At 36.4% G+C, this 230,686-nt stretch carries 241 protein-coding genes, 4 pseudogenes and 1 riboswitch (2 of these 246 cut by a window edge); of the genes and pseudogenes, 187 read left to right on the forward strand and 58 right to left on the reverse strand.

Annotated features, from left to right (window positions below; all coding sequences use genetic code 11):
* From MKY26_RS20510 to MKY26_RS20560, 11 genes are all read left to right on the forward strand, one after another.
* A protein-coding gene (locus MKY26_RS20510) for an MOSC domain-containing protein (protein ID WP_341098469.1) crosses the window boundary here: on the forward strand, positions 1 to 698 show its 3' portion. 28 nt of this gene lie to the left of the window's left edge; the window shows 698 of its 726 coding nt (coding positions 29-726); its start codon lies off the left edge, out of view; it ends in the stop codon at positions 696 to 698.
* A 22-nt stretch (positions 699 to 720) separates the two neighbouring features.
* Positions 721 to 1,170, forward strand: coding sequence for a DinB family protein (locus MKY26_RS20515; protein ID WP_157733805.1), 450 nt, complete (start codon positions 721 to 723; stop codon positions 1,168 to 1,170).
* A gap of 55 nt (positions 1,171 to 1,225) precedes the next feature.
* Positions 1,226 to 1,777 (forward strand): thioredoxin family protein, encoded by a 552-nt coding sequence (locus MKY26_RS20520; protein WP_095370677.1) that lies wholly within the window; start codon positions 1,226 to 1,228, stop codon positions 1,775 to 1,777.
* A 13-nt stretch (positions 1,778 to 1,790) separates the two neighbouring features.
* Positions 1,791 to 2,861, forward strand: coding sequence for an NAD(P)H-dependent flavin oxidoreductase (locus MKY26_RS20525; protein WP_095370676.1), 1,071 nt, complete (start codon positions 1,791 to 1,793; stop codon positions 2,859 to 2,861).
* Between the two features lie 113 nt (positions 2,862 to 2,974).
* Positions 2,975 to 3,592: a nucleotidyltransferase domain-containing protein gene (locus MKY26_RS20530; protein ID WP_095370675.1), complete on the forward strand. Its 618-nt coding sequence runs from the start codon at positions 2,975 to 2,977 to the stop codon at positions 3,590 to 3,592.
* On the forward strand, positions 3,570 to 4,010 hold the full coding sequence (locus MKY26_RS20535) for a GNAT family N-acetyltransferase (protein WP_341098473.1): 441 nt from the start codon (positions 3,570 to 3,572) through the stop codon (positions 4,008 to 4,010). Before MKY26_RS20530 ends, MKY26_RS20535 begins: the two co-directional genes overlap by 23 nt.
* An 89-nt stretch (positions 4,011 to 4,099) precedes the next feature.
* The gene (locus MKY26_RS20540) at positions 4,100 to 4,252 is read left to right on the forward strand and encodes a hypothetical protein (protein ID WP_341098475.1); all 153 of its coding nucleotides are present in this window, start codon (positions 4,100 to 4,102) and stop codon (positions 4,250 to 4,252) included.
* Positions 4,233 to 4,889 (forward strand): GntR family transcriptional regulator, encoded by a 657-nt coding sequence (locus tag MKY26_RS20545; RefSeq protein WP_341098476.1) that lies wholly within the window; start codon positions 4,233 to 4,235, stop codon positions 4,887 to 4,889. Before MKY26_RS20540 ends, MKY26_RS20545 begins: the two co-directional genes overlap by 20 nt.
* A 41-nt stretch (positions 4,890 to 4,930) precedes the next feature.
* Positions 4,931 to 5,338 (forward strand): CidA/LrgA family protein, encoded by a 408-nt coding sequence (locus MKY26_RS20550; protein ID WP_233435314.1) that lies wholly within the window; start codon positions 4,931 to 4,933, stop codon positions 5,336 to 5,338.
* Positions 5,308 to 6,000, forward strand: a complete 693-nt coding sequence (locus MKY26_RS20555; protein ID WP_095370672.1) for an LrgB family protein — start codon at positions 5,308 to 5,310, stop codon at positions 5,998 to 6,000. Before MKY26_RS20550 ends, MKY26_RS20555 begins: the two co-directional genes overlap by 31 nt.
* 204 nt (positions 6,001 to 6,204) lie before the next feature.
* Complete coding sequence (locus tag MKY26_RS20560; RefSeq protein WP_341098477.1) at positions 6,205 to 7,389, forward strand: cytochrome P450 family protein; 1,185 nt, start codon at positions 6,205 to 6,207, stop codon at positions 7,387 to 7,389.
* A gap of 396 nt (positions 7,390 to 7,785) precedes the next feature.
* Here MKY26_RS20560 and MKY26_RS20565 read toward each other — a convergent pair whose 3' ends face one another.
* Complete coding sequence (locus tag MKY26_RS20565) at positions 7,786 to 8,235, reverse strand: hypothetical protein (protein ID WP_328198880.1); 450 nt, start codon at positions 8,233 to 8,235, stop codon at positions 7,786 to 7,788.
* A 700-nt stretch (positions 8,236 to 8,935) separates the two neighbouring features.
* Between MKY26_RS20565 and MKY26_RS20570 the strand changes: the two genes are divergently transcribed.
* A complete protein-coding gene (locus tag MKY26_RS20570; RefSeq protein WP_180317014.1) occupies positions 8,936 to 9,949 on the forward strand; it encodes a DUF3231 family protein in 1,014 nt (337 codons plus the stop codon).
* A gap of 73 nt (positions 9,950 to 10,022) precedes the next feature.
* Here the strand turns inward: MKY26_RS20570 and MKY26_RS20575 are convergent, their stop codons facing one another.
* The gene (locus MKY26_RS20575) at positions 10,023 to 10,874 is read right to left on the reverse strand and encodes a LysR family transcriptional regulator (RefSeq protein WP_095370668.1); all 852 of its coding nucleotides are present in this window, start codon (positions 10,872 to 10,874) and stop codon (positions 10,023 to 10,025) included.
* Positions 10,875 to 11,006: 132 nt separating this feature from the next.
* On the opposite strand from MKY26_RS20575, the gene MKY26_RS20580 reads away from it, so the two are divergent.
* The 3 genes from MKY26_RS20580 (at position 11,007) to MKY26_RS20590 (ending at position 13,630) form a co-directional block, all read left to right on the forward strand.
* On the forward strand, positions 11,007 to 12,104 hold the full coding sequence (locus tag MKY26_RS20580) for an NADH:flavin oxidoreductase (RefSeq protein ID WP_341098480.1): 1,098 nt from the start codon (positions 11,007 to 11,009) through the stop codon (positions 12,102 to 12,104).
* A 164-nt stretch (positions 12,105 to 12,268) separates the two neighbouring features.
* Positions 12,269 to 12,994 carry an alpha/beta fold hydrolase gene (locus MKY26_RS20585; RefSeq protein ID WP_095370666.1) on the forward strand — a complete coding sequence of 242 codons (726 nt, stop codon included), beginning with the start codon at positions 12,269 to 12,271 and terminating at the stop codon, positions 12,992 to 12,994.
* 69 nt (positions 12,995 to 13,063) lie between these two features.
* Complete coding sequence (locus MKY26_RS20590) at positions 13,064 to 13,630, forward strand: AAA family ATPase (protein ID WP_341098482.1); 567 nt, start codon at positions 13,064 to 13,066, stop codon at positions 13,628 to 13,630.
* A 270-nt stretch (positions 13,631 to 13,900) separates the two neighbouring features.
* Here MKY26_RS20590 and MKY26_RS20595 read toward each other — a convergent pair whose 3' ends face one another.
* The 3 genes from MKY26_RS20595 to MKY26_RS20605 all read right to left on the reverse strand — a co-directional run bounded on the left by MKY26_RS20595 (position 13,901) and on the right by MKY26_RS20605 (position 16,630).
* Positions 13,901 to 15,034, reverse strand: coding sequence for a zinc-dependent alcohol dehydrogenase (locus MKY26_RS20595; protein WP_340977751.1), 1,134 nt, complete (start codon positions 15,032 to 15,034; stop codon positions 13,901 to 13,903).
* 68 nt (positions 15,035 to 15,102) lie between these two features.
* Positions 15,103 to 15,597, reverse strand: a complete 495-nt coding sequence (locus MKY26_RS20600; protein WP_341098485.1) for a DUF3888 domain-containing protein — start codon at positions 15,595 to 15,597, stop codon at positions 15,103 to 15,105.
* Positions 15,598 to 15,703: 106 nt separating this feature from the next.
* Positions 15,704 to 16,630, reverse strand: coding sequence for a manganese-dependent inorganic pyrophosphatase (locus MKY26_RS20605; RefSeq protein ID WP_095370662.1), 927 nt, complete (start codon positions 16,628 to 16,630; stop codon positions 15,704 to 15,706).
* A gap of 452 nt (positions 16,631 to 17,082) precedes the next feature.
* Here MKY26_RS20605 and MKY26_RS20610 point away from each other — a divergent pair, with 452 nt between their 5' ends.
* From MKY26_RS20610 to MKY26_RS20620, 3 genes are read left to right on the forward strand one after another with little or no spacing between them, the layout of a single operon-like run.
* Entirely contained in the window at positions 17,083 to 17,829 is a 747-nt protein-coding gene (locus MKY26_RS20610; RefSeq protein WP_341098488.1) for a metallophosphoesterase family protein, read from the forward strand.
* A gap of 16 nt (positions 17,830 to 17,845) precedes the next feature.
* On the forward strand, positions 17,846 to 18,598 hold the full coding sequence (locus tag MKY26_RS20615; RefSeq protein ID WP_341098711.1) for a class I SAM-dependent DNA methyltransferase: 753 nt from the start codon (positions 17,846 to 17,848) through the stop codon (positions 18,596 to 18,598).
* 4 nt (positions 18,599 to 18,602) lie between these two features.
* A complete protein-coding gene (locus MKY26_RS20620; protein WP_341054162.1) occupies positions 18,603 to 19,715 on the forward strand; it encodes an alpha-hydroxy-acid oxidizing protein in 1,113 nt (370 codons plus the stop codon).
* Here the strand turns inward: MKY26_RS20620 and MKY26_RS20625 are convergent.
* The 3 genes from MKY26_RS20625 to MKY26_RS20635 form a co-directional block, all read right to left on the reverse strand.
* Positions 19,695 to 20,504: a GNAT family N-acetyltransferase gene (locus MKY26_RS20625; RefSeq protein WP_095370659.1), complete on the reverse strand. Its 810-nt coding sequence runs from the start codon at positions 20,502 to 20,504 to the stop codon at positions 19,695 to 19,697. The genes MKY26_RS20620 and MKY26_RS20625 overlap by 21 nt on opposite strands.
* Positions 20,505 to 20,515: 11 nt before the next feature.
* Positions 20,516 to 21,130: a glycerol-3-phosphate 1-O-acyltransferase PlsY gene (gene plsY, locus MKY26_RS20630; protein ID WP_095370658.1), complete on the reverse strand. Its 615-nt coding sequence runs from the start codon at positions 21,128 to 21,130 to the stop codon at positions 20,516 to 20,518.
* A gap of 573 nt (positions 21,131 to 21,703) precedes the next feature.
* A complete protein-coding gene (locus tag MKY26_RS20635; RefSeq protein WP_095370657.1) occupies positions 21,704 to 22,138 on the reverse strand; it encodes a cell wall hydrolase in 435 nt (144 codons plus the stop codon).
* Positions 22,139 to 22,354: 216 nt separating this feature from the next.
* On the opposite strand from MKY26_RS20635, the gene MKY26_RS20640 reads away from it, so the two are divergent.
* From MKY26_RS20640 to MKY26_RS20690, 11 genes are all read left to right on the forward strand, one after another.
* Complete coding sequence (locus tag MKY26_RS20640; protein WP_095370656.1) at positions 22,355 to 22,900, forward strand: RNA polymerase sigma factor; 546 nt, start codon at positions 22,355 to 22,357, stop codon at positions 22,898 to 22,900.
* A complete protein-coding gene (locus MKY26_RS20645) occupies positions 22,897 to 23,358 on the forward strand; it encodes a hypothetical protein (RefSeq protein WP_095370655.1) in 462 nt (153 codons plus the stop codon). The genes MKY26_RS20640 and MKY26_RS20645 overlap by 4 nt, the downstream gene beginning before the upstream one ends.
* Positions 23,355 to 24,422, forward strand: a complete 1,068-nt coding sequence (locus tag MKY26_RS20650) for a hypothetical protein (RefSeq protein WP_095370654.1) — start codon at positions 23,355 to 23,357, stop codon at positions 24,420 to 24,422. The genes MKY26_RS20645 and MKY26_RS20650 overlap by 4 nt, the downstream gene beginning before the upstream one ends.
* Before the next feature lie 7 nt (positions 24,423 to 24,429).
* On the forward strand, positions 24,430 to 25,359 hold the full coding sequence (locus tag MKY26_RS20655; protein ID WP_095370653.1) for a hypothetical protein: 930 nt from the start codon (positions 24,430 to 24,432) through the stop codon (positions 25,357 to 25,359).
* 96 nt (positions 25,360 to 25,455) lie between these two features.
* A complete protein-coding gene (locus MKY26_RS20660) occupies positions 25,456 to 26,238 on the forward strand; it encodes a tyrosine-protein phosphatase (RefSeq protein WP_095370652.1) in 783 nt (260 codons plus the stop codon).
* A 223-nt stretch (positions 26,239 to 26,461) separates the two neighbouring features.
* Positions 26,462 to 27,271, forward strand: coding sequence for a glycerophosphodiester phosphodiesterase (locus tag MKY26_RS20665; RefSeq protein WP_095370651.1), 810 nt, complete (start codon positions 26,462 to 26,464; stop codon positions 27,269 to 27,271).
* Positions 27,272 to 27,397: 126 nt separating this feature from the next.
* Positions 27,398 to 27,940 carry a GNAT family N-acetyltransferase gene (locus MKY26_RS20670; RefSeq protein WP_095370650.1) on the forward strand — a complete coding sequence of 181 codons (543 nt, stop codon included), beginning with the start codon at positions 27,398 to 27,400 and terminating at the stop codon, positions 27,938 to 27,940.
* Complete coding sequence (locus tag MKY26_RS20675) at positions 27,937 to 28,392, forward strand: GNAT family N-acetyltransferase (RefSeq protein WP_341098491.1); 456 nt, start codon at positions 27,937 to 27,939, stop codon at positions 28,390 to 28,392. The genes MKY26_RS20670 and MKY26_RS20675 overlap by 4 nt, the downstream gene beginning before the upstream one ends.
* Before the next feature lie 4 nt (positions 28,393 to 28,396).
* Positions 28,397 to 28,939 (forward strand): histidine phosphatase family protein, encoded by a 543-nt coding sequence (locus tag MKY26_RS20680; protein WP_341098492.1) that lies wholly within the window; start codon positions 28,397 to 28,399, stop codon positions 28,937 to 28,939.
* A gap of 6 nt (positions 28,940 to 28,945) precedes the next feature.
* On the forward strand, positions 28,946 to 29,110 hold the full coding sequence (locus tag MKY26_RS20685; protein ID WP_157733803.1) for a hypothetical protein: 165 nt from the start codon (positions 28,946 to 28,948) through the stop codon (positions 29,108 to 29,110).
* Between the two features lie 10 nt (positions 29,111 to 29,120).
* Complete coding sequence (locus MKY26_RS20690) at positions 29,121 to 29,726, forward strand: uridine kinase (RefSeq protein ID WP_341049749.1); 606 nt, start codon at positions 29,121 to 29,123, stop codon at positions 29,724 to 29,726.
* 413 nt (positions 29,727 to 30,139) lie between these two features.
* Here MKY26_RS20690 and MKY26_RS20695 read toward each other — a convergent pair whose 3' ends face one another.
* On the reverse strand, positions 30,140 to 30,637 hold the full coding sequence (locus tag MKY26_RS20695; RefSeq protein WP_328198871.1) for a hypothetical protein: 498 nt from the start codon (positions 30,635 to 30,637) through the stop codon (positions 30,140 to 30,142).
* Between the two features lie 342 nt (positions 30,638 to 30,979).
* Here MKY26_RS20695 and MKY26_RS20700 point away from each other — a divergent pair, with 342 nt between their 5' ends.
* Entirely contained in the window at positions 30,980 to 31,348 is a 369-nt protein-coding gene (locus tag MKY26_RS20700) for a VOC family protein (RefSeq protein WP_095370644.1), read from the forward strand.
* Positions 31,345 to 31,890, forward strand: a complete 546-nt coding sequence (locus MKY26_RS20705) for a GNAT family N-acetyltransferase (protein ID WP_341098493.1) — start codon at positions 31,345 to 31,347, stop codon at positions 31,888 to 31,890. The genes MKY26_RS20700 and MKY26_RS20705 overlap by 4 nt, the downstream gene beginning before the upstream one ends.
* Here the strand turns inward: MKY26_RS20705 and MKY26_RS20710 are convergent.
* Complete coding sequence (locus MKY26_RS20710; RefSeq protein ID WP_341098494.1) at positions 31,831 to 33,024, reverse strand: MFS transporter; 1,194 nt, start codon at positions 33,022 to 33,024, stop codon at positions 31,831 to 31,833. The genes MKY26_RS20705 and MKY26_RS20710 overlap by 60 nt on opposite strands.
* Positions 33,025 to 33,258: 234 nt before the next feature.
* On the opposite strand from MKY26_RS20710, the gene MKY26_RS20715 reads away from it, so the two are divergent.
* The 4 genes from MKY26_RS20715 to MKY26_RS20730 all read left to right on the forward strand — a co-directional run bounded on the left by MKY26_RS20715 (position 33,259) and on the right by MKY26_RS20730 (position 35,099).
* Complete coding sequence (locus MKY26_RS20715; RefSeq protein ID WP_095370641.1) at positions 33,259 to 33,837, forward strand: histidine phosphatase family protein; 579 nt, start codon at positions 33,259 to 33,261, stop codon at positions 33,835 to 33,837.
* The gene (locus tag MKY26_RS20720; RefSeq protein WP_341098496.1) at positions 33,827 to 34,282 is read left to right on the forward strand and encodes a hypothetical protein; all 456 of its coding nucleotides are present in this window, start codon (positions 33,827 to 33,829) and stop codon (positions 34,280 to 34,282) included. Before MKY26_RS20715 ends, MKY26_RS20720 begins: the two co-directional genes overlap by 11 nt.
* A gap of 69 nt (positions 34,283 to 34,351) precedes the next feature.
* Entirely contained in the window at positions 34,352 to 34,768 is a 417-nt protein-coding gene (locus MKY26_RS20725; RefSeq protein ID WP_341098497.1) for a hypothetical protein, read from the forward strand.
* A gap of 16 nt (positions 34,769 to 34,784) precedes the next feature.
* The gene (locus MKY26_RS20730; protein WP_341098498.1) at positions 34,785 to 35,099 is read left to right on the forward strand and encodes a hypothetical protein; all 315 of its coding nucleotides are present in this window, start codon (positions 34,785 to 34,787) and stop codon (positions 35,097 to 35,099) included.
* Between the two features lie 5 nt (positions 35,100 to 35,104).
* Here MKY26_RS20730 and MKY26_RS20735 read toward each other — a convergent pair whose 3' ends face one another.
* A complete protein-coding gene (locus MKY26_RS20735; RefSeq protein ID WP_180317013.1) occupies positions 35,105 to 35,698 on the reverse strand; it encodes a hypothetical protein in 594 nt (197 codons plus the stop codon).
* Positions 35,699 to 35,817: 119 nt separating this feature from the next.
* Between MKY26_RS20735 and MKY26_RS20740 the strand changes: the two genes are divergently transcribed.
* Positions 35,818 to 36,114 (forward strand): hypothetical protein, encoded by a 297-nt coding sequence (locus MKY26_RS20740; RefSeq protein WP_095370637.1) that lies wholly within the window; start codon positions 35,818 to 35,820, stop codon positions 36,112 to 36,114.
* A 97-nt stretch (positions 36,115 to 36,211) separates the two neighbouring features.
* Here MKY26_RS20740 and MKY26_RS20745 read toward each other — a convergent pair whose 3' ends face one another.
* The gene (locus tag MKY26_RS20745) at positions 36,212 to 37,423 is read right to left on the reverse strand and encodes an MFS transporter (protein WP_341098499.1); all 1,212 of its coding nucleotides are present in this window, start codon (positions 37,421 to 37,423) and stop codon (positions 36,212 to 36,214) included.
* 289 nt (positions 37,424 to 37,712) lie between these two features.
* A complete protein-coding gene (locus MKY26_RS20750; protein ID WP_328198865.1) occupies positions 37,713 to 38,945 on the reverse strand; it encodes a helix-turn-helix domain-containing protein in 1,233 nt (410 codons plus the stop codon).
* 209 nt (positions 38,946 to 39,154) lie between these two features.
* Between MKY26_RS20750 and MKY26_RS20755 the strand changes: the two genes are divergently transcribed.
* Positions 39,155 to 41,173 carry a HelD family protein gene (locus MKY26_RS20755; RefSeq protein ID WP_341098713.1) on the forward strand — a complete coding sequence of 673 codons (2,019 nt, stop codon included), beginning with the start codon at positions 39,155 to 39,157 and terminating at the stop codon, positions 41,171 to 41,173.
* Here MKY26_RS20755 and MKY26_RS20760 read toward each other — a convergent pair.
* Both MKY26_RS20760 and MKY26_RS20765 read right to left on the reverse strand, forming a co-directional pair.
* Positions 41,165 to 41,887 carry a MerR family transcriptional regulator gene (locus tag MKY26_RS20760; RefSeq protein WP_341098501.1) on the reverse strand — a complete coding sequence of 241 codons (723 nt, stop codon included), beginning with the start codon at positions 41,885 to 41,887 and terminating at the stop codon, positions 41,165 to 41,167. The genes MKY26_RS20755 and MKY26_RS20760 overlap by 9 nt on opposite strands.
* A gap of 545 nt (positions 41,888 to 42,432) precedes the next feature.
* Entirely contained in the window at positions 42,433 to 44,157 is a 1,725-nt protein-coding gene (locus MKY26_RS20765; RefSeq protein WP_341049764.1) for a M4 family metallopeptidase, read from the reverse strand.
* 233 nt (positions 44,158 to 44,390) lie between these two features.
* On the opposite strand from MKY26_RS20765, the gene sipW reads away from it, so the two are divergent.
* Together sipW and MKY26_RS20775 are read left to right on the forward strand one after the other, a co-directional pair.
* On the forward strand, positions 44,391 to 44,951 hold the full coding sequence (sipW, locus tag MKY26_RS20770) for a signal peptidase I SipW (RefSeq protein ID WP_370873325.1): 561 nt from the start codon (positions 44,391 to 44,393) through the stop codon (positions 44,949 to 44,951).
* Between the two features lie 51 nt (positions 44,952 to 45,002).
* Complete coding sequence (locus MKY26_RS20775) at positions 45,003 to 45,605, forward strand: TasA family protein (RefSeq protein WP_251163232.1); 603 nt, start codon at positions 45,003 to 45,005, stop codon at positions 45,603 to 45,605.
* A gap of 280 nt (positions 45,606 to 45,885) precedes the next feature.
* Here MKY26_RS20775 and MKY26_RS20780 read toward each other — a convergent pair whose 3' ends face one another.
* Positions 45,886 to 46,134 (reverse strand): hypothetical protein, encoded by a 249-nt coding sequence (locus tag MKY26_RS20780; protein WP_307315178.1) that lies wholly within the window; start codon positions 46,132 to 46,134, stop codon positions 45,886 to 45,888.
* Between the two features lie 165 nt (positions 46,135 to 46,299).
* On the opposite strand from MKY26_RS20780, the gene MKY26_RS20785 reads away from it, so the two are divergent.
* The 5 genes from MKY26_RS20785 to MKY26_RS20805 are packed head-to-tail and all read left to right on the forward strand — an operon-like array spanning position 46,300 to position 50,625.
* The gene (locus MKY26_RS20785; protein ID WP_095370628.1) at positions 46,300 to 46,959 is read left to right on the forward strand and encodes a Yip1 family protein; all 660 of its coding nucleotides are present in this window, start codon (positions 46,300 to 46,302) and stop codon (positions 46,957 to 46,959) included.
* A 7-nt stretch (positions 46,960 to 46,966) separates the two neighbouring features.
* Positions 46,967 to 48,088 (forward strand): efflux RND transporter periplasmic adaptor subunit, encoded by a 1,122-nt coding sequence (locus MKY26_RS20790; RefSeq protein WP_341098502.1) that lies wholly within the window; start codon positions 46,967 to 46,969, stop codon positions 48,086 to 48,088.
* Entirely contained in the window at positions 48,085 to 48,771 is a 687-nt protein-coding gene (locus MKY26_RS20795; RefSeq protein WP_095370626.1) for an ABC transporter ATP-binding protein, read from the forward strand. Before MKY26_RS20790 ends, MKY26_RS20795 begins: the two co-directional genes overlap by 4 nt.
* 2 nt (positions 48,772 to 48,773) lie before the next feature.
* Entirely contained in the window at positions 48,774 to 49,967 is a 1,194-nt protein-coding gene (locus tag MKY26_RS20800; protein ID WP_095370625.1) for an ABC transporter permease, read from the forward strand.
* Positions 49,968 to 50,022: 55 nt separating this feature from the next.
* The gene (locus MKY26_RS20805; RefSeq protein ID WP_341098503.1) at positions 50,023 to 50,625 is read left to right on the forward strand and encodes a YIP1 family protein; all 603 of its coding nucleotides are present in this window, start codon (positions 50,023 to 50,025) and stop codon (positions 50,623 to 50,625) included.
* Between the two features lie 153 nt (positions 50,626 to 50,778).
* Here the strand turns inward: MKY26_RS20805 and MKY26_RS20810 are convergent, their stop codons facing one another.
* Positions 50,779 to 51,729 (reverse strand): lytic polysaccharide monooxygenase, encoded by a 951-nt coding sequence (locus MKY26_RS20810; RefSeq protein ID WP_341098504.1) that lies wholly within the window; start codon positions 51,727 to 51,729, stop codon positions 50,779 to 50,781.
* 294 nt (positions 51,730 to 52,023) lie between these two features.
* On the opposite strand from MKY26_RS20810, the gene MKY26_RS20815 reads away from it, so the two are divergent.
* The 4 genes from MKY26_RS20815 to MKY26_RS20830 all read left to right on the forward strand — a co-directional run bounded on the left by MKY26_RS20815 (position 52,024) and on the right by MKY26_RS20830 (position 55,654).
* On the forward strand, positions 52,024 to 52,350 hold the full coding sequence (locus tag MKY26_RS20815) for a PadR family transcriptional regulator (RefSeq protein WP_095370623.1): 327 nt from the start codon (positions 52,024 to 52,026) through the stop codon (positions 52,348 to 52,350).
* Positions 52,351 to 52,364: 14 nt separating this feature from the next.
* Positions 52,365 to 53,129, forward strand: a complete 765-nt coding sequence (locus MKY26_RS20820) for an HAAS domain-containing protein (RefSeq protein WP_341098505.1) — start codon at positions 52,365 to 52,367, stop codon at positions 53,127 to 53,129.
* A 697-nt stretch (positions 53,130 to 53,826) separates the two neighbouring features.
* Positions 53,827 to 54,705 (forward strand): MerR family transcriptional regulator, encoded by an 879-nt coding sequence (locus tag MKY26_RS20825; protein ID WP_341098506.1) that lies wholly within the window; start codon positions 53,827 to 53,829, stop codon positions 54,703 to 54,705.
* A gap of 226 nt (positions 54,706 to 54,931) precedes the next feature.
* On the forward strand, positions 54,932 to 55,654 hold the full coding sequence (locus tag MKY26_RS20830) for a nucleotidyltransferase domain-containing protein (protein ID WP_341098507.1): 723 nt from the start codon (positions 54,932 to 54,934) through the stop codon (positions 55,652 to 55,654).
* Positions 55,655 to 55,881: 227 nt separating this feature from the next.
* Here MKY26_RS20830 and MKY26_RS20835 read toward each other — a convergent pair whose 3' ends face one another.
* Positions 55,882 to 56,457, reverse strand: coding sequence for a cysteine hydrolase family protein (locus MKY26_RS20835; RefSeq protein ID WP_341098508.1), 576 nt, complete (start codon positions 56,455 to 56,457; stop codon positions 55,882 to 55,884).
* Positions 56,458 to 56,575: 118 nt separating this feature from the next.
* On the opposite strand from MKY26_RS20835, the gene MKY26_RS20840 reads away from it, so the two are divergent.
* On the forward strand, positions 56,576 to 57,022 hold the full coding sequence (locus MKY26_RS20840) for an Lrp/AsnC family transcriptional regulator (RefSeq protein ID WP_341098510.1): 447 nt from the start codon (positions 56,576 to 56,578) through the stop codon (positions 57,020 to 57,022).
* A gap of 240 nt (positions 57,023 to 57,262) precedes the next feature.
* Positions 57,263 to 57,757, forward strand: a complete 495-nt coding sequence (locus tag MKY26_RS20845; RefSeq protein WP_095370615.1) for a cysteine hydrolase family protein — start codon at positions 57,263 to 57,265, stop codon at positions 57,755 to 57,757.
* A gap of 366 nt (positions 57,758 to 58,123) precedes the next feature.
* Here the strand turns inward: MKY26_RS20845 and MKY26_RS20850 are convergent, their stop codons facing one another.
* Positions 58,124 to 58,474, reverse strand: a complete 351-nt coding sequence (locus MKY26_RS20850) for a winged helix-turn-helix transcriptional regulator (RefSeq protein ID WP_095370614.1) — start codon at positions 58,472 to 58,474, stop codon at positions 58,124 to 58,126.
* Positions 58,475 to 58,601: 127 nt separating this feature from the next.
* Here MKY26_RS20850 and MKY26_RS20855 point away from each other — a divergent pair, with 127 nt between their 5' ends.
* Positions 58,602 to 59,228: a nitroreductase family protein gene (locus tag MKY26_RS20855; RefSeq protein WP_341098512.1), complete on the forward strand. Its 627-nt coding sequence runs from the start codon at positions 58,602 to 58,604 to the stop codon at positions 59,226 to 59,228.
* Between the two features lie 180 nt (positions 59,229 to 59,408).
* Positions 59,409 to 59,720, forward strand: a complete 312-nt coding sequence (locus MKY26_RS20860; RefSeq protein WP_341098513.1) for a hypothetical protein — start codon at positions 59,409 to 59,411, stop codon at positions 59,718 to 59,720.
* A gap of 611 nt (positions 59,721 to 60,331) precedes the next feature.
* Here MKY26_RS20860 and MKY26_RS20865 read toward each other — a convergent pair.
* Positions 60,332 to 60,913, reverse strand: coding sequence for an LOG family protein (locus MKY26_RS20865; protein WP_307315137.1), 582 nt, complete (start codon positions 60,911 to 60,913; stop codon positions 60,332 to 60,334).
* Between the two features lie 90 nt (positions 60,914 to 61,003).
* Between MKY26_RS20865 and MKY26_RS20870 the strand changes: the two genes are divergently transcribed.
* From MKY26_RS20870 to MKY26_RS20900, 8 genes are all read left to right on the forward strand, one after another.
* Entirely contained in the window at positions 61,004 to 61,324 is a 321-nt protein-coding gene (locus MKY26_RS20870) for a MazG-like family protein (protein WP_340977806.1), read from the forward strand.
* A gap of 237 nt (positions 61,325 to 61,561) precedes the next feature.
* Positions 61,562 to 62,041 (forward strand): GNAT family N-acetyltransferase, encoded by a 480-nt coding sequence (locus MKY26_RS20875; protein WP_341098514.1) that lies wholly within the window; start codon positions 61,562 to 61,564, stop codon positions 62,039 to 62,041.
* A 246-nt stretch (positions 62,042 to 62,287) separates the two neighbouring features.
* Positions 62,288 to 63,064, forward strand: a complete 777-nt coding sequence (locus MKY26_RS20880; RefSeq protein ID WP_341098515.1) for a class I SAM-dependent methyltransferase — start codon at positions 62,288 to 62,290, stop codon at positions 63,062 to 63,064.
* Between the two features lie 123 nt (positions 63,065 to 63,187).
* Entirely contained in the window at positions 63,188 to 63,679 is a 492-nt protein-coding gene (locus MKY26_RS20885) for a DUF3291 domain-containing protein (RefSeq protein ID WP_095370607.1), read from the forward strand.
* Positions 63,680 to 64,013: 334 nt separating this feature from the next.
* Positions 64,014 to 64,325 carry a GNAT family N-acetyltransferase gene (locus MKY26_RS23415; RefSeq protein ID WP_445293143.1) on the forward strand — a complete coding sequence of 104 codons (312 nt, stop codon included), beginning with the start codon at positions 64,014 to 64,016 and terminating at the stop codon, positions 64,323 to 64,325.
* 419 nt (positions 64,326 to 64,744) lie between these two features.
* Entirely contained in the window at positions 64,745 to 65,290 is a 546-nt protein-coding gene (locus MKY26_RS20890) for a sigma-70 family RNA polymerase sigma factor (RefSeq protein ID WP_095370605.1), read from the forward strand.
* A gap of 2 nt (positions 65,291 to 65,292) precedes the next feature.
* Entirely contained in the window at positions 65,293 to 65,724 is a 432-nt protein-coding gene (locus tag MKY26_RS20895; protein WP_095370604.1) for a PadR family transcriptional regulator, read from the forward strand.
* Complete coding sequence (locus MKY26_RS20900) at positions 65,721 to 66,971, forward strand: FtsW/RodA/SpoVE family cell cycle protein (protein WP_341098517.1); 1,251 nt, start codon at positions 65,721 to 65,723, stop codon at positions 66,969 to 66,971. The genes MKY26_RS20895 and MKY26_RS20900 overlap by 4 nt, the downstream gene beginning before the upstream one ends.
* Before the next feature lie 303 nt (positions 66,972 to 67,274).
* Here the strand turns inward: MKY26_RS20900 and MKY26_RS20905 are convergent, their stop codons facing one another.
* The 3 genes from MKY26_RS20905 to MKY26_RS20915 form a co-directional block, all read right to left on the reverse strand.
* A complete protein-coding gene (locus MKY26_RS20905) occupies positions 67,275 to 68,516 on the reverse strand; it encodes an amidohydrolase (RefSeq protein WP_095370602.1) in 1,242 nt (413 codons plus the stop codon).
* 17 nt (positions 68,517 to 68,533) lie between these two features.
* Complete coding sequence (locus tag MKY26_RS20910; protein ID WP_095370601.1) at positions 68,534 to 69,766, reverse strand: amidohydrolase family protein; 1,233 nt, start codon at positions 69,764 to 69,766, stop codon at positions 68,534 to 68,536.
* 75 nt (positions 69,767 to 69,841) lie between these two features.
* Entirely contained in the window at positions 69,842 to 71,413 is a 1,572-nt protein-coding gene (locus MKY26_RS20915) for a glutathione ABC transporter substrate-binding protein (RefSeq protein ID WP_095370600.1), read from the reverse strand.
* A gap of 257 nt (positions 71,414 to 71,670) precedes the next feature.
* Here MKY26_RS20915 and MKY26_RS20920 point away from each other — a divergent pair, with 257 nt between their 5' ends.
* The 8 genes from MKY26_RS20920 to MKY26_RS20955 all read left to right on the forward strand — a co-directional run bounded on the left by MKY26_RS20920 (position 71,671) and on the right by MKY26_RS20955 (position 80,001).
* Positions 71,671 to 72,573 carry an ABC transporter permease gene (locus MKY26_RS20920; RefSeq protein WP_341098519.1) on the forward strand — a complete coding sequence of 301 codons (903 nt, stop codon included), beginning with the start codon at positions 71,671 to 71,673 and terminating at the stop codon, positions 72,571 to 72,573.
* Positions 72,574 to 72,591: 18 nt separating this feature from the next.
* Positions 72,592 to 73,512, forward strand: coding sequence for a nickel ABC transporter permease (gene nikB / locus MKY26_RS20925; RefSeq protein WP_095370599.1), 921 nt, complete (start codon positions 72,592 to 72,594; stop codon positions 73,510 to 73,512).
* 17 nt (positions 73,513 to 73,529) lie between these two features.
* The gene (locus MKY26_RS20930; protein WP_095370598.1) at positions 73,530 to 74,564 is read left to right on the forward strand and encodes an ABC transporter ATP-binding protein; all 1,035 of its coding nucleotides are present in this window, start codon (positions 73,530 to 73,532) and stop codon (positions 74,562 to 74,564) included.
* Positions 74,548 to 75,537: an ABC transporter ATP-binding protein gene (locus MKY26_RS20935; protein WP_095370597.1), complete on the forward strand. Its 990-nt coding sequence runs from the start codon at positions 74,548 to 74,550 to the stop codon at positions 75,535 to 75,537. The genes MKY26_RS20930 and MKY26_RS20935 overlap by 17 nt, the downstream gene beginning before the upstream one ends.
* 221 nt (positions 75,538 to 75,758) lie before the next feature.
* Complete coding sequence (locus MKY26_RS20940; RefSeq protein ID WP_095370596.1) at positions 75,759 to 76,502, forward strand: sensor histidine kinase; 744 nt, start codon at positions 75,759 to 75,761, stop codon at positions 76,500 to 76,502.
* 24 nt (positions 76,503 to 76,526) lie between these two features.
* Positions 76,527 to 77,219 carry a response regulator transcription factor gene (locus MKY26_RS20945; protein ID WP_095370595.1) on the forward strand — a complete coding sequence of 231 codons (693 nt, stop codon included), beginning with the start codon at positions 76,527 to 76,529 and terminating at the stop codon, positions 77,217 to 77,219.
* A complete protein-coding gene (locus MKY26_RS20950; protein WP_095370594.1) occupies positions 77,216 to 78,523 on the forward strand; it encodes a hypothetical protein in 1,308 nt (435 codons plus the stop codon). The genes MKY26_RS20945 and MKY26_RS20950 overlap by 4 nt, the downstream gene beginning before the upstream one ends.
* Positions 78,524 to 78,537: 14 nt before the next feature.
* Positions 78,538 to 80,001, forward strand: a complete 1,464-nt coding sequence (locus MKY26_RS20955) for a cytosine permease (protein WP_341098520.1) — start codon at positions 78,538 to 78,540, stop codon at positions 79,999 to 80,001.
* A gap of 182 nt (positions 80,002 to 80,183) precedes the next feature.
* Here MKY26_RS20955 and MKY26_RS20960 read toward each other — a convergent pair whose 3' ends face one another.
* Both MKY26_RS20960 and MKY26_RS20965 read right to left on the reverse strand, forming a co-directional pair.
* Positions 80,184 to 81,431 (reverse strand): amidohydrolase, encoded by a 1,248-nt coding sequence (locus tag MKY26_RS20960; protein ID WP_095370592.1) that lies wholly within the window; start codon positions 81,429 to 81,431, stop codon positions 80,184 to 80,186.
* Between the two features lie 18 nt (positions 81,432 to 81,449).
* The gene (locus MKY26_RS20965; protein WP_445293132.1) at positions 81,450 to 83,060 is read right to left on the reverse strand and encodes a glutathione ABC transporter substrate-binding protein; all 1,611 of its coding nucleotides are present in this window, start codon (positions 83,058 to 83,060) and stop codon (positions 81,450 to 81,452) included.
* Between the two features lie 615 nt (positions 83,061 to 83,675).
* Here MKY26_RS20965 and MKY26_RS20970 point away from each other — a divergent pair.
* The 3 genes from MKY26_RS20970 to MKY26_RS20980 all read left to right on the forward strand — a co-directional run bounded on the left by MKY26_RS20970 (position 83,676) and on the right by MKY26_RS20980 (position 84,736).
* Positions 83,676 to 83,819 carry a hypothetical protein gene (locus MKY26_RS20970; protein ID WP_157733799.1) on the forward strand — a complete coding sequence of 48 codons (144 nt, stop codon included), beginning with the start codon at positions 83,676 to 83,678 and terminating at the stop codon, positions 83,817 to 83,819.
* Between the two features lie 229 nt (positions 83,820 to 84,048).
* Complete coding sequence (locus tag MKY26_RS20975; protein ID WP_251162826.1) at positions 84,049 to 84,510, forward strand: ASCH domain-containing protein; 462 nt, start codon at positions 84,049 to 84,051, stop codon at positions 84,508 to 84,510.
* Between the two features lie 7 nt (positions 84,511 to 84,517).
* Positions 84,518 to 84,736, forward strand: coding sequence for a hypothetical protein (locus tag MKY26_RS20980; RefSeq protein ID WP_341098523.1), 219 nt, complete (start codon positions 84,518 to 84,520; stop codon positions 84,734 to 84,736).
* Between the two features lie 140 nt (positions 84,737 to 84,876).
* Here MKY26_RS20980 and MKY26_RS20985 read toward each other — a convergent pair whose 3' ends face one another.
* On the reverse strand, positions 84,877 to 85,134 hold the full coding sequence (locus MKY26_RS20985; RefSeq protein ID WP_341098524.1) for a DUF3006 domain-containing protein: 258 nt from the start codon (positions 85,132 to 85,134) through the stop codon (positions 84,877 to 84,879).
* A 15-nt stretch (positions 85,135 to 85,149) separates the two neighbouring features.
* Positions 85,150 to 86,250, reverse strand: a complete 1,101-nt coding sequence (locus tag MKY26_RS20990; RefSeq protein WP_341098525.1) for an MBL fold metallo-hydrolase — start codon at positions 86,248 to 86,250, stop codon at positions 85,150 to 85,152.
* A gap of 290 nt (positions 86,251 to 86,540) precedes the next feature.
* On the opposite strand from MKY26_RS20990, the gene MKY26_RS20995 reads away from it, so the two are divergent.
* From MKY26_RS20995 to MKY26_RS21015, 5 genes are all read left to right on the forward strand, one after another.
* On the forward strand, positions 86,541 to 87,464 hold the full coding sequence (locus tag MKY26_RS20995; protein ID WP_095370585.1) for a diacylglycerol kinase: 924 nt from the start codon (positions 86,541 to 86,543) through the stop codon (positions 87,462 to 87,464).
* Between the two features lie 73 nt (positions 87,465 to 87,537).
* Positions 87,538 to 88,248, forward strand: coding sequence for an alpha/beta hydrolase (locus tag MKY26_RS21000; protein WP_307315105.1), 711 nt, complete (start codon positions 87,538 to 87,540; stop codon positions 88,246 to 88,248).
* Positions 88,249 to 88,363: 115 nt separating this feature from the next.
* On the forward strand, positions 88,364 to 89,734 hold the full coding sequence (gene rlmD / locus MKY26_RS21005; RefSeq protein WP_341098526.1) for a 23S rRNA (uracil(1939)-C(5))-methyltransferase RlmD: 1,371 nt from the start codon (positions 88,364 to 88,366) through the stop codon (positions 89,732 to 89,734).
* A 152-nt stretch (positions 89,735 to 89,886) separates the two neighbouring features.
* Complete coding sequence (locus MKY26_RS21010; protein ID WP_341098527.1) at positions 89,887 to 90,771, forward strand: recombinase family protein; 885 nt, start codon at positions 89,887 to 89,889, stop codon at positions 90,769 to 90,771.
* Positions 90,716 to 92,050, forward strand: a complete 1,335-nt coding sequence (locus tag MKY26_RS21015; RefSeq protein ID WP_445293144.1) for a recombinase family protein — start codon at positions 90,716 to 90,718, stop codon at positions 92,048 to 92,050. The genes MKY26_RS21010 and MKY26_RS21015 overlap by 56 nt, the downstream gene beginning before the upstream one ends.
* Positions 92,051 to 92,115: 65 nt before the next feature.
* On the opposite strand, the gene MKY26_RS21020 is transcribed toward MKY26_RS21015, so the two are convergent.
* Positions 92,116 to 92,880: a phospholipase D-like domain-containing protein gene (locus tag MKY26_RS21020; RefSeq protein WP_341098528.1), complete on the reverse strand. Its 765-nt coding sequence runs from the start codon at positions 92,878 to 92,880 to the stop codon at positions 92,116 to 92,118.
* A gap of 538 nt (positions 92,881 to 93,418) precedes the next feature.
* On the opposite strand from MKY26_RS21020, the gene MKY26_RS21025 reads away from it, so the two are divergent.
* From MKY26_RS21025 to MKY26_RS21075, 11 genes are all read left to right on the forward strand, one after another.
* Positions 93,419 to 94,399 (forward strand): hypothetical protein, encoded by a 981-nt coding sequence (locus MKY26_RS21025; protein WP_341098529.1) that lies wholly within the window; start codon positions 93,419 to 93,421, stop codon positions 94,397 to 94,399.
* On the forward strand, positions 94,386 to 96,374 hold the full coding sequence (locus MKY26_RS21030) for a RecQ family ATP-dependent DNA helicase (RefSeq protein ID WP_341098530.1): 1,989 nt from the start codon (positions 94,386 to 94,388) through the stop codon (positions 96,372 to 96,374). The genes MKY26_RS21025 and MKY26_RS21030 overlap by 14 nt, the downstream gene beginning before the upstream one ends.
* Before the next feature lie 20 nt (positions 96,375 to 96,394).
* The gene (locus MKY26_RS21035) at positions 96,395 to 96,967 is read left to right on the forward strand and encodes a hypothetical protein (protein ID WP_341098531.1); all 573 of its coding nucleotides are present in this window, start codon (positions 96,395 to 96,397) and stop codon (positions 96,965 to 96,967) included.
* 85 nt (positions 96,968 to 97,052) lie between these two features.
* On the forward strand, positions 97,053 to 97,685 hold the full coding sequence (locus MKY26_RS21040; protein WP_341098532.1) for a DUF1643 domain-containing protein: 633 nt from the start codon (positions 97,053 to 97,055) through the stop codon (positions 97,683 to 97,685).
* A 136-nt stretch (positions 97,686 to 97,821) separates the two neighbouring features.
* Entirely contained in the window at positions 97,822 to 99,099 is a 1,278-nt protein-coding gene (locus tag MKY26_RS21045; protein ID WP_341098533.1) for a hypothetical protein, read from the forward strand.
* Between the two features lie 446 nt (positions 99,100 to 99,545).
* The gene (locus MKY26_RS21050; RefSeq protein WP_341098534.1) at positions 99,546 to 101,372 is read left to right on the forward strand and encodes an ATP-dependent nuclease; all 1,827 of its coding nucleotides are present in this window, start codon (positions 99,546 to 99,548) and stop codon (positions 101,370 to 101,372) included.
* A 653-nt stretch (positions 101,373 to 102,025) separates the two neighbouring features.
* On the forward strand, positions 102,026 to 103,618 hold the full coding sequence (locus MKY26_RS21055; RefSeq protein WP_341098535.1) for a type I restriction-modification system subunit M: 1,593 nt from the start codon (positions 102,026 to 102,028) through the stop codon (positions 103,616 to 103,618).
* On the forward strand, positions 103,608 to 104,828 hold the full coding sequence (locus MKY26_RS21060) for a restriction endonuclease subunit S (protein WP_341098536.1): 1,221 nt from the start codon (positions 103,608 to 103,610) through the stop codon (positions 104,826 to 104,828). Before MKY26_RS21055 ends, MKY26_RS21060 begins: the two co-directional genes overlap by 11 nt.
* 12 nt (positions 104,829 to 104,840) lie before the next feature.
* A complete protein-coding gene (locus MKY26_RS21065; RefSeq protein WP_445293133.1) occupies positions 104,841 to 108,008 on the forward strand; it encodes a type I restriction endonuclease subunit R in 3,168 nt (1,055 codons plus the stop codon).
* 585 nt (positions 108,009 to 108,593) lie between these two features.
* Positions 108,594 to 109,193, forward strand: a complete 600-nt coding sequence (locus MKY26_RS21070) for a hypothetical protein (RefSeq protein ID WP_328199734.1) — start codon at positions 108,594 to 108,596, stop codon at positions 109,191 to 109,193.
* On the forward strand, positions 109,186 to 109,587 hold the full coding sequence (locus tag MKY26_RS21075; RefSeq protein WP_328199735.1) for a hypothetical protein: 402 nt from the start codon (positions 109,186 to 109,188) through the stop codon (positions 109,585 to 109,587). The genes MKY26_RS21070 and MKY26_RS21075 overlap by 8 nt, the downstream gene beginning before the upstream one ends.
* A gap of 652 nt (positions 109,588 to 110,239) precedes the next feature.
* Here MKY26_RS21075 and MKY26_RS21080 read toward each other — a convergent pair.
* A complete protein-coding gene (locus tag MKY26_RS21080; protein WP_341098538.1) occupies positions 110,240 to 110,767 on the reverse strand; it encodes a hypothetical protein in 528 nt (175 codons plus the stop codon).
* Positions 110,701 to 111,723, reverse strand: a complete 1,023-nt coding sequence (locus tag MKY26_RS21085; protein WP_328199737.1) for a DUF3231 family protein — start codon at positions 111,721 to 111,723, stop codon at positions 110,701 to 110,703. Before MKY26_RS21085 ends, MKY26_RS21080 begins: the two co-directional genes overlap by 67 nt.
* A 954-nt stretch (positions 111,724 to 112,677) precedes the next feature.
* On the opposite strand from MKY26_RS21085, the gene MKY26_RS21090 reads away from it, so the two are divergent.
* The 3 genes from MKY26_RS21090 (at position 112,678) to MKY26_RS21100 (ending at position 114,608) form a co-directional block, all read left to right on the forward strand.
* Positions 112,678 to 113,055 carry an iron chaperone gene (locus MKY26_RS21090; protein ID WP_341098539.1) on the forward strand — a complete coding sequence of 126 codons (378 nt, stop codon included), beginning with the start codon at positions 112,678 to 112,680 and terminating at the stop codon, positions 113,053 to 113,055.
* A gap of 138 nt (positions 113,056 to 113,193) precedes the next feature.
* Positions 113,194 to 113,901: a DNA alkylation repair protein gene (locus MKY26_RS21095; protein WP_341098540.1), complete on the forward strand. Its 708-nt coding sequence runs from the start codon at positions 113,194 to 113,196 to the stop codon at positions 113,899 to 113,901.
* 254 nt (positions 113,902 to 114,155) lie between these two features.
* The gene (locus MKY26_RS21100; RefSeq protein WP_341054228.1) at positions 114,156 to 114,608 is read left to right on the forward strand and encodes an SgcJ/EcaC family oxidoreductase; all 453 of its coding nucleotides are present in this window, start codon (positions 114,156 to 114,158) and stop codon (positions 114,606 to 114,608) included.
* A 547-nt stretch (positions 114,609 to 115,155) separates the two neighbouring features.
* On the opposite strand, the gene MKY26_RS21105 is transcribed toward MKY26_RS21100, so the two are convergent.
* From MKY26_RS21105 to MKY26_RS21115, 3 genes are read right to left on the reverse strand one after another with little or no spacing between them, the layout of a single operon-like run.
* A complete protein-coding gene (locus MKY26_RS21105; RefSeq protein WP_307315083.1) occupies positions 115,156 to 115,773 on the reverse strand; it encodes an FMN-binding negative transcriptional regulator in 618 nt (205 codons plus the stop codon).
* A 22-nt stretch (positions 115,774 to 115,795) separates the two neighbouring features.
* Positions 115,796 to 116,314, reverse strand: a complete 519-nt coding sequence (locus MKY26_RS21110) for a GNAT family N-acetyltransferase (RefSeq protein ID WP_341098541.1) — start codon at positions 116,312 to 116,314, stop codon at positions 115,796 to 115,798.
* 23 nt (positions 116,315 to 116,337) lie between these two features.
* A complete protein-coding gene (locus tag MKY26_RS21115; protein ID WP_307315393.1) occupies positions 116,338 to 116,796 on the reverse strand; it encodes a MarR family winged helix-turn-helix transcriptional regulator in 459 nt (152 codons plus the stop codon).
* 279 nt (positions 116,797 to 117,075) lie between these two features.
* Positions 117,076 to 117,175, forward strand: a riboswitch (guanidine-I (ykkC/yxkD leader).
* 97 nt (positions 117,176 to 117,272) lie between these two features.
* Here MKY26_RS21115 and MKY26_RS21120 point away from each other — a divergent pair.
* The 5 genes and pseudogenes from MKY26_RS21120 to MKY26_RS21140 all read left to right on the forward strand — a co-directional run.
* Positions 117,273 to 117,608, forward strand: a complete 336-nt coding sequence (locus MKY26_RS21120) for a DMT family transporter (RefSeq protein ID WP_328199743.1) — start codon at positions 117,273 to 117,275, stop codon at positions 117,606 to 117,608.
* Positions 117,608 to 117,925: a DMT family transporter gene (locus MKY26_RS21125; RefSeq protein ID WP_307315075.1), complete on the forward strand. Its 318-nt coding sequence runs from the start codon at positions 117,608 to 117,610 to the stop codon at positions 117,923 to 117,925. The genes MKY26_RS21120 and MKY26_RS21125 overlap by 1 nt, the downstream gene beginning before the upstream one ends.
* 234 nt (positions 117,926 to 118,159) lie before the next feature.
* Positions 118,160 to 118,870 carry a F0F1 ATP synthase subunit A gene (gene atpB, locus MKY26_RS21130; protein WP_307315072.1) on the forward strand — a complete coding sequence of 237 codons (711 nt, stop codon included), beginning with the start codon at positions 118,160 to 118,162 and terminating at the stop codon, positions 118,868 to 118,870.
* A gap of 274 nt (positions 118,871 to 119,144) precedes the next feature.
* Positions 119,145 to 119,429, forward strand: a complete 285-nt coding sequence (locus MKY26_RS21135) for an MnhB domain-containing protein (RefSeq protein WP_341098542.1) — start codon at positions 119,145 to 119,147, stop codon at positions 119,427 to 119,429.
* Positions 119,430 to 119,729: 300 nt separating this feature from the next.
* Positions 119,730 to 119,939, forward strand: a pseudogene (locus MKY26_RS21140) (cation:proton antiporter domain-containing protein); the annotation flags it as partial.
* A 196-nt stretch (positions 119,940 to 120,135) separates the two neighbouring features.
* Here the strand turns inward: MKY26_RS21140 and MKY26_RS21145 are convergent.
* Positions 120,136 to 120,513 (reverse strand): VOC family protein, encoded by a 378-nt coding sequence (locus MKY26_RS21145; RefSeq protein WP_341098543.1) that lies wholly within the window; start codon positions 120,511 to 120,513, stop codon positions 120,136 to 120,138.
* A gap of 243 nt (positions 120,514 to 120,756) precedes the next feature.
* Between MKY26_RS21145 and MKY26_RS21150 the strand changes: the two genes are divergently transcribed.
* A complete protein-coding gene (locus tag MKY26_RS21150; protein ID WP_341098544.1) occupies positions 120,757 to 121,128 on the forward strand; it encodes a VOC family protein in 372 nt (123 codons plus the stop codon).
* 40 nt (positions 121,129 to 121,168) lie between these two features.
* Here the strand turns inward: MKY26_RS21150 and MKY26_RS21155 are convergent.
* Together MKY26_RS21155 and MKY26_RS21160 are read right to left on the reverse strand one after the other, a co-directional pair.
* Positions 121,169 to 121,563 (reverse strand): annotated as a pseudogene (locus MKY26_RS21155) (VOC family protein).
* Between the two features lie 724 nt (positions 121,564 to 122,287).
* The gene (locus MKY26_RS21160; RefSeq protein WP_341098545.1) at positions 122,288 to 122,770 is read right to left on the reverse strand and encodes a hypothetical protein; all 483 of its coding nucleotides are present in this window, start codon (positions 122,768 to 122,770) and stop codon (positions 122,288 to 122,290) included.
* Between the two features lie 572 nt (positions 122,771 to 123,342).
* On the opposite strand from MKY26_RS21160, the gene MKY26_RS21165 reads away from it, so the two are divergent.
* The 17 genes from MKY26_RS21165 (at position 123,343) to MKY26_RS21245 (ending at position 134,427) form a co-directional block, all read left to right on the forward strand.
* Positions 123,343 to 123,897 (forward strand): GNAT family N-acetyltransferase, encoded by a 555-nt coding sequence (locus MKY26_RS21165; protein ID WP_341098546.1) that lies wholly within the window; start codon positions 123,343 to 123,345, stop codon positions 123,895 to 123,897.
* A gap of 167 nt (positions 123,898 to 124,064) precedes the next feature.
* Positions 124,065 to 124,529, forward strand: a complete 465-nt coding sequence (locus MKY26_RS21170; RefSeq protein ID WP_307315053.1) for an NUDIX domain-containing protein — start codon at positions 124,065 to 124,067, stop codon at positions 124,527 to 124,529.
* 81 nt (positions 124,530 to 124,610) lie between these two features.
* Entirely contained in the window at positions 124,611 to 125,090 is a 480-nt protein-coding gene (locus MKY26_RS21175) for a hypothetical protein (RefSeq protein ID WP_341098547.1), read from the forward strand.
* A gap of 33 nt (positions 125,091 to 125,123) precedes the next feature.
* A complete protein-coding gene (locus tag MKY26_RS21180) occupies positions 125,124 to 125,603 on the forward strand; it encodes a GNAT family N-acetyltransferase (RefSeq protein WP_445293134.1) in 480 nt (159 codons plus the stop codon).
* 251 nt (positions 125,604 to 125,854) lie between these two features.
* The gene (locus MKY26_RS21185) at positions 125,855 to 126,193 is read left to right on the forward strand and encodes an ArsR/SmtB family transcription factor (RefSeq protein ID WP_328199754.1); all 339 of its coding nucleotides are present in this window, start codon (positions 125,855 to 125,857) and stop codon (positions 126,191 to 126,193) included.
* Positions 126,194 to 126,215: 22 nt separating this feature from the next.
* A complete protein-coding gene (locus MKY26_RS21190; protein ID WP_341098549.1) occupies positions 126,216 to 127,214 on the forward strand; it encodes an NADP-dependent oxidoreductase in 999 nt (332 codons plus the stop codon).
* A gap of 426 nt (positions 127,215 to 127,640) precedes the next feature.
* Positions 127,641 to 128,204 carry an alkyl hydroperoxide reductase subunit C gene (gene ahpC / locus MKY26_RS21195; protein ID WP_095370569.1) on the forward strand — a complete coding sequence of 188 codons (564 nt, stop codon included), beginning with the start codon at positions 127,641 to 127,643 and terminating at the stop codon, positions 128,202 to 128,204.
* Positions 128,205 to 128,217: 13 nt separating this feature from the next.
* On the forward strand, positions 128,218 to 129,747 hold the full coding sequence (gene ahpF, locus MKY26_RS21200) for an alkyl hydroperoxide reductase subunit F (protein WP_307315039.1): 1,530 nt from the start codon (positions 128,218 to 128,220) through the stop codon (positions 129,745 to 129,747).
* Between the two features lie 550 nt (positions 129,748 to 130,297).
* Complete coding sequence (locus MKY26_RS21205) at positions 130,298 to 130,615, forward strand: hypothetical protein (RefSeq protein WP_095370567.1); 318 nt, start codon at positions 130,298 to 130,300, stop codon at positions 130,613 to 130,615.
* A 95-nt stretch (positions 130,616 to 130,710) separates the two neighbouring features.
* Positions 130,711 to 130,947: a hypothetical protein gene (locus tag MKY26_RS21210; protein ID WP_341098551.1), complete on the forward strand. Its 237-nt coding sequence runs from the start codon at positions 130,711 to 130,713 to the stop codon at positions 130,945 to 130,947.
* Positions 130,948 to 131,071: 124 nt separating this feature from the next.
* Entirely contained in the window at positions 131,072 to 131,695 is a 624-nt protein-coding gene (locus MKY26_RS21215; RefSeq protein ID WP_341098552.1) for an SMI1/KNR4 family protein, read from the forward strand.
* A gap of 308 nt (positions 131,696 to 132,003) precedes the next feature.
* Positions 132,004 to 132,192: a hypothetical protein gene (locus MKY26_RS21220; protein ID WP_095370561.1), complete on the forward strand. Its 189-nt coding sequence runs from the start codon at positions 132,004 to 132,006 to the stop codon at positions 132,190 to 132,192.
* 154 nt (positions 132,193 to 132,346) lie between these two features.
* Positions 132,347 to 132,844: a YehS family protein gene (locus MKY26_RS21225; RefSeq protein WP_341098553.1), complete on the forward strand. Its 498-nt coding sequence runs from the start codon at positions 132,347 to 132,349 to the stop codon at positions 132,842 to 132,844.
* Positions 132,845 to 132,996: 152 nt separating this feature from the next.
* Positions 132,997 to 133,362 (forward strand): DUF2089 domain-containing protein, encoded by a 366-nt coding sequence (locus MKY26_RS21230; RefSeq protein WP_341098554.1) that lies wholly within the window; start codon positions 132,997 to 132,999, stop codon positions 133,360 to 133,362.
* Between the two features lie 14 nt (positions 133,363 to 133,376).
* On the forward strand, positions 133,377 to 133,766 hold the full coding sequence (locus MKY26_RS21235; protein ID WP_341098555.1) for an SHOCT-like domain-containing protein: 390 nt from the start codon (positions 133,377 to 133,379) through the stop codon (positions 133,764 to 133,766).
* A 9-nt stretch (positions 133,767 to 133,775) separates the two neighbouring features.
* Entirely contained in the window at positions 133,776 to 134,057 is a 282-nt protein-coding gene (locus tag MKY26_RS21240; protein ID WP_322910145.1) for a hypothetical protein, read from the forward strand.
* Positions 134,058 to 134,289: 232 nt separating this feature from the next.
* A complete protein-coding gene (locus tag MKY26_RS21245; protein ID WP_157733793.1) occupies positions 134,290 to 134,427 on the forward strand; it encodes a hypothetical protein in 138 nt (45 codons plus the stop codon).
* Positions 134,428 to 134,455: 28 nt separating this feature from the next.
* On the opposite strand, the gene MKY26_RS21250 is transcribed toward MKY26_RS21245, so the two are convergent.
* Together MKY26_RS21250 and MKY26_RS21255 are read right to left on the reverse strand one after the other, a co-directional pair.
* Complete coding sequence (locus MKY26_RS21250; protein WP_341098556.1) at positions 134,456 to 135,091, reverse strand: DUF998 domain-containing protein; 636 nt, start codon at positions 135,089 to 135,091, stop codon at positions 134,456 to 134,458.
* Between the two features lie 117 nt (positions 135,092 to 135,208).
* The gene (locus tag MKY26_RS21255) at positions 135,209 to 135,430 is read right to left on the reverse strand and encodes a cyclase (RefSeq protein ID WP_224934451.1); all 222 of its coding nucleotides are present in this window, start codon (positions 135,428 to 135,430) and stop codon (positions 135,209 to 135,211) included.
* A gap of 211 nt (positions 135,431 to 135,641) precedes the next feature.
* Between MKY26_RS21255 and MKY26_RS21260 the strand changes: the two genes are divergently transcribed.
* The 14 genes from MKY26_RS21260 to MKY26_RS21325 all read left to right on the forward strand — a co-directional run bounded on the left by MKY26_RS21260 (position 135,642) and on the right by MKY26_RS21325 (position 150,962).
* Entirely contained in the window at positions 135,642 to 136,610 is a 969-nt protein-coding gene (locus MKY26_RS21260; protein ID WP_322910221.1) for a tRNA dihydrouridine synthase, read from the forward strand.
* Positions 136,611 to 136,995: 385 nt separating this feature from the next.
* Entirely contained in the window at positions 136,996 to 138,891 is a 1,896-nt protein-coding gene (locus MKY26_RS21265) for an endonuclease MutS2 (RefSeq protein ID WP_341098558.1), read from the forward strand.
* A gap of 397 nt (positions 138,892 to 139,288) precedes the next feature.
* A complete protein-coding gene (locus MKY26_RS21270; RefSeq protein ID WP_307315019.1) occupies positions 139,289 to 139,867 on the forward strand; it encodes a hypothetical protein in 579 nt (192 codons plus the stop codon).
* Positions 139,868 to 139,992: 125 nt separating this feature from the next.
* Positions 139,993 to 140,643: a GntR family transcriptional regulator gene (locus MKY26_RS21275; protein ID WP_341098560.1), complete on the forward strand. Its 651-nt coding sequence runs from the start codon at positions 139,993 to 139,995 to the stop codon at positions 140,641 to 140,643.
* Positions 140,644 to 140,670: 27 nt separating this feature from the next.
* Positions 140,671 to 141,846, forward strand: a complete 1,176-nt coding sequence (locus MKY26_RS21280) for an amidase (protein WP_341098561.1) — start codon at positions 140,671 to 140,673, stop codon at positions 141,844 to 141,846.
* Positions 141,843 to 143,495 (forward strand): gamma-glutamyltransferase, encoded by a 1,653-nt coding sequence (gene ggt, locus MKY26_RS21285; protein ID WP_341098562.1) that lies wholly within the window; start codon positions 141,843 to 141,845, stop codon positions 143,493 to 143,495. The genes MKY26_RS21280 and ggt overlap by 4 nt, the downstream gene beginning before the upstream one ends.
* 365 nt (positions 143,496 to 143,860) lie before the next feature.
* The gene (locus tag MKY26_RS21290; RefSeq protein WP_341098563.1) at positions 143,861 to 144,295 is read left to right on the forward strand and encodes a hypothetical protein; all 435 of its coding nucleotides are present in this window, start codon (positions 143,861 to 143,863) and stop codon (positions 144,293 to 144,295) included.
* Positions 144,258 to 144,584: a hypothetical protein gene (locus MKY26_RS21295; RefSeq protein ID WP_341098564.1), complete on the forward strand. Its 327-nt coding sequence runs from the start codon at positions 144,258 to 144,260 to the stop codon at positions 144,582 to 144,584. The genes MKY26_RS21290 and MKY26_RS21295 overlap by 38 nt, the downstream gene beginning before the upstream one ends.
* A gap of 96 nt (positions 144,585 to 144,680) precedes the next feature.
* Positions 144,681 to 144,818, forward strand: coding sequence for a hypothetical protein (locus MKY26_RS21300; protein WP_341098565.1), 138 nt, complete (start codon positions 144,681 to 144,683; stop codon positions 144,816 to 144,818).
* A 478-nt stretch (positions 144,819 to 145,296) separates the two neighbouring features.
* Positions 145,297 to 146,076: an ABC transporter ATP-binding protein gene (locus MKY26_RS21305; RefSeq protein WP_307315011.1), complete on the forward strand. Its 780-nt coding sequence runs from the start codon at positions 145,297 to 145,299 to the stop codon at positions 146,074 to 146,076.
* Between the two features lie 3 nt (positions 146,077 to 146,079).
* Positions 146,080 to 146,931: an ABC transporter permease gene (locus MKY26_RS21310; RefSeq protein ID WP_341098566.1), complete on the forward strand. Its 852-nt coding sequence runs from the start codon at positions 146,080 to 146,082 to the stop codon at positions 146,929 to 146,931.
* A 46-nt stretch (positions 146,932 to 146,977) separates the two neighbouring features.
* Positions 146,978 to 147,979 carry an ABC transporter substrate-binding protein gene (locus tag MKY26_RS21315; RefSeq protein ID WP_341054288.1) on the forward strand — a complete coding sequence of 334 codons (1,002 nt, stop codon included), beginning with the start codon at positions 146,978 to 146,980 and terminating at the stop codon, positions 147,977 to 147,979.
* 282 nt (positions 147,980 to 148,261) lie between these two features.
* Positions 148,262 to 149,653: a sodium/glutamate symporter gene (locus MKY26_RS21320; protein ID WP_341098568.1), complete on the forward strand. Its 1,392-nt coding sequence runs from the start codon at positions 148,262 to 148,264 to the stop codon at positions 149,651 to 149,653.
* A gap of 166 nt (positions 149,654 to 149,819) precedes the next feature.
* Complete coding sequence (locus MKY26_RS21325) at positions 149,820 to 150,962, forward strand: MFS transporter (protein ID WP_095370544.1); 1,143 nt, start codon at positions 149,820 to 149,822, stop codon at positions 150,960 to 150,962.
* Between the two features lie 69 nt (positions 150,963 to 151,031).
* Here the strand turns inward: MKY26_RS21325 and MKY26_RS21330 are convergent, their stop codons facing one another.
* Positions 151,032 to 152,171 carry an endonuclease gene (locus MKY26_RS21330; RefSeq protein WP_341098569.1) on the reverse strand — a complete coding sequence of 380 codons (1,140 nt, stop codon included), beginning with the start codon at positions 152,169 to 152,171 and terminating at the stop codon, positions 151,032 to 151,034.
* Between the two features lie 289 nt (positions 152,172 to 152,460).
* On the opposite strand from MKY26_RS21330, the gene MKY26_RS21335 reads away from it, so the two are divergent.
* Both MKY26_RS21335 and MKY26_RS21340 read left to right on the forward strand, forming a co-directional pair.
* Positions 152,461 to 152,622 (forward strand): hypothetical protein, encoded by a 162-nt coding sequence (locus tag MKY26_RS21335; RefSeq protein WP_341098570.1) that lies wholly within the window; start codon positions 152,461 to 152,463, stop codon positions 152,620 to 152,622.
* A 15-nt stretch (positions 152,623 to 152,637) separates the two neighbouring features.
* Entirely contained in the window at positions 152,638 to 152,997 is a 360-nt protein-coding gene (locus MKY26_RS21340; protein ID WP_180317008.1) for a n-acetylglutamate synthase, read from the forward strand.
* 62 nt (positions 152,998 to 153,059) lie between these two features.
* Here MKY26_RS21340 and MKY26_RS21345 read toward each other — a convergent pair whose 3' ends face one another.
* The 7 genes from MKY26_RS21345 to MKY26_RS21375 form a co-directional block, all read right to left on the reverse strand.
* Positions 153,060 to 153,842, reverse strand: coding sequence for a cytochrome c oxidase assembly protein (locus tag MKY26_RS21345; RefSeq protein WP_307315001.1), 783 nt, complete (start codon positions 153,840 to 153,842; stop codon positions 153,060 to 153,062).
* A 19-nt stretch (positions 153,843 to 153,861) separates the two neighbouring features.
* Complete coding sequence (locus tag MKY26_RS21350; protein WP_370873329.1) at positions 153,862 to 154,338, reverse strand: DUF2243 domain-containing protein; 477 nt, start codon at positions 154,336 to 154,338, stop codon at positions 153,862 to 153,864.
* Positions 154,339 to 154,561: 223 nt separating this feature from the next.
* Entirely contained in the window at positions 154,562 to 154,921 is a 360-nt protein-coding gene (gene uraH, locus MKY26_RS21355) for a hydroxyisourate hydrolase (protein WP_307314999.1), read from the reverse strand.
* 48 nt (positions 154,922 to 154,969) lie between these two features.
* Complete coding sequence (locus MKY26_RS21360; RefSeq protein WP_095370539.1) at positions 154,970 to 156,430, reverse strand: NAD(P)-binding domain-containing protein; 1,461 nt, start codon at positions 156,428 to 156,430, stop codon at positions 154,970 to 154,972.
* A 15-nt stretch (positions 156,431 to 156,445) separates the two neighbouring features.
* On the reverse strand, positions 156,446 to 156,961 hold the full coding sequence (uraD, locus tag MKY26_RS21365) for a 2-oxo-4-hydroxy-4-carboxy-5-ureidoimidazoline decarboxylase (RefSeq protein WP_322910131.1): 516 nt from the start codon (positions 156,959 to 156,961) through the stop codon (positions 156,446 to 156,448).
* A 16-nt stretch (positions 156,962 to 156,977) separates the two neighbouring features.
* Positions 156,978 to 158,303 (reverse strand): nucleobase:cation symporter-2 family protein, encoded by a 1,326-nt coding sequence (locus tag MKY26_RS21370; RefSeq protein ID WP_322910130.1) that lies wholly within the window; start codon positions 158,301 to 158,303, stop codon positions 156,978 to 156,980.
* 146 nt (positions 158,304 to 158,449) lie between these two features.
* Positions 158,450 to 160,054 (reverse strand): PucR family transcriptional regulator, encoded by a 1,605-nt coding sequence (locus MKY26_RS21375; protein WP_341098571.1) that lies wholly within the window; start codon positions 160,052 to 160,054, stop codon positions 158,450 to 158,452.
* A gap of 178 nt (positions 160,055 to 160,232) precedes the next feature.
* Here MKY26_RS21375 and allC point away from each other — a divergent pair, with 178 nt between their 5' ends.
* The 8 genes from allC to MKY26_RS21415 all read left to right on the forward strand — a co-directional run bounded on the left by allC (position 160,233) and on the right by MKY26_RS21415 (position 170,112).
* Entirely contained in the window at positions 160,233 to 161,486 is a 1,254-nt protein-coding gene (allC, locus tag MKY26_RS21380; RefSeq protein WP_341098572.1) for an allantoate deiminase, read from the forward strand.
* A 15-nt stretch (positions 161,487 to 161,501) separates the two neighbouring features.
* A complete protein-coding gene (locus MKY26_RS21385) occupies positions 161,502 to 162,752 on the forward strand; it encodes a pyridoxal-phosphate-dependent aminotransferase family protein (RefSeq protein WP_341098573.1) in 1,251 nt (416 codons plus the stop codon).
* Positions 162,753 to 162,773: 21 nt separating this feature from the next.
* Positions 162,774 to 164,153 (forward strand): allantoinase AllB, encoded by a 1,380-nt coding sequence (allB, locus tag MKY26_RS21390; protein ID WP_341098574.1) that lies wholly within the window; start codon positions 162,774 to 162,776, stop codon positions 164,151 to 164,153.
* 124 nt (positions 164,154 to 164,277) lie between these two features.
* Positions 164,278 to 165,315, forward strand: coding sequence for an XdhC family protein (locus MKY26_RS21395; protein WP_341098575.1), 1,038 nt, complete (start codon positions 164,278 to 164,280; stop codon positions 165,313 to 165,315).
* A gap of 35 nt (positions 165,316 to 165,350) precedes the next feature.
* Positions 165,351 to 166,211 carry an FAD binding domain-containing protein gene (locus MKY26_RS21400; protein WP_341098576.1) on the forward strand — a complete coding sequence of 287 codons (861 nt, stop codon included), beginning with the start codon at positions 165,351 to 165,353 and terminating at the stop codon, positions 166,209 to 166,211.
* Positions 166,192 to 168,432, forward strand: coding sequence for a xanthine dehydrogenase subunit D (gene pucD, locus MKY26_RS21405; RefSeq protein ID WP_341098577.1), 2,241 nt, complete (start codon positions 166,192 to 166,194; stop codon positions 168,430 to 168,432). Before MKY26_RS21400 ends, pucD begins: the two co-directional genes overlap by 20 nt.
* Entirely contained in the window at positions 168,432 to 168,917 is a 486-nt protein-coding gene (locus MKY26_RS21410) for a (2Fe-2S)-binding protein (protein ID WP_341098719.1), read from the forward strand. The genes pucD and MKY26_RS21410 overlap by 1 nt, the downstream gene beginning before the upstream one ends.
* A gap of 730 nt (positions 168,918 to 169,647) precedes the next feature.
* The gene (locus MKY26_RS21415; RefSeq protein ID WP_095370529.1) at positions 169,648 to 170,112 is read left to right on the forward strand and encodes an SRPBCC family protein; all 465 of its coding nucleotides are present in this window, start codon (positions 169,648 to 169,650) and stop codon (positions 170,110 to 170,112) included.
* 243 nt (positions 170,113 to 170,355) lie between these two features.
* Here MKY26_RS21415 and MKY26_RS21420 read toward each other — a convergent pair whose 3' ends face one another.
* Positions 170,356 to 171,381: a serine hydrolase domain-containing protein gene (locus MKY26_RS21420; protein ID WP_307314983.1), complete on the reverse strand. Its 1,026-nt coding sequence runs from the start codon at positions 171,379 to 171,381 to the stop codon at positions 170,356 to 170,358.
* A 462-nt stretch (positions 171,382 to 171,843) separates the two neighbouring features.
* On the opposite strand from MKY26_RS21420, the gene MKY26_RS21425 reads away from it, so the two are divergent.
* From MKY26_RS21425 to MKY26_RS21490, 14 genes are all read left to right on the forward strand, one after another.
* Positions 171,844 to 172,341, forward strand: coding sequence for a PH domain-containing protein (locus MKY26_RS21425; RefSeq protein ID WP_095370527.1), 498 nt, complete (start codon positions 171,844 to 171,846; stop codon positions 172,339 to 172,341).
* Positions 172,341 to 173,825, forward strand: a complete 1,485-nt coding sequence (locus MKY26_RS21430) for a PH domain-containing protein (RefSeq protein WP_328198423.1) — start codon at positions 172,341 to 172,343, stop codon at positions 173,823 to 173,825. The genes MKY26_RS21425 and MKY26_RS21430 overlap by 1 nt, the downstream gene beginning before the upstream one ends.
* Before the next feature lie 16 nt (positions 173,826 to 173,841).
* On the forward strand, positions 173,842 to 174,813 hold the full coding sequence (locus tag MKY26_RS21435) for a quinone oxidoreductase family protein (protein ID WP_341098579.1): 972 nt from the start codon (positions 173,842 to 173,844) through the stop codon (positions 174,811 to 174,813).
* A 19-nt stretch (positions 174,814 to 174,832) separates the two neighbouring features.
* The gene (locus MKY26_RS21440) at positions 174,833 to 175,540 is read left to right on the forward strand and encodes a DNA alkylation repair protein (protein ID WP_341098722.1); all 708 of its coding nucleotides are present in this window, start codon (positions 174,833 to 174,835) and stop codon (positions 175,538 to 175,540) included.
* Between the two features lie 476 nt (positions 175,541 to 176,016).
* Positions 176,017 to 177,579 (forward strand): ABC transporter substrate-binding protein, encoded by a 1,563-nt coding sequence (locus tag MKY26_RS21445; RefSeq protein WP_341098582.1) that lies wholly within the window; start codon positions 176,017 to 176,019, stop codon positions 177,577 to 177,579.
* An 80-nt stretch (positions 177,580 to 177,659) separates the two neighbouring features.
* Complete coding sequence (locus MKY26_RS21450) at positions 177,660 to 178,577, forward strand: ABC transporter permease (RefSeq protein WP_341098583.1); 918 nt, start codon at positions 177,660 to 177,662, stop codon at positions 178,575 to 178,577.
* Positions 178,578 to 178,592: 15 nt separating this feature from the next.
* Positions 178,593 to 179,501 carry an ABC transporter permease gene (locus MKY26_RS21455; protein ID WP_095370521.1) on the forward strand — a complete coding sequence of 303 codons (909 nt, stop codon included), beginning with the start codon at positions 178,593 to 178,595 and terminating at the stop codon, positions 179,499 to 179,501.
* Positions 179,502 to 179,516: 15 nt separating this feature from the next.
* Complete coding sequence (locus MKY26_RS21460; RefSeq protein ID WP_341098584.1) at positions 179,517 to 180,494, forward strand: ABC transporter ATP-binding protein; 978 nt, start codon at positions 179,517 to 179,519, stop codon at positions 180,492 to 180,494.
* Between the two features lie 7 nt (positions 180,495 to 180,501).
* The gene (locus MKY26_RS21465; protein ID WP_157733791.1) at positions 180,502 to 181,500 is read left to right on the forward strand and encodes an ABC transporter ATP-binding protein; all 999 of its coding nucleotides are present in this window, start codon (positions 180,502 to 180,504) and stop codon (positions 181,498 to 181,500) included.
* Positions 181,501 to 181,520: 20 nt separating this feature from the next.
* Positions 181,521 to 182,654 carry a M20 family metallopeptidase gene (locus MKY26_RS21470; protein ID WP_322910115.1) on the forward strand — a complete coding sequence of 378 codons (1,134 nt, stop codon included), beginning with the start codon at positions 181,521 to 181,523 and terminating at the stop codon, positions 182,652 to 182,654.
* A gap of 251 nt (positions 182,655 to 182,905) precedes the next feature.
* A complete protein-coding gene (locus tag MKY26_RS21475) occupies positions 182,906 to 183,556 on the forward strand; it encodes a protein kinase family protein (RefSeq protein ID WP_328198427.1) in 651 nt (216 codons plus the stop codon).
* 867 nt (positions 183,557 to 184,423) lie between these two features.
* Positions 184,424 to 184,573, forward strand: a complete 150-nt coding sequence (locus MKY26_RS21480) for a hypothetical protein (protein WP_341049924.1) — start codon at positions 184,424 to 184,426, stop codon at positions 184,571 to 184,573.
* 205 nt (positions 184,574 to 184,778) lie between these two features.
* Positions 184,779 to 185,582 (forward strand): nucleotidyltransferase, encoded by an 804-nt coding sequence (locus MKY26_RS21485; RefSeq protein WP_341054326.1) that lies wholly within the window; start codon positions 184,779 to 184,781, stop codon positions 185,580 to 185,582.
* A 313-nt stretch (positions 185,583 to 185,895) separates the two neighbouring features.
* Positions 185,896 to 186,027: an anti-repressor SinI family protein gene (locus MKY26_RS21490; RefSeq protein WP_341054327.1), complete on the forward strand. Its 132-nt coding sequence runs from the start codon at positions 185,896 to 185,898 to the stop codon at positions 186,025 to 186,027.
* Positions 186,028 to 186,041: 14 nt separating this feature from the next.
* Here the strand turns inward: MKY26_RS21490 and MKY26_RS21495 are convergent, their stop codons facing one another.
* A complete protein-coding gene (locus MKY26_RS21495) occupies positions 186,042 to 187,157 on the reverse strand; it encodes a response regulator (protein WP_341098585.1) in 1,116 nt (371 codons plus the stop codon).
* Between the two features lie 218 nt (positions 187,158 to 187,375).
* On the reverse strand, positions 187,376 to 190,462 hold the full coding sequence (locus MKY26_RS21500; protein WP_341098586.1) for a hybrid sensor histidine kinase/response regulator: 3,087 nt from the start codon (positions 190,460 to 190,462) through the stop codon (positions 187,376 to 187,378).
* A 497-nt stretch (positions 190,463 to 190,959) separates the two neighbouring features.
* Between MKY26_RS21500 and MKY26_RS21505 the strand changes: the two genes are divergently transcribed.
* The 6 genes from MKY26_RS21505 to MKY26_RS21530 all read left to right on the forward strand — a co-directional run bounded on the left by MKY26_RS21505 (position 190,960) and on the right by MKY26_RS21530 (position 194,539).
* Positions 190,960 to 192,252 carry an acyl-CoA thioesterase/bile acid-CoA:amino acid N-acyltransferase family protein gene (locus MKY26_RS21505; protein WP_341098587.1) on the forward strand — a complete coding sequence of 431 codons (1,293 nt, stop codon included), beginning with the start codon at positions 190,960 to 190,962 and terminating at the stop codon, positions 192,250 to 192,252.
* A gap of 676 nt (positions 192,253 to 192,928) precedes the next feature.
* The gene (locus MKY26_RS21510) at positions 192,929 to 193,402 is read left to right on the forward strand and encodes a DUF2975 domain-containing protein (protein WP_095370516.1); all 474 of its coding nucleotides are present in this window, start codon (positions 192,929 to 192,931) and stop codon (positions 193,400 to 193,402) included.
* Positions 193,403 to 193,411: 9 nt separating this feature from the next.
* Positions 193,412 to 193,639 (forward strand): helix-turn-helix domain-containing protein, encoded by a 228-nt coding sequence (locus MKY26_RS21515; protein ID WP_095370515.1) that lies wholly within the window; start codon positions 193,412 to 193,414, stop codon positions 193,637 to 193,639.
* A 120-nt stretch (positions 193,640 to 193,759) separates the two neighbouring features.
* On the forward strand, positions 193,760 to 193,972 hold the full coding sequence (locus MKY26_RS21520; protein ID WP_095370514.1) for a helix-turn-helix transcriptional regulator: 213 nt from the start codon (positions 193,760 to 193,762) through the stop codon (positions 193,970 to 193,972).
* A gap of 1 nt (position 193,973) precedes the next feature.
* Positions 193,974 to 194,348, forward strand: coding sequence for a permease (locus MKY26_RS21525; RefSeq protein WP_307314954.1), 375 nt, complete (start codon positions 193,974 to 193,976; stop codon positions 194,346 to 194,348).
* 20 nt (positions 194,349 to 194,368) lie between these two features.
* Complete coding sequence (locus tag MKY26_RS21530; protein ID WP_322910113.1) at positions 194,369 to 194,539, forward strand: DUF3976 domain-containing protein; 171 nt, start codon at positions 194,369 to 194,371, stop codon at positions 194,537 to 194,539.
* Here the strand turns inward: MKY26_RS21530 and MKY26_RS21535 are convergent.
* Positions 194,495 to 195,601, reverse strand: coding sequence for a hypothetical protein (locus MKY26_RS21535; RefSeq protein WP_341098588.1), 1,107 nt, complete (start codon positions 195,599 to 195,601; stop codon positions 194,495 to 194,497). The genes MKY26_RS21530 and MKY26_RS21535 overlap by 45 nt on opposite strands.
* A gap of 748 nt (positions 195,602 to 196,349) precedes the next feature.
* Here MKY26_RS21535 and MKY26_RS21540 point away from each other — a divergent pair.
* Together MKY26_RS21540 and MKY26_RS21545 are read left to right on the forward strand one after the other, a co-directional pair.
* The gene (locus tag MKY26_RS21540; protein WP_307314945.1) at positions 196,350 to 196,898 is read left to right on the forward strand and encodes a GNAT family N-acetyltransferase; all 549 of its coding nucleotides are present in this window, start codon (positions 196,350 to 196,352) and stop codon (positions 196,896 to 196,898) included.
* Between the two features lies 1 nt (position 196,899).
* Positions 196,900 to 197,745 (forward strand): GNAT family N-acetyltransferase, encoded by an 846-nt coding sequence (locus tag MKY26_RS21545; protein ID WP_341098589.1) that lies wholly within the window; start codon positions 196,900 to 196,902, stop codon positions 197,743 to 197,745.
* A 10-nt stretch (positions 197,746 to 197,755) separates the two neighbouring features.
* Here MKY26_RS21545 and MKY26_RS21550 read toward each other — a convergent pair whose 3' ends face one another.
* Together MKY26_RS21550 and MKY26_RS21555 are read right to left on the reverse strand one after the other, a co-directional pair.
* Positions 197,756 to 197,887: a hypothetical protein gene (locus tag MKY26_RS21550; RefSeq protein ID WP_267892255.1), complete on the reverse strand. Its 132-nt coding sequence runs from the start codon at positions 197,885 to 197,887 to the stop codon at positions 197,756 to 197,758.
* Positions 197,888 to 197,967: 80 nt separating this feature from the next.
* Entirely contained in the window at positions 197,968 to 198,579 is a 612-nt protein-coding gene (locus tag MKY26_RS21555; protein WP_322910108.1) for a TetR/AcrR family transcriptional regulator, read from the reverse strand.
* Positions 198,580 to 198,738: 159 nt separating this feature from the next.
* Here MKY26_RS21555 and MKY26_RS21560 point away from each other — a divergent pair.
* A pseudogene (locus MKY26_RS21560) lies at positions 198,739 to 199,898 on the forward strand (YhgE/Pip domain-containing protein).
* 18 nt (positions 199,899 to 199,916) lie between these two features.
* Entirely contained in the window at positions 199,917 to 201,410 is a 1,494-nt protein-coding gene (locus MKY26_RS21565) for an FAD-dependent monooxygenase (protein WP_341098590.1), read from the forward strand.
* Positions 201,411 to 201,499: 89 nt separating this feature from the next.
* Here MKY26_RS21565 and MKY26_RS21570 read toward each other — a convergent pair whose 3' ends face one another.
* Complete coding sequence (locus tag MKY26_RS21570) at positions 201,500 to 201,805, reverse strand: putative quinol monooxygenase (protein ID WP_341098591.1); 306 nt, start codon at positions 201,803 to 201,805, stop codon at positions 201,500 to 201,502.
* A 647-nt stretch (positions 201,806 to 202,452) separates the two neighbouring features.
* On the opposite strand from MKY26_RS21570, the gene MKY26_RS21575 reads away from it, so the two are divergent.
* The 16 genes from MKY26_RS21575 to MKY26_RS21650 all read left to right on the forward strand — a co-directional run bounded on the left by MKY26_RS21575 (position 202,453) and on the right by MKY26_RS21650 (position 217,619).
* On the forward strand, positions 202,453 to 204,099 hold the full coding sequence (locus tag MKY26_RS21575) for an ABC transporter substrate-binding protein (protein WP_328198440.1): 1,647 nt from the start codon (positions 202,453 to 202,455) through the stop codon (positions 204,097 to 204,099).
* Positions 204,100 to 204,114: 15 nt separating this feature from the next.
* Positions 204,115 to 205,128, forward strand: coding sequence for an ABC transporter permease (locus MKY26_RS21580; RefSeq protein ID WP_341098592.1), 1,014 nt, complete (start codon positions 204,115 to 204,117; stop codon positions 205,126 to 205,128).
* Positions 205,121 to 206,809 (forward strand): dipeptide/oligopeptide/nickel ABC transporter permease/ATP-binding protein, encoded by a 1,689-nt coding sequence (locus tag MKY26_RS21585; protein WP_341098593.1) that lies wholly within the window; start codon positions 205,121 to 205,123, stop codon positions 206,807 to 206,809. The genes MKY26_RS21580 and MKY26_RS21585 overlap by 8 nt, the downstream gene beginning before the upstream one ends.
* Complete coding sequence (locus tag MKY26_RS21590; RefSeq protein ID WP_095370503.1) at positions 206,806 to 207,600, forward strand: ABC transporter ATP-binding protein; 795 nt, start codon at positions 206,806 to 206,808, stop codon at positions 207,598 to 207,600. Before MKY26_RS21585 ends, MKY26_RS21590 begins: the two co-directional genes overlap by 4 nt.
* A 3-nt stretch (positions 207,601 to 207,603) precedes the next feature.
* A complete protein-coding gene (locus MKY26_RS21595) occupies positions 207,604 to 208,239 on the forward strand; it encodes a phosphate starvation-inducible protein PhoH (protein ID WP_095370502.1) in 636 nt (211 codons plus the stop codon).
* Positions 208,236 to 208,844, forward strand: coding sequence for a hypothetical protein (locus MKY26_RS21600; RefSeq protein WP_095370501.1), 609 nt, complete (start codon positions 208,236 to 208,238; stop codon positions 208,842 to 208,844). The genes MKY26_RS21595 and MKY26_RS21600 overlap by 4 nt, the downstream gene beginning before the upstream one ends.
* A 2-nt stretch (positions 208,845 to 208,846) precedes the next feature.
* Positions 208,847 to 209,494 carry a cell division ATP-binding protein FtsE gene (locus tag MKY26_RS21605; RefSeq protein ID WP_157733789.1) on the forward strand — a complete coding sequence of 216 codons (648 nt, stop codon included), beginning with the start codon at positions 208,847 to 208,849 and terminating at the stop codon, positions 209,492 to 209,494.
* Positions 209,484 to 210,359, forward strand: a complete 876-nt coding sequence (locus MKY26_RS21610) for a cell division protein FtsX (protein WP_341098597.1) — start codon at positions 209,484 to 209,486, stop codon at positions 210,357 to 210,359. Before MKY26_RS21605 ends, MKY26_RS21610 begins: the two co-directional genes overlap by 11 nt.
* Positions 210,352 to 211,302, forward strand: a complete 951-nt coding sequence (locus tag MKY26_RS21615) for a hypothetical protein (protein ID WP_095370498.1) — start codon at positions 210,352 to 210,354, stop codon at positions 211,300 to 211,302. Before MKY26_RS21610 ends, MKY26_RS21615 begins: the two co-directional genes overlap by 8 nt.
* 13 nt (positions 211,303 to 211,315) lie before the next feature.
* Complete coding sequence (locus tag MKY26_RS21620; protein ID WP_341098598.1) at positions 211,316 to 212,194, forward strand: hypothetical protein; 879 nt, start codon at positions 211,316 to 211,318, stop codon at positions 212,192 to 212,194.
* Positions 212,195 to 212,595: 401 nt separating this feature from the next.
* On the forward strand, positions 212,596 to 212,793 hold the full coding sequence (locus MKY26_RS21625) for a hypothetical protein (RefSeq protein WP_341098599.1): 198 nt from the start codon (positions 212,596 to 212,598) through the stop codon (positions 212,791 to 212,793).
* 6 nt (positions 212,794 to 212,799) lie between these two features.
* Positions 212,800 to 213,099, forward strand: coding sequence for a hypothetical protein (locus tag MKY26_RS21630; protein WP_341098600.1), 300 nt, complete (start codon positions 212,800 to 212,802; stop codon positions 213,097 to 213,099).
* A 6-nt stretch (positions 213,100 to 213,105) separates the two neighbouring features.
* Entirely contained in the window at positions 213,106 to 213,762 is a 657-nt protein-coding gene (locus MKY26_RS21635; RefSeq protein ID WP_341098601.1) for a hypothetical protein, read from the forward strand.
* Between the two features lie 176 nt (positions 213,763 to 213,938).
* Positions 213,939 to 215,039 carry a GerAB/ArcD/ProY family transporter gene (locus MKY26_RS21640; protein ID WP_095370494.1) on the forward strand — a complete coding sequence of 367 codons (1,101 nt, stop codon included), beginning with the start codon at positions 213,939 to 213,941 and terminating at the stop codon, positions 215,037 to 215,039.
* Positions 215,017 to 216,459 (forward strand): spore germination protein, encoded by a 1,443-nt coding sequence (locus MKY26_RS21645; RefSeq protein ID WP_095370493.1) that lies wholly within the window; start codon positions 215,017 to 215,019, stop codon positions 216,457 to 216,459. The genes MKY26_RS21640 and MKY26_RS21645 overlap by 23 nt, the downstream gene beginning before the upstream one ends.
* Positions 216,456 to 217,619: a Ger(x)C family spore germination protein gene (locus MKY26_RS21650; RefSeq protein ID WP_341098602.1), complete on the forward strand. Its 1,164-nt coding sequence runs from the start codon at positions 216,456 to 216,458 to the stop codon at positions 217,617 to 217,619. The genes MKY26_RS21645 and MKY26_RS21650 overlap by 4 nt, the downstream gene beginning before the upstream one ends.
* A gap of 151 nt (positions 217,620 to 217,770) precedes the next feature.
* On the opposite strand, the gene MKY26_RS21655 is transcribed toward MKY26_RS21650, so the two are convergent.
* Positions 217,771 to 218,643 carry a glucosaminidase domain-containing protein gene (locus MKY26_RS21655; protein ID WP_322910097.1) on the reverse strand — a complete coding sequence of 291 codons (873 nt, stop codon included), beginning with the start codon at positions 218,641 to 218,643 and terminating at the stop codon, positions 217,771 to 217,773.
* Positions 218,644 to 218,868: 225 nt separating this feature from the next.
* Between MKY26_RS21655 and MKY26_RS21660 the strand changes: the two genes are divergently transcribed.
* From MKY26_RS21660 to MKY26_RS21700, 9 genes and pseudogenes are all read left to right on the forward strand, one after another.
* Positions 218,869 to 220,881 (forward strand): methyl-accepting chemotaxis protein, encoded by a 2,013-nt coding sequence (locus MKY26_RS21660; RefSeq protein ID WP_341098603.1) that lies wholly within the window; start codon positions 218,869 to 218,871, stop codon positions 220,879 to 220,881.
* A gap of 568 nt (positions 220,882 to 221,449) precedes the next feature.
* Positions 221,450 to 221,845 (forward strand): hypothetical protein, encoded by a 396-nt coding sequence (locus tag MKY26_RS21665; protein ID WP_341098604.1) that lies wholly within the window; start codon positions 221,450 to 221,452, stop codon positions 221,843 to 221,845.
* Between the two features lie 31 nt (positions 221,846 to 221,876).
* Positions 221,877 to 223,544, forward strand: coding sequence for an FAD-binding dehydrogenase (locus tag MKY26_RS21670; RefSeq protein WP_322910095.1), 1,668 nt, complete (start codon positions 221,877 to 221,879; stop codon positions 223,542 to 223,544).
* A 12-nt stretch (positions 223,545 to 223,556) separates the two neighbouring features.
* Positions 223,557 to 223,808: an N-acetyltransferase gene (locus tag MKY26_RS21675; protein WP_341098605.1), complete on the forward strand. Its 252-nt coding sequence runs from the start codon at positions 223,557 to 223,559 to the stop codon at positions 223,806 to 223,808.
* Between the two features lie 24 nt (positions 223,809 to 223,832).
* Positions 223,833 to 224,030 (forward strand): annotated as a pseudogene (locus tag MKY26_RS21680) (GNAT family N-acetyltransferase); the annotation flags it as partial.
* 503 nt (positions 224,031 to 224,533) lie between these two features.
* The gene (locus MKY26_RS21685; RefSeq protein ID WP_341098606.1) at positions 224,534 to 225,166 is read left to right on the forward strand and encodes an HNH endonuclease family protein; all 633 of its coding nucleotides are present in this window, start codon (positions 224,534 to 224,536) and stop codon (positions 225,164 to 225,166) included.
* Between the two features lie 29 nt (positions 225,167 to 225,195).
* Positions 225,196 to 225,435, forward strand: coding sequence for a hypothetical protein (locus tag MKY26_RS21690; RefSeq protein ID WP_341098608.1), 240 nt, complete (start codon positions 225,196 to 225,198; stop codon positions 225,433 to 225,435).
* Positions 225,436 to 225,547: 112 nt separating this feature from the next.
* The gene (locus MKY26_RS21695; RefSeq protein ID WP_341098609.1) at positions 225,548 to 226,243 is read left to right on the forward strand and encodes a hypothetical protein; all 696 of its coding nucleotides are present in this window, start codon (positions 225,548 to 225,550) and stop codon (positions 226,241 to 226,243) included.
* A 36-nt stretch (positions 226,244 to 226,279) separates the two neighbouring features.
* A complete protein-coding gene (locus MKY26_RS21700) occupies positions 226,280 to 226,657 on the forward strand; it encodes a hypothetical protein (protein ID WP_322910092.1) in 378 nt (125 codons plus the stop codon).
* 688 nt (positions 226,658 to 227,345) lie between these two features.
* Here MKY26_RS21700 and MKY26_RS21705 read toward each other — a convergent pair.
* From MKY26_RS21705 to MKY26_RS21715, 3 genes are all read right to left on the reverse strand, one after another.
* Entirely contained in the window at positions 227,346 to 228,470 is a 1,125-nt protein-coding gene (locus MKY26_RS21705) for an MFS transporter (RefSeq protein WP_341098610.1), read from the reverse strand.
* Between the two features lie 67 nt (positions 228,471 to 228,537).
* Positions 228,538 to 229,068, reverse strand: a complete 531-nt coding sequence (locus MKY26_RS21710; protein ID WP_307314878.1) for a TetR/AcrR family transcriptional regulator — start codon at positions 229,066 to 229,068, stop codon at positions 228,538 to 228,540.
* Positions 229,069 to 229,486: 418 nt separating this feature from the next.
* Positions 229,487 to 229,900 (reverse strand): VOC family protein, encoded by a 414-nt coding sequence (locus MKY26_RS21715; protein WP_341098611.1) that lies wholly within the window; start codon positions 229,898 to 229,900, stop codon positions 229,487 to 229,489.
* 174 nt (positions 229,901 to 230,074) lie between these two features.
* Here MKY26_RS21715 and MKY26_RS21720 point away from each other — a divergent pair, with 174 nt between their 5' ends.
* Entirely contained in the window at positions 230,075 to 230,599 is a 525-nt protein-coding gene (locus MKY26_RS21720; RefSeq protein ID WP_341098612.1) for a dihydrofolate reductase family protein, read from the forward strand.
* A 32-nt stretch (positions 230,600 to 230,631) separates the two neighbouring features.
* On the opposite strand, the gene MKY26_RS21725 is transcribed toward MKY26_RS21720, so the two are convergent.
* A protein-coding gene (locus MKY26_RS21725; RefSeq protein WP_328198461.1) for a nuclear transport factor 2 family protein crosses the window boundary here: on the reverse strand, positions 230,632 to 230,686 show its 3' end. 329 nt of this gene lie beyond the right edge of the window; only the last 55 of its 384 coding nucleotides appear in the window; its start codon lies beyond the right edge, outside the window — the gene reads right to left on this strand; its stop codon occupies positions 230,632 to 230,634.

A 230,686-nucleotide genomic window follows, 5' to 3' on the forward strand; every position in this document is an offset into this window, starting at 1 on the left:
TACTACGTTATCCTGTCAAGTCATTTGGTGGTGAAAATGTTGGGTCCACTAGAGTCTTACCATACGGTGTGTATGGCGACCGAAGCCACGTCATTATAGATAGGAGTAGACAAGGAAAATACCTTACGATCACTCAATATCAAGAAATGGCAGCATATCAAGCCACTTTTGTCAGTGAGGAAAATGAAGATACATACCCGGAGTTACAAATACATACAGCAAATGGAGAGAGGTACGGGTGGAATGATGAGAGGTGGAGGCAAGATCTTCGTCTGAAAAGTGGAAGGGATTTATCTTTTCATTCTTTTACGCCATCCTATGTACCCATTGGGGCTATTGAAGAAGCTCCCCTTTTGTTAGTAACACATTCATCACTACAATATTTAAGTAAGCAACTTGGAAAAAGTGAAATCGATCCGAAGCGTTTCCGTCCCAACTTTATTATCCATACTGATTACGATAGGCCATTTTCGGAACATGATTGGATCTCCAACCAAATGAAAATAGGAGAAGAAGTGGTGATAGAGATAACTAAGCCTTGCGAACGTTGTATGATTATTACTATTGATCCGAAAAATGGAAAAAGGACACCTACCATACATAAAGAGATTATTAGAACCAATCATAATCATTTTGGTGTTTATGCAAAAGTGATTCAAACGGGGAACGTAAAGCTTGGTGATGAGATTTGGCTATAAATGACTGATGAGGGGTGATACAGTGCAATCGCAAAAACAAGCGATGATCCGCCATCATGAACAGTTTATTAAATTTATAGAATCAATCCCAACAAGCCATTGGCGGAAAGAAATAAATGAAGGAAAATGGTCGGTCGCTGAAGTGGTAGGTCATTTTATTCCGTGGGATGAATTTATTTTAAAAAAGCGTCTACCATTTGTTTTATTACACCTTCCTCTACCAAAAGCTCCTTCTGCAGAAGAAATGAATCCAACAGCCGCGGAAGCAGCAAGAAATCAATCGCAGGAGACAATCATTGCAGAATTGCTTGTAAAAAGAAAACTAATAATAGAAAGAATCTCTAAAATTCCAGATTCGTATTGGCAAAAACCATTAATCATTGGCAATAAGAAAATAAGCCTATATGATTATCTCATCGGGCTTGCTGCACATGACGAACATCATATGAAGCAAATTAGTGCCATACTTTAATCGTTCAATGGTATGATATGATTGGATAAAAACGTAAGAGGGATGTGCAAAGGAAATGGAATTAAGAGAATGGTTTGAAAAGGGTTTAACGAAAGAGCAATATCTAAATCATATGCAAGTAAACAAAGAAGGTATGCTTACCATTTATGAGGGTTTTTCACTTAGTGAAGAAGAAAAGGAAGCATTACAAGAGGTCAAGCAAAAAAATCTGCACGCCATTGTCCTTACTGAGGATTGGTGTGGCGATGCGATGATTAATAATCCTGTTCTATTAAAAATTGCTGAGGAAATCGGTATGGAAGTACGGTTTGTTCTAAGAGATAGTAATTTAGAATTAATGGATCAATACTTAACAAACGGAACAGCACGAGCAATTCCTATTTTTGTATTTATTGATGAAGCAGGTGCAGAACAAGCTGTATGGGGCCCACGTGCACCAAGATTGCAAGATTATGTGATGGAGAGAAGAACCTCCCTACCTGCTAAGGAAGATCCAAGCTTTGAACAGGCTCAAAAAGAGCTTTATAAAAGCATTGGAGAAACCTATCAATCTGATCCAAGTTTATGGCATAGTGTGGCTGAGAGCATTATTGCAAAATTAAAATAAGAGGTGAGGGGAAATGAGTTGGAACCAAAATAGAATAACAGATATGTTAAAGGCGAAATACCCAATATTCCAAGCACCAATGGCAGGAGGAGCGACGACTGTTGATTTAATTAGTAGAACCTCTATGTATGGTGGTGTCGGAAATATCGGAGCGGGTTATATGAGCCCAATGGATATGGAAACGATGATTCATGATATTCGTCAAAAAACCAATCACCCTTTTGGCATCAACTTATTTATACCTGGGAATGATATCGCTTTCACAAAAGAAGAAGAAGAAAGGGCGATTGAATCACTAGAAGTATTTCGTAACGAACTTCAAATTGATGCACCGCTTCAATTACCAAGAAAAGATCACCGCTTATTTTATGAACAGCAATTAGAAGTTGTGATGAAATCTTTTGTTCCGATATGTAGTTTCACATTTGGTATTCCAGAAGAAGCAGTGATAAAAGAATTACAAAAAGAAGGAACAAGAGTAATCGGTACAGCGACATCAGTAGAAGAAGCTGTTCTCTGGGAAGAGAGAGGTTGCGACCTTCTTGTTGTACAAGGGAAAGAAGCAGGCGGTCATCGTGGTACTTTTATCGGTGATGCACTTGATTCCCTTATTCCGTTAGTTGACCTTATTCCAGCAGTTACGGATGAAATCAGTATTCCAGTCATTGCGGCGGGTGGCATAATGGACGCTTCGGATGCAGAAGTTGCCTTTCGCTTAGGAGCTGAGGGTGTTCAATTAGGTACTGCTTTTTTAGCAACAGAAGAAAGTGGTATTCATCCCGCTTATAAGAAAATGCTTGTCTCTTCTAATAAGAAAACAAGCTTGACAGAAGCCTTTTCGGGTAAATGGGCAAGGGGGATTCACAACCGTTTTATGGAGCAAATGAAAAACCAAACTAGCTTACCTTATCCACTTCAAAATGACTTAACACAAGCGATAAGATTAGTGGCAGCGAAACAAAATCAGACTGACTTCATGTCACTTTGGGCAGGAGAAAGTTATCAAAAGGCTACTCTTCAATCTGTAAAAGTACTCATGGATAATCTTGTTGCAGGGTTGGATCAGCAATTGGATGATGAATAAAGATTAAATTACTCACGCGTGGGAGATGAGACCACGCGTTTTTTATCTTGACAAAACCTCTTACATTTAATAAAGTCAAATAATTTTTAAAAATGAAATAGTTGGAGGTTACGATGTTATTAGAAAGAGCAGGGAAACGAAAAGAGCGCGCTAAACAAATATTGAAGGAGCTTTCTTTACTTGAAAGGTGGTCTCGAATAGGAGAAGTATATGTAGTGGGAGCCTATGCTTATGATTTAATGGTCGATTGTGATATTGATATCGAAGTCTTTTGTGATGAACCTAATGCCAATCAAGTGTTTAGTATGTTAGCGGAGATTGTTGACCACCCACAAGTAGTAGATATTAAATATCATAATTACCTGAATGAATCATTTAATGGTCTCTATTTTAAGATTTTATATAAGTATGATAATCTAGAAGTTTGGAAAATTGATATGTGGTTATTTCCAAAAAGTCATAAAGGACCTTTGTCTAGGGATCTTGTGAAGGAAATGCAATATTCGTTAACACATGAATCAAGAACACACATCCTATCAATAAAAGAGGAACTCTCTAAGAGAGAATTAACCTACCCTTCCATTTTTGTGTATCGAGCAGTCTTAGAAGATGGAATCATAAATAGTGAGCAATTTTACGATTGGTTAGCTGACCAAGATATAACGCGATGGACGCATTGGAAACCAGCAAGAAAAGGAGAGAAATATAGTGGAGATCAGAAAGCCAACTGAAAAAGAGGTAGAAAGTATTTTAAAGTTATCTGTTCAATCAGTGTATGAAGGTACATTAAACCGTTCTAAACCGGAAGAGCGTAAGCTGAGAGAGATGGTTGAATCTATAAGAAGTAACGGGGGAGAATATCTTGTTGCTGTAGAACATGAAGAAATAATGGGATGGGTGATGCTTGGTGGAAAAAGAGACGAAATGACCGAGCAAGAAATTGGCTTCATTTATGAATTGTATGTGCAAGAAAACAATAGAGGAAAAGGAATGGGTCGGCAATTAATGATGGCAGCGATGAAGGAGCTAAGAAAACAACAGTTCAAAGAATTTCGATTAACAGCTTATCACGGTAACCCAGCCATTGGATTGTACGAGTCACTGGGATTCCAACCCAGAAATATTTCAATGGAATGGAAGCAATCATGATAATCTACGGTAAGTAAGATATTTTGTTTATTGAGACTCTCATCTGGGGAGTCTTTTTCTTGTCATAATAAGTTGGTGTGAAATATATAATGATGATAAAAAAATATCAAGCATATATTCCTTACAACCACCTATTGTTGTTTATTGCAACAACTGGTATACTTTCTTGGTTGGCATCTGGTATACCAGATGCAGATACCAAATTTTCAAAGGGGAGATTGTATGGTTTTTCAAAAGGTTGAACAACCACCTTCTTTTAAGGAACATGCCTATCGTGAAATAAAAAGAGCGATTATTCAACATGATATTGCACCAGGCTCAACAATTCATGAACGTACCTTGAGCGAAAGCCTAGGGATTAGCCGGACGCCTTTAAAGTTAGCACTTCAACAGTTAGAAATGGAAGGCTGGGTACAATCATTACCGAGAAAAGGGATTTCAGTGAAAGAGATAGAGCGTAAAGATGTCAATGAAGTATTTCAATTGCGAAAAGCGAATGAAGCGCTCGTCATTGAACTTTTAATCCCATTATTAAATCAGGAGATGCTACATAAACTAGAGGAAAAGGACCAGCAACTTTTTGAATTGAAAGAGGATCCTGTCGCATTTATGTATCATGATTCTGCTTTTCATTTATTTTTAGCAGAGTTAACAAATAATGGAAGATTGTATCAAATTATTCGTAATTTAATAGATTATGTGAATTGGTATGGGTTATATATATTAAATAAAAGAGTGAGTATCGAAACGGTTTATAATGAACATCAATTGATAATAGAAGGGTTAAGGTCAGGAGATATTGATCGCACAAAAACGGCTATGGTTAGACATCTTGATCATTTTTATTCTGAAATGATGGCCAATCTATCATCCTATTAATAGAAAGAAGGGCAGTTGCTCAGGAAAATAGAGCAGCGTGAATGATGAAAGTTTTATTGGTTATTTTACAAGTATGTATTTTATATATTTTTTCCTTTATAGGAATCTCTATTCAGCATTTTTTCTCATTAACCATACCAGGAAATATTATTGGTATGTTGTTATTATTTGTTTGTTTATGTTTTAACATTGTGCCCGTCAAAATGATAGAGAGCGGTGCGCAGTTTCTTCTTAGTATTCTGATGTTGTTTTTTATTCCAGCAACGGTGGGGGTCATGGATTACCCAGAATTACTATCTGTGCGCGGATTATTACTGATTATTGCGATATTGGTGAGTACAATAATTACAATGGCAGTATCCGGTAAAACAACCCAGTATTTTGCGAAAAAGACACAACAAAGAGAGGCGGATCAAGCATGCGAGACATCTTCTTCTCAATCTCTATGATTCTTCTCACTTTAGTTATCTATTTCGTTGTTTCATCGCTATATAAAAGGTATCCACTACCCATCTTGTTACCAATTTTGTCAGGTACAGTTCTAATGATTATCATTTTAGTAAGCTTAGGTATTTCATATGATAAATACATGGAAGGTGGGCAGTTCATTACATCATTATTAGGTCCGACCGTTGTTGCCCTAGCCTATCCATTATACAAACAACGTGATTTTTTGAAAAAATACCTTTTTACGATTATAGGTGGGGCGTTTATTGCAACTCTAACAGCGATGTTAAGTGTGGGTCTCCTTGGAAAGGCACTTCGTATTGATTCTGCACTAATCATTTCAATGCTACCAAAATCACTTACAACACCTGTCGCAATAGAAGTAGCTAAAGTGTTAGAAGGGAATGCTTCCATGGCAGTTGTCGGGGTAACGATTACGGGGATCTTCGGCGTAATAATTTCCCCCTATATTTTTAAATATTTGAGGATTTACACATCTATTGGTCGTGGAATTGCACTTGGCGGCACCTCGCATGCAATGGGTACGGCAAAAGCGGCTGAATATGATGAGCTCGCTTTTTCCATTAGCTCCATTACTATGTCTATATGTGCCATTATTGGTTCAATCATCGGACCACTCATCGTTTGGGTCTTGCAAATGTAAGCTTCTATTATAATAGAGGCTTTTTTTGTTTAACGAATTCATTCTGATTGTGTTAAATATATCTTAGACGAGGGATGAGATGCCTTTACTGTCAGTTAGGCTATTTATCAGTTCATTTATCGTATCAGTTTATACGCAAATTAAAGGGTTTTCAACGATCGCCAAGAATAGATACAGTACAGAGTCAATAAAGGAGGAAGCGATTTGCCACAAAAAACAGATGAGATTTTCTCACATCAGTTTCATCAAAACCCTTATGATTATTACAAAGAAATTAGACCACACCAGCAATTTACAAAGGTGAAGTTATTCAGTGGTATGGAGTCTTGGATGGCATTTAGTTATGAAGCGAGTGAAGCGGTGTTAAAAGATCCACGTTTTATAAAAGATATGAGAAAAGTCTATCCAGACGAAATAACAGATGAGAATATGCCACCGATTGCGAGTAGTATGTTATTTGTTGACCCGCCTGACCATAGAAGGTTACGCAATCTTGTCCAATATGGCTTTGCGCCCAAAAAAATAAATGCGCTTAAAGGAAGAGTGGAAGAGATTGCTCTAGAACAAGCGGAACTAATGAAGGGAAAAGAGACGGTTGATTTTATAGAAGTGTATGCATTTCCGATTCCTATTCGTGTCATCTGTGAATTGATTGGTGTGCCTGAGGCAGATCAAATGGATTTTCAACGATGGTCACATGTGTTAGTAGATGTAATGGATCCCGAAGATCACGACGAAGCGATGGGCGAATTCATTGTTTACTTAGAAAATTTAATTGAACAAAAGAAACTTACTCCGCAGGCGGACTTACTTTCTGATTTAATTCGAGCGGAGGAGGATGGGGATAAATTATCGAAGCGTGAGCTAATCGGTGTCATCATGTTATTAATCGTAGCAGGGCATGAGACTACAGTAAATTTAATCGCCAACGGGTTACTCGCCTTATTGTCACATCCCGATCAGCTACAATTATTAAAAGAAAACCCTGACTTGATGCCACAGGCAATTGAAGAACTTTTACGATATAACGGGCCGGTTGAGTTCAGTACGGATCGTTGGGCGAGTGAGTCTTTTACCTTTATGGGCCAGGAAATTGCACAGGGTGATCATGTCATTGTTTCTCTTGCTTCAGCTGATCACGATCCGCAAGTTTTCTCAAATCCAGAGCAGTTAGATATTACAAGAGAGAAGAGCCCGCATATTGCCTTCGGAAAAGGAATTCATTATTGCTTAGGTGCACCATTGGCAAGATTAGAAGGGGACATCGCTTTACGTATATTATTGCAGATCTTTCCCAAAGTAAGCTTAGCTGTCCCCGAGTCTGAACTAGAGTGGAGACAAAGTATCATTATTCGTGGGTTAAAAACCATGTTTATTAACTTAAAATAAAAACTAAGAGGATAAACAAAATCTCTTTGTTCTTGGGTGCTTTATGGATAAATCGCAAAAAATGACGTGTGAACAGGTGCACGTCATTTTCCTTTTTTATTCCTATTTTAGGTTTTCATTGTTCTTGATTTTATATTTAATGTAGGACAAACCACCAGTATAAGAACACCTAAATAATCTAAATGGTGCAGATCAATGAAAAGTTGAAAATGAATAGGAATATCATTGTAATTTCTTGTGAAGAAACAAGAATATGGTAATACTTTGCTAGCTACCTTCAATAGAAGAAATATTTATGTGTTACGCTATACTGTCTAACAATGGAGAAGGAAAATCAACAGAAACTGAAGTTTGGATTGGGAGTTACAATGTTTCTAAGTCATTAGCATTTAATGATTACTTAAAAGGTATTAACTTCATAAATATATTTCCTATAATTATTCCAGGAATTACACATAACATTGGTAACCAAACAGGTCCCAATAGTATACCGAAAATCGTGAAGTCTACCGAAAAAAGCAAACCAGCTGTAACAAAATAACCCGAAAACACAAATGGGATGAAAGAATATTTACTTCCTACACCAGATTCTTTATAAGCATCCCAAATCGCATAGAAATATAAACAAGGATAAAACATAAGCCAGTGATAATTTGCTTGTTCTATAGCCATAGGAATATTCCCTTTAAAGCTATATATAATGATTTCATTAAAGTTTGATTTAATGTTTATAAATATTTCTAGCATGAGAAAAACGGTGCCCTTAAATAGTTTTCCATTTAAATATTGTCCAAGTCCTGGTAAAGCAATACTCCATAATATTTTCTCTAGTGGAGAATATTTCATACTGTTCCACCTTTACAAGCATTACTTCTTTTTCAAAGGATTTAAGCTGGAAAGTAATCTCTCTATATAATTGAGATAATACCTTCATTTGAGAGCGACCGTTTTTTCCAGAAGCGGTTAAAATCCCCTTACTTCTTTCGATTGTGCCACTTGACTAGAGATGAAGGTTTTTGCCGCCTTTCCTTTTTTAGCATCAGTTGTAAGACACTATGTCTTCGCCTCTTTATACAGTTTCATCACACGGAATTAATGTAATTTAATTATATGTGGATAATTGCAAAATACGATTTCATTAAGTCCAATTTGAACTGTAATACCCTAAATTTCGTATGATCTTGTTTCTCCTGCTTTGCAAAAAAAGTAACAACAAGTTAAATATTTCTTTAATGGATTTATCCACAACTATAGTCATCAGACTATCCATTAACTATATCTTTATTGTTTGATTCATATATGCTCCCCATATTTGTCCTTGTCTTTAGAGAAGTAAGTCTAAGATTATTATTCATATTATCACCTTAAATCTATCATTTTCAAACTCCCAATAAATTATGAGTTTAAGTTAATTATTACCTTTATCCTTTTTAAAACAGGGTTTTTACAATGCAATTGAATTTCCTTTTTATCCTTAATAACTTTGGCATCGAATATTACTTGGTGAATGGGACACCTTATGAGTAAAAACTGCGAGGAGTCAAAAATGAACAATACATCTAATGCAAAATTAACTTCTGCTGAGATTGCAGCATTATGGACACAGTATATGAACGAAACCGCAAGTATTTGTATTCACAAACATATGTTGGAACATATAGAGGATACTGAAATAAGAAGTGTATTTGAATATGCAATGGCCCTTAGCCACGAACATACACGAAAAATTAAAGAGTTCTTTAAAAGTGAAAGTTTTCCGATTCCCATTGGATTTTCTGACAATGATTACATACCAAATGTACCTCGCGTTTTCTCTGATGTTTTTTGTTTAAATTATTTAAACATTATGTCCATACATGGTTGTAATGGTTATAGTGGTGCAATAACTACATGTACTAGAGTAGATGTTCGAAATTATTTTAGTGAATGTATAACTACTTCGGTGGAATTGTGTAACCAAACGAAAAACTTACTTTTAGAAAAAGGATTGTATTTGCGTCCCCCTGTGATTACCCCTCCAGATAGAGCAGAATATATAGATGATAAAAGTTACTTAACGGGATGGTTGGGAGAAAAAAGGCCATTAAGCTGCATTGAAATAGCAGATATTTATTTTAATTTAAAGAAAAGCATATTTGCTAAGGCATTTGTAGTTTTTGCTCATCAAGTGGCAAAATCAAAAGATGTAAAAAAATTATTAAAGAAAGCTGTAAAGACAAAAGAGAAGCATGTAAGGACGTTTTTTGAAGTTTTTCTAGCAGAAAACCTCCCGAATCCGTCTATTTTTGATGCTGAAATTACAGATTCGACGAACTCACCATTCTCTGAGAAACTCATCATGTTCCAAGTAGGATTTTTATTTTCAACAGCAATGGTGTATTACGGGACCGGTTGGGCTACTTCACCAAGACGAGATTTATCACCAAAATACATGAAAGCAATTGCAGATGATTTAGATATTGGTAATGAATGGATTAATCTAATGATTAAGAATCGTTGGATCGAACAACCCCCATTGTCTGAAGATAGAAGTAAATTAGCAGAACAAAAAAATGAATAGCTACCAATAGGTGGCTTTTTCTTCTTAATACTAATAGGAAGGCAAATAAAAAAAGAGCTAAGAAGCTCTTTTTTTATTCCCAATGACTTGCATGCTCTTGAACGATTTCCATCATACACTTTATCGATGGAGAAATCCATTTATCTTTATGATGCGTCATATAAGTTGAAATCGACGATTGCTTATTAGATACCTTTTCCCCCTTAAACACCCCATTTTTCAATTCTTCTTTCACTGAGAACAAAGGCACTAATGATATGCCCAACCCATGTTTAACACAATGCTTAATGGCTTCAATGCTCTGAAACTCTAAACTAGCTTCAATATCTAACTGGTTTAATTTTATATACTCATCAAAAACAGACTTGTAACTACATCGTAAATCAGAATACAATGCGGTTCTGGAGAAGTCTTTTTCATTGGGGCTAATTAATACCATTTTCTCTCTAATCAATTCCTTAATAAATAAATCTTCTTTTATCCAATCTTCTTTTTCCAAAATGAGTGCTAAATCAATATCTCCGCTTTGTAGACTCTTAGTAACATCATAGTTCTCTAATGATTTAACATGTAAATTAACCTTTGGATATCTCTGTTTAAATTCAAGTAGAATAAGTGGAATTCGACAGATGGTCAACGATTCCGATATACCAATGGTTAGTTGACCCTGTGGTTCTTTATCTATATTTAAAGATTGATTGTAAAGTTCAATAATTTGGGTAGCATATGGATAGAATTGTTTTCCAAAATGCGTTAAAACTACCTTTTTTCCTAATCGGTCGAACAAAGGATTGTCTAACTCTTTTTCAAGCTCTTTAATGTGTGTTGTAATAGAGGATTGTGAATAGCCTAGGTGTTGGGCTGTTCTATTAAAACTACCTTTTTCTACTATAGTTTTAAATGTAATTAATTGACGTAGCTCCATATTTATACCCCTTGTTGGTTCAATATTATTGAATGTTTAATTTTAATATATTCATTTTACTAAACTACATACTTCATTTAAGCTATTTACTAAGAAGTTGTCAATTATCAAATCAACAGGAGGAATCTTAAGATGGATAAAAATATTTTGTTTCAATCATTCAACATCAACAATACAGAACTTAAAAATAGAGTAGCGGTTGCACCTATGACGCGAATTAGTGCAGACCAAGAAGGTTTCATTACAGACAGAATGATTAAATACTACCGTTCTTTTGCAGAGGGTGGCTTTGGGCTAATTATTACGGAAGGCACATATATAGATGACGAGAACAGTCAAACGTATCAGTTTCAACCGGGAATTGCATTGGATGGACAAGCGAAAGAATGGAAGAAAATTGTTGATGCTGTTCATTCAGAAGGTGGAAAGATCTTTATGCAATTGCAACATACCGGACCACTTTCCCAAGGAAATCGATTTACTGAAGAAACCATAGCGCCATCTGCTGTTCAACCGAAAGGAGAGCAATTAAAATTCTATCTTGGAGAAGGTCCATTTAAACGGTCAAGAACCATTACAAAAGAGGAAATGGTAGATGTTAAATACAGTTTTGTAGAGGCGGCAAAAAAAGCAAAATCTGCTGGTTTTGATGGTGTAGAATTGCATGGTGCAAACGGATATTTATTAGATGCTTTTTTAACAGAGTACACGAACGTTCGGACAGATGAATATGGGGGGAGCACCGAAAATAGAGTACGGTTTCTTGTTGAAGTTGCCAACGCTGTAACGGAAGCCGTTGCGGATGAGCAGTTTATTGTTGGGATGAGAATTTCACAATCACAAGTCAATGACTACTTTTATAAGTGGTCAGGCAAAGAAGTAGATGCAGAGATCATTTTTAGTGCATTAGGTAAGTCAGGATTAAATTATATTCACGTAACAGAATTTGAAGCTTGGCAACCTGCCTTCGAAGGTAGTGAGACTTCTCTTGTATCTCTTGCAAAAAAATACAGCGAATTACCGATAATCGCCAATGGACAACTCGAAAATGTAGATAGAGCAATTGAAATGTTAACCGATGGAGGTGCCGATCTAGTAGCTCTTGGTAAAGGAGCCTTAGCTGATCATGATTGGGTTAAAAAAGTTCAGCAAGGTGAAGTACTTTCTACATTTAATGCCGAAGCAACACTTCATCCCATAGCCAATATAAAGGATTTTGAAATAGAATAATACTAACTTGAAAAGTGAAATCGTCATGAGTTTCCTTATTGAACTAACAGTTAAATAAGGAAGCTCTTTTCTTATGGAACAATGGGGGCAGGTTTGTTGAATAAGATTTTTAGTAATGTTAAATTTTAACTTAAGATAGTCGGCAAAATGATAGGAGTGAACCAATGAACAATGAAATGTTTATACATATAAGTAAATGTAAATTATATGCTAAATTGGTGGGAGAAAATAATGGAAAGCCAACAGTCATAATGGATGCCGGATATGGAGACTTTTCTAAGGCATGGAATTCAGTATTAAGAGAGATTTCAATGCTCTCTAGTGTACTAATTTATGATAGAGCAGGACTTGGGAAAAGTGAACCAAGTTCTAGTCCCAGAACTAGCAGTGAAATGGTAAAAGAATTAAAGGAACTTCTTAGTGAAGCTAAGATTAAGCCTCCCTACATATTAGTAGGTCATTCGTTTGGTGGAGTAAATATGCGGATGTTTGCTACTGAATATCCAAATGAAGTTTGTGGACTAGTCTTGATTGACTCTACTCCAGAAGAATACAGAGAGCGTTTTCTCCCTACAATGTCAAAAGATTTTCAACAAGCATATAAGAGGCAATTCGTTTACGAAGGAAATTATGGAGAATTTATGGAAAGCCTGAAGCAGTTAAAAGACACTAGAAAAAAATTAAATGTCCCATTAATTGTTCTATCTGCGGGTCAGAAAGCTCATTATTCTATAGAATCACAAAAGTTATGGAATGAAATGCAGGGAGAGATTCTCGAAATATCCTCTGAAGGAGAATTAATAATTGCTGAAAATAGTGCTCACTATATACAAAATGACGAACCGAAAGTCGTAGTCTATGCAATAAAAAAGTTAATTGAGAATAATTAGTTTAGCTGCTAATTTAAGCAGCTTTTCTTATAGAATAAACGGGGCAGTTTAGTTAAAGGAGATAATATTATGAAGAGGTTAGTGGTTATTACTGTGGGCAAGACTCATTGTGGGAAAAGTACTTTTGCAAGAGAATTAGAAAATGAATTAGAAAACTCTTTTGTGTTAGATCAGGATAATCATGCTGAATTTGTTAATAGGCATTACAAAAAAATACAACCAAAAACTGAACCTAATACTCTTAAACATTCCATATCCAAGTTAATTGCTGAATATGCAATAGAAAATACGGATCTTCATATTATAGTTAGTAGTGCAAATAGAACTAGAAAAGGTAGAAAGTATTTGCTTAAAGAAGTCTATAATAAAGATGAGTTTATCCGTATCTTGGTGAATTTTGATATTCCAGATGAAATTCTAAAAGAACGGGTTATTAATAGTAAAAGAAATACCAATATATTAAGAGGTGCATATTCTAATTTTGAGCAAGTGCTTATTCGGCAACAAGCTGAATCTTTACATGAAGATGTAGTTGACCCAGGAGAAGGGGAAGCAGACTATTTATATATAATTAAAAATAGCAAGGAGGTTAATTCTACCATCAAAGAAATTGTTAAAATATCTAAATGTAAATGATTATCTCTCATTTTTATAATTAAGTTTCTTCTTGAGCTAAGGGGTGCTAATGTTCAAATTCAGCTACCAAATTAACTAACTAGGAATAAATTTATTGAAAAAAAGAAACTGTCATCTCACTTGAGGATTACAGCTTCTTCATGTTACGTGATGATATTTGATCGTTATTTGTTAACTCGTTATTCCGCTGACATTCTCAGTTTTCTTACAATATAGGACTAAAATTGCAGATACAAATGAAAAGCCATTTTTTCATTTCATTGTCATTATTTACGGTTTTAATACTACCTTTATACATTGATCTTCGTGGTTATTAAAAATCTGGTATCCATGACTGGCATCTGCTAAAGAGATTTTATGTGTGATAATCTCTTTAGGATTAAGCTTTTCTTCTTGTATCATTTGATAAAGTTCTGGCATCAGATGAATGACAGGAGCTTGCCCCATTTTAAGCTGTATATTTCTGACCCAAAATGGACCAAGTGGGAATGCGTTATAATTGCCTCCATATACGCCAGTCAATTGAACTGTTCCGAATTTCCTTACGGCTTTTGTGGCAATTTGGATGGGTCCTAAAGTGCCGCCTTGTAATTTAAGTTTCTGTTCAAGAAATTCTACTGGAGATTTTTTTCCGTCCATTCCAACGCAATCGATGACAACATCCGCACCACCATTGGTGATTTCTTTCAAATGCTCCCCCATATCAGGATACTTTGTAAATTCAAATGTTTCTACTTTGTTCATTTTTTTTGCATGATTCATTCGATAGTCCAAATAATCGATTGCAATTACTCTTTTGGCTCCCATCATCCAGGCAAATTTTTGAGTCATTAGCCCAACTGGTCCGCAACCAAGAACGATTACTGTATCTCCTTTTTTTACTCCAGAGTGAAGTACACTCCAATAGGCAGTAGGTAATACGTCAGATAAAAAAAGCAGAGATTCATCTTCTAATTCACAATCTTTAGGCACAATAAAAGGGGTGAAATTTCCAAATGGAACTCTCAAATATTCTGCTTGTCCTCCAGGATAGTTACCAAATTTCTCTGCATAGCCGAAGTATCCACCTGAATCATAATGAGGGTTAGAATGATCGCATTGGCTTTCCATTTGGTGTTCGCAGTAGAAACAATGTCCACATGATACGTTAAAGGGGATAACAACCCGATCGCCTTTTTTAACCCTTGTCACATCTGGACCTACTTCTTCTACGATTCCCATTGGTTCGTGACCAATGATATAGCCTTCCGGTAGTGGCATATTTCCTTGATATAAGTGAAGGTCTGATCCACAAATAGCCGTTGAAGTTATTTTTACAATAAGATCGTCTTTCTTTTCTATCTTTGGATCGGCTACCTTTGTTACTGCTACTTTTTTAGGTCCCTGGTATGTGACAGCTTTCATGGTTATCACCTCTATATGTTTTAATGTTTATTCTTTCAAATGTGGAGGCTATTATGCAAAAAAACGCCTTATTCGGCGTTTTTGTTCGTTTCTATTTTTTCTTTAGGTTCATGATGTTTAAACTCGATTAATTCAACTTTAGAACCTGCCACAGCTTGCTGGCTAAATACTTTGTTGTTATCAAGTGGTGTGACACCAAAGCTGATTTTATCAATACCAGTGGGTTCCGTTTGATCACCTTCGTAAGTATTGACGATGAAAGTTAATATATAGGGGTGACTCAGTTTATTTTCTTCTTTAGATTGTACGATTTTTACCAGTGCATGAGGGTGCTGACCTTTTGTATGATACTGCACCTTCATGGAATCGTTTTTGTAATAGTTGCTGACGGCTTTATTTATTTCTTCATCAAATTGGTCGAATAGAAATTGGTTAAATGCCTCATGCATCCCGTGCATTTTATGACTACGGTGTTTATGGTGGCCCTCGGCATTCGCTATAGGAGTCATGACACTAATTGCAAGTAAAACAATGGACATAAACGTTAGGATTTTTTTCATCATATTACCTCCTTTTTATTAAAATTTGTATATATATCCTTTTTTATACATATATTTTTCCATAAAAAAAGTATCCTCATTTTGCAATGAGGACACTTTTAAAAAAAAATTAAGCTAATACATTTGTTAATGGTGGTACGATTTGTTTCTTACGAGAAACAACACCTTTTAGTAGAGCTTGATTATCTACTAGAATGACTTCAAATGCTTGTTCCACAGCTTTTACTTGAGATCCAAGAGCAATAGCCATTGAATCATTGTTAAGTATATCTGTTAATACAAATAGGAATAAATCTAATTCTTTATCAACAATCGCTGTCATCATTGCGGCTTCTATTTCCGTTTTACGTTTAAGGACATCGTCTAAATCGACAGCGTTTACTTGAGCGATATAAGCTTTGTGTTCACCTAATTGAAATTCTTTCGCATCAAGTGTGATCAATTGATCCACAGTTTTTTCACTTAAATCTGCACCGGCTTTAAGCATTTCCAAACCATATACTTGTGGGTTGACACCAGCAATTTCAGCCAACTCTTGAGCGGCTTTTACATCTTGTTCTGTGCATGTCGGTGATTTGAAAAGTAAAGAGTCAGAAATGATAGCTGAAAGCATCAAACCAGCAATTTCTTTTTTAATCTCTATACCATTCTCTTTATAGATTTTGTTTAAAATGGTTGCTGTACACCCGACTGGTTCTGCACGGTAGTATAGAGGATCGCTTGTTTCAAAGTTGGCAATACGATGATGGTCAATGACTTCAAGAATTTGGACATCACGAATATCATCTGCACTTTGTTGAAATTCGTTATGGTCAACGAGAATGACTTCCTTTACATCGCTAGCTACTTTTTCTACATAGCGCGGTGCCGCTTGCTTGAAATAGTCTAATGCGTATTGTGTTTCTCCGTTAATTTCGCCAAGGCGAACTGGTTCTGCATCCATACCTAATTCTTTTTTGAGGTCTGCATAGGCAATTGCAGAGCAAATCGTATCAGTATCTGGGTTTTTATGACCGAAAATATATACTTTTGACATCGTTCGTCTCCTTGATTAAAAGATTATTCATTGCTATTTTAACATAAATTTTAGCAGTAATCATGGCAAGAACACAATACATTCATGTTTAATTCGGAGAAAAGAAATGGAAGGAAGAGAGGGGGAGTTTTTAGTATTTGCTAAACCCTTTACTGCTCAGTGAAAGAGGAGTAGACTTTTCGTAAATGAATTGTCGTTTGTTGGCAATAGAGAGGTATTGCCCTCCTCGGTGGTAAGTGAGGAAGTGGCAAATGAAAGGATGCGGATCTCTTAAAGGAATCTCAAGTCGCAAAAGAAGTAATCACTGACTTCAGGGAAAGAAGTACAATTGAGATAGTTACTGAAAGAAGAACCGTCCCTCTTGAACAAAGTAGAGTAACCAATTCAACAATAAAACTGCTATTATTTATGGCAAAATACTATAATCAACAAGCACGAAGGAGGAAATGACCATGGCCATTGCAATTATTTCAGATATTCATGGTAATTTGACAGCTTTAGAAGCGGTCCTACATCACATAAAAGAAAGAAAAATAGATAAGATTTTTTGCTTAGGTGATTTAATTGGTAAGGGTCCGAGTGGTTTAGAGGTAGTACATAAAGTAAGAGAAACATGTGATGTGGTACTGCAAGGGAATTGGGATGATTTTATTATAAAGCCAATTGATAGTGAAGAAATCGAGTGGCATCAGAAGCAGCTTGAGGGAGAAGCTATGGACTATTTACAGAGCTTACCCTTCCATTATGATTTTTATATGAGTGGAAAATATATACGACTTTATCATGCTTCAGCAAAAAGTGTTTATCATAGAGTCATCCCAATGAAGGCCATGACCAAAGAGAAAAATGAGATGTTTGAAATAAGTGAATGGATAAAGCCGCTTGAACAAGAGAGGAAGCCTGATGTAATTGGATTCGGAGACATTCATGCTGCGCTCATTGAACCAATTCAACCGCAAAGAACATTATTTAATTGTGGCAGTGTCGGTAATTCATTAGATATTCCACAGGCAACTTTTGCGATTATGCATGGGAATTATCAATCTAAACAAGAAGGTCCCTTCTCAATTGAAATAGTGAGAATTCCTTATGATATTGAAAGAGAAATAAATCAAGCTGAAATAATGGGGATGCCCAATGTTGCAGCCTATGCTCTCGAGCTACGTGAAGCGAGATATCGAGGAGCACCAACAAAATAATAAAGGGAGCGATACAGTGGAATATCGGGGATCATCCGTTTATGAAAATGATGAATTTTTACAAAATTATTTGAAAAGAAGAATGCGTAAAGAAAGCCCTAATGAAATGATAGAAAAACCAGCTTTTTTGAATTTACTAGGTGACATGAGCAATAAAGATGTGCTTGAACTTGGGTGTGGTGCTGCCACTTTAGCAAAAGAGTTGGCACCCTTACTCGGGTCCTATACAGGGATTGATGGTTCGCAAAAAATGTTAGAATTGGCTCTGAAAAACCTCGCAGGCATTCCTAATGTGAAATTAACTCATGCTAGTTTAGAAACATATGACTTTAAAAAAGAAACTTATGATTGTATCTTTTCACAATTAACGCTTCACTATCTTGAAGATTTCAAACAAATTTGCGAGAATATTTATAACAGTTTGCGAACGGGTGGCGAATTTGTCTTTAGTGTACAGCATCCGGTCCTTACAAGTGCTTTCATTAGCGGTGGAGGTAAGCGAGAAAATTGGGTAGTGGATGACTACTTTCTAATTGGTGAGCGGGTAGAGCCGTGGATTGATGAAAAAGTTGTGAAGTATCATCGGACGATCGAACAGTATTTTAAAATATTGCAAGATTGCCAATTTAATATTATGAATCTTAGTGAAGCTACACCAATTCAATCATCATTCTCTTCAGAAAAAGAGTGGAAAAGACGCCAGAGGATCCCACTATTCCTACTCTTCGCATGTGAAAAAGCCGCAAATGAGTTTAACAAAAGGAGATAGACAGATGAATATTGAGGTTCCAGCCGTTTTCCCTGTTTCATATCAAGCATTAGAACAAGAAGCAAAAAAACTTATGTCTAAGGGAGCATATGGATACGTCCGCTCGGCAGCAAGTAATGAGGAAACATTACGAAAGAATACAACAGCCTTCGAAAAATGGTCAATACTACCTCGAATGCTTAGAAATGTAGCAGATATAGATATGAGTGTGACATTAGGAGAGCATACTTATCCATACCCCATTTTTATTGCCCCAGTCGGCATGCAAAAATTGACACATGAAGAAGGTGAATTGGCAACTGCTAGAGCGGCGAAAACAATCGGAGTTCCTTTTATCCAGAGTACAGTCTCTAGCTACTCGATTGAGGAGGTCAAAGCGGCAACAGTAGATAGTCCAAAGTGGTTCCAGCTTTATTGGTCGAGGAATGAAGAGGTTTCATTCAGTATGGTAGAGAGAGCTGAAAGAGCAGGTTATGAAGCGATTGTCGTTACTGTTGATACAATTATGACAGGCTGGAGAGAAACGGATATCGCTACACAATTTTCTCCGCTAAAAGAGGGCTACGGTAAAGCAAATTACGAATCAGATCCAGCCTTTATGCATGCGCTTGGTGAGAAGACTGACCATGAATCTATGATTCAATCTGTTTTAGATAATATTCATTATCCTGAAATGAATTGGTCGCATATTGCAGCATTAGCAAAAAGAACGTCCTTACCTATCTATATTAAAGGTATCCTTCATCCAGAAGATGTACAATGTGCAATAGAGGCAGGCGCATCAGGGCTAATTGTTTCTAATCATGGTGGCAGGCAATTAGATGGAACAGTTGCTGCGCTAGATGCATTGCCTGCGGTTGTTAAAGCAGCTAATCAAAAAGTGCCAGTAGTATTTGATAGTGGTATTCGCCGTGGGACGGATATAGTAAAGGCATTGGCACTAGGCGCAGCAGCTGTATGTATTGGTCGACCATTTGTATATGGTTTAGGTATAGACGGCCAAGTAGGGGTTGAAAAAGTATTAGAAAACTTAATAGAAGAAACGAGAATTACCATGTCCCTAGCTGGCATTGCAAGAGTGAAAGACTTAAATCAGTTAAAATTGATAAGAGAATAATTTTAACCGTGCACTCAGCTCAAATCCAGCTGATTGATATAACTTGATCGCCTGATGATTATCAAGCGATACACATAATGTGATTTTATCTATGTTTTCAAACTGGAAGAGTGTTTCGAGTGCAGCCTCAATGAGCTGTCGCCCTCTTCCTTTTTTTCTTGCTTTAGGACATACAGCAAGGAATTCAATCTGCCCTTCACCAAAGTGTGGTGCAGCTTCGAGATATACATAGCCCTGTAATTGGCCATTTTCTGTCAATAGAAGCAGTTTATGATGCTGATCCAACAGTTTTAGTATCTCTTCGCCTGACAAATAAGTTTGTGGAAAAGTTGCTTCGTGTAGTAGCAGAAAATCGTTGCGATATTGCTCATGATAGCTGTGACAGATGTTTTGGAAAATCCCTCGCTTTGCTGCGAGTATGGCGTGATTTCCTTGGTGAGTGGCATTGATTGATTGTAAAAAATGTAAGGTACTATTATTCTTTTCGTTCACAAAAAACGATAATTGCTGTAGCTTATTTTCATAGGAGTTTACAACTTGGTTCCACAAATCTTTTTTTACCTCATGATTCTTGGCAAAGGGACCCCATACTTCGGCACTCCGGTCAGCTTCATCAATATCTAATCCTATTGCAGCTTCAATTTCACCCTCATATTCATAAGTGATAAAATAAGGCTTTATTTCTTGTATATCATGCAGAATGTCCTCTTCCTTTTCTCCACAATAGCCGATATGATGCTTGTCTAATTGATTTAAATCAGCGATGAACTTGGCTAACTGTTTAGTCATAACAGACCTCCTTAAGCTTGTTTAGGTGGCAGACGGTCATCTTTAATTTTCTTATCATTAATTTTAGGCTCCCTCTGCAGTAAATGGTTGCGAATATTTGAACGGTGTAAATAAATGAGCAACAATAAAAATAGGAAGAAAATCCATTCATTTTTTTGTAGTGGTGAAAGGGTGGCATATAAGAAAAGAGCAACCCCTACAGAAATGGAGCCATAGTAAAGGTATTTTGTGATAGAAACCACGGCAACAAAGGTGATATAGGCAATTAGAAATAACCAGATATTCGCGACCAATAGCACACCAGCAGTAGTAGCAATGGCTTTTCCTCCACGAAAGCCAGCGAAAATAGGGAAGCAATGCCCAACAACTGCAAACAAACCAATAATCAGTGGATCACCACCTGTTTGAAGTAACAGGGGGAGTGAAGCAGCAAGTGCACCTTTACCTATATCAATAATTAAAACAGTAACCCCTGCTCTTTTTCCTAAAACCCGAAGTGTATTCGTTGCGCCGGGATTATTGCTACCATATTCACGAATATCAATGCCAAAGAAAAGTTTACCTACAAGCAAGGCAGTAGGTATCGAGCCAATGAGATAAGATAGTAATAATATAAATAAGTCCATAGCTAAACTCCTTATCAAGAAAATTCTAACATTACTAATTTTACCATATTAGTCTATGCGAAAATATCCTATAAAATAATAAATAAATATTAAAATAATGTCTATCTTTTTCAAAATGAAAGAAACTATTTAGTGTAAAATAACAGTGTGATAGAGTGGATGACAGAAAATTATAAAAATTTTAATCGTCTTAAGAGTTACATCATTCAACTAGACTGTTATAAATCAGGGATTGAATAAGTTCTGCAATATCCTCATGGTAGAGGAATAACAATTAAGTAATCGGCTTCTTCTTGAAAGGGACGTTATGTTTTTTTGTTTCTTAGTAGTTCCGTAAAACGTTTTTTCTCTCCTTGGATGATATCTGCTCTTCGATTACTAATACTATTCGTCTATTTTAAAAAAATGTAGCTTGAACAAAAGTTAAACCCTCGATAAAGACATTGCTTCAATCTACGGGAAAAAATTATTTCCTAAGGGTTATAAATGCCGATTCTTTTGTAAATAAATCACCCCAACTTAAACAAATAACAAAAAAACACCCCTTTTTGGGATGTTCTTTGTTGTTCTCTTTTACACATAAACACTGTCACATGTGTTAGCGATTGGTTCATAATAGCAGTGATTTTTAAACTGGCCAGCAAAAGGTTGATTATACCAAGTAGGCGGGCAGGGAGCATATGGATTGAAATACCAGAGTGCATATTTAGCAGGGTGTTCACGCCAATATTTCAAATTTTTCTCGGCGAGTCTTTTTTCTGTGCTCCTTGCTCTGTTGTAAAAGAGGTTCCCCTTCTGCACGGCTTCGAATGAATAATTACCACCTTGCACATGATAAATGACATCCTCGATTGTTCGAACATCTTTAAAGTCAAGACAGTCAGCGATTGCACGATTAACGATTACATTGCCTACGTATAACATTCCTTGCTTTCCTTCACCCTCAGCTTCGGCTCTCATCATCCTTGCCATTAAATCTACGTCGGAACTTGTATAAGCTACTCTCATGCTGTTCTCACCCCATAGTTAAGAATATGAAGATAAAGTGATATTCATGATTGAAAATGTCTAGAACCCATTATTTTGCAAAATATAAGTATAGTCAAGCAGGCTAATTTTTGCTTGAATAAAGCTAGTGAAAATATTTTTATCTTTTGTGTAGGGGAAAGATGATTGTGTAACGTCTATTATGATGGAAGCTAAAAAGGAAAGGGGGAGAGTGACATTAGCGACCAAGTTCTTATCCAAAAAATATTAGATGGCAACGACCATGCTTTCCGATTACTTGTCGAAAAATATCGCAATGAACTTTTTAAAGTTACGTTTGCGGTATTACGTGATCGGAATGCTGCTGAAGATGCCGCACAAGAAGTGTTTTTGAAAATCTATCACTCTCTCCCCCAATATGAGGATCAAGGTTTTAAAACATGGATGAAACGAATCGCCGTCAATCACGCCATTGATATGAAAAGAAAAAAAGAACGACAGCGTGAAGACATAATGGATGTGATTGATTTTGATAGAAGGGAATCTTCACATGGTAATATTGAAACAAAGTTCCTTAGGAAAGAAACGGTAGAGTTAGTAAGACAACGTATCCATCAATTGCCAGAAGGCTATCGACATGTCATTTATGATTTTTATATAAACGAAAAAACCTATCAACAAATGGCAGATGAGCAAAATGTGCAGGTGAAGACCATCGAAACAAAATTATACCGAGCACGTCAATGGATGAAAAAGCATTGGAAGGAGGACGATTTTTCATGAAACATTACAGTTATGAACAATGGACGAAATATGTGAAGAATGAATTAGATGGTGAAGATAAAATTCTTTATGAGGACCACCTCTATACCTGTGATCAATGCTTGGAGGTCTATCTGACGGCAATTGAGGCAGAGGAACTCCCAGATATTATAGATGGAACAGCTTTTACCGACAACATTATGGCCCAATTGCCAAATGAAAATAATAAACAAGATACAAAGAATGAAAATTTCTCTCGCAAAGCCACAGCGTTCTATAAAAAAACAATTTTTCATTATGGGATAGCGGCAGCGATGACTTTAATACTTATGTCAACGGGCTTTTTCCAAACGCTCACACAATATGCTGGTGATGTGGAGAGTAAACAGTTTAAAGAGGATAAAGCATCTATAACAGAAGGAATTATGGATAAAACATTTGCTTGGATGGATACAAAGAAGGAGGAGGATAAAAAATGAAAAACCCTTTATTGGCATTCTTATTAGGTTTTTTCCCTGGAGGAGGTCTTTTATATTTAGGCGTATTCCTCCGCGGGTTGGCCTATCTAATAGGCGAATTTGCCCTTATTGCCTTTACATTTTTCATGCTTTCGGTTGGGGTAGGAGGCGAAATTATACTTGTTGTCTTTGCTGGTGTCATTCTTTATATTATTAATCTCGTCGATACAGCTATTATGGCTTCAAAGTTGCTAAAGAATAAACAAGACCCGTCCTCTAAAGTCGGAGAGGAACTGGACTATGAACGGTTCCGTACTATTCTTTTATCTTTTATTCCAGGGGTGGGACATTTTCATTTAGGATTAATGAATAGAGGGATTACCTTACTAACGGCTTCACTTGGTTTCTGTATTATGGTTTTGTTTGTCGCTTTTTTAACTGATCGTGGAGAGTTTATGGTCTTTCTTTTACTATTCCCAGTAATTTGGGTATACAGTTTCTTTGATGCGATTCAACAATTAAATAAAAAGCAAAAAGGGGAAGAGCTTGTAGACAGAACTTTATTAGAAGATATAGAAAGAGGAAGAGAAGAGGGCCGGAAAAGTAAAGGGCTTGCTACTTTCTTATCTATTTTCCCGGGAGCAGGTCATTTGTATTTAGGACTACAGCGAAGAGGGATTCAATTAATGGCTGCTTTTCTTTTCTCTATCTATATTTTGGACGTTCTGCGTTTAGGGATTTTCCTGTTTCTCATACCAATTATATGGTTTTATAGTTTTTTCGACGGTTTACAAAAATCCTCACGCTATGGGGAAGAAGAGTTAGAAGATGTACCGATTGTTTCTTATTTTGAAAATCATCAAAAATGGTTAGGTATAGGGTTGGTTGTAGTTGGTTTGTATTACATGACAACAAATGTCTTATTGCCGGCTTTTGCACCAAGTATTATTGAAGTGTTGAATATTGACGTCTGGTATTGGTTTAATCGCTATTTCCAAACAGCTATTGTATGTATCGTTTTAATTGGTGGCGGGTTAAAGCTCTTATCTGGAACAAAAGAAAAGAAAAAAATGAAGAAGGGGTGAAGAAAAAATGAGGACATGGAGAGTAGGAACCTTTTCAATGGGGGCATCACTTTTATTTTTAGGCGTATATTTGCTTCTTTCACAAATATTTAAGCTGGATGTCTCGAGTATACTTATTTCATGGTGGCCGATTATTTTTGTTATTTTAGGCGGCGAAATCTTGCTATTTTTATTCTTCTCAAAACAAGAAAAGCCTTACTTAAAGTATGATATCTTTAGCATTTTCTTTGTGGGTGTGTTAGGAACAGTTGGTATTACCATTGCACTTCTTAGTATGACAGGTATTGTTGATAAAGTGAGTGCCAATATGGACCTTGAACATAGGACAGGTGATTTACCAACATTCGATTTTGCTATGAATAATGATGTGAAAAGAGTCGTTGTTGATTCAGGCTCAACTGGCATAAGTGTGGAAGGATCGACAGGAAAGGAACTGTCTGTATTTGGTACCTACACTGCTACCCAATTAGAGAAAAAACCATTAATTACGGATGTTGAAGATTATATGACAACTACTGTAAAGGGAGATACCTTATACATTGCTTTTAAGGAACTACCACGTGAGTCAATCGCAATGTTTCAAAATTATAGTACTTTGGATCCGACACTCGTGATTCCACAAGATGTGACACTAGAAATTGACGGGAATTATAACGAAATTACGATGAAGCCTCGTCAACTAACAGCAGATTGGGACGTGAATAACAGTTCTGCAGTGAATGTGTACATGAGTAAAAACAGTAATGCCGAGCTTGTTATATCAGATGTTGGTGACCTTAACTCTGAAAAAGAACCAAATAATATCGTTTTTACAGAAAAACAGGATGAATATGATGAACAACAGAGAGTAGAGAAAGCCATGCTTAAGTATGGCGATGGTAAATACACCATTTCAATCAATAATAGTGATTACTTGCAAATAAAAGATAAAGAGTGATTTGAGGAGAAGCCGGCTTACAGTCGGTTTTTTTTGTTTTCTTAAACTTCAAGATGTTAAAATGAATTATTAAAAGCGTAGTTAGGAGAACAATTGATGACGACGATGGAATGGGAACGACTAGAAGGGGTATATAACTTCAGAGATATCGGAGGACTTGTTACGAGCAACGGACTAAGAATGAAATCAGGTCTGCTTTACCGATCAGATGAACTGTCTCGTTTGACTGAAGCGGATATGAATCTTTTTCGAAAGTTGAATATAAAAACAATCTGTGACTTAAGAACGGTGTCAGAAGGAGAATCAAAGCGAGCGAAAATTCATGAAGAACAAAATCTCTCAGTAGTAAAAATTCCTATTCAAGACCCTAGTTGGGAATTGACGCGAAAAGGGATGCTTAAATTTTTACTAACTGGTGCGAGACATATGAACTTTGAAGAGTTGATGCTTAAAATGTATCAGCATATGGCGTTCGGTTGTCAAAGGGAAATTAAACAAATCTTTGATCTGACAGTTGAAAAGGAGCACGCTCCACTGCTTATTCATTGTACAGGAGGTAAAGACCGGACAGGTTTTATGTCATCGTTAATTCAATTAACAGCGGATGTTCCATACGATATGGTCATGAAAGAATACCTCCAATCCAATGAATTGATTGCGCCCAGAATGAAGAAAACCGCAAAAGCACTAAAGATAGCTAGCCTTTTCCGTTTGAAGGAAGCAGATATTCAACCAGTGCTTGAAGTACGAGAAGCTTATCTTGAACAAGCCTATAAAGCCATATTTTCTAAATATGATACAATCGAGGACTATCTTATGAAGGAGTGCTCAGTTGAGAGCGAGGTTATAGAGAAATTAAGAAGAAGGTTATTGGATTGATTAGATGATACGGAGAATGGTGGGAAGATGCCTTTTGGGGTGAAAGACTTCTCCTTTTCTCCGTTCTATGTATTTTTACTTACTCTCTTTGTAAAAAATTATAAGTAAATAAGACTGAATATTTTTACTTTAATATTATATCTTCTATACACCCTTTTTATATTCTCTTCAAGTTCCTCCTTTATCATTTGATTCGAAAGATAAAATAAAGGAGTTGGGGAATTTGAAGAAAGTATTACTTTTCTGTTTACTAGCGACAGTGATTTTTGTGACTTTGCCTTTTGGTGAGGCTGAGGCAAGTAGGAAAGAAAAAGAAATTGCGAACGTAGCGCATCGGGGAGCTTCGGGCTATGCACCAGAAAATACAATCGCAGCATTTGATTTAGCTGTTGCGATGGGTGCAGATTATATTGAGATTGATGTGCAAAGAAGTAAGGATGGCAAGTTAGTCATTTTACATGATACGACAGTCGACCGCACAACTGATGGAACTGGCAAAGTAGGTGACCTCGATTTTAAGGAGTTAAGACAACTAGATGCTGGTAGCTGGAAAGGTGAGGAATTTGCAGGAGAGAAAATTCCTAGTTTCGATGAAGTCCTCGATCGTTATAAAGGAAAAATCGGTATTCTCATTGAACTGAAAGCACCCGAGTTATATCCTGGTATCGAGAAGCAAATGACGAAAGCATTAAAGAAACGGAAGATGGATAAACCGAAAAGAGAAGAAGTGATTGTCCAATCCTTTAACTTCGAATCTATGAAACTGGCAAATAAATTATTACCAAGAATGCCTATTGGCGTATTAACTTCCTCTCCTAACGATGTTAGTGATGAAGCGCTCAAAGCATTTCGAAAATATGCTGATTATTTTAACCCGAGTATCGGTCTTGTGAATGAAGAACTCGTCAAAAAGGTGAGGAAAAACAAAATGAAAATCCAGTCTTGGACTGTTCGTACACCTGAAGCAGCACAATTCTTAAAAGAAATGAAAGTGGATGGCATTATTACTGATTATCCGGATTATGTATATTAAATAGTGGGGCAAGGGCGTTCTCAAACGTCTTTGTCTTTTTTAATTTCCAGAAAAGTAATTTATAGTAAAAATATTTAATGTTACGGTATACTTGAACAAAGTCAAGGAAGAAAGGTGTGATAAGGAATGCTTGCAAATGAACATTTATATTTAAGAAAGATGACTGTGGATGATATACCCATTTATCATAAATGGCGAAATGATTTAGATGTGATGACTTTTACGAGTTTAGATTTAGATAGATATACATATGAAGAAACAAAGGAGTTCATTGAGACAGTCATTCTCGGGGCGACGGATTCTAAATGCTATATCATTGAGGAGAAGAGTCATCAACGTCCAATCGGCATCATCTCATTAGTGAATATAGACATGAAAAATCGTAATGCTGAACTCATTATCGATATTGGTGAAAAAAATGAATGGGGTAAAGGTGTTGGTACGAGCGCCGTTCAAATCCTCTTAGAATATACTTTTATGGAGTTAAATCTTCACCGCCTTTCATTGAGGGTTTTTTCATTAAATAAGAGAGCACACCATGTTTACGAAAAATTAGGATTTATTGAAGAAGGTCGTGTGAGGCAATGTTTATTTAGAGAAGGCAAATGGTTTGATATGATCCATATGGGTCTATTACAGGAGGAATATATGAACAGGAGAACAGTATGAATATAAGGTCGTACAATCAACAAGATAAACAAAGAATCTTGCAATTATCATCTCGTTTGAGTGAGATTTCCTTTCTAGAACACCGTGATTCCGAGCAGATGCAGCAAAAACAATTGGAAATGGCACAGGCCTCCATTGATGAGAATAGTGATAATATATTTGTCGCAGAAGAAGAAGGTGTGTTTTTAGGATATATTGAATGTAAGGGTGAAGAGGATTATTTTTCAAAAGAAAAGCTAGCGTATATATCTGCTATCGCGATCACTGCTGAAGGTGAGGGAAAAGGAGTTGGTAAGCAGTTGATGCGTTTTGCAGAAACTTGGGCACATGAAAGAGGAATCAAAGTCCTCGTTCTAGATGTGTTTTCCGAGAATCAACGTGCCGTCCAATTTTACGAACATATCGGGTATTCGCAAGAAATTGTGAAGATGACAAAAGTAATCGGGGGTTAATAAAGTGAAAGAAATCTATATCGTCAGACATTGCCAAGCAACAGGACAAGCACCTGATGCTGAACTAACCACAACGGGTCAGCAACAAGCAGAAGAGTTAAAGGCATTCCTTCAAGACATGCCAATTGATCGTATCCTCTCTAGTCCATTTTTACGTGCGACACAAACGATCGAACCGTTAGCTGAAAACATCGGCGTTACAGTAGAAGTGGATAAACGTTTATCCGAACGTGTGCTGAGTACAACAAGCTTAGATGATTGGCAAGATAAGTTAAAGGCCACTTTCGATGATGTAGATTTATATTTTGCTGGTGGTGAATCAAGCAGGCAAGCGATGGACCGAATCTCTCAAGTCGTAGAGGAAATACGAAGCAGTGAGGCCGAGCGCACAATAATCGTAGCCCACGGAAATATTATTGCTTTACTACTAAAACAGTATCATGCTTCATTCGGGTTTGACGAATGGAAAGAATTATCGAATCCTGATGTTTATAGATTAAGAGAAAAACCCCGTGGATTTAGTGTAGAGCGGATATGGGTAAGGTGATTCATTTTGTCACATCTACTAGCGATTATTTTTTTAATTCTCTGTTTTTATAGCACGCTCACTTATTTCGAGTATGTCATCAAGAAGGAATTACGAGAAGCGAGACAAATGAAGATAATGGCACTGCTTTCGTTATTTATGACGATTGCTGTTTGGTTTTTGGGTGGTTAGGAGAAGATGTATGACACCAATATTTAAACAAATTTTAATAGAGTTAGAGAAGAGGAACAAGACAGCCCCTTTCATCATAGCCATCGACGGCTTTGGAGGAGCAGGAAAAACCACATTTGCGAAAAAGCTACAGCAATACTTAACACCCAATTACAATGTGAAGCTTTTTCATTTAGACAATGCTATCGAACCTGCAGCTAGGAGGTATGGTACCGGCTATGAAGAATGGTTTGAATACTATTATTTACAGTGGGACATAAAGGAGATAAGTAATCAGTTTTTTACTAGAGTGAAAGAATGTGAGCGCAAAGCCTTTTTTCCTTTTTATGATGAGGGGAAAGACCGGACCATGATGCAATCGTATTCCATTGACTCTTTTGACATTATTCTTATCGAAGGTGTGTTTATTCAGAGAGAAGAGTGGCGACCATTTATTGACTATAGTATATTCTTGCATGTTCCTAAAGATGTCAGACAAATCAGACTTATGGAGAGAGATAATGGCAGTAAGGATTTGTTACTTAAGTATCAGCGGCGTTATTGGCGTGCGGAAGATTATTATTGGACAACGGAGAAACCGCTTGAAGGATCTTCTCAAGTGGTGTTAGAAAATTGAAAATCAAGAAGGTGCAGAATGGAATTTCCTTTCGGAGACGGGATGTCGATTTTTACCTCCAATACCATATACCATTGCAATAATTGTAATTATTTTTTTATTAGTATGTTGGGCAAAAAAACTTGAAACGGAAAAAATTAGAATTTTATTTTATTTTATAATCAGTACTTATGTGCTACCGATTTATACAAGTTCTAGTGAAGAGGGATATTTTCAACTTTTCATACCAATCGGTTTTATCTTTATTCTTCTTCATTTAAAAACATCAAGGAAGTATCATCCCTCGAAATTAAAAGCCAGTATACTAGGTTTCAGTATAGCGGTGTATCAAATGGTGCTTCCATATATATAGCTACCTATTTACTACTGAAGAAGGTTACTCTTTATCAGCAAAGAATAACCTTCTTTCTCATTTATTCCTCAGAAAAAACAAATCTTTCTTTCAGTGGACGTCCTTCATTGCCTTTTTCTGTCCAGGTGATTTCAACTTCAAGTTCTGTTGCTTTTTCAGCTAGGATAAAGTTTGCGAAATTGTATGGGGAGCTATTATTTAATTGTGCGGCAAGCGTATGCTTTTGATCTTCTGAAATTTGCTTGCAATCTAATGCTCCCGGACAACCTTGTAGGGCATACTTTGTTGTGGATTTTGGTTCATTTCGGTACATTGAAATTTCAGCAGTTACGAGGTTGTTCTCTCCCATGTTTTCAACTTTCAAAGACCGTGTATCATAATGACCGAACTTGGATTGCTGTTTTGAATTATCGTCCACACCCTCACTTATTTCCACGGACCAACGTTGAGATGATTGCTCGACGGGTAAGGTGTCGAAGGTAAGGGCACTAACATTTGATACAAGGCCAATATAGATGAAAATGAAAAGTAATATGACCATTCTTCTTTTTTTACGCATATTGAACAGCTCCTTTTGTAATAAGATTCTTTTTATTATGTCGTTAGCTGAAAGGAATATTCTTCTAAAAGTAGAAATATAAAGTTAAATAAAAGAAGGGATACGACTGGTGAATGGTCAGGTTGAGGCAAGCAGGTGTATATGTCAGAATACGTCACGGATGCAACTGTTCGTTCAAAAGGAAATGGTGGAAAGCTAATGCAATTGGCGAAACATGGAGCGGGATATATTTGTCTTGAATCAGCCTAGTCACGAAAAGCAGCTCATCGTTTTTATGAAGAAAAACTGGACTTTCCTAAATGGTGCTATTCTTTCGGAGAAGAATGATAAAGGAGGTAAACTATGATTATAGGGATTCATCATGTACAATTAACGATTCCAAAAGGAGCAGAAGAAAAAGGCAAGCAGTTTTATTGCGAAGTTCTGCAATTAAAGGAGATTGAAAAACCAGCTTCATTGAAAGGGAGAGGTGGTTTTTGGTTACAGGTAGGTGACCGTGCTGTCCATGTTGGCACTGAGAATGGATTTGACAGAACGACTACAAAGGCACATATCGCTTATGAAGTAGATAATCTATCCTTTTGGAAGGAAGTATTATCGCAGCAAAACATTAGTTTAATAGAGGGCGTCCCTATTCCAGGTTTTGACCGCTTTGAATTTAGAGATCCGTTCGGCAATCGTGTAGAAATGATTGAAGAGATTAGAAAATGATGCCGTTGATGACTGAAAGATGTGTATTAACTCCGCTCTCTATGAAGCATCTTCCCACAATGGTGAAATTGTATCGGAATGCCGAGGTCCGGGAGTATCTTGGTGGGATAAGGACAATTGAAGAAGTAAAGGAGCAAATGGAGAATATGTTGATGAACTTATCATCGTCTTATTGGATCGTATCAGATAAGTATACACATCATCACTTAGGATTCATCGCTCTTACCCCCCACCATTGTAAGGCGGATATAGAAGTCTCTTATCAATTTTTCCCCCATTGCTGGGGGAAAGGGTATGCAAGTGAAACCGTTTATGAAGTGTTGATGTATGCCTTTTTTACTCTTAAGGAGCAAAAGGTTGTCGCTGAAACACAAGTAGCTAACAAGCGGTCGTGTCAACTTTTAGAAAAACTTGGTTTCACTATTGATTGTTATATTGATCGTTTTGGAGCAAGGCAAGTGATTTATAAATTAGAAAAAAGCTTAAACTGTAAGGTGTTTGCTAGAAACACGAGCCCCCTTAAAGAAGGAAACAATCGCTAAAAAGATGATGAGCCCAGCGATATAAAGGTAGATGTCCCTAGTTGGTAACGGCAAAGAAGCAAATAAAATCCCTAAAGGCATCGTTATTCTTAAAAAGAGGAGGCGGATGGCACTTAATTCTACTAATTGATCCCCAGGAGCCACTCTTTGGAAAATGGCTACACTCTGTGCGTTGAATAATGGGAATAGTAAGCCGCCGAGTAGCTCGGAAATCAATGCAAAGGTTATGGATGGTGTGAGAGACAATAGCATAAAAGAGAGCCCTCCCCCAAACAACCCGAGATAAAGTGTTACATTGTTCTTAGGCAACTTCGCTAACAAGAATGTCCCTAGTACATATCCAAGTGGAAAAGCAGCGGCAAATAGGGCATACTCCCAGGAAGTGCCGCCTAATTCTTCACGAAAAAATGGAATCTTTATCACCATTGTTGCTCCTACAGCAAACTGCACCGCTGAAGAGAGAAGGGTTAACTTCCATATAGGAGGATAAGAAAAGAAGGTTTGATAGCCCGCTACGAAGGCTGTTAGCCAACTTTTTTTATTTTTGTTAACTGATGACCTTGTTGTTGTGTATGGCAATTGGTGTATTGCAAAAGCGCTGAGAAGAAAGAGCAATGTTGTGAGTAGATAAAGAAAGTGTAGAGGGAAGACGAGTAAGAAAAAAGAAGCGATTCCTGGTGCGATAAAGCTCATTAATCTTATCGTTGCATCGAGCGAACTATTGGCTGAGACAAGCTTGTTATCTTCACAATATACTGGGATTAATGAGAATGAAATACTAGCATAAATGGGTTGCAATATACCAATTGTACATTGGAGAATCACGAGCACTACTATGGTTATATCGTTTATGCCTACTATGCTCCCTAATAGAGGTAAAAGATAGACAGCTGAGCGGAAGAGTTGGATAATATATAACACTTTCTCTTTATTGATATTGTTTAAAAAAGGGGCACTCAAGCTTTGAACAAATAGTGATGGCAGGAAGTAACAAAGCCACATTGTTGCCATCCATTCCTTTGAACCCGTCAGTTCATATAGTAGTAAGCCATTTATAATCCCCCCGATAGCACCACCAAATTCAGAAATTAAATTTCCTAACCATAATATTTTAAATGACCGCGTATGTAACATGAATTGATTCCTTTCCTTATAATGGATAAGTAGATTGTCTATATTCTATATTTTTAGAATTATTTATTCAATATATTTCGAATAAAAAGAAAAGGAATTTGTGTTTACTAAATAGAATATTTTTAAGAAGAGAATGTATCATTTAACTTTTAATGAGAGGCTTTAACTATGCGAATGACCCCTATGAGAAGGTGGACATAGGTAAAGTTAGGCAAGGGAAGAGAAGTGATAAGGATGGAAATTAACTTAATCAGACATGGCGCCTCCATTCATAAAGAGAATAAACGAATAAATGGGCAGCAGTATCGTTCGTGGGTAGAAGCTTATGATGAATCCGGAGTCGAACCAATGGAACAATATCCAGCACTGACAATCGAAAAGATTCAAAAAGCACATACATTGCTGACGAGTGATTTGTTACGTGCGACGGCGACTCTTCATTATTTAGCTGTTAATCAAAGTTATGCAGCTCATGCTCTTTTTCGGGAGGCAGAGCTTCCTCATATTTACTTAAGTAAGTTTATAAGGTTAAAGCCAAAACATTGGACACTCTTTTTAAGAATCGCATGGTTTTTAGGTGCCAAACATAGGTGCGAGTCTTATCGTGAAGCTAAAGAGAGAGCTATTGCCGCGGCTGATTTTCTCATTAATGAAGCGCGAGAAAAAGGATCGGTTTGTTTAGTCGGACATGGCATATTCAATCGCCTCATGGCTAAAGAGTTAGAAAAACGACAGTGGCACGGAATGATTCATCACACGCATTGGAGCTGTAGTACTTATATTTTGCCAAAGGGGGATACAATTGAAGCTTAAATATAGTCGGTTCATTTTCATGATAGTTTTACTTTTCGGATGCACAAAGGAAGACGCTTTTGAAGAATTTAAGAAAGAAATGTTAGCTGAACAATCGTCCTATCAAACTCATGTAGTGGCATATGAAGAAGCGAAGGCAGATAATCAAGCAGAAGAGATGTTAAAGGAACTAGAAATTTTATATACAGAGGCAACGAAGCTATCAAGTTTATACAGCCAATATCCGCCACCTGAAAATCTAACTGAAAGTATGTTATCCGTATTTGAAGGGGCGAGTGCCGACCTCTCTACAGCTTTCTCATTAAAGGCGGAGGTACATCAATTAGAGAAAGAAGTTTTAGAAACGGGATTAGATCAACAGGATGACATCAACCGATTAAAGACGGAAGCCAATGAGTTTGAACAATCAGGATTGAAAAAGCTTAATCGAATCGCAAGTTCATAATGGTAAAATTCATATAGTTTTCAAAATTATGTTATAATTAATGGGACCAATTGAATGAGAGGTGGCAATATGTTTCGACGAAAATTGATTGCGGCTTCCATTACAAGCGTGCTTTATCCACTAACCTTAACTCTCATTTCTACAGTAGGAGATCATTCCTATTTCATAGAATTTCTTGGGTTTGTTATGATGTATAGTCTTCCAGTCATTTATATCTATGGAATAGCGACTTCCCTCGTTAGTGATTGGCTTGCCAGTTTACTTGCTAAAAAGAAAAATAAGATAGTTATCTTCCTTACCTTTCTCTTCCATACTATATTTGGACTCGTTCTCCTACATATTAGTTTAATTGCCGCATGGTTGTTTTTTGTTATCGATCGTTTGTTAAAAAGGAAGCAGGAAAACTATCAAACGAAGACAGCGCTTTTAAGTTTTCTTTTACCGATATGCTTTTTTATATTCTTTCTAGTGTTGATCAGGATTTAATGAAAGGGGAGGTTAAATGGGCGCAAGATCACAGGAACAGCAGGTAATCGTATATGGTAAAAAAGAAATCACAATAAGGTTTGTTTTAAATATTTATGGCATTTTCGTTATTTTAGGTTTTATTTTAACGATATTTACCTCTCCCATTTCATTGAACGAGCAATTACAATTTGTTTATCATACAGAACATTTATTGAAAGAAGAAAAGGTTATCCAACTCATTATATTTTTGGTAATGGGTGCTGTGATTTATTTTCCGGCGACTAATATTTTTTATCATCAACTAAGTAAACGTGAAGAAAACAGTGAGATAGATTCAGCCTCAGCTTAAAGAAATTATTTAGGCTGGGTATGGTCACTATGTTCTTTTTCATCTCGATCCCTATTCTCCATTGTTTCTTCTTGTTCATCGGTGTAAGCTCGTTGCTCATTACTTTGGCTATTTTTCTGTCTTAAATAATCGGAGCGCTCACCGTAATAAATGAGGTCAAAAATTGCCCGACCGTTAGTAGGTTGCCCATCTGGCAAATAAACAGGGACAATATCAAAAAATACATAATAAAAGCAATAAAAGATAAATGTTTGCCAGAAAATATTATTTGGTAAGATCCCTTCTAATACAAGCGAATTAGCAATAATCGCGCAACCACCTGTCGTTAAAATAGGAGAAGCATATATGAACCCGTGCCAAAAGCGCCCGCTCGGATTTAATTCTTCATACTCCATCCAGCTATTCATAAAGAAGTATCTTCTCACTTCAATAGTAGGTATTTTAAATAATACCGGCCCACTTCCAATCACTAGTTTCTTTTCTTTGCTCCCTAAAATGGTCGCTGCTAGGTAATACCCAAACTCTCGAACGATTGTTGTTAAAGGCAAAATGATAATGGCAGATAATAAAAGTCTAAGCCAATCAAAAAGGTCAAACACGATATATGCACACTCCCTAGCAAAAATATATAGTTTCTATTTAGGCTCATTTATCATGAATTAAACTTTTTCCTATACATTTTTTAAAAAAATAGATAGAAGGTAGGAGGTCACATAGGTTGGTGGAGATCATTCTTGCTGTATTCCTTTGTAGTATTTTAGTGGTCATTGGTGTATTAATTCAACGTAAGGGTAGTGTCAGTTTTATCGCTGGTTATAAAGAGGGAAGAGTAAGGAATGAAAAGAAGCTAGCCAATCGAGTCGGGCTGACTATTATCTTGTTTGCAGTGGAGTGTTTTTTACTTATTTTGATTCACTTATTACTATTTCCGGTAAATGGTTTATACATTGGGATATTGGCGGTTGTTCATTTATTTGTTGTCTTTGCTTTATTTGTACAAGCGGTTATGGTTTAAAATAATTATTAAATTTTGGTCAAATCTCTCGTTCTATTACAGTTAAAAAAAGAAGAAAACCTCCCTTACGATTAATGGGAAGTTTTCATTTCATCATTTACGTTTGTTTCACATTTCCTTTAACAAAAACCTGTTGATTAACTTTTATTAAAATATTTATCACGGCCATTAAAGCGGCAGATAGGAGAAAAACAAGCTGAACATTGAATGTTTCAGCGAGCCATCCCATCAGTAAAGAGGAAAGGGCGAAAATACCTGTGCCCAAAGCGCCTAGTGCGGCGTAGACCTTTGATAACTGTGTAAGTGACACACTCGTTTGAATCATTGTATGTTGCGGTATGCCTTTTATTTGCATAGAAGCACCAAATGAAAAGGCAAGGATAAGTGCAAGAACGGGTAGCGTATTAAAAGCGAATAAGAAAGTACTAAAAAACGCTCCGATGGCCCCGAGCATAAACACCTTTCTTATTTTGTTTTCTACTAGTTTTGCATACTTCATACAATACAGACTGCCGAGAATGAGCCCAAGGAAAAAAGCGCCATTTATCCAGCCCCACCATTGATGGTCGGCTTGTAGCCTTTCACTCACAAATACATAGAGAATAGCAGCGATCCATACTGTAGCAGCGATGGAATCAAGCCCTTCAATATAGGCCATTTTTCGCAATATCGGTGTTCGATACAGGATGTGCCAACCTTCTTTCATTTCGGCAAACGGAGACGGTTGTTTTTCGTTTGAGCTTTGTACGCTGTTTAAAAAAGAAAGTAAACAACTAGATAAGAAGAATAAACCAATCACTACCCACAATAAGTTGTTGTTGCCAATACGAATGAGCAACAAACTACTGATGAACCACATGCCAGCTTGAATGATTTGTGTAATCGTATCGAAAAACCCATTTGCTTTCACTAATTGTTCACTATTAACATAATGAGGAATCAATGTTTGGCTAATCGGATTCGCACAGCCATCGAGCAACCCGATGCCAGCAATGAGTAAAAAGACAATGATAAACGGTACAGCAACCATTTCAGTTACAAGTAGGGTGAGTAGGATAATAATGATCGTTTTCCCAACTTGTGAAAAGGTGAGTAGCCATTTTAAGTTCCAACGATTCATCGCAAGCGGTGAAAGTAAACTTGATAGAAACATAGCTGATGTTATCGTAAAAGGGACAAATGCTGTATAAAAGCTTGACCCTGTCCATTGATATATCATACTAATGATTGATGTAATATAAAGAATATCCCCCATATTCGCAAGAGACTGCCCGGATACTAATAAAGCAAAATTTTTGTTTCGAAACATGATTATTTCCCCCAAGTTTGTTCGTCTATAGTTGGATTTTTAGGGGTAAATCAAATTGGATTATTCAAGAATGCTTCAAACTCCTTTCGAACAATAGAAAGATAATGGGGGGCTCACTTTCTACAAATTTATCTATATGGAATAGAAGTGTTGTATATTTTTATCTTTTTAGGTATTCGTTTAAAATACTTCATTTTCCTTTGTTTATTAAAACTTTCAATCTCTTGCTTGTCGCGCAGCTTGATAAGATACCAGGGGATGAAACTTTTTATATAGTGCCAGTTGTAAATTATATAAGCTGAACAGCTTCTCCTAATAATTCACTTGTTAACTGAGGGGAAGAATTCATTTGATTCATCTCGACTAGTTCCTTCAAAGATGATTTCATTAAGGCAAAGTGTTGATGTTCTTTGAAATATGGGAATGCCTTTTCTGCTAAGTATAGTTGGTATTTGTCTTGTTCATCTTCTAATTTATACTCCAATAATTTAAAAAGGTGTATAAAGACTTCTTCTTCTAGTTCTAGTGCTATTCTTTGTCCTTCGATAATATTTTTTCTTAAGGTTTTTTTACTACTTAAATGGCCTTCAACTGCAACGAGAATATAATTGAAAAGTCGATGAATGTAGACTTTACCTTTTTTATTACATAGGCGTATAGACTCCTTCAGGTATTGATAAGCTTCATTATATTCATTTCTTTTGAGAAGCGTGTTTCCAAGATTGTTCAGTAACATCCCTTTTTTGTCATTATCATTAATTAATTCACACGCATAAATTAATCGGTTATACATAGGTTTCACATCGACATAAGGATCTTCAGATATGTGTAATAACAACAAGGACTCCGCCTTAATTGCATCAGCGTAATTATTGATTTCTTTAAAGTATTTTAATGCCTTTTCTGCATACATGTATGCCATTACTTGTCTGCCTACATATTGATAACCAAGTGCTAAATGATAATAGAATTCCTCATTTGGGTAATAGGCAATCTGGATTTTATTGAAAATAGCGATGGCTTCATAATGATCATCTTTTTTAGAAGAATAGCGGATGAGATGCCATCCTTTCATATGAAGTAAAAAGTTTTTTTCATAAGGATTCATCCATGCTTCTACCTTGTCTAAAGAACCTAAGAGGGCATCGATCTCCTTCTTCTCCTCCTTTACGAACCAATATCGTAACATTACCAGTTGATAAAAATAGGCATACTTAGTAGATAGTAAGTATGGTATATTATTTAAAATTCTTCGGTAAGACTCTACCTGTTTAATCTTATTCAAAATCAAAGCTTCATTGAAAGAATGCAATGTTTTTTCGATTTCCTCGAACTTTTCACTTTCTTTTTGTAAATCAATTTGTAACTTTTGCGAAAACAATTGAATAATTTCTAATGAATAATCTGTTTTACCATTCTCAATTTTACTCACATGTGTTGCGGTACAAATACCGTCACCTAATTGTGATTGAGTCATACCTTCTTTTTCTCTATAAAATTTAATAATATGGCCTACTGACAATGGTACTTACCCCCTAGATCTATTTAATTATTAATGTATACAATTGTAATATAGATTTATTGAATTGGTATATTATTTTTAATACTCTGTAATTATTTCTCTCGCTATTCTTCTTAAGACCGAAATAAAAATACAACCCTCCACTTAAACACCAGCGAGAATCTATTTGTTATAGTTGGTGATACACTTGAAAAGGAGGGAATTTTGTGATGGAGACAAGCGAATTTATTTATCTTGAAAAAACTATAAATGAATTAACAAAGGCCTATAAAAAGCTTTCATCAAACATTATTGATCAAGACCACAATTTTAAGGAATTACAAAAATATATGGTTGAATATAAAAATGAACTCGATAAATTCCAGGTGTATGACTACCAGCAAACTTTAAGTATGATAGACAAACATGGGTTCGCACGAGTGGTGGAACGTGAGCAGGTAAGAAAGCTTATAGAATCCCCATACTTCGGACGATTTGATTTTTTATATCATGGTGACCATCCTAGTGAGGCAGAGACGTTTTATATTGGGCGCTTCGGTTTTGCCGATGAAGAAGGCACACAAATTATCTATGATTGGCGCGCCCCTATTTGTAATATGTACTATGAATTTGAAATCGGTGAGGCCTATTATATTGCGATGGATCAGCAGTTTGACGGAGAACTTATTAAGAAACGTCAGATTAAAATAGAAAATTCTAAACTCCAATATGTGCTTGATAGCTCATTAACAATACAAGATCAAGTTCTACAGCAAACATTAAATCAGCATACAAATGATAAGATGAGAACAATCGTCACTTCGATTCAACGAGAACAAAATAAAATAGTAAGGAATGAATCAGCGTATAATGTCATCATTCAAGGAGTTGCTGGTTCTGGAAAAACAGCTGTTGCTTTGCACCGCATAGCTTATTATTTATATAAATTCCGTGATACGTTACGAGCAGAACGTATTTTTATTTTGTCGCCGAACAAAGTATTCGGTGACTATATCTCTACCGTCTTACCCGAGCTAGGTGAAGAGCCAATTCGCTCCTTTACATTGGACGAGCTTACGGAAAACTTATTACCAGCTGGTGTAACTTTTAGATCATTTGAGGGAGAAACAAAAGAGATTCTATCGAATCCAAATGGGGAGCTGGCTTTACGTGCAAAAATGAAAGGGAATTATTCATTTGTTCAAAAGCTTCAATCCTTTTTATTTAACTTAGACTCAAGGCTTCTTAAAAACGAAAATATCTCCATTGCTGGTGTAGTGCTACAAGCTGATTATTTACAAGGGCGCTTCCTTCAATATCGAAGTGAGCCGATTGTTACACGTTTAGAACTTATGGCAGATGATATCATTCAAGCGCTTAAATCTAAGTGGGATAGAGAAGGGAAAATACCGAATAAAAGTGAAATCATAAAGCGTCTGAAAAAACGACTCTTGTTTTCTTCACCGTTAGAGATTTATCGTTCTTTTATCGAAACACAGGGGCAAAACTCTTTTAAGTTTTCGAAAAAACATTTTGAATTTAATGATGTATACCCTTATCTATTTGTACAGTTTTATTTTAAAGGTATCAAGCAGTATGAGCTCGTACAGCATTTTGTACTAGATGAAATGCAAGATTATACACCAATCCAATATGCTGTACTTTCTAAAGTGTTTACGTGTAAGCGAACAATCATTGGTGATTTTAGTCAGGCTATCTTACCATATGAAACGATATCAAAAGAGGCATTTGAAGCCATGTTTAATAATCTAGAATATGTAGAATTAACAACCAGCTATCGGTCATCATATGAAATTGCATTGTATGCAAAAAAATTCATGCATAATGGGGAAATTCATCCAATTGCAAGACACGGGGAAGAACCAAAAGAATGTATGTATTTAACATTTGAACAGATGCTGAAACAGATTCATGAAATTGCGATGAATGATTATCGAACTACGGCCATTATCTGTAAGGGGGAGAAAGACTTACAGATCTTGCAGGAACGTTTAAACATACCATTTACAGTACTGGATGGCCAAACGGGAAAGTTTGAAACAGGTCTAGTTTTAACGACGATTCAGTATGCGAAAGGTCTTGAATTTGATGTTGTTATCGTACCTTTTGTAAATGAAACCAATTATAGAACCGAATTTGATCGTGGGCTAATGTATATAGCCTCAACAAGAGCAATGCATGAATTAACCGTATTGGTAGATAAAGAAGCACCATCACCATTATTGTAGTTCTGTTAAGATAGCGATGATTGTTTTCAGATCATCCATCGCTATCTTTAATTGATTCATTAAATCGTCTGTTACATGAAAAAAATCCGAAGAAAAGTTGGGCGTTTGTAAAATTTGCAGGATATCTGTGTTTTTTTTCGATTGTTCCATTTCTTGAAATAAATTTGCAATGCTAGTAATCGAGAAATGTGCGCTGCGTAACGCGCGTATTACAAGTAATTTTTGAATATCACGATCTGTATAAATTCTTCGATTTTGCGTATTTCTTTTAATAGTATACAAATGATTCCGTTCCCAATTCCGTAATGTTTCTTCCGTTAACTGAAGCATAGAAGCAACGGACTTGTGGGAGTAAGTTTCACCTGTAATCGATTTGTTTTGTAATAAATTTTTCACCGTCTCAATTGCTTTTAAAGCAAACTCATATTCTGTTTGCAAATAGGTTAAATAGGATTCTGCTGCTCGTAAACTATCCTTGAACTGTTCGCGGCCACTAAGTCTAACAATTTCTGTTGCCTTTTTGCGAAGGTTATTCTGTATAAATTCTTGTTTAAAAGCAAGTCTAGAGATTTCCATTTGCTTAAGATGAAGTTCAGAATAAACTCTGTAACCATTTGGTTTTCTTGGTACAGGCGAAATAAACTGCCATTCTTCATAAAGTCGTACTGTATTTGGATGGACCTTAGATAATTTAGCAATTTCACTAGTGTTCATAAAAAAAGCCACCTTACTAACTGAAGATAGAATGTAATGAAAAAAAGCCCACGAATAATTAAGGTTTATCATATCAACATGGTTAAAGCAAATGATAAAAATAGCTAGATATCCGAAAAAGGTTTCTATCTCTAGCCTTTCAATGTCATACTCTAATTGGTACAACTTGATTTTCTCCTAATTATTCTATAATAAATGATGAGGATTCTTGTAGCGAACTGTTTGCAAGAGACGTATACGCAGAAAAGACAGAAAAAAGACTGGTCACTTAGAGGAAAAAACCGAAATGAAAGCCGAGCAAAAGCGTTTTGCACGTCATTTGAATTTCTGAATATGGAAATAAAATCCAGAAAAAGAGGTTGTGTGAGCTATTCGTAGGTTTAGTCCATAAATCAGAAAAACCCAAAAATATGAGTGGGAACCTAAAAAGGCCCTAAGGCATAACGGATTTTAAACGCTAGCCATTTTCATAAAAAAACGAACAAAGACTATTATTCATAGTGTTTGTTCGTTATGATTACCACTCAGCTTACAAGATTCAATAATTATTCTAGTACTCCAATTGAATCGTAAGCAGCCATTACAGCAGCTGTTTCAGCGGAAGGTTCTCCATTTCTATCAGGATATAAATCACGTGCAGATTGCACCATAGCTTCTCTCATCTCGGAAAAATTAGATGATGGCACTAAATAGACTGTTAATGCTTTATAAAGAATTTTGCCTAATTTATCTGATCCTATTCCATTAACTGTCGTACCGTAATGATCTCCACCCTCTGCAATAAGGTAGGCTGCTTTATTGTTAATGCTACTATTAATATGGACGCCACCTTTATCTAACTCTCCTAAATAGCGATCATCATAATGGTCAGGATATGCATTATCTTTCATCCCATAGTTCGGGTGAAGGGAATTGTCTTTCGGGTTCTCTAGGGAGCGAAGCCCTCCATCGCCTGGGATATTAGGAGTGTATACATCTTCACCTATTACCCAATTTTTATCTTCTTCGGCTTTGGAATGATTCTCAGCTAACACACCGAAAATATCAGCAATGGATTCATTTAGTGCGCCTGATTCACCTTCATACGTTAAATTAGCTGTATTTGTTATCACGCCATGTGTCATTTCATGTCCTGCAACATCAAGTGCCCCTGCTAGTGAACTGAAGTATGAACCATCACCGTCTCCATAAAGCATTTGTTTCCCGTTCCACGCTGCGTTATTCCACTTTTCACCAATGTGCACGGTGCTAATAATCTTCATACCATCGTTATCTAAGCTATTACGATCATGTACGTTTTGATAGTATTTGTTTACCTTTATCGAGTTTTGTTGGGCAGAAATAGCTGCTGGATCGTAGAAGAAGTTAGACGCTGTCTCTACTTCAAATCCTGTAAATCCTAGTAAGGCAGATAAAAGGATAAAAGGCGTTTCACCCATTCTTTGTGCATCATACGTATGAATAGGTACTGAACGATTTTTGACAGTTTCTAATGAATATAAATGGGTTTTACCCGTTTCAATATTCTTTGTCGCATTGAAATTTTGCATTTTTCCTAATAAGTCTAATCCACGAGCACTGACAGTTTCTGTTTCCGGCTCCGCAGAATGAAGAGCATTAAAGTGATGTTGTACTTCACCCGTATGCGCATCAATAAAATAATGGAAGTAACCAGGCTCAGGAATAGAAGTAGAGGCTTTTACTAAATAGGTCAGATGGTATTCATCATTCTTTGGAAATACCATCAGATCTGTTTCAATGCCATCATAATCTTTTATCGCACCAATTTCATTTTCTATCGCAGCTTTCGCCTGAGACTCAGCCTCTTCTTCAGTAATAGTAGGTGTTGTATTTATATTTACCTTCACTAACTCGTTATTTACTTCTCCGATAGAAGCATAAACATTTAAGTCCTCATCTAGTGAAATTGTTTGGCCTGAGCCGTAAACTGGGACCCCGTTAATTTGTTCAACGGTTTTCATATGAGTCGTTCCTATTTGTTTATCAACCTGTTCATCAATGATTTTAAATTGATTCACATTCTTTTTACTTGAACGTGCTTTAGGTTGGGGCTGATCTTTTAATTGGTCCTGTAAATAAGCCTGTACAACCTCCTCTTTATTTAATCCTTTCGGTGCTTGCCAGATGACTTCATTGGTCTCTGTTTGAATCGCTGCATATGTGGACAATGGAGAAAACCCCGTGAATGTGACGGACAAGGCTAATGCAGTGGGTAAAATCACTTTCTTAGTAAAATTTTTCTTCTTCAAAACAATCACCTCATATTCATTTTCTGTAAACAATTACAATTATTCTGAAAACTTAATGCTGCGTCAATATGTAAGCGATTGGGTTAATAAAACGCGACTTTGGACTCTCAACTCTATCATTTTCTATAGGAATCGCACGCTTTGTTAGGTCTAATTACAGATAAAAATAACCCAATTTATTTTTCAGATATTTCAGTTATATTATTGGTAGCAGAGAAAAACGATGAAGTTTTATGAAAGGAGAGTCATTCATATTGTTAAGTCTAGCAAAATGGACACTGCGCTTAATTGGTAATCTACTATTTCTGCTTATCTGTGTTTTATTATTTATCATGCTTTTTGCTCGATTCACTGGTAATGAACCCAATCTCTTTGGATACCAGGTTAAAACAGTGCTTTCTGGATCAATGGAGCCATTATTTAAAACAGGTTCAGTGATAGCGATTAACAGAACAGAAGAAAATCAAACCTATCAAAAAGGAGATATTATTACTTTCAAACTTGATGAGATCCTTATCACACATAGAATAGTAGAAACATCTTTAAAAGGTGGGGCAATTACGTATAAGACTAAAGGAGATAATAATGACGCTGTTGATAGATGGGAAGTCCCAGCACATCATGTGGTTGGGAAATATGCAGGTGTGACTATCCCCTATCTGGGCTATGTTCTGCATACCGCACAAACAAAAGCAGGAGCCGCATTATTAATGATTATTCCAGGCATCATTTTACTCTTCTCTGCCTTTGTGCAACCAGGGGAGAGAAAACCAAAAGAGGTATATACGCAGTAATTCTCTTCTCTACCAAGGGGAAGTGAAACATATATTAGGAGGAATGTTTACATGGGATTAAATTTTAAGTTAACAAAAAAGAATCTGATGACAGCTGCACTTGGATTATCATTAATTACCGGAGGCACTTATGCTTATTTTAGTGATAGTTTTGCCACTGAAAATACTTTTGCAGCAGGAACACTAGATTTAGCTGTAAATCCGGATTTTGTTGTGAATATTGATAATATCAAGCCAGGTGATGAAATCTATCGAGAATTCACTTTAGAGAATAATGGTACATTAGATATTCATAAAGTTCTGCTACAAACAGATTACTCTGTAGTGGATGCAAATGGGGATAATGTAGAAGATTTCGCTGACCATATCAAAGTAACGATTATGTATAATACAAGCAGCGCAACAGTCCCTGTTGTCGAAACTACATTGGCAGAATTATCGAATACAGAGCCAGACTTAACGGCTATCGATACATTCGTTGGCGGTGGACAAATACCCGATGGTATCCTAGCAGGGGAGAAAGAAAAAATGTTTGTGTTATTCGAATTTGTTGATAATGGACAAGATCAAAATCAATTTCAAGGTGATCAACTTCGCGTAAATTGGACATTTAATGCTGAGCAAACTGCCGGGGAATACTATGATGAGCAATAATGAGGTTAAATGTCTTTATATAAAAATGTGAAACATTGCTCTTGAACGAGGGATCCGCTTTAAGAGTGTCGCATGGAAGTGAATTGCGGTCTCTCAAATCAGAATGGCACATTGAGGCCATCGTAAAACTAGATACGGCGGTCTCAAATTAGGCATGAAAAATAAGAGCGCCACAAAAAACTCATGTACTCGAATCAAGCTTTTCTATATTAGTAAGCTTCACCTTCAAATAGAGTGCCTGATGAAACATGTCATCAGGCACCCTAAAAAGGGCATTTCCCTACTGCTGTTTTGGATGCTCCTTACTCAACCTTTCATTTCCTCGCTTAAAGTTACCAGTGAGTTTTGCCAACAATAATTGAATGTTGCCCTCTTCGTTCTCCATCTTATTTATGAACTTCGCCGCTTCTTTTCCATTGATTGTTTTTATGACTTTATGGTTGTAGGAAATCACAACTGATTGATTTTTCATTATTTGAAAACTAAATGGCTCTTCTTTTAAGTGTTCTCTTTTATCTTCCACTCCCATTTCAATCTCCTTCTATTCAATTTTATTTCTTTGCTAATGATATGAGCGAAACATCGGATAGTATTCAGCGTCTTTAATAAAATTATTTACCAAAAAAATGAAACTTTACAATTGCCACCACGTATACATTATTGTAGCAAGTTTATAAAAAGGGGAGATTTTTTTATGGAAGCTGAATTAAAGCATGAGGTGGAGGAGCCAAAGAAACCACGTTTGTTTGGGATGATTGCCAATCCATCAGAGCAATTTGAGCGGATTAAGCAACGTCCAAAAATTTGGGTACCACTATTATTCGTAACTTTATTATTTACGGTCGGTATGATTATTATGGCTTTATCGATGGACCCGGCTTATCTTGGAATTGATGAGTTATCTTCAGCTGAGCAAGACATGGTGTATATGATTTCACTGATTGGGTTTGTAATTATGGGCATCATTACACCCATTTTTACGGTATTAATTTCTTCAGCTATTTATCTATTAATTTGTAAAATTGCCAGTTCTGATGTGTCATTTAAGCAGCTTTTCTCAATGAATACATACATTCTGGTTATCAGTGTCATTGGACTCATCTTGAATGGTGTCATTCGTATGATAATTGGTGGCAACCCAGAGTTAAATGTGACGAGTTTAGCATCTGTATTAAATGCAGAAGCTACGAGTGTTTGGGCGAGTATTGAAGTTTTCTCCATCTGGCAAACAATCCTTGTCGGTTTAGGTTTGCATAAAGTGGCGGGATTAAGTAAAGGTGTTGCATACGGTGTGGCCATTGCCTTCTTTATTATTAGTATGATTTTCGCTTTAGTTACTTCTACGGCGGTCTAAGATAAATATGAAGAAAAAAACTTGGATCATTGTTGGAGTGGTAAGTGTAGTTTTGGTGATGATAGGCGCTAGCGTCTATCATCAAGCTTTTGCGAAAGGACCTTCTGTAACGACTGCAAATGCTGAGAATGAAGTAATTACAGATACGTTAATTGTGCCAGGTACATTATCTTTGAAAAATGAACAGAAAGTGTATCCTGGTGTAGAAGGCGAAGAAATTGCTGAAATCCTTGTAAAGGAAGGCGATGCTGTTGAAAAAGGTACAGCTGTCGCCAAGTATGATGATACACGAGTGGCGATGGAGCTTGAAAGGTTGAGTTTACAGATTGAATCTGGTTATTTACGAATCAATCAAGTGGACAAACAATTAGATCGACTCTCAGACCAAGAAAATGAATTGCGTGATCAAGTCGGCAAAAAAGAAGCCGCTAAGCAAATAGCACCGGAAAGAGATCAGCTGCAATTAGATTTAAGAATGGCAAATTTAGATGTTCGTCAGTTACTTCTAGAAAAGAAAGAAATTGAAGCACAACAAAAAGATTTAGAGATAAAAAGTAAATTAGACGGAACAATTTTACAAGTGAATGAAGACCAACCAACGGATCCAATGACTCAGCAGCCAGTCATCCATATTGGTAATACGGATGAAATGGTAGCCCGAGGTGTTTTATCAGAATTTGAGTCTTTAAAGGTCGAGAAAGAGATGAAAGCGACAATTCGCACAGATGTATTACCTGATAAAGAATGGAAGGGGAAGGTTAATTTCATCGGTTTAATGCCAGATGAAAACAGCCAGTCTGTCGCTGGTGAAGCGACCCCAGCGCAATATGGAATGACAGTTGAAATTGAAGATGATATAACTGAATTGCGCACAGGATTCCAATTAATTATTGAAGTGGAGACAAGTAGTAAGAAGGCACTTACTGTCCCATCTGAGTCTGTGTTATCTGCGGATGGTGAATCTTATGTATATCTTTTAAGAGATGGAAAAGCTCATCGTCAAGACGTGAGTGTAGGCGTTGCCACTGGTGAAAAGATAGAGATATTAGATGGTTTAACAGCTGAAGATGATGTGATTACTAATCCTTCTGATGAATTGAGTGATGGCTTGGAAGTGGAAGTCGAATGATTCATTTACGAGAAATCACAAAATCTTATCAGATAGGCGATGAAATGGTCGATATTTTACAAAGCATTGACTTAACGATTGAAAATGGAGAGTCACTCGCAATTATGGGACCGTCTGGTTCTGGAAAATCGACATTAATGAATATTATTGGTTGTCTAGACCGACCGACGAATGGAACCTATCAACTAGACGGTGAAGATATATCGCAATATTCTGAAGTGGAACTAGCGAAAATTAGAAATCGGTCCATTGGTTTTGTCTTTCAACAATTTCACTTACTACCAAGGCTGACGGCTTTAAAAAATGTTGAACTTCCGATGATCTATAGTGGTCTGAATAAAAAGGAAAGAATGGCTAAAGCTGAGCGGGCGCTCATTAAGGTGGGTTTAGAAGACCGGATGGAACAGCTTCCGAGTTTGTTATCAGGCGGACAGAAGCAACGGGTAGCCATCGCTCGAGCACTTGTGAACGAACCGAAGTTGATCTTGGCTGATGAACCAACTGGCGCGCTCGATACAAAAACGAGTGAAAATATTATGGAGCTTTTTACCCAACTAAATAAAGAAGGTACTACGATTGTAACGGTAACACATGAACCGGAAATCGCCGCTTATGCGAGTCGTAGAATTCTCGTCCGCGATGGTATCATTGTCGAAAATGAGCGCCAAGTAGGGAGGCGATGACTTTGAGCCTTCTTGAAAGTATAAAAATGGCACTTAGTTCGTTAATGGCACATAAGCTGCGTTCCATTCTTACAATGATAGGGATCATTATCGGTGTTGGCTCTGTTATTATTGTTGTTGCTATTGGCCAGGGCGGGGAAGCCATGTTGAAATCGCAACTCACAGGCCCGGGAAATACGGTTGATTTATTTTATCAACCGTCAGATGAAGAGATAATGGCCAATCCTAATGCATTGTATGCCTCGGCTTTTTCACAAGAGGATATTCGCGCTTTAGAGGAAATTGATGAAGTGAAAAGGGTCGTTGCGTCAAGCTTAGAATTCGGCCCTGTCCAGTTTCGAGATCAGCAGATAGAAGCAACTTTAATGGGGATTAACGAATCTTATTTTCAATTGAACCCGTTAAATCTATCAGATGGAAGAGGTTTTACAACAGCAGATTTCTTAAGTGGAAAACGGGCTGTTATTGTTAGTCAATCACTTCAGGAAGAGCTATTTGAAGGAGAAGCAGCAGTGGGTGAGGTGATTCGCCTTGGTGCTCAACCGGTTGAAATTATTGGTGTGCTAGAAAAACCAACAGGGATTTTCTCCTTCGGTAGTATGGAAGTATACTTGCCTAGTTCGACTTGGTTAACGATTTATGGCAGTAGTGATATATCGCAAGTGACATTACAGACTGATTCGGCAGATGATCTACAGCAGGCAGGAGAGAAAGCAGTCTCTCTAATGAACAGTCGCTATAACACGGAAGAAGCATACCAAGTGTTAAATATGGAAGAAATCGCTGAAGGACTCGGTCAGGTCACAACAATTATGACGATGATTATTGGTAGTATTGCCGGGATCTCATTATTTGTCGGTGGAATTGGCGTCATGAATATCATGCTTGTCTCTGTCACAGAGCGTACGCGTGAAATTGGCATAAGAAAAGCGTTAGGCGCAACGAGACAGCAAGTATTAACTCAATTCCTCATAGAGTCAATTACACTTACTTTCATTGGTGGTGTAGTCGGTATTCTGCTTGGTTGGGGTGTGACAACATTAATTAGTCTATTTGCGGGATGGCCGTCTCTCATGAGTTGGCAAGTTATTGCTGGGGGCATGCTATTCTCTATGCTAATCGGTGTCATCTTTGGGATATTACCTGCAAGTAAAGCATCAAAGCTCGACCCTATTGAATCATTGCGTTATGAATAATTAGAAGAAGTGTAGTAGATAAGCTGCACTTCTTTTTGTTAGAGGAGGAACCGTGATGTGGAACGATTTAAAAGCACTAGTATCAGAGCCGTCTATGCTCTTTAAACAGTTAAAGCAAACACCAAAGGTGAAAAGTGCCTTATTTATCGTCTTTATTTTATCCTTTATTCATATGTTTTTCGGTGCATTTTACGTAGAACCCAGTATATTTTCTGAAGTCGGTTTGGGTGAAATGGGAGGTATGTGGCTAAGTATCGTACCAATCTCTATTGCCAGTTTATTTGGTCCCATATTTTTTATAACAGTAGTGAGCTTAATAATTTGGGTCATAACAAAAGTGGTCAAAACAGGTGCAACCTTTACACAATTATTTTCCATGTATACATATATTGTCATTGTAACGACTTTTGGTAATGTCTTGAATGTCATTATTCAAGCCCTAGTTGGTAGTGATGGCTTAATTAAGATAACAAGTATTGGTTATTTGTTTAACAGTGACGTGTCAAGTCCGCTACATTTACTCGAAGTATTCTTTATATGGGAACTTATACTCGTGGGTATAGGTCTTCAATATACAGCTGGAATTAGGAGAATGTGGGCGTGGATAGTGGTTAGTCTTTATGGTCTTTTCATTTTCATTATAACGATCCTCCAATAATGAAGGAAGAGAGACGGTGGTAAGCTGATAGATAAGAGGAATGAGATGTCTACCTAGGCGGTTTCGCCAAATGAAAAAAGAAGTGTGGGCAAATGAGAAATGTCCACACAACTTCTCTTGTCTAATTAGGAGAGCAATAAGTTATTCACCTACTTAAATTTCTTCCCAGACACTAGATTCACCTGGCACGTCTCCTTTTGACCACCATTTAGCCTTATAAAGTTGCCCATTAAACAGTACTTGGTCACCACCATAGTAAATGACTTCGCTATTCCATTCACGGTTTTCCGCTTCGCTGATGAGTTGCCAAACACTCGATATACCAGGTTGATCCCCTTTTGTCCACCACTGTGCCTCATATGTTAAACCGTTATAAATTACACGATCCCCTTCTACATAAATAGTGTCTGTCTGCCAAGTATCGCTTTCAATAGGCGTTTCGGGTTCTGGGTCTGTGCTTGGTTCTTCCGATTCAGGTATTGGCTCAGGATCAGGTTCGGGTGTAGGTATATTACTTTCACCAGAGAATTCGGCATCAATCACATGATAAAAGGCATTGCTTGTATTCGCCACATCCCATACAGCTAAGATCACATGATAGCCTTCACGCGCAGGTACGGTTACTTCATGTGAAACGGTTGAGCCTGGGACTGCCCCATGATCATTTTCTTCAAAGAAAGGGGTTAATTCAAATTGATCTCGTGTTAAGGGTGCATTAGGGTCCCAATCTTCTTTTGTTATGTAATAATGCCATTTGGCTGTTGAGTGAGCAGCAGTCAAATGCCATGTAAATGTTTGCTCCCCTGCATCCATATCGACTTTTGCCCATCGCGTTTCGGATTGTTCGTCCAATTCAGGAAATATCCCATTGGCAGAAGCAAATTGGCCATCTTCTAAACCTGCTTCAGGAAAACCTTTTGTTGTTTCGGTTGATTGTGGTTCATACTGAACTCCGCCACAATTTTCATTGACACCTTGTGCACATAAAAGGGCACGAGAAGGTTGTTGCTCGACATAACCATGTCCGAATGCTGCACCTGGAGCCATAAGCATGGCAGTCAGAAGTATCGCCCAACTGAGGTACCGTTTTTTATTTCCATTCATATCCTTCATCTCCTTTAATAATTGAACGTACTAAAAGTGTATCGTTCTATTGGTTATGAATAAATGTCAGAAGGACCTAATTTTTCATTTAGATACGATAGCCCAAGTTTTGTAATATAATATCCAATTGATATCTGTATAGATAGAGGGAACAAGGGTAATGGTTTAACAAACGTTTGAGTTAGAGACGCTTTTATTGAAAAATAAATACTATAACCCTTGTTTTACAAGATAGTATATTTTATACTGTTCCTATACCTTGTAAAACAAGATAGTGAAATGGGTGGAAAAGAAATGTCGCAAACACAAATGATGAAGGGAATTATCGATGGCTGTCTGTTAGCGATTATTGATGGTAAAGAGTGCTATGGCTATGAAATGGCTGAACGGCTAGGTGATTATGGCTTTGATGCGGTTAGTGAAGGGACGATCTATCCGCTACTCATGCGCATGCAAAGAGAAGGATTAGTCACTTCTGTTCGCAGAGCATCGACAGCTGGACCACAGCGAAAATACTATTCTCTTACAAAAGAAGGCAAGCAGGCATTAGCAGAATTTATCCTGAGGTGGCAACAGCTAGAGAAAAGCGTCAATGCCGTCCTAAAAAAAGAAATGGAATAGTGGAGGTGGAAAAAATGGCATTAACACAGAAGAGTAGAAAATTTCTTGAGGACTTGCATATCTATTTACTATCAAGTGGAAAAAACCTCAACGAAATTAAGGAGATTACTACAGAACTCGAAGATCATCTAATAGAAGCAGAAGCAAATGGTAAATCGATTGACCAAATTGTAGGAGACTCCCCAAGTGCCTATATGGAGAGTATTTCAGGTGAAATGAAATCAGATCTTGCATCATGGGCAAAGTACTTTCCACTTGTCTTGCTGGGACCGATTGCTTTTACCATATTCGGAGATTTACTTGATAACGGAGTACTCGCTTATAGTCTATTTAATATCATTGGAATGATTGTTTATACCTTGCTATTTATTATGGGTGTTTCCATTGTATTTAAATATACATCAAGAAAACAGACATCCGTCACAAAGGAAATAATCATCTTATCGTTACCAATCATCGTTAGCATGCTGTTTTATCTATTAGTCCTATTTTTTGATACTATGATAGACACACCGATCGTCAACTTTGGAGAAATCGGCAGTATTGTGTTGGGGAGCGTTGTATTCATACTCATCATCGCCTTCTCCATATGGAGCAAAACGATCATTATTCCAGTTGTTTTACTCGCACTGTTCTTACCAGATATTTTACTTAAGCAAACGGCGCTATCTGAATCAAGTAAGCTAATCATTGGCATGTTCATTACTTATAGCCTCATTGGACTGTACTTGTTTTATATTTTTGCAAAGGAAAAGAAGAAGCAGCAAGGAAGTGAATGAGGTACTAATAATGATTTATTTTGTTAGGCAAACTCATTCTTTCTATTCGCAACAGGTCTTAGAAACAGGCAAGAGAGTTTAACATTAAGAGCAACCCAGGAGTATAGCGAAAAGATTAGATTTACTCAATTTGGAGAATTAAAGTCTAGAGCAAAATTATAGTGTTAAGTCTAAAAACGTTGAAGCTATTAAGTTAGTAGAACAATAAAGCTTTTTAGCTTCATTCCAATTCATACCATCTCTCAAGGAAAGCTTCCATCCAGAAATGGGGAGGTAGGAGATTGTGAATAATTCTATTTCATCTAACGGGGGCATACTTGATTAATGGTATTGTTCCTTTCTTATGTCACATAAGGGGCAGGTTAGTTGAATAAGGAACAATTGTAAGGGATGAAATTTATGATAAATTGTAATTGTTGATTTAAAATAATGTTTGATGATTTGTGAAAAAGTTCGATAATTTATAAAAAAGATTAATCAAAATTCCTGTATTTATATGCAGGATTTTTTGTTCTGCAATCGGACCAGATAATTGAAAAACTCATTTGGATAATTATGCTAAAGGCCAGAGTGTGATTGTGAAGATTTATACTTGAACAAGATAAGGTACTCAAACTGAGGAATATTCTTATTAATTTCAGAATTATGTTGACTCTCACCTTGGGGGTTAGCTTATTATTCTCTTGAGGTGATAGCATTGTTAATAAACGAGGTATGCAAAAAATGTTCACTAACAAAAAAAGCAATAGAATACTACGAAAAACAAGGATTGGTCCATCCAAAGATTGGAGAAAACGGATATAGAAATTATAGTGAAAAGAATATTTCCACATTAAAAGAAATATCTGTTCTCAGAAATTTAGGATTAAGTATTTCTGAAATAAAAGATGTTTTTGAGAGTAGCAATAAGTCATTAACATTATCGAAATATAAATATTTAATTGATTTAAAAAGGCAAAGGGTAGTTGAACAACAGAAATGTCTTGAACTCTTAATTGAAAACTATAATATTGATAAAGGTATAGAGTTTATTAACTCTAATCTCAACAATTCTTTTACAATCAAAGAAAAATTAGTGCAGTCTTTTCCAGGTGCTTATGGTATTTATTTGTCTATCCACTTCGGTCAATTTTTAAATGAGAAAATTGATAGTGTCGAGAAAGAAGAGGCTTTTACTAATATTGTTAACTTTTTGGATAATATAAACATTACCAAAGAAATAGGTGAATATTTAGAAGAGCTCACTTCTTATATAAAGCAGGAAGACTTAAAAGAAATGAATACTAATTTACTGAATGCAATTGATGATATTGACAGCTATATTGTAAGTAATAAACAGAGTATGGAGGAGTACATCAAATTCCGTAATTCTGAAGAGTTTAAGTCAACCCCTGTATATAAAATGCAACAATTGCTATTAGATTTCCAACAAAGCAGTGGATATTATGAGATTTTTATAACAAATTTAAAAATTTTGAGTAGGGCTTACCTTGAGTATTCGAATAAACTTCAAAAAGCAAATGAATTATTTATTAAGAATTATCCACAAACGGAAAAGTTTTTTCAAAAGGATTAAAAAACATATCATTTTTCTTGCTAAATATTTGGCAAATATCCCCCTTGTATAAAATTATCTACTCAACTAAAGGGCGCGTTTCTTCAATAAGAAAAAACGCCTTTTTAATGCAGCAAGTGGGCAGTATATTGAAATAAAGTTGGATTAAATTTACCCTTGAAATAGGGGTTTTCTTTTTATTGACGAATTTATATTGGAAATGAAAAGATTGTTAGAGGTGAAGTGAATGAAAAGGTTTGATCCAGTTGTAGCAGCGAAACAATTTATTGATAAGCACTTTTCAAATTGCCAAGGGGCTTTATTAGCAGGAAGTGTAGTTAGGGGAGAGGCAACAGAAACTTCTGATCTTGATATTGTCATTTTTGATAAAAGACTTACTTCATCATATAGAGAGTCTATGTTTGACTTTGGATGGGCAATAGAGGTTTTTGCCCATAATTTAACTTCATACAAATACTTTATCGAAATGGACTGCAAAGCTGCAAAGCCTTCTATGTCAAGAATGATTTCTGAAGGGATTATTTTAAGAGATGAAGGAATCTTAGAATCTATAAAAAAAGAAGCGAAAGATATATTAAAGAAGGGACCTGAAATATGGTCTGAAGAAATTGTTAGTACAAAGCGATACTTTATAACTGATGCACTTGATGATTTTTTAGGAAGTAATAACCGAGCTGAAGAAATATTTATAACTAACACATTAGCTGATCTTGTTCACGAATTTGTATTAAGAACTAATCGTCAGTGGGTTGGCTCTTCGAAATGGATTATTCGTGCTTTGAATCAACATGATGAGAAATTTACCGAAGAGTTCGTAGAAGCCTTTAACGTTTTTTATAAAACAGGTGAGAAAAATAAGGTTGTTCAATTAGTAGATAAGGTTTTGGATCCGTACGGTGGGCGTTTATTTGAAGGATTTTCTCTAGGAAAAGAAAAAGATAATCCATAAAACCTTATTAAGCAATCGGGAGCAATTATGCAGCAAGAATTAGGCTCCTTCTTTATGTTAAGGGCCATATTGTTGAGGAATTAAGGACAGTAGATATCCTGATTAAAGATTATTTGTGGGAAGTTACACTTAAGCTAACGGTTGCAGTTGAAGAAGGATACCTTATTAATTAGTTTAAACAACAGCAAAAAGGGAGATTCTTTTTAAACCCCCCCATTTGTATTGAATTATTTGTTCTTCAAGATTGTGTTAGCTTCTTGTTGCAGGAAATCCTCAGTTGATATTACGTTGGCATACATACCATTAAGTGCACTGACAAACGCAAAATGAACCTGTTCAGCTGGCACGACCTTATCTTGATAGGATAATCCCCTTGTCGCACATGCATCTTCAATAAGAGTAGTTTCAAAGCCTAGCTCTACAGCACCTCTGACTGTGGCATCAATACACATATGCGTCATCATACCTACAATCACTAGCTTGGTCACTCTTTTTTCTCTTAATTTGCGCTCTAGTTCGGTTTTAAAAAAGCTGTTAGGTGCATGTTTTATGATAATACTTTCGTGTTCTAATGGTAAAACAGTTTCATTTAGTTGAACTCCCTCCGTATTTGGAAGAAAGAAGCCTAAACCTGGATTACTTGCAATATGTTGGACATGAAAAATATTATCTTTGTTATTCTGTCTAAACCATTTAAGAACTTTAGCAGCATTAGAGGCTGCTTTTACGGGGTTGCTTAATTCCATCTTTCCATTTGGAAAATAGTCATTTTGAATATCGACAATGATTAAAGCTGTGCTCATTTTTTTCACCTCATTAAAAAATTTATTATAATAAAATGATAAATAATATCTTGGTTTTTATCGATACTTTGATGAAAAACTTTTATATCAAATAATTTCACGGTGAAAGGAAGTTATTATGGAAATTGATCAAATTGATTTTCAGGTTCTACGGTTACTAACCGAAAATTCACGTATTCAATGGAAGGACTTGGGAGGACAAATTCATATGACTGGACAAGCAGTAGGGAATCGTATTAAAAAACTTGAGGAAAGTGGTGTAATTAAAGCCTACTCCCTAATAATCGATGAAATGAAACTCGGGCTTTCTTATACAGCGTTTGTCATTGTTCATATGAAAACAGCTAATCATGCTGCTTTTATTCGTTTTATTAAAGATCGAAAAGAGGTAGTTGAAGCTCACCGAGTATCTGGAGAAGGCTGTTACCATTTAAAAATAAAAGTTAAATCCCAAAATCAATTGAATCTTCTTCTTAATCAACTTCTCGATCATGGGAACTATAGTTTAAACCTATCAATACAAGAGATTAAACAACGTAATCCGTTGACTGCCATATTACAATAAACATTTGTTTCAAAGAAGTTTTGTGAAGTATTCTGCTTAAACAAAAGGGGGCTTATCTGTAATAGTTAAGTGACTAGAAGGCTCTTAATACTGTTGAACGATCTTCCATTAAAGGGCGCAATTCTTCATCAAGAGTTGTGCTTTTTCTTAATATTTCGAGAAAATTACTTAGAACAAATAAAAATTTTGTGATATCGTAAGTAGATAAATTCTAAAAGAGATATGAGGAGAATAATAATTATGGAAAATACAGCACTAATAATTATTGACTTGCAAATTGGTGTTCAGCCTAAAAATGTTCCACTTTTTAAACTAGCGAATGTATTAAATGGAGTTAATCAAAGAATTCGTTTGTTTAGAGAAATAAACAATCCTATTATTTTTGTTCAACATAATGATAGTGATTTGGTTTTTAATTCTCCAGAATGGCAATTGTTTCCGGAACTAGATGCTAAAGATACAGATATCTATATCAACAAAACACATGCAAATTCCTTTTACAAGACTGATTTGAATGAACAACTAAGAAAGTTAAATATAAATAAACTTGAAATTTGTGGGGCACAAACTGAATATTGTGTAGATACAACTATTAGAATGGCTCATGGATTAGGATATAAATTATTTATGAAAAAAGGGTTAACTACCACCCTAAACAGTGACCTTTTGGAAGCTAAAACAATCATTGAACATCATGAGAATCTCTGGAATAATAGATTTTTAACTTTTTTATAGAATAGAATTCCTCTCATCAAAAAAAGTAGTGTCGAAAACAATAAATACCATGCTCCAATGGGGATAATATTGTTTTTGAATTTTAAAATTTTTAAATAAGGATTTACTCAAAGGCACCTATTCAATAAGATTAGCTTAATTATTTTCCACAATAGGGCGCTTTAATGGAATAAGGATCACAGAAATGATCAAACTTTTTTATAAAAACAAGATTTAAACCTACTAGATAAGAATCCATTTTGATCAATCTTTTTTCAAAATGGATTCTTTTTATTTATCGTAAAATACCGGTTTGTGAGGTGCTTTTGATCAAACTTTATTTCAAAGCTACAATTATAAGTGGGAACCATTAGGTGAAATTTAGGTTTAGTTATGATCACAACAAATTTGTTGATCTTTATCTATACCTTTTATAATTGCATACTTGTTACCCCATTCACACATTGTGTTTAATACTGGTACAAATGATCTTCCTAGATCAGTTAAGCTGTATTCTACTTTTGGTGGTACTTCTTTAAATATTTCTCTTCGTACAAGTCCATCTCTTTCTAACTGTTTCAATTGATCTGTTAAGACTTTTTGTGTAATTCCAGGTATTAATTCGTAAAACTCTTTTGTCCTTACTGATTTTTGACTCAAGAAAAAGAGTATTAAACATTTCCATTTTCCACCTGCAATGTTCATAAAAATGTTGATTCCAGTATTATAGTTAACCATGTGCTTTCTCTCCTAAATAGGCACTTAAAAGTGGCTATACCACATTTTTGTGCGTTATTTTCTTATTTATTATTGCTTACTATAATTAAAGGCGCAATAAATAAATAAAAATTTCGGAGTTGATATAATGAGTGTGAAAAATATTATGGAAAAAAGACGTTCAGTTAGACATTATGATTCAAGTTATAAAATAAGTTCAGAAATTCTATCCTCACTAGTTGAAAGTGCAAGTAAGTCACCTAATGGGAATAATATTCAAGCTACTCGATACTTAATTATTGATGATCCGGACTTAAGAAATTTATTACTGCCTATAGCTTTTAATCAACAACAAGTGATAGAAGCTTCAACTTTAATTGTTATGTTGGGTGATTATCAGGCATTTGACAAAGGAAATATTATTAAGATACATGAAGAAGGCTTTAAAGCAGGTTATTTTGATGAATCGCTAAGAGATTATCTAGCGAATGCTGCAATAAAATATTATGAAAATAAATCAAAAGAAGATCTAAAGCTAGAATTAACTAGAGATGTAAGTCTTGCGTCAATGTCATTAATTTTGTTAGCAAATGAAGCTGGTTTTGGCACAATTACTATGTCAGGCTATGATTCTAAGAAATTAAAAGACATCTTAAATATTTCTGAAAGGTATTTAGATGTTATGCTTATAGCTATTGGTAAAGGTACTAAAGTCGGTCATAAGACCGTAAGACATAATGTAAATAAGGTAATGTATAGAAACAAAATAATTTAGTGTTCTTATAGTATCTGATTATGTAAAATAGGCAGACAAAGAAATATATTATTCTTATTCCGATAGGGCGCATTTCTTTAGGAAGGATTGCGCTTTCCCTCATAAGGGCCATTCTCTGGAATGGAAAATGTAACACTTCTTCAACAGTACTCGTCTGAGTATTAAAGGAGGTATGCCGTAATGAGTAATAAGATTATTCTATTCTGTTCCATAGTAGTTGCTAGTCTACTGTTTGCCTGTGGTTCAGAGAATCTGGAGAAAGACTTTAAAGCAACTTTCGTGGGAACGATTCAAGAATTTACTGGAGATAGTGCAATAATTGATGCAGCAGAAGTAGACGGAAAAACGCTTGGGCAAATAAGCATTAATCTCGCCGTAAATCCAAATGAAACGTTTCAAATAGGTGATAGGGTAAGAGTAGGGTATGACGGAATGATTATGGAATCAGCTCCAGCCCAAATAAATACCCTTACAGTAGAAAAAGTAGAATGAAATCAAAAAACAACAAAACCAGCTAATAGAAGCTGATCTTTATTCAATTATCGGGAGCGATTGTGGAGCAACACAGGTAGAAAATGATCAAATATTTTTATAAATATCAAACTTAAATCTGTGAAGAAGAATCCATTTTAATCAATTTTTTTAAAAGGATTCTTATTATTACCATAAATACAGGTTTGTCAGGTGTTTTTGATCAAACATTATTTCAAAGCAACATAAATTAATAATAAAGTTGAGATAGCCTCTATCCCTTTTCCTCCAAATGCTAACGTGTCCTAATATTTTTTTACTATAAACCCCATTTACCAGATTTTATTCTTCGGGTTATTCATCAGTGGAGTAGAAGAGGCTAAGGTCTTGCAAGGTCTTTAAACAAATTCGATGAAAGAATTTATAATGAATTATTCGATTCTTTGGATTGTTATTATAAGGATTGAGATAAACAACCATCTATTAAATTTGCGAATGACTTTTATGAGCCTCATTTGAGAAGGGCTTTTTTTACTAAAGAAGGAATACTGCGGGCTTTGTAATTACCCTTTTGGAATGCACTTTGAATAGGAAAACAGACCAAAAGCAGTGACTTGGTCTGTTTTTTATTATTAGGTTTGTTTTTCAGTAATGTAAGTTTTTACAGTTGGTGGTTCATATGAATTGAATTTATCTAGTATCCCTTTCGGTTCATTATCAACTAATGCCATATTACGGTACTTTTCGTGTAAAAACTGCTCTTCTGACATATGATTAAATAACGCGATAAGAGGGTCATAATAATGATTTATATTTAGAAGACCACATGGTTTATTATGAAGTCCTAATTGAGCCCACGTAAAAATCTCAAAGAACTCTTCTAATGTCCCTGGCCCACCAGGTAAAACGATAAATCCATCTGCTAGATCTGCCATTTTAGCTTTTCTTTCATGCATCGAATCTACGATGATTAGCTCTGACAAGTTCTTATGGGATATCTCTCTATTCTCTAGAAACCTTGGCATAACACCAATTACATATCCTCCTTCTTTTAAAACTGAATCTGCAACAGCACCCATAACACCAACACTCGCTCCACCATAAACAAGTGCAATATTTCGTTTAGCTAGTTCTTTACCAAGTTTTTTTGCACCTTCTATATAAACTCCAGATGCTCCATTACTTGATCCACAAAATACAGCTAACCTTTTCATTATATCGCCTCCTAAATAAACGCCATTAAAGATTATACAAAATTTTTGTTTTTTTGTTAAACTTAAAATATGGAATGGAGGTTAGATATAATGAATGTCACAGAATTTCAACAATGGGTAAAGGATTATTATGAAAGTAGAGGCTGGTCTGAGTTAGACATTTTTATTCGAATTGGTTTTTTAGCTGAAGAAACTGGCGAAGTTGCACGAGCGATAAGAGCTCTTGAAATAGGTAGGGATAGGCCTGATGAAGTTAAGGGCTCTTTTGAGGAAAATAAACAAGAGTTAACTGAAGAATTAGGAGATGTATTAGGTAATTTAATATTGATTGCTAACAAGTATAATATTCCCCTAGAAGAAGTGTTTCAGTCACATAAAAAAAAGCTGTCACAACGTTATTCTAATCAATAGGATAAACAACTAACGTTCACTTTTCAGAGGTAACGAAAAAATCCCATTTCCCAATTTTTATTGGAGACATAAACTACTGGTTGCAATACTTATTTAGGGGTATTGCATTTTTTTTTGTACTATCGGGGCAGTTTAGTTGGAAAAGGATTTTTTATTTTAAAGAAGAATTCAATTCATTGTGCAATTTATAGAAAATAAGGTTAATCTTAAATTTTTGAAGTGAGTGGTGAATTGCTGTTGAGTGTAAATATTAGATTAGCAAAAATAGAAGATATTACTGCAATTCAACAAATTGCTAAAAAATCTTGGGCAAAAACATATGAAAATCTCCTTCCTGTTTCTGTTCAAAAAGCGTATTTAAATGAATATTATTCAACGGAACAGCTATATCATAAATTAAAAATTACGTTTTTCTTTGTTTTAGAAACTGACAATGAGCTTGTTGGATTTGCTAATCTTTATAGAAGTGAGAGAGAGAATGATCTTTCTGCAATTTATCTTTTACCTGATTTTCAGCAAAAAGGAATGGGCAAAGCTTTATTAAAAAAAGTAATAAACCAGTTACAAGAAGGTGATGAATTAGTCGTATATGTTGAAAAAGGTAATGAGCAGGCAGAAATGTTTTATAAGAATAATGGGTTTACCTTTCTTGAAGAATTTCAAGAAACTTTTTTCAATCATATATTTAATACCGTTAAAATGTCTTTAAAAATATAAATGATAAAAATGATTGCTTTTTAGTAGTAGCTAACGGGTGCAAGAGTTAAGGATGAGGATCGCTGGAGCGTGCCTTTTTTCTTGTTTAACAAACGTGGCATGTTTGTTGTACAGTACAGATTTTTCAAAAGTAGTTTAACTATAATAAAAACTTATAGAAATAGATAAAAAATTCTAAATTTTCCTGTAATTACCGATAGTGTAGAATTAAAAATTGAGAACAGTTCAAAAAAGGGGATGCTAAGTATGGGGATTGATTTTCATAAGGATGAAAATCGTATGACTTATACGACTCGAAAAGCAGATAAGTCGTGGATGGATGCTATAAATGAGCTTGTACCAATACATCATATTTCTAATGCATTGGATATAGGGTGTGGTGGAGGAATTTATTCTAAGGCATTATCTGATATGGGCGTAAAATCTATTACTGGTGTCGACTTTTCTAATGCAATACTTGAAGGTGCTAAAGAAAACTGTAAAGATTATAGGAACATAACTTTTAAACAAGGGAATGCTTTACATACGGAATTGGAAAGTGACTGTTATGATTTTTTGCTTGAAAGAGCATTGATCCATCATATAGGCGATTTACAGAATTGTTTTGTGGAGGCATATAGATTATTACAAGATAATGGATACTTCATTATTCAAGACCGTACGCCCGAAGACTGTTTATTAAAAGGGAGTGACAGTCATATTAGAGGGTATTTCTTTGATTTATTTCCAAAGTTAATAAATAAAGAAACTAAAAGGAGATATAGTAGCCAATATGTTGAGGAAGCACTTCAGCAAGTAGGATTCAGAGAAATTCAAGAAGTTAAATTATGGGAAATTCGAAGGGTGTATGATTCCAAAGAACAATTACTTCAAGATTTAAGCAAAAGAGCAGGAAGAAGTATTCTACATGATTTAGAAGCTAGAGAATTAAAAGTATTAATTAAATATATAGATGAACTAATTTCAACTGAGCAGAACATAGTTGAAAAAGACAGATGGACGATTTGGAAAGCAGTTAAATAGGTGTATCATTTGTTATTTTGTGAACAAATACACTTAAACTACGGGGCAGGTTAGTGGAAGAAGGTATTTCTATATTTTTACTTGAATATATCTATAAAAAGACTATAAGATGGAGGGCTGTTTATGGCATTAGTATCAATCTATACTGTTGGTAGGCTAAACCATCATTATGACCACCCTACCTCTCGTGAATTTTATCAAGTTGGAAATGGAGTATATCGTCAGGCAACTAAATCAGGACTTATAGAGGCATTTTCACCTGAAGGAGTCCCTTTCCCTGAAGAAACCGTAAAGGGAAAGGGCTCTCCTATTCTTACTCTTACGGTATGGAGAAATCTTCAATCCTTATATCGCTTTACCTATTCGGGACAGCATATACAAGCATTACGGGATAGAAGCAAATGGATGGAGCAATATCCAGAGAAACACCTTTCTTATGTAGTTTGGTGGACAGAAAACTTGAAGGATGTCTCATGGGAGGAAGCATTTAAGAGATATAACTATTATATTCAGCATGGCCCAACTCCTTTTGCATTTGATTTTAAGCATGCATTTGATGAAAAAGGGGAGAGGATCATGATTAGTAACGAGGGCTCACTTAGGAGAGAATTGTGAAGTGTTCCACTTAAACAAACAGGTGCTTTAGTTTAACAAAATTAAGTCTTATGAACAATGAAGATGTTAGTTATTCAATTAAAGGGTGCGTTTATTGTGCAACGTGTCTTTTTTTAGGACTAATTATTGTAATATTAGAAGATTGGATTGAAAAGTAGATGGAAATAAGATTAGCTAAGTTAATGGAATTAGAGCAGGTGGTATTTATATTGAATGAGGCTACATTGGAATTACAACAAAAAGGGATTCATCAATGGGAATACCCTTGGGATAAGAATAAAATACAAAACCAAATAAAAAATAACTACTTAATGTATTATTAAAACATAATAAAATAATAAGAACCTTTTGTATTAATGATATAGACTATATCAATGATTTAACAGGTGATGAAGAAAGTAAATACTTATCTCAAATTGCTATTTTACCCAAATTCCAAGGAAGAAATGTTGGTTCCGCAATAACCGACTTTACTTGTTCTTTTGTAAAAGGATTAAACCAAACTCTATATTTAGATTGTTGGGCTGGTAATGAGAAGTTAAAAGAATTTTATTTGAGGAATGGATTAGAATATATAGGCGATTTTCCAGAAGAAGACTATTTCATTAGTGTTTTTAAATATAGTTGTATTTCCTCATCAAAATAGAGAAGCTACCATACGAAGTCGTAGGAGTTGGTTGGTTCTTCAAGTCTCTATTTTTAATCGCCAACATAGAATGATTCCTGTATCTACGAAACCAAATGAGAAGCATCTAAGATAGTAGTTTCTAATATAAATTCTTTCTGGTTTTCTGCAACTTCAAGTGTTATTACTTCATCTTATCCCCTTTGATCTTTCGTAATTCAATCATTTGTTTATCTCCCCTCTAATTCAAGCCACTTTCAATCACACATAACTGCTCGTGTTGCTTTGAAATGAAGTTTGATGAAAAACATCGTTAGTTCATACTCTTTAAAATTTCAATTCCAATTTAAACATAAATATTTCCTTTACTTTCCTTTAAATTTTTCCAAACCAAAATGATACTTGCTTCGTCTAAAATGGGTGATAGGGGTGAAGCTTAGATGGCTGATGAAAAAATAGCAATAAATGTTGATGACATAGAAAATACTGAACAAATTATCGGCCAATTAATGGATAACTACAGCGATGATGTACTGCATCTTGTTTTTTCATATGTGAAGAATCGAACGACAGCTGAGGATTTAACGCAAGAGATATTTATTAAGTGCTATGAAAAACTAGGTCAGTTTAATCATAAGTCATCAATAAAAACGTGGCTATATCGAATTGCCATTAATCATTGTAAGGATTACTTGCGTAGTTGGCATTATCGCAAAATAAAATTTAGCGATAAAATTTGGGACCATATCCCATCCAAGTCAAAACATGTGGAAGAGGAAATAATCTCAAAAAATGTAGCTGATAGTTTAACAAGTGCTGTTATGGATTTACCAGTAAAATACAGGGAAGTTGCCTTTTTACATTACTACGAGGAGCTTTCTCTAGCAAATATCAGCAAGATTACGGGTGTAAATAGTAATACATTAAAAACTAGATTAAAGCATGCCAGAGAATTATTAAAGAACAAGATGAAAAAGGAGGTTTAATTATGCGCGATCCATTCTATAACTTAAAGAATTCTATAAAAAAAGATTTTGCAGGTCTTTCTTTTTCCGAAGAGAGAAAAAATGCGGTGAAAGAAACAATCCGTAGGAAACAATCTCACCTTGAACTTCATTATTGGAAAGTAGAAACCCTAAAAAATATATTAGAGTCACTGCAAGATGGAGCAAAGCATGGGTACGATATTTCCACCCAACTATTTCGTAAAAATGAGCTTAGCTTCAAAAGCAATGAAGGTCAGCTTTATATCCTTTTACATCTACTTGAAAATAAGAAAATCATTACTTCAAAATGGATTGAAGACAGGAAATACTATTCCCTAACTACGAAAGGGAAAAAATATGTAGCTGGCTGGGAGCATAGAGGTTCTAAACAATGCGCATCACTGAACTATTTAATTGAGGAGGCTTCTTTATGAGTTCTTCCAAATTTGAGGAATATTTAAGTAAAGTCATCTCTCAAGTGAAATCCAAGGAAGCTCACAGTATGATCAAAAAGGAGCTTAGTGATCATATGGAAGAGCTAAGCCAATCCTTTCAAGAGAGAGGAGTATCTATAAAGGATGCGGATAAAAAGGCAATGCAGGAAATGGGAGATCCCTCTACCGTTGGTAAAAACATGAATCATCTTCATAAACCGAGAATGGATTGGCTCCTTATTGTTTTATTTGTCATTCTTGCAGGGGTTAGTTTTCTTCCACTGATTGGTGGTTTTTCAGAACCAAGCATTTCTTTAATGAAAAAACAAGTAGTCTGGCTCGTCCTTGCTATTCTTGCTCTCATAGGATTTCTATTCTTTGATTATAGGAAACTGAAAAAATTGTGGATGTATTTTTATGGAGGTGGCTTAATCCTGTTTTTCACAACTTTTTTAGTTGGCATTGAGCTTAACGGAGCAAAAAGATGGATTTCTTTCGGGGGTATGACGATTGATGGTCCAGCTATGTCCTTATTTTTATTTTTCTTAGCGTGGGCCGGCATTTTTGCCAAAATCAATGAGTTTAAGGGTTGGAAAAAACAAGGAATGCTATTATTCCTATTTTGGACTCCAGTCCTTCTCTACATCATGGTCCCACAATTTATGTATAGTATAATATACTTTTTTTGCGTATTAGCGATGTATGTTTTTTCTTATGTTCATAAACAATTTGCCATTAAAGTAGCCGTGGGTAATTTGCTTATAGGTATCATTTTCATTAGTACAATGATCCTTTATTTCCCTAATAGCTTTCTCTCTGATACACTCATACCACTGAAAGATATCCTTTCAGAGGCTGGTTGGTTCGGCAAGGGACTTTACAATGATCTAAAGCTCGCTGAAGCACATACAGATTTGGTATTTCCATTTCTCGTCTATTCTCTAGGCTGGGCGTTCGGAATGCTCCTATGTCTACTTCTCTTTGTATTTATTTTGCGGATTTCATTAAATGCTTTTAAGACAAAGGATGTATTCGGCAGATTATTAGTAATCGGTGGGGCTGCATTATTTATTATTCCCGCTTGTTGGAACATTCTAATGGGTCTTGGAATCGTCCCAATCATGGTAGTTCCCTTGCCGTTTATTAGTTATGGAGGAAGCATGTTGCTAGTTTACTCTGCACTACTAGGCCTTATTCTGAACGTTTATCGAAGAAAAGATATTGTCGAACCTACAATAGTAAATTAATTTAGTGTATAACCTTTACCAAATACTTTATTAAAACACATATTGAAATCGAAAGCCTGTATCTTAGATTAAAATAACCTTTGATACAGGTTGATTTCTATTTCGCGGTTAGGTATAAAGTTTGATCAAGAAATATCTCGAAAACCACATTTTGCGTTAACTTAAAAAGCCTATTTTGAAATAAAGATTGATCAAAATGGGCTTTTTCTTTGTGGTTGATGGACCTTGTCACTCATATTCATCAAACTAAAATAAGCTAAAAGCTAAGTAGAGATACCATCTCTTCTAGCTTTTAGCTAATATTTAAGTAGTAATAAAAGATTTATGCTGTTGGATTTGGGTGAAATTACCCTTATTGAGTACCGCTTTCCTCTCACTTGTTCTCGCTACTGCCTCAGCAGTACAGGATGCGTTGACTAAAACTAGGCTGGCCTCATCACCTACATTTGGCCATTGATGTTCCCCAGCTTTATTTAATGGTGTAATCCCACCAGTTGCATATTTTAAAGATTGACTAAGTGAGATTTCATCACTCTTTCTATAAGTCTCGCAATACCTCGTTACCTTTTCCAGAACATCTCCGTTACCAAACGGACCCCATGAATCATAAAATCCATCACAACCAAGATGAACATTCACGCCTTTTTTATCCAGTAATGCAATAGGTGGTAGTGATTTTGTGATAGGAATGGTGGACATAATTGAGATCCCCAAATCGCTTAATTGATCACTCATATGCTCAGCTTGTTGTAAAGGAACTTCGCCTAGACAGAAAGCATGGCTAATTGCTACACGATTATGCCATTTTGCTTCTTCGACCATCTCAGCTAACTTGTCAATCGTATAATAGCCTACATGCCCACCATCATGGAGATGGATATCGATATCAACATCAAATTCGGTCGCTAAATTCATTACCTCGAATAATGATTGCTCAATGTTTTTATCTATTCCAGCTGGATCTAACCCCCCAATAAGTGTAGCACCAGAATTTAAGGCTTCTTTCATTAAAGGAATGACGTCCCCTTTTAATAATCCATGTTGCGGAAAAGCGACAATATCATAGGTTAGTTGATCAGAATAGCTATCAAGCGCTTCGTATACGCCTTCTAAATTCTTTAAACCAATGTACGGGTCAATATTTACATGAGTGCGAATATGGGTGGAACCTTTAGAAAGTATAAGTTCAATCATTTTAGAAGCTCGTTGTTTAACTGTAGTTGAGAGTTCCTCTAATTCCATTGCTTCAAGGCGCAACCGTTCTTCTAAGTTTTTGGCAGGTGTACAAGCCTTCCAATCTAGCGATAGGTATGTTTTATCTAAATGATTATGCATTTCTTTTAAGCTAGGTATGGCCAGAAGACCCTTACAATCAATTTGATTCTCTTCAGGAGAAATTTTATCCTTTTTTTCTTTTTTCTCAACAATTTTTCCATCAACAATTTTTAAATGGTATAAGTCTGTTTTGGTGGTATATGTGTTATTTTCATCTCCAACATATCCTACTTCTAGCAATACATTTGTTAGCCAAAATTTATTTTTCACGATATAACCCCTTTCGATTATATAGTTTGCTCTGACCCTAGCTTGCTTTCTACCTTTTTTCCTTTAAAGAAAAGTGATTTGATGGAACCTCTTCTAGCTATGGCTTCAGCGGAACATGATGAATCCACTAACATCATCGTTGCCTCATCGCCTACTTTAGGCCACACTCTTTCACCGTCTGCATTTAACGGTTTAATCCCACCTGTACCATATTTTAAAGCTGTTGATAATGAATGTTCGTCACTCATTTTAAATCGCTCTGCTAAAATAGAAAGTTTTTGAATAGTATCACCTGTTCCAAAAGGTGACCAATGATCAGTAATACTATCATGTCCTACTGAAACAGTAATGCCTATCTTATCTAATAGTGGAACGGGAATAGTTGGTCTATTAATTGGAATTGTTGTAGTAATATCAATTTCCTGTTCCTTTAATTGTTCGCCTATGTCGGTTAGTTTACTTTCATCTAAGTCCCCTAGCGCAATGCCATGACTTATCGTAGCTTTTCCTTTCAACCCTGTTTGTTCAGTATAATATGCCATTCTTTCAAAGGTAAAAGCACCTAATGAGTTCGGATCATGGAGGTGAATGTCTACACCTTTATTATTTTCATTTGCAATATCAAATATAGTATATAATGACTTTTCAATATTACGGTCGACAGTTGCAGGGTCAACGCCACCAACCAATGTAGCCCCATTTCTCATGGCATCTTTAACTAGTTGCACAGAATCACTTCTTAGCAATCCATGTTGAGGGAAAGCGACAATATCATAAGAAAGTACATCTTCATATTTTTTTAAAGCACTTACCGTTGCCTCCAAGTTTTGTAAACCAATGACAGGATCAATATTACAATGTGTGCGTATATGTGTATGCCCATTTGCTATATATAGTTCAATCATTTTTTCAGCACGTTCTTGTGCTGTTGGTAGCAACTTTGGTAATAACTTTTTTTCTTCATCCAATCTTGTAAAGATGCCATTAGTTATAGGTGTACATGCTTTCCATGGACCCCCATAGTATGTTTTGTCAATATGAATATGCATATCTTTTAATGAAGGTAATAACAAATACCCCTGTCCATCTATGCTCAATTCATGAGTATCGGGTAACTGATTGGTTATATCAGTAATCTTGCCATCCTCTATTTTTAGATGACATAATTCTGTTTTTGTCCCTCGGATTTCACCATCTTCTATGTCAAAAGACTTCTCTAGTTTTACATTTAATAACCATTGAATTGTCATTTGTGTACCTCCTAAAGAGTTTTTAAAGGGGAAATAGAGTTTTTTAGCTAGTTAACCCCGTTATAATATAAGATTTTATTTTAGCTTCACTTCATTAATCATTAAATAGTTGGCCGCATTTAACCACATACCACTAACAGTTTTACTGTGAACTGCTAGATGCTCGTAATTACGGATAGGTACATATACAGCCTCATCTAGTTCTATTTCCATAGCTTCTTCATACAATGCTAATCGTTTATCATTATTTGTTTCTTGCCGTGCTGCTTCAATCAATTGATCTACATCCGGGTTACTGTAATAGAAGTGGTTACCTGGTGAACCTTGAGAATCCGAGTGGAATAAGTTGTATTGATTATAATCACCATCACCGGTAGCATTACCCCATCCACCGATAAATAAATCATGGTCAGATTTATCAATTGTATCAATATACGAACCGTATTCCATTACTTGAATTTCTATATTTACACCTATTCCCTTTAATTGTGATTGGATCACTTCAGCCATGTTGATTCTTTCTTTTCTGTCATTCGTAAGTAGTGTTAAGTTAAGGTTATCTTCAAAACCAGCTTCTTTTAATAATTTTTTTGCTTCATTAAGGTCGTAATCAAATGGAGCAACATTTTCGCTATATCCAAATACTTTAGGGCTCATTGCCGAGTTGGCGAGTGTCCCGACATCATTATAAACACCTTTTATGATTGAGTCCCTTTCAATTGCATGGCTAATGGCTTTTCTTACCCTAATATCGTCTAATGGTTTTTTAGAAGTATTAAAGCCTATATATTCTACAGCAAGGCCCTCCGTCCGATATAGCCCCATGCTATCTGATGCCACAATACGGTCAAGTTCAGTTACGGGTACTTGATCATTTATGTGTGCCTCTCCTGTTTCAATCATGGCTAATCTAGTAGCATCCTCTGGCACAACTTTAAAGACGACACGATCCAGACTAGGTTTTTCTCCCCAGTAATCTTTATTTTTGTTTAATGAGATTTCTTGCCCTGACTTCCAATGTTCAAATAGAAAAGGTCCAGTACCTACTGGATGGTCCATTAATTGATCTGGATTTTCTTTTAATACTTTTGGACTTATTATACTTCCCTCTTGGCTAGCTAAAATAGAGAGTAAGGGTGCGTATGGATAGTCTAATAACAATTGCACAGTGTAATCATCTACGATTTTTACTTCATTTATCATACTTAGCTTTTCCCTTTGCGGGGATTCTGTTTTAGGATCTAGCAACCTATCAAATGTTGTTTTCACAGCTTCCGCATTAAATGGCGTTCCATCGTGAAACTTTACTCCCTCCCGAAGCTTAAATTCCCAAGTTGTCTCATTTATTACTTCCCACTCTGTTGCTAATAGAGGCTGTATTTTAAAATCCTTATCAGGGACTACGAGTGTTTCATACACCTTTTGGTAAGTAATATTAGCAGAAGGTATATCTGTAATGAAATGAGGGTCAAGCTTTGTTGCATCTGATAAGCGAACTACTGAAAGTGTACCTCCTTCTTTTGCTGTATCTTCGTTTTCCGCATTTGCACTCTCACTATTAGATTGTGTTGAACATGCTGTGAAAAGAGTTAATACTAATACGATGAATCCTATTAAGATGTTTTTCTTTTGTAACCTTTCAACCATACTTTCCCTTCTTTCTTTTCTTAAGTGAATGTTTACATTAAATTTAATGCTTATCTGCATTATAGAGGATGATTTTTTAAAATATTTATATTATATTTACTTCTTTTTTCATTTTCTTCATAAATATTCTGAAAATTATTTACTTTCTATTTAAATTTGATAATTTTATTCACATGATTATTCTTCAATTCTAAGGGGGACTTACTGTTGGAAACGACCATACTATCCATTCATAAATATTACAGGAGGAAGATGCAATGTCTATTGAAGTAAAATCCGAGCTTAATCATTCAGTGTCTCAAGTTTTAAACAAACCAAAGGAATCACAGATAAAAAATGCATTAGCCATACTTCTTAGCAATAAAGCAGCAATGATAGGTGCAATGATTATTATTTTCTATCTTTTGATTGCGTTATTTGCTCCTTTACTCGCACCTTATGATCCATATGCAATTAACTTGGATAACAAATTTATTCCTCCTTCTGCTGATCATTGGATGGGGACTGATGATAAAGGTAGAGATATTTTAAGCCGCCTTTTGTATGGTAGTCGTTTATCAATGGGCGTAGGGTTTGCAGCAGTAGCTTTTGGCGCATTATTTGGCATAATGTGCGGATTAATCGCTGGCTATTATGGAAAATGGGTGGATTCTATCATTATGAGAGTGATGGATATTTTACTCGCTTTTCCAGGGATTTTACTTGCTTTAGCGATTATAGCTGCATTGGGACCAAGCTTAATTAATGTAACCATTGCAGTAGGGGCATTTTCAGTTCCATTATTTGCTCGAATTGTACGTGGATCCACTCTAGAGGTAAAAAAACTGGAATACATCGATGCCGTTCGTTCACTAGGTGCAAATGATTTCGTCATTATTTTTAAACATATTTTTCCTAATATTCTATCTCCTATTATTATCCAAGGGACTTTAAGATTAGCCACAGCAATTCTTTCAGCAGCAGGGTTGTCCTTCCTTGGATTAGGTGCACAGCCTCCATCTCCTGAATGGGGCACAATGTTAAGTAGTGGGCGTGATTTTTTATTCTCAGCTCCATATATTGCCCTTTTTCCTGGCCTGGCCATCTCAATTTTGGTTCTAGGATTTAATATTTTTGGTGATGGTTTACGAGATGCGTTAGATCCTAGAATGAAAAACTAATAATAGGAGGTTTTGAAAATGGCAATGTTTATTTTTAGGCGATTGTTCCAAACAATCCCGGTCATTATTGGTGTCACTTTTGTTGTATTCTTTATCATGCAGCTAGTACCTGGAGACCCTGCTGTTATTCTAGCTGGAGAAGGAGCGTCTAAGGAGACGATTGAGGCGTTAAGAGAGCAGCTAGGACTGAATCAACCCCTCATTATTCAATACTTTGACTATATAACAAGTCTGTTAAAGGGAGACTTCGGTACTTCATTAAAAAGTAGTCAGCCTGTATTAGACGAGATATTAGTAAGGCTTCCAATAACAATGGAATTAGCTTTTGTTAGTATTCTTATAACCATTTTCCTCGGTATGGCTGCTGGGATCATTGCAGCTATAAAACCATACTCTTTACAAGACATAGGGGTCATGTTAATTGCTTTACTAGGGATTTCATTACCGAGTTTTTGGTTGGGGTTAATGTTAATGTATTTCTTTTCTGTAAAGCTACAAATTCTCCCTGTAGCAGGTTGGGATAGCCCTCTTCATATCATTCTGCCGGCCATTACCTTAGGAGTAGGGGGAGCAGCCATTGTAGCACGAATGACAAGGTCTAGCATGTTAGAAGTAATAGGCCAAGATTATATACGTACTGCACGAGCGAAAGGAATGAAAGAAACAATCATCATATTCAAACATGCTTTAAGGAATGCCCTTATACCGGTAATCACAGTCGTAGGTTTACAGTTTGGTGCTTTACTAGGCGGCACGGTGTTAGTTGAGTCCATCTTTGCTATTAATGGACTAGGGAGAATGATTGTGGATGCGATACGAATGAGAGATTTACCAATGGTTCAAGGCGGGGTTCTAGTCGCGTCACTTATTTTTGTGATTGTGAATCTATTGGTTGATATTTTCTATAGATTATTTAATAAACGTATAGATTTAAATTAAAAATGGGGTGCGCAAATATGGCGGAAAAAGAGATACCTATACTCGAAGTGAAGGGATTAAAGACCTATTTTACTACGAAAAAAGGAACTAGCAAACCGGTTGATGGCATTGATTTCGTTCTGAATAAAGGAGAAACACTTGGAATAGTAGGAGAGTCTGGGTGTGGAAAAAGCATGACTTCTCTTTCGATTCTTCGTCTCATTCCCTCCCCATCAGGAAAAATTGCTGGAGGATCTATCTTATTTAAAGGAAAAGATTTAGTTAAGTTACCAGAAAGTGAAATGAGGAAGGTAAGAGGCAATGATATTTCAATGATATTCCAAGAGCCGATGACATCCTTAAATCCGGTTATACCTGTTGGCGAGCAAATTGCTGAGGCTATTCGATTACATCAAAATTTAGGGAAAAAAGCAGCTTGGGAAAAATCGGTCGAGATGCTTCGTTTAGTAGGCATTCCCTCACCGGAAAAAAGAGCCAAGCAAGAACCTTTTCAACTAAGTGGTGGGATGCGCCAACGTGTAATGATTGCGATGGCTCTTGCCTGTTCCCCTGAAATACTGATAGCTGATGAGCCAACAACTGCCTTAGATGTAACCATACAGGCACAAATTCTTGAAATAATAAAAAACTTACAAAAACAGCTTGGGATGGGTGTGATTATGATTACTCACGATCTTGGTGTCGTGGCAGAAACCTGTGATCAAGTGGTTGTCATGTATGCGGGGAATATTGTAGAACATACCTCTTCTAAGGAGTTATTTGCCAATCCTAAACATCCGTATACACAAGGATTATTAGCATCTTTGCCAAATATAACTGAGGATGTAGAGGAGTTAAGAACAATTGAAGGTACAATTCCTAGCCCGTATAATTTGCCAAAGGGCTGTCGTTTTTCATCAAGATGTCCTCATAGCAAAGATATTTGTTCTGAAAGAAACCCTGAATTATTCGAAGTCAGCGATGAAACAAAAGTGAGATGTTGGATATACTCAGATAATTGGAATAATCAGAGTAAGAGGGAGGAGGGGTGTCTAAATGAAAAGCATAGCTGAGCGAAAAGTACTCCTTCAGGTAAATAATTTAAAACAACATTTTACAGTGAAAAATGATGCTTTGTTTAAGCCGAAAACGGTGGTAAAAGCAGTTGATGGCATTTCATTTGAACTGTATGAGGGAGAAACATTAAGTATTGTAGGTGAATCGGGTTGTGGAAAGTCAACGACTGGCCGAGCTATTCTACGACTAGATGAACCATCAGCTGGTGAGATTTATTTTGGAGGAGAAAATCTCCTTACTGTTAAGAAGAAGGACATGAGAAAGTTACGTGGGGATTTACAAGTTATCTTTCAAGATCCCTTCGCATCACTTAACCCTAGACAAAAAGTAAAACAAATCTTAAATGAAGCGATGGCTACACAGAAGTCAGTTGAAAAAGAGAAAAGGCCGGAAAGAATGAAAGAACTATTAGAATACGTTGGTCTACCGTTAGAATCATTGGAACGATACCCACACGAATTTAGCGGTGGCCAAAGGCAGCGTATTGGCATTGCTAGAGCGCTCGCAGTTCATCCTAAATTAATTATCTGTGATGAAGCAGTTTCCGCATTGGATGTCTCTATACAAGCGCAGATATTAAATTTATTAAAACAATTACAAAGACAGTTTAATTTAACTTTTCTATTCATCTCACATGATTTAAGCGTTGTTAGACATGTATCTGACCGGGTAATGGTTATGTACCTTGGAAAAATCGTTGAAATCGCAGATAAAAAAAGTCTGTTCGATAAACCGATGCATCCATATACACATGCACTATTATCATCAATCCCTGTACCCGATCCTACTATAAAGCATGAACGCATCATTTTAAAAGGGGATGTACCTTCTCCTATTAATCCGCCAAAAGGATGTCGTTTTCATACAAGATGCCCATTTGCTACGGATCTTTGTCAAGAAACTGAGCCAGAGTTAAGGGAGTTGGAGAAAGGCCATTTTGTGAGCTGTCATATGGTGGAAAAAATATAGTGGGATAATAATTTCTCTATACAAAATATTTATAAGAATATAAAATATCAATAAAGGGAGTCTACCCTTTGATCCAAGCGGTAAACAAATTCAAGCATCGAACTTCTCAAAATGGGAACTGAAGTATACTGCTCAATTCCAACTGAAACTTCGATATTTCTATGTCTACACGCTGAAGGGAGTGTATGACTCCCCCTTCTCTTACATAAAGGAGTGGGAAAGTGATATCCCTAGAAAGTTTCTCTATTTATATTATTCTCTGTGTATTAGCACCATTAATTGGCGCTTTCACCTTACTTTTTTTGTTTATCTTTGAGAAAAGAATCGATTTAATAGAGAAAGAGAAGAAAGAGATTGCGATTGAAAGAGAATTACAAATGGCCTTATATAACCAGCTTAACCAAGAAATTCAACCCCATTTCTTATTTAATACGCTTAACTCGATATTAAGTTTAGCAAGGTTAGATAGAAAAAAAGAATTAGTCTATTCAATTGAAACGTTTTCTAAACTATTGAAATTTAAATATCAAACCAACACCAACAATATTACGGTTAATGATGAACTTACTTATATTAAATATTATCTCGAAATTCAAAAGACAAGGTTTAGGGATCGCCTTTTTTATGAGATTGAAGCGGATGAAGATGTTCATCAAGCATTAATTATCCCTTTTTTAATTCAAACCCTTGTTGAAAATGCTTTCAAGCACTCTTTTGAAAAACATATAGGTGAAGCCTTCTTAAAGGTTACAGTTAAAAAGTGTTCACAATCCATACAAGTTACTGTCTGGAACAGCGCGAATAATCAAGCAATCGATGATTATAATGAAGTGGGTATAGGCCTTGAAAATATAAAGGCAAGATTGCATCTATTCTATTCGAAAGAGACGACGAGTATAAATTTACTAATCTCAGAAACTGGGACAACCGTTGTAGCTGTTTTCCCTTATATAACAAAGGAATGAATGATTATAGGAGGGTAAACAAGTATGAATATTTTATTAGTCGATGACGAAATGCTAGAACTTGAACAACTCGAATATTTGATAAAAAACCAATTTCCTAAATGGACGATCTACAAAGCAAATGATGCGTCTCAGGCTGTTCAAATCAACAAGCAACACAATATTTCTCTTGCCTTTTTAGATATTCAACTACCGGGTAAATCTGGTCTAGAGTTAGCCAGTGAATTAGCGCAAAATTATACAATGGATATTATTATGGTTACCGCTTTTCAAAGTTTTGAATATGCTCAAAAATCTATTCGCCTTGGTGTAGTTGATTATATAACCAAACCTGTCATAGAGGATGAACTAATAGGTGTTTTAAATAAATATGAACAATTAGGTCAGTATTCAGAATCAATTATTCAAACGATTCAAATCATACAACAAGAATATAGTGAGAAAATAACACTTAATTACTTGGCTTCAAAGAGTCATATGAATCCAGCTTATTTAAGTAGGAAGTTTCATGAAGAAGTGGGTTTGGGTTTTTCTGAATATTTAAATGATTACCGTCTAAACATAGCCAAGAAGATGTTAATTGAACAGCCGACTTTGAGCATCCATACAGTGTCTGAAAAATGCGGTTTTAATAGTCAACATTACTTTAGTCAAATGTTTCGTAAATTAACTGGAATGACGCCAAGAGAATTTCGCCTAGAGGTGCCCTATCGTTGAATAAACAGGACTATCAATTTTATATAAGTGGAGCAATTAAATTAGGGGTTAGTTTTGGAATCGTGAGCCTATTAGCGAGATGGGTAACGGGGAATACCATCCTTTCCTCACCTGAAACTTTATTAAAGTATGGAATGGTAGGAGGAATAGGCTATTCTCTTATGGGGGCATTAAGCCTGATCCTTTTTGGAATGGTAGCAAAGAGGATACGTCAATCTTTCCCCCACCATTTAACCATTGGTGATGTATTACGTGAGAAACTCAATCCTAGCGGCTACTGGTACATGATTTGTATCCTCTTAATCACGAGTTTGGACTCTATATTCGTGCAAGCGATGGGGGCGGCTATTCTCCTTCATATTGTTTTTCCTATTCCTATTTATTTGGGGATGCTATTATTTTTATTTGTTTGTTTTCTCATTGGTGGAATGGGTGGGATGCAGAGAATTCATCAGCTAGCTAGTGTAAATGTGACATTAATATTTGCTGCTGTCATCATAATTCCTGTTTATTTTTACATTCAAAATGGTGTGCACCCAGTATTTGAAGGAATCAAATTATACCATCCTTACCTGTTATATTTTCAAAACACAGATGCTATGTTGTTTATTATGACTGCTATATTAATTGGATTTGGTCAAGTGATCATTGATCGTTCGACTTGGCAAAGAGTCTTCTTATTAAAACCTGCTAAGGTCCAGTTAACCTTTACTTTAGCAGGTTTTATATGGATGACTATTCCATTGGCTTTGTCATCTTTATTGATGATTATTATCTATAGTGGCAGCTACGATAATATTACTTCTTTATTATTCGAACTAATTAATAGAATTCAAACCACCCTGTTTGTTTTTTTGTTTATTCTATTTTGTTTCAGCGCAATTTCAGCAGCAATTAGTTCAGAATTACAAGCCACCACTGTATTAATCGTGCGAAATATATTACAGGTTTTCTTATCGCTCACCAACAGGGATAAATGGAATCTTACTTATCTAACTTCAGGCTTTATTTGTGTACTTTTATTAGTAGTCGTAAGTATTTTTTCTCCTTCTCTTTTAGAACTATTATTTTTCTTTGGGCATATGTACGCTTCATTAATTATTCCTATGCTCTATATTATCTTAAGTAAAGGACCAATACATTCGATTATTCCCTTTTCCTCATTAATCGGAATGATAGGTGGTTATGCTTTTATATCTGTTGTAGGAAATTTCACTGCTATTTGGATTAGCTTTTTCATTTCCGGTACCCTATGTAGTATTGTTTGGATTTATACCATTTTCAACAACCATTTTAATAAATAATAGGGGGATTATACTTGAATCCAGGTAAATCTATTATGGTAGATAGAGTGGAAGAGGATTTCGCTCTGCAACCTACTAAACCCACCATAAGAAATTTGAACTTCAGTCATTTTTTCTCTTTATGGATGGGATCTATTCATAATATCCCCTCCTATGTAACGGTAGGGGGTTTTTTTGCATTAGGACTTTCTATAACCGAAGTCATGGTTGTTATTCTCGCCTCAGCGTATCTACTTACTATTCTGATACAGCTCAATGGACATGCAGGAAATAAATATGGCATTCCCTTTGTGATGTTTCTTAAAACATCATTTGGCGGTGCAGGTGCTTTATTACCAGGTGTATTGAGAGGAATCATTGCAGGAATTATGTGGTTTGGGCTTCAAACTTATGCTGGGAGCCTTGCAATCACCATTTTAATTGGCCAATTCTGGCCTGCTTATATAAATTTTGGGGGGGAATGGACATTATTTGGTCTTAGCCTTACTCATCTTATTTCATTTCTTGTATTTTGGTTCATCAACTTATGCTTTTCTTTTGGAGGAATGAAAGCACTTGGAAAATTATCCAATGTGATTACTCCATTGGTTTTCCTTATATTCGGAGGCATGAGTATTTGGAGTATTGATCAAGCAGGGGGAGTAGAACCAATCCTTTTGCATGGCGCTACAAATATCTCTGCTACAAATATATTTACTATGATTACTTGCATGTCAGCTTTATTAGCTACTTGGGTGGCGCCTATATTGAGTGTTTCTGATTACACTAGGTATGCTAGAACAACCATTCAACAATCGCTCGGTCAATTTTTGGGGATAATGGTTTCTTATGGCTTATTTGCTGCAGCTAGTATTTCAATTATTAAAGGTACAGAAATGCTTTATGGCAAACCTATTTGGAATATACTTGATGTGATTGGTGAGTTCGATAGTAAGCTAGTGGTTTGTTTATCACTGATTACGGTTTGTTTATCTACGCTTTCTGTTAATATTACCGGAAATATAATTCCTGCTATTAATCAGCTAATTTCTCTTTTTCCAAAGTTAATCAATTCCAAAAGTGCAGCTATTATCATTTCCATAGCAGGGATGGTTATTATGCCTTGGAAGTTGATGGAGAATTCAACAAGTATATTCACATTCTTAAACATGGTAGGTGGATTATTGAGTCCTGTGATTGGAATCATGATTACACAATATTTTCTTATCGATAAAAAGAAAATTGATATAAAGGAGCTCTATCATAATAAAGGAGATCATTATTACTCTAGTGGTGTAAACAAATCAGCTATTTTAGCTATGTGTATGGCAGGGGGATTAAGTCTCTCAGGACATTTTATTTCATCTTTAGAGCCATTATACAATCTATCATTTTTTGTTGGAATCATTTCATCTATACTTTTATACCTTTTGTTTATATTTATGAATACAGTCATTTTTGGCAAATTTGGAAGTAGGCAGAATAAGGCAAGTAGCTAACTAAATGACTTAGCCTGAAATAATGAACAATAGCGAATGATGATTTATATCATAGTTTAGTTGCTCGATTCCACTATTCTCAATGATATAAAACAATCCGAATAATTAGAAGGTAGATTCTTCTCCTAATCATTCGGATACATCTTTTGCTGAAATACTATTTAGTTTCTGCCCATATCTCATTAATCATTAACAGGCTCTTCTATGCATAGTTCACCATAAACTATGTTTCCTTTATACATAACGCCATTTGGTTTTATACGTCTAGCAATGACTTCGGCACTACAAGATGCATCCATAAATAAGAAATTGGCAGAGTCACCGGTTTTTGGCCATTGCTGATGACCATTTCTATCCAAAGTTGTAATGCCGCCTGTAATATATTTTAATATTTGTGATAGAGATATTTCGTTTGTCCATCTATATCGCTCTATTAATCTTGTTGCTCTTTCCAAGATATCCCCATTCCCCGTTGGCCACCAGGAATCAAAAATATTATCGTTTCCAATCGCTACTTGTATACCATATTCGTCTAAGAAATCTACAGGTGGTATATCTCTCCCGGTCGGTAAGCTAGTGACTATAGATATTTCTGCTGCTTTAAGAAGTTCAGCTGTTTTTTTTACTTCATCCAACGATACTCCGCCTAATCCAAATGCATGACTAATGAAAACTCTACCTTGCCACCCAGCTTCTAATGTGAGATGGGCAAGTCTTTTCATTGTAAATGTCCCGAGATGTCCAGGATCATGTAAATGTAAATCGATGTCAGCATTTCCTTCCACAGCAATATCCATTAATTGTACTAATGAAGCTTCGATATTATTATCAACAGTAGCTGGGTCTACCGAGCCTACAATACCTGCCCCATGCTTAACTGCTTGCCTCATATAACTAATCGTGTCTTTATTTAATAAACCATGTTGTGCAAATGCGACGCTTTCAACGCTCATCTGATCGGAGAAATTTTGTATGGCCCTTTGGACTTCTTCTAAGTTTTTAAGCCCAACCTCAGGATAGATATCTACATGTGTCCTGACATGTGTGGATCCAAATGATAGTAATTGTTTCAGGAGCTTTCCTGCTCTAACATGTGTTTGTGAAGGAAGGGATTTTAAAATATTCTTTTCGATATTACAACGCTCTATTACACTTGATGCGGGAAGACAAGACTGCCATTTATCTCCCATATAGGTTTTATCTAAATGGACATGTTTTTCAATAAAGGATGGCATTAACAATAAGCCTTTTACGTCTTTTAGAGGGTAATCATTTGTTATATCTGCTAAGGTATTCGTAATCTTTTCAATCTTCCCATGACTAATGAATAAGTGAACCGTTTCTGTCTCTGTTCTAACTGCTTGGCCATTCTCCCATTTAAATCCACTCTCTATCTTTACATTTTTAAGCCAATAGGTTTGATAATTCAATGTATATTTTCCTCTCTATTAATCTTTGTTTATTAAAATATCATTGATTTCTAAGTAACCAGCAGCGCTTATAGAAAAATGATCAACATTCTTCGCAACTGCCGCTAAGTTTTCTATCACTCTTACAGGCACATAAGCAGCGTCTTCCATTTCTATTTCTTGTGCTTTTGCATAAAGTTCCAAGCGCTTCTCTTGATCGGTCTCAGCTCTCGCTAATTCAATTAACTCATCGACTTCATTATTGCTATAAAAGAGCGTATTGCCTGTGGCACCGTGTGAGCTTGAATGAAAAAGATTATATTGATTATAATCAGCATCACCTGTTGCATTCCTCCAACTAATGAGAAATAATTGGGAATCTCCTTTATTCACTTGCTCCACAAATGAACCATACTCAAGAACCTGAATGTTAAGTTTGATTCCAATTCCCATTAGTTGCGATTGTAATATTTCTGCAAGATTTATTCTTTCTTTGTTATCCATTGTGAGTAATGTAGCTTCAAAGCCATTTGCATAACCAGCAGCGCTCAGTAATCTCTTCGCTTCGTTTAGATTATATTCATAAGCTTTTAAGTCCTCATGATAACCGAACACTTTTGATCCCATTAATGAATTGGCTCTATGTCCAATTTTATTAAAAGCCCCATCAATGATTGCATCCATCTCAATGGCATGTGATATAGCTTTTCTCACTTGAACATCATTAAAAGGTAGTGCCTGCATATTAAAACCAAGATATTCTGTACCAAAGCCCTCGCTACGGTACACATTCCCTTTCTTTGATGTTTCAACCGTTTCAATCATATGGATAGAAAGAGGTTCTGCAATATGTGCTTCACCAGTTTCAATCATAGAAACTCTTGTTGTTTCTTCAGGCACTACTTTAAATTCGACTCGGTCGATATGTGGGGGATTTCCCCAATAGTTTTGATTCTTATTCAATATAATTGCTTGACCGGGTGTCCATGACTCAAATGTAAATGGCCCAGTCCCATTAGGTTCTTTTATGACCTCTCCTTTATATTTTTCGATCGTTTTTGGATTAATAATTCCCCCTTCATGGCTTGCTAAAATCGATAGTAAAGGAGAGAATGGTTCGGAAAGTATGAATTGTACAGTATAATCATCTAAAACTTTTATCTCTTCGACCATTTCAAAGGCAGAAGCTTTTGGGGCACCTAGGTCAGGGTCTAACACCCTTTCAAATGTCTCTTTAACGGCATCAGCATTAAAGGGTGTCCCATCATGAAAGGTTACTCCATGTTGCAAATGAAACTCCCATGTCGTATCATTTACCTGTTCCCAACTTTCAGCTAATAGAGGAACAATATTTTCATTTTTATCTCTAGCAACTAATCCTTCATAAACCTTTCCATGAGTCACACTGGCTGCATTAATAGTCGACATAAAGTGGTGATCTAAGTTATCCACGTCTGATTGCCTGGCAATAATAAGTGTTCCTTCATTACCGTTCCCGTTTTTAGAATCATTGCTTTCTAAAGTAACATTGTTACTTGTTGAACATCCTGAAATGACTACTAAAATGAATAATAATAAACCCAGCTCTTTTATTTTTCTCCTCAATCCTATCCCCCCTAAAGTATGGTACAAATAAATTGTTTCAATCATCTAATTATATTAATATTCTGATAATATTCTTTGTAAATTCTTTACTTGTTTTTACGCTTTTTTTACTTTCTTATCTTTTTGGAAAAATGTAAAGTTGAAGCCATTTCGTAAAGTCAGTCATTTTGTTGTTTTTCTAAAAGAAAAAGGTGAAAGCCGCATCTGATGAAAACTTAAATATAATGATTTTTATCAATAATTGCTGATTTTCTTGGTGAAAAAAAGTTGTCCAACTAACTTTTTTCGTGTGATTTTATCCATATAATTGATCCTTTATTACTGAAATTTGGTCGGTAATTCAACTTGGTTAGTGATAATAAAAGAATTTTCTTGGCATATGTTTAAAAAAGTGAAAAAAATTGGTATTTTTAAAGTAGTATTAAATGATTGCTAACCCAGTAAAGGAAAGTCTATATATAAAAGGAGTGACTCTATGAAACCGCTAACGATAGCTACCTTGACTAGTTCTTTTGCTTTTATTCCTCTTTTCATTTTTAATGGAGTCTATTCGGCAATGGGTGGGGGACTGCTGATGGGTTATTTCGCTTTTGAAATCACTTATTTTTATAAGATAGAAAATAATCGACATAAGAATATAGGAGAGATGAATCAGAAAAGGTGGAATCTCAGACGTTTATAAAAGAGAAAGACAGCTTCATTATTGCAATTGCAGCCGTTTCTGGTGGAGGGAAAACAGAGATAACGAAGGCATTGTTTAATCGCTGTACCTCTTTTACAATCGGAGTGTTGTCCTATACGTGAGGTCGCACCATTTTCAATCCACTGAATGATACTACTCGGTCCTGCTAGCTGAAATTCATCGAAATGGAGCGTCACAGTATGTGGCAGCTGATTATATGGAGAAGAGGAGAGGCGCATATCCATATGCTTGAGACAGTCAGGATGGATGCTTGATAAAATCATCGATGGCACTTTAAGCAAAGAGGAAACCACGCAACAAAAATAGAAGAAGTGAATAGGAGAATAAAAGATGAGTCAGACAGCAATAGATAAAATATGGCAGCAATATCGACAGCAACACTCAGAAGCACCAGATACTTATGCAGCATGGGCGTTCGGTGATAGTGAAGAAATGGCGGATGCCTTGGTGGAACTAGTTGCAGAAGGGAAGAAAACAGCAACAGCATCCAATTACCTTTTATACGAGTTAGAAAATGAAGATTTGCCGCAAGTCGGACAGTTGAATATCATTCTTGATGGCAAAGGGTTGCCGAAAGTGATTGTTAAAACGACAAATGTGACGGTCGTGCCTTTTGACGAGGTAACAGAGAATCATGCATTTAATGAAGGGGAGGGTGATTGTTCGCTAGCTTATTGGAGAGAGGTACATGAAGCCTTTTTTAAACGAGAGCTAGCACCTTTAGGGAAAGACTTTCACGAAAAAATTCTCGTCGTATGTGAAGACTTTGAAGTTGTTTATAAAAAGGAGTGACAAAACAATGACGATTGTCTTTGAACTTGTAAGAATTATTGCTATCTTCTTAGTAGTAGGTTGGTTAGGAAGTGCGGCGTTAGCGGGTGTCTATACAATAGGAGGAGAAACGGTTACGCAACCTTGGATGGGCTTTCTTGGTATTTTACTTCTATTATTTGTGCTCTATCGGAATAAATGGGTTGGTATAAAGGGGAAGGAAGAGAGAAGCTATCAAAGTCTCTGACGAAAACAATCACGATGATAGCCATCTTGCTCATCATTGTCCCATTTATTTATCACCCGTGAGGATGACTAGAGGGCGTATACGAAAAAAAAAGCACATCAATCTATTAAAATGTTGATGTGCTTTTTTCGCGGTGTTGATTAGTCTTTTTTAAAGCGGCTGCCTCTATTTAATAACTTCGCTTGTTTTTGCTTGATTCTTTCTTTGGCAGCTTTTGTTGCCTCGTGATCGATGATGATTTCAGTTATTTCTTCTTCCTTCATTGTAATAAGGAGCCATGTACCTTCGACTGCGTCAGGAGGTAGGAGATGAGCCACTATTATTTTTTCCACTTGCTCATCACCGACTAGGAGCACAGCTTTGCCTTCTTCCATTCTATCTATAACAGCTTTATTCACTCGACTCCACTCCTCTTAGAAACAAATTATAGATTGATCTTCAATTTCTTTTGCTTTGGCTGGACCAATACCAGCAATGCGTTGCAGGTCATCATAGGAAGTGAAAGGTCTTTTCTCGATGATTTCCTCGGCACGATCTGGGCCAATTTCATGTATTTGTTGCAATGTTTCAGCATTCGCTTCATTAATCATAATATGATCTGCAGGACAGCTTTCAATGACAACTTCCACGTTCGTTTTGTTGTCTTCTTTTTCTTTTACCCCATTTATGGAGAGGTAGTCATGGCCATCTGATTGAATGATAACCGTCCCATTTTCGATCGTGCCGTACACGTCTATATTCATTTGCTGAAGGCGGTTCAATACTTCTTGATTTGGGTGACCGTAAGAGTTATCTGCACCGGCAGAGTAAATAGCGATTTCAGGATGGATTGCTTCTATAAATGCCTCGCTATTAGAAGTATCTGAACCATGATGTGCGATCTTAAAAATATCTGCTTCTATGTTGCCTGAAGCGAGCATCTCATTTTCGGCTGATGTTTCCGCATCGCCTGTGAAGAGAAACGATTGTTCTTTATAAGTAATCTTCATCCCAATAGAGCTATTATTCAAATCTTCATCAACAGATGATGGATGAAGAATATCAATTTGTGCTGAACCAATTGTAAATGATTCGCCTGCTCTTGGTATATGGTAAGCTGCTTCACTTTCAATAATGGCATCTAATGCGTCTTCATATACTCTCGACGTTGATTCTGCTCCGCTCATCCACACTTCTTTGACAGGAAAAGAGTTAATTACTTCAGGCATTTGTCCAATATGATCAGCATGGGGATGAGAGCCAACGAGTAAGTCAATTTCTTTTACCCCAACTGATTGTAAATAGGGTACAACTTCATCGCCATCATGTCTCCCACTATCTATTAAAATCGTAAAATCTTCACCTTGTAATAATGTCGCCTCTCCCTGATCTACATCTATAAAGTGAGCTGTTAAGGTTGGTGAAAATGTTGTCTGTTCTTCAGTTGTTGTTTCAGTGGCACATGCAGTTAGTGTAACGGTGAATAGTATAATAACAATTAATAGTAATGATTTACGCCAGTTATGTATGGTCACGATAGTGTCACTCCTCTTTCGCACATTCGCTTCTGTGTTGATTATAATATAAAAGAAAAGGGAAATGTGGGAATCTGAATATTCCTTAAATAATGAAATAGATAGGTATGAAACTTGTCTAAACGGTCGAGATTAATTAGAATAGGATTGGGCTAGAGGAAATGGTTAAATATTGCTATCTGATTGTGGACAATGTATGATGTAAAATGATGGAACGAATGGCTCATTACAGTATAAAGAACAGTAAAAACATATATAAGCACTTATTTTATTTTATAGGATGATGGGTAATGAAAAGAGCGAGAATTATATATAATCCAACTTCTGGTCGTGAAATTTTTAAAAGGCATCTTGCAGAAGTATTAGAGAAATTCGAACGCGCAGGATATGAAACCTCTTGTCACGCGACAACTTGTGAAGGTGATGCGACAAAGGCTGCAAGACTTGCTGTAGAGAGAAAGTATGACCTTGTCGTAGCTGCCGGTGGAGATGGCACGATTAATGAAGTCGTCAATGGACTCGCAGAGCAGGAATTCCGACCGCAACTGGGTATTATTCCGACAGGGACAACGAATGATTTTGCTCGTGCACTGCACATTCCACGTGATGTAGAAGCAGCAGCGGATATTATTGTCAAAGGCGAGAAAATCCCTGTTGATATTGGCCGTATGGATAAAAAGTATTTTATTAATATTGCTGGTGGCGGTCGTATTACAGAGCTCACATATGAAGTACCAAGCAAGCTAAAAACGATGATTGGTCAACTTGCCTACTATTTAAAAGGAATAGAAATGCTACCAAGTATTAAACCGGCGGATGTCACGATTGAATTCGATGGCAAAATTTTTGAAGGAGAAGCGATGTTATTCCTTGTCGCTTTAACAAACTCTGTCGGCGGTTTTGAAAAATTAGCTCCAGATGCCTCCATTAATGATGGAATGTTCACCTTGTTGATTTTGAAGAAAACCAATTTAGCTGAGTTTATTCGCATTGCCTCACTTGCCTTACGTGGTGAGCATGTCAATGATCCACATGTCATCTATGCAAAAGCAAACAGAATAAAAGTTTATTCAAAAGATCCGGTTATGTTGAACCTTGACGGTGAATACGGCGGGGACACCCCAGCTGAATTTGTGAACTTGTATCGTCATTTGGATGTATTTGTACCACTCAATCAAATACGTAAACAAGATCGCCCTGATTATCAAGATTAAGAATGAATAAAGCTACTGTCGTGATTGATGCCTTCAGTAGCTTTTTTTAAAAAACAAGGAAGGTGGGGGAACCATGAAAAAATGGCAATGGAAAGAATATAATTTGTCGATACTTTTACCAGAAAATGAAATACCGCAACTGACGATTATTGTTCAAGATGGCTCTTATTTGTTTGAGTACTTCGAGCAACACCCGCTGAAGCATATTGCCTTTGTAGGTGTTGACCCGATAGATCGTAATAGGGAATACACTCCTTGGTATGCAAAAGTAGATGACTATGCCTATGAAGGTGAGGCAGATACATATTTAACGATGGTTAAAGATGAGCTGTTGCCTTTTTTACATAAAGAATTTCATCTATCAATAGAACCGAAGCATGTAGGCATCGCAGGAGCATCGTTCGGGGCGCTCGTCTCCCTTTACTCTTTATTAACAAGACGTGAGGATTTCGACTATTATTTCTTACTATCGGCTTCTCTATGGTACCCTGACTTTCTATCATTCTTGCAAAAACAACCAGCCATTACGGATGAGAAACATATCTTCTGGTACGTAGGTGAAAAAGAAGGAGACGAATATCCAAATATCCTTAGAGAAATGGTACCTAATACAATAGAAGCAACGAAAGCACTTGAGGAGAAGCTCGTTCATCCACATGCGACCTTCCAGTTTATCACTGACGCGGAAGGGATTCATCGCCACCCTTATTTTGAGAAGTATTTTCGCGGGTTTATTCTTGAGGTGGAGGATCGGTTTGAAGCAAACATCACTAGTCATGCGTAATGCATGGCTTTTTTATTTAAAATTGAGGAAGAAACCTCCTTTCGTATTGCGCTTGTTTTTATGTTACAATCTGACTAGCGATTTGCACGGATTTTAAGAGAAGAGGAAGAATGAAATGAAGCAAACATTACCTGTTAAGAAAAACGATTATATAGATGTTACTTTTGAAGATTTAACCCATGAAGGAGCGGGCGTGGCAAAGGTCGACGGTTATCCACTATTTGTCCCCAATGCCCTTCCAGGTGAAAAAGCACAAATTAAGGTGCTTAAAACAAGCAAAGGCTATGGCTTCGGCAAACTAATCGAAACATACGAAGAAAGCCCTTTTCGTGTAACTGCACCATGCCCCATTTATAAGGAATGTGGCGGCTGCCAGCTCCAGCATTTAAGCTACGAGGGCCAGCTACTAGCCAAGCAAAAACAAGTCCGTGATGTGCTCACAAGGATAGGCAAGCTTGAAAACGTGACTGTTCATCCCACCCTTGGCATGAGCGATCCGTGGCGTTACCGCAATAAATCCCAAGTACCAATAGGTGAACATGAAGGCGGGTTAATCGGTGGATTCTATCAACAACGCTCCCACCAAATCATTGATATGAAATCTTGCCTTATTCAGCAAGAAAAAAATGATGAGGTTATTCAAAAAGTGAAAGACATCTGCAATAAAAATGGCGTTCGTGCATACGATGAGCAGCGCCATAAAGGCGATCTTCGGCATATCATGGCCCGCTACGGTTTAGTTACGGGGGATGTCATGATTGTCCTTGTCACAAAAGCGAAGGATCTACCGAATAGAAAGAAAATCATCGCGGACATCACAGAGAATATTGCAGGCGTCAAATCTATCGTTCAAAACGTTAACCCTAAGAAAACAAATGTCATCATGGGTGACGAAACCCGTGTACTCTGGGGACAAGAAGTCATCTATGACTATATTGGTGATGTGCGCTTTGCCATCTCAGCAAGATCCTTCTATCAAGTTAACCCAGAACAAACAAAAGTCCTTTACGACAAAGCTCTAGAATACGCAGCACTCACAGGAAAAGAAGAAGTCATCGACGCCTACTGTGGCATCGGTACCATCTCACTCTTCCTTGCCCAAAAAGCCAAATCCGTCTTCGGCGTCGAAATCGTTCCCGAAGCCATTGAAGACGCCAAACGCAACGCCGAACTCAACAACATAACCAACGCAAACTTCGCCGTCGGAAAAGCAGAAGAAGTCATCCCAGCCTGGTACGAAAAAGGACACAAAGCAGACGTCCTCGTCGTCGACCCGCCAAGAAAAGGCTGCGACGAAGCACTGTTGCAAACCATCATCGACATGAAGCCGAAGAAGGTTGTTTATGTCTCATGTAATCCTGGGACATTAGCGCGTGATTTAAGGGTGCTTGAGGATGGTGGGTATCGGACTGTGGAGGTGCAGCCGGTGGATATGTTTCCGCAGACGATGCACGTCGAGTGCGTGGCGTTGATAGAGTTGAAATAGCTTGGTGGCAATGGTTTTGTGTGTTTTAGTTAAATATTGAAGTGTGTTTTATGTTCCCTCGGACGAATGAGCTGTTTGGTTGGTAAGCGCGATTCGGTCAACCATAATTTGAAAAAGAGAATATTAACACATTATCAGGGGACGGTGAGCTAATGCTTACTGTCCTCTCTTCTTTTGCCCAGGAAGAAAGCAAAAACATCAGCGAGAATATCAAGTGGGCGATAAGAAAAAAGTTTGAACGAGGGGAGCTTATGATAAACACCCAGAGGTTCCTCGGCTACGACAAGGATGAACATGGCAACCTAATCATAAATGAAGCTGAAGCAGAAATTGTAAGGCGAATCTTTGCAGAATATTTGCGGGGCAAAGGGGTTTTCACCATTGCCAAAGATTTAAACGCAAGCGGCATTCCTACAGTTGCAGGTGGTAGATGGCAGGAAAGCACCATATTGAACATGTTGAAAAACGAAAAATATAAAGGGGATGTCCTTCTACAAAAATATTATACCCCAGACCACTTGAAGAAAAGTACCGTCCCAAACAGCGGGGAGCTAGACAGCTATTATATTGAAAATAATCACCCCTCGATTATTTCAGAAAAGCATTGGGATGCGGTTCAAAAAGAGCTGCGAGTAAGGGCTGAATCCAAAGGAAATGTCGGCGATACGAGTAAGTACCAAAATCGCTACCTAATGACGGGGATGCTTTATTGCGGCAAATGCGGAGCGACATTAAGACGCAGAACTTGGAATAGCAAACTCCCCTTCAGAAAAATAGTGTGGCAATGCAGCACTTATATAAAAAACGGAAAAAGTGCCTGCTCGGGAACCAGGATCGATGATGAAGTTGCCGGAAGGCTAGATATAAAAGAAGAAATTATTGTACAGGAGGTAATAAAGAATGGCAAGAAAACTTACCGTTATACCAGCAAGCACAAATTTGATGAGCAACCACGAACAGTTCGAACCCCGGAAAAAGAAAATGGCGGCCTATTGCCGGGTATCGACCGACCAATTAGAACAGTTATCAAGCTATGAAGCGCAAGTTGAATATTACACAACCTACATTTCTAACCATACTGATTACGAGCTAGCTGGTATTTACGCCGATGAAGGGATATCTGGAACGAACACGAAAAAGCGGGAGCAGTTCAACAAAATGATTAAGGATTGCAAGTCTGGGAAAATCGACATGATCATTACTAAATCCATTTCACGCTTTGCAAGAAACACGTTGGACTGCTTGAATTTTGTAAGGAAGCTAAAGGATTTAGGCATTGGCGTCATTTTTGAAAAGGAAAATATTAATACGCTCGATGCGAAGGGGGAAGTGTTACTCAGCATCCTTTCTAGTCTGGCCCAAGACGAGAGTAGATCCATTTCGGAAAACTCAACCTGGGGAATCAGGCGACGGTTTGAACAAGGAAAGGTTACCCTTAACCATACAAAATTTATGGGCTACGATAAAGATGACGATGATAACCTGATTATTAATAAACCACAAGCAAAGGTTGTCAGAAGGATATTTAAAGACTATCTTGACGGGAAAGGACCAAACCGAATCGCCAGGGAGCTAGAGGAAGAAGGTGTTCCTAACTGGAACGGTAAAGCGAAATGGTACGAAGGCAGTATTAGGAAGATGCTAAGCAACGAGAAATATAAAGGCGACGCACTTTTACAAAAGACCTACACCGTAGATTATTTAACAAAGAAGAGAGTAGAGAACACCGGTCAGATCCCTCGCTACTATGTTGAAAATAACCACCCACCGATTATCGAGAGAGACATGTGGGAAGCAGTTCAGCTTGAAATGGAAAGGAAAAAAGCCTTTGCTGAGAAACATGGTTTTTATAGGGTGGACTACGGAAGCGCCGATAACCCCTTTGCAGGGAAAGTGATATGCGGAGATTGCAGCAGTGCTTTTGGCAGAAAGGTTTGGAACTCAAATGACGAAAGGTTTAGAAGAAGGGTCTGGAGATGCAATAAAAAGTATCCCGAGAAAGGGAAGAAGGGTTGCAGCAACACTCACATCGAAGATAAAGCTCTTTACCAAATCTTCATTAACGTTTTTAATGCCATCTTAGAAAATAAAGACTACTTCATGCGAAAGTGGCGTGAGAAGGAAAATAGCGAGAACCATCTTGAGAAATATAAGGCAAAGCAGTTTATTGCCATCATTTCAAAAGCCGAGCCGATAACAAACTTCGATATGGATTTATTCTTTAAATTTGTTGAAAAGATGACGGTGTATAAAGAAGAAATAGTAATTGTAACCTTGCTGGATGGAACAGAAGTTGAGTGTCGAATTGGCGAATGATAAAAAGGCTTGGACTAGCTTCCAAGGCAAATTGGTAATCTGAAAATAGTATAAAGAATTAAATTCTATCTATTATTAGATATACGATAAATCTCTTTGAAATTTTCTGTATATTGTTCGGCCAATTGTCTATCTACCGAGACAGTCAAATGTTCTTCGTTTTGATTAGCGGTTGGTGTCCAATTAAACGATCCATGTAAAACAATAGAATAATCTATAATACAGTATTTTGAATGGAGACGATTATAATTATTGTATCCCCATCGATCTACAATATTTGTTTCAAATTGCTGCTTCAATTTAGGAATCATACCCTTGTTTGAATCTTCATCGGAAATAAGAATACGGATATGAACTCCATTCGATTGTTGCTTAAATAACTCCTGATACAATACATCATCAGTAAACCACGCAACACTTATCCATATCGAATGTTTGGCCATCCGTATGCTTTGAATTACTTCCTCACGAATATTTGAAAAAGTTGCCGCGTGAGACTGAATTTCTAAGTCATCAGGGCTTGAAATTTGTTTAGGGCGAAATCGAATATTATCTAACTCGTATTTATTATCCTCTGAATAACAATCAATAACCAGTGTTTCAAAACTCTTTTGCAGAGAACGCGCCTTTTTTAATAGTGGGATTTTCACTCGAATGTTAACGTCTTCCCAAAAGTGATAACTTTTATTAGCAAAAACATTGGAGCTCAATAATTCAATTTCTGAATACCTTAATATCGTAAAAATTTCATCTGCATCTTTGTAGTTATCCGAATCGTACTTTAATGTTTCAGTCATCGTAGCATATAGTTTTAACTCACGATGTTCCAATTTATTCACCCTCCAGTGTATTTTTTTATCTACGAAAATATCCATATAGTGTCTACTATGAATTGAATAGCTTAATGTAATGATCTGAAATAATCGTTCATTAAATTAGGTAGAATTCAACAGAGCCTATTTCCATAATAGCACATTTTTTGTTAACTTCTTTTCTTCGTGTAATCCCAGGTGTTTAGGTATAATGTTGGTGGGTTCACCTAGAAGTTAATTGGAATTTTGGATTATATCGACCGCTATATCGATTATGGGATAATATGAAGATGAAGGTTATGATTAAGCTTCCTCCTAATAAAATGGAATATAGTATATTTTATCATAACAGGCACATTTCCCTTCCCAGAAATACTAAAAGTCCTGTTACAATAGAATTAGATTAAGCATGGGAAGAAACTTACCACATATATTGGCTATGCTATATCGTGTCTGTGGGGATTCGATTAAAAAACATGGTTGAATGTTAGATAATCAATATAATTAGTAGTTTGGGAGAGTAAGTGGAGAATTTGAGAATTGAGGAGGGGAAGTAATGTATTATCCAAACGATATTGAGGAAGTCTGCTATGAGCCAGAACATATGAAACAGGTTACTGAAGAAATAAGAAAGCAATTTAATCATTATTTTGATTTATATTTAGAAACGGAAGCTGGCAGCAAAATACCCGCTGAGAAACTTATGGAGATTGCGGCGGCGCTTGGAAGTTCACAAAAACCGAAAATAAAAAAAGATACAGATACAGGTAAAGTGTTTAAAAGTATTATTAAGGAAGCAATTCATAGTTTTGAAAAAGATCAAGACAGTTATTTAGAAATTATGGATGATGAGGCACTTGAAGAACATGAGGAGGATCCTCCAAACTTTAAAAATACTGTGTTGAAAAATACTTGTCCAATCATTAGAGTAACTCTTCAAAACAAAAGAGCGAAGGAACTCGATAAATATAGGGCGGAATTTAGGAGGTCGGATCCGAATAAGTTATTGTCTGTTGTCACCAATCTATCAAACTTTGCAACCGAATACATAGAAAATAATTATGATGAAGAAACTTACGAGGACATCCAATCATTGGATGAGTTGGGTTTCTCCCCACTAGATACTACAGAATATACGGCTTTTGGTGTTATCGGTGGAGGGATTAAGAGCCATTTAGTATATAAAACTAATCCCGCTGTATTTCCTAATAGGAGCAGGGAGGCTATCTGGGCTTTGTGGTATCTAACAGATAAGAAACCGTTTGACTGTCATGAGGATTCTGAATTTTTAATGATTGATACGGAAAAGAATATAACGCAGCAAAACTTTTTCTACCCGTATGAGTTGTTTACTTTCTATGCTTTTCAAGTTTATAAATTGATGAAGGAAGAAGCTGAAAAACTAGACGTCTATTTGAATCCAGATTATCGTTATGTTTTTGTAAATTCATTTCTATCATTTGTAGCCCAAATGCATAACGAGAAAATTAACTTCTTAAAGCAAACGTTTAAGGAGGATGGCTATGGATACCATTAAAATTGATCAGTTATTTAAAAGTTATTTTCCCGCCCTGAATGAGGAATTTCAATTAAAAGATTTTCAAAAAAGTGTAATTTCGAATGTAGTTGATGGCAAAAGTACACTTTGTATTATGCCTACCGGCGGAGGCAAATCTCTCATTTATTGGCTTTCAGGGTTAGCCATGGAGGGAATTACAATCGTAATTTCACCTTTAATCGCTTTAATTGATGAACAATCGGAGAAAATTCGTGAACAGGGATATGAAGTCCTCACTATACATGGAGGAATTAATGCTAAAAAACAAGTAGATCTACTGACAAAGTTTAGTATAAGGGAATTAAATCCGAACTTTATTTTTGTTAGTCCCGAGAGAATATCCACGGATGGCTTTTTCGAATACTGCATTAAAACAAGAAAAGAGGATATTAAGCTAATCGCAATTGATGAAGTGCATTGTGTAAGCCAGTGGGGCGTAAGTTTTCGCCCGTTTTACAAAAGGATTCCGGTCTTTTTAAATGAAATTTATGGAGCGGATTCATGGGGGCCAAAGATATTAGCATTAACCGCAACCTTAAATTCCAAAGAAGTGATCGATGTCTGTGATGAGTTTAAAATTAGCAAAGAAAATATCATTAAAGATGAACAGTTGATGAGGACAGAAATAAAATTAAAGGTATTAAAATTTACGAATGAAAATGAGAAGGAAGAAAAGTTCTGGGATCTTCTTGATATCCACAGGGATGAAAAGGTCCTAGTATATCTTTATAGAAAATATCATCAGAGGGGCGTCGAAGATTTAACAGAGATGGCTACTGAAAAGGGATATAAAGCCGTCGCGTTCCATGGTGATATGTCAGCACCAGAAAGACAAAAGATTATCAGAGCATATAAGGATGATGAAATTAACGTCGTTTTTGCAACCAATGCTTTTGGTATGGGAATTGACATTCCAGATATTCGTGTTGTTATTCATTTTATGATGCCTGAATCTGTTGAACAGTATTATCAAGAAGTGGGAAGGGCCGCAAGGGATAAAGGCGCTGCCAATGCTTATATTCTTTACACCAATAAAAATATTCAAGTAAAGAAAACGCATTTTATTAATAAGTCCTTTCCTAGTATGGAAGTATTAGATACTGTTTTTACAAAAATAACAGGTAACCAGAAAAAACTAAAAACTCTTCAGTATTATGATGATGATGAAGTACAAAAGTGCTTAGCCTATTTTCTAGACAATGGTCTAATGTCGATTGAATGTAAGGGTGTATCTAATTTAAAGATACTATCTGATATTCAAAATGATGAATTGAAGGAAGTGTTCGATTCAACGAAAACAAAGAGTTTTATTAAAAGTGTTAGTAACACAGGAAAAAGCCCTAAACAAATAGTGGATTTAATTTTTTCTTCTGTTGCAAATGATAAAGTGAAGTTAGTTAAAAACCTTGATAAATGCCTAATTATTAATACAGATTATGAACAGATACCTGATGATAAGAAAGAGGAGCTGCAACAATATATAAATGAAAGAAAACAGTATAAACATAATTTACTGGATTATTTTGTTTATCTACTTGATGAAGGTAATGACTCACGACAACTACATCAAGAAATCGGTAAGTACCTTGGGGTTCCGAAGCATAAGTTAAACAGAATTTATGCCACATCCAAAGGGGATAAAGTTCGCTCAAAGTCTGAAGTTATTATTGCCAACCTTTTATACGAACATAATGTTGACTATGAATATGAGAAAAAACTGTACTATTCACCGAATAATTGGGTTGAACCCGACTTTACAATAAAAATGAAAGATGGAAGAGAGATATACTGGGAGCATCTTGGGATGATTGGTGTTGAATCGTACGATAAACGCTGGAAAGAGAAGTTGGAAATTTACAGAACGCATTTTCCTAATCAACTTGAAGTTACTTATGAAGGAACTATGATATCAGACTCAACGAAAAAAATGTTAGAAAAGCTTGAACTGATATAAAGGAGAAGGTAGGTAGATCAATGGCCATCAACTATAAGCAGTGTCCAGGATGCGGGTCCAAAAATACAATAAAATTTTTATATGGTATGCCAACCCAAGAAGCTCTTCAAAAAGCGGATGCTGGGGAAATAAAACTTGGTGGATGCTGCATTATAGTTGGTGGGCCAGAATACTTCTGTAAAGATTGTGAGAACGAGTGGAATAGAGAACAGGCTGTTGATGCTGAGTATGCCAAAATAAATGGAATAAAGGCTTCGGTTGGGGGCTACTTCGAAGGCTATTACAATGTTGAAGTTAATTTAACTACTCATCAAGTTTCTTGGAACTTTTGGGTTGGAGGAGAAGAAGAAACGATCCAAAAAGCAATACGACCAGCCACGGCTAAAAAGTTTATAGAAGAATTAAAGTTGATTAACCTTTTGGATTGGAATGCCAAATATATAGAACCGGGTGTTCTTGATGGCACCCATTGGAGTGTTAAGGTTATTAGAGATGGACGAAATATAAACAAGCACGGAGATAATAAGTTCCCGAATGTATGGGATGCTTTTTGTAAACTAATTAGGAAAATTACTGGACAGGTTTTTTCATAAATTATCAGTTGTTTTGTAACCGGGAGATGGGGCAGTTATTTGTCAAACATTAAAGGTATGTGGTTATTAAAAAGGGGGGATGAATTTGTGGTTTGAACAACTAGCTAGAAACAATCACCTATCTCTTAAAACAGGTACATATGAGGGGATTCTGGGGAAAGCAATTTTTAATTGGAATGGTACACGTCGATACTTTTTAGAAAAACGCTGGGGGAATGGAGGAAATATCCTAACCGCTATTATGATGAACCCAAGTAATGCAGCCTATAATCAATCCGATGATACAGTTGATCAATTAATGGATGTTGCAAATGTACAACTTGGTTATGACGGACTACACGTTGTCAATGTTTCAAGTGTTATTGATGGCACTAGCAGAAATGTAACTAGTGACCAATTTGCTTATGATTCTATTAATTGGACGTTCATAAGTGAAGCGGTTTCGTATGGACAAACCACTTTTCTAGGCTGGGGAATGAAAGGACAAAAAGGTATCATTAAACAACTAGATAGTCATTCTGAAATAATAAATGTTTTTAGAAATGCATCCGGAAAATTATATACTTACGAAGTATTGAAATCAAAGGATAAAAAATTTATTAACAACCCTATATATTATGTGCCTCATCCTCGACCACTTACAGAAAAAGAAAAATATCGTGAACATTGCATCCAACCAATCACAGATCTAGAATTCACACAAATATTTGTCAGATGACATCTAGCCCTACATTCAACCTTAGTCGGAAAACTTGCCCCAAGTAGGGAAGTTTCACTTATTAGCATTTTTCATAAAATGTTCTTTGGTGTCAGTGTATAAAAAATCTATTGAAAAGACCGAGGAGATAGTTTAAATGTCTGAAGATAAAATGTTAATTAACCCAAATGAAATCAATGAAATTGTTGTCTCTAACCCTATAGGCGATGAGCTTTCTTTGGAAAAAGTAACTGATGATAAATTGGAAGCAAAGAAAAAATACAGGGAGGTCTTTGTATCTGACTTGTCATTAATGATGGGGAACGTTTCACAGACGGCTTTGCAAGTTGCTAATCAAGGAATGACTTTAGCTCAAATTGTAAAACAAGCACCTAATGGCTTGTTTACTGCAACTGCAAATCCCGCCAATTTGTCTAAATTTGCAAATGGGACTACAACAACAATGGTGCGAGACGCATCGAATACTTTAGTCGAGCATGCCGGATTCGCTGACGTTGGTTTAAGTGTTTCTGTGAATCCAGCAATTCTTCTTTCAGCAGGAATGCAAGTGATGTCAGCTGTTTCGGGGACAATTTATTTACATAAAATTAATGCTCAAATGACAGATATGGATGCGAAATTGGAGAAACTAATAAATTTTCATCATGATATAAACATTGGGCGTTTGATTGCAACCAGAAAGAGTTTGTCTGAAATTGCGAATAGAGAATTTGTTGATACGGTAGATTTATCTGCGATTAGGAACTATAAAAAAACTGCAGATGAAATTCATGAAGAATATGCGTATCGTTTGAAAAGACAAAAAAGAGAACTGCACAATGAAATTGGTTCAAAAGCCGAAAAGGATTTGCTTTTAGAAATAAATTTCACAATGACAATTGCTTTTGAGGCTAGTAAATTATCTCTGTTTGCAGAACTAATTGAGATTGGAACCAGAATGAAGATTGGCGGTCAAATAGAAATGATTAATGGACTAACCAGGCAACTAAAACAAAATTATGCTCAAAGTTTTTATCATCATATTGATTTAGAAATTGAGAGGGTCTATTCAATTATACAGCAGAGGACCAGTAATGAATTGGTTGAGAAAAAGATAAAATTTAAAGAATCATTAGATGAATTAACTGATAATTATAGTTCCACTGGTTGGGGCATATTACCTGAAGTTTTATTCAGGATGGCTGTTGCTGGCAAAGCTAAATTTGATGTTGGTAAAGTCAACAAAAAAGTTGAGTCAGAAAACAAAAACAATAGCACCTTAAAGACAGGTATGAAACAGAGCAAGGAGAGCGATGGAATTGATCATATTATTGATGAAATCGTTGAACTGCCATATAAAGAAAAAGAAATTCTATATATTCCCACCGAAAATAAGAAACAACGAATATTTGTGGCTGTTGAAGATGATGAGTAAAATGTTTGAGTCCCCCTGAAATTAGGGGGTACATCATTGCGCAAAATTGAATATACGCGTTTAAGTATCATCATTCTATCAAAACACATGTGGAGTGTGTGGCGCAATTAATTTTGAAATAAGGCAGTCAGCCCTTGAATATGGGGGGCTGCCTTTTTACATTTCTTGAAATGGATTCACAAAGCTTTATTGAATAAGGACACTTTCATCATGCTCATATGTAATTCTGTGAAAGTAAGTGAAGAAACTCTGATCTAGTATAAGATTTTGATTTAATTAAGTACAACTTTCAAAAAAGTCAATATAGATTTGCTTATAATAACCTACAAAATTATCTGCTAGATTAAATTAGGGTGATAGTTTTACTTTGAAAATACATTTCATAATTATGGTAAAATAAAAATAATGTAAAAATATTAAAGATTGACAGAAAATGAGGAGTAATAATGATAAAAATTAAAAGTGTCTATATTAAAAGATACCGTTCAATAATGGAACTGGCAATAAATGTCGAAGAAGACAACAATTATATAACTATTTGTGGGGAAAATAATACAGGTAAAACAAATACTTTAAGAGCAATAGATCTATTTTTTAATCCTGAAAAGTATATTGCTGATACAGACTCACCGAATCATAAGTATTACGGTTCCAGAGGTGGAGCTGTGTTTCCAGAAATAACAATTGAGTTTTTAGTTGATGGAAAAGACAGAATCAAAGTTATAAGAGAGTTTGATAATGATGGTCTTCGTCACACTATTGGTGAAAAATTAAAAGTAGCAGGTATAAGAGATAAAAAGCAAAAAATGTCAGAGAAAGATCTAAACTCGTTTTTCAAAAAAATTAGTTTCTTTTTTGTTGAGTCAGTAAATATCTCTTTACCAAAACTAATTAATGGTTTGATTGATGAAATATATGATATAGAGTATGAAAAAAGTCAATTTAGGGGATTGAAAAAAGAATTAAAAGATTCATTTGATAATTATATTAATGGTTTATTAGAGATTTTGAATAAACTTGCAGATGAAATTAATCCCGTTTTTGAACAATATAAGGAAAATTGGGGAGTAGGTTTTGACCTTACTTCAGATGTGAAAAAATTTAGGGACCTCATAACAGATGATGTTCAGTTTTACATCAATGATAAATCAAATAGGCGCATTGATACTAAAGGAGCAGGTTTACAAAGGTTAGCATATATATTGTTGCATTTTAGAATTATTGAAAAAATGAACAATAAGTCAGTAATATTATTGATTGATGAACCAGATGTTTATTTACATCAAGGACTTCAAAAGAAGCTATATAGCGATTTGCAATCACTTACGAAAACTGCTCAAACCTTTGTTACATCACATTCACAAATATTTATTGATACTTATACTATGAAAAATGTTTTCTTACTAGATTTAAATATTACTTCTAGATATTTTGATAGAAAGAAACAACATTTTAATGTATTAGAAACTAGGGTTGTAAATTTAGAGAACGAGGATGGAGCAAAAAAAATTAAAGAGTACTTAGGGATTACAGAAGAAGATTACGAATTGTTAGATCAGTACAATATTATTGTAGAGGGAGAAACTGACAAAAAATATTTAGAAGAGTTATCTGCGTTTCTTAAATTGGAAACGCCTAGGATGATTTCTGCTAATGGTGCAGACAATATCGAAAAATATTTAGAGTTTTATAATTCCTTTTATCAAAACTTAGAAAAAGTCCAAATTCCATCGATATTGATTCTATTGGATAATGATAATAAAGGTAGAGAGGTTTACAAAAAAATATTTAGTAATAAACAAAAGAGGAAATACAGGTATATTAACATTGATGTTCAATTTATACCGAACTTTTTAGGTGATCGTCCAAATGATGGGAATCTTGATAAGGTTAATTCAGATTTGCAAATTGAGGATTTGTTATATCCAAGGGTTTTTGGTTTTCTAGTAAATGAACTATTAAAAAGGAAAAATCTGAAACTAGTAAATATTGAGGAGATAGCAAAGAAAATAGAAAGGCCTGCCCATAAAGATAGAGGGATATTGCATATGGTTGAAAATGAGAAGAACTATAAAAACCCAGAGACAGGTCAAGTAATTAATTTTGTTAGCTCAAGTAATGCGTCAGAACAAGTGAAAAGTGGGTTGTCAGGATTTTTTAACATTAAGGGAAATCGTGCAATTTCTCAACTGCTACTTGCTGAAGAAAAAAAATATCCTGAAGTAAGAAAGTTTCTTGAGGATATATGCAATTCTAAATTAAATCATTCTTAATAAAACACACCAACACCCCCAGAAGTTGCCACATAAACTCTGGGTGTGGTAAGAATTGAAGCTTATAATTGGAATAAGGCAGTCAGCCCTCGAATAAGGGCGATGCCTTTTTATGTGTCCTGTAATGGATTCACAAAGTTATATTGAATATGAAGAACTCCTTCGTTTGTGCATATAATGAATGAAGGACTTGTGGTGTCAATTCTTTTAATTGAAGTGAGCCCTTTTGTTTCCGATGTTTGATCCTATTCGGTTAAAGAGGAGTTTGATATCAGCTTGCGTCTAGGATAGACAAGCACTTAGGTTGTTTAAGAAAGATTATTAAATACATAGTGGTTTTTGAATTATCCTTATTTTGAGGGAAAGGAGTCTTTTAAAAGGCAGGTGCTGATGAACGGATCGAATGCTATAAAGATGGAAATTATAACTTTATCGAGCTTGTGCGAAAAGGCCTATTAAATAGTATAATGTAGATTGATATAATTTTAGTTGTAATTCGTAAGACTTATATTAAAAGAAGAAATATTGGCGAATTCAATAGGAATTAGAGCCAATTAGGTAAAGTTATAATTTGAAATAGTATTTTTGGAGAATGTTAACCGCTCTCAAAACAAGCAGAACAGAAAAATTAATTATAAAAGCGAGGAACAAACATGGCTGTTTTACATCAAAAATTATTTAGTGCGGCAGATAATTTACGAAGCAAAATGGACGCTTCAGAGTATAAAAACTATTTATTAGGATTGATTTTCTATAAGTATCTATCCGATCGCCTATTAGAAAAAGTTGTCGAAGTCGCAGATGAATCTCTAGAGGCATTTGATACTCAAGAAAAGCAATCCGAATTATACAAAGGATTACTAGCCGATGAAGACATTAGAGCTGACTTAGTCGAAACATTAGTCGATACATTAGGGTATGACATTGAACCACAGTATTTGTTTAATGAATTAACGGCGCAAGCGAAACAGAATATTTTTCAATTAAATGATTTAAATAAAGCGTTTATTGACTTATCTACTAAATATGCTCAGTTCAACGGCTTGTTTGACGATGTCGATTTGAAATCCAAAAAGCTTGGATCCGATGACCAACAAAGAAATATTACCATTACGGAAGTGTTGAAAAAGCTAAATGATATCGATGTTGTCGGGCATAGTGGCGATGTCATTGGTGATGCGTATGAATATTTAATTAGTCAATTCGCTTCAGAAGCGGGAAAAAAAGCTGGCGAGTTCTACACACCACATGAAGTATCGGTGATGATGGCACGGATTGCTGCCATTGGTCAAGAAGACAAGAAATTATTTAGTGTGTATGACCCTACAATGGGTTCAGGCTCGTTAATGTTGAATATCCGTAACTTTATTAACGATCCAGAAAGCATGAAATATCATGGACAGGAACTGAATACAACAACGTTCAACTTAGCAAAGATGAACTTAATTTTGCATGGTGTAAATGATGAAGATATGCGGTTGCGTAATGGAGACACATTAAATAAAGACTGGCCAACGGATGAACCTTATACATTTGATTCCGTGACGATGAATCCACCATACTCAGCCAAATGGTCTGCAGATGAAACGTTCTTAGATGATTCTCGCTTTAATCGTTACGGAAAATTAGCACCAAAATCAAAAGCAGACTTTGCTTTTCTTTTGCACGGCTTATATCATTTAAAAGATTCAGGAACGATGGCAATTGTCTTACCTCATGGTGTCCTTTTCCGCGGGGCAGCAGAGGGTGTAATTCGTAAAAAGTTGCTTGAAGATGGAAGTATCGATGCGGTGATCGGCATGCCAGCGAACTTATTCTTTGGGACAAGCATCCCAACAACCGTGATTATTTTAAAGAAAAACCGTAGGACTCGTGATGTATTATTTATTGATGCAAGCAATGAGTTCATTAAAGGGAAGAACCAAAATAAACTATCTCAAGAAAACATTGATAAAGTTGTAGAGACATATAAGAAGAGAGAAAACGTTGAAAAGTATGCGCATATGGCAAGCTTTGACGAGATCAAAGAGAATGACTTCAATTTGAACATTCCAAGATATGTCGATACATTTGAAGAAGAGGAACCTGTTGATATGGCTGCAATTGGAACATCTATTCAAGAAATTCGTAAAGAAAAAGAAAAGCTGGAATCTAATCTGTATGATATGGTTTCTTCGATGCAATTCGATGAGAAAGATGCAGAGTGGATGAAAGGTGCGTTAGAGGTGTTTAATCGTGGGAAGTAACTATACACCAGAAATTCGATTTCAAGAATTTAGTGGAAATTGGGAAGAAGGTAAGTTGAAAGAAATAGCCAATTTTATAAGAGGATCTTTTCCACAACCATATACGAATCCAGATTGGTATGATGAAGTTAATGGTCGACCTTTTGTCCAAGTTGCCGATATAGGGTTTGATTTAAAATTAAATAAGGATACAAAGTTGCATATAAGTAAAATTGCAGAGCCTAAAAGTAGATTTGTCGATAAAGGAAAAGTTGTTGTAGCATTGCAAGGAAGTATAGAAAAAAGTATAGGAAGAGTAGCAATAACTCAATATCCTGCGTTCTTTGACAGGACAATTTTAATTTTTGAGAGTTATAAGGTAGAAATTGATAATTATTATTTTGCCCAAGTTATCCAGAAGCTATTTCAGCGAGAAAAAGAGAGGGCTTGGGGAGCTACAATTAGTACAATAACTAAAGAAGCTCTGAGTGATTTTGTTATTGGTTTACCCAGTATTAATGAGCAGAAAGTGATCGGTAGTTTTTTAAAAAAGTTAGACGACACTATTACTCTTCAACAGCAAGAACTAGACACCTTAAAACAAACGAAACAAGGATTTTTGCAAAAGATGTTTCCAAAAGAAGGGGAGACTGTACCGGAAATTCGTTTTCCTGGGTTTAGTGGGGAGTGGGAAGAGCGGAAGTTAAGTGAGATTGCAGAATTTAATCCTAAATCAATTTTGCCAGACGAGTTTGAATATGTTGATTTAGAATCTGTTGTAGGTACTAATTTAATTGCTCATCGTACTGAATCTAAAGAATCTGCACCATCTAGAGCACAAAGGTTAGCACAACGTGGAGATGTCTTTTATCAAACAGTCCGCCCTTATCAAAAGAACAACTATTTATATGATTTGCCTTATAATAATTATGTTTTCTCAACTGGTTACGCTCAAATGAGACCTATTATTGACAGTTATTTCTTGCTTAGCCGTGTGCAAGAAGAGTTATTTGTTAAGACTGTTCTGGATAGAAGTACAGGTACAAGTTATCCTGCAATCAACTCAAATGACTTATCAGAAATTGAAATTAAAGTACCTACTGATAATGATGAACAAACCCAAATCGGCAACTTTTTCAAACAACTAGACGAAACCATAGCTCTACAACAAAAAGAGTTAGACGCCCTAAAACAAACCAAAAAAGCATTCCTACAAAAGATGTTCATATAAGAAAGTGGTGAGATGATAGTGAAAGTGGCACATCGAGATGAAGCAGAGGTCGAGCGCCGGCTGATAGAGGTGCTTGGAGAGGGTCATAATCAGTGGAATTATCGTTCGGATTTAAAGTCTGAAGCTGATTTATGGCAGAATTTACGTAATATCATTACACAGAATAACTTATCAGAAATTGGGGAACACCCGATTTCTGATAAGGAGTTTGATAAAGTAAAGACGGAAATTTTACTGAGAACGCGGACTCCTTTTGATGCGGCACGATGGTTAAAAGGGGAGAATGGCATTGCGCGTATAACGATTGAGCGCGATGATATTTCTTTAGGGTCGCTGTCGTTAGTTCTTTTTTCTAACCAAGATATTGGTGGAGGAATTTCGAGATACGAAGTGGTTCATCAAATTGCGAAGAAAAGAGTCCAAGAAGATGGTCGTGATCGCCGTTTTGATGTGACTTTGTTGATTAATGGCTTACCGATTGTTCAAATCGAATTAAAACAAGTCACCGCCAAAGATGGTGTGTTTCAAGCATATAATCAAGTGAAAAAATACGCCGAAGAAGGCGTTTTTCGTAACAATATTTTTTCGACTCTTCAGTTATTTGTCATTTCTAATGAGCAGACGACGCGTTATTTTGCCAATGCGATGCCAAAAGATATGCATAAGAAATTCGTCTTTAGCTGGCGGACAAAAGACAATCGCAAAGTAGATAACCTCTATGAATTTGTCAAACAAGTATTGAACATTCCCGATGCCCATCGTCTCATTGCTCATTATACAATCGTTAGTGAGGAGAATGGTTTCAAAGCGTTGATGGTCTTACATCCCTATCAAATACATGCGATTGAAGCATTATTTACTTCAGCGATGAAGCACCAATCTGGTTATGTATGGCATGCGACAGGTTCAGGGAAAACGTTAACAAGCTTTGTCTCAACAAAGCTATTGGCCCGAAAACCGGGAGTAGACCGGACGATTATGTTGATTGACCGGAAAGATTTAGATAACCAAACGACATCAGAGTTCACGAAGTTTGCTTCTGAATTTAATACCGGGATTTCATCAGGCAAGGCAAAATCAAATAGTTTAATCGTCGGAACAGGTAGTTCAAAAGAGCTCAGTCAAACATTAGTAGCGGATGCAAATTCAAATACGGTCATTATTACAACCCGTCAGAAATTAGAGAAAGCGATAGAGTATGCCAAGAAACAAGAAGAAAAAGAGGGGAAAAATCGATTTCATAAGTTAGTTGGACAACATATTGTCTTTGTTGTCGATGAATGTCACCGTGCATTAAGTGCAGAAGGGATGGAATCAATTAAGAAGTCTTTCCCTAATTCGACTTGGTTTGGGTTTACAGGCACACCGATATTTGATGAAAATAAGAAACAGGCGAAAGGCAGATTAGCGCGGACAACAAGGGACCAGTATGGAGATGTCTTACATACATATACGATTAAAAATGCGTTAGATGATCATGCTGTCCTAGGATTTCAAGTCGAACATGAAGATACCGTAGTTCCGGTTTCTTTAAGCAACCATATTTACAATGAGCTGCGCCAAAATGAGAAATACGCGGATTATACTGATAATGAGGTCAATGATCTCATTGATCAAATGGATGGTATTGAAAAAGAGACCTACTTATCGCCAGCGAACTATGAAAATGATGACCATATCCAGAAAGTCATCCATAAGATTTTTCGACCAGATAATGCGTATACCAAGTTTGATTTTCAAAACGGCCGACCACAAAAGTCTGCCATTTTAACGACCAGTTCTATTGATATGGCAAAGCGCTATTATCATGCGATTAAGCAAATGACACAAAACCCAAATTGGTTAACGGATGAGTTTGCTGATCACCCAATCCGTAAAGGGCGTACGATAGAAGATGCTGATTTCCCTCGCATTGCCATTACTTACTCATTACAGGAAAATGAAGAAAATGCCAATGAGAATCAAGAGGAAATGAAGCAAATCATCAAAGAGTACAATGCGTATTATGATACGTCATGGTCGATTCAAGATATAGAGAGATATAATGGCGATATTAATAATCGGTTAGCACGAAAAAAAGCGGAGTTTAAACAATTTGGAAAACACTTGGACTTAGTCATCGTTGTCGATCGCCTTTTAACGGGCTTTGATGCGCCTACCATTCTAACACTTTTTGTAGACCGAAACTTAAGCTATGCCAATCTCATACAAGCTTTTTCACGAACGAACCGTACGTATCCAGGGAAAACAAAAGGGCTTATTATGACTTTTAGAAAACCGTGGACGATGGAGAAGAATGTAGCGGATGCGACGAAGTTATACTCTGACAAACAAGAAGAAACAGATCTTGTCTATCCAACGTATGATGACTCATTAAGACGATTTAAAAAAGCACATAAGAAATTAAAGTCTTTTGAAATCATCCCGACGGATATTGATGAGCAATCGTCAATAGAGACACGTATTGAATTTGTCAAAACCTTTCAAGAGCTAAGCAATGCTTATGAAGCCCTTGTCACGTACGATAATTATAATGATGATATGGAGAAATCACAGGCACTCAGAGATCAGGTTATGCTAATTGAGGAAACAGTCGGTGTATACAATACGATAAAAGGGTCACTCGTCAATGAAAAAGACGAGGATGATGAGGAAACAAGTCCTGATTTCTCAGAGATTGAATTTTACGGAGAAAATACAATCAAACTCTATGATATTGATTCCGCTTTTATCGATCAATTACTCGGCAACTACTCAGCCAACAACCAAGATATCCGTCAAGAAATCGAAAAAGCGTTACAAAAATTAAAGAAACCGGAAGCAGTAAAAGCAGTGTACAATGCCATCTTGAATGCCATAGACCAGAAAGAAATTGATGCCAACGAAGATATCCTAGCTGTCAAACGTCAATTCTTTACACAAACAAAGAACGAACGTATTCAAGAATTTGCCCAAACATGGTTCGTAGACGAAAATGAACTCCATCTATCAGCCATGCAATACATCATCGGCACCGAACCGATTCCTAATATTGCCGGCATCCTTAACAGCAAGCAATTTGATAAGTACAAAGCAATCCATCCGGAAGCAAAACCGTTAAAATATGGACCGGAGATGAAGCGGGCATGGCGGAAAGCATTGGATGAGGTCATAGTGCCATTGGATGAAGAGTTGAGATAAAGAAAATGTATGTAACTAGAGATTTAGGAATTTAATTTAGTTGATCGAGATGGGAAGCTTTTATGGTATGGGCTTCCTGTCTTTTTGTTTTTAGGTCTTTGTCATAATATCATTTCAGCATGTTACTGCAGTTCTACTCGGTAAATATTTTTAGAGAGAAGTTGCCGGTTACTATCGCATACCTATGACATACAGGGGATTTCTCCTTCTTTTATTAAGACAAAACCATTCTGCAAATCTTGTAAAATTAGCGTTATCATAGGAGCCAGCATTCTAGCGAACCGTTGCTTTAAAACTCCCCTCCCATGAACTATAGGTGAAACTCAATTGATAATGGTGAGTACGTTGGATTCATTGAAATGGTACTCAACTTACCTTACCTCGAATTTTTGTGTGACTTAAGGACTAACCCGCGATTATTCTTTTTATAGTTACACATGTAGAATGCTACTAAAACGTAAGCAGAAGGTACTTCTCTGAACCGGATGATTCTTTTTACCTTGTTATTATCCTTTTTTCTCCACAAACAATAGTGGATAAAGTATTATAAATATAATGAATAATAAAATAAAGGGTGGGGTGCACATGAAAATTGAAATAGATGTGGATTTAATAGCTGAAGGAGAAAAGGAAAAGCTGATGGCATTATTTAGAACTAACAATGATGGAGATTTTAATATAGCATTAAAAGGTATTGCATATTCAGCAATGACAGAATACAAAGAGATGTTGCTTGGGAAAGGGTTACCTACTAGAGCGGATGAAATTAAACAACATCGTTTATATCATCTTATTAAGCATTATTTTAAAGGAAGGTTTCCTAGCGAAGCTGAAGTGTCATCTATGTTTCAGTTAACTGATTCAGAAAGTAAAGCTTTGATTCGAAATGTTAAAACCAAGTTTAAATACCAATTAGAAAAAGAACTTTCATATACTTTGAGAAGCGCTATCTCTTCAGCAGAACTTAGTGAGAGTAAAGCTGAGTACCATGTAGTGATACAGTCCGATAATGTATTAGAAGAGTTAAATAGATTAATCAGCACTTATGCACCTCATTTAGATCCAATTACTAAAGTTAGAGGGAGTGCAAGAAAATTTCAGATATCAGAGGATTCTTATGCATTGCTAGAAAATCAACTTAATGATGAACAAGAGGTAGCTATTATGGAGCCAATAGATGATTGAAGATTTAAATAAGTTAATTGAAGGTTCATTTAATGCTATTAGTATTTTATTAGTTTTTTCTACAGGTTTATTTAGCATTAGCTATCCGTCAATTAATGATGTGTTGAATGAAGACATAGATAGAGGGAAGCCTAAAGCATTAAAAAGACAAAAGGAAAAGCTATATAATATCTTATTCAGTAAATGTATACCGATTTTGACATTAAGCACTATTATTGTATACATTTCCTCGCCATTAGGAATTAGAATTGCTTCTGAATCAACATTGGATCTAATACATTTTGATTTTATAAGGACTGCTTATATGCTTATTTGGTTTCTGAATATAGGAATCTTTATTATTTCGGTGTATCTCTTATATCAATTAATAATGAAAATTAAGGACTGTAAATAATGAACTCACCAAACACCTCATGTATTACGAGATAATCTCCACACATGTGGAAGCAGTGGCCAAACTAACGTTGGTATAACGAGGGTTTTGAGCAAGGTATGTACACTTTGACCATATTTCAACCACATACCTTGCAAAATCTATATTTTAAGATGTATTTTTTGAAAAGATCTACTGATTTTTCTTTCATTGTTTCTGTTACATGAGCATAAACGTCTCCGGTCGTAATTGATACTTGTATGATACAACTTTACTTGAACTTCCTTTAATCCCATACCAGATTTAAGGCACATAGTTGCATGAGTATGTCTAAGATTTTAGAAAAAGTTCAATTACAATATCCAGTGGATTCGTCCATCATTCTACCAATTATACTGTCAGCTATTCAAAAATGCTGCACCCCAACTGAAGAACCAGCAATTAGACCAGCTACTGCCCATGTACTTTTGAGGTCTTTTGCGGTTCATTTCCTTAATTTATAATATAGATTTCCTCTTTTAAATTCCCTATCTTTTTACAATACAAGGTAGTTTCAATTTTAACTTATGATTTTTATGACATAAGAAAAGGACAATACCACTGATTGTCCTACATTGAGTATTAAAAATCTAATTACCTACATATGGATGGATATGCACTAGCATCCTTTCCTTTAAACATTTTCCTTGCTTATGATTATCCATTGTAATAACAACCCAACAAGTATCCCAGGTATAACACTAATCATTGGTAGCCATATAGGTGCTATATGTAAATCAAACAAAGTTATCTTCGTAGAAAAAATGGTTCCTACGGTCATAAAATACCCTGAAAACAAAAACAGGAAAGATGAATACGGCTTTTCACCACCCCCTGCATCTTTATAAGCATCCCATATTGCAAAAAAATATAAACAAGGAAAAAATAAAATCCACTTGTGGTTAATTAGTTGAATTGCCCTTTCAACATTACCTTGTAAGCTAGATAGGATAATTAGATTTAGGTTCCCTTTTACAATAATTAAAACAATTAAAGGTATGAGTACAATGCCTTTAAGGTATTTACCATTTAATATTTGCCCAAAACCAGGAAATATAATGCTCCAAAGTAATACTTCGATTGTTTTCACGCCATTTATTTGTTTCCACTTTTCTTTATTATATTTGTCCGATTTATTGCTGTTGGTACTTCTTCCATCCATCCATTTTTTATCATGATATTTGCGCCATCATTAGCATATTTTACAATTTCAGCTGAGAGCCGATTGTAATTTAACACTAGATCGCTTCTTTGACTAACTGATGCGGCAACACCATAATTACCTATACCACCTGCTACCAGCATGTTAAAATGAAACATCATTAGCTTATCTGAAAAAACAGGAACTGTAGATTCTAACGTAGCAGCATCCCATGTCATTGGTACTTGAAGATCACTTTCAATTAAACAATCACCAAAAACTTTTATGTGTTTTTTAGCTATTTCTTTTCCTCTATTCATATAGTCTCTTACTTTTTGTGATTCTGCTGTTTGCCCGAAACCTATAGAAAGCATTACACCAATAACATTCGTTTGAATATTCGAGAATAATTGGGAAATTTCTATTACGTTCAGTGGTCTTTTCTTCCCAATAAACGAAATACCGTCAAAATAGTTTTTATCTTCAACAAAATTGACTTTATTAGGAATAGGTATATGTGGTGGCCGAATTAATAATCCTTTATTGAGTAAGCTATCAATGACTTGATCATAAAGTTTGGAGGTCTCCTCATGACAAGAACTAAAGAAAGTACGTATATCTTTTCTAGTTGACATAGCTTTCATCAAACTGTACTGCGCCATTCCTGCTTTACCAAGGTTTTGTAAATAACTTAGAAAGAAGATATCATCAAATAAACGAGGTGCTTGTAGGTTAACATCTTGTTCTGTAAACCCAACGGGGATTGGGATTTCTTCTTCGGTGAATATACCTTTTATATTGTCCAAATTTTGAAGAGATATGTCATAGGCTATTTGAATATACGGTTCTATATCTGGGTCTTGAACTTGCACTAGAAAGTAATTTAAAACATGTTCTGTCATACTATTTTGTAAGTAAGTTGACCAAAGAGAACCAAGTTCTGAAGAGGTTAAGGGTATATAATTTGTTTTACTCAATATGTTATCCTCCCAAAAGTAACAATTTTAAACATAGTATTTGATCGATAAAAAAAACTATTAATGGTAAATAATGAGATAAATAACACCACTAACTGAAAAGTTTCCCATCAATGTTTATAATGCCGTACTAGGAAATAGATGAGTTTTTTATACAAAAGTGGGAAGACAAGAAAGACAGAGAGAACCTACTCGAGAAATATAAAGCCAAGCAGTTCATCGAGATTATAAGAGATGCTACACCAATTACAAAGTTTAATTTATTCTTTAAACTAGTCGAGAAGATGACGGTTTATAAAGTGAAGAAAAAAGTAATAGTGACCTTGTTAGAAGGAATAGAGTAGAGTGTCAAGAAATATAAGAATATGTTTGCCGGTTGGGGTTAATTATCTTGACCGGCTTTTTAATTTTTATTTCGAAAACAATTCATAAGTATCCTTTAATACGGAGTAGACGTATATTGCGTAGCAGTATCACCTGACTTGGTGACTATGTAAAAGCATGTAGTGAAAGTCGATGGTTATAGAATATCTGTGATCCCTCGGCGGCTTATTCAGCAGTTACGCCTTAACCAACAATTGGTTGGTTATCATCGCTCAGCTATATGAAGGCAAAGCATATGATATCATAGACCTATACTTAAATTTAGATTTAGGTTGTTCTAACTTAAAAGGTGAGTGCAGAAAACCTAAGACTCTTAAAATTGCATTTAAAATAGTTAAGCTGTTGTCTATTCAATTCAAATGATTCGATTTAGAAGAGGCATTTAAGTTTAGACGTGGAATTATTTATGATATAGATTAAGGATTGATTAATGAAGCAAGTGCCATCACCTGTTTTAATTATCATACATACAAATACTTTGTACCAACGATACAATTTGAATAGATGGAAGAGTTAAGTAAATTGAATTCTATAACTATAAATTAAGAAATAGAGGAGTGAGACATCAATATGCAATATGATGCAAAGAATTCGGAAGAATATCTAGAATTGCTTGAAGACGATTGGAGAAAAGAGAAATTGCTTGCGGTTCGACAAATGATTTTTGCTTATGCACCTGAATTTGATGAGGTGATTCGCTATAAGATGTTGAATTATGGTAAAGATGGTACCTATGTGTTTGCATTAAATGCGCAAAAACATTATGTCAGTCTCTATGTGGGTACAATAGATAAGGTAGAAAATGCAGAGACCCTATTAACTGGTTATAATTATGGAAAAGGCTGCATTCGTATCAAAAAAACGATAAAGATGGAAGATACGGGATTGGAACAATTTATTCATAAAACCGTTGATATGTGGCGCGCCGGTGAAAATACGGATTGTTAAGCTTGAGAGATAAGAAGGTCACAATCCCGTTGTAATCATATATGTAGGTGTCTGACCGTGTTAAACATAAATGCCAAAAAAAAACGCTTCAGAATGCCTCTGAAGTGAATTTAATGTAATCATATGTGGAGGAAAACGATGACTTATGAAGAAATTATGCAAAAGCTTGAAGAATTAGGCAGTGACCAAACAAAGAGAATCTTCTTGAACCACGGAGTAAAGGAACCTTATTTTGGTGTGAAAATTGGAGATTTAAAAAAGCTTGTTAAGTATGTAAAGAAGGATCATGAGTTAGCATTACAACTATATCATTCTGGAAATCATGATGCGATGTATTTGGCAGGTCTATCTGTTAGTCCAAAATTAATGGCAAAAGAAGACTTACAAGACTGGGCTAAGAGAGCTTATTGGTATATGGTCGCTGAATATACCGTTGCGCAGGTAGCAGCTGAAAGTGAGTATGCCCTTGAATTGGCTAATGAATGGATGAGCTCAGAGCAAGAGATGATCGCAGTTGTTGGATGGAGTACATATGCGAATTATTTATCAATTACTCCTGATGAGGAGCTAGACATAGGGGAAATTAGGACATTGTTGTACAGAGTGAAAGATTCTGTACATGAGGAACGCAATCGAGTTCGTTATGTTATGAATTCCTTTGTTATTTCCGTCGGCTCCTATGTACCTGAATTAACGGAAGAAGCGAAACAGGTAGCTGATTTTATTGGGAAAGTACATGTGGATGTAGGAAATACTGCTTGTAAGGTACCGCTCGCAAAAGACTATATAAAAAAAGTAGAAGAGAAAGATCGAATTGGAATAAAGCGTAAGACATGTATTTGTTAATATAATAAAGATGGTCCTGCTCATTACCCATGTGTGTTTGAGGTCAAAAAATAAGTGGGAAATTATCATTGAAAAGTTTGACATTCCTCCACAACCGAGTGCTTTTCTTGCAGCAAGAATTTCACTCTTTTTATAAATGGAAGTATATATAAGAAGATTTTATGAAAGTCCCAAAAGAAACCGTTTGGAAATGAATGTGATCAATTTTATGATAACAATGAGAAAGGGTATTAAAAATGAAGGAGGAATAGGTCATGAATGTTTCATTCCATATTGAAATTCAAAATCTTTATCAAAAACTAATAGATGCTTGGAACAATCGTGATGCCCAGGGAATGGCTGTACTCTTTGAAGAACAGGGAGTCCAAATTGGTTTTGATGGAAGTAAGTTAATAGGGTCAGAAGAGATTTTATCGCACCTTACACCCATATTTGAAGGTCATCCTACTGCTCCTTTTGTTACTAAAGTTAAAGAGACAAGGCTTTTAGGTACTGATGTAGCAATTTTACAGGCTATTGCAGGTATGATTTCACCTGAAACATCAGATATTAACCCATCAGTAAATGCTCATCAAACGCTAGTTGCCGTGAAGAAAGATCATGAATGGCAAATTGAACTGTTTCAAAATACCCCGGCTCAGTTTCATGGCAGACCAGAGTTAGTGGAGGAAATGACAGAAGAGTTAAGGCAATTACTTCATAACTGAAGTCGTAGCCTTGTTCAGCAAAAGGGCGCTTTCTGCAACAATGGAGGCGCCTATTTTCATTTAAGTGAGAAATAACAACTACAATACATTAGGTGATTAGGATAAAAATATGGTGGTAAACCGCATAATAAAATGCGCATTAAACAAGAAGCGATGGCAGTGGTAATTCTAGGTTAAAAAGGTCAATTGTTAGAAGTAGTGGATAATCAATTAAATCAGAAGAGAATATTTCATCACCAGTTATTCAAGAACAGAAAATCGGTAGAAATGATTCTTGTCCATATGGTAGTGGGGGAAAATATATATAGTTGTTGCAGAAGAACAGCATCGATGTAATGTTTCTGTTATTAGGATTATAAACGGTATATTTGAATGTACTTGTAAAGGTTTAAAAAAGCATAGATTAGAATCTCTATTTCCCTATTTTTCTCTCATTAAATTTTGTTAAATATAATATTTTTTAAATTCATAAATCTAAAACAAATAAGTTCAACCAGTAATTTCTGGCTGAACTTATTATATAGCCCCCTATAGTTGAATAATACATCTATTTATACTCTGTTAGGTTTTTTTTCATAAGTGTGGCAACTTGTATATTGTCATGTTGAGAAGTATTTTCTAGATGTTTTATAATTAATTTTTGGCGTTCAATAGGATGGTTTTGACTTAATTTTGCTTTTGCCTCAATTCTCGTAATTTTTAGTTTGAACGCTACAATTCCCTTACTCATTCCCTTTATAAAACTAGATTCAACATTATTTAAATTATAAATGCTATCCGGGGATTCGTATTTGTTTACTAAATCATTTAAAGAAGAGTATATTTCCTTATAATCTTCGACAATTTCCACCTTTCCAGATATATGAATTGATACATAATTCCAAGTGGGTACTGCTTTCGTTGTTTCGTACCAAGTAGGAGAAATATAACAGTGAGGACCTTGAAAAACCGCAAGTATTTGCTGGTCATCAATATCTTTCCATTGTTCATTCGCACGTGCAAAATGACCATATAAAGTATCTCTAGATTCATTTAACATAAGTGGAAGGTGTGTAGCAAATGGTTCTCCATTATGTTGAGAAAAAAACGTTGCAAACCCATTTTTTTCGATAAAATCATAAATTACTTCTTCATCTTCAATTTTAAAATATTTAGGGATATACATACTTATCCACCTTTCAAGAAGTTTATTTGATTGTTTTTGTCATTATAAGATCGATTTGCTCTTCATCTCCCATATAAAACGAGTGAGATCCATTCTGGACAAAACCTAATTTGTGATAAAAATTAATGGCATTTTCGTTCTTTTCCCATACCCCTAACCAAATTTTTCTTTTATTGGATGTTTCAGCAATATCTATTGCTTTATTTAATAGTATTGTTCCCAGCCCAAGCTTTTGAAATTTTTTCCTGATATAGATTCTTTCAATCTCAAGTGCTTCCTTTCCCATAGCTTCGGTTTGTGCATCATTCTCATTCACTTTTAAATAACCAGCTTTTTCATCATTCAAATATATAAAATAGTACTGAGATGAAGGGTTAAGCAATTCTTTTTCTAATTGCTTGAAATTAAATGCACTTTCCAAGTAGATTTTCATATTTATAGGTGAATTTTGATCTTTAAACGTATCATTAAAAGTTTCATATCCGATTTCTTGTAGTTTTTTCAAATCAACCAAATTACATTTTCTAATATTTATTTTCATTACATTTTGTCTCCCTAAAAAATTTAATAGTTCCGTTTGTTCCCTTTCTTCACAAACTCCCAATCTTTTTCTACATTTTTTCTAACTCTCTGAAGAATGTTAAAAATAGTCTCTACTTCTTTCTTCGAAAGTCCCTCTAAAGCTATTTGATTGGAATAGTTATTTTCCTTTTTAATTACTGGAAACACTTGTTTTCCCTTTTTTGTCGGATAAAGTTTTTTTATTTTTTTGTTATGAGCATCATCCTTTTTTTCAATAAATCCGTTTATTTCAAGCTTTTTTATAGCACGAGCTGCTGTTGTTCGATCTACTTTTATCATTTCTGCTAACTTCTCTTGTATGATTCCTGGATTTTCACAGATTCGCACAAGATAGAGATATTGCCCTTTTGTAAGTTCATATTCTTTAAATTCTATATTACTAATTGAATCTAATGCTCTTGCAATCATTCCGATTTCCCTGAGGATTTCCAATGCAATCATTCCTTTTTTGTTGTACAAATATTATTTAAATTCTACCCTAAAAATGTTGCAATTACAACAATTCTTATTTTAGAGCTGTAATCCTTCAGGAAAACATCACAATGGACAAATCCACGGACCAACTGTAATGGAATAGTGATTTCCCTTCTTATTAGCTGTTTAAAATTTGTAGTTACTTTCGGAAGATTGTATAATCAAAAAATACTGGTTTTTTGTAAACAACAGGAATTGGTGAGAAAAAACAATTGATTCCTAGTGGTTTTTGTTTTATTCTAATAAATATAGGCTTTCTAGGGTTCCGCTTTATTAAAAGGACTGGTCCGAGAGAAAGCGCAAAGCTTAAAAGCTTTGTTCACGGAGGGATAAAAGCCCGGGAGATATCACAAATATTTGTGGTATTTCCCGGGCTTTTTTTGTATTCTTATGCTTCCTTCTAGGAACAATATAAAAAATATTTGAAAGAGGTGTTTTTATTCATGTGGTTATTAGTAGTAATTGCTGCAATCTTTGAAATTGGGTGGGCAACCGGATTAAAATATGCAAATGATCCTTTGACATGGTCACTAACTATTATAGGTATTGTTGTTAGCTTTAGCTTATTAATTGTATCATCAATCAAATTACCTACTAGTACTGTCTATGCTGTATTTGTTGGACTAGGTACTGTTGGTACAGTATTTGTAGATGTAATATTTTTCGGGACATCGTTAAATTTAGGTGCAATCCTGTTTGTTGCACTTTTATTAATAGGTGTAATTGGATTAAAAATGGTCACTGGAGAAAAGAAAGAAGTAAAGGGGGCTGGTAAGTAATGAGTTGGGTTATTCTTATTCTTGCAGGTATCCTTGAAGTAATAGGTGTTAATGGTATACAAAAATATACTAAAGGTAATACAGTAAGTGGAATTATTTTTATTGTATTTGGATTTAGCATTAGTCTATTTTTATTAGGAATTGCGATGGAAAGTATCCCTTTAGGAGTTGCATATGCAGTTTGGACTGGAATGGGTACAGTTGGTAGTGCAGTTGTTGGAATGGCTTTTTATAATGATTCAAAAGATATTAAAAGAATAGTCTTTTTAGCCTTAATTATTATAGCTGTTGTGGGATTGAGGGTTGTAACTATTTGAAAATTTTATCAAAATATTTCATATTTTCTATCAAATCTACAATTATAGCTTTCAAAAAATAGATGTTAGACAAGTTTTTTTGCACTATATATTGCATTTAAGAAGTCCAAAGTTAGAACAATAGGGCATGAGTAAGAGATAAATAATAACTTGTTGGAAATTTCCAGACATATAAAAGTAAATACAACACCTAACTAAGTCCCTTAAACGAAAATTGGGAAGGGGGTGAATATTATGCACCACAAAGCACCATTAGTTGAAATTTTGGGGTTAACCTTTAACTTGTCAAATATTTTAATGATTACTGTGTCTAGTGCTATCGTATTCTTAATTGCTGTAATTTCCACACGCCGTCTGGCGATGAAACCTACAGGAATGCAGAATTTTTTTGAATGGATTATGGATTTTGTTAAAAACATAATTAAAAGTAACATGGCATGGAAGGATGGAGGGAGATTCCATGTATTAGGGATTACCCTTCTCATGTATGTGTTCGTTTCAAACATGCTAGGTCTCCCATTCGCAATAGTATATGGAGATACCTTATGGTGGAAATCACCAACAGCTGATCCGGTAATTACATTGACTTTGGCAGCAATGGTGGTTGGTCTATCGCATTACTATGGAATAAGGGTGAAAGGGTTAAAAGGATATTTTAAGGACTTTTCCAAACCAATGTGGTTTTTGTTCCCTTTAAAAATTATCGAGGAATTTGCCAACACATTGACATTAGGTCTTCGTCTTTACGGTAACCTTTATGCGAAAGAGATTCTACTCTCGCTATTGGTTGGTTCACTTGCAACTGGAGTTGTGGGCACCCTTGTCGCGGTTCTACCAACATTAGTATGGCTTGGGTTCTCAGTATTCCTCGGTAGTATCCAAGCATTTATTTTCTGTATGTTAACAATGGTTTATATGTCTCATAAAGTAAGTCGAGACCATTAAAATATACCTGTTTATAAACAAAACCTTATTGTTTTTTATTTAAGAGGACTACTACATTATAGGAGACTTCCCTTAAATTAGGGGGAGTCTGTTTTTTTAGCCAATAAATTTAATATATCCCAATTATGATGGGCAGGATGCAAGTTTACATGTCTGGGAATCTATAGTAAAGGGACTTTTTTAAATAGTTATTGCAAAGGGAAAAATAGTAATCTTAGTTTCTTAGAGAACTAGTTTTATCCACAGACTAAACAATAATTAAGGAGATAAAATTTTGAAAAAACCTAATGATATTATTTTAAAGGGTGTAACAAAAATAGCAGTTGTTATTCTATTTACCTTTGCCATTAGCCTCTTTTTTTCAGGACATCATAATACTGGAGGTGGCTTTATAGCAGGGCTTACAATTGCTTTTGCTATAACACTTTTATTTTTAACACACGATTTAGATAGAGTAAGAGCATATTTCCCCTTTGATTTTAAGGTGATAATGGCAGTAGGTGTATTAATCCCTCCGGTACATCTTAAAAAAATTATAAAAAAAGAATCTGATAAATAGGTTACTGAAGTTGAATATATTTTCAAATCTCTCTTTTATCAACAATATGAAGTACTAAAGTCAAATATTAATTCAACTACAGCCACATTAGCATTTCTTACATTATTATATGGACTACTTGCAGAACAATTATATGGTGAGTCAGAACGTCTCGATGAGAAAATATCTGAATCTTTGCATGTTTTTTGACAAGGTATAAGCACAAATAGAGAATAAAAAACAATGACCTTTGGAATTTTCAACAATATAAATTTTGACTAATTTAGTCGCCACAAGGAGACTTCACCTGAAACAGACTTTGGCTCTGGAATGGTATCGAGAGGTGAAGTTCTATTAATTATTGCTGCAACTGGATTAAGCAGCGGACTACTTGTGCAAGAATATTACACAACAATTATTATTTCAATTATTCTAACTACATTAATTGCTCCTCCATTACTAAAAATCTTATTCCAACTTGATTCACGAAAAAAGCTAAAAGAAAGTAATTTAAATGAGGATGGGACATAACTAGCGTCAAATAATTAAAAAGAGAATTTGAGTGCACTCAAATTCTCCTTTTTCTATTCTTTAGTTCGTTTAGTAATAAGATTCCATTTTTAAAAAAAGTAGGATTAGCTGTCGCTTAAAATAGTTTATAAAAGCATGGATTTTCCGTTCAAAATGTCCATGCTTTTACAATCAATCTTATTTAAGTGGATTAATACTACTTATCTTCACGTAGTAAGTAGTTGTTCCCGTCTTGGTCTTTAAATGAGAACATTGTACCAAAAGGAAGTCTTTGCATTTCATCTACTTCTACTCCATTTTGGTTCATTTTTTCGTAAGCTGATTCTATATCAGTTGTGCTAAAAAGAATAGAAGGGTGAGAAATAGCTGAAGGGTTTTGTTGTTCCATCGCTGACTTGGAGTAAAGAACAAGTGTTGTAAATTCGTCTTCACTTGGACCGACTTCTATCCAAAACATGTTTGGTCCCATAGCTTGTTCAAATTTTAAGACAAAACCAACTTTGTTTATCCAGAAGTCTTTCGCTAGTTCTTGGTCTTTTACATAAACAGTTACCTTACCAATTTTGTTAATCATAGAAAACTCCTTTTTTGTTATAACTTTACTCCCAGTAATTTTATCATTTAATTTTAACCATACCAATTTTTCATTTCGTTTTATGCTGTTCCAATTCATTTGATAGGAAAAAGGATGTTGAATTAGGATAAAGCCTATAGAAACATTAAATATCACATATTGTCTCCATGATTGTCTTTAGCTAGAAGGTATTATTGATGAAAAATAGAAATATTATGTAATCTATTAAAAGGGGGAGACACGATGAAACTAGGAGCATTTTCTATAAGTTTAAATGTAAAAGATATTCATCGATCAAAAGCATTTTACGAGGATCTAGGATTCAAAACGCTAGGAGGGGACATTAATCAAAATTGGCTTATATTGAAGAATGAACAAACGGTCATAGGCCTCTTTCAAGGAATGTTTGAAAAAAATGCCCTTACATTTAATCCAGGGTGGGATAATAACGCTGAAAATCTAGAAGATTTTACAGATGTGCGAGAACTCCAAAGAGAATTGAAAGAAAAAGGAGTGAAATTGATACAGGAAGCTGATGAATCAACAGAAGGACCGGCATTTATTACTCTGGAAGATCCAGACGGCAATCCAATCTTAATTGATCAACATCGATAAGGTGCGATGAAAAATTCCTTTTCTTTCTGGTGAGATTAGTCTATTTCGCATTTGCATCTGGTTGATGAATACCGAAAATATTTCCTTCTGTATCCTTATAGTACCCCTGCCAAGCCATGCCAGGGAGAGCATATTGGGCAATGCTACTACACCACCATTATTAAGTATTTTTCCTTCAATCGCATTGTAATTTTCTACTCCTATTGTACATGCATAACCATTTAATGGTTGATTTGATTCAGGAGGAGGACTTTGACGTTGCATTAAAGCACCGTTAATTCCAGGCTCACCCTCACCACCAGTCACTGCCCCAAAATAAGGCATACCAGCAAACTCGCTCCAATCTTCAAATGTCCAGCCAAATACCTCGCCATAAAACTTTCTAGCACGGTCCATGTCATCTACATGAATTTCGAAATGTACTAATCTACTCATGATTACCTCCTAATTTTTCTTAAAAAAATGAATCCCTCATGTATGTAATTTCTACTAATCTGTAGGGCGCTCCTTCTCAATATGGAATTTAATTTATCTATTATACATTAATGCCAAGCACTAGGAAGGTACCTTTTATTAAAGAGAGTCACTTGCTACACAGCAGAAGATTATTGTGTAGCAAAAAACTTCATTGTTAGGTGAAAGAATATAAAGGAGGGAAAACAATGAAACATTCGTCGTTTGTTATAAGAAAAGCGGTTCTTGAGGATGCCATGGGCTTATGAAATTGTTATCTTAAATCTGGATTCAGAAGAAGTTACATTTGTTGAAGAATTAATATGAAAGAGTGGTTTATTGACCATGCTTCAAATTATAAACATTCGTTTGCTAAATCCAAGGATACAAGAATCAGTGAACGATGCTCTTACATCCAGGTTACTATACCAATGTTAAGGCGATAAATCGTTATGAAATAATCGTTTTGCAGCCTTTTTACAATTGTTTCTCCGTGTATTTTTCCTGTATATCCTTCTGATATAGGTGTTTCATCTTTGTGAAAAACAAACGATGCTATTGTATGGTATCGAGTAGAGGGGGGTTCTTAAGTTGTTAGGTTCATATCCTTTAATAAAATGAAAAAGCAGTAAATAAGAATCGCCATATTAGATAGCGCAAGAGTGTAAACATCTAAATTAAAAATCAGTTCTCCGAGGGGTATTATTCATCTCCGCCTTATAATTCTCAATTGATAAGGCAGTACAAAACCATAAACAATAAAATAAAACAAAATAGAGAAAAAATTAAACCATCCTTTTTCTATCATGTAACCAAAGTATTCTATTCCAATTTCGATACCAAATGAAATGAGAGTGAAGAATATGACTAAACTCCATTTGTTTTTCTTATTTGCGAAATTTAAGAAGATACAAGCTAATGATGACGGGATGAAGGTAAAAGAGAGAATATCTCCGATTCCTAGCTTTTTAGGGGAACCTAAATCAACTAAGTCGAAAACGCGTAAAATAAATGCATCCATGATCCATGTTGCAAACCCAACAATACAAAAAATGATATATACCTCTGTTCTATTAATTCTCTTTTTGGGCATGAGGATAAAGATAAATAAAAGCGTAACAACAACGATGATTGGAAACCATAATCCTTTTGCTCCAAGGTCTAGATTACTAAGTGCAGTAGAAAGCATGGTATCTCCTCCGAAAATTACTAAAACTTAGTATGTCTATTAAAGAGAAGCAAAATACATATTAGTAACGGAGTACGACTGCCGTCCAGTATATAAAGCTCATAATGACAAAAACACCTATAAAGGTGAAAACGGCAGATGGCAACTTTTTATACGTACATATAAGAACCCATCCAACGATTATATGGATAAGTAAGAAGATGAGCATCAAGACCTTCGACTTCCTTTCATTAAAGATATTGGTGCAAGACCATGGGGCTTCTGCTCCTCGTCCCTAGCCTTTTTTATAGACCAGCGCTTTCTAATCCACTAATGGTCGTAAATATACGAGAATATACGTCTTTTACATGTTCCCCTTTAATCTTTAAGGTGCATCCTTTATAAACATCAAAGCTAGGTGTATTGTGACAAGCGCTAAGTAGCAATAAAAAACTGAAGGTGACAAAGGATGAAGCACTTCTTCATTTCAAAAAGACCGCTCCTCTTTAATAGGATTTTAGCATAATATCTTAAAGGAATATTTAGAATAGTAAACGAATTACTTAAATAAAAAATATAAAGGGGGGAAAACTATGAATCATTCGTCGTTTGTTATAAGAAAAGCGGTTATAGAGGATGCAATCGGCATCGCAAGAGTACACGTCGATAGTTGGCGCAGCACCTATGCAACCATTTTTCCACAAGAATATCTAAATAGACTTTCGTATGAAAAGAGGGAAAAATTGTGGATAAACAATATTCCTCTTGGTGGCGTATATGTGGCAGAAAATGAGGTTGGTGAAATCATTGGATTTTCTTCGGGTGGGGAAGAGAGAAGTGGGAAGTACAACGGTTTTGATGGCGAACTGTATGCGATTTATTTATTAGAAGAGTATCAAAGAAAAGGAGTGGGGTCGGCGCTGTTTGCAGCCGTTACTACTGAACTGAAACAAAAAGGATATCAATCAATGCTCGTTCTAGTTGTGGAGGATAATCACTCTTATCGATTTTATGAAGCCCTTGGTGGGGGAAAGATTGATTCTATTGAAATGGATCTGGCTGGTGAGAAATATACGGAAGATGTGTATGGGTGGAGAGATATTACCTCTTTGACATTAGAAATCAATAAACGTTTTACATATCGTTAAAGTGAGATTCATACTCAATTGTTATCTTATTGATAGCGGGGATAGCATCAGTGGCTATCAGTACATTTGGCGAAGGAGGAGCCAAATGTTTTTTTGAGTATTTCTAAAGAGAAAAATTACCATATTTACTGTATAATAGGCTTATATAAATAGAGGGTGGGATAGTGATGACTTATCCAGTGAGAGTGAGGGCATGTGCGCTAATCATCGAAAATGATTCAATTCTTTTGATTGAATATGAAGATGAGAGAGGCATTCATTATAATTTGCCTGCAGGGGGCGTAGAACCGAATGAATCAGTCATTGAAGCTGTAAAGCGAGAAGCGAAAGAAGAAGCATCAATTGACGTGAAAGTAGGTCCTTTAGCATTTATATATGAGTATGCTCCGCACTTGAATGCGAATAAATACGGTGATATTCATTCGTTGCAGTTAATTTTTGAATGTACCCTTACCGATGAATCTATTCCTAAACAACCAAAGTATCCTGATCCTAATCAAACTGATGTAAAATGGATTGAATTATCCGAATTAAATAACATCTTACTTTTCCCCCATTTAGGAGAACATATTCTTACCTATCATCAACAGAAAAGAAATATCGGATTAATAGAAGAACAAACGCTAAGTTGATAGGAGGAGAATCTTGAAAAGAAAGATATTCGCAAAATTTGTTACTAGAATCATTATGAAAGTAAGAGGTTCAATATTTAAATGAAGTACAAAAAAACGACTGTCATAGTTAGTGTCATTTTGGTTAGTGTCGTTTGTGTGATGTTATTTAACTTTCTAAAGAAAGATGTCTGGGATGTGAATGCTGAGTTATTGAAAGAAGAGGTATTGTCCATTGAGTCATCTGTAGAAGAAGTAAATTTATTGGATATCACACCATTTGAGTGGGATAAGGTTTATTTCTTTGAGCCTTATACTCAGAAAGAGTGGATATATGAAACGGTCGGATATAAATGGGATACTATTAGTGAAACAGTAAACGAAGGAATGAACCAAATAGTATTTATAAAGAATAATCAAGTGGTTTGTTATGTATATAAATACCCAGAAAATAACGGATACGGCATTTCTATGAGTGAAAAAACAACTCAAGTCCCTGGCGGCTTTCTCCTTAAAGCGGATGAACAGCGCCCATTTGAAGTGGTAAGGCATGGTGGTGTGGTCTATTTAAAAAGCAACTAGCAGATTTAATGTAGATAAAAGGAGAAAATGAAATTGATTACATCTGGAGAAGTTCAATTAGGGTTATATCGTGAGGAGCACTTAGAAATATTAAATAGATTTGAATTACCGGAAAAACAAGCGAAGTTTACAGCATTACCAAAGGAAAAAGTAGCTGTTTCTGATGGGCAATATCGAGTAGTTATCCTTTCAAAAGACGTACCAGTAGGCTTTTTCCTGCTACATAGTACAAAAAGGGTAAGTGAATATACCGTTAATCCTCATGCTATGTTATTGACAGCCCTTTCTATAGATTACAAACATCAGGGCAAAGGGTATGCTAAGCAAGCGATGCTCGCGTTAAAAGCATTTATCACTACTCATTTCCCAAATTGCAATGAAGTGGTTTTGGCGGTCAATCATAAAAACATTCCTGCACAGCAATTGTACTTAAAAGTTGGTTTTGTTGATACTGGTGAGCGGAAAATAGGAAAAATTGGCGAACAGTTTATACTGAAATTAGAGATAAAATAATAGACCATTTTTATCTCAAACCACATTCGTATTTTGAAGGAATACTAGCGTTTCTGTTTATGCAGAAACGCTTTTCTTTATGTAAAGAAACCTGGGTGAATGATGGGGTCTATAAGATTAAAACGTTAATGTGTTCGTCTCGATTTTCTTTCTCAATATTGCACTAGAAAAACCAATAGTATATTGTTCTCTTAAGTTATTTGGTTTATCAACTTAATCGATTCAACAAACAATTGGAGGAATTTAGCTGAATGAATAAACAGGTCCAACTGAATAAGATTAAAGAGGATTTTATTCAAAGTCAAAAGGTGCTATCAGCCATTGGTGATGAAACGCGTCAATCAATATTATTAGTGCTTATGGGGACGGATTGTGAAACGGGAATGCGCGTGGGTGAGATTACTAACCAAACACATCTTTCAAGACCTGCCGTTTCTCATCATCTAAAGATTTTGCGTGAAGCTGGAATCATATTAATGCGTAAAGAAGGCACAAAGAATTTTTATTATATAAATGTACGATCAGAATTAGGGTTATTAAAAATGCTTGTAGGAGATATTGAAAAATTTATGGATGATTTTTATAGATAATGAAGGAAAAGGTGGATGAAATATGAGAGCAATGGTTATTAATCAATATGGAAAAGTGCCTATGCAATTGGCAGAGATGCCTATACCAGAAATCAGTGATCATGAGGTACTTGTAACCATTTATGCCGCTAGTTTTAATCCTATTGATTTTAAGATCCGGGATGGGAAAGTGAAACTATTAGTTAAATATAGTATGCCACTTATATTAGGTAATGATTTTTCTGGTGTTGTTACAAAAGTCGGTAAAAAAGTGACGCGTTTTAAAGTAGGTGATGAAATATATGGCCGCCCCCGCAAGAGTAAAATTGGCACTTTTGCGGAATACCTTGCCATTCATGAAGATGACATTGCATTAAAGCCAAGAAATTTGACCTTTGAAGAAGCAGCATCAATTCCGTTGGTAGGGCTAACTTCTTATCAAGCGTTAATAGATATTTTACAATTGCAAAAGGGTCAAAAGGTGTTTATTCAAGCTGGAGCAGGTGGAGTCGGCACCTTTGCTATTCAGTTGGCAAAAGAAATGGGTGCTACCGTGGCAACGACTGCGAGTCAAGCTGGTGAAGATTTAGTAAAATCTCTTGGAGCCGATATCATTATCAATTACAAGACGGAACAATTTGAAGAGATACTGAATGACTACGATGCAGTCTTTGATACGCTTGGCGGAGAAATATTAGAAAAATCTTTTGAAGTGGTAAGGCCTGGAGGAAAGATTGCTTCCGTTTCGGGACTACCCAATGCTCGCTTCGGTAAAGATTATGGCTCAGGTTTTTTTAAGACGTTATTGTTTTCCGTGGCAAGCCATAAACTTACGAGTCTTGAAAAAAAATATCAGGTTCATTATACTTTTTTATTTATGAAACCAAGTGGCAAACAATTAAAAGCCATCGCAGACTTGATTGAGGCTAGTAAAATAAAGCCGATCATAGATAAAGTATTTTCATTTGACGATGCACAAAAAGCGATGGAATATGCAGAATCAGGGAGGGCAAAAGGGAAAATCATATTAAAAATTAAATAGGTGCTAAATATTCTTTTAGTGACTGTAAAATACTAGTCCCTCACATATGGAACTAGTTTTTCCCTTTCTTAAATCGTATTTATTTGTCCGTTCTCTCTTAGAATGGAGAGGGAAGAATTTTCATTTGAAGCTATCCATTCTCAATTGAAGACTCTTTTTTTCTATTTTATAGTTTATTTCACAATAATGTAATATTTAGTTGAAAACGTATACATTTCTTATATAGCCTATATTTAGCGTTGATTCCTCATAATATTTAACCGATTAGGAATGATTGATATAAATTAATTCATGCGCTTTAATTGACAAATATAATATTAGTAATATAATAATAATCAATGCTAATTAATAATAATTATAGATTATGAATGTGATCATTCTGTTAATCTATGATTAAATTTAAACAACTTTTAGGAGGACTACAACATGTCATTAATAGGAAAAGAAGTATTACCATTTAACGCACATGCATATAGAAATGGAGATTTTATTGAAGTATCTGAAGCAGATCTTAAAGGTCATTGGAGTGTCGTTTGTTTCTACCCAGCTGACTTTACATTTGTTTGCCCAACAGAGCTTGAAGATCTTCAAGATCAATACCCAGCTCTACAAGAACTAGGTGTAGAAGTATTCTCTGTTTCAAGAGACTCTCACTTTACTCATAAAGCATGGCATGATACATCAGAAGCAATTGGTAAAATCACATATACAATGATTGGTGATCCATCACATACAATTTCTCGTAACTTCGATGTTCTTATTGAAGAATTAGGTCAAGCAGATCGTGGTACATTCATTATCGATCCAGATGGTATCATTCAAGCAGTTGAAATCAATGCAGATGGTATTGGTCGTGACGCAAGCATTCTTATCGATAAAATTAAAGCAGCTCAATATGTTCGTTCTAATCCAGGCGAAGTTTGCCCGGCAAAATGGAAAGAAGGATCTTCTACACTTAAGCCAAGCCTTGATTTAGTCGGCAAAATTTAAGGAGTGGAACCCCATGATATTAGAAGCAGAAATTAAAGAGCAACTCCATCAGTATCTTCAACTGATGGAGGGCGATGTATTACTGAAAGTAAGTACCGGAGACGATGACGTATCAAAAGATATGCTTTCTCTCGTTGATGAACTTGCAACAATGTCATCTAAAATTAAGGTAGAAACAGCTACATTAAAAAGAACACCAAGCTTCAGCGTGAATCGCATGGGTGAAGATACAGGTGTAGCTTTTGCTGGTATTCCTCTTGGTCATGAATTTACTTCCTTAGTATTAGCCTTATTACAAGCAAGTGGCCGCGCGCCAAAAGTAGATGATAAGGTGATGGAACAGGTAAAGAATATTCAAGGAGAGTTTCATTTCGAAACTTACGTTAGTCTGACATGCCATAATTGTCCTGATGTGGTACAGGCCTTGAATATCATGAGTGTGTTAAACCCAGGCATTACACACACAATGATCGATGGCGCGGCTTTTAAAGAAGAAGTCGATAGCAAAAACATCATGGCCGTACCAACTGTTTTCCTTAATGGAGAAGTGTTTGGCAGTGGACGTATGACTTTAGATGAAATTTTAGCGAAGATGGGTAGCACAGAAGATCCAGCCGAATTTTCTAATAAAGATCCATTTGATGTACTAGTTGTTGGTGGTGGCCCAGCAGGTGCGAGTGCAGCGATTTATGCTGCTCGTAAAGGTATCCGTACTGGAGTTGTTGCTGAGCGATTCGGTGGTCAAATCATGGATACGTTAGGTATCGAGAACTTTATCGGTACGAAGTATACAGAAGGTCCTAAGCTTGCAGCTAGTCTTGAAGAACATGTGAAAGAATACGATGTCGACGTGATGAATCTACAACGCGCGAAAAGCTTACAAAGAAAAGAACTCATTGAAGTGGAATTAGAAAACGGTGCAGTTCTTAAGAGTAAGTCAGTCATTCTTTCCACAGGTGCAAGATGGAGAAACGTTGGCGTACCTGGTGAAGCAGAATTCAAAAATAAAGGTGTCGCTTACTGTCCACATTGTGACGGCCCATTATTCGAAGGAAAAGACGTTGCGGTCATCGGTGGCGGTAATTCAGGTATCGAGGCAGCAATCGACCTAGCGGGTATCGTTAAACATGTAACAGTTATTGAGTTCGGTGCAGAACTAAGAGCCGATTCGGTCCTACAAGAACGTCTGTATAGCTTACCGAATGTAAAAGTGATTAAGAACGCACAAACAACAGAAATCACGGGTACAGATAAAGTGAATGGTATCACTTATCTAGACCGTGAAACAGAAGAAGTACACCATATTGAACTTCAAGGAATCTTTGTTCAAATTGGTCTTGTTCCAAACACGGATTGGTTAGGCGATACGATTGAGCGCACCAGAACAGGCGAAATCGTCGTCGATAACCATGGTGCAACAAACGTCCCAGGCGTATTTGCAGCAGGTGACTGTACGAACAACCCGTACAAACAAATTATAATTTCTATGGGATCAGGTGCCAACGCATCATTAGGTGCATTTGATTATCTGATTAGGAATTAATATATATTTGCGGAGAAAGGTCAAGTGAGTTGAAACTCATCTTGGCCTTTCTCTTTTTTTATGGAGTGGATGTATTAATATTGTTTGGGCTGGTTCAATCATGCAATCGAAGAAAAAGAGTTTTGCTCGTACATCTAGAGTAAAATCTTCAAGGATAGCCGAACAAAAAGTTTTCATTCTCTCCTCTCTTTGGCCTTATTTGTTGACTAAGTGTTTATCAACTAGTTTTTTTTACATATATTTTGATACAATTATACTCAATCAAAGGATTTCTAGAGGGTGGATGACTATAAATATGTGGAGACCTTTTTACGCTAGTGGTGTGGATTTAAAATAAAATCGCGACATTTGTAAAAAAGATGCGATGTTTAAAACAAAGGTACGATATTTATAAAAAAGATGCGAAGATTTACCCCTTTGAATATGCATTGTCCGAAGAGGGATTTTATGGTGAAAATAACATGACGATCTTCAACAATCGAGCCATTTTATTGAATGAACTAGGTTAAAATTGAATCAATTTAAAAGCAAAAGAAAGGGGGATTATAATATGGGTTTAGCATTGGATATTGCGCGTGCCATATTGCCTCTTGTAATAGTGGGTGGGATTGCAGTATTTGTAATTCTGAGAATGAAGCATAAATATGAGAAAGGCACCCTGGGTAAGAAAAAAACGAAAGACGCTCAAAATTTATTGGATAGCTTAATACCATTCGGAATGATGATTGGTTTTGCTATTGCTATATTTTTAAGTATATTTTCACCAATTTCCTTACTATCTGCAATGACTTGGGGACCTGGAATAGGTTTTTTATTTGGATATTTTGCGTATGAAATTTATAGCAAAAAAGAAGAGAGTCATTCGTAATAACTGTCTTCCAGAAAAGGGTGCAGTTTTGGAATAACCTGTATAACATGAATACTTTTTAGTCAGATGTTCTGATACGAAAGGAGGTCTATGACTTGAGTAAATATGTCAAATACTCAGTAGTTATTGGTATCATAGCTTTTGTTTTGGCTTTGGTCTTATTCTTAACAATCGATTCTCCGTACCCATACCTTGGTGGTCTTGTTGTAGCGTTTATTATATTTGAAATCAGTTTTTTTCACTTATTTGGAAAGGAAAGACAAAAAATAAACTGTAAAATGACTCTTGGGACATTTAAGCAAACGGGCGCGATTGTTGAGCATCACAGGTAGAAAATGATCAAACTTTTTTATAAAAACCAAACTTAAATCTGCTAAAGATGAATCCTTTTTGATCAATCTTTTGTTCAAATGGATTCTATTTATTTATCGTAAAATAAGGATTTGCGAGGTATTTTTGCTAAAACTTTATTTCAAAGCTACAAGTGGTATCGTGTTAGAGAAATTAACTAAAGAAGATGTATTGAAAGCTGAGGAGCATTTTGGTGTGAAATTACCAAGGGAATATGTGGATTTACTTCATATACAAAATGGCGGCTACCTTTTGAAAGATAGCATCAACATAGACATAGAGATAGATAATGGGCATACGCTTCCAATTGATTATCTCCTCGGTATTAAAGAAAACAAAGGTATCATGGAGACGAAGTGTCTATTTAATAAATGGGAAATTGATCATAATCATCTTATCGTTATTTCTGGCGATGGCCATTATTTTATTGTGTTAGATTATAGTAAGAATCAACATAACCCCAATGTCGCTTATTTAAATTCTGATTCAGGTGAACTAATCGAGTTATTCCCAACATTTAATGAATTTATGAACGAGCTCGTACCAGAAGATGACGAAATTTTATATGACCATGAAGAAGAAGAGATCAATCAATTCCTGCGTAATCCTAATTTAGTACATGCTAAAAAGCTGGTAAACTCGGATAATGAAGATTTAATTTATCAAGGAATAGAATATTGGGGTCAAACAGGCAAAGATAAAAGTGAATTCAATCGTGGAGAAAAGTAGCATCGGAAGAGATAAAAGAAAAGTCTGCCATTCAGGCGGTTATTGATAGTATTCCAGATTCACCGTTAGATTTAGTGAAAGAATAAAAACAAAAAATAGTTGAAGAATTGAATGGATGATTGTTTCCTCGTTCTTATTGTATAAGTGATTAGTTGGTGTATATACGAGGGTCCCACTCCACAAGTGTCACCGAATTTATGGAGGGAAATGGAATGTGCGACGTTGTATAGCCACTTGAAATTGTATGTTAAGCTTAATTGTACATACAAGTAAGAAACGTTACTATCAATATAAAAGGAGCAATTAAAATGGAAGCAGCAAAACAATGGCTTGCTATCCCTAAACATACTAGAGAAATGCTCGTAAGAAATGTATTTTGTAGCAATTGTGGGGAAACGGAGATTGTGAAATACACGATTGAATCGGGTGATTATGGACCTATATTAAAAGGAAAATGCAAAACTTGTGGCACTGAAATTGCTCGTGTGATTGAGTAGTGATAAGTATGGAGGGATGGTCTTAGGTAGACTGTCCTTTTCTTTGATATAAGTTGATTTCAACATAAGTGGATTGCATAGCAATGACAATGTTAAAATAGACAATGGCTATTGGACAACATTGCAAAGTCCGTTAAAGATAGGAGTGAATAACATGGTTGATAATAATGATCTTTTAATCCGATTGCGATATGCGTTGGATATTAAAAATAGTGAAATGGCAGAGATTTTTAAGCTAGGTGAGGAAGAGGTTACAGTGCCAGAGGTGGTGAAGATTCTTAAAAAGTTTGATGAAGATGAGGTGGAAAACCGAATTGAATTAACTGATGCGATGTTGAATTCGTTCTTAAATGGCCTCATTATTTATAAAAGAGGAAAACAAGAGCCGAAACCTGGGCAAGCGAATACACCGGACCCGTCGATTACGAGCCATCGACATATCAATAACATCCTCTTAAAGAAAGTCAAAATTGCCTTGGCATTAACAACAGATGACATGATTGATATCTTTAGAAAAGCGGGACTCAACGTTTCAAAAGGAGAAATAGGCGCTTTTCTTAGAAAAGAAGGACATAAAAATTATAAAGTGTGCTTAGATCACTTTGCTAGGAACTTTTTGAAAGGCTTGACTATTAAATATAGGGAAGCATGATATAAAAAAAGCAGTGGGAGTAATCCTGCTGTTTTTATTTTGTTCAAAAATAAAATAAATTAAATAAATGTAGCTAAAAAATTAATTATATTAATTTACATATTAATATAATTAATATATAATCAAATAAAATTAAATGAAGGGAGTGCGTTATGGCTTATAAAGTGATTACGAGTTGCCCTGTATGTAGTGAAACATTGAAAATTACTAAATTGCAGTGTGCACATTGCCAAACGACGATTGAAAATGAGTTCGAATTATCTAAGTTAGCGTCTTTGTCTAACGATCAGTTGCATTTTGTGGAAGTGTTCTTAACTTGTCGAGGTAATATAAAAGAGGTTGAAAAGGAATTGGGGGTTTCTTATCCGACCGTTCGCAGCAAGCTTTCAGATATCATTTCATCACTTAGTTATAAACAGTCTAAGAAGACTGAAGTGAATGAGAAAAAGGTCATCTCGATGTTGGAAAACGGTGAAATAAATTCAGACGAAGCAATTAAGCTCCTAAGAGGAGAATAAGGAGGCGTATTGGTATGAAAGAGGAAATCACAAAAGTGTTAACGATGGTGCAAGAAGGAAAAATAGATGCCGATAAAGGGGCAAAGCTGATCCAGGTGTTAAAAGAGAAGGAAGAGAAAGAAAGTAAGCAGCCCGAATCATCAAGTAAGTATATGGAAAAAGTACTCAAAATCCGTGTAAAATCAGCTGAAAATGATAATGTCACAGTTAATCTACCAATCAAACTTGTCAAAGTGGTGTTGTTAGCAGGGCATAATATTGCAGCGAGTATACCTGAGTCTGCGAAATACGTGAAAGATATTGATATTAACTTAATTATCGAAGCGATAGAAAATGAATTGGACGGCCAAATTGTTGATGTGAAGTCAGCAGACGGAGATACCGTTTCAATCTTTATTGAGTAGTGACATCCTATGCTGAAAATTACGGTGAGAACAGAAGGTATGCGATTAACGATTCCAGTTCCTCATGCTGCATTGAATATTGGGTGCTCTATTCTTTTATCCAAAGTGTTTCAACGGCATGTATATGCGGGAATCAATCAACAACTGCAAAAGAAAGAAGTTGATTTTATCATCCCACAAATGGATAAAAAATGGCTGAAACCTATTCTGAAAGAAATGAAGAGTCATAAGGGCTTGGTATTAGTAGATGTAGTAGCGAATGATGGAACTGAAGTGAAGGTGAGACTGTAACTTTAAGGGAAGTGGTTATATTAATTCCAGTTCCTTTTTTTTATGTGTTAGCAGGGTAAAGAAGAATTTATGAAAATTGGTAACTAAAAAAAGAAATAATTAATAAAAAAGGTTATACCCATAACTTCCTCCTAAATAAATCTAATCGCCATACTAATCATATAGATGATATGTAAAACGACTCTTAATCTAACAGAGGAGAAGAAGTAAAAATAAAGGACGGTGTATTGGTGTGGAATGGAGTAAAGAGACGGAAATGTTTATTATCTTTATGTATTACGTCCTACCCGCAGTAGTGATTGGCTTGATTATTATTGGGTTTGTGATACTATTCCGTAATTTAATGAAGTATAAAAGCAATAAAAAATAGAGAAGATGTTTGAAGAAAAACCTGCATCTTAGTTTGACGCAGGCAAAGATTTAGAACGCTTTACTAAAAGATAAGTGGATACTGTTCCCCAAATAAACAATATGAAATAAAAGAGCCTTTGAAGTAATCCTGAAGGGAGAGGAAAGAGTGGAACAAGGGAAATCAGAATAGTAATAGATATTAAGCTTGCTGTGCAAAAATATGTCCATTTTCTAATGGCTGGCAGTTTCTTAGCGAAAATGAGTAGGCCTGGAAATACGGTTATCATAGCGATCCATACGAGAATAGAGTGCCCTAATAAATTGACATCAGCAGGGATTATGCCTGAGATAAAGGTAGAAATGCCTATTAAAAGGATAAACGATGTTGCCATTCGATTAATCAATGATTTGCACAAATATTGGGAGAGATATAGTACTCCGATACAAAAGGTTAATCCGTTAAACAAAAAGAGTCCATTCATTCCCACATGATGAGGGGAGCATATTTCATAAGGTGCGAATGCATAAGTGAATTCACCGCAGGTAGTTACACCAAGGTCACTCATAGCATGGTGTAAATAGCTATAAGACGCTGTTGAGGTAAAAATGAAGAAAGGTTCAATAAGAAAGTATAGGCAAGTCATTCCCCAACTTAAGAAGCCTATTCTATTTGATATATACATGAGATTCCTCCTGAGAGAAAGTTTATGTATATTTTATATCCATTATTTTCTAAACAGTATGGGCTATTTGTGTATATTGGTTTAAGGCTTGAGGCTGAAAAGCTTTAAGGGGCCTCACTATTCCTCGCTTTTCATCCGTTTATGTTTTTCGTGAATGATTTTTTTATTTAGTATTTTCACTGTCCCCACCATTAACAATCTCATATCTTCTACAATGTAATTCGCTAGATCTTCATCTGAGATCGTATCTTCGTCAATATCCAAGCGAAAATCTTGTCCTTGTAAGCCTCCCCCATTGGTAAATTCTATTTCGAAGTCGAATTGTACGCGTTTATCCATTATATTGCCCCCCCACTCTTGTTATTGTTTTATTCCTATTCGTTTAGGGGGCATAAAGTGACCTTCTCATACAAACCATCTTATTCCCCGATATGATAAACTATAAATGTCAAAATTAACTGTTGTTTGAAAAGCAGTGTGTAAACATGCTATAAGTGAAGAAGGTATATTTGATAAATAGATATCTCACCGTGAGAGGATTGAATACATGATGAAAGAAAATTTTTGGCGTGAGTTGCCACGCCCATTCTTTGTGCTTGCACCGATGGAGGATGTGACGGATGTTGTTTTTCGTCATGTCGTTAGTGAGGCAGCACGGCCAGATGTGTTTTTTACTGAATTCACAAATTCGGAAAGTTATTGTCATCCTGATGGACAAAAAAGTGTTCGTGGTCGCTTAACCTTTACAGAAGATGAGCAGCCGATGGTGGCGCATATATGGGGAGATAGACCTGAGAATTTTCGTGAAATGAGTATTGGTATGGCGGAACTAGGATTTAAAGGCATTGACCTAAATATGGGGTGTCCTGTTCCGAATGTTGCTGGAAACGGTAAAGGTAGCGGATTGATTTGTCGCCCGGATGTTGCTGCTGAGCTGATTGCTGCGGCAAAAGCAGGGGGATTGCCTGTTAGTGTTAAAACAAGGCTCGGTTATAGTGAAATCGACGAATGGCGTGATTGGCTCACGCATATTTTAAAACAAGATATTGCCAACCTCTCGATTCATCTTCGTACGAGAGAAGAAATGAGTAAGGTAGATGCACACTGGGAATTGATTCCGGAAATTAAAAAGCTCCGTGATGAGGTAGCTCCTGATACGCTGTTAACAATTAATGGTGATATTCCTGACCGCCAAGTGGGATTAGAGCTAGCAGAAAAATACGGAATTGACGGTGTAATGATTGGCCGAGGTATTTTTAAAAACCCATTTGCTTTTGAAAAGGAAGCCAAAGAGCATAGTAGCAAAGAATTATTGGATCTATTAAGATTGCATCTCGATCTTCATGATCAATATGCAGGGCTGGAGCTGCGTCCGTATACTGGCCTTCATCGTTTTTTCAAAATTTATGTTCGTAGCTTTAAAGGAGCGGGAGAATTAAGAAATCAGTTAATGAATACAAAGTCAACGGATGAAGCACGTGCGTTGCTTGATGATTTTGACAGAATAAATCATTCATAAGAGAAAAGATGAATGTTTACTTCTTTTTATCGATATGATATGATACTGGTAATTAGATTCCATATGAATTTGGAGAGGTGCATTTATGAGTGCAGTAGGTTCTAAATAGGCAATTAAAATTTGAAATGAATGTAATAACAAAAGGGGAAAAAATTCTTAATGATTCCCTGCTATTTGTTATGGATTGATTTCAACCTATGAAGATACCTACTATACTTTATAAAGCATGTGATGAACAGGGATAGCTATGCGATGGTTCATGACGTCTTCTTGCCTTATAAATGTAAAAGCTGCGGGGTATCCCTGCGGCTTTTTCTGTTTAAAATCTTTGGAATCTAATAAGTAGGTGTCTTCACAATTAAAAAATGAGTGAGGAGCATCGAAATTGAATAATATGACATTTGAAAAACTACAATATAACGAATTAAAACAAATTGTGCAATCTTATTGTGTGAGCGGTTTAGGTAAAAGGTTAATCGACAAACAAGAACCGAGTACAAATATAAAAGTGGTGAACAACCGCTTACAGGAAACTACTGAGGCCAGAGCAATCATAGATGCCGAGGGTCATATTCCTTTTGTAGGTATTACAAACATTGAAAGCATTATCGATTCACTTGATAAGGACATTATTTTGCAACCGAGTGATTTAGTTAGTTTATCTGACTTTTTACGAGGCTGTCGCAAAATCAAACAATTCATGCAAAGCAAAGAGTTTTTCGCACCAACGCTTGCTTCTTATGCTCAGTCGATGTCTGAAATGAAGACAATAGAGGAAGAGATCAATTTTACGATTAAAGGCAGTCGAATTGATTCGTCAGCTAGTAGAGAGTTAAAAAAGATCCGCTTTAAAAAAGAAGCGACAGAAGAAAAAATTAACGAGCGTTTAAATAAATTTTTAAACAATGGGACGAATAAGAAGTATATCCAAGAGTTCTTTATTAGTAAAAAAGATGACAGATATACAATTCCAATTAAAGCCTCTTATAAAGGTCAAGTACCAGGTGCCATTATTGAAGTGTCTTCGAAAGGTTCTACTGTATTTATCGAACCACAGACCGTTTCGAAGTTGAGTACAGAATTAGCAAGCCTTAAAGTAGAAGAAGAGATGGAAGAATACCGAATATTAGCGACACTATCTGGGATGATAGTAGAAGAGTTACAAAAGATAAAAGTAAATATGGAGTTAATTAGCCAGTATGACATGGTATTTGCGAAGGCGAAATATAGTAAGCATATTACTGGCATACAGCCAAAGGTCAATGATCATGGCTATATTAAAATAGTGAATGGTAAGCATCCCTTGTTGCCGAAAGATGCCGTACCCCTTCAGTTTGAGATTGGTAAAGATTATAGAAGCTTAATCATTACCGGACCTAATGCCGGTGGAAAAACAATTGTATTAAAAACAATAGGGTTATTAACTTTAGCGACGATGTTAGGAATTCATATTGCGGCAAAAGAGGGAACGGAGATCGCCATTTTTGAACATATTTTCGTTGATATTGGCGACAATCAAAGTATAGAAAATGCATTAAGTACGTTTTCATCTCATATGAAAAACTTGTCGGAAATCATGAACGCCTCCAATCATCGTACTCTTTTATTATTTGATGAAATTGGCAGTGGTACTGAACCGAATGAAGGAGCAGCACTTGCAATTGCGATACTAGAGGAATTCTATCATATGGGCTGTCTAACCATTGCAACAACCCATTATGGGGAAATCAAACGTTATTCAGAATTGCATAGTGATTTTATGAACGCAGCGATGCAATTCGATCAGGAAACTTTATCACCGTTGTATCAGTTAGTTATCGGGAAATCAGGAGATAGCAACGCATTATGGATTTCTCGCAAAATGAATATGAAAGAATCCGTATTAAAGCGAGCAGAAGCTTATATGGAGAATAAAGATTATCAACTAAAGCAAGTGAATCCAGATAAAGTACGTCAGCCTAAACACAAGGGCGAAGCAATTACAGCAAAATATGATTATAAAAAAGGTGACAGAGTAAAACTATTGGATCATAATGACTTTGCGATTATCTACAAAGAAATGGATCAATTCTATAATGTTGTGGTCTACTATAAAGGAGAAATGGTTGAAGTAAATGTAAAACGAATTACCTTAAATCTCCCAGCACAGGAACTATATCCAGAAGGTTACGATTTAGAAACCTTATTCACTGATTTCGCTACAAGGAAATTGGAACACGATATTAACCGCGGTTCGAAGAAAGCCTTACGGAAAATTCAGAAAGAAATGCGGAAAAAATAAAACAATATTGATGTACCCGAGTCCATATATAAGGATTCGGGTTTTCATATTTAGTAACAACTTAAAATGGTGAGGAGTTTAAGAAAGTGAGCTGAGCCAAAGGAATTAGCGCGTTCATCCAGAGAGAAATCGCACGTGTTCAAAAAATGGTATATAGGCGAAATCTGATGCTATTTGATCTTCATTACCGCACCCTCACTCCATGCATTCCTAAGAAGCATCCAATAACTGAAAAGGTATCGTTTGATGAATTGCGACCAAAGACCTAGCGGAACTTTAGACTCTAGCTAGTTAATCAGTCACGATTCCATTTGTATGATTAGCTTAAGCAATCGGAAAAAATGGTGGCTATCGGGATTTGTTTATATTTCCTTCGTTGGCTAGAGGAGAGACGGTTATGGGTTTAAGTAACAAAAAGGTTTATATTTTACTAACAGATACAGGTACGTACTTTACGAAATTGATAAAAATCTATACAAAGAGAAGTTATAATCATGCATCTATCGCCTTTGATCATGAATTAGCAAAAGTATATAGTTTTGGCAGGAAAAAGCCACGGAATCCTTTTATCGGTGGGTTTGTAGTAGAGAATATTAACAAAGGGTTGTTGAAACATGCGGATTGCATCATTTATTCTTTCACAGTAAATAATGAAGAACTGAGGAAAATGGAACAATATATTGCTACAATCGAATCCGAAAAGGAGGATTATCGTTATAATCTCTTTGGTCTATTTGGTGTGCTGTTTAATAAACCTTTGAAAAGGAGAAAAGCTTTCTTCTGTTCTCAGTTTGTAGCTTCAGTCATCCACGCTACTGACAGCATCGAATTTGAAAAACCGCTATCATTAATCACTCCGTATGATCTCCGCAATATCCCCTTTATACAGGTTGAATATGAAGGGAAGCTGAAAGAGTATTTGTATAAGGAAATAGAACAACCTGAAGGAGAAGATTCTTTTTTTGTCTCAATATAGTGAATGGGTTTTAAATTTTCCTTGTCATATTTTCTAACAGATTCATTGCGTCTCTCTATGTGATAGGTATCATAGAAGCTATAACTGTGATCACATATCACATAAAGGAGGTGACGATCCCATAAATGCGTAAAAGCGAAGTAATTACTGTCCCCACATTATCTCAAGAAGTGTATAAGCGTCTCCGAAAAGACATCATGAATGGTATATTCCCGCCAGGTAAAAGAATTTCTATTAGAAAATTAGCCTACCAATTGAATGTCAGTACAATGCCGGTTAGAGAAGCATTAAATAAATTAAAATCAGAGGGATTTGTCCATTTTGAACGGAGGAGTATTTTTGTTAGGCAGCTTTCATCGCAAGAATTAATTGAATTATTTGAAATCAGATTAACATTAGAGAAAATGGCCTTGGAATGGTCGTATAAACATATTGATAGTGTAGCGTTAGCTAGGTTAAGCGAAATAGTATTGGAGATGGAAAGGAAACTGACATCACCGGCGGAATGGAATGAGTTAAATAGACAGTTTCACACGTTGATATATACGTATGCCCAGTCGAAACCGATGCTTGAGATGTTGAGTATTGTCTGGGGAAGGGTGGAGCCATATATGAATATATACTCTACCAAACTAGACTATTTAATTATCTCTCAAAAAGAACATGAGCAATTGCTAGAAGCACTCATTAAAAAGGATATTGCAACATTACACCATGTATTAACGCTTCATGTTCGCCAAACAAAAGAAGCAATCTTAGAAAAACTAGAAAAATAGCAAATTACATAGAGTGGGTGAAAGGGAATGAAAGAAAATGCAAGTGCCTTTGTGAAAGATAATCTTATACTGGAACCAACAGGTAGTGGTCCGCTTAATGGGTTGACGTTTGCTATAAAGGATGTTTTTGAAATCGAGAATTACAAAAATACTGCAGGAAATCCTCATTGGTATCATACCCACGAACCCGGACAACAACATGCAACAGTTATAGAATCCTTATTAAAAAATGGCGCACGCCTGCAAGGTACAACACATACGGATGAACTAATGTACAGTTTAAACGGGGAAAATTATCATTACGGTACACCGGTTAATCCTCGTTCGCCTAACCGTATTCCTGGAGGTTCATCGAGCGGTTCAGCTGTTGCAGCTGCATCAGGACTTGTAAATTTTGCAATAGGTACTGATACAGGTGGATCTGTCCGCATTCCTTCTTCTTACTGTGGAATTTTTGGATTCCGTCCGACGCATGGGGAAGTAAATATGAATGGTGTAATTCCGCTTGCTAAAAGCTTTGACACAATCGGCTGGATGTCGCAAAACTTAGATACCTTATTAAAGGTAGGAGAAGTGCTGATAAGTAATGAGGAAGTAAAAGATAACCCTTTTTCGCATGTCTATTTTGCAGAAGAGGCTTGGCAGCTAATTGATGAAGAAAACAAAGAAATATTGCTAGACAGTTTAAAAGGTGTCTCTAAACAAGTTGTAAACATTGCCGCTGATGGATTAGCAAAATGGTCAGAGTTGTTTAGACTCATTCAAGGAACGGAAATCTGGCAAGCGCATGGTGAATGGATTAACGAGGAGCGCCCAACTTTCGGACCTGGTATCGCCGAAAGGTTTCAATGGACATCCACTTTAAATCCAAGTGAACTTCCAGCACTACTGGGAAAACAAAATGTAATTAGAGGTCAGCTTTCATCGCTACTTAAAGAGGATGGTATCTTAGTCATTCCTACGGCACCAGGCGTTGCCCCGTTGAAAAATTTACCAAGTGAAGAGTTAGAACAATATCGAAACCAGTTAATGCAACTCACTTGTATCGCGGGAATAACGGGCCTTCCGCAGGTCACTATTCCGTTTGAAAATAAAGACGGCCTGCCAATAGGCCTCTCTTTTATCGCCAATCACCACCAAGATATTGCTCTCATTAAATGGGTTAGGGAAATGATGTTTGCTAAAAGGAAGGTGAAAAGATGAGTAGTTCCAAACAATCGTACCGTCCAACAACGATGGCGACAAATGGAATGATCACAACGCCACATTATTTAGCTTCTCAAGCGGGATTGAAGGTATTGCAAGCTGGAGGTAACGCGGTGGAAGCGGCAATTGCTGCATTATCCACCATTGGTGTTGTTTACCCTCATATGAATGGGATTGGTGGCGATAATTTCTGGCTTGTGTATGATGCGAAGCAAAAAAAATTAAAGGCATTAAATAGTAGCGGTCGTTCGGGCGAAGGGGCAACAATCCCGTTTTATCAACAACAAGGTTATAGCAAGATTCCTTCAAGAGGGGCTTTGGCTGCCAATACCGTTCCTGGTGCAGTCGCTGGTTGGGAAAAGGCCTATCAATATTCACAGAATCATATGAATGGCACGGTTGAATGGTCTGAGTTATTGCAGACATCTATTCATTATGCCAAAGATGGATTTCCTGTCACTCCTAGTCAAGTGTATTGGACTAATCTCAATTTAGATGACAAGGATAATGAGTTCCGTCATCTCCAACGTTTTACTGAATTTCAAAAGGTTTTTTTACAAGCAAATGGTCTTTCTTATCGGGCCGGTGACATTATGAAACAGCCTGATTTAGCAAGAACATTAGAAGGGCTAGCTGCGGAAGGTGGTTCGCTTTTATATGAAGGTGAATTAGCGAAGTTGATGACAACTGACCTGCAACTTCACGGGGGAGTGTTAACCATTGACGATTTGAGGCATCATCAGTCCAATTGGGTAGAACCAATCTCTGTACGTTATCGCAATCATCAAGTATTCAATGTCCCACCTAATTCTCAGGGCTTTGCATCATTATCCATCTTAAATATTTTGAATCAATTTCCACTATCAGACGTAGAAGAAGGCTCTGCTGACTATTATCATTTATTAGCGGAGGCAACAAAGCGGGCTTTCGTTGATCGTGATCAATACTTGACTGACCCGGATTTTGCTACGATCCCTTTAGATGAAATATTGTCTCTGAGAAGAGGAATCCAACTTGCCGAATCAATTGATTTTACTAGCGTAAGGGCATTTGAAAAACAACTTGATCCTAAGGGGGATACGATTTGGCTAGGTGTTGTTGATAAAGAAGGCAACGCAGTTTCGGTTATTCAAAGTATTTATCATGAGTTCGGATCAGGCTTTATTCCGAAAAATACAGGTATCGTACTGCAAAATCGAGGCAGTTATTTTTCTTTGGACGAAAGTCATATCAATTGCCTGCAAGCAAGAAAGCGAACATATCATACATTAAATCCTGCGTTGTTATTTAAAAATGAACAACCTTATTTAATTTATGGAACGATGGGAGGGGAAGGGCAACCACAAACACAAGCGGCTCTTGTTACGAGAATAATAGATTACAATTTTCCGATTCAATCAGCCATTGAGGCACCGAGGTGGTTATATGGCCGAACATGGGGCGCAACATCTAACAGCTTGAAAGTAGAAGGAAGAATAAGTGCATCCATTTGCTTAGAGCTCGAGAAAAGAGGACATGAAGTAGAAGTATTAGAAGACTTCACAGATGTAATGGGGCATGCAGGTGCTATTCAAATTAATCAACAGACTGGTGTAAAATATGGCGGAGCCGATCCTCGCGGTGATGGAGTTGCCAGTGGATATTAGTAGATAAGAGCAAGAACTGGCGAATAAAGAGGTCGCTGAAAAAAGGTCTTTATCATCTTTATTGATGGTAAAGACCTATTTAGTTGCAGTGAAAATGAGAATTTGCTCAAAATTTGCTGTGTGAATGATATTTGCGCATAAGTCTCAAGTTACAATAGATTATTGCGTGCAAATTAAATAAACGCGCAACAGGCATGGGAAAAGGAGAAGAATTGCGCGTATGTCGGAAATACGCGCAAAGGCCAGGAGGAAAAGGAGAAGAACTGCGCGTAAATTGAAAATACACGCAAAGGCCAGGAGGAAAAGCAGAAGAACTGCGCGCAAGCCGAAAATACGCGCAAAAGCCAGGAGGGAGAGCAGAAGAAGTGCGCGCAAATCGAAAATACGTGCAAAAGCCAGGAGGGAGAGCAGAAGAAGTGCGCGCAAATCGAAAATACGCGCAAAGGCCAAGAGGGAAAGCAGAAGAACTGTGCTCAAGCCGAAAGTACGCGCAAAAGCCAAGAGGAAGAGCAGAGGAATTGCGCGCAAGCCGAAAATACGTGCAAAAGCCAGGAGGGAGAGCAGAAGAACTGCGCGCAAATCGAAAATACGCGCAAAGACCAAGAGGAAGAGCAGAAGAACTGCGCACAAATCGAAAATACGCGCAAAGGCCAAGAGGAAAAGCAGAAGAACTGCGCGCAAATCGAAAATACGCGCAAAGGCCAAGAGGAAAAGCAGAAGAACTGCGCGTAAATCGAAAATACGCGCAAAAGCCAAGAGGAAGTGCAGAAGAACTGCGCGCAAATCGAATATACGCGTAAAAGCCAAGAGGAAAAGCAGAAGAACTGCGCGCAAATCGAAAATACGCGCAAAGGCCAAGAGGAAGAGCAGAAGAATTGCGCGCAAACCGAATATACACGCAAAGGCCAGGAGTCAAAGGAGAAGAACTGCGCGCAAATCGAAAATACGCGCAAAAGCCAGGAGGAAAAGCAGAAGAACTGCGCGCAAATCGAAAATACGCGCAAAGGCCAAGAGGAAGAGCAGAAGAATTGCGCGCAAACCGAATATACACGCAAAGGCCAGGAGGAAAAGGAGAAGAACTGCGCGTAAATTGAAAATACACGCAAAGGCCAGGAGTCAAAGGAGAAGAACTGCGCACAAATCGAAAATACGCGCAAAGGCCAAGAGGAAGAGCAGAAGAACTGCGTGCAAATCGAAAATACGCGCAAAAGCCAAGAGGAAGAGCAGAAGAACTGCGTGCAAATCGAAAATACGCGCAAAGGCCAAGAGGAAAAGCAGAAGAACTGCGCGCAAATCGAAAATACGCGCAAAAGCCAGGAGTAAAAGCAGAAGAACTGCACGTAAATCGAAAATACACGTAAAAACCAAAAAAGAGCAGAAGAACTGCATACAGCACCAATCTACTTACATATTCCAATATGTACTTCGTTAGTTAGACATCAAAAAGCGAGATTTTAAAGCCTTTTTACTTCTTTTTATCAGATTTTATATTGGCGCGAGTTCAGGCTAAGTTAAAGCTCAAGATATTGCCACATTCGCCTGTAACAGACTTCAAGAGCCAAAAGGATGAGTAATAAACGATGAACCTTTTGGGCCGCCTATAACATTAGTTTCTTCTTTTGTTAGATAATCTTACAATAAAAAACTTAATTTAGTCATGATAGACAAAAATAATATTTAAGTTTGTACTGTCTGTCTAATGTGTATAAGAAAGGAACGATATATAATGAGAGTATAAATTCACGTTAGTTTTTGTGACATCAAATGTGATTTGTTTCCTATTGAAAAGGAGAGGTGTGACATGGAAGTAGTTAAGGGCGAAGTTGTCTCTTTCCAACATGTTGATAAAGTGTATCACTCAGGAACAGTGGCTTTGAGTCAGTTTGATTTATCAATAGCAGATGGAGAGTTTATTAGTTTTCTAGGTCCTTCTGGTTGTGGAAAATCGACTGCCTTACGAATGGTTGCTGGTTTAGGGGAGGCGACAAATGGTCGAGTGAAAGTTTTTAACCAAAGTCCTAAGGATGTAATCAAGCATTCGAATGACATTGCTTATGTCTTTCAAGAAGCTAACTTACTTCCATGGCGTACTGTGCTTGATAATGTTCTTCTTCCCCTTGAGATACGGGGGATTAATAAAGAGAAAAGAAAAGAGTGCGCAGTTGAGGTGTTAGAGATGGTTGGCTTAAAGGATTATTTGCACGCTTATCCTCGCCAACTTTCTGGGGGCATGAAAATGAGGGTTTCCATTGCTCGAGCCCTTGCTGCTAAGCCTAAATTATTGTTAATGGATGAACCGTTTGCTGCGTTAGATGAAATGACTAGACAAACATTGCAAATGGATCTTTTGCAAATATGGCAAAAAGAGAAAGCAACCATCTTATTTGTTACACACAATGTCTATGAAGCTGTATATCTTTCATCAAAAATTGCCGTTATGTCCGCACGTCCGGGAAGGTTAGCTACCATGATTGATGTGAATTTACCGTATCCACGAAACCGAGTAAACAACCAATTTAATGCATATGTAGACAAAGCAGCTAAAAGTTTAGAGCATAGCATGGGTAGAAAGGAGGCTTGATGAATGGCGATTCAAACTGCTTCATCAAAAACAATCACAAGTCCTCTAGAGCAAACAAATAAAAAGAGAAATAACTATCTAAAAGGCTCAATTGTTGGACCAGTAATCGCGTTTCTTGTCTTTATGGGGTTATGGCAACTCATACCTACGATTCTGCAAATTCAACCTTTTCTATTACCGAAACCAACCGATGTCCTCACTGCTACCATTACAGATTGGCATCTCTTATGGCCAGCGATTAGAATAACTATTTTTGAGTCAGTAATTGGTTTTCTCTTAAGTGCTGTCATTGGTATTGCTGTTTCCGTGCTATTGGCCAGTTCAAGAATACTAGAAATTAGCCTCTATCCATATGCAGTTATATTACAAACGATTCCAGTTGTGGCGATTGCTCCAATTGTTGTCATTTGGTTTGGATCAGGTTTTAACTCCATCGTAATGATTGCTTTTTTAATTGGCTTTTTTCCTGTCGTATCCAACACTTTGATGGGACTGCATTCGGTTGATAAAAATATGAGTGATTTATTCACATTATATAATGCTTCTAAATGGCAAACGATGTGGAAGCTTCGTATTCCAGCTGCTCTCCCATACATTGTTTCTGGTTTGAAAGTTTCTTGTACATTAGCAATTGTTGGAGCGATTACAGGAGAGTATATTGCTGGAATCGGTGGAGGAAAAGGGGGATTAGGTTATGCGATAACTGTTGCTGCTGTTCAGTTAAAAACACCTTATCTATTTGCTTGTGCCATATCAGGTGCTATTTTTGGTATCGGATTTTATCTATTAGTAAGCTGGGTATCCCGTTTATTGCTACGGTCTTGGCATGAATCAGCGATAAAATCGGAAAGGTAAATGCATGTTAAAATAACTGAATATTTTGATAAAAAGGGGGAGAGATATGAAATCAAATCGACTTGTTCAATGGGTAATTTTAAGTGTTTTAGTATTGATTGTACTCGCTGCTTGTGGAGGAGAAGAAACGAATAGTGCTGTAGAAGAAGGAGAGCGAGAGGTAAAGGATGTTAAGTTGGTCTTAAACTGGTTTGCCAAAGCACAGCATGGGGGTGTTTATGCCGCAGAGGAAAATGGTCTTTTTGAAGAAAATGGCTTAAATGTAATGATTGAACCTGGGGGACCACAAGTATCCTCAATTAATATGGTCGCATCTGGAAAGGCTGATTTTGGTTTAGCACATGGTGATCAAATTGTGATGGCTAGAAACGAAGGCATTGAATTAGTCGCTGTAGCTACCGTCATGCAAGGGAGTCCGCAAGCATTTATGTTTCATAAAGGCAAGGGTATTGCTGACTTTGCTGAGTTAAATGGAAGAAAAGTTTATGTGCAGCCGGGCATTGTATACTGGGAGTATTTAAAAACACAATATGATCTCAGTGGTGTCGAAGAATTGGCATATTCTGGACAACATGTAAACTTTGTTGATGAGAAGGATTCTGTTACACAAGCATTCCTAACATCAGAACCTTACTTTATGCAATTAGAGGGGATTGATGTAGAAACGAAATTAGTTTCGGACGCAGGTTATGATCCTTATAATGTTGTCTTATACGTGACAAAAGATTACTTGGAAAACAATAAAGAAACGGTTGAAGCTTTTACGACTGCTTTTATAGAGGGATGGAATTTATACGAAGGTTCATATGAAGAAATCAATGAGTTGATTCAAAAAGATAATCCAGACATAGAACTTGCCTCTCTAAAATTTGAAGCAGAATCACAAGCAGAGTTTGTTTATGGAATGGATGCAGCTGCAAATGGAATCGGCACGATGTCAGAAGAGCGTTGGGGGACGCTGATTGACCAGCTATATGATTTAGGATTGGTGGATGAGAAGTTCGCTGCAGAAGAAATCTTTACAACAGCGTTTTTACCCGACAAGTAAATGGCGGCCGAAAGAAGAGTGAGTGATATCGAATCACTTACTCTTCTTTGCTGTTTCTCCTCAAACGGTTTGTATGGAAAAAGCCCACAATAGCCCTTCTTTTATTTAGCTCTCTTTTGGAAACGGTAGTACTTCGGTTGTCTCTGAATAGATGGAATTTTTTTATTTATCCTCTCGTGTGACAAGTTTATTCGGCATGTAGTATAATTCACGGGTCACTCTCTATAGGTTTCCTTAGAAGAAAAATGGGGAAATTAAATGAAATACAAAGGGGATGAATAAATGGACTTAACGATTGCAGCTTTTTCAGTTCTTATCCTGGCGATTATTTTAGTGCTTGGTAAATGGGTAAGAATTAAAGTGAAATTACTTCAAAGGTTGTTTTTACCAACATCATTAATTGCGGGTTTTATTGCACTTATATTAGGACCAGAAATACTAGGAAGGCTATTTGGACTTGAAGGTGGAATTTTTACATCTGAGATGGTCGAAGTTTGGGCTAGTCTGCCGGGTCTTTTAATTAATATTGTTTTTGCGTGTCTTTTTATAGGGTTTAAATTACCTAATCCCAAAAAAATGTGGCGGATTGGTGGGCCGCATATTGCTTTAGGTTATACACTCTCTTTTGCCCAATATGTAGTGGGTATTTTACTTGCTATCACCATCATTACACCTCTTTTTGGACTTAGTCCTGCTGCAGGCGCCTTAATTGAGATTGCCTTTGTTGGTGGGCATGGAACAGCCGCGGGTTTACAAGGGACATTTACTTCTTTAGGTTTTGAAGAAGGTTATGATTTGGCAATTGGTTTGTCGACAGTCGGTATTCTTGCAGGTATCATCGTAGGGATGATTTTAATCAATTGGGGAGCACGTAATGGCAAATCTAAAACATTGAGTCACCCTGATGAGATTTCTGTAGAGGAGCAGTCAGGTATTATTAAAATCGATAATCGTTCATCAGCGGGTTTGCAAACAACTTCGCCGATGTCTATTGAGCCGTTAACGCTTCATATTGGATTTGTTGGGTTATCTATTTTTATTGGGTTTTTATTATTGGAAGCGTTTCAATGGCTTGAGGCTGTTACTTATGGGCAAGCTATAGGTGTTTATTTATTTGAATATGTTCCATTATTTCCGTTCGCCATGATAGGAGGAATATTGTTACAATTATTCTTATCCAAATTTGATCGTTATCAATTGGTTGATCGCGAATTAATTAATCGTATTCAAGGTGTAGCTCTTGATTTCCTAATCATTAGTGCGATGGCTTCACTTAGTCTACAGGTTATTGGTGAGAATTTCATTCCGTTCATTATTTTAGCGATTGCTGGAATTGTCTTGAATGTAGGGTTATTCTTATATCTAGGTCCTCGTATGATACCTGAGTATTGGTTTGAACGAGGATTGGGAGATTTCGGACAGTCTACAGGTGTGGCGGCAACAGGAATTATGTTAATGAAAACAGTCGATCCAGAGAACAAATCGCCAGCACTCAATGCCTTTGGCTATAAACAAATTGTATTTGAACCGATGGTAGGTGGCGGGCTTATTACAGCTGCAGCCGTTCCATTTATTATTCAGTTTGGAGCAATTCCTGTATTAATTGTCAGTACAATTTTAATGATTATTTTTTGGATAATGGGTGTAAAAGTGTTTGGTAAGAAGAAAAAGTGAGTGATTGACAATCCATGTACAAAATGATAAATTATTTTTGTTTATAAATGAATAATGGCGACATGGCTATGGGCGTCATGTTAGCGAATTCGCATAGAATATGTTTGAATGCAGCGCCTCCCGCTTTTATAGGGAGCGCTGCCTTTTTGCGTGGAGGGAAGGTCAGATGGATAAAAGAGTGTATTTACTAACCATAATTACTTTTATTGTCGGTTTGGTTGAGTTAATTATTGCGGGCATCTTGCCACTTATTGCAACTGATTTAGGTGTGTCGCTTGGTGAAGTGGGAATGTTAATCTCCTTGTTTTCTTTAAGCTTTGCCATATCTGGTCCTGTACTATTATCTTTAACAGCGAAGATAGAGAGAAAGCGGTTATTTCTATTCGTTCTCTTTGTTTTCTTCTTATCTAATTTAATGATCGTCGTTATGGATGGTTATGTATCTTTGTTGGTTGGAAGAGTATTATCGGCTATGTGTGCGGCTCTTCTTATTTCATTATGTCTCACGATTGCTTCACAAATTAGTGGTGAGAAATATCGAGCGAGAGCGATTGGTATTGTACTGATGGGGGTCAGTGCGTCCCTTGTTTTTGGGATTCCATTCGGTTTGTGGTTAGGTAATGAATTTAGCTGGAGAGCGCCGTTCTTGTTTATTTCGATTCTGACATTAATCATCATGATTGTTGTTTATTTTGCATTAGGTCCAATAGAGGCGAAAAGAGGTTTACCTTTAAAGGAACAGTTGAAAGCATTAAAAAATAGAAAGATTGTACTCGTTCAACTGACATCGATTCTCTTTTTTGCCGGTCATATGAGTCTATATGCGTATTTAACACCCTTTCTTAGTGAGACGATGAGTATTACTGGTAATTCGCTTAGTTTGATTTACCTTATTATTGGTATCGTTGCTGTGTGTGGGAGTTTTTTAGGTGGGCAGATTACGGATCGCTTAGGTGCGAAACGATCTATTATCATCGTACTTTCTGCTTTTATTGTTACGATTATCCTTATCCCGTATTTGCAGTTTTCTCTTGCTTTGTTTATTTGTGCACTATTGTTATGGAATTTATTAAGTTGGTCTTTGCAGCCCGCTATCCAGAGCTATCTTGTATCTGCTGCGCCAGAAACATCTGATATTCAACAGAGTTTAAATAATTCAGGGGTTCATGTTGGTATGGCTATTGGTTCAACTGTTGGTGGAATCATCATCGATCAATATCATGTGGAGATCAACCCTCTTATTGCTGGAGGTTTTACATGCATCGCCTTGCTCATTATCTTGGCCGCATTTAAGCAAAAGCGTAAATGAAAATAAAAAAGCAGCCTTCAAATTGAGACTCTTAGAGTCACAATTGAAGACTGCTTTTCTTTTCCTTAATTAATTCCAAATTTCTTCAACCCATTCAGGGTGATCGATAAATGGATTACGATTATGTTGATAGTCATTATAGATAATATCATTTCTTTGTCGTTCTAAGTCATCTACAGGGTCTAAGTTATGCCACTCAATTAAGGTTGAGAGTTTGCCGTGATATGGAGCTGAACCGTTGCTTACGCGTTCATTCACCTCTAAATCCAGTTCGCCACTGTCGCCTTCATAACGGACATCCATATAGAAAATCATTCTTGCGACATCCCCTTTTACTTCATCACGTGGTTCCCAAGAATCATTATCCGTATAGGTATCAGGTGCTTCACCTTGTGGAGAGCCGCCATTATCAAAATCTTTGTTACCGCGAGAGCCATTCACTGATACATCTGTTGGGCGTAGATGATGTAGGTCTGTTCCAGGGCCCATAGATGTTCCGAAATCACCATGCGATTTAGCCCACACATGTTCTCTGTTCCATTCATCTGGATTTCCACCGTTCGTTGATTTACTTTGTGATCTGCCAGTGTATAAAAGGATGACGTTATTCGTATTATTTGGATCTTCATCCGTTGCCTTTAATGCTTCCCAAACGGCACTATACGAAATTTCGGTATGGTCATCAATGATATTGTGTAACGCGGTTTTTAATGCTTCGCCTGTTTTTCCAGTAGCAGAATCATAATAAGAACCAGGGGCATTATTTTCCTCATCAGGTCCTTCAGGTTCCTCTTCTTCGGATTGTTTGATCATTTCAGTTGTGTTTTTCAATCCAGGATGTGAATAGTACGCTGTGAGATTGCCGGTTACTGTTATCTTCTCACCAAGTAATTCAGGGTTGCTCTTAAGGCCGAACTGTGTGCGGAATTGTGAGGGAATCTGAATATAAAGCATATTAGCAGTATTTGTTTCTGTGCGAGAATCAGCAATAGCTAAGGAGTAATCATCTGGATAGTTGCCAGTAATTACCGTATTGGCTGAGGTAGGCTTACCTACTATATAGCCTTCCACCGATTGTATAGAGTTATTTTGCCTGTCGATGGCTTGTGATACTGGTAAGGTAGCAGCAGATGTTTGCGAAGAATCGAATGATAGAGTAGAAAAGGAAACGAGAAAAGCGACAATAGATAACTTAAAGAATCTACGCATATTATCCTCCATTAATTTTTTTATTGTATTCTGCTTCATCTTACCATTTTTCTGTTAAAATATTTTTAATAATAAGTAAATTTAGGAGGCGTTGATAAAAATAAGAAAATCTACTCGGCTTGTTTGCAGGAGAATAGAACTTGTTTAGAGGGAATTTATGGTGAAAGTAGGTTGTAAGGAGGTAGAGGGTGAAAATCTTACGAGAGTATCTCATCTGTACTTTAGCTCTTTTCCTCATTATTAGTAAAATATTAAATACAAATCAAAACAAGATTTAAGAGAAACATACATGTATCAAGGGGTTGAATTTACATTACCAACTTATATGCCAGAAAAAAAGGTAGGTCAATTGTCAGTCGGTGATGAGGTAATCATCTACTTTAGCGGGGAGATAAGAGCTTCTGCACCTGGGGGCGGAGACGCCTATTGGGTCTCTTTAATAAAAAAGTGAGAGCGAGGAATCAATTTGATTAATTATAACGGAAAGAAATTTGTATCAATAGAGAATACAAATAATGGCGAAGTCTCTGATCAAACTTATTTTGATTATAGCCAAGAAGGAAATATCATTTCTGCTAGTTATTATGGCGGACAAATTAGAAAAGGAACGTTAATCGGTATTGTAAAGGAGGATGGTTCTTTATTGTTTAACTATAATCATGTAAATATCAAAGATGAAGTAAGAGGTGGTACTTGTTCTTCAACGCCTGAATACCTACCAGATGGACGAATGAGATTACATGAACAATGGCGATGGAATGATGCAGATCAAACCGAAGGGCAATCGGTTATTGAGGAAATGAAAAAAGAATCGAAAGTATATTGATAGGAAGGCTAGTGGATTTCACTTTTAGTGCAAAAAGAGTCCACTAGCTATTCAAATTCTGATTATACAGAATGAGGTTGATACCTTTTAGGTTTTGTCACTTTAAACCATTGATAACAGAAAATAATAATAATCACTAGGTCAACAATATCGCCTCCATAATACATAATCATGCTTCCTTTTTCAGCTTCCGTTCTTCCTACACTTGAAGGAGGGTAACCATAGAAAGATTTGGCTAAAATCTGATGCCCAGCGAGAGCTAAAATAAGTATAATGGCTCGAAATTGAAAACTATAACCTTGTTGAAATTTATCAATATAGATGATTGATGCTGTAAAAAAATAACCAGCTAGGAAGATATGTGCATGAATGACGATGTACAACAGCATTGAATGGTGCATCATTGTGAATAATTCCGTTCGATATAATACCCATAGTCCACCAATATTTAAAACCGTAGTAAATAGGGGATTTAATAAAAGGTGAAATGGTCTCGTTTTTAAGGTAGTAGTCACTTTTCTAGCCGTTTTTACAGGTAATGAACGCAGTAGGAGCGTTACTGGTTTTGCTAGCACCATAAAAAGTGGGCCAATCATGCCTAAAAGTAAATGGGCAACCATATGGACACTGAAAAATTGGTGTGAAGTCTCTGCTAAAGGGCCAGCAACTGCTACTATACAAAGTACATTTCCACCAATCCAACATGCTGTGTGATACCATGACCACTGACGGTAAGATTGATTAGATTTGATGACAGCGATTCCATAGAGAATGATTAAAAGAAAAAAAGGAGTCGCTAAAATATATGAGAGAATGGTTATGTCAAAGTGTTGTTGATCAGGCATAGTGTCCCCCTTTTTAGCTTTACTTACTTTGTGACTGATTAGTTTTACAGATGATAATGATTCCGATAATCGTAATCACTGCAGCAGTGATATTCCATACCAAATCATAAGGTAGCACATCAACTCCGTAGCGAATTTGATGTAATTTGAACACTTTATGTTGGATTAAACCATCGTATAAATTAAATAAACCAATACCTAATAAAGCCCCGCCAATCCATCTTTTTTTCCACCAAGATTCTCTTCTGCGTAAGTCAGCTACCATAAATAGACTTGCTACTGTAGCGAACCAGCTAAACGCATGGAATAACCCATCAGAAAGTAATCCGATCTTTGTTGTGGATTGATCGTAAAAATGATGCCAACTTAATAGTTGGTGAAATACCATCTCATCAATAAATGCAACCAAACCAAGTCCGAAGAGAATACCAGAGATGAGATTGTATGTTGAGTGCTTAGTTATGTTCTGTTGGAAATTCCTATGTTCGCCATTGATTGGATTATCGATAGTATCAACTCATTTCTGTAAGGTATTTCCTCTATTTTTCCCGAGTGTTTAAACTCTAAACATATATAGAAGTGTAAGTTTATAATGAATTAGAAATTGATTCGATATTCATAGGAAGTATCTATTGTAATTGGTTGTTATTGTGAAATAAAAAGAACCTAACTACGCTAAGGTAGTTAGGTATTGTGGAGTAGCTATGAAACTTTCATTACTAGCTTCCACGATATACTTGGTATCCCCAAGGTGAAATGAGAAGGGGGACGTGATAATCCTTATCTATATTTGACACTCCGAAACGAACAGGGACTGCCTCTAAGAATGGTGGGTCGGGGAGGGCGATCTCTTTTTCACGGAAATACACCCCGACATGGAAGATCAGTTCATAGCTTCCTATTTTCATTTCTTCTCTAGTAAGTAGTGGAGCATCTAAGCGACCGTCTGAATTGGTCTTTACTACTTTTATCTTTTTCCAACTATTGCGATTTGCTTCTTGGATGAAAAGCTCCACAATTACATTGGAAGCCGGTGTACCGTGGGTTAAATCCAATATATGTGTTGTTAGTCCTGCCATTTTAAACTCCTTAATTATAGTAGAATGTTTCTCTCGAGAAATATCTTTTTAATTTTCAATAGCTGATATTGTGTTACTTTGTCTGGTTTGAGGGTTGATTGGCCACGTTCCTGTAAATTCAGTAACTTGATAATCAAAGTAATCCTGCAAAATTTGCTCTTTATGATCTTGGAAAAGTTCATCAGCAATCGCCTTAGCTAGTCGCGGTAAGCCGAATTTCATACCAGAAAGAGCAGCGGCAGTAATACCACAGCTGATTAAAGCAGAATAATTAAATGTATAAAGTCCATGAAGATATTTTTCTCCTTCCTTATCGCGACTCGTAAAGGAGTAACCTGTGCTTAAATAAGGATGTGCATCTAGAACTGGGCTTGCACTATTCTTTGGAGGGTGGTATTTATCCTCCCAACGAGCAATATATTTTTCGACTAATTTTAGCTCTGGTCTTAAGGCAGGATCAGTGAACAGTCCTGTACTAATAATGAGATAATCAAATGAAAAGGACCCATGAGGGGTTGTGACTACCACCTGATTATTTGCTTGACTTACTTCTTGCCAAGGTGAATCCAAATGAAGGTTAAAACCTGGCCAAGCAGAAGCGCGATTATATGTATCATTCGTCGGTGGTTGATTATTTTGAAAGAAATGAGTCATGACCGTATATTTATCCACATCTGATAACGAGTGATATCTTTCTATCATACCTGAGGCTTCCATTTGCCGTATCGGATTGATTCTAGGCATTTCTTTGCGACGAACAAAAACATGCGCTTCTGCTACTCCTGAACTAAGGGCGTAATTGGCATTATCGAATGCGGAGGCGCCACCACCTAGAATAGCGATTTTTTTATTTTTTAATGAGTTAAAATCGATATTTTCGGAAGTGTGGGCATAGAAATTTTTCGGTAGATTTTCAGAGACAAGTGATGGTATATGCCATTCTCCTCCACCTTGAATACCTGTCGCTAAAATAACTTTGCGCGCAAGAAGGGGAGTGGCAGGTTCTTCTGTTTGGTTGATATGGAGTCGGTGTAATCCACCTTCAAGAGGTTCTACGAGTTGCAATTTGACATCGTTTATGACGGGTAAACGCAGGACTTTTCTATACCACCTGAGGTAATTCATCCAATCCTGACGTGGTATTTTATCCACTTGATCCCAGTCATTCTTGCCTGTTTGGGCTTCCCACCAAGCACGAAAGGTGAGGGAAGGAAGGCCTAAATCAATTGAGGTGATATGTTTCGGTGTTCTTAAAGTAACCATTCTTGCATAAGTCTCCCATGGCCCTTCATAGCCTTCGTGATTCTCATCGATAATGAGAAAGTTTGTGATTTTTTCTCGTAAAAGAGCAAATCCAGCACCTAAACCGCTTTGCCCGCCTCCGACAATGACGACATCATATACATGATTCTTAATATGTTTAGTTTGCGGTACCCATGTATCCGTATAGTTTATGTTCAAATAAGAAAGGTCCATTTGTACTCTCTCATGTAAGCTTTCTAAGCTCATTGTTTTTCATCCTTTCTAGTTTGTTGTGAATGAATCTTTAATAATGACCTCTTCAAGTCGTAATAAGGCGATTTTATAGATTTCCGCCAGTGCTTGATGAAACTCTTCTTCTTTTTCGTTTTTGACTCTCTTTACCATTGATTGATAAATTTCATCCTTGTTTTTCCCGCGAACAGCTAATATAAATGGGAATCCAAATTTGTCCATATAAGATTGATTCATATAAATAAATTGTTTATACTCCTTCTCTGTGAGTTGATTTAAACCAGCGTTTTCTTGTTCGTTAACGGAATTTTCACTCATTTGAACGCGATCGCCTAAGTTGGGATGTTCTTTAATAAGTGCAAGCTTTTTTTGATTTGATGTTTCCTCCACTGTGTGAACCATCGTTTGATAGAGGTGATCAAATGATAAAAATGGTTTCGCCATGAGCGTTTTTTCTGCGACCCATGGGGAATGCTCGAAAACACCTCCAAATATTTGGATAAATGATGCATCACTGATTCTATTGATTTCTTGAATTGTATACATGATTGAAAACTCCTTTCTATGAACTTTTTAATTGGGGTTCCATACTCGTCTCTTTTAACGGCTGTGTTTCCTTTGTTTTTCTTTTGGTTAAAAGAAGGTTTAAGATAATGGCTGCTAGGCTACCGGTAATAATTCCATCGCCGACGATAATTCGAAGGGTTTCAGGTAAATGGGCGAATAATTCCGGAACAACGGATGCGCCTAGTCCTAGTGAAATCGAGCAAGCAATAATGAGTTGATTGTTATTGTTCGTAAAATCGACTCTTTGAAGCATGCGTATACCAGAGGTGACGACCATTCCAAACATGACTACAGTGGCACCGCCGAAAACCGAAGGAGGAATGAGTGTAGCCAAAGTAGAGATTTTAGGAACTAAGCCTAGTACAATTAAAATAAAACCAGCAGCAATTGTGACTTTATTTGACCTTACTCCAGATAATTGGACAAGTCCGACATTTTGAGCAAATGTACTATAAGGGAAAGCGTTGAAAATTCCACCTAAAGTAAAGGCCATTCCTTCAGCTCGATATCCACGAGCGAGATCCTTTTCTTTTAACTCTTTATGATCCATTTTCCCTAGTGCAAGAAAAGCACCAGTGGATTCGACAAGAATGACTGTACCTACTAAGATCATTGTTAAAATAGGAACAATTTCAAATGTAGGGTATCCGAAATGAAAAGGGGCCGGAAGGTGTAACCAAGAAGCTTCTTGAACGGATTGAAAATCTACCCTCCCCATTAGTGCCGCCATGAATGTCCCAATGATTATCCCAATTAAAACAGAGATAGCACGTAAGAACCCTTTAAAGAAGCGGTTCATTAGTAAAATAAGTGCGAGAACACCAAAGGAGAGCAATAAGTTTTCAGCTGAACCAAAATCAGGATTATTCGTGCCTCCTCCCATATTTTTAATTCCTGTAGGGATGAGTGAGAGGCCAATAATGATGACGACGGTACCAGTTACGATTGGAGGGAATAATTTTACAAGCTTGCCGTATATATTGGAAAAGAAAATAATGAACAATCCTGTTATAATAATCGCCCCGTATATGGCTGATATCCCGTAATTACTACCGATTGTAATCATGGGAGATACGGCTACGAATGAAGTACCCATGACTATAGGGAGCCCTGTTCCAAAGTATTTATTTTTGACAGATTGAAACAGTGTAGCAACCCCGCAAGTTAACAAATCAATAGAAATGAGGAAGGCTTGTTGTTCAGGGGAGAAACCTAAAGCGCCGCCAACTAAGATTGGTACTAAAATGGCACCAGCGTACATAGCAAGGACATGCTGTAACCCTAATGAGAATGTTTTTGATGGATGAATATTTTCTCCCAAAGTGAACCCTCCTGTTTATAATGTTAAGAAATATAACATTTAATGTTGTTATATTTAACATAATAAACAATATTCTGATTATTGTCATTGTTCAATATGCCTAAAAATGACTAACTTATTTGTGTAAGGTGCATGGTTGGGCTGTTTTAAGCTTCTAATAGTTTTTTCATCCGTAATGCTGTACGTAATTGTAAGGTTGTTTCTGGATCCTTTAAATCTTTACCGAGAATTTCTTCGCATTTATCTATTCTATAGACAACTGTATTCCTGTGGACAAATAACCTTTTTGCTGTTTCGGAGATTTGACAATGTGTTTCTAGATAGACAGAAAGTGTTTGTAGTAATGATTCTCTTTCATCAGGTTTAATCGATAAGAATCCCTTAAATGCATGGGTGTAAAAATGACTCAACTCTTTTTCGGGAATAAGGCGGAGCAATTCTAATATATCCCTTGTTTGAAATGATTGAATAAAGTTGGTTCTTTTTGAGATTGCTCCTTGAGAAAGAGATTCACTTGCTTCGTGATAGGCTGTTCTCACTTGGACAAAGGAATGGATCACATTACTTACACCGAAAGAAATGGTTTGATTAAAGCGGTTTGTCATTCGTAATTGGATGTCTTTTAATATATTCATATAAGGTGATAACCCTTGATGGGCTTCAAAGAGCAAGATACATTCATCACTTTTGGTAAAGAAATGAACGTTGACAGTGGTTTGGTGTATCACTTCTTCCAAGTATTCAAATATATTATCAGATTTTTGTTGGCGTTGTGTGAAAGAATCGTGTGGATTTGCTTGATCGACCTTTCCGACAACACAAATATAGTCACAATCATTTTGAAGAGAGAACTCTTTGGCGCGATTAATAATTTCATCTTGTAACTTGAAGGTCCCATCTAAGAAGTGGAGAAAAAAATCGTTGCGTATATTTTTTGCGTGTGTATTTAGTGCATGCTCTTTCATAAGGGCGAAGGAGAGTACATTCGTCGCTTGTTCAATCGTTAAGATATTGAGGTGATTCTCCTGAGGGATTTCTCCTTCTATAATTAAGAAACCTCGCTTCTTTTCGCTAATGTTTATAGGAAATAGATGATAAGTTTTTTTGGATACAAGTAGTGAAAAGGAAATAGAGATAGGGCTGGATGATGAAATCCGTTTAATTTCTCTCTCGATATCTTCTCTCATTACGAATATTTCTAGTTGGTGTTGTTGGTCAGAGAGAGAATGAAGATGCTGATCGACTAAATGAACAGAACAATCAATTATCTTGCTTAATTCTTTCATCAATGTTTCTATACCTTTTCCTTGAAGAATGATGTTCGTAAAATGTTTATGTGTTTCTAAAGCAGCAGTTAATTCATTCGCGCGGCTATCTAAAATCAGTCTTAAAGTATGGTTGATTACATCTCCAAGTGATAAGGCGAGTGGCAGTTCGATGATGGGGAAATTTAATTCATTTGCCAGCTTCAATGCAGATGGAGGAACAGAGTCTAAGAACCTTTTTGTTTTTAAACCAAGTGCTGCACATCCTTGATTAGCCATCGCTTGTATTAATTCATTTAGTAAATGTGGCTGGTCTTTTAAATGATAGGCTGTTGTCACTAAAAATTCATGGCGATTCAAAAAGGGAATAATATCAGGTGCATCCATCATATTAACCGTATGTACCTCACGTTTGATCCCGCTTTCTCCAGCTACAACTCTCATCCCTTCTAATGAAGGGGAAGAGAGTAATTTAGAAACTTTCATGTGGCTGACTCCTTTCGTTTGCATCTTCTTTTTTATATGGATTAGTTAATGTGCACAAAATTATATGAAAATTTGTACATTTTTGCTGATGATGTTTCGATGCATAAAAAGTAAAATTGTTTTATATAACATAATTATGTAAGAAAATATTCCATAAGTAAAGAGGGGAGTGAAAGGATTGGCCATTCATGTAAGAGAATTTCATGATACAAATAAGGAAAAGATAGCAGAAATGATTGAATGGCTTTCGTCATTTGGTAAAACAACCAATGAAGGCGTTACGAGATTACTATATTCTAAAGCTTGGTGTGAAGCGCAATCAGCTTTGAAAAATAAAATGAAGGCAATCGGGTTAGATGCTTATTTTGATTGTGTTGGTAATTTATTTGGCCGGCTGCAGGGAACAGATGAAGATAATGCAGTCATATTGACAGGTTCCCATATTGATACGGTTATTGACGGCGGAAAGTATGACGGTGCTTATGGGATTGTTGCTAGCCTGCTTGCGGTGTCGAGGCTCTATGCCTCTTATGGCAAGCCCAAAAAAACAATTGAAGTCGTTTCTTTCTGTGAAGAAGAAGGGAGTCGGTTCCCTTTAACCTTTTGGGGATCAAGAAATATAACCGGCATGTACGATATTGGTCATACTAGAGGATTAGTCGATGCAAACGGTGTTCCTTTTATGGATGCGATGAAGGAGGCGGGCTTTGAAACAGAAAAATATATTCAACCAATTAGAAGTGATATTGCAAGATTTATAGAGGTACATATCGAACAAGGGATGGTACTAGAGAGAAATCAAAATGCGGTTGGTATTGTGACACATATTGTTGGACAGCGACGTTACAATATACGGATAAAAGGAGAAAGCAATCACGCAGGCACAACACCAATGAACCTTCGCAGGGATGCGGTTGTGACAGCCTCAAAACTTATTTCTTTCTTAACGAAAAAAGCAGAAAGTATCGACTCCCAGTTAGTAGCTACGGTGGGAAAAATTGAAGCGCAACCAAATGTACCCAATGTTGTGGCAGGGGAAGTCGAGTTTAGTTTAGATATTCGCCACCATAAACAACATGTATTGGATGAATATTGTATGTCCGTGTTTTCTTATTTTGAAGAGGTAGCTAAGTCTAATGATCTGATCATCGACTGGAAACAATGGATGAATGTAGAACCTGTCGCAATGGATGCCATGATGCATAGTAAAATCAAGACGTTAGCGGAACAGAAGCAAATTTCTTTCCAAGATATCGTTAGTGGCGCCGGTCATGATGCACAAGTTTTTGCAAGTACACTTCCTACTAATCTTATTTTTGTCCCAAGCAAGGGCGGCATTAGTCATAACCCGCAAGAGTTTACGAGCTCAGAAGATTTGGAAGTAGGAGTAAAACTGTTAACAGATATTTTATATCAATTAGCTTATGAATAGAAGGAGTGGATATATATGGGGTTTAATAGCTTGAATACACCTAGTCGTACGATTATGACACCAGGTCCAGTTGAGGTAGATCCTCGTGTGTTGAGAGCGATGAGTACACCTATATTAGGTCAGTTCGATCCAGCTTTTACAAAATTGATGAATGAAGTCATGGAAATGATTCGTCAAGTCTTTCAAACAAAGAACCGTTGGGCCTTTCCGATAGATGGTACTTCAAGAGCAGGAAACGAAGCGCTCTTAGCAAGTATTATTGAACCTGGTGATAAAGTGTTTGTTCCGATTTATGGGCGCTTCGGGCATTTACTTGTGGAGATTTGTGAAAGGTACGGTGCTGATGTCTATTCGATACAATGTCCTTGGGGAGAGGTATTTGACCCAGATGTAGTTATCGCAGAAATGGAAAAAATCTCACCTAAAGTGGTTGCTATTGTCCATGGTGAAACATCTACAGGGAGAATGCAACCTTTAGAAAAAATCGGAAAGGCTTGTAGAGAACAGGATGCGATTCTCGTCGTAGATGCAGTCGCATCTATTGGTGGCGTAGAGGTAAAGACAGATGACTGGTTTATAGATGGGCTAATAGGGGGAACGCAAAAATGTTTATCCGTTCCTGCTGGGATGGCACCCATTACATTTAACGAGCGGATTGAGAAGCTTATATTAGAGCGGAAAAAGGTAGAGGCAGGTATTGCAACTGCAGAAGATGAGCAGTATCAACGTAGTCGAATGGCAATTGCAAGTAATTATTTTGATCTCGCCATGCTTATGGATTATTGGAGCCCAAGGAGATTGAATCATCATACAGAAGCGACATCGATGGTTTATGCGCTCTATGAAGGTTTACGACTTGTGCTAGAAGAGGGGTTAAAGCCTCGTTTTATCCGCCATCTCCTTCATGAAAAAGCTTTGGTGAAAGGTATTCAAGCAATGGGGTTAAAGCTATATGGTGATTCTGAACATAAGCTTCCATGTGTGACATGTATAGAAATCCCTGCTGGTGTTGATGGTGAATCCGTACGGAAAATGTTGCTTAAGGAATTTAGTATAGAAATTGCTTCATCTTTTGGGCCATTACAAGGGAAGATTTGGCGTATTGGTACGATGGGATATAGCTGTCGAAAAGAAAATGTGCTTGCTGTTCTCGGCGGATTAGAAGCAGTCCTTATCCGTCACGAAGTCCAAGTAAATCGCGGCGAGGCGCTTCAGGCAGCAATGGATATATATGCAGCTGAGGAATCAGCTATGACGATACTTTAAATAAACAGGGAGGTGTTGGTTTTGGCTACATATGATCTCATTATTCGCAACGGCAATGTTGTTTTACCTCATGAAGTGAAGAAAACCGATATAGCCATTAAAAATGGTATCATTGTCGCCATTGAGGAAGGTATTACAGCCACAAGTAAAGACGAGAAAAATGCGGCAGGTTATTATATTTTTCCAGGTATGATAGATATTCATGTTCACTTTAATGACCCAGGCAGAGACGAATGGGAAGGTTTTGAATCGGGTTCTCAGATGATTGCTGCAGGAGGAGGAACAACTTTTTTTGACATGCCCTTAAATGGGATTCCTTCTACTACTGATTCGCAGGCATTGTTAAATAAAGCGGAGATGGGAGAAAGTAAGTCAGTTGTGGATTTTGCTTTATGGGGTGGCCTTGTTCCAGGAAATATCCTGGAGCTGAAGGGATTAGCAGATAATGGGGCAATAGGTTTTAAAGCGTTTTTATCTGAAAGTGGAAATGAAGAATTCGAACGTGTTGATGATTTAACATTAATTGCTGGCATGAAAGAGATTGCTTCATTGAAAAAAATACTTGCACTCCATGCGGAAAGTGCGGCAATGACAGATTTCTTAACGAAGGAGAAAGTGACGAATGGTCAATTAACTGCGGATGATTATTTAGCATCTAGACCGATCGCCGCAGAAGTGGAAGCGGTGGAACGTGCCATCGCATATGCAAGAATAACGGGCTGTCCTCTTCATTTTGTCCATATTAGCTCTGAGGAGGCTATTTTAAAAATTACAGCTGCCAAGGCAATGGGACTAGACATTACAGTTGAAACATGTGCTCATTACTTATTGTGTAATCATAATGATTTGCAAGACAAAGGAGCGGTAGCCAAATGCGCCCCGCCATTACGAAAAGTGGAGGAGCAAGAGAAATTGATTCGTTTATTAATAGAAGGCGCAATTGATATGGTCTCCTCCGATCACTCACCATCACCTTATCTGTTGAAAGATCCAACCGTCCATCATTTATTCTCCGCTTGGGGTGGAATTAGTGGCGGGCAATTTACCCTTTTAGCATTAATTGAACTTGCAATAACCTATGACATTCCTTTTTATAAAGTGGCGGCACTCATAGCAGGTAATCCAGCTGACAGATTCAATTTAAATACAAAAGGGCATATCGAAGTGGGCAAAGATGCTGATTTAACATGGATCTCACTTGAAGAATCCTTCACTGTTGCAGAAAAGAATTTCTTCGCTAAGCATAAGCACAGTTTGTATATGGAGAGAACTTTCCCATGTGCAGTCAAACTTACGATGAACAACGGAGTAGTAGTTTTTGAAGACGGACAATTAGTAAACATGAGAAATAGAGGTCATTGGCTAAAGCCAGAGCAAACGAAAATGGGGACTGGTAGTTAACTACATCGCTGTAAGAAATTCATTTCTATTGTCAGAAAATCTAACACACTAGTAGCGGAAAAGGAGAAAATGGAAGATAATACATTTTAAACCTTTAGCAGCTGAGTGAAAGAGGTGTGTGAAGATGGATAATATTCATCAAATATTCAAGGCATCGCCTACAAAAGGTGATGTGTTAGCGACAGTGATTCAAGTGAATGGGTCTGCTTATCGAAAAGAAGGCACAACCATGTTAATCAAGCAATCTGGTTCAACTATTGGTGTCCTTAGTGGAGGATGCTTGGAAGAAGATATTAAGTATAGGGCAGAAACGCTAATCGATGGTCAATCAAAATCTTTTTTATACAATTTAAAAAGTGAAGATGATCTTGGGTGGGGACAAGGTTCGGGATGTAATGGTGAAATTCGTGTCCTGTTAGAGAAGATTGATGCAAGTTATCAAGCTCATCTAGAAAAGGTTAATGAACAGCTTTTACAAGGACGATCTATTTTAACAGTAAAGAAGCTTTCCGAGGATTATGAGGTTATAGGTTACACAGTTATCGTTGATGATAATAACTATTGGACCAAAGCATTAAACATAGATGCCAATATGGAATTAAAAGAGATGAAGAGTGGTATCCACTACTCAAAAGAGCTATCTATTTATTGTTATTTTCAGTGGTTTCATCCAAAGCCTCGTCTTTTTATCCTTGGTGCAGGGGAAGATGGCGTCCCTCTTTGTGATTTTGCTCATAAAACAGGCTTCCATGTAACAGTAGCTGACTGGCGTGAAGCTTTATGTAGTAAAGAAAGATTTCCTCAAGCAGATCGTTTATTAATAGGTTTTCCACATGAAGTGTTACCAAAAGCGCTTCATCCCCAAGACCATATTGTGATTATGACCCATCATTTTGAACGAGATAAAGAAATTTTACAATATGTGCTCAATCGACCATTTAAATATATAGGTATCATTGGTTCTAATAGACGGACGATGAGGTTATTAGAAGGGGAATCTGTACCATCGAATGTCTACACGCCTGTTGGTTTATCGATTGGCGCAGAGGGACCTGAGGAAATTGCGATTAGCGTTATGGCACAATTAATTGCGGTTAAACAAAAGGTGGTTACGGAAAATGGAAAACAAGCCAATTGTAGGACACTTGTTTATAACAAATAAAGGGAGCTAGGAAATGTAAAAGGAGAGTAGTTATCATGAGGATATTAGAAACAACCGTTGCTTCGCCTACTACCATTGAGGAAGCATGGACAATGTGGAAATCATATGATGAGGCGATCACATTTATCGCTGGAGGCACATTTTTACAAACCAAATGGGAAAAAGGGGCCGCCGTTCCTTCAAAAATGCTTCATCTAGGTGGCATTTCGGAATATAAACAAATCTACATGGCCACGGAAAGTCGGATTCACATCGGTTCTTTTGTTAAGCTAGCGGAATGCAAGAATCATCCTCTGATTATTAAAAAACTACCCCAATTATCACAAACGATTGAGAAAATCGCTGCGCCTGCTGTTCGAAACTTAGGTACGATAGGAGGCAATATTGCCAATCAGGTGGGTGATACAATCCCCCTTTTACTAGCCCTCGATGCAGAAATACTATATTTAAATAAAGATGGAAAACAGAGAATAGATTTGCAGGATTGGTCAAAAATGACTGAAGATTCTATTATATTAGAGGTTATTATTCCATTTGATAATAGAGAAAGCTATTTATTTACTAAAAAAATCGGTCGCAGGGAGGCATTCTCAACATCTGTTGTTACATTGGCTGGCAAGTTAACAATAAAGGAGAATCAGCTATGTAATGTTCGAATAGCAGCGGGTGGCGGGGAGACACAACCTATGAGGTTAAGAAATGTAGAATCTATTTTAAAACATGCACCAATTGTGGATTCAAATATTTTGAAAAAGGTGTATCAAACGGTAATGACAGAGTATCAGCCAGTTGAAGATGCTTTTTATTCGAGTAATTATCGTTTGAAAGTAGCGAGTAATCTCTTAATCTCAGAATTAGAAAAATGGAGTGGAGAATATGGCGGATTATACAAGTAATTTATCGTCTTCCCGTCCAAGGCCGGATGGAATGGGAAAAGTAACTGGTGGATTAAATTATTTAACAGACTTGCATGTTCCAAATATGCTTTATGGAAAAGTGCTGCGTAGTGAGTACCCTCATGCGAAAATTCAGCAAATAAATATTGAAAAGGCAGAACAATTATCTGGCGTCCTAGCCGTAATAACAAGTAAGGATGTACCTGGATTAAATGGATTTGGTCTGATTACGCAAGATCAGCCTGTCTTTTGTGATCAAGTTGTTCGCTATGTAGGTGATGCGGTGGCAGCAGTAGCGGCAATCACTCCTGAAATTGCTGCAAAAGCACTTAAACGAATAGAAGTAATCTATGAACCATTACCGATTATTGATGACCCCGATGACGCAATGAACCCTGATAGTATCCCATTACATTCTGGTGGCAATATCCTTCATGAAGCATCTTATGAAAATGGTGATGTTGATGAAGGCTTCCAATTATGTGAGGTTATTATAGAAGAAACCTATCTACTGCCCCGGCAAATGCATGCTTATATGGAAACTGAAGGTGGGGTTTTTGTCCCAGAAAAAGATGGCAGGCTGTCTGTATATGCGGGCACGCAGCATGGCTACAAGGATAGACTACAATTAGCGAGAATATTAAATTTACCAGAAGAGCGTATTCGTGTAATTTCAAGTCCGATGGGAGGGTCATTTGGCGGTAAAGATGAGTTGAATATTCAGCCTTACGGAGCCATATTAGCATTGAAAACAGGAAGACCGGTGAAAATTCATCAATCGCGGAGAGAATCAATGATCTCTGGTATTAAAAAGCACCCAATGAAAATTACGATGAAAACAGGAGCTAAGAAAACGGGGGAGATTGTTGCTCATGAAGTAAGAATTATTGCAGATACAGGAGCCTATGCCACACTTGGTCCAGCTGTATTAGATTTTGCAGTGGAACACGCTATTGGCCCTTATGCCATACCAAATGTAAAAACAAAAGGTTACTCTGTTTTTACAAATAATGGTGTGGCAGGTGAATTCAGAGGGTTCGGTGGTAATCAGATTACATTTGCTCTAGAAGGGCAAATTGATCGGTTGGCAGATGGCTTACATATGTCACCACTTGTATTAAGAAAGAAAAACTTGCGACAAGGAACAGATCCTGGTCCAGTTGGACAAATTATTGCACCGACTAATGGAGATGCGCTTGTTTTAGATGAGATCGCGCAGTCACCGCTATTAGCGATAGATAAAAGTGAGAGCGACAATCCATGGAAGAAAACAGGAGTAGGGTTAGCGCTAACCATGCATGGAGGAGGGTTAGGTTTTGGTAGATTGGATCCTTCTGGTGGAAAAATTAGTCTGAACCATGAAGGGAAAATAGAGATCGCCTTTGGATTTGAAGAGGTAGGTCAAGGTTTGTTAGCGGTTATTGAAAATGTAACAACAGAGGCTATCGGGTGTTCTTCAGAGGATTTACACATTGTAATAGGGGATACAGACAAGGTGCCACATTCAGGTTCTTCCACAGCATCAAGAGGCACGAGCATGATTTGGCACAGTTTACAAAGGCTAAAGGGGCCCTTTATAGAAAAACTATTAGATACAGCAGCCAAAATATCAGGTTATCAAAAAGAACAATTATATGTTGGAGGGAAGGGTATTTGGCTAAATGGCCAAAGGATACTTACTTTTGAACAGCTTTTTCTTGAGAATGAACCCATTAGTATAGACACAAAATTCGACTTTCCAACCACGCCAAATAGTATTCCGGGTGGTCATTTCTTGTACTCATTTGCAGCGGTGGCAGTGAAAGTAGAAGTCGACCTTATAACAGGAGCGATCAAGGTTACAGATATCGATCAAGCTGTTTCTGCCGGACCTGTTGTGAATCCTACTGGTTATATTGGGCAAATCGAGGGCGGTACGATTATGGCGCTAGGCTACACATTGTTAGAAGAAGCAGCCATGAAGCAAAGTCGCTATACTGCAGAAAACTTTGACACCTATATTCTGCCCACGATCCAAGACATTCCACCAAAAATGAATGTGAGAGCAATCGAGGACTTATGGGAAGGAGATATATATGGCCCAAGAGGCGTTGGGGAGATCGGAACAGTAGCATTAGCTCCTGCAATCGTAAGAGCCATCTATGATGCGACGGGGCATTGGGTGACGAAATTACCTGTCAGTCGAGAAGAAATATTACATGCGAGGGAGAGGGTTTTTTGATAGAAAAGGTAAAGGTGAATTTGCAAAAAATCAATATTTCTTTCACTGTTAATGGTGAACAGCAGAAACTACAAGTTGAAGCAACAAAAAGATTAGTTGATATATTACGTGAAGACCTCTCATTAACAGGCGCCAAAATCTCTTGCGAAATTGGTCGATGCGGTGCCTGCTCTGTAGAAGTAGACGGTGAACTCGTCAACTCTTGTCTCATGAGAGCTTATCAACTGAACGGAAAGAGTATTCATACGGTTGAAAGCTTAAGTGAAAATGGCCTGCATGAAATTCAAAAGGCATTTCTAGAAGAAGGTGGATTTCAATGTGGCTATTGCACACCGGGGATGATTATGGCTGTGAAAGCATTATTAGAGAAAAACAAGAAACCAACAGATGAAGAAATATTAGAAGCACTCTCAGGAAATATATGTCGGTGCACAGGTTACGCAGGCATTATCCGAAGTGTGAAAAAGGTGATTCAAGCGATATAAGTATGTCTTAAAGGAGGAATTGAGGGCTCTATCTAGGCTAACGGTGAAATCCTTGCAGTCAATAAGCCAAAAAAACAAAGAGGTCTGCCTCGAAATGTGAATCGAGACAGACTCATCCCAAAAATAAGAAATCTGCTTAAAATCGACCTGAATCGAGTCAGGCCCACCAAAACGAAATAGAGTATCTCGAATTGCATCTATCAGATCAAACAAATTGCAAAGCCAATACTCTCCATTTTTCACAGTCCACCGTCCTCTCTTGAGCATTATCAAAAATAAGATGTGTATTCCTCAAATCATTGTTCTCATTAAAGGTTGTCCATAATGGTTTCAAATAGTGTTTCTCCTGGCTACACAGTAAGAATGAACTCACCCTCGGTATGGTTGTTTCCCTTCTAAAGCAAAGAAGGCGCCAGTTCCGGAAACCTCGTAACTTATTAGGAGCGTAGGTTGATTGGTTGGATAACTGTTTGCAGGTATAAATAATCATCCCTCTAGGTCATTATCGCCAGTCCCTAAGTTTTCATCAAGATTACGTGTGGAGAAGTATATTTCGTAACGAGCTTCCGAGGGATTCGTAATGTCATAGATAAATAGTCTCTATTCTTGCAAAGAGTTTATGAATCAGGATCAGTTGAATAGTAAAAATGAATGATTTAGTTAACAATTTTTCCCTCAATAGGTTATAATTATATTTGAATGTTAATTAAAATGTTTAGGAGAAAGACAAATGAAAGAAATACAATGTTATAGATTCGAATCAGAGATTGAGGCAGATATAGATTTAGTTTTTGAATGTCTTAATAAAGATCAACATGTATTAAAATGGAATACACAAATCATTGAAAATCATTATGATGGAGCTGAAAGTGATTTAAAAGAAGGATCGATGTTCACTACAAGGCAGAAAATTGGAAAAAAGGTGTATGAGTTACAAGCTGTTTATTCTAAGTATGATCCACCTTTTTATGCTGTAGTAGAGACGAAGACGAAAGAAGGAATAAGTAGGACAGAATACATTCTCGAAATCCTCCCAGAAGGAACAAAGTTTATAGCGAATGTTACATTGATTCCATCAAACTGGATATATAAATTAGTTACAAATATGATGAAATGGTCATTTAAATATGTTTATGATGAGCAGTTTAATCAATATATAGAATATATCTATCAAGTTGAATATGAGAGAAGATGAATAAACTGAGAGTAGCCCTTTTTCTGGCTACTTTTTTTATGATAAAAAAAAAGTAACAGCTTGATTGTACGCTAAAGCCAGTTCATATAGAGGATGACCCTTTTACATGTTACTTCGTATAGGTCTATAGGGAGGAGGATTGTGAAAACTAGTGAGCATAGGAGAGGGAATTTATCTTGTATTTGAAAAAAATTAAAAAAAGAAAGATAAGAGCTAATAGTGAAAAATAGCTCTTATTCACATTTACTGAGTAAATATTATATTTTCTATTTCTTTAAGAATTTCAAAAGCCCCTTCTGATTTATTTGAGCAGACAACTATGGTAAGAGCTTGTTTTGGATAATGTACTGAACGATAATTTACTCCTGGATCATATCCCATCTGAATATATTTCACGATACCCAGTTCATTTGCTTCCATATAACCACCGTAACCGTAAAAGATATCTTCTGACACGTTTACTTGAGGAATCAATAAGTTGCGAGTCATATCTTTTGTTAAGAGTTTGCCATTCATTAACGATTCCCAGAATATCCCCATATCAATTGCAGTAACATAGGCACCGCCATCAGGTCCACCTTTTACAGGTAGAGAAAAAATATTCGATCTCAACGTTCCATCTGGTTTTTCCAAATATCCCAATGAAACGCTTTCGGGTAGTTCATCCATTGAAAAATATCCGGAGTCAGTCATGCCAGCTATTTCAAAAATATTTTTATTGATATAGTCAACAAAATTCATGCCACTGATATGTTCAATAATAAGGCCTAAAATAATATAGCCAGTATTATTGTATTTAAAAGGGCTATCCACTTTGGTTTTCATTTTTTTATATTGAAACATTGGCAAAAAGTCTTTTACAGAACGAATCTGATACATTGGCCTATCTTTCCAAAGGTCTTCATAATCATCCATTTCATCTTCGTCAAAATAATCCGGAATGCCAGATGTATGAGTTAGTAAATGATGAATGGTAATTTCTTTATCAAAATATGGAAATTCAATATCTAAACAATCGATGATTTTCGTGTCAAATGTGATACTACCTTCTTCTACCAACTTACAAATTGCAACAGATGTAAAGATCTTACTACCAGATGCAATTGAAAAGCGAGTATGTGAATGATTTTTGATTTTTTCAGAATGGATTGCGTAACCAAAGTTCTCTGTAAATATTGTACGATCATGCTTCTGTACACAAATACTCCCGGAAAATTGCACTTCCTGTTGCTTTTTTGTTAGACTATTCCATTTCGTTTGTTTATCCAATTTTAATTCCTCCTGAATGTGTATTTCATGAATTCATTTAATGAGGCACATTCAATTAACTTCTTCAATTTTGATAAAGAATCATTTTACTCTCCTCCTTCTCTTTTGAGCATAGCATGTTTCAATTTGTTAATACGATGATATATATTAATTTTATATAAAAATAGACAAAAAGAGCAGGAATTCATAGAGCAGATAAGTAGATTCAAACGCTACTCACTCAATACATAATAGAAATGACATTCAGTACCAAGGAGGCAAGTTTGTTGAACAAAAGATAATAGCTTTGTCATGTTTACAAAAATGTATAAGGTTTATAGAGTTTTGTACTAGTAAAAAAACTTTATATTTCTTTTCGTTTTAAGTCTTGTTACTCTGATTATATCTTGCAAAATGATAACAGATGAAACTAACCCCGCTTCTAACCGTATATTAGTAAAATCAGTCAGAAGGAGAATAAAGATGGATATAGATTTACCAATACCAAAACAGAGATTATCTAAGAATAGTATAAAAGCGATGCTAATTAGTGAACTAATTGGGAATGCGATATGGTTGCCAATTCTTGCTATACTTTTTTACGTTGACGCTCGATTTGATTGGTGGGATTGGGTAGGATGGGTTCTATGGGTTGTCCTTGGTCTTACTGTTTTATCTATGATTTATTCGTTAACGATTCAACCCTACCTATTATATAAAAACTTCCGTTATGAAGTAGATGAGGAATTCTTGCAGATTAAGCAAGGAGTATTTATAGAAAAATATGAATTAGTACCAATGACAAAGATTCAATCTGTGGCAACGAATCAAGGACCAGTTCAGAGAAGGTATCAATTATACGGTCTTTCTGTCGAAACGATGAGTTCAACCCATACAATCCCTATGCTATCAAAGGAAATAGCGATGCAACTGAGAAATACGATTGCTTATTATGCAAAAATAAAGGAAGTAGATGAATAATGGATTACAGACGATATTCTCGCTTAACCATTGCTTTTCATATATGGGGTGTTTTGAAGTTTTTCTTTTTTGCTTTTCTTTACTTATTTATTTTTAATCGAGAGGCCGATTGGATTGGTTACGGTAGAATTATTGCCGCCATACTTCTTATTCTTTCTATTATTTTTGTTATCTTTAAATGGCTGACTACAACTTATAAGATAGATGAGGTCGCTTTTTACTTACGTGAAGGCTTTTTCACAAAACATAAACGAACCATTCCTTTTAGTAAGGTTCAAAATGTAAATAGACATACGACTTTTCTACATAAGTTAATAGGAAAGACCTCCTTGAAGTTTGAGACAGGTATGTCTGGTGAAGGTGGGACAATAAAATTCGAGGTGCTTTCTAAAGAAGAAGCGGACCATTTGGAAGACTGGATAGAAAAAAGTACACGTAATATCAAAGTGTCCGAAGGTGAAGAGGAAAAGGTAGAAGAATATATAGAAGATAGAAAACTGCATTTTGCTGCCAGCAAGAAGGATATTATAAAAGCTTCAATGACGTCATTAAGCTTTTTGCTTTTAATTCCTGCTTTAGGCTCACTGTTTTTTATGATCAATGATTTTATTAATGTCGAGAAAGAAGCGGAAGGTGCCATTCACTTTATATTAAGTGCCTGGTGGTTAACGGCACTTGTTGTTATTTTTCTTATTGTGGCTTCAACCATATTTGGCATGATAAAAACATATATAAAATATGGTAATTATCGAATTTATTCAGATGTTGATAGGATTTATATCTCTAGAGGCGTACTAGATGAAGTCAGCTTTTCTATTTCGAAGGAAAAGGTCCAAGCTGTCGAAATAACGCAAACGTTAATGAAAAGAATTTTACGTATTGCAGAAGTGAAACTAACGAGTGCTGGTCAGACAGGAGGAGGAGGCGGGGATTCCTCAATGGAGACAAGCTCTTTGTTCCCTTTTTTACCGCAGAAGGATGCCTTTCGTCTAATATATGAAATATTACCAGACTATGAAGTAGAAGAAGAGATGCACAAGCTTCCGAAAAATGCTCTTTTTGCCAGGTTGTTGAAACCTAGTTGGCTCTGGATCATTGCAACGGCATTATTATATTATTTCCAACCAAATGTGTTAAATATGAATATTCCATGGTGGTTGTTTTCATTGCTTGTACTTATTTTAGTTGTTTTACTAAGGTTCCTAGATTACTATAATAGCCGCTATGTGTTGAATGAGCGTTTTATTCAATTAAAGACTGGGAGCTTAGCGACGACGTTATTTCTAACTAGACGTGATAAAGTGATTGAAATTGAAATGAATAGGGGACCCCTCGAGAAAATACTAGGCATTGCTAAGATTACGACTATCAATCGAGCGCAACCTGTGCGACACACTCACATGTATGGTGTACCCGAATCCTTCCGTTTAGCGTTTTATCAATGGTATAAGAAGAGAGGATCAGAAATTGAATTAAAACAATAGATAGGGTGAATGTAAAATGAAAGCCGTAGTGATAGAGTCGTATGGTTCCTCAGACGTATTACAAGTAATGGATATAGACATACCACGGCCTTCTGCTCATGAAGTGCTCATAAAAGTGGATAAAACAAGTGTGAACTACGCTGATATTAAAAATCGCCAAGGGTTGAAGAAGAAAATAGAAGGTCCCACGATTCTTGGCCTTGAAGCGGCAGGAACGATTGCCGAGGTAGGTTCTGAAGTCAAAAAATTTAAAGTGGGGCAAAGAGTAGTAGCTTTTCCTGAAAAAGGATCTTATGCGCAATATACTGTGGCAAACGAAGCACTTACATTTGCCATCCCAAACGAGATTGATTTTACTACTGCAGCAGCAAGCCCTATTGTTTCCTTTTTATCCTACCAATTATTGAAGGACATCGCACGAATGCAATTAGGAGAGACTGTACTCATTCATGCAGCAGCTGGTGGTGTAGGCTCTACAGCCATCCAAATGGCAAAGGTATTTGGTGCGAAAACTGTAATTGGCACTGTTAGTAGGGAAGAGAAGTTTTCCACTGTGTTGGCAGCAGGAGCTGATTTGGCCATCACGTATGAGGATTTTTCTTCAAAAGTAAATGAATACACCGATGGAGATGGGGTTAATCTTATCTTAGATTCTGTTTCTGGCTCTGTATTTGAGGAAAGCTTTGCATGTTTAGCTCTATATGGAAAGATTGTGCATTTTGGCAATACGAGTAATCAAACGGGTAGGATCCCAACAACTGCTCTCCATAGCAGTTGTCGTTCAGTCCTTGGCTTTAGTTTTGGTACGACAAGAAAGAAAAGGCCAGATACAATCAAGCCCGTTGCGGATGAAGTATTTAAGTTATTGGTAAACGGGGATGTCCAAGTGAAAGTAGGGGCAGAATACTCCTTGTATGAAGTGAAAAAAGCACATGAGATGATAGAGAATAGAGAGAATAATGGGAAAATCGTTTTAACAGTATCCTAGAAGAGGAGTGTTTTAGTTGATGGATTTCAAAGAGGTAATGAATGAATTAGAAGCATTAGGAAAAGAGCGAACGAAAAAAATTTATCTCTCAAACGGTGCACATGAGCCACTTTTTGGTGTTGCAACTGGAGCGATGAAACCGTTTGTGAAAAAAATAAAGATTGATCAATCATTAGCTGAGGAGTTATATGCAACAGGAAATTATGATGCGATGTACTTTGCGGGCATTATTGCCGACCCAAAAGCAATGACAAAGGAAGATTTTAATCGTTGGATAGACGATGCGTATTTTTATATGCTATCAGACTATGTTGTAGCGGTTACTTTAGCTGAATCACCGATTGCCCAGGAAGTTGCCGATGAATGGATTGCCAGCGGGGATGAGCTGAGAATGTCTGCTGGTTGGAGTTGTTATTGTTGGTTATTAGGTAATCGGAAAGACGACGAATTTGACAAGAGCAAATTATCGGATAGGCTAGATCAGGTGAAGGAGAACATTTATGACGCACCTTTAAGAACAAAGGTATCAATGAATAACTTCTTATATACCGTTGCGATCTCCTATATTCCTCTAAGTGAAAAAGCAGCTGAAGTGGCAGAGGAAATCGGAGCCATCGAAATCAAAAGAGAGAGAAAGAAGAATGGCGTCCTTCATGCGTATGAAAATATTCAAAAAGACTTAGATAAAGGTCGTTTAGGTTTTAAGCGGAAATATATGAGATGTTAGAAGTAAAATGAAGTTAGGATCAATTCTATTGATCCTGGCTTTTTTGTTAGTTTTCTAATCATTAACACGCTTACATATATCTTTGCGAATATATCAAGCCATAAATCAGAAGAGAAGTGTTCAAATTTAGGATTTACGGACACTCCATGCATTTTTATAATTTAACATAAATTTCTAATTTTATTAAAATATATGCAATCCCCGTATTGTCTACAATGAATGGACATCCCATATGACTAAGAAAAGATAATTATCACCTCTTTAAGTTCTTCTCGTAACATTGCAATAACCAACCTTTTTTTACTCTTAGTTTCCCTTACATTTCATAATATTCCCCTTCTGCAGAATTTCTTTTGTTCGTATTAAAATCTGTTTGAGAACATAACCTTAACGATTTTTATCATAGTTTTGCTTACACGTTTATAAACTGATGAAAAGGGCTTGCCTATAAAAATAAGCGTATAGGGGGAAACAATTTGAAGCGAAGTGTTTGGAGGAAGATTGTCCTGTTAGTCGTTGTTGCCATCGCTCTAGCTGGTTGTTCGGGAGGCGGTTCTGAGATTGGTGGAGCAGTCATTGAGAAAGGAAATGATCGAGTATTAACCGTTGCAGTTGGAACAGATATGGTGACATTTGATATTCATGACCATAATAATACGTCGACGGAAGCGATTCATGTGAATATGTTTAATTATTTATTTAGAAAAGATAAGGATGGCAATATTCATCCAGAGCTTGCCACCGGCTATGAGAAAATCGATGACTTGACCTATCAGGTAAAACTAAAGGAAGGTGTTACTTTTCATAACGGTGATCCTCTCACAGCGGAGGATGTGAAATTTACGTTAGAAAGAGTAGCAAAAGATGACACTTTGCAGGAGTACCCCAATTATAAGCAGATAAAAGAAATTCAAGTGATTGATGAGCTCACTTTCAATATTGTGACACAATCACCAGAGCCTTCCTTATTCCACCGTTTATCCAGACTTGGTTCAGGTATCTTGCCTAAGAACTATATTGAAGAGAATGGTTGGGAGCATTTTCTATCTAATCCTGTTGGTACAGGACCATTTCAATTCAAAGAATGGAAACGTGATAATCGCATCGTTTTCACACCATATGAGAATTATTTCGCAGGAAAAGTAGAAGAATGGGATGAGCTTGTTTTCCGAGTTATTCCAGAAAACTCAACAAGAGTGTCAGAGCTTTTAACAGGTGGGGTTGATATGGCTGTTAATATTCCTCCGTCTGATTGGGAACGAGTGAATAGTAATGAGGGGACATCTATTGTACAAGAAAGGTCAAACCGAGTCGTAATGCTAATTTTGCGGGCGACAGAAGGGCTTCCAACTGCTGATGTCCGTGTACGTCAGGCTCTAGACTTTGCTATTAATAACAAAGCGATTACCGATAATGTCTTGCAAGGTGGAGGTATTCCAACAAGAACAAGAGTAGGTCCAGGTAATTTTGGGCATCATCCTGACCTTTATGATACTTACAATTATGATATTGAAAAAGCAAAAGCATTACTAGCTGAGGCAGGTTATCCAGATGGCTTTGAGATGACTTTGCATTCACCGAAAGGGCGCTATTTACAAGATGCAGAAGTGGCAGAAATGATAGCGGGTATGCTTGCGGAAATTAATGTGAAAGTAAATATCGAGTTCATGGAATGGAGTAATTTTGTAGAAATGCGTACGGCTAACGAGAATAAGGATGCTTATTTAATCGGTCTAGGTAATTCCATGTTTGACGGTGCTTACTCGGTCGATTGGTATCGTGCTGAACGTTTTGAAGGGCATACAGATTATAAGAATGATCGAATAGAAGAATTGCTCGCAACCTCTGCCGTCAATATGAATGAGGAAGAACGAGCCAAGCAAATACAAGAAATTGAAGCGATTGCCGCTGAAGAAGTGCCACATATTATGCTTCATGAGGAAAAAATCAATATCGGTGTAAATGATGCGATTGATTTTGTTCCTACCCCAGATGAAATGATTTATGCACCAACTATTAAAAGGAAAGCAAGTGAATAAATAAAGCTGATATTCGTGGGTGAATGGATGGTTCCATCCATTTCCCCATCTCTATTACTTTTCGCTATAGGGGGACAATAGTGGGCAAATATATTATGAGACGATTACTTCAAATTATACCGGTGCTGTTTATCATTTCTTTTATCGTGTTTTGCCTTGTTTATGTGGCAGGCGATCCTGTTGCATTAATGTTACCTGAAGATGCGAGTCAAGAGGATATATTACAACTTCGCGAATCACTAGGGCTAAATGAGCCTTTTTATATTCAATATTTCAACTATATGGTCGGACTTGCCCAACTTGATTTTGGTGAATCATTTCGTTATAACACGAGTGCCTTACCTATTGTGTTGGAGCGCTTACCGGCGACAATTGAATTAGCTGTAGCAGCTATGATTGTGGCCATAATGATAGCTATCCCTCTTGGTATTTGGTCGGCGACGAAGAAGAATTCTGCTATCGACGTCGTAGCGACAGGGGGAGCGGTAATCTGGAAGGCGATGCCGAATTTTTGGTTAGGGATTATGCTCATTTTGATTTTCTCCGTCATGTTAGGATGGTTCCCGGTTTCAGGGCGGGGTACATGGAGTCATCTGATCTTACCGGCAATTACGCTTGGCACAGGGATTGCTGCTGAGATGACCCGGTTTATTCGCTCAAGTATGTTAGAAATTATGAACCAAGACTATGTTCGTACGGCAAGAAGTAAAGGGTTAAAAGAGTTTTTTGTTATCCATAAACATGCTTTTCGTAATGCCCTTATTCCAGTTGTTACGATTACCGCGCTACAAACCTCAACCGTTGTCGGCGGCACATTAATAACCGAGAGCGTATTTTCATGGCCAGGGTTAGGACAACTACTCATTCAAGCAGTGAATACAAGGGATATGGCAATCGTACAGGCTAGTGTGTTTATTATTGCATTTATTGTTATTGCTATGAACCTACTAGCAGATATTCTTTATAAATTATTGAATCCCCGCATTACATTTCGCTAAGGAGGAGTGGTTGTTTTGGAATCAAAGGAAAACCAATTGTTAGATGTCTTAGTGAAAAGTAAGCAGGGTCACCTCAAGCGGTGGCTCAGATTATTATTAAAAAGTAAGACGGGTACTATTGGCTTACTAATCGTATTACTCATTATTTTTATAGCGATATTTGCGAAGTTATTAGCACCCCACGATCCGAACCAGATTAATGCGGCAATGATGTTGAAACCCCCGGCTTGGGTAGAAGGTGGGGTTACTGACTATATTTTAGGAACAGACAATCTTGGTAGAGATATTTTAAGCAGAATAATTTATGGCTCACAAATTTCTTTAGTTGTTGGGGTTGCCTCTGTCATCTTGGCAGGTATTATTGGTATTTTTATCGGTCTAGTTTCAGGTTTTTATGGTGGTTTCCTAGATAATATTTTAATGAGAATAGTTGATTCCTTTTTAGCGATACCAACCATCCTCTTTGCGCTTGTCATCTTGACTGTTTTTGGCCCAAGTGCGTTTACGTTGATTGTTGTATTAGGTGTAACGAATTGGGTGCAGTACGCTCGTTTAATACGAGGAGAGGTATTGTCTTTAAAAGAAAGAGAGTTTGTCAGGGCTGCAAGGTCTATGGGAGTGAGGGATCATAAGATTATCCTAAAACATTTATTGCCAAATGTAATATCCCCGTTCATTGTCATTTCTACATTAAGCGTGGCAACCACGATTATATTAGAAGCTTCTTTAAGTTTTCTAGGTTTAGGAATTCAACCACCGACCATTTCTTGGGGGGGCATTTTAAGTGATGGTAGAGATTATGTAGCAACCAGTTGGTGGTTGGCGGCATTTCCTGGTTTAGCGATAACAATCACCGTCCTAGGGATGATTTTCTTAGGTGATTGGCTAAGAGATGTGTTAGACCCGAGAGAAAAGAAAGTGTAGGAGGAGGGAATTGCGTTGGGCCGAGAGAGCTTGTTAGAAGTGCGTGACTTGAAGACTTATTTCTATACGGAAGATGGTGTGATTCCTTCTGTTGACGGTGTGTCATTTACGATAAAGAAAGGCGAGACTGTCGCTGTTGTAGGAGAGTCAGGCAGTGGTAAAAGTGTAACATCTTTATCTATTATGGGGTTGCTAGATGCTGCTGGAAAAATTGAAAGTGGAACCATCATATTTGAAGGTAATGATGTAACAAAACTATCAAAAAAAGATCGAAGGAAATTGCGCGGAAATGAGATGGCGATGATATTTCAAGAACCACTCACCTCTCTTAATCCTTTATTTACAGTAGGTAATCAAATTTCTGAAGCAATTAAAATCCATCAAAAAGTAGATAAAAAAGAGGCGAAAAAGAGAAGTATCGAGATTTTAAAAAAAGTAGGCATAGCTCGTGCGGAGAAGATATATCATTCTTATCCTCATCTATTAAGTGGAGGCATGCGTCAACGTGTAATGATTGCGATTGCCTTATCATGTAACCCGAAACTATTAATTGCAGATGAACCGACAACCGCACTCGATGTAACTATCCAAGCGCAAATACTCCAATTAATGAAAGAGCTGATAAAAGACAAGCAAACTTCTATTCTATTTATTACACATGATTTAGGCGTGGTAGCTGAGATGGCTGATCAGGTGATTGTCATGTATGCTGGTCAAGTTGTTGAATATACGGATGTGTTTACACTGTTTAAAGAAGCTGCTCATCCTTATACGAAGAGTTTATTAGCTAGTACGCCTAAAATCCACGAACAAACAGAAAAACTGCAAGTCATCGAAGGAACTGTACCCAATCCGAATGCTATGCCAAGTGGATGTCGCTTTCATACACGTTGCCCATATGTAATGGAAAAATGTATGAACAATGAGCCCGTACTTACCAACATCCATAACCGTCATCAAGTGAAGTGCTGGTTATATGAAGAGGAGGGGTGACAAAGACATGACAGTTATTTTAAGTGTAAGGGGTTTAAAGAAATATTTTGATGTGACTGAAGGGTGGTGGAAGAAGGAGAAACAATACTTAAAAGCAGTTGACCACATATCCTTCGATGTGAACGATGGGGAAACATTAGGGATTGTTGGGGAGTCTGGTTGTGGGAAATCGACAACAGGTAATTTAATTATGCAGCTGTTAGAAAAAACAGAAGGAGAAATAATATTTCAAGGAGTAGACCTTTCCACTCTATCCAAACAAGAGCTAAGAAAGAAACGGGCGGAAATGCAGATGATTTTCCAGGACCCTTTTTCCTCGTTAAACCCTCGGATGAAAGTATTTGATATTATTGCAGAACCGTTATTGACCCATCTTAATTTAAGTAGTGAAAGATTGAAGGAAGAAGTTTTGTCGTTGATGGATCAGGTAGGTCTTGATCGTTCATATATTCACCGCTACCCCCATGAATTTAGTGGTGGTCAGAGACAAAGAATCGGCATTGCTCGGGCCATTGCATTAAAACCTAAGCTCATTATTTGTGATGAGCCTGTATCTGCATTAGACGTTTCCATTCAATCACAAATCCTTAATTTAATGTCTAAATTACAGAAAGAGTTACGATTAACCTTTATCTTTATTGCACATGGCCTACCAGCAGTTAAATATATTAGTGATAAAATTGCGGTCATGTATCTTGGGAAAATTGTTGAACTAACGACAAAAGAAAAACTCTTTTCAAAACCCCTTCATCCGTATACAGAGGGACTTTTATCAGCAGTTCCCCTTCCTGACCCGATGTTAAGGAATAAAAAAGAAGGTGTTATTTTGGAGGGTGATATTCCAAGCCCAACCAATATTCCTTCTGGCTGTCGTTTTCATCCACGATGTCCACATGCACAAGAAAAATGTAAGAAAGAGGAACCAACATTTATTGCCCATGAGGAAGAGCACTATGTTGCCTGCCATTTTCCATTAAAAGAGGGTGTTGGTGTGTTGGAAAAATAGATAAAGGAGATGTATAAAAGGTGGAGGGATATATACAACAGCGAAAAACAGAAATGCTGCAATTAATTGAAAAACTTGTCAATATTGATAGTGGTTCATATGTAAAGAAAGGGATAGATGAAATCGGGAGAATTCTACAGAAAAAATACGAAGAAATTGGATTTGTTGTAGAGGTGAAAACAGAAGCAAAATACGGCAACCACCTTGTTATTCGACATGAGCATAGTCTGCACCCCAAAATTATACTGGTAGCCCATATGGATACGGTTTTTCCTGAAGGTACGGTGAAGAAGCGCCCGTTTCAAATGAAAGGAAGCAGAGCTTATGGACCTGGTGTCGTTGATATGAAGTCGAGTTTAGTTGAGCTTTTATATGCTATCAAAGCATTAGTACACTGTGGGTCAAATGCCTGTGAGAATGTGCAAATTATCTTAAATGGTGATGAGGAAATTGGTTCACCGTCATCGCGTGAATTAATAGAGGAACAATCGATGGGAAAAGAATATGCACTTATTATGGAGCCGGCAAGAAAAGATGGTTCACTTGTGACAGCAAGAAGAGGCGGGGGAAGATATAAGCTCATTATTAAAGGCAAAGCCGCCCATTCAGGTATTGAGCCAGAAAAGGGAAGGAGTGCGATTGAAGAACTAGCTTATAAAATCATCCAGCTGCATAATTTAACAAATCATGAACAAGGCATTAGTGTTAACGTAGGCATCATTTCTGGTGGTTCTTCTGTTAATACCATTTCTGATAATGCCGTCGCTCATATTGATATTCGCATCACTGAGAAAGAACAAGCACAAGAATTAGAAAAGAAGATTAAAAGAATATGTGCCAATACAGAAGTGAGAGGAACGGAAATTCAATTAGAAGGGGCAATTAGCAGACCACCAATGGAATACAACGAGCAAACAGAAAAGCTATTACACATTATTCAAGAAGTAGGCGAAGAAATTGGTCTTCATGTCCATAATACTGCAACGGGTGGGGGTGGCGATGCCTCTTTCACTTCAGCAACGGGTGTGCCTACAGTTGATGGTCTAGGTCCAGTTGGTGGGAATGCTCATAGTAAAGAGGAGTATATTGAAATTGACACATTAACAGAAAGAACCATTCTTCTTGCAAAGACAATTGAGCGTTTGTCCCGATGATTTTTTTGGAAGCTACCACTCGTTTGGTAGCTTTCATTATGGAGTTGTGAGGTCATATCCTAAAGGTCATTCAGAAGTATAAGTTGTAAATTTTTTGTATCAATTATTACAGGAAAGTAATTTTCTTCTCTATATGTATACATTTTTACTCGAAGGGACCTTAAAATTTGTAGGTGATGGCCTTTCTATACTAAACTACTCTAAAGCGAACATCATAAAGTTATGTTGTTCCTTCAAATGAGGTGATTAGAATGGAATTTAATCAGCTAGCGAGCAGTGTAGTAATTGAAATGGTAGAGGGACGCCCCTCTTTAAGATCATATAGTGACCAGCTAGAACTGATTGGTGTTGGAAGAAGCGCTTTTGTTTTCAAAATTACGAAGCAAGCGATTGCTATAAAAGTATACTTCCCACAAATGGAAGATATCGCAAAGGTGGAAGCGGCAAATTATCAACGAATTCAAGGTAATCCCTATTATCCACATCTTTATGATTATGGTGATTCTTATATTGTCATCGACTATATAGAAGGCTTTACGCTCTTCCAATGCTTAGAGAAAGGTATTCATATAAAAACAGAACATATAGAGTCTGTCCAATTAGCCTTACGTTCAGCTACAGAAGCAGGCCTGAAGCCGTCAGATATACATTTGCGCAACATTATGATTGATCGAAACGGTAATATAAAACTGATTGATATTGCTCGTTTTAATTCGAAAAACATCGATAAACAATGGACAGACTTACAGAATGCGTACTACCGATATTACGCCAACAAATGGTTCCCGAAGAAAATCCCTACAGTCATCTTGAATTTCATAGCCGACATATATAAAAAGAGATTCCTTCCAATGTCTGTGAGAAAAGTAATCTTTCAGGATAAAAATGGGATACATGTATAATAGAATGATAAAATCAAACATGAACAACTCTTGTATAAAAAGGAGTGTTCATGTTTTTTTGTTGTTTTAGACAGTGAGATTGATTTTGGAGTCATAGGGGATACCTGAAGCCCAAGCAAAACCAAGTGAAATTGATAGCTATGAAAAGGAATTGTTAGATCTGTAAACAGTGTAATGTCTAAGACTATGTATGTTGATGAAAATAAAGTTGAGATGAGCAAAACAGAACAGTCAGGTGAATTGAAGACGGAATCTTTTTAAGATGCGATATCATACAAAGGAACTGTTAAGGAGTAAAATATGATGATGAAGTTGAATATTCAGTTTCCTTCAAATCTGTTAAGATGAACAATGAAGATGTCGTAGAAGATGTTGACTCATTGAATATAGATTTGCAGTAGACAGGGAATATAAAAGTGTTTTTCGAATGAAGCGGAAATATGGATGAAAACCATATGGTTGCATCCAAGGTTTGGGCTATTGCTCAATAGTATAAAAAAAGACATTAGTGAAGAAGTCCATGTTTATGAACATGCTTCTACAGAAGAAGTATTATAAGCTCATTTAACGAACAATGTGTAAGCTAGGGTTTAAGTACAGTTGGATAAGATAAATTTGACGATCAAATGATAGCTAAAGCAAGTTTAGGCGAAAGATGGGATTGTACTCAGTCTTGTGTAGCGTCTAAAGTGTTTGTATTTATAGCAATTGTTGGTGTTGTGGAGTTGCTTGTACAGTTGGTGTTCCGGCTACAGCAGGAACAGCTTGCTATGCATGTATAAACACTGCTGGTATTCTCGGAGCTACAACAGTTCTTAACTGTTTCCAAGATTGTAGTTGATTCACTAAACAGTTAGGGTGATAAGAATGATGAAAATTATGTTTTTGCTTGGAGCATTCAGTGTAGGCCTATTTGCATTCTTAGATAAGCATTTTTGGGGCTTGATGCTTGGGCTTGCATTCTTTTTTATTGGTTTATATTTCATTAAGCCGCGCTTTAAAAAAATGAATGATTAACGTAAGTGCTAATTGGGGTTCTGGTGTCAAAACGCATGTATCTATACACTTACGAGGCAGGTAGTGATGTTTTAATGTATAAATGCTATTATTAAATTGATTTTAAGGATGGAAGGAGCATTACTTATGTGTTGTGCATGTTTTCCAGTTGTGAAAGAACACTCTATCTTAAATTGAAAAATAAACAATAGATAGAGGGGTTTATATGTTATTTCAAAAAAAATTAATTGAGCGTGTTAAAAATAAATGTGAGTTAGACAATCATATAGCTTCTGCACTGATGTACGGCTCTTTTACCAAAGGTGAAGGTGATCAATATTCTGATGTTGAGTTTTATATCTTCATTAAAAATCACATGAACGCTAATTTTGATTCAAATACTTGGATTAAAGAATTATTTCCAGTCGAACTAATATTCTTCAATGAATATGGTACACAAGTAGCTATATTTAGTAACCTTGTGCGTGGAGAATTTCACTTTCTACCTGAACAAAAGATGGGTGTCATTAAAGACTTTAAACCTACAGGGGTATTTCCAAATCCAGAGAAAATGTTTATTTATGATAGCACCAATAAACTGTTTCCTCTTTTAGAATACCTTAATGAAGACGATCCAATAAGAAAAACAGATGAAAATATAAATTTTGCTTTTAATAGTTTTGTTAATTATTGGATATTCGGTATTAATGTGCTAAAAAGAGGGGAATATGCTCGATCACTAGAAATTCTCAATGGTGTTCAAAAACAAATTTTACAACTCATGAGAATACAAGAAGATACTGTAGAACGTTGGCTAAATGCCACTAAAAATCTTGAAAAAGACTTGAGTAAACGTTCATATGAAAAATTTAGGGCGATTACTGCTAATCTTAATGAGAAAAGTATAAAACAAGCATATACTAATTCAATTGTATTAGCCGAGAGTTTACACGTAGACTTATCAAAAGAGTATACAGTAGGAATTGAACAACGACTACTATCCCAGCTTCATACACTTTTAATAGATTAATTTAGTGAGCTTCCTAAACATTAGGGAGCTCTTTTTTTTAATGATTAAACTAAATCACACTCTTACTTATATCATATTTATCCTTACTATTGAATCAATTTGGTTTCTGATTAAATATGATTTAAGGGTGAAATAAAAGAAGAAGTGAAGAAGGCCTTATTTGCAGGCTCTTTCACTTCTTTTATTTTACCTATACTATTCACTTTATTAAATGCTTATTTTCACTCCAAGTTTTTAAAAATTTAAGAGAGTTTTAAGAGAATGATTATATAAAGGATATAAACAAAAAATTATGAAGTGGGTGAACGGTATAATGAGTATGTGCAAGGATGACAAACAATTAGACGCTGAATGGGTTCATCTAATATTAAAAGCGAAAGAGATTGGTTTAACGATAGATGAAGTAAAGACATTTTTAAAAACGGCCAAGACTGAAGCCAAGTAAATAATCGACTTTTCTTATTTATTAATTTCTTGGTATAAATTAATTAAAATTGGGTCCGGGTCTATATTTAGATCGGTAGAGAGTAAGGCTTTATAATTTTTATATAATATGATCGCTTCATTCCGATTTCCTCTTTTTATTAAAAGGTTCATGGTTTGCTGAATATTTTTATCCATATATGGATTCAATTTGCGTTGCAAGCTAAGGTAAAACAGGGCTTTATCTGTATGGTTAATGTAATAATACTCAATAATACTGTCTAACAAATACATAGTAATAGTAAGTTTTTCCTGTGCGATATCATTTGCCCAATCGTAATAATTCCATTGCATGTATGAACCGGTATATTGACTTATTGCTTCTTCTGCACTACTAATGGATTTAATATCATTCTTTTTGAAACTATGTATAGCCTCATTAAATATTTTTAAATCTGAATGGATATTCGGAATGGATAAGATATAGCTCTGATTGGCAAACTTAATGCAATTTGAATAACCAAGAGTGTTTAACATTTTTCTTAAGTATGTTAGACATGTATGAAGGTTTATCTTGGCTTTTTTACTATCCTGATTTGGCCATATGTTTTCAATTAGATGATCTCGGTGGACGTATGTATCCATATAAGTAAAGAGGAATGCAAATAATTCCTTTACTTTAGATGTTTTAAATTGAAGTGGCTCTTTATTTAGAAAAACGTTAAACTCGCCGAAGCATTGAATATAAAGTGGTATTTTTTCTTTTGGAGCTTCATCCTCTCTATCTTTCTTGATTTTTTCTATTAATCTGTCAACCGTCGTTTTTAATCTTTTGGGCATAACAGGTTTCAATAAATAATCAATAGAATTGATTTCAAATGCTTTGACAGCATGCTGGGCATGGGCTGTAACAAAAACAATAAATATGGATTCATTAATCGATAAAATAGATTCAGCTAAATCTAAGCCGCTACCTTCAGTTAACTCGATATCTAAAAAAGCAACATCTATCATTTCTTGTTTTATATCTTCTAGAATATTTGTCTGATACGAATAAGCCTTAACAATTTCAATTTCCGGAAATGCATGCAATTGTTTAGTTAATAAATCAAGAGAAAGCTTCTCATCATCTACTAAAATGGCTTTAATCATCTAACGACTCCTTTGAAAAATTATTGGTGATATTATAGAATGAACGAAAAATAGGGATAATTAAGGCGTTTGCAACTAATTGAAACTTTCATTCTCCCGAGTGGACCTAGAGTATTTGTGTTATAGGATTAAGAATAAAATACTTAACTTAGTAATTGTAATCTAGGTTACTTTGCTTCAGTAGAATCATTGATTTTTATAAAGTAGTTAAAATCAAACTACTCATTATTAGGAATAGAAAAACTAACAACGGTTCCTTGACCAGTTTTACTTTTCAATACTAGCCCTTTTCCATATAGTTGTCTTAATCTACGGTCTGTATTAAGTAAGCCGATGCCCTGTTCTTTTGAGTAATCATCTTTTTGATTAAAAATATCTTGAAGTTTATCTTCAGGTATCCCTTGGCCATTATCAATTATAGAGATAGTAGTAAAAGTATTCTGTTTTCTTATTTGTATACGAATCGTACCTCCACTTGTTTTTTTGAGGATGCCATGTTTCACAGCGTTCTCCACAAGTGTTTGGATAGAAAGTGGCGGTACATGTATATCAATAGGGTCATCTATTTCCCAAACAACCGTTAGACGGTTGCTAAATCTTTCATTTTCGATATAAATATAAGAACGAACAAGGGAAAGCTCATAATCAAGTGGAACAGTAGGTTCAGTATTTTTAAAGTCAAAACTTAGGCGTAAATAATTGCTAAACTCTTCAAGTAGTAGTTGCATTCTTGGTGTATCCATCATACTAAGGGCTGCAATTGAGTTTAAAGTGTTAAATATAAAATGAGGTTGGATTTGGGATTGTAACCAAGCTCCCTCCATACGTAGCCTTTCTTCAAAAGTCAATTTTAATTCCGATAAAGCCCTCACTCTTGCTTTTAACTCCCAACTATCAACTGGTTTTGTTATATAATCATTTGCTCCTGATTGTAACCCTGTCAAGATATCTTCAGACCGTGTTCTAGCAGTTAATAAAAGTACAGGAAGTTCAATTAAGCTAAAACGGTTTCTAATAATTTTGGTAAGTTCATAACCAGACATTTGAGGCATCATTACATCGGAAATGACCAGGTCATAGGATTCAATTTCAAGTTTAGCTACTGCTTGAAAACCGTTTGATACTGTGGTTATTTCATAACCATCATTTTTTAAAACATTTTGTAGAACATATAAATTAATGGGGTCATCATCGACTGCTAGTATCTTCATTCTTTTATTCAGATGAATATCTTTTAAATCACAAAATTGATCTGGATGAACATGTTCGATAGTTGCAGCAACTTTATCCATCATTTGATTCTCTATCTTTGACGGAGAAGTGCCTTCTGCTTCTACACTCTTATTTAGTATGGGAAGAGAAAATGTAAAAATAGAGCCTTTTTCTGAAGTTGATTTTAAGGATAAATCTCCATTGTGCAGTTTAACTAATTCCTTACAAATACTAAGACCAATACCTATGCCACTACTATCCGTTCTATTATTCTCACTAGCTTGTTCAAAAGGCTTAAAAATTCTCTCTATTTCTTCAGGATTCATTCCTACTCCCGTATCTTCAATTTCAATATGAGCCATTCCATTTATTCTTGAAGCACGAATTATAATGATACCTTCATCGGTGAATTTCAAAGCATTATGTAATAAATTGAACAAGATTTGTATGAGTCTATTCTCATCTGCTAGGACTGGAGGGAATGTGTTTGATATTTCGATTTTAAATTTAACCGGTTTTTTATCTCCAAGGAATTTCAACATATCAATGACCCCTGCTGTTACGACTTGCAAATTAACTCTGTTCATATTTAGTTGAATTGTTTTTTGTTTTAAACGAGTGACATCAAGTAGATCATTCAAAAGTAGGGAGAGCCTCTTACTTATGTCAATGGCTATACTTAAATGTTTTTTGTGCTCGTTACTAGGTGGTTTATCTTTATCATCAAGTATTGTTTGAATCATATTCATAATTCCATGTAATGGGTTCCTTAACTCATGAGAAGTTTTAATTAAGAAATCATCTTTCCGTTGATCTTCCAGCTGTAATTGCTCAGCCAGTTTTTTTGCATCTGATGTAGCGATAAAAAAACGTTTAAACCAAAATGCCGTAAAAGATAATATTGCAAAAATAAGATCAAAAGGATAATGCATCACATCAATGGAAGCATCGCTCAAATTACTTGTCCATATTAAATTAACAGCTATACTTAAACAACCTATGATAATGAAGATGATTCCTTCTATTTCATTTATAAACTTTCGAAGGATATTGATGGATATCATTACAGATATTATTAGCACACTACCAAGTACAATCTGGATTAGATTAATAATGTCCTTGGATGATGAAATTAAGACAAAGCCTATATCCAACATACAATATAAAGAAAAGTATCTTATCATTCGTTTATTTCTCGGGTTAGGAAATAGATTGTGAATAAAGGGCGGAATAAAAGCCGCAATACCAATATATGATAAAAAGGTGATTTTTACCTGAAGTTCATAATCGATACTCAACCATGTAAATAACAATCTATCATCGGATGCTAATACACTAATAACCGCAGAAAATAATAATAGCGAAAAATAAACCATCACTTTTCTTTGAGTTGATCCAATAAAGAATAAAATGATTCCATATATTAGATGTAAAGTTAAAACAACACAAAGCAATAATTGTAAATTGTTTGAAATGTAAACTCGGTGGTTAATGGCATCAATCGTTCCCAAACGAATGGGTTTTAAAATTCCTGCTTCTTTAAGATTACTCGATACATGAATCAGCAATTCAATTTCACTCTTATCTGTGTCAAAACTAACGGAATAAGGTATTGTATCTGCTTCATGCTGATTTTCTTTTATAGCTGGGGTCCCTGAGCCCCCTATAAGTTGTCCATTCACATAGATTAATGTTGCATCTTTGACAGAATTTAGCCGTAATCCAAGAGTAGGAATATCCGTATCATTAATCAAAATTTTTAACCTATATGTGCCATACCGGAAGTCATCCTTCCCTTCAAATGATCCATCCCAGGAACTAATGGAAGGAATGCGCAGATATTTTTTATTATGTTCGGGAAGTGAGTTTGATGTTGCGAGAGAATGTGGATAGAATTCCCATTCTCCATTTAACATAAATGTTTGTTTACTTGAGAAATCCCAACTCCGTAAATCTAATTCCCCTTGTTTTGCAGTAGGAGCCGATGGATAATCTAATTTCTCTATGAAGTTCATCCAAGACACGCGGATAATTGTAATAACTATGAGAAAAAAAATAATAAAAATCCATTTCCTCTTTGTTAGTATCTTCATTTGTTTCATCCTTCACACAGAAAATTTATTAAAATGAATCTATCAATCTATAGATAATGAGATTTGAAAAAATTATTACGATATTCTAAGATTTAACCAAAATATGCTATATCCATTTATAGGGTTTTTTTCCAATTATTATCATACAATTCTTTAATGAAGTAAATCATTATTTTGGATTTAATTGTAGTAATTTAGTTGTTGTATAATTTTGAAAACAAAGATAATATTTAATGAAAATTTCGAAGGTTATTAATTATTACTGTCATTTAAACCACAATTGAGGAATAAAGACTTATAAGGTGTAATAAATCAACCATGAAACACTACTGCTATAGGGGATGCCACTGAGGGTTTTGATAGGTGTCAGATTAGAAGAATATTTGGTTTATTGTTCATCTATTAAGAATGAACGCTCTCGAACATACGAGGCTGTAAATTGTTTTGGAAGTGTTCTTTTGAAATCTTAGTCTAATAAAGTGAAGTGAGGGGATTACATGGGACCAGCTTTGCAAATTAGCCCAATTGATTCGTATATTGATGAAGATGTAATGATTAAAGTAACTGGGTGTTCGGCCGATGCAGAAGTCCTTATAAAAGCAATAACATATGATGAAAAAGGAAAAATGTTTTATTCGTATGCTAGATTTGTAGCTAATAATGAAGGTGATATCGACGTAAATTCTCAGAAGCCAATGGAAGGGACATATAATGAAGTGGATGGTTCTGGTTTGTTTTGGTCTATGAAACACGCTGATTCAAAATTGGATGATTATTATGAGAAAAACAACTTGGATAAAGTTACGATCAACTTGTTTTTAATAGTAAATGGGGAAGAGATAGATTCATTAACTATTTTCCGATATTTTTATAAATCTGGAATAAAGAAGGGAGATATCCAGTTTGAAGAAGTTAAAGGAACGTTATTTCATCCTGAATCCCAAGGAAAATATCCTGCTATTATTATATTAAGTGGTTCCGATGGTGGATCGAAGGAACATGCAGCTGCTTTATTAGCTTCAAAAGGTTATATAACATTAGCCTTGTCTTATTTTGGGGAAGTAGGTGTACCGAAGGACCTAGAACATATCCCATTAGAGTACTTTCAAAAAGCAACTATTTGGCTGCAAGAACACCCTTTTGTGAAGGGAAAGGTAAGCTTAATTGGTTATTCGAGAGGTGGTGAACTTGCCTTACTCTTGGGAGCTACATTTGATTACTACAAATCAGTCATTGCATGTGCACCTAGTGCTTATGTAACTGCGGGTATGAAAAATGGGATTTTTGCACCGATACCCTCATGGACAATGGAAAAACGGCCATTACCATATATAAGGTTTAAATATCGCTTTTCCACCATGTTCACTTTACTTAAAAACTGGATATTAAAACAACCCATTTCCTATCTTTCGATTTGGGATAATACGTTGAATGAAGAGGGTGGGATTAGGGAATCAAGAATTCCCGTTGAGAATATAAAAGCCCCTGTAATGTTCATTTCAGGGGAAGATGATCAACTATGGCCATCAGCAAGGTATGTAAAAATGATGGAAGAGAAGTTAAAACACGCTAAAAATAATTCTAGTCAGAATCGTTATTTGTATTATAAGGGTGCAGGCCACTTTATATCTTTTCCGTACAGCTTCGTCAACCTTCCTGCCAATGTATTAATGAACGTTGGGGGAGGCATGACAATGACTTTTGGTGGTACTAAATCAACCAATGCAGCAGCCGCAAAAGATTCTTGGAGAAAAATATTGGATTTTCTCAATGAGTCTAAAGACGTTTAATACGATATACTTTAGTGACCAGAAGTTTAGAAAAACCTTGATGCTAATAATCCAGACATAAAAGAAAGTCACACCATCATGATTGGTTGCGTTATAAAATGATAGGGTGAAAGAGTATAAAAACAAAAAAGAGTTTATTTACTCATTTTTTAAGGATTATATAAACAGAAAAAAACTTTAACAAGGGGCTGGGACATAACGAAATGAGCTAACCTCAAAAACGAACAATAATTATGGTCTATAAGACATCATTTGCAAAAAAATACGTTCCATTGTGCTACAGAGACTGGAGGTGTTGAGCCTCCTCAGCATTGCCTGCGGGGCCTCAAGCTCTCCCTCTACTTCCCGCAGGAGTCGAGTGCCTTCCGTTTCATTCCACTATTACTTCACATAAAAGGATAAATTACAAAAACCTGAGTGATTAGATGTTGGATACTACTAGTTATTCGGATAATCCTTAGCTAGAATACTTATGTCCCAACCCCCTTATCCTTGTAACTCAAATTTAAACAACTTTATTATCTCGATACATTGAATACTTTTGCTTGAAATAGTGGATATTCATGTTTAACTATTTCATATTCCAAAAACATAGGACGGTAAGGAATGAAAATTTATTGTTTTTCAATAAATAATGAGGTAAGATAGGCATAATTAGAATTAGTGAGGTGTGTTTATGAGACAAGGGAAAGTGCTTTTTTTAAAAGTGGTGATTGTGATTCTTGGCTTGATTGTGTTAGGGATCTGTATCGGCTTGCCTTTTTTAGCAAAAGAAACAGCAGAGCTGAATCCAGCATATGCTTATTTAAAATATCCCGTATTATTTGGAATGTACCTAACTGCAATCCCGTTCTATTTTACTTTGTATCAAGGATCTAAGCTGTTAAGATATATTAGTGTTAATGAAAGTTTTTCTGAGCATTCCGTAGCTGCACTAAGAGCTATTAAATATTCCTGTGCTAGTATTAGTGTAATCTATCTAATTGGTATGATATTTTTATTTACGCAAGATGCCCTTCATCCAGGAGTGGCTTTGATGGGATTTGCTATTATATTTGTAACAACGATTCTTTCGATTTTTTCCGCAGTACTTCAAGAACTTTTATATAATGTATTAAAAATAAAGTCAGAAAATGATTTGACCATCTGAGGTGAGAATGTGGCCATTATCGTCAATATCGATGTAATGTTAGCAAAAAGAAAAATGAGTGTAACAGAATTATCAGAACGAGTAGGCATCACGATGGCGAATTTGTCCATTCTAAAAAATAGTAAAGCAAAAGCAGTAAGGTTCTCCACGTTAGAAGCAATTTGTAAAGCATTAGATTGCCAGCCTGGTGATATACTTGAATATCAAGAAGATAAACAGACCGATTCTGCTACATAACTCCACTATCACAAGCGACTTTTCTTAAGGAAAGTCGTTTTTTTAAAATAAGAAAATGTAAAGTTACCTTGACGTTAAGTTAGCTTTACTATAAAATGGCTCTAATTAGGAGTGGTACATATGGAGAATCGTTTAATGCACTATAGAAAAGAGTTTGGTTATTCCCAAGATCGTTTAGCTTCCACTTTAGGCGTTTCAAGGCAAACAATTATTTCAATTGAAAAAGGAAAATATAACCCCTCCTTACCACTCGCCTTTGAAATTGCTCATTTATTTCAAGCAAAGATAGAAGATATTTTTATATATGAAAAGCCATTGAAAGGAGAGGAGTAAAATGGAAGGTTCAAGAAGAATATTTATTGTTATTGGATCTTTTCATCTCATCATTTCGCTATTTTTACTGACTGTATCGATTTTAGCGACAGAACTGACCATGACTTTCTTGATGCCCCTTGCGATCGCAATTATGTGCTATTGTTTAGGTTATTTATATCCAGAATGGAAGCAAAAGGATGAACGAATGCGTTTAATCCGGACAAAGGGGTTATCAGCTTCTTTTATCGCTCTTTTGCTATACTATTTTGTTTTTAGCGGATTATTGCAATTCAGTGTCATCAGTATAACAGCCATACAATTGTTAAACTTGCTAGGTGCCCTAATGATTATCACCGTTTTTCTAAGCTTTGTTATTTTTGCAAAAATCTATTAATCAATGAAAGTGGTGAAACGATGAATGTCTTTTTCCCGTTTCTCGTCTTTATGATTGCCTTCCTCTCAATCGCATTTTTAATTAGAAAAGATAAAAACGAGCAAAAGAAATTAACGAAGAGGGGCTGGGTGAAATTCGGTTTATTATTAGCTGTCGTTTTTGTTCTTGTTGCTTCCTTTGTTCTTAAGTGACTCACAAACCTCATTTGCGAAGCGCTCAGTTTCTTTTCTCACCTTGAGCGCCTTACAAACTTCATTTGCGAGGCGCTCATTCTCTTTTCTCACCTTGAGAGACTCGCAAACCTCATTTGTGAAGCGCTCAGTTCCTTTTCTCTTACTGAGAGACTCACAAACTTCATTTGCGAGGCGCTCATTCTCTTTTCTCATCTTGAGAGACTCGCAAACCTCATTTGCGAAGCGGTCAGTTCCTTTTCTCTTACTGAGAGACTCGCAAACTTCATTTGCGAAGCGCTCATTCTCTTTTCGCATCTTAAGTGACTCACAAACTTCATTTGCGAGGCGCTCAGTTCCTTTTCTCTTACTGAGAGACTCACAAACTTCATTTGCGAGGCGCTCATTCTCTTTTCTCACCTTGAGAGACTCGCAAACCTCATTTGCGAAGCGCTCAGTTTCTTTTCTCCTACTGAGAGACTCGCAAACCTCATTTGCGAAGCGTTCATTCTCTTTTCTCATCTTGAGAGACTCGCAAACTTCATTTGCGAAGCGCTCATTCTCTTTTCTCATCTTAAGTGACTCACAAACTTCATTTGCGAGGCGCTCAGTTCCTTTTCTCTTACTGAGAGACTCACAAACTTCATTTGCGAGGCGCTCATTCTCTATTCTCACCTTGAGAGACTCGCAAACCTCATTTGCGGAGCGCTCATTTTCTTTTCTCCTACTGAGCGCCTCACAAACTTCATTTGCGAGGCGCTCAGTTCCTATTCTCTTACTGAGAGACTCACAAACTTCATTTGCGAAGCACTCATTTTCTTTTCTCACCTTGAGCGCCTCACAAACTTCATTTGCGAGGCGCTCATTCTCTATTCTCACCTTGAGAGACTCGCAAACCTCATTTGCGAAGCGCTCATTCTCTTTTCTCATCTTGAGAGACTCACAAACCTCATTTGCGAAGCGGTCATTCTCTTTTCTCATCTTGAGAGACTCGCAAACCTCATTTGCGAAGCGGTCAGTTCCTTTTCTCTTACTGAGAGACTCGCAAACTTCATTTGCGAAGCGCTCATTCTCTTTTCTCATCTTAAGAGACTCACAAACTTCATTTGCGAGGCGCTCAGTTCCTTTTCTCTTACTGAGAGACTCGCAAACCTCATTTGCGAAGCGGTCAGTTCCTTTTCTCAACTTGTTTCGAACTGAAGAAGTGTGACTGTCTTCTAAATGCTCAATGAAAACCTTAAATGGATGAAATAGATCAATTAGATAATTAGCAGCGATAAAAGATTTTTAGAAATTGGAGCCACAATCATTTTCATAGTGTACTATTATATTATTATTCGATATCAACTGGAGGTAAGAATGAAAAAACAGCGATTGTATGGTATCCGCAGTTCAGTGAATACGAATTAAGTGTGGTACAATCTGTGTTAATGCAAGGAAATAAACAGATTATTACTGTGGGAGTGAGCGAGGAACCGGTTCGAGGTGAAGCTGGATTAGTCTGTGTTCTGGATATATCTATTGTTTTAGAAGAAGAGCGGTTACTACAATTGATTAAAACAAGCTTTTTAAACATGACTATAAAATGGGGAGCATTTCAAGTTCTCCTCATTTATTGGCATCGGCAGGTGGGCTGAAGCGGAAAAATTATATAGTCGGTTTACCGCTTGAATATCTAGAAAATTCTGATGTGTTTAATGAAACGAAATTTATCGCAAATGGATTAATACAGGATGGGTCGTTATTAACGCCAAAGGCTCAAGTTTCAACACATGCGGTTTACTTTTCGGTTCTATGTTAGGTCTAACCTTTAATGAAAGGTGGTATGGTAATGGAAGGTTTTCCTGAATTAGAAACAAGTCGTTTAAAATTATTAGAAGTAAAAGAAGTATATGCTTGGGAATATTATGCGGTTTTATCGAATGAAAAAGTGACGAGATATTATGGTATGGATACTTTGACGGATTATAACCAAGCAGTAAATATGATTAAACTCATGCAGGAGACTTTTCAGAAGCAGCGGGGAATCAGATGGGCAATCGTACTGAAAGATTCTGACAAACTAATTGGTACAGTTGGCCTTAACTTATTGAATAGAGGTCAGTCTAGAGCCGAAATCGGTTATGAGCTCCATCCAGATTTTTGGAGAAAAGGGATAGCAAGTGAGACTCTAGAAAAGGTATTACAATACACATTTGAAACATTACAATTAAATCGTGTTGGTGCAATTACTTTTCCTCAAAATAAAGCTTCGATTGAATTGCTTAATCGTTTCAGATTTCAGCAAGAAGGCATACTGAGACAATATCTCTATCAGAATGGAGAGTCACATGATGCTTGTATTTTTTCCTTATTAAAAAATGAATGGATGACAAGATAATATGAAACTACACATGTTGACCCACCAAGACATTGATGACATCATTCGACTATCACAATCTGTTGGCTGGGATTATGATCAAGCTGAAGTAACGACTATTTTAAATTCAAGTAAGGTTTTTGGACATAAAAATGAGGCTAGTGAGGTAGTGTCGTCTGCAGCAATTATTCCATACGGGGAGAAGGCTGCTTCGATTGGTATGGTGATTGTTCATGAGGAGTACCGAGGAAAGGGGTTAGCAAGGGCTTTAATGAAGGAATGTATTGGCCAAGTAGATGAGCAAACAATCATTCAATTAATCGCAACTGCCAATGGGCGGCCGGTGTATGAAAAAATCGGTTTCCACATGGCAGGGGCAGTAAAGAAATTGATTGCGCCAACTCATTTTTTAAACAATCATACGCTTATATCCTCGCCACAAGTGGTGCCATTTCAGCAAAAGGATTTTCAAGAAGTGATTGCCCTAGATGAGAAAGCCTTTGGTGCTAATCGAACACAGTTCCTCTCGGAGAGAATTAGACAAAGTAAAGATTGCTTAATCCTTAAAAGTAAGGAAGGAAAGATAACCGGGTACGGTCTTTCAATTTTTGGTCCAGTTTATACGATTCTTGGCCCAATCATTGCACCAGATACCCACTCAGCATTTCAAATCATCAGTCAGCTTAAGAAAAGAGAAGGAAATGGCGTAAGGATAGATATTTTATCACAACAAAACGAGCTGCAGGAATTGCTAGTAGCAGCCGGTTTTGAGTTGATTAATGAGCCACCAATGATGATGTTACATTCAAATAAGATACCAACAAGAACGGATCAACTATTTGCCATTGCCTCGCAGGCTTTTGGATAAATAATTTAGGTTATTCTTTCTTTTCCTTTTCCTTCAATAACGCAATCATTTCTTCATGCAATTCATTAGATTTAGCTAATTTACGTTCTATAGAAAATAAAGTAGCCATGACAAAGATAAATCCTATTACGGCAATGAACATATGGATTACTCCTTTTTTACACCTATTTTATAATGGGACAAGTTTAGATATATAGTGAAAAAGGTAGGATTTGTAAGGAGTTATTGCTTTTTAATCCCAGCAGCATAGAATGGCCCATTCAGGGTAATGGTGGATAATATATGAGCTATTTCTTCAGGTGTTTCATTCTTATCCCCAAGTAACCATTGTTGCAGGACACCAATATGTGCTGAAGCGATATAAGATATTAAGTATTCCCTTGGAACAAGTAGTTGATCTTCTTTAATCAGTGGCCCATTGGGGTCATCGAATAGCTTTTTGAACATAAATTTTTTTACCTTTGTTTGGAAAGAAAGATCACCTTTTGGTCCTAAAATGGCTTTCAGAAAGTCTTTATGGTGTTCAATGTATTGGAAAATACCTATGATTAGTGAAAACGAACCACCAGGGTATTGATTGACTTGTTCATATACTTTAGGGATGTTTTTCTGAGCAATCTCAGATAATCCAAGCATAATTTCTTCCTGACATTTATTCATCAAATCGTATTTATCCTCATAATGTGCATAAAAGGTTCCTCTATTGATTCCGGCTCTTGTTGTAATATCTTTCACTGTTACTGCTTCAAAACCCTTTTCTTCAATTAATTCCGCGATTGCTTTTCGAATAGCTTGTCTTGTGCGTGTTACCCGTAAATCTTGATTCTTTGTCAAAAAAATCCCTCCATAAGCGACAGATTATAAGAATATGTTCCATAAAGAACAGATTCTCTCTTTTTGATTATTGAATGGCCAACCTCTTGATATTTATAATTATAACCAACAACGTGTTGTTTAATATTATATCTTAAAAAGGAAGGCGACCATATGAAAATTTTTAAAGATAAATTAACATTGGCTACACCCATTCTCGCCTTTGTTATAATGTTTATCTTTTCACTGACGTTATTTCCAACAGTTAATCCCACACCTGAAAACTTACCTGTTGCGATAGTCAATGAGGATGAAGGGATGGAAGTAAATAATCAAGGATCTATCAATATAGGGGAGACGATGGTTGAAAACATCAGGGAAGCGGGTAGTAGTACAGATGATGATGAAGCTGCAGTGAAGTGGGTCGAGGTTAAGAACAAGGAAAAAGTAGTAGAAGGTCTCGATAACCAAGAATATTATGCTGCTCTTGTCATACCAAAAGATTTCAGTGAAAAACAAGCTTCATTAAAAACAAATCATCCAGCAAATCCTGAAATCGATATCATCATTAATCAAGGGATGAATGCCGCTGCCTCCTCTATGGCTAATCAAATGCTTAATCAAATGGTTGATCAATTAAATCAGCAGTTACGTGCGCAAATTTTTGCGGAGTTAAAAACGGCAGATACAGCTGTTTCTGTTTCACAAGCAGAGGTTTTAGCTGAACCGATTGCAGTGAATCATCAGAACGTGAATGCGGTTGGAGAAAACAGCGCAAATGGTAATGCACCAGTCTCTTTATTCCAGCCACTTTGGATTGCAGTCATGGCAATTGCAGCAATTTTGTTTATTGCTGTGAACAAAATGACCGTACATTCACGTAAAGAAAACATTACTATAAAAGTGGGCCAAATTGTAATTGGTCTGTTTGCTTCTTTAATCATTGGATTTGGTCTGCCATGGTTAGCGGAAGACCTAGTTGGAATGAACATTCCATCATTTATGGACAGGCGTTATTTTTATCAGCTACATCCTTCTGTTTTTTTTTAATGATCTTAGCTGTTTTATCTTTGTTAGGCATTAAGGGTATTGCTATTTTCGCGCTTCTATTATTCTTTGGCGCCCCATTATTATCTATGGCTCCTGAGATGATGTCTTCATTCCATCAAACTTGGATCTATTCTTGGTTACCAATGAGATTTCTAGTAGAAGGATTGAGGGAGTTATTCTATTTTGGGCAATCGTTCTCATGGGATTTGATTTCCGTCCAGTTTTGGATTGGTTTAGTCAGTATAATAGTGATTTTCTTAACAGCACTAAAGTTGAAGCCCAAAAAATAGTGAGATGAGGGAGTACTTGTGAATAATCAAGTGTTAATTGTAGGCGCAGGTCCGACCGGGTTAGCTTTAGCATTAGGCCTTACTAAACAAAACATTCCATGTAAAATTATCGATAAGAATAAGGGCTCTGGTGAGGAATCGAGAGCAATGGTCGTTCAGGCAAGGATTCTTGAATTTTACGAACAACTTGGTATTGCTGATAATGTTATTGATAGAGGAATTAAAATTAAACATTTACAATTCTTCAAAAATGTCAAACGTAAAGCAAAATTAAATGTGGAAAACATGGGGGAAGGGCAAAGCCCCTTTCCATATATTTTAAGCTTGCCGCAAGATGAACATGAAAAGGTACTCATTGAGTTACTTGCTGAACATGGTGTGGAAGTAGAATGGCAAACCAAACTAGAATCTTTCACGGATGGTGAAAATGAGGTATGTACTCTTCTGAATAAGGAAGGACAGAAGTCAGATGAAGTGTTTCAATATGTTTGCGGTTGTGATGGCTCGCATAGTACAGTGCGAAAGGCTTTAGGTTTTGATTTTATTGGAGGTTCCTATGAACAACTCTTTTATGTGGCAGATGTCTATTGTGAATCAAATGAAACAAACGGTTTTCAGATGCGATTATTTGACGAAGGATTTTGTATTATTTTTCCTATTCGTACAACCGGTTCATTTCGTTTAATTGGTATTGTCCCAGAACTATTGCAAGAGAAGGACGGATTACAATTTTCCGATATAGCTCCGTATTTACAAGAAAAGTTGTCTATAGTGATAACAAAAGTAAACTGGTTTTCCACTTACAAAGTCCATCATCGTATGAGTGAGCATTTTCGTAAAGGGAGGATATTTATTGCTGGTGATGCCGGTCATGTTCATAGCCCCGCAGGTGGACAGGGAATGAACACAGGTATTGGTGATGCGATCAATCTTTCCTGGAAATTGGGTGCTGTCATTGATGGAAGAATGGATTCGTCTGTTCTTGACTCGTATGAAGAGGAGAGAATGGCTTTTGCGAAAACATTAGTCTCAACCACTGACCGCTTATTCTCCATCATGGTCGGAAAAGGCAGGTGGAATCAGATGATACGAAGTATTGTGCTACCTACGCTCATTCCTAAATTAACGAAGTTTACTACTGTTAGAAATATGTTATTCAAAGTGGTTTCACAAATACGGATTCATTATCGTGATTCTATGCTTTCAACTGGCGAAATTGGAAAAGTAGCTGCTGGGGATCGCCTACCATGGGTGGCATTTACTACTGGTACTAACTATGATCTGTTACAGTCTTTTAACTGGCAAATTCATGTATATGGAGATGTAATATTTAACACAAAGTCTGTTGATATACCTATTACTTTTTTTCCATATTCAAAGATTGTGGAAAAAGCCGGTATAAAAGAGGGGACAATCCTTCTGATTCGTCCTGATGGTCATGTGGCAGTAGCTTGTGAAGAGGGAGTCAATGAAATCAACGCATACGTTAAAAAATGGCATGTGAGAATCTGATTCCTCGAGGTAAAGTTTTTATTGAAAATAGTATAGCCCCTAACGCTTTTAAAAGGTGAGGGGCTATAGTGAGTTTTGTTATATCATTGTTATACCCCTTTTCCAGCAACAAATTCAAAAGTGCTGACCACTTCTATATTTACAATAATTGGCTTCGCTCGCTTAATTAGGTTTTGAAAAACCTCTAGTGTAAGTGACTCTTCGTGGGCCTCTTTACTCGACCACACTTCATATACATAAATGATATTTTCTTCTTTTTTTGCCGTATTAATAAGATAAATTTGACAAGGCTGATGGCGTTCCATTTCTTCAGATGCTTGTAATAGAAGATTAACTAATACATCACCTTGGTTATCTTTCGTCATAAATTTCGTAAATTGGCTATACTGGTTCATGTATATCCCTCCTAATCGTCTCATACTTCATATAGTTCTGCCTTCATAAAACAAAACCCTTGAAAAGATTGGAAATATATTTGTATTTATCTTTGGGAATTCCTGAGGTTTATGTAGGTAAAAAAGAATCGGAGCAAATGCGGTATTCTTTAAGAAAATGAAACAGATTAAGTACTAATAAGCAAGGAAAGGAGAGGATGAGCAACGTAATAGGAAAAATCGAGGCTAATAAGAAGTTAGACAATTAAAAAGAGGAACTTGAATCCTTGATTATGATAAAGAGTTTCAGTATCAGGTTTATCCACTAATCAAAAAACTTTCCTTTTATAATCATAGGACAATCCACTATTGCAATGCACCGCTACTTCAAGCAAATTCCCCCTAGATTCCTTCAATAAGAATTCCTTCTCTAAATAGTTTTAACAATATTTTGAATATTAACCAAAAAATTATAATGATAAAATTTCCAGTTGAGAATAGACTGAGAATATTTTTCTAAAACAAAGTCAATAAAACTCTATATTTAAAAGGTTTATTGAATATTATTCCATTTAAATGATATTGATAATCTTTCTCAACTATGATAATCTACTTATTGAAAAATGATATTAATATATTTTATATAAAAGAGAGGGGAAATAGGGAGGATGTTTAAGAAAGTATTAGGTCTTATTAGTCTTGCTGTACTAATGATTATCGCTGGATGCAGCTCTAGTGAGTCATCATCTGAAGGAAAGGCTAGTAGCGAGGATAAAAATAATGTAGAAGTAGAGGAATTGAAAATCGGGGTCCCAAGTGATGTAGGTCCCTTGAATATTTATACAGGAAACATGGATTGGTTAACAGATCTTGTGTACGATAAATTATTTTCTCCATCCCCTTATGTAGATGAGCCACAACCATGGTTAGCAGAATCAGCAGAGCAGTTAGATGATACAACTTGGCGTGTCAAAATTCGTTCTGGTATTAAGTGGCATGATGGAGAAGACTTTACGGCTGAAGATGTGAAGTTTACATATGAGTACTACCGTGATGGACCACCAAACCGTCACACGCACCATGTAAGTGAAGTGCCAAAGGTTGATACTATTGAGATTTTAGATGATGGGGAAACATTAGAATTCAAATGCGCTTATGCTTGTCCTTCAATGGCAACCATCACATTTGCCGACTTACCAATCTTACCAAAACATATTTGGGAAAATGTTGAGAATCCACGCAAACATACGGATTTAGCTATTGGAACAGGCCCTTTCAAATTAACGGCATATGAACCAGATCAATACTATCAATTTGAGGCAAATACTGATTATTTTATGGGTGCACCGACTGTGAACAAGTTGAGTATGCCAATCATTAAAGATTCAACAGCGATGTTCAATGCTTTGACATCTGGTGAGATTGATACAACCACAAGAACTGTACCAGCTGAATTACAAGAAACTTTACAAAAAACAGACTCTATGAAGTTGGCAAGTACATCGCCGCTATCAATCGTACAATTTGGATTGAATTATGAGATGGAACCATTTAACTCAGAGGAGTTCCGTCAAGCAATCTCTCTTGGCATTGATCGTGAGAGTATTGTCAGTACAGTTCTTTTAGGACAAGGAAGAGCGGGTGAAAAAGGGTATCCGCATCCAGATTCACCATGGACAAATCCCGAATTATCAACACCATTCAATGTAGAAGAAGCTAACAACATGCTAGATGAACTTGGATATGAAGATAGCAATAATGATGGCTATCGTGAAACACCAGAAGGAGAAAACTTAAAACTTGATATTAGTGTTTCTTCTGCAGAGCCATTATATATCCGTACAGCAGAAATGTTACAAACTCAAATGAAAGAAATCGGTATTCAGTTCGAAGTGAAAACAATGGATCCAACAACTTATACAGCGGCTGTATCTGAAGATGACTTTGATTCTTATGTAAGTTTAATTGGTCCTCATGGTGTAGCTGACCCGGATCAGTTCATTATGTCTCATCGATCTTCTTATCTTTGGACAAAAGATCTACCTTATCCAGAAATGGATGAGTTAGTATCGAACTGGATGAACGCGACTACAATCGAAGATCGTAAAGCAATCTCTTTTGATATGCAAACACTATATAATGAGCAACCAACTGCGATTGCCCTTTATTATCCAGAAGAAATCTATGCGTATAACGCCGATGTATATGATCAATATGTTGAGTCTTTAGGCTTTGGTATTATAAATAAATTCAGCTTTTTACCAGAAGAAGCACGTAAAGTTTCCTCCACTACACCAGTGCAAGTAGTAGAGTAAGGAAGTTAGATAGAAATGAAGCATTTGGCGAAGGTGAAAAACAAAATAGGTCAATATATATTAGTGATATTTGTTACTTTAACGATAAATTTTGCTTTGCCACGTCTCGCTCCGGGTGACCCGTTATTATATTTCTTTGGTGAAACAACAATCAATGAATTAACAGCAGAACAAAAACAAGAGGCCCTACATTCATTGGGCCTCGGTGGTTCTTTATGGGAGCAATATTGGACGTACTTAAAAGGCGTTTTCACTTTAGATTTTGGCACTTCAATAAAATATGGTGTCGCGGTAACAGAAGTGTTAGCAGAACGTATTCCATGGACATTATTGTTAGTAGGGACGGCTTTAATTCTTAGTCTTGTAATTGGTGTAAGTGCGGGAGCATATTCGGCATGGAACCGAGGGAAGAAACGTGATTTAACCATATTAACCGGCATGCTGACATTGGAATCTATTCCTGGATTTTGGATCGGGATGATGTTTCTATCGATATTCGCTGTCCAGCTTGGTTGGTTTCCTACTTTCGGAGCGGTTTCAATGGTACAGGATGGTACCACTTGGGGTTATATCAAGGATGTCGTCAGCCATGCCATATTACCAGTGATTACGATTACGTTAGCTACAGTCGGCTCTAATTATTTACTCACTCGCTCCAGTATGTTGGAATCATTAGGGCAAGATTATATGACCGTGGCTGAAGCGAAGGGAATTAAGAAACGAGCACTTGTGTTTAAGCATGCATTAAGAAATGCTTTGTTACCAATTTACACCCATTTCACATTAAGTGTGGGAACACTACTTGGTGGAGCGGTTGTCATTGAAACGGTCTATTCATACCCTGGGATTGGCCGCTTGTTGTATGAAAGCGTAACGGCTAGAGACTTCCCTATGCTACAAGGTGTCTTTTTACTTGTGACAATGGGTGTCATATTGGCCAATTTAATTGCCGATTTAACGTATCCATTATTTGATCCGCGTGTGCGGAATAGTAAGGAAGAGAAGGGAGAGGAGATCACTCATGCGTAAAACAACAAAGTGGATTGGCTTAACGGGTTTAGTTTTATTCTCAGCCATGTTGGTATTTGCCCTTTTTGGACCTATGCTTATTCCTTACGATGCCTATAAAGCATCTGGACCTCCCTTTCAATCTCCTAATCTTGAACATTTATTAGGTACAAATGATATGGGGCAAGATATATTGGCGGAGTTGGCTGTTGGCGCTAGGACTTCGCTCTTTATTGGTATTGCCTCTGCTATTCTAGCAGTTTTTATCGGTGGTTTAATAGGTGTGTTAGCTGGATATATAGGCGGTAGATTTGAAACAGTAGTATTACGAGTAATAGATATCGTTCTTACCTTACCTTTCCTGCCATTAATGATTGTTGTAGCAGTTTATATGGGAGCTGGGATTTTTACTTTAGTGTTTGTTATTACATTAGTTATGTGGGCAGGTAAAGCGAGACAAATTCGCGCACAAACCCTTTCTATCAAACATACTGGCCCTGTTTTAGCAGCAAAAACAATGGGCGCAAGCCACTTTTATATATTTTATAAACATATTTTACCTGGCGTGGTACCAATTTTTATCCCTCAGTTCGTAACAGGAGTGAATGCAGCTATTTTAATGGAATCGTCTTTAAGCTTTTTAGGAATGGGTGATCCGTTAACAAAGAGTTGGGGAAGTATTTTATTTTATGCGAATAGCCGAAGTGCTTTTTTAACAGAAGCTTGGGTGTGGTGGATTATTCCTCCAGGCGTATGTATCGTGATTGTTGTTTTAGCCTTTTCATTGATGGGCTACTACTTAGAAGAAAGATTCAATCCACGTTTAGGCGATTATTCTGTAAGAGAAAAAAGGAAGAAACAACCTGTCAAAACAAAAGAACATCAATCTTCAAAAGGTATTCTGCTGTCTGTTGAGAGTCTTACAGTTGCATATCCAAAATCAGGTGATTATCGCTCTGTTGTTGATGATGTTAGTTTCGTAGTTAAGCATGGTGAAGTGCTAGGTATTGTTGGCGAGTCAGGAAGTGGCAAGTCAACCATTGCTACAGCGATTATTCAACAATTAAAGAGACCGGCGAAAGAGTCAGGTGAGATTTACTTTGAAGGTAACCTCGTACAGCATTTTGGTGATGAAGGGCTTAGACAAATGCGCGGGAAGGAGATTGGCTATATTGCACAAGCGGCCATGAATGCACTAAATCCGGTTATTCGTATTGATAAGCAGTTGCAAGAAGCCGTCAGAGCGCATTATCAATTAAGTAACAAAGAAATGGATGTGCGTGTTATTGAAGTGTTACAACAGGTTGGTTTGGATGAGAAATGGCGCTTCGCCTATCCGCATGAATTATCAGGTGGAATGAAGCAGAGAGTTATCATCGCGATGGCTTTAATTAATAAGCCCAAACTCGTTATTGCAGATGAACCAACAACAGGACTTGATGTCATTGTCCAGGTAGAGATTGTGCAATTATTACGCAAACTACAAAAAGAGTTAGGTATTTCAATGATTTATATCTCCCATGACCTTCCTTCCGTTTTGAGCGTGACGGATCGACTTATGATTATGAAGGAAGGGCAAAAGGTAGAAGAGGGACCATCTGTTGAGTTGTCTAAGGTATCTACGAACCCTTATACAAGAGTGTTAATCGATAGTATACCAACGCTATATCCGAAGAAAGAAACAGTGGAGGTGAGCCGATGAGTGCGGATTTATTACGCATTAATTCTTTAAAGAAATCATTCTATCGTTCATCTTCCTTGCAAACGAAAGTATTATCCGATGTCTCTTTTTCCATGAAGGAAGGGGAAATTGTCGGTTTAATTGGTGCAAGTGGGGCAGGCAAGAGCACGATTGGTCGTATAATAAGTGGCTTAGAAACAGCAGATAGTGGAAAAATCCTTTTTGCTGGTGATGACCTAACTAAAATGAAGACGAAAGTACGTCGTCAATTAGCGAAAGATATTCAAATGGTCTTTCAAGATCCATATGAGGCATTGTCGAGTCGAATGAAGATTCATGAGATTGTTGGAGAGTCCCTACATATTTTACAAATTGAAAAGGGCAATCTTGAGCAAAGAACCCAATTAGTTAAAGAGGCCCTTCGTAGTGTGAATCTCGACCCGGACTATTATATGAATCGTTATCCACATGAATTATCCGGTGGAGAAAGACAAAGAGTGGGGTTAGCAAGAGCATTTGTGTGTAAACCGAAACTGATATTAGCTGACGAGCCGACCTCTATGCTAGATACATCTTTACGCCTGGATTTAATTAGGTTAATGAAAAGGATGAATCAACAAGAAGGTACATCCTATTTATTTATTACACATGATATTGCGTTAACACGTGACTTTTGCGATCGATTGATTGTTCTAAAAAATGGAGAAATCGTTGAAACTGGAGAAACGTTAGATGTCATTATGAATCCAGTACATCCTTATACGAAAACTTTAATAGAAGCCTTATTAATACTAGAAAATCATGGAGGTTAAAAAATGACTATTCAATTTATCTCATTAAACGCTGGTGGTGTTTTTGCCCAAACTCGTTTAGAAAATCAAGATTCAACTGGCTTTACACATGTAGATATTTACCAGTTACCATATACAGACTTCACTCCTTATGCATGTTTAGTTATTGGGGGTATGTGTGATCAGGACTTTTTATTAGAGCATAAGGACATAATTTCATCATTTTTAGATGAGGGGAAAATTGTCATATTCTCAGGCAATCTAGTCACTGATTGGTTACCAGGCGGTCGCCCGTTTGTGCCGAAGGAGATTAAGAGTTTTCAAGATTATGCAGTCAAAATTGAATCAGCTCACCCAATTTTTGAAGGAGTACTAGAGGATGATATGACTTTTAATAAAGGAGTTGCTGGATTTTTTGCTCGCGGTCATCATCCGTTACCAGAAGGGGCAGAGGTGCTTCTTACATTGGATGGAAAAGAACCGATTACATATATCGATCGACAAAGTACAAACGGGACGATTCTTGTTCATGTAGGCTTTGATTTATTCGGCTATATGGGAAGTAATGATCTAGAGAAAACTACGTCACGCATTTCTCCGCAATTAAGAAAATGGGTAGAAGAGGAATATAGTAAAACAATTCAGGGGGTACAATCATGAGAAAGATTGCTGTTGTTTACGGAGGAAGTTCGCAGCACCACCGCACATACAAAACGTCTGAGTTCGCTAAACATTTCCATCAATTAATCCCTATTAGAGAATTAGCAGAGGCATCGTTTGAAGAAATCGATGTTTTGCTCATTCCATCACAAACGCATTTAGGACTCTTAAAGGAAAATGTCGAGAAAATTCATGCCTATGCAGATAATGGTGGGATTGTTGTGACGTTTGGTCCGCAAGGCTTTGATTGGTTACCTAAACATGATTGGGAATTCCGAATTACGAATTTTTGGTGGTGGTTAGAGAAAGATGCGAAAAGCGGTCTTGTATTAGCAGGAGAAAACCATGATCTATTCAAAAATTATTTAACATTATCTGATGCAACATGGCATCAACACGGTGTGTACTGGCCACCCGAAGGCAGTGAAGTATTAGTAGCGACAGAAGATGGTGGAGCGGTATTTTATATTGATAAAGTAAGTTCGAAAGGAACATGGATTAATACGACGCTCGATCCTGATTATCATTACGGTTCTTATTTTATGCCGGCAACAGAACGTTTTTTAAGGGGATTTCTTCCTTGGCTTGAGGAAGGTAAGATTTAATCGTGATTGTATTAAATCGTGTATCAAAGAGTTATGGAGACAGAAAGGTTTTACAGGATGTCCAATTTCAGCTTCAATCGAATGAGTTCGCATTTTTAAAAGGGAAATCTGGATCTGGAAAAAGTACGTTAATTAAATTACTTTACAGAGAAATAGAGAGAGATAGTGGAGACATTCTGATTGATGGGCAAGAGATTGGACAAATGAAGAAATATGAATTAAGGAGAAAAATGGGTGTGGTTTTCCAATCCTTTGAATTATTAGAGCGAAAGACAGTGTTAGAAAATGTCATGCTCGCAGGAAAGATTTTAGGAAAACCACAAAAGGAGATAGACAACGAAGCGGTTCGTCTTCTAACAAGAGTAGGACTGGCAGACCATCTCCACCATTTTCCGAAGCAATTATCAGGAGGGCAGCAACAACGCACAGCTGTTGCTCGTGCCTTATTGAATAAACCAAAGCTCATTCTAGCTGATGAACCAACTGGTAATCTTGACAGAGAAACTTCTCTCGAAATATTAACCTTGTTAAAAGAGCTACATGAAGAAGAAGGTGTATCGATGTTGGTCATCACTCACTCTGAACAACTGATTCAACAAATGAATGAGAAGTCATGGGTGATTGAGGGAGGTAAGGTTTATGAGCTTTGAATCATTCCGCTATATATGGGACGATGTCCAATCTGGACTGAAGCGCAATAAAGGTGCATCGCTTGCATCTATTATTCTTATCTTTGTAGCTGTCACTTTAATCGGTGGTCTGCTTTTAATGAGGCTTGCTCTTGAAGATACTATCACTTATGTGGAGTCGCAAATCTCAATGAAGGTGTACGTGGAGAAAGGGTATGATACCGAACAACTATCTTCTGTGCTTGTAGAGAATGATTTTATTCAATCTGTCGAAGTAGAAACAGGCGATGAAGTGTTAGCTGGTCTCTCACATTTTTTTATGAATAGAGAGCATTTGTTGGATTCCTTTACCAATGGGGCGATGAATGAAGCTATTAAAGTCCATGTGACAGATGCAAGTCTAATAGAGGAAGTGGCTCGGTCTTTAGATGGTATGCAGGGCATTGCAGAGGTCATCTATCCACAAGAGATGGCTCAGACACTGTACGAGTGGATTAAGAAAGTTGAAACATATGGTAGTATCATTGCTATCATACTTTTAATCATTGCTTGTATGGTTGCCTACATTGCCTTTCATCTAGCATTATATCAAAGAGAAAAAGAAATTCGTGTAAAGCTATTAGTAGGAGCGAATCCTGCTCATGTTAGATTACAATTCTTAATTGAAGGGTTTTTATTAGGGTTAGTGGGTGGTATCTTGAGCCTTTTCTCTACCTTTGCTCTATTTGAACTTGTCCTACATCCAATTGAACAAGCAGTGCCTTTTTTAATACAGTTAGATAGCTCTAATCGGATCATCGTCTTTAGTTTGCAATGTATTGTAAGTATAGTGATTGGCATTGGGGCAAGTTTTCTTGCAACAAGAAAGTTGATTCGTGATGTTTAAAAAAGTCATACTCACTATTATGCTTGTTATGGGACTCGCACTTCCTGTTTATGCTCACCTGACAGGCGCTTTTGCTGACTTTCTTGCCATTGTCTATGATGAATCAACGATTGATAAGCTAAAGGATGAGATGAAGGCAACAGAGAAGGAAATTGCAGCACTAGAGCCACAGGTAGAATCACTAGAAACAGCATTTAAGCAAGATCAAGGACTAGCCGTTGATCAGCTGCAATTTTATAGTGATGTTGGTCTAGATACATGGCTAGCTATGACTGAAAATGGTGAAGATATAGTTGATATCCAAGGGAATTATTGGCTGATAGAGCAGCAGATTGATGCGTATTTAGAGGAATTAAATACACTCTATCTGTCGTTTAAGCAACTAGAGGCAGCAAAGAATGCGTTAGAAGGACATCAAGAGTTGTTAGGGATGATTGAGAAAAATATCCAAGCTAGAGCGACCTATTTAGCGGAAAATGAAGGGTTAGGATTAGAACAGATCGCTAACTATTTAGATATTGATTGGACGGCTGAAATAGAGGATCATATTATTGCCGGTATTGAGCGCGATAATAAGCGAATTAATGAGGAGTTGACTCATTGGGTAGTGGCTCAACCTGATGGTACGTATCGATTGTCAGGAGAATGGTTAAATACTGAAAGTGATTTATCCTATTATTTTCGGGCGGATCATGTGTATATGGTTTACGAGCGTCCAGAGGGACATGTTATTTTAATCGGGCAAGTCTTACAGAATAAGGATGGACAATCCGCAAGCTTGATATTAGAAGAAGGCTTTTATAATGGATTTTTCTTACCGAAAGAGTTATTAGAAGAATTGATTCCATTTACCTTATCCTATGAAACTTTAAAAAACTTAGATGGCGTGGAACAACCATATCTTACACAAAAAGATGGTTATCTACAATTACAAACCAAATAAGGAGAGAAAAGAGATGTGGAAGAAAATCGTCAGTATATGTGCGGTGTTATTTATACTGATAACGTCACAAGCTCATGCACATGTGATGAATGCTGATAATGCTTATAATGATTTAAATTATACAGAGGCAAAAGGTGAGATATTGTTTATTACCGCTTTAGGGATGACGAATAGTCAAGATGAAACTGCCACTTTCAGACCAAATGACAGTTTGACGATGGAAGAATTGGCTGAGTTTGTCGCAGCATATTACCACCTTGAAGGAGAAAATACGGCCCAACAAGTAGTGGAAAAAGGATGGATCTCTTCACTCAAGGGGAACGCGACATTTGCTGATGTAAATGAAGCTTTCTTTGCAGGTGAACTGGCAATTGAAAATGGTTCTGAGGGCTTAACAAGAGAAGCATTTGCTATGTTTATTAGTGAACACGGAAGTTCGCTAATAGAGGAGGCTGGCTTTACTGAAGGGCCAGTTGGTCAAGTTGAAGCTGTCGAACAAAAAGAGATAAGTGTTGATGGGAAAGATACTCACCAATATCAAATTCAAATAGGTGATGAAACAATCATACTTGCTGCTCACCCATATGTAGATGCACCATCTGTTGATCCTACTGTTTGGGAAGGAATGTATGTGACAACTTCATTACTAATGGAAGACCCTCATGATAACGGTGAAGAGGTGGCACAGTTCTTATCTATATCTGAAGAGCAGCTTGTACAAGAACAAGTAGTTGAGGAAGAAACATCTTCTATTGATGAAGAGAGTAAGAAAGAAAAAGCTGAAGTAGTGGAAGAAGAGAAAGGTAATCATTATGCCAATTGGTTGTTTATCGGCTTAGTTTCTGTTGTCGTTCTTATCGTTGTCGGTTTGTATATGAAAAAAAGGAAATAGTTAGAGAGGGATTATAACCGTAACAAGAAACTGATTAAACGTTTCTGTTACGGTTTTTTATTTGTTTAGAGGTGGTGATAAATTAGTGATATTTGAAGAATTTAAAAGATATTAAGTCGTTCTTATCATTTGTTCACACAAGTTAAAGAGTTGGGTATTTAAGATATACGCATTATTCAAACTGAAGAAAGAGATTGAAAGCCGAGTAGAAGAAAGTTGTTGCATGTCATTCAGAAGAAAAAATTCAAACGAGAGGGAGGCAAAAGGGGAGAGCGAGTCACTCAGATGAGGAAACCAAAACGAGAGCGAAGGAAAAGGCGATAGCGAGTCACTCAAATGAGCAAACCGAAACGAGAGCGCAGCAAAAGGGGAGAGCGAGTCACTCAAATGAGCAAACCGAAATGAGAGGGAAGCAAAAGGAGATAGCGAGTCACTCAGAAGAGCAAACCAAAATGAGAGGGAAGCAAAAGGAGAGAGCGAGTCACTCAAATGAGCAAACCAAAACGAGAGCGAAGCAAAAGGGGAGAGCGAGTCACTCAGAAGAGCAACCCGAAATGAGAGCGCAGCAAAAGGAGAGAGCGAGTCACTCAGATGAGTAAACCAAAATGAGAGCAAAGCAAAAGGAGAGAGCAAGTCACTCAGATGAGCAAACCAAAATGAGAGGGAAGCAAAAGGAGAGAGCGAGTCACTCAGAAGAGCAAACCGAAATGAGAGCGCAGCAAAAGGAGAGAGCGAGTCACTCAAATGAGCAAACCGAAACGAGAGCGAAGCAAAAGGGGAGAGCGAGTCACTCAGAAGAGCAACCCGAAATGAGAGCGAAGCAAAAGGCAATAGCGAGTCACTCAGAAGAGCAAACCGAAATGAGAGCGCAGCAAAAGGAGAGAGCGAGTCACTCAGATGAGTAAACCAAAATGAGAGGGAAGCAAAAGGCAATAGCGAGTCACTCAAATGAGCAACCCGAAACGAGAGCGAAGCAAAAGGAGATAGCGAGTCACTCAGATGAGCAAACCAAAATGAGAGGGAAGCAAAAGGAGATAGCGAGTCACTCAAATGAGCAAACCAAAATGAGAGCGAAGCAAAAGGAGATAGCGAGTCACTCAAATGAGCAAACCAAAACGAGAGCGAAGCAAAAGGCAATAGCGAGTCACTCAGATGAGCAAACCAAAATGAGAGCGCAGCAAAAGGAGAGAGCGAGTCACTCAGAAGAGCAAACCCAAACGAGAGCAAAGCAAAAGGAGATAGCGAGTCACTCAAATGAGCAAACCGAAATGAGAGCGAAGCAAAAGGAGATAGCGAGTCACTCAGACGAGCAAACCAAAATGAGGGGGAAGCAAAAGGAGATAGCGAGTCACTCAAATGAGCAAACCGAAACGAGAGCGAAGCAAAAGGAGAGAGCAAGTCACTCAGAAGAGCAAACCAAAATGAGAGCGAAGCAAAAGGAGATAGCAAGTCATACACAAATCCGAAAACAGAAAAGAAAGCGTTGCAAATGTAGTTTGCGCGTGACCCTGGTTCAAAAAATCATTCCCTTCAGCCACACAAGTAATTTCACTTATTGTTGCAATTAGTCTTCTGTTTAGGCCTCTCCTCTGCAATGTAACTCCAATTTTTTTGTGATTGAACAATTAAAGCCACCAAAAAAACATGTATCTTCCAACTGAATATTAATTTAAGTTTATAGGAATAAGCTAGCCAATTAAACAAATAATACCAATATCTTATGGAAGATAGAGAGGGTGGATCAATGAAGTTTTCTCGCCTTCAACTTGCTTTTGTCATTATTTTATTTATAGGCATATCTAATCATGTGCTCATTTTACCCCATTTGTTGGGTTTGGCTAAACGAGATGCTTGGTTAAGCGTTTTAATCGCCTACGGTATTATGTTTGTTTGGATATTTTTATATAAGATCATCTTATCTAAAAATCAAGCTGGCGAACATACCTTCCTTTGGATGAAAAAAAGAGTTGGGACATTTCTTTCCTATAGTATTATGAGTTTGTTTCTCTTGTATTTTAGTGTTGCTGGTATTGTTTCATTTTTTGATTTGATCCAATCAGTGCATATTTTTTTCCTACCATTTACACCTATATGGATTGTCGCCCTACCCTTTATTTTGTTATGTGTGTGGGCAGCCAGTTCAGGCATAAAAACGATCATCTATACTTCGACCATTCTCTTGCCTATTGTATGGGGATTAGGTATGTTTGTCGCGATTGCCACATTAGAGGAAAAAGATTATTCCTATCTTTTGCCGTTATTTGCTGATAAAGACGCTTCTGTTATTGAAGGTGTAATCATCGTGCTAGGTGGGAGTGTGGATTTACTTATCTTCTTTATCATTCATCACTATTTTGAAAAGAAGATACCATACTGGTATTTAATGTTGTTATTAACTGTTTTAACGATGCTTATTATGGGACCAACCATTGGTTCATTAACATCATTTGGTCCAAGTATGGCTGCTAATATGCGGTTTCCTGCATTTGAACAATGGAGACTTGTATCAATTGGGGATTTAATATCTCATGTGGATGCTTTAGCTGTGTTTCAATTATTAAGTGGTGTAACCATCAGAGTCTCACTTTGTTTATTTCTTATTCCGGAAATAATCCATATTCAAAAAAAGTGGTGGAAGGTTATTCTCATAACTTTAACAGCTCTTATCTTATATGGCATCGTTTCCTTACAGACGAGCGATATTCTTGTTTTTCATATCATTAAATATTATTTTTACAAGGTTGCCCTATGTTTTGGGGTGGTTATGACCATTATTCTATTGTTCGTCAGCTATCTTCCTAGCCGAAAGGGTGAAAAAGAGTATGACCGTGGAAAGTCAATATAAACAATTAGATAAACTTTTAGATACCGGAAAGCTAAACAGTCGGCATTTAGAGGAATTATTTAATCAGACATCAGATATCCATTTGGTTACACAACAAAATGTCCTCACCTTATACGCTGATGGAATGATTAGTAGAGAACAATATAACCGTTATGTACATGCGATTGTGACTTATTTCAATGAAGGATACCGCTCGAAAGAAATGGCATCACAATGGCCAACATTTTTAAAAATTCATCAAACAAAGGATATGGTGAGTCATTTACTAGGTGGTTATGTCATCTTCTATGTAAACGGAGGCAGGAATTATTTTGCTATCGATATCGCTCAAATTCCACATCGCTCACCTGAAGATTCACAAACGGAGGTTGCCTTAAAAGGTGCAAGGGACGGATTTACGGAAGAATTGCATACAAATATGGCTCTGATTAGAAAAAGAATTAAAACAGAAAAGTTAAAGAGTGAAGTCTTTCAAATTGGAAGTGAAACAGAAACAAAAACAGTGCTTGTCTATTTAGAGGGCAAGGCTAAGCAAAATGTGATTGATGAAGCGAGAAAAAGATTAGAAAAAGTTGATGTAGAAAGCCTTATTAGTGCGGGGCAACTTGAACAATGGATATCAGATAAGACATTTTCGCTCTTTCCTCTTTTAGATTATATAACGAGGCCGGATTTTGCAGCGCAATGTTTACTTAGAGGTCGATTTGTTATCATTGTTGAAGGCTCACCTACGGTATTAATAGGGCCGATGAACCTATTAGGAATAATCAAATCTCCTGAAGATGTTCACTTTCCTTATTATATTGTTGCCTTTCAAAGATTGCTTCGAGTAGTTTGTTTATTTATTGCTATATTCGTGCCGTCTTTCTTCCTTGCTATCTCGAATATTAATATTGACCAACTACCTTATCCTTTAATTGCAACCATCGTCATTTCGCGCCATGGATTACCCTTTTCCTTACCATTAGAATCGTTTCTCATTCTCCTTCTTTTTGAATTACTAAAAGAAGCGGGAGTTCGGATGCCGACTGCCTTAGGGCAAACGATTTCTATTGTAGGGGGTATAATTATTGGAGATGCGGCAATTAGAGCAGGGCTTGCTTCTCCAACATTGCTTGTTGTTTTCGCTGTGGCGGCAGTCGCCACTTTTACATTAGTAAATCAATCGCTTACTGGTACTGTAACGATCCTCCGATTATATACGATGCTTTTCTCTACTTTTTTAGGCGTTTATGGATTTGCCTTAAGCTTCATCAGTATTGTTGTTTACTTAACAAGACTTGAATCGTTTAAAGTGTCTTATTTAGAGCCGATAACATCTCTGAATTTTGGTGAGTTTTTGTCCGCTTTCATGGTCAATCCTTTTCGCAGAAGAAAGAATGAAAACTGGATTGCAAGTATAAGGAGAAAGAGCAAATGAAAAAGCTCTTCCTTTCGTTATTATGTCTCCTTCTCCTAGTGACATGTGCATCCTGTAAGTCTGACATGAAAGAAATACAGAATTTGAATTTTGCAACTGCCTTAGGTGTAGACTTTAAAGATGGAAAATACCAATTATATATACAACTTGTTGGACTTGATTCTGTCGCAAAAACCGAGGGTGAAACAAGCTATGCTCAAACATATATTTCTATATCTTCTGGAGAAACATTATTAGATGCGTATTTCGAATTATATAAATCTGAACAGGAAGTTATTATATTTTCGCATATTTCAACAATAGTTGTCAGTGAAGCGATTTTAAATCAGGGTCTTGACCATGTGTTGGACGAGTTGACGAGATATTATGAATATAGGCAAACGCCTTGGATATTTGCTACCCAAGATCCAATCGATAAGGTGTTGTCCACACTAGGTTTATTTAAACAGTCTTCTCTAGAAACCTTATTACATCATCCGGATCGTTCAAGTAAACAAAGTACAATGGTAAGACCGATCAAGCTTTATCAATTCTTTAGAGAAATATTTGAACCTGGGAAAACGACTTATTTACCTGGTATCACAATCACAGAGAGCCAATGGAGGAGTAACGAAAAGAAAGAGCCTAAATTGACTTATAGTGGCGCCTTTTTTATTAAAGATATTAAATATATAGGTTTTTTTAATTTAGATACAATTAAAGGCATAAGGTGGGTATCCAAGGGTACAGAAAGGTCTTCATTGAAAGTGCCTGATGGGGGAAATCAGGAAACGATTATTGTTATTGATAATATCAAGACGAAGAAGAAACTTGTAGATAGTAAAGAGGGCAAATATCAATTTGAAGTACAACTAGAAGTAAAAGCGAGTCTTGGGAATAAGGTAAATGACCAGACATATAACCAGTTACTTAGAGAAACAAAAGAAAACTTGTCAAAGGAAATTAAAGATCTATTCCAATTAGGGGTAGAGGAAGGCATAGACTTTCTTGACCTGGGTCATATTCTCTATCGTAATGACTTTAAAAGCTGGGAAAAGGACAAGGAAAATTACTTAGCTAAAAGTGAGGTAGAAGTAAGAGCAGATGTAACGATTCAACATGCAAGTGCATTTAAAAACAAACGGTTTGAAGAACTGAAAGAAAGAGGGAAGACAGACTAAGAACCTGGTTGAAACTTAAGTAGATTGGCTCCCCTATAAGTAGACCGGGATTATAAAGATGCTACTTATAAGGGAGTTTTTTCAATATCTATTCGTACATATTTAGTGTGCGAATTTGTAGTTTTCGCCCATCCTTTTTTTTAAATGGATTTTATTGATATACTTTACTGTCAATCAATTGCAATTGGTGTTGCTGAATAATCTGTGCCAATTGGTCACTATAGATTTTTTCGCCTTGTTCATTTTCAATTGTACTGTATCCAGCGTCTTGTAATGCTACTGCTTGCTCCATATAAGTTGTGCCATTGAATAGCCCATTTTTTTTGTAGCGATCGTGAGTGGCTAAGAACTCTCCGTGATCTTTTACGGAATCCTCCATTTGATCATATACCCTAAAAGCATCCTCAATTGTTTCATCATAGTACTCTTTCGTCTCTAGGTTTACTGATTCTCCGTCCCAATTATGGCTCTTGATGCCAAAGTAGTTATTATATTCGGATGAGAGGGTTGATCTACCCCAATCGGATTCAAGTATGGCTTGAGCAATCGTAATTGATGGCAGGATACGATAGGTTTCATAGTTTTCTATTGCAATTGCTTCAATATCATTGATAAAGTTTCGTTGCATTTTTTTTAGGTTATTATTGTCTGCTGCTTCAATTTGATCTGTTAATTGATTATAGTAATTTTTCACTTCTTCTTTTTCTTCTTGGCTGTACTCATTTTCGATTAATACTCTATCAATCTCTTTTATTTTAAAATCATCATTTTCTTCGGTAATAAATTGATTTGTCAGTTGTTTTATTTCCTCATTACTTATTTCTTCAATGCCATACTTCACTTCTGCCATAGCTGAAACATAGCGCCAATCAACTTGAGCCTTCCCACGACTCGTTTCGTCAACAACTGCTTGAACTTGTCCTGTTTGGTCAATGGAGATACTTTTTTCTTTATTCATAGCGATAAAGTAGATGCCCACTATAAACAAAACGAGTGTAAATAAAATCCACTTGCTCTTTTTCATTCGAATGTCCCCTTATTCCATATTACTTTCTACTAATATAACTTGAATCATGTTCATTCTTCCAGTGACACCTCTTTATAAGAGTAATAAACTAAATTTTCTGACATTATAGATAAACATGAAAGGATATCCTAGTCTGCCGATAAAAATAACAGGACAAAAGATGTGGTTATTTATTTTTGATAGGTCATTAATCACGCATTTTAGATAAAAAGGGGAATATTTATGGGCAAGTTATACGATCGAAAGGGGAAGGAAAACTCATTCCTAAACCGCTTAACATCCACTATTCAATTTCAAATATTGCTGCCGTTCTTAGCGCTAATTATCATTGCAGTCATGACGGTTAGTTATGTTAGTTACCATTTTAGTATTAAAAATACGACAGCGATCCTCAACCAAAAAGTAGAAGAACAATTAACGAGTTTAAATGATACTTTTGAGATGTTCTTTACTCAGAAACATCAAATCATGACTCGAATGACGATGAATGAGGACATCATTCCCTCAGAAGGTGACAATGACGAGGTATTAGCCTATTTCCGCGAAACACAAGAAACAACAGACTCTGTTATCAACCTTTATTCAGCTAGTGAGAGTACGGGTGAAGTGGTGATTTATCCTGAAGCTGATTTAGGGAATGATTTCCTTGCAAAGCAAAGAGATTGGTATAAGGAGGCAGTTAATGTAAAAGGTGATCCCGTATGGACAGCACCATACAAAGATGGTAGTACAGGGGAAACGATTATAACGATTTCTGAAGCCGTTTACCAAAATGATCAATTAGTAGGTGTTGTTGGGGCTGATGTACTTGTTGACACATTAATTGAGATGGTCAATAAAATGGACGTAGGTGACACAGGATATGGCATGATTGTCGATTCTTTTGGTAAATATGTTGCTCATCCTGATTCAGCACTTATTGGACAAGCCGCTTCATTAGATTTGTCCACAGACTCTAATGAACAATCACTTGGAAGTATTGAGTTAGAGGAGGAAATTGTTCATTATATTGAGAATCCTACAACCGGATGGACTATAGGCGGTATAGTCAAAACGAGGGATTTAGAAAAACAAGGGGAAGCAATCGTGTTACCTAATTTAATTACTATTGGTGTGGTTTTATTGTTAGCAATTGTTACTTCGTACTTCATTACCCGAGCTTTAACAAAGCCGATGCATGATGTAGTAGGCAGAATGAAAAGTATGGCAGATGGAGATTTTACTCATGAACCACTTCCTATTAAACATAAAAATGAGATTGGTCACCTTGTAATAGCAACGAATGAGATGAATCAACAAATAAAAACGCTTCTCGTTGATGTTCAAGATGTATCTCACACAGTAACAGCCAAAAGTGAGGAATTGAAATTAATTTCTGAAGAAGTAAAAGCAGGTACTTCACAGATTGCTACAACAATGGAGGAGCTTGCGTATGGTTCAGAAGCACAAGCGAAAAGTGCGAGTGACATTTCTTCCTTTATGAATGATTTTGTTGTAAAGATTGATGAGACCAATGCGAATGGTGAATGGATTCAAGAAAAGACAAAAGATGTTTTTGTTATGACGGAAAAAGGCACGTTAAATATGCAACAATCAACGAAACAAATGGAGACAATTCATGACATTGTCAGCCAAACAACAGCAAAAATGAAAACATTGGATCAGCAAACACAAGATATCACAAAGTTGGTTGCTGTGATAAAAGAAGTAGCTGAGCAAACGAATTTACTTGCATTAAATGCTGCTATTGAAGCAGCGAGAGCGGGAGAACATGGTCGTGGGTTTGCCGTTGTTGCAGAAGAAGTTCGTAAACTAGCAGAACAGGTGGCAGCATCTGTCCAAGATATCACATCTATTGTCATGACCATCCAATCTGATTCAAAAGAAGTCGTTGTTTCCTTGCAGACGGGATATACAGAGGTTGAAAAAGGAAAAGAGCAAATGGATGAAACCAATCAAACATTTGATGATATCCGCCTATCACTGCAAGAAATGGGAGAAAGTATTGCTCAAATTGCAGAAAATCTTAACGATATTACAGCAAATAGTCAAGAAATGAACGGTACAATTGAAGAGATCGCCTCTGTGACAGAAGAATCAGCAGCGGGCATTGAAGAAACATCTGCATCGGCAGAAGAAGTAAGCGGTTCGATGGAAAATGTGACTGAAAGTGCACAACACTTAAATAACTTAGCGACAAAGGTTCAATCATTAATTGGTCGCTTTAAACTTTAACATAGAAGAAGAAATCCTGTGAAAGCAGGATTTTTTTCTTTATTTAACGAATGTTAGGGGTTGGTATATAGTGAAGTATTTTAAGGTTTGTTAATAAAAATTTGTAAAAGAATGGTATGCATGATTTTGATCGAGGAGGCTAAAAAAGTAACTGAATATTATCGAAGAATAATGCTGATATAGTATATATTTCTGAATCTGTTTCCCGTGTAGGGAAGACGAGTATTCCGATATTGAAATCAACGTCTTATGGAATAAAGATCATACGGATGATGAACGACTTTACCCAATAAAGGAAAGAGGGGGTAAAGTTCTCGACTTTTTCCCATTTGAAGATGAAGAATGGTCCGAATCGTATATAGTCTCTAACGTAAAATATGAAATAAGTAATTTTCGCACGATAACTTTTCAGCGGATCATCGATGACCTTCTAATCAAGCAAGAAGCAGATATTGAAAAACAAGTATTACTTGCAAGCCTACAAAGTGGTATTCCACTCATTGGTAAAGACATATTTAAAGCTTCAAGAAGACAAATTGATAGATATCCAACAGCACTCACAATAAATTTGATTAAAGAGTATAAAGAAGTAACAAATAGCTGGCATAGTAGATATGGATTACTAGCGCGAAATGATTGGTATATGTTACAACAAGTTCTTTTTTCAGTTGAAAAGAATATTTTAATATTATTATTTGTATTGAATAAAGAGTTCATTCAACACCCTGGTTTTGTATGGTTAAGGAAATCGGTCAACGCATTGAAAGTTAAACCATCAAATTTTCTCGAGTGGATAGAGAAAATTCATATAGGGCAATTAACTATGAAAGATTTACAAGAACTTGAAAAAATATTAGTAGAAACATATAGATTAGTAGAAAGAGCGTATCCCGAGATAGATTTAAATGAAGCGAAACAAAAAAGTATGTTAACTTGCCCTACAAACAATAAACAGTCATTATAACTAAATAAATGGATGAATGGAGGAAAGTTCAATGGATTACGATGTGATTGTGGTTGGCGCAGGATTAGCTGGTTTGGTGGCAACGGCAGAAATAGCGGATGGTGGGAAGCGGGTATTACTTTTAGACCAAGAGCCAGAAGCATCCTTAGGTGGCCAAGCATGGTGGTCATTTGGTGGACTGTTTTTAGTCAATTCCCCTGAACAGCGTCGAATGGGAATCCAGGATTCTAAGGAGTTAGCATGGCAGGATTGGCAGGGGACAGCTGGCTTTGATCGGATAGAAGATGAGGACTATTGGGGATTGCAATGGGCTAAAGCTTATGTTGAATTTGCAGCAGGAGAAAAGCGGGCATGGTTACACAAGATGGGGGTTCGTTTTTTTCCAGTAGTCGGTTGGGCAGAGAGGGGGGGACAGTTAGCTGATGGCCCTGGTAACTCTGTACCACGCTTTCATATTGTCTGGGGAACAGGTCCAGGAATCGTTGAGCCATTTGAACGCCGAGTACGGGAACATATGAAAAAAGGCTTGGTCCAATATCAACCGCGTCACCGTGTGGAGCAATTAATAACAGACGGTAGTATGATTGTTGGATTAAGTGGCTCCGTATTAAAGGCTAGCCAAGCGAAACGTGGGGAAGGAAGTAATAGAGAAGTAGTGGGTCGCTTTAAATATGATACAAAACTCGTCTTAGTCGCTAGCGGAGGAATCGGTGCGAACATGGAGCTGATTCGTAAAAATTGGCCAAGTAGACTTGGAGAGCCACCTCAACAGATGATTTCTGGAGTTCCGGCACATGTGGATGGAAGGATGCTTTCGGTTACAGAGGCAGCAGGCGGAAGGATTGTGAACCGTGACCGCATGTGGCATTACACAGAGGGAATTAAGAATTGGCAGCCTGTATGGGAGAACCATGGGATTCGTATTCTTCCTGGACCATCTTCTATTTGGCTTGATGCAAATGGAAAACGTTTTCAAGCGCCTAACTATCCAGGTTTTGATACACTTAGTACACTAGAGGCAATTAAAAAAACAGGCTATGACTATTCTTGGTTTATTCTTTCTCATAAAATAATTGAAAAAGAGTTTGCCTTATCTGGCTCCGAACAAAATCCAGATTTAACGGGTAAAAGCATTAGTAAAGTGATTGGCAGAGCATTAAAACGTGTACCAACGCCTGTAAAAGCATTTATGGATAAAGGGGAAGATTTTGTTATTGCTAGTCAACTAGGTGATCTTGTCACTGCAATGAATAAACTTTCTGGCAATGATTTGCTGCGTGTGGATGAAATTGAGAGACAAATTCAAGCAAGAGACCGTGAGATTGATCATGCTTTTACAAAAGATTTGCAAGTGACAGCTATTAGAGGAGCAAGAAACTATCTGGGGGATAAATTAATACGAGTGGCTAAGCCTCATAAAATTCTTGATCCAAAAAACGGCCCGCTTATTGCCGTTCGTTTAAATCTCTTAAGTAGAAAAACACTAGGTGGTTTGCAAACCGATTTATCAGCAAGGGTGTTAAATGAAAAGGGATCCCCTGTTCACGGCTTATATGCAGCAGGAGAAGTAGCCGGCTTTGGCGGAGGTGGAGTGCATGGCTATCGCTCATTAGAAGGAACGTTTGTTGGTGGCTGTCTTTTTACAGGAAAAGTGGCAGGCCAAGCAATCGTGGCAGCATTAGATAATGAAACGATATGAGGAGCTTATACGATGACATATAGACTGACAAGACTTGCTAATGATGACGCAAAAGAACTGTTCAAATTTGAAAAAGTGAATAAACAATTCTTTGAGAAAAGTGTTCCACCTAGACCTGTAAGTTATGAGATATATGAGCAGTTCCTACAAGTCTTAATAGAATTATTAGGGGAGCAAGCTGAAAATAAATCATTATTCTATCTTATTAGAAATGAAACAGATGAAATTGTCGGTAGAATAAATATTGTAGATATAGACTGGTGAGAGAAAAAGGGTTATCTTGGCTATCGCATAGGTGAGACATACACTGGGAAAGGGATAGCGAGTCATGCATTGCAAATTCTTCTACAGCAAAATAAGAAAATCAATCAATTCTTGGCCAAAACAACGAAAGATAATATTTCTTCTCAAAAAGTATTAGAGAGAAATAACTTTGTCATGCAAGGAGAAGAGGGAAATTTTATTTACTATCAGTGGGATCGGTAGTTGGATACAAGTTACTAGGTGAGAGGAGATTACGGCATTTATGTTTGAAAAAATAGGAAGGGGTGAGGGCGTTGTATAAAGAGAAACCAATGCTCTCATATAAATGATAACCTATCGACCCCAATTTTAATAAGGAAGAACAAAAAGATTTGGTTCTCCGGGGATTTATACCATATATTCAACTGCTTTTCTTGTGGATTTTGTGTGTCAACATGACATACCCCTATTTCCCCACACATCATTCTAATTTGCTTATTATCTTTCGAAGAAGCACATCTTTCAACTCTAGTATGTAGTCTTCAAAGAAGTCCAATTAACAAAATATTAATAATATTGTAACTTCAATTGATGTTAATTATGATATACCATAAATAAGTAGATACATAATTATTTCAAAGTGATTATTGCTTGCTAAAACTCATAGAAAGTCCTATCTAAGATTGGTATTAGCAGCTCTTATTAGAGTGTTGATATAGACAACCATTATAATGAGGAGGAATTCTATGTTGAAAAAGTCGTTGCTGTTCTCTTTGTTTCTTGTTTTATCATTGCTTGTTTTTCAGTATGATTTATTACCTGCTTCTGCTTTGCCTCCAGATTTGCCATCCAAATCTACTACCCAAGCACAACTTAATTCGTTAAATGTACAAAATGAGGGATCCATGAGTGGCTATAGTCGAGAAAAATTCCCTCACTGGATTAGTCAAGGGGATGGTTGTGATACAAGACAAGTAATCCTTAAGCGTGATGCCGACAATTATAGTGGTAATTGTCCAGTGACTTCAGGTAAATGGTATAGCTATTATGATGGCATCACTTTCAATGACCCCTCACAATTAGATATTGACCATGTCGTTCCACTCGCAGAAGCATGGCGTTCTGGGGCAAGCAGTTGGTCAACTGCTAAAAGAGAGGACTTCGCCAATGACCTCAATGGACCACAACTCATCGCAGTATCAGCCAGCTCCAATCGTTCCAAAGGTGACCAAGATCCATCCACATGGCAACCACCTCGTGCAGGTGCAAATTGTGCTTATGCTAAAATGTGGATCAATACAAAATACAATTGGAGTTTGCATTTGCAGAGTTCTGAAAAAACAGCTCTTCAAGGAATGCTCAATAGTTGCTCCTATTAAACAATCAACCAATGAAAGGAGTCAATTAAATGGATACAATCTCATCTGTGTTTAAGGCAACTCATGGTGTTATGACTACTGAGGTTGGTGTCATCAGTGGGGATCTTGAATTACGAACGACATCTGACAAAGAAGGTAACCTCACTCTTGCGATTACTTATGTAGATGCGGATGAATGGTACACACTTCCAGGGGGAAACTATCAGTTACATGACACTCGGGACCATGATGTGATACACCGGATGTTAATTGCAGTATTAAACAGGTAATAATCATAAATGTAATGTGGCGTTCTTGAATGTGGAAGTCGGCGTGAAGGTATTCAAGCTTTAATTAAATTGAAGGATAGCCATATTCAATAAACCATGGAAAGGAGTACCGATGTTTAATTGGCTAACTGAAATAGAAGGACATCCTTGTTCAATAGATAAGGGAGAAATAAAAGATTTCAGAATGAGGAAAATAATTGTAAAGAAAAGTCCGAAAACGATGAGTGCTGTTTGTCAGTTATTCGCCGCCGTCGATATCATTAATGAAGAGTCTAGTATGATGGTCTATCCAATACCTGATGAACAGGCGAGATTGCTTGTGATGGAGATGGCTGCTCCTCATTATGAGGAAATAAAAGAAACCATTATTGCTGGACGGGTAAAGGAAATGAATTTATTTCATTTGAAACCAGAATCAAGGATCATTATAGAAAAGCATCTCCAAAAGAATGGGTATCCGGCTATCCAAGATTTATATAGAAGAAAACGAATAAAACTCTCAGATACACCACAAAAAATAAAATATTATCTCATCAATAAAGAGAAAATCGCACAATTAAGCTCAAGAGAAACGGAAGAAGTTTTCTCCTTTTTTCATGCAACCTTTTTTGTTCAACAGGAATCGATTCTCCTTCAGCCTACTGGTTGGCAACTAGAGGATGAGTTAATCACATCTTATACTATTCGCACATTTAGTAGAATGGCTGGAGATCTCGTTCTTTGGGTAAATGAAAATTCGAATGATGTAGTTGGATTAGAAGTGTATCGTAATAAAATTCCACTTCCAATTGTTTCTAATTTAAGCTAATATGAATGAGATAATAGATAATAGGAGAAGATGCTTATGTTTAATCGTAATCGTAATAAAAACGTAGAAACAGTTGACCAAGAAGTGGAAATAGATAATATTTATACCATATTACCCCCTCCAGGTACGATTATTGCTGAAGCAACAGAAGAAGAAATGGAGCAAGCAGCCGAATTAGAAATACGTCATATGGCTTTTATGAGATTACAAGAGATGTATGTACAGTTCGATGGTTCTTCTTATAAAGAATTATTGCAAGATTTCCAAGAGTTCGAAAGAGATTCAACAAAGTTTTGGAGAACAGTAGCAAAAAGACTGGCTGTTCCTTATGAATGGCCGATTAGAATTGATCATGCCAATGGCCCCATTTATATAGGTGAACATGAGGTAGTTGTCGAAGAAGAAGAAGAATAAAATAACTTGTTAGAGATAACCTATTACCTTCATGGATAATAGGTTTTTTTTTGCGGATGGCAGAAATAATCCTAGTACATGGACAACTAATCACTAGATTAATCAGGTCGCCTTACTTCTACATTTTATTGTGGAGGATTTTTAAGGGTTAGAGTAATCCAGTAATCTTTGTATAATCATTCATTATATGCATTTTGATGTTAGTTGATTAATTTTGTTAAAATTAATGTTAAGATTGTCTTATAAATGTCATTCAAAGTAAAAGTTGAATGTGTTACTGTATAAGGAGGAAACGAAAATATACAGTTTAATAGTATAAATATTAATAAATAAGAATAGGTGGGGGAAACAACAAAGAGTATGCATACGATAAAAATAACCAACAACAGTGAGCAATTAGTTGAGTGTATAGAATACGAGCAGGAGAAAGATTTTCATAGAGTCTTAGAACAATTTAAAAATAACCCAATTTATAAGGAATGCTTATTGGAAGAATCTAAAGGACAAAGGGTAGCGAGTTTAAAAGTGGATAGTGTGAATGGTAACATCCATTCTAACTAAGCAACTCTAGAATTGAATGAAAGTTCTGAACAAAGAATAAGCATCAGTTATTGTTTGAGGCAACAATAACTGATGCTTATTCTTTATTTCGTGTAGCGGTGATTACCTATGAAAAAGCAGATCCTACTCATGACGTTGACTTCTTCTTCGTTGTGACAAACATAGCGACTAAGCAAAAGGCGGCAAATATGTTGAAACTAAAAGGATAGGAAGTCATTTCAATGGATATACCGGCGAGATAGGAACCTAATGATTGCCCGATTCCCAGTGTGAAAAAGGATAAACTTACTCCTAAAGCCGGCAAAACGGGAAAAATCCTCGTGGCCCAGACAATACATAGTCCCGTGAGGAAAACGTAGGTACTGCCAAATAGACCAGCTGAAAGGTAAATAGCCACAGCGCTTGGGATCGTTAGTAGAAAGATAGACGTTGCTAGTAAAAAGACAAGTAATCGGTAAGAAAGGGACAATCCCAGTTTTTGAATAAAGTTTCCTGAAACGCCTCCAAGTATGCCAGCCAATCCTATGATAATCCAGAATATCACACTTTCATTGATTCCTAGTCCATAGCTTGAAGTTATGAAGCTTCTTGAAAAAGTCCAGTAAATTGAAGAACTTCCGCCGATTAAAAGGGAAGCAACTAATAAATATTTTGCTGTTTTTATAGCAGATAGATATTTAATATTGTTATCTGATACCGATTCCTTTTTCTCATCAGGAGGAAGAGAAAAATGATTCCAAATCAATACAAGAGCAGCAATAACAGCAAATAGTAAGTAAGCTAATCGCCAATGATCAGTCAATAAAATAACGATGGGTCCGGTCAAAATAATACCAAAGCTGGTTCCACTATTGATCCATGTGTTTCCTTGGTCGAGCTTTTCTTTTGATAAAGTGTTTTGCACCATTTGACTTAATGCTGGAGAAGCTAATCCACTACCTAAACCAGCTATAAATAGGCTTATATTTAAGTATAAAATAGATGGCGCACTAGCCATCCCTAGTAGTCCAAAAACGGCTGTAAAACCAGCAAAGAGATTCACTTTCCGGTAGCCAAAATGTTTAATCAATAAGGCTGAAAGTAATAAAGCAAGTGCATAGGCGATAAATGCAATGGAACTCCCTAGCCCAGCTTCACCTTCACTCATGCCCAATGTATTCGAGATATTTGGGAGAAATAAGCCATAACTTAAGCGGGCAAGTGCATATGTGACAGCAATCATTGCTAATCCAGGTAGTATTACTTTTCTCATGTTTATTCACCTCATTCAAATAGATATAACGTTCATTATATTTTCTTGAAATAAAGAGCGAGACCCTCTATTCCGAAAACAAACTCGATACTGAATGATGAAATTCTGTTGCTACAGTCTCTATAGCAAATACTTCTGCCAAAGCGGTAGCTCCTTCAAATAACAATTCAAGCCTTAGTGCCTCGTTGCTATTCAATCCTTTACTTGTGAAAAAATCAATGAGCCGTCTTTTATGTTGTTCAGTAAAACTGACAATCTCACCATTAAATGAAGGTTCTAAAGAATACTCCTCTTTAGCCCGCAGAAACATACAACCATTTGAACCGTTTATTCTTAACCAATTGATGTGTGCCTCGGCTAATCGAATAGCTAAGTTGCCCTGATTGGATATGGCATTTTCTAAAATGTCAAAATATCTTTCTTCTCTTCTACGTAATACTTCTAAAATAAGCGCTTCTTTCGATGCAAAGTGGTTGTACATTGTCATAAGAGCTACATTAGATTCTTTAATAATTTGTTTTAAGCCAACTGTATGAAAGCCGTGCTGATCAAATAATTTCTCTGATTTTTCAAGTAATTGCTCTTTCTTTTTACTCATTTACCCACACATCCTTTAGATATAACGTTCATTATATAAATAGTAAACCATTAAAAGGGGTTTTTCAATTAAGCTGATTCTTTTGGATAAAGGAGGTAGGAACATAACAAAATGAGCTAAAATCAAAAACGAACAATTACAAATTATGATCTATAAAACTTCTTTTACCAAAAATTCCATTGCACTCGCGTACACTTGCTTCCCGCGGGGAGGGGCTTGAGCCTCCTAGGGCATTACCTGCGGGATCACAAGCTCCCCCTCTATTTCCCACAGGAGTCGAGTGTCTTCCGCTCCGGTCCACTATTTACTTCATATAAAAAGATAAATTACAAAAAACCCGAATGATTAGCTGTTAGATATACCTAATCATTCGATAAATCCTTAGCTAGCATACTGATATCCTAACCTCTTTTCCTTCTTACTTTTCTTGCATTCTTTTTACATTCTCTGAATGATACGGTGAATCTTTTACTTCATTTACTACACTAAATGGATTACCATCTATATCGAAAAAATCGAAGAACGCCATCTCTCCCATATGTTGAATATCAGTCGTTATGACTCCATTTTTATTAAAATACTGATGAGCTGTTACGATGTTATCCACGACAAAATTATAATAGGCGTTTTTTTGGTTATCTTGTATAGTGAATTCCGTCGGTTGTGGACGATTCACTTTGATTAAAGCTAACTGAGTTGACCCAGTAGGTAAATAAAATCCCGCGCCCCCTTCCCAAACGTCAATTTTTGTCGCACCTAAGTATTTTACGTACCAGGAAGAAGATTTTTCAATATCTGACACAGGAATAAAAATGCTACCGACTTTAAACATAGGTTTCCTCCTAAAAAATTGGCTTAATTATAATAATAATATAAAAAGTGTAATATTTTAAATTTTTAAATATCAATTGATTTAAATATGTATGATTATCTATTCGGTGTAGATGATATGAATGAAGATGTATGTTAAAATATACGAACAATTGTTCTTTTTAGGAGGGTTATGATGAGAAAAGTAGTACTATATATTGCTCAAAGTTTAGATGGTTATATCGCAACAAAAGAAGATTCGCTAGATTGGTTATTTAGTGTGGAGTCAGAAGGAGATAATGGCTACGGTGAGTTTATCAACGGTGTGGATACAATCTTAATAGGAAAGCGTACGTATGATTGGGTAATGGAACAAGAAAAGGGAGAATTTCCATACAAGGATAAGGAATGTTTTGTGTTCTCCCGATCAGTGAATGAAGATACGGAATATGTAAAATTTATTCATCCAGATATTAAAGCATTTACAGATCATTTAAAAAATGGTGAGGGAAAAAGCATATGGCTAATCGGTGGGGGTGACTTACTTTATACATTCTTACAGGAAAATCTTATAGATGAAATGATTGTTACTGTTGCACCAAGAATCATTGGTGAGGGCATTCCCCTTTTTAAGGCAGGTGATTATCAATTCAATCTTTCTTTAATAAGCACGAGAACCTTTAATCAATTTGTTGAATTACATTATGTTGTGGAAAGGTAATGTTTCGAGAATTAATGTTCTGTCACAATCATTCAATCGTGTTTAATTAAAAAGGTTTTGACAGTATTAATTGTATTTTTTCCGGCA

This window comes from Cytobacillus sp. FSL R7-0680, from assembly GCF_038009245.1.
GTDB lineage: Bacteria > Bacillota > Bacilli > Bacillales > Cytobacillaceae > Cytobacillus > Cytobacillus kochii.

What these genes read in the sequence shown, in the direction of transcription:
- MKY26_RS20795 (WP_095370626.1), top strand. Translation starts at nt 48,085, where the DNA reads ATGATTCATTTACGAGAAATCACAAAATCTTATCAGATAGGCGATGAA.
- MKY26_RS21305 (WP_307315011.1), top strand. Translation starts at nt 145,297, where the DNA reads ATGGAAGTAGTTAAGGGCGAAGTTGTCTCTTTCCAACATGTTGATAAA.
- MKY26_RS20635 (WP_095370657.1), bottom strand. Translation starts at nt 22,138, where the DNA reads ATGAGAGTAGCTTATACAAGTTCCGACGTAGATTTAATGGCAAGGATG.
- MKY26_RS21440 (WP_341098722.1), top strand. Translation starts at nt 174,833, where the DNA reads ATGGATTTCAAAGAGGTAATGAATGAATTAGAAGCATTAGGAAAAGAG.
- MKY26_RS21595 (WP_095370502.1), top strand. Translation starts at nt 207,604, where the DNA reads ATGACTATTCAATTTATCTCATTAAACGCTGGTGGTGTTTTTGCCCAA.
- MKY26_RS21280 (WP_341098561.1), top strand. Translation starts at nt 140,671, where the DNA reads ATGAAAGAAAATGCAAGTGCCTTTGTGAAAGATAATCTTATACTGGAA.
- MKY26_RS21435 (WP_341098579.1), top strand. Translation starts at nt 173,842, where the DNA reads ATGAAAGCCGTAGTGATAGAGTCGTATGGTTCCTCAGACGTATTACAA.
- MKY26_RS21255 (WP_224934451.1), bottom strand. Translation starts at nt 135,430, where the DNA reads ATGGATAAACGCGTACAATTCGACTTCGAAATAGAATTTACCAATGGG.
- MKY26_RS21720 (WP_341098612.1), top strand. Translation starts at nt 230,075, where the DNA reads ATGAGAAAAGTAGTACTATATATTGCTCAAAGTTTAGATGGTTATATC.
- MKY26_RS21660 (WP_341098603.1), top strand. Translation starts at nt 218,869, where the DNA reads ATGGGCAAGTTATACGATCGAAAGGGGAAGGAAAACTCATTCCTAAAC.
- MKY26_RS21715 (WP_341098611.1), bottom strand. Translation starts at nt 229,900, where the DNA reads ATGTTTAAAGTCGGTAGCATTTTTATTCCTGTGTCAGATATTGAAAAA.
- MKY26_RS20530 (WP_095370675.1), top strand. Translation starts at nt 2,975, where the DNA reads ATGTTATTAGAAAGAGCAGGGAAACGAAAAGAGCGCGCTAAACAAATA.
- MKY26_RS21145 (WP_341098543.1), bottom strand. Translation starts at nt 120,513, where the DNA reads ATGATTAACAAAATTGGTAAGGTAACTGTTTATGTAAAAGACCAAGAA.
- MKY26_RS21505 (WP_341098587.1), top strand. Translation starts at nt 190,960, where the DNA reads ATGGGACCAGCTTTGCAAATTAGCCCAATTGATTCGTATATTGATGAA.
- MKY26_RS21425 (WP_095370527.1), top strand. Translation starts at nt 171,844, where the DNA reads ATGGATATAGATTTACCAATACCAAAACAGAGATTATCTAAGAATAGT.
- MKY26_RS21330 (WP_341098569.1), bottom strand. Translation starts at nt 152,171, where the DNA reads ATGCGTAGATTCTTTAAGTTATCTATTGTCGCTTTTCTCGTTTCCTTT.
- MKY26_RS21260 (WP_322910221.1), top strand. Translation starts at nt 135,642, where the DNA reads ATGAAAGAAAATTTTTGGCGTGAGTTGCCACGCCCATTCTTTGTGCTT.
- ahpC (WP_095370569.1), top strand. Translation starts at nt 127,641, where the DNA reads ATGTCATTAATAGGAAAAGAAGTATTACCATTTAACGCACATGCATAT.
- MKY26_RS21415 (WP_095370529.1), top strand. Translation starts at nt 169,648, where the DNA reads ATGAAAGAAATACAATGTTATAGATTCGAATCAGAGATTGAGGCAGAT.
- MKY26_RS21325 (WP_095370544.1), top strand. Translation starts at nt 149,820, where the DNA reads ATGGATAAAAGAGTGTATTTACTAACCATAATTACTTTTATTGTCGGT.
- MKY26_RS21525 (WP_307314954.1), top strand. Translation starts at nt 193,974, where the DNA reads ATGGAAGGTTCAAGAAGAATATTTATTGTTATTGGATCTTTTCATCTC.
- MKY26_RS21620 (WP_341098598.1), top strand. Translation starts at nt 211,316, where the DNA reads ATGTGGAAGAAAATCGTCAGTATATGTGCGGTGTTATTTATACTGATA.
- MKY26_RS20835 (WP_341098508.1), bottom strand. Translation starts at nt 56,457, where the DNA reads ATGAGCACAGCTTTAATCATTGTCGATATTCAAAATGACTATTTTCCA.
- MKY26_RS21705 (WP_341098610.1), bottom strand. Translation starts at nt 228,470, where the DNA reads ATGAGAAAAGTAATACTACCTGGATTAGCAATGATTGCTGTCACATAT.
- MKY26_RS20755 (WP_341098713.1), top strand. Translation starts at nt 39,155, where the DNA reads ATGGAGACAAGCGAATTTATTTATCTTGAAAAAACTATAAATGAATTA.
- MKY26_RS20920 (WP_341098519.1), top strand. Translation starts at nt 71,671, where the DNA reads ATGTCTATTGAAGTAAAATCCGAGCTTAATCATTCAGTGTCTCAAGTT.
- MKY26_RS21185 (WP_328199754.1), top strand. Translation starts at nt 125,855, where the DNA reads ATGAATAAACAGGTCCAACTGAATAAGATTAAAGAGGATTTTATTCAA.
- MKY26_RS20855 (WP_341098512.1), top strand. Translation starts at nt 58,602, where the DNA reads ATGAGTGTGAAAAATATTATGGAAAAAAGACGTTCAGTTAGACATTAT.
- MKY26_RS21575 (WP_328198440.1), top strand. Translation starts at nt 202,453, where the DNA reads ATGTTTAAGAAAGTATTAGGTCTTATTAGTCTTGCTGTACTAATGATT.
- MKY26_RS20660 (WP_095370652.1), top strand. Translation starts at nt 25,456, where the DNA reads ATGACGACGATGGAATGGGAACGACTAGAAGGGGTATATAACTTCAGA.
- MKY26_RS21160 (WP_341098545.1), bottom strand. Translation starts at nt 122,770, where the DNA reads ATGCTTTCTACTGCACTTAGTAATCTAGACCTTGGAGCAAAAGGATTA.
- MKY26_RS20520 (WP_095370677.1), top strand. Translation starts at nt 1,226, where the DNA reads ATGGAATTAAGAGAATGGTTTGAAAAGGGTTTAACGAAAGAGCAATAT.
- MKY26_RS20610 (WP_341098488.1), top strand. Translation starts at nt 17,083, where the DNA reads ATGGCCATTGCAATTATTTCAGATATTCATGGTAATTTGACAGCTTTA.
- MKY26_RS21320 (WP_341098568.1), top strand. Translation starts at nt 148,262, where the DNA reads ATGGACTTAACGATTGCAGCTTTTTCAGTTCTTATCCTGGCGATTATT.
- MKY26_RS21345 (WP_307315001.1), bottom strand. Translation starts at nt 153,842, where the DNA reads ATGCCTGATCAACAACACTTTGACATAACCATTCTCTCATATATTTTA.
- nikB (WP_095370599.1), top strand. Translation starts at nt 72,592, where the DNA reads ATGGCAATGTTTATTTTTAGGCGATTGTTCCAAACAATCCCGGTCATT.
- MKY26_RS21100 (WP_341054228.1), top strand. Translation starts at nt 114,156, where the DNA reads ATGAATGTTTCATTCCATATTGAAATTCAAAATCTTTATCAAAAACTA.
- MKY26_RS20545 (WP_341098476.1), top strand. Translation starts at nt 4,233, where the DNA reads ATGGTTTTTCAAAAGGTTGAACAACCACCTTCTTTTAAGGAACATGCC.
- MKY26_RS21235 (WP_341098555.1), top strand. Translation starts at nt 133,377, where the DNA reads ATGAAAGAGGAAATCACAAAAGTGTTAACGATGGTGCAAGAAGGAAAA.
- MKY26_RS21385 (WP_341098573.1), top strand. Translation starts at nt 161,502, where the DNA reads ATGGGGTTTAATAGCTTGAATACACCTAGTCGTACGATTATGACACCA.
- MKY26_RS20620 (WP_341054162.1), top strand. Translation starts at nt 18,603, where the DNA reads ATGAATATTGAGGTTCCAGCCGTTTTCCCTGTTTCATATCAAGCATTA.
- MKY26_RS21310 (WP_341098566.1), top strand. Translation starts at nt 146,080, where the DNA reads ATGGCGATTCAAACTGCTTCATCAAAAACAATCACAAGTCCTCTAGAG.
- MKY26_RS20885 (WP_095370607.1), top strand. Translation starts at nt 63,188, where the DNA reads ATGGCATTAGTATCAATCTATACTGTTGGTAGGCTAAACCATCATTAT.
- MKY26_RS20590 (WP_341098482.1), top strand. Translation starts at nt 13,064, where the DNA reads ATGAAGAGGTTAGTGGTTATTACTGTGGGCAAGACTCATTGTGGGAAA.
- MKY26_RS21230 (WP_341098554.1), top strand. Translation starts at nt 132,997, where the DNA reads ATGGCTTATAAAGTGATTACGAGTTGCCCTGTATGTAGTGAAACATTG.
- MKY26_RS21360 (WP_095370539.1), bottom strand. Translation starts at nt 156,430, where the DNA reads ATGAGCTTAGAAAGCTTACATGAGAGAGTACAAATGGACCTTTCTTAT.
- MKY26_RS21600 (WP_095370501.1), top strand. Translation starts at nt 208,236, where the DNA reads ATGAGAAAGATTGCTGTTGTTTACGGAGGAAGTTCGCAGCACCACCGC.
- MKY26_RS20570 (WP_180317014.1), top strand. Translation starts at nt 8,936, where the DNA reads ATGAACAATACATCTAATGCAAAATTAACTTCTGCTGAGATTGCAGCA.
- MKY26_RS20525 (WP_095370676.1), top strand. Translation starts at nt 1,791, where the DNA reads ATGAGTTGGAACCAAAATAGAATAACAGATATGTTAAAGGCGAAATAC.
- MKY26_RS21110 (WP_341098541.1), bottom strand. Translation starts at nt 116,314, where the DNA reads ATGAAAATAAATATTAGAAAATGTAATTTGGTTGATTTGAAAAAACTA.
- MKY26_RS20775 (WP_251163232.1), top strand. Translation starts at nt 45,003, where the DNA reads ATGGGATTAAATTTTAAGTTAACAAAAAAGAATCTGATGACAGCTGCA.
- MKY26_RS21050 (WP_341098534.1), top strand. Translation starts at nt 99,546, where the DNA reads ATGATAAAAATTAAAAGTGTCTATATTAAAAGATACCGTTCAATAATG.
- MKY26_RS21225 (WP_341098553.1), top strand. Translation starts at nt 132,347, where the DNA reads ATGGTTGATAATAATGATCTTTTAATCCGATTGCGATATGCGTTGGAT.
- MKY26_RS21065 (WP_445293133.1), top strand. Translation starts at nt 104,841, where the DNA reads ATGATAGTGAAAGTGGCACATCGAGATGAAGCAGAGGTCGAGCGCCGG.
- MKY26_RS21090 (WP_341098539.1), top strand. Translation starts at nt 112,678, where the DNA reads ATGCAATATGATGCAAAGAATTCGGAAGAATATCTAGAATTGCTTGAA.
- MKY26_RS21175 (WP_341098547.1), top strand. Translation starts at nt 124,611, where the DNA reads ATGAAGTACAAAAAAACGACTGTCATAGTTAGTGTCATTTTGGTTAGT.
- MKY26_RS20945 (WP_095370595.1), top strand. Translation starts at nt 76,527, where the DNA reads ATGAATATTTTATTAGTCGATGACGAAATGCTAGAACTTGAACAACTC.
- ggt (WP_341098562.1), top strand. Translation starts at nt 141,843, where the DNA reads ATGAGTAGTTCCAAACAATCGTACCGTCCAACAACGATGGCGACAAAT.
- MKY26_RS21030 (WP_341098530.1), top strand. Translation starts at nt 94,386, where the DNA reads ATGGATACCATTAAAATTGATCAGTTATTTAAAAGTTATTTTCCCGCC.
- MKY26_RS21540 (WP_307314945.1), top strand. Translation starts at nt 196,350, where the DNA reads ATGGAAGGTTTTCCTGAATTAGAAACAAGTCGTTTAAAATTATTAGAA.
- MKY26_RS21240 (WP_322910145.1), top strand. Translation starts at nt 133,776, where the DNA reads ATGCTGAAAATTACGGTGAGAACAGAAGGTATGCGATTAACGATTCCA.
- MKY26_RS20760 (WP_341098501.1), bottom strand. Translation starts at nt 41,887, where the DNA reads ATGAACACTAGTGAAATTGCTAAATTATCTAAGGTCCATCCAAATACA.
- MKY26_RS21625 (WP_341098599.1), top strand. Translation starts at nt 212,596, where the DNA reads ATGAGAGGGAAGCAAAAGGAGATAGCGAGTCACTCAGAAGAGCAAACC.
- MKY26_RS21205 (WP_095370567.1), top strand. Translation starts at nt 130,298, where the DNA reads ATGGGTTTAGCATTGGATATTGCGCGTGCCATATTGCCTCTTGTAATA.
- MKY26_RS21125 (WP_307315075.1), top strand. Translation starts at nt 117,608, where the DNA reads ATGAGTTGGGTTATTCTTATTCTTGCAGGTATCCTTGAAGTAATAGGT.
- MKY26_RS21545 (WP_341098589.1), top strand. Translation starts at nt 196,900, where the DNA reads ATGAAACTACACATGTTGACCCACCAAGACATTGATGACATCATTCGA.
- MKY26_RS20820 (WP_341098505.1), top strand. Translation starts at nt 52,365, where the DNA reads ATGGCATTAACACAGAAGAGTAGAAAATTTCTTGAGGACTTGCATATC.
- MKY26_RS20815 (WP_095370623.1), top strand. Translation starts at nt 52,024, where the DNA reads ATGTCGCAAACACAAATGATGAAGGGAATTATCGATGGCTGTCTGTTA.
- MKY26_RS21015 (WP_445293144.1), top strand. Translation starts at nt 90,716, where the DNA reads ATGGCGGCCTATTGCCGGGTATCGACCGACCAATTAGAACAGTTATCA.
- rlmD (WP_341098526.1), top strand. Translation starts at nt 88,364, where the DNA reads ATGAAGCAAACATTACCTGTTAAGAAAAACGATTATATAGATGTTACT.
- MKY26_RS20910 (WP_095370601.1), bottom strand. Translation starts at nt 69,766, where the DNA reads ATGACAATTCAATGGTTATTAAATGTAAAACTAGAGAAGTCTTTTGAC.
- MKY26_RS20980 (WP_341098523.1), top strand. Translation starts at nt 84,518, where the DNA reads ATGACGATTGTCTTTGAACTTGTAAGAATTATTGCTATCTTCTTAGTA.
- MKY26_RS21025 (WP_341098529.1), top strand. Translation starts at nt 93,419, where the DNA reads ATGTATTATCCAAACGATATTGAGGAAGTCTGCTATGAGCCAGAACAT.
- MKY26_RS21510 (WP_095370516.1), top strand. Translation starts at nt 192,929, where the DNA reads ATGAGACAAGGGAAAGTGCTTTTTTTAAAAGTGGTGATTGTGATTCTT.
- MKY26_RS20860 (WP_341098513.1), top strand. Translation starts at nt 59,409, where the DNA reads ATGAGTAATAAGATTATTCTATTCTGTTCCATAGTAGTTGCTAGTCTA.
- MKY26_RS21165 (WP_341098546.1), top strand. Translation starts at nt 123,343, where the DNA reads ATGAATCATTCGTCGTTTGTTATAAGAAAAGCGGTTATAGAGGATGCA.
- MKY26_RS21250 (WP_341098556.1), bottom strand. Translation starts at nt 135,091, where the DNA reads ATGTATATATCAAATAGAATAGGCTTCTTAAGTTGGGGAATGACTTGC.
- MKY26_RS21080 (WP_341098538.1), bottom strand. Translation starts at nt 110,767, where the DNA reads ATGGATGGAAGAAGTACCAACAGCAATAAATCGGACAAATATAATAAA.
- MKY26_RS21315 (WP_341054288.1), top strand. Translation starts at nt 146,978, where the DNA reads ATGAAATCAAATCGACTTGTTCAATGGGTAATTTTAAGTGTTTTAGTA.
- MKY26_RS21485 (WP_341054326.1), top strand. Translation starts at nt 184,779, where the DNA reads ATGTTATTTCAAAAAAAATTAATTGAGCGTGTTAAAAATAAATGTGAG.
- MKY26_RS20845 (WP_095370615.1), top strand. Translation starts at nt 57,263, where the DNA reads ATGGAAAATACAGCACTAATAATTATTGACTTGCAAATTGGTGTTCAG.
- MKY26_RS20780 (WP_307315178.1), bottom strand. Translation starts at nt 46,134, where the DNA reads ATGGGAGTGGAAGATAAAAGAGAACACTTAAAAGAAGAGCCATTTAGT.
- MKY26_RS21500 (WP_341098586.1), bottom strand. Translation starts at nt 190,462, where the DNA reads ATGAAGATACTAACAAAGAGGAAATGGATTTTTATTATTTTTTTTCTC.
- MKY26_RS20915 (WP_095370600.1), bottom strand. Translation starts at nt 71,413, where the DNA reads ATGGTTGAAAGGTTACAAAAGAAAAACATCTTAATAGGATTCATCGTA.
- MKY26_RS21570 (WP_341098591.1), bottom strand. Translation starts at nt 201,805, where the DNA reads ATGAACCAGTATAGCCAATTTACGAAATTTATGACGAAAGATAACCAA.
- MKY26_RS20830 (WP_341098507.1), top strand. Translation starts at nt 54,932, where the DNA reads ATGAAAAGGTTTGATCCAGTTGTAGCAGCGAAACAATTTATTGATAAG.
- plsY (WP_095370658.1), bottom strand. Translation starts at nt 21,130, where the DNA reads ATGGACTTATTTATATTATTACTATCTTATCTCATTGGCTCGATACCT.
- MKY26_RS21395 (WP_341098575.1), top strand. Translation starts at nt 164,278, where the DNA reads ATGGATAATATTCATCAAATATTCAAGGCATCGCCTACAAAAGGTGAT.
- MKY26_RS21700 (WP_322910092.1), top strand. Translation starts at nt 226,280, where the DNA reads ATGTTTAATCGTAATCGTAATAAAAACGTAGAAACAGTTGACCAAGAA.
- MKY26_RS20555 (WP_095370672.1), top strand. Translation starts at nt 5,308, where the DNA reads ATGCGAGACATCTTCTTCTCAATCTCTATGATTCTTCTCACTTTAGTT.
- MKY26_RS21580 (WP_341098592.1), top strand. Translation starts at nt 204,115, where the DNA reads ATGAAGCATTTGGCGAAGGTGAAAAACAAAATAGGTCAATATATATTA.
- MKY26_RS21685 (WP_341098606.1), top strand. Translation starts at nt 224,534, where the DNA reads ATGTTGAAAAAGTCGTTGCTGTTCTCTTTGTTTCTTGTTTTATCATTG.
- pucD (WP_341098577.1), top strand. Translation starts at nt 166,192, where the DNA reads ATGGCGGATTATACAAGTAATTTATCGTCTTCCCGTCCAAGGCCGGAT.
- MKY26_RS20805 (WP_341098503.1), top strand. Translation starts at nt 50,023, where the DNA reads ATGTGGAACGATTTAAAAGCACTAGTATCAGAGCCGTCTATGCTCTTT.
- MKY26_RS20600 (WP_341098485.1), bottom strand. Translation starts at nt 15,597, where the DNA reads ATGATGAAAAAAATCCTAACGTTTATGTCCATTGTTTTACTTGCAATT.
- uraH (WP_307314999.1), bottom strand. Translation starts at nt 154,921, where the DNA reads ATGGCAGGACTAACAACACATATATTGGATTTAACCCACGGTACACCG.
- atpB (WP_307315072.1), top strand. Translation starts at nt 118,160, where the DNA reads ATGCACCACAAAGCACCATTAGTTGAAATTTTGGGGTTAACCTTTAAC.
- MKY26_RS21430 (WP_328198423.1), top strand. Translation starts at nt 172,341, where the DNA reads ATGGATTACAGACGATATTCTCGCTTAACCATTGCTTTTCATATATGG.
- MKY26_RS21190 (WP_341098549.1), top strand. Translation starts at nt 126,216, where the DNA reads ATGAGAGCAATGGTTATTAATCAATATGGAAAAGTGCCTATGCAATTG.
- MKY26_RS21150 (WP_341098544.1), top strand. Translation starts at nt 120,757, where the DNA reads ATGAAACTAGGAGCATTTTCTATAAGTTTAAATGTAAAAGATATTCAT.
- MKY26_RS21275 (WP_341098560.1), top strand. Translation starts at nt 139,993, where the DNA reads ATGCGTAAAAGCGAAGTAATTACTGTCCCCACATTATCTCAAGAAGTG.
- MKY26_RS20935 (WP_095370597.1), top strand. Translation starts at nt 74,548, where the DNA reads ATGAAAAGCATAGCTGAGCGAAAAGTACTCCTTCAGGTAAATAATTTA.
- MKY26_RS20670 (WP_095370650.1), top strand. Translation starts at nt 27,398, where the DNA reads ATGCTTGCAAATGAACATTTATATTTAAGAAAGATGACTGTGGATGAT.
- MKY26_RS21520 (WP_095370514.1), top strand. Translation starts at nt 193,760, where the DNA reads ATGGAGAATCGTTTAATGCACTATAGAAAAGAGTTTGGTTATTCCCAA.
- MKY26_RS21095 (WP_341098540.1), top strand. Translation starts at nt 113,194, where the DNA reads ATGACTTATGAAGAAATTATGCAAAAGCTTGAAGAATTAGGCAGTGAC.
- MKY26_RS20580 (WP_341098480.1), top strand. Translation starts at nt 11,007, where the DNA reads ATGGATAAAAATATTTTGTTTCAATCATTCAACATCAACAATACAGAA.
- MKY26_RS20965 (WP_445293132.1), bottom strand. Translation starts at nt 83,060, where the DNA reads ATGATTGAAACAATTTATTTGTACCATACTTTAGGGGGGATAGGATTG.
- MKY26_RS21045 (WP_341098533.1), top strand. Translation starts at nt 97,822, where the DNA reads ATGTCTGAAGATAAAATGTTAATTAACCCAAATGAAATCAATGAAATT.
- MKY26_RS20675 (WP_341098491.1), top strand. Translation starts at nt 27,937, where the DNA reads ATGAATATAAGGTCGTACAATCAACAAGATAAACAAAGAATCTTGCAA.
- MKY26_RS20865 (WP_307315137.1), bottom strand. Translation starts at nt 60,913, where the DNA reads ATGAAAAGGTTAGCTGTATTTTGTGGATCAAGTAATGGAGCATCTGGA.
- MKY26_RS20710 (WP_341098494.1), bottom strand. Translation starts at nt 33,024, where the DNA reads ATGTTACATACGCGGTCATTTAAAATATTATGGTTAGGAAATTTAATT.
- MKY26_RS20690 (WP_341049749.1), top strand. Translation starts at nt 29,121, where the DNA reads ATGACACCAATATTTAAACAAATTTTAATAGAGTTAGAGAAGAGGAAC.
- MKY26_RS20715 (WP_095370641.1), top strand. Translation starts at nt 33,259, where the DNA reads ATGGAAATTAACTTAATCAGACATGGCGCCTCCATTCATAAAGAGAAT.
- MKY26_RS21650 (WP_341098602.1), top strand. Translation starts at nt 216,456, where the DNA reads ATGAAAAAGCTCTTCCTTTCGTTATTATGTCTCCTTCTCCTAGTGACA.
- MKY26_RS21465 (WP_157733791.1), top strand. Translation starts at nt 180,502, where the DNA reads ATGACAGTTATTTTAAGTGTAAGGGGTTTAAAGAAATATTTTGATGTG.
- MKY26_RS20840 (WP_341098510.1), top strand. Translation starts at nt 56,576, where the DNA reads ATGGAAATTGATCAAATTGATTTTCAGGTTCTACGGTTACTAACCGAA.
- MKY26_RS20745 (WP_341098499.1), bottom strand. Translation starts at nt 37,423, where the DNA reads ATGTTTCGAAACAAAAATTTTGCTTTATTAGTATCCGGGCAGTCTCTT.
- MKY26_RS21655 (WP_322910097.1), bottom strand. Translation starts at nt 218,643, where the DNA reads ATGAAAAAGAGCAAGTGGATTTTATTTACACTCGTTTTGTTTATAGTG.
- MKY26_RS20700 (WP_095370644.1), top strand. Translation starts at nt 30,980, where the DNA reads ATGATTATAGGGATTCATCATGTACAATTAACGATTCCAAAAGGAGCA.
- MKY26_RS21495 (WP_341098585.1), bottom strand. Translation starts at nt 187,157, where the DNA reads ATGATTAAAGCCATTTTAGTAGATGATGAGAAGCTTTCTCTTGATTTA.
- MKY26_RS20870 (WP_340977806.1), top strand. Translation starts at nt 61,004, where the DNA reads ATGAATGTCACAGAATTTCAACAATGGGTAAAGGATTATTATGAAAGT.
- uraD (WP_322910131.1), bottom strand. Translation starts at nt 156,961, where the DNA reads ATGTATACAATTCAAGAAATCAATAGAATCAGTGATGCATCATTTATC.
- MKY26_RS21670 (WP_322910095.1), top strand. Translation starts at nt 221,877, where the DNA reads ATGGATTACGATGTGATTGTGGTTGGCGCAGGATTAGCTGGTTTGGTG.
- MKY26_RS20605 (WP_095370662.1), bottom strand. Translation starts at nt 16,630, where the DNA reads ATGTCAAAAGTATATATTTTCGGTCATAAAAACCCAGATACTGATACG.
- MKY26_RS21550 (WP_267892255.1), bottom strand. Translation starts at nt 197,887, where the DNA reads ATGTTCATTGCCGTAATAGGATTTATCTTTGTCATGGCTACTTTATTT.
- MKY26_RS20650 (WP_095370654.1), top strand. Translation starts at nt 23,355, where the DNA reads ATGAAAAACCCTTTATTGGCATTCTTATTAGGTTTTTTCCCTGGAGGA.
- MKY26_RS21375 (WP_341098571.1), bottom strand. Translation starts at nt 160,054, where the DNA reads ATGAAAGTTTCTAAATTACTCTCTTCCCCTTCATTAGAAGGGATGAGA.
- MKY26_RS20565 (WP_328198880.1), bottom strand. Translation starts at nt 8,235, where the DNA reads ATGAAATATTCTCCACTAGAGAAAATATTATGGAGTATTGCTTTACCA.
- MKY26_RS21055 (WP_341098535.1), top strand. Translation starts at nt 102,026, where the DNA reads ATGGCTGTTTTACATCAAAAATTATTTAGTGCGGCAGATAATTTACGA.
- MKY26_RS20930 (WP_095370598.1), top strand. Translation starts at nt 73,530, where the DNA reads ATGGCGGAAAAAGAGATACCTATACTCGAAGTGAAGGGATTAAAGACC.
- MKY26_RS21220 (WP_095370561.1), top strand. Translation starts at nt 132,004, where the DNA reads ATGGAAGCAGCAAAACAATGGCTTGCTATCCCTAAACATACTAGAGAA.
- MKY26_RS20595 (WP_340977751.1), bottom strand. Translation starts at nt 15,034, where the DNA reads ATGAAAGCTGTCACATACCAGGGACCTAAAAAAGTAGCAGTAACAAAG.
- MKY26_RS21000 (WP_307315105.1), top strand. Translation starts at nt 87,538, where the DNA reads ATGAAAAAATGGCAATGGAAAGAATATAATTTGTCGATACTTTTACCA.
- sipW (WP_370873325.1), top strand. Translation starts at nt 44,391, where the DNA reads ATGAAAGGAGAGTCATTCATATTGTTAAGTCTAGCAAAATGGACACTG.
- MKY26_RS21640 (WP_095370494.1), top strand. Translation starts at nt 213,939, where the DNA reads ATGAAGTTTTCTCGCCTTCAACTTGCTTTTGTCATTATTTTATTTATA.
- MKY26_RS21400 (WP_341098576.1), top strand. Translation starts at nt 165,351, where the DNA reads ATGAGGATATTAGAAACAACCGTTGCTTCGCCTACTACCATTGAGGAA.
- MKY26_RS20895 (WP_095370604.1), top strand. Translation starts at nt 65,293, where the DNA reads ATGCGCGATCCATTCTATAACTTAAAGAATTCTATAAAAAAAGATTTT.
- MKY26_RS21070 (WP_328199734.1), top strand. Translation starts at nt 108,594, where the DNA reads ATGAAAATTGAAATAGATGTGGATTTAATAGCTGAAGGAGAAAAGGAA.
- MKY26_RS21120 (WP_328199743.1), top strand. Translation starts at nt 117,273, where the DNA reads ATGTGGTTATTAGTAGTAATTGCTGCAATCTTTGAAATTGGGTGGGCA.
- MKY26_RS21610 (WP_341098597.1), top strand. Translation starts at nt 209,484, where the DNA reads ATGAGCTTTGAATCATTCCGCTATATATGGGACGATGTCCAATCTGGA.
- MKY26_RS20575 (WP_095370668.1), bottom strand. Translation starts at nt 10,874, where the DNA reads ATGGAGCTACGTCAATTAATTACATTTAAAACTATAGTAGAAAAAGGT.
- MKY26_RS21695 (WP_341098609.1), top strand. Translation starts at nt 225,548, where the DNA reads ATGTTTAATTGGCTAACTGAAATAGAAGGACATCCTTGTTCAATAGAT.
- MKY26_RS20705 (WP_341098493.1), top strand. Translation starts at nt 31,345, where the DNA reads ATGATGCCGTTGATGACTGAAAGATGTGTATTAACTCCGCTCTCTATG.
- MKY26_RS21645 (WP_095370493.1), top strand. Translation starts at nt 215,017, where the DNA reads ATGACCGTGGAAAGTCAATATAAACAATTAGATAAACTTTTAGATACC.
- MKY26_RS20695 (WP_328198871.1), bottom strand. Translation starts at nt 30,637, where the DNA reads ATGCGTAAAAAAAGAAGAATGGTCATATTACTTTTCATTTTCATCTAT.
- MKY26_RS20550 (WP_233435314.1), top strand. Translation starts at nt 4,931, where the DNA reads ATGATGAAAGTTTTATTGGTTATTTTACAAGTATGTATTTTATATATT.
- MKY26_RS21010 (WP_341098527.1), top strand. Translation starts at nt 89,887, where the DNA reads ATGCTTACTGTCCTCTCTTCTTTTGCCCAGGAAGAAAGCAAAAACATC.
- MKY26_RS20850 (WP_095370614.1), bottom strand. Translation starts at nt 58,474, where the DNA reads ATGGTTAACTATAATACTGGAATCAACATTTTTATGAACATTGCAGGT.
- MKY26_RS21480 (WP_341049924.1), top strand. Translation starts at nt 184,424, where the DNA reads ATGATGAAAATTATGTTTTTGCTTGGAGCATTCAGTGTAGGCCTATTT.
- ahpF (WP_307315039.1), top strand. Translation starts at nt 128,218, where the DNA reads ATGATATTAGAAGCAGAAATTAAAGAGCAACTCCATCAGTATCTTCAA.
- MKY26_RS21675 (WP_341098605.1), top strand. Translation starts at nt 223,557, where the DNA reads ATGACATATAGACTGACAAGACTTGCTAATGATGACGCAAAAGAACTG.
- MKY26_RS20890 (WP_095370605.1), top strand. Translation starts at nt 64,745, where the DNA reads ATGGCTGATGAAAAAATAGCAATAAATGTTGATGACATAGAAAATACT.
- MKY26_RS20785 (WP_095370628.1), top strand. Translation starts at nt 46,300, where the DNA reads ATGGAAGCTGAATTAAAGCATGAGGTGGAGGAGCCAAAGAAACCACGT.
- MKY26_RS21590 (WP_095370503.1), top strand. Translation starts at nt 206,806, where the DNA reads ATGAGTGCGGATTTATTACGCATTAATTCTTTAAAGAAATCATTCTAT.
- MKY26_RS21615 (WP_095370498.1), top strand. Translation starts at nt 210,352, where the DNA reads ATGTTTAAAAAAGTCATACTCACTATTATGCTTGTTATGGGACTCGCA.
- MKY26_RS20730 (WP_341098498.1), top strand. Translation starts at nt 34,785, where the DNA reads ATGGGCGCAAGATCACAGGAACAGCAGGTAATCGTATATGGTAAAAAA.
- MKY26_RS20810 (WP_341098504.1), bottom strand. Translation starts at nt 51,729, where the DNA reads ATGAATGGAAATAAAAAACGGTACCTCAGTTGGGCGATACTTCTGACT.
- MKY26_RS20625 (WP_095370659.1), bottom strand. Translation starts at nt 20,504, where the DNA reads ATGACTAAACAGTTAGCCAAGTTCATCGCTGATTTAAATCAATTAGAC.
- MKY26_RS21490 (WP_341054327.1), top strand. Translation starts at nt 185,896, where the DNA reads ATGAGTATGTGCAAGGATGACAAACAATTAGACGCTGAATGGGTTCAT.
- MKY26_RS20655 (WP_095370653.1), top strand. Translation starts at nt 24,430, where the DNA reads ATGAGGACATGGAGAGTAGGAACCTTTTCAATGGGGGCATCACTTTTA.
- MKY26_RS21530 (WP_322910113.1), top strand. Translation starts at nt 194,369, where the DNA reads ATGAATGTCTTTTTCCCGTTTCTCGTCTTTATGATTGCCTTCCTCTCA.
- MKY26_RS20585 (WP_095370666.1), top strand. Translation starts at nt 12,269, where the DNA reads ATGAACAATGAAATGTTTATACATATAAGTAAATGTAAATTATATGCT.
- MKY26_RS21035 (WP_341098531.1), top strand. Translation starts at nt 96,395, where the DNA reads ATGGCCATCAACTATAAGCAGTGTCCAGGATGCGGGTCCAAAAATACA.
- MKY26_RS20975 (WP_251162826.1), top strand. Translation starts at nt 84,049, where the DNA reads ATGAGTCAGACAGCAATAGATAAAATATGGCAGCAATATCGACAGCAA.
- MKY26_RS20725 (WP_341098497.1), top strand. Translation starts at nt 34,352, where the DNA reads ATGTTTCGACGAAAATTGATTGCGGCTTCCATTACAAGCGTGCTTTAT.
- MKY26_RS21105 (WP_307315083.1), bottom strand. Translation starts at nt 115,773, where the DNA reads ATGTATATCCCTAAATATTTTAAAATTGAAGATGAAGAAGTAATTTAT.
- MKY26_RS20790 (WP_341098502.1), top strand. Translation starts at nt 46,967, where the DNA reads ATGAAGAAAAAAACTTGGATCATTGTTGGAGTGGTAAGTGTAGTTTTG.
- MKY26_RS21585 (WP_341098593.1), top strand. Translation starts at nt 205,121, where the DNA reads ATGCGTAAAACAACAAAGTGGATTGGCTTAACGGGTTTAGTTTTATTC.
- MKY26_RS20880 (WP_341098515.1), top strand. Translation starts at nt 62,288, where the DNA reads ATGGGGATTGATTTTCATAAGGATGAAAATCGTATGACTTATACGACT.
- MKY26_RS21115 (WP_307315393.1), bottom strand. Translation starts at nt 116,796, where the DNA reads ATGATTGCATTGGAAATCCTCAGGGAAATCGGAATGATTGCAAGAGCA.
- MKY26_RS20540 (WP_341098475.1), top strand. Translation starts at nt 4,100, where the DNA reads ATGATGATAAAAAAATATCAAGCATATATTCCTTACAACCACCTATTG.
- MKY26_RS21710 (WP_307314878.1), bottom strand. Translation starts at nt 229,068, where the DNA reads ATGAGTAAAAAGAAAGAGCAATTACTTGAAAAATCAGAGAAATTATTT.
- MKY26_RS21635 (WP_341098601.1), top strand. Translation starts at nt 213,106, where the DNA reads ATGAGAGGGAAGCAAAAGGCAATAGCGAGTCACTCAAATGAGCAACCC.
- MKY26_RS21690 (WP_341098608.1), top strand. Translation starts at nt 225,196, where the DNA reads ATGGATACAATCTCATCTGTGTTTAAGGCAACTCATGGTGTTATGACT.
- MKY26_RS21475 (WP_328198427.1), top strand. Translation starts at nt 182,906, where the DNA reads ATGGAATTTAATCAGCTAGCGAGCAGTGTAGTAATTGAAATGGTAGAG.
- MKY26_RS20995 (WP_095370585.1), top strand. Translation starts at nt 86,541, where the DNA reads ATGAAAAGAGCGAGAATTATATATAATCCAACTTCTGGTCGTGAAATT.
- MKY26_RS21335 (WP_341098570.1), top strand. Translation starts at nt 152,461, where the DNA reads ATGTATCAAGGGGTTGAATTTACATTACCAACTTATATGCCAGAAAAA.
- MKY26_RS21630 (WP_341098600.1), top strand. Translation starts at nt 212,800, where the DNA reads ATGAGAGCAAAGCAAAAGGAGAGAGCAAGTCACTCAGATGAGCAAACC.
- MKY26_RS20645 (WP_095370655.1), top strand. Translation starts at nt 22,897, where the DNA reads ATGAAACATTACAGTTATGAACAATGGACGAAATATGTGAAGAATGAA.
- MKY26_RS21535 (WP_341098588.1), bottom strand. Translation starts at nt 195,601, where the DNA reads ATGAGAAAAGAGAATGAGCGCTTCGCAAATGAAGTTTGCGAGTCTCTC.
- MKY26_RS21270 (WP_307315019.1), top strand. Translation starts at nt 139,289, where the DNA reads ATGGGTTTAAGTAACAAAAAGGTTTATATTTTACTAACAGATACAGGT.
- MKY26_RS21170 (WP_307315053.1), top strand. Translation starts at nt 124,065, where the DNA reads ATGACTTATCCAGTGAGAGTGAGGGCATGTGCGCTAATCATCGAAAAT.
- MKY26_RS20900 (WP_341098517.1), top strand. Translation starts at nt 65,721, where the DNA reads ATGAGTTCTTCCAAATTTGAGGAATATTTAAGTAAAGTCATCTCTCAA.
- MKY26_RS21075 (WP_328199735.1), top strand. Translation starts at nt 109,186, where the DNA reads ATGATTGAAGATTTAAATAAGTTAATTGAAGGTTCATTTAATGCTATT.